The organism is Kiritimatiellaceae bacterium, from assembly GCA_013141415.1.
Lineage (GTDB): Bacteria > Verrucomicrobiota > Kiritimatiellia > Kiritimatiellales > Tichowtungiaceae > Tichowtungia.
Map to the genome: position 1 here is coordinate 230,687 of JABFQY010000005.1, position 180,466 is coordinate 411,152.

The 180,466-nt window shown below is 54.1% G+C and carries 122 protein-coding genes, 2 tRNA genes and 2 pseudogenes (1 of these 126 only partly in view); 97 read left to right on the plus strand and 29 right to left on the minus strand.

All coding sequences use genetic code 11. From position 1 onward, the window contains the following. The 3 genes in view from HOO88_08145 to HOO88_08155 are tightly spaced (at most 41 nt apart) and all read right to left on the minus strand, a layout consistent with a single transcriptional unit that may run on beyond the window. A protein-coding gene (locus HOO88_08145; GenBank protein ID NOU36725.1) for an anaerobic ribonucleoside-triphosphate reductase activating protein crosses the window boundary here: on the minus strand, positions 1-169 show its beginning. The gene continues 578 nt to the left of window position 1, outside the view; the window shows 169 of its 747 coding nt (coding positions 1-169); the start codon lies at positions 167-169; the stop codon falls past the left edge of the window. Next, the gene (locus HOO88_08150; GenBank protein NOU36726.1) at positions 166-561 is read right to left on the minus strand and encodes a hypothetical protein; all 396 of its coding nucleotides are present in this window, start codon (positions 559-561) and stop codon (positions 166-168) included. The genes HOO88_08145 and HOO88_08150 overlap by 4 nt, the downstream gene beginning before the upstream one ends. A 41-nt stretch (positions 562-602) precedes the next feature. Further along, positions 603-3,323, minus strand: a complete 2,721-nt coding sequence (locus HOO88_08155; GenBank protein ID NOU36727.1) for an anaerobic ribonucleoside-triphosphate reductase — start codon at positions 3,321-3,323, stop codon at positions 603-605. A gap of 352 nt (positions 3,324-3,675) precedes the next feature. Here HOO88_08155 and HOO88_08160 point away from each other — a divergent pair, with 352 nt between their 5' ends. The 4 genes from HOO88_08160 to HOO88_08175 all read left to right on the plus strand — a co-directional run bounded on the left by HOO88_08160 (position 3,676) and on the right by HOO88_08175 (position 8,430). Further along, on the plus strand, positions 3,676-4,224 hold the full coding sequence (locus HOO88_08160; GenBank protein NOU36728.1) for a CvpA family protein: 549 nt from the start codon (positions 3,676-3,678) through the stop codon (positions 4,222-4,224). Positions 4,225-4,237: 13 nt separating this feature from the next. Further along, complete coding sequence (gene dnaG / locus HOO88_08165) at positions 4,238-5,995, plus strand: DNA primase (protein ID NOU36729.1); 1,758 nt, start codon at positions 4,238-4,240, stop codon at positions 5,993-5,995. Between the two features lie 63 nt (positions 5,996-6,058). Beyond that, complete coding sequence (locus tag HOO88_08170) at positions 6,059-6,676, plus strand: response regulator transcription factor (protein NOU36730.1); 618 nt, start codon at positions 6,059-6,061, stop codon at positions 6,674-6,676. A 62-nt stretch (positions 6,677-6,738) separates the two neighbouring features. After that, on the plus strand, positions 6,739-8,430 hold the full coding sequence (locus HOO88_08175; protein ID NOU36731.1) for a response regulator: 1,692 nt from the start codon (positions 6,739-6,741) through the stop codon (positions 8,428-8,430). 23 nt (positions 8,431-8,453) lie between these two features. Here HOO88_08175 and HOO88_08180 read toward each other — a convergent pair whose 3' ends face one another. Both HOO88_08180 and HOO88_08185 read right to left on the minus strand, forming a co-directional pair. Next, positions 8,454-8,765: a prepilin-type N-terminal cleavage/methylation domain-containing protein gene (locus tag HOO88_08180; GenBank protein NOU36732.1), complete on the minus strand. Its 312-nt coding sequence runs from the start codon at positions 8,763-8,765 to the stop codon at positions 8,454-8,456. A gap of 67 nt (positions 8,766-8,832) precedes the next feature. Then, a complete protein-coding gene (locus HOO88_08185) occupies positions 8,833-9,198 on the minus strand; it encodes a prepilin-type N-terminal cleavage/methylation domain-containing protein (protein NOU36733.1) in 366 nt (121 codons plus the stop codon). An 85-nt stretch (positions 9,199-9,283) separates the two neighbouring features. Here HOO88_08185 and HOO88_08190 point away from each other — a divergent pair, with 85 nt between their 5' ends. Beyond that, the gene (locus HOO88_08190; GenBank protein NOU36734.1) at positions 9,284-11,014 is read left to right on the plus strand and encodes a tetratricopeptide repeat protein; all 1,731 of its coding nucleotides are present in this window, start codon (positions 9,284-9,286) and stop codon (positions 11,012-11,014) included. A 33-nt stretch (positions 11,015-11,047) separates the two neighbouring features. On the opposite strand, the gene HOO88_08195 is transcribed toward HOO88_08190, so the two are convergent. The 6 genes from HOO88_08195 to tadA all read right to left on the minus strand — a co-directional run bounded on the left by HOO88_08195 (position 11,048) and on the right by tadA (position 17,915). After that, positions 11,048-11,422, minus strand: coding sequence for a prepilin-type N-terminal cleavage/methylation domain-containing protein (locus HOO88_08195; GenBank protein NOU36735.1), 375 nt, complete (start codon positions 11,420-11,422; stop codon positions 11,048-11,050). A gap of 352 nt (positions 11,423-11,774) precedes the next feature. Then, complete coding sequence (locus HOO88_08200) at positions 11,775-12,128, minus strand: prepilin-type N-terminal cleavage/methylation domain-containing protein (GenBank protein ID NOU36736.1); 354 nt, start codon at positions 12,126-12,128, stop codon at positions 11,775-11,777. A gap of 224 nt (positions 12,129-12,352) precedes the next feature. Next, positions 12,353-13,729, minus strand: coding sequence for a sigma-54-dependent Fis family transcriptional regulator (locus tag HOO88_08205; GenBank protein NOU36737.1), 1,377 nt, complete (start codon positions 13,727-13,729; stop codon positions 12,353-12,355). A gap of 110 nt (positions 13,730-13,839) precedes the next feature. Continuing rightward, positions 13,840-15,096 carry a hypothetical protein gene (locus HOO88_08210; GenBank protein NOU36738.1) on the minus strand — a complete coding sequence of 419 codons (1,257 nt, stop codon included), beginning with the start codon at positions 15,094-15,096 and terminating at the stop codon, positions 13,840-13,842. 13 nt (positions 15,097-15,109) lie between these two features. Beyond that, positions 15,110-16,120, minus strand: a complete 1,011-nt coding sequence (locus tag HOO88_08215; protein NOU36739.1) for a type II secretion system F family protein — start codon at positions 16,118-16,120, stop codon at positions 15,110-15,112. A gap of 85 nt (positions 16,121-16,205) precedes the next feature. Then, entirely contained in the window at positions 16,206-17,915 is a 1,710-nt protein-coding gene (gene tadA, locus HOO88_08220) for a Flp pilus assembly complex ATPase component TadA (protein NOU36740.1), read from the minus strand. Between the two features lie 240 nt (positions 17,916-18,155). Here tadA and HOO88_08225 point away from each other — a divergent pair, with 240 nt between their 5' ends. Beyond that, entirely contained in the window at positions 18,156-18,974 is an 819-nt protein-coding gene (locus HOO88_08225) for a hypothetical protein (GenBank protein NOU36741.1), read from the plus strand. On the opposite strand, the gene HOO88_08230 is transcribed toward HOO88_08225, so the two are convergent. Beyond that, a complete protein-coding gene (locus tag HOO88_08230) occupies positions 18,975-19,427 on the minus strand; it encodes a hypothetical protein (protein NOU36742.1) in 453 nt (150 codons plus the stop codon). A gap of 174 nt (positions 19,428-19,601) precedes the next feature. Between HOO88_08230 and HOO88_08235 the strand changes: the two genes are divergently transcribed. The 11 genes from HOO88_08235 to HOO88_08285 all read left to right on the plus strand — a co-directional run bounded on the left by HOO88_08235 (position 19,602) and on the right by HOO88_08285 (position 33,857). Next, complete coding sequence (locus HOO88_08235; GenBank protein ID NOU36743.1) at positions 19,602-20,072, plus strand: type II secretion system protein; 471 nt, start codon at positions 19,602-19,604, stop codon at positions 20,070-20,072. 5 nt (positions 20,073-20,077) lie between these two features. After that, on the plus strand, positions 20,078-20,545 hold the full coding sequence (locus tag HOO88_08240) for a type II secretion system protein (GenBank protein NOU36744.1): 468 nt from the start codon (positions 20,078-20,080) through the stop codon (positions 20,543-20,545). Between the two features lies 1 nt (position 20,546). Further along, positions 20,547-21,083, plus strand: coding sequence for a type II secretion system protein (locus HOO88_08245; GenBank protein ID NOU36745.1), 537 nt, complete (start codon positions 20,547-20,549; stop codon positions 21,081-21,083). A gap of 14 nt (positions 21,084-21,097) precedes the next feature. Further along, a complete protein-coding gene (locus HOO88_08250; GenBank protein ID NOU36746.1) occupies positions 21,098-22,888 on the plus strand; it encodes a hypothetical protein in 1,791 nt (596 codons plus the stop codon). Further along, positions 22,885-23,268 (plus strand): hypothetical protein, encoded by a 384-nt coding sequence (locus tag HOO88_08255; protein ID NOU36747.1) that lies wholly within the window; start codon positions 22,885-22,887, stop codon positions 23,266-23,268. Before HOO88_08250 ends, HOO88_08255 begins: the two co-directional genes overlap by 4 nt. Positions 23,269-23,280: 12 nt before the next feature. Beyond that, positions 23,281-24,291: a pilus assembly protein PilM gene (gene pilM, locus HOO88_08260; GenBank protein NOU36748.1), complete on the plus strand. Its 1,011-nt coding sequence runs from the start codon at positions 23,281-23,283 to the stop codon at positions 24,289-24,291. Then, entirely contained in the window at positions 24,288-24,878 is a 591-nt protein-coding gene (locus HOO88_08265) for a hypothetical protein (GenBank protein NOU36749.1), read from the plus strand. Before pilM ends, HOO88_08265 begins: the two co-directional genes overlap by 4 nt. Beyond that, positions 24,878-25,468, plus strand: a complete 591-nt coding sequence (locus HOO88_08270; protein NOU36750.1) for a hypothetical protein — start codon at positions 24,878-24,880, stop codon at positions 25,466-25,468. Before HOO88_08265 ends, HOO88_08270 begins: the two co-directional genes overlap by 1 nt. After that, positions 25,465-25,959: a hypothetical protein gene (locus tag HOO88_08275; protein NOU36751.1), complete on the plus strand. Its 495-nt coding sequence runs from the start codon at positions 25,465-25,467 to the stop codon at positions 25,957-25,959. Before HOO88_08270 ends, HOO88_08275 begins: the two co-directional genes overlap by 4 nt. 17 nt (positions 25,960-25,976) lie before the next feature. Then, a complete protein-coding gene (locus HOO88_08280; GenBank protein NOU36752.1) occupies positions 25,977-27,836 on the plus strand; it encodes a hypothetical protein in 1,860 nt (619 codons plus the stop codon). Between the two features lie 75 nt (positions 27,837-27,911). Continuing rightward, positions 27,912-33,857 carry a S8 family serine peptidase gene (locus HOO88_08285; GenBank protein ID NOU36753.1) on the plus strand — a complete coding sequence of 1,982 codons (5,946 nt, stop codon included), beginning with the start codon at positions 27,912-27,914 and terminating at the stop codon, positions 33,855-33,857. A gap of 1 nt (position 33,858) precedes the next feature. On the opposite strand, the gene HOO88_08290 is transcribed toward HOO88_08285, so the two are convergent. Next, a complete protein-coding gene (locus HOO88_08290) occupies positions 33,859-35,310 on the minus strand; it encodes a PilT/PilU family type 4a pilus ATPase (GenBank protein ID NOU36754.1) in 1,452 nt (483 codons plus the stop codon). 153 nt (positions 35,311-35,463) lie between these two features. Here HOO88_08290 and rpoD point away from each other — a divergent pair, with 153 nt between their 5' ends. Then, the gene (gene rpoD / locus HOO88_08295; protein ID NOU36755.1) at positions 35,464-37,467 is read left to right on the plus strand and encodes an RNA polymerase sigma factor RpoD; all 2,004 of its coding nucleotides are present in this window, start codon (positions 35,464-35,466) and stop codon (positions 37,465-37,467) included. A 49-nt stretch (positions 37,468-37,516) separates the two neighbouring features. On the opposite strand, the gene HOO88_08300 is transcribed toward rpoD, so the two are convergent. Next, positions 37,517-41,269: a DUF3857 domain-containing protein gene (locus tag HOO88_08300; GenBank protein NOU36756.1), complete on the minus strand. Its 3,753-nt coding sequence runs from the start codon at positions 41,267-41,269 to the stop codon at positions 37,517-37,519. A 274-nt stretch (positions 41,270-41,543) separates the two neighbouring features. On the opposite strand from HOO88_08300, the gene HOO88_08305 reads away from it, so the two are divergent. The 3 genes from HOO88_08305 (at position 41,544) to HOO88_08315 (ending at position 44,570) form a co-directional block, all read left to right on the plus strand. After that, a complete protein-coding gene (locus HOO88_08305) occupies positions 41,544-42,329 on the plus strand; it encodes a ChbG/HpnK family deacetylase (protein ID NOU36757.1) in 786 nt (261 codons plus the stop codon). A gap of 41 nt (positions 42,330-42,370) precedes the next feature. Next, positions 42,371-43,819 (plus strand): PQQ-like beta-propeller repeat protein, encoded by a 1,449-nt coding sequence (locus HOO88_08310; protein ID NOU36758.1) that lies wholly within the window; start codon positions 42,371-42,373, stop codon positions 43,817-43,819. A gap of 157 nt (positions 43,820-43,976) precedes the next feature. Then, positions 43,977-44,570, plus strand: coding sequence for a hypothetical protein (locus tag HOO88_08315; protein NOU36759.1), 594 nt, complete (start codon positions 43,977-43,979; stop codon positions 44,568-44,570). A 53-nt stretch (positions 44,571-44,623) separates the two neighbouring features. On the opposite strand, the gene hpt is transcribed toward HOO88_08315, so the two are convergent. Continuing rightward, entirely contained in the window at positions 44,624-45,169 is a 546-nt protein-coding gene (gene hpt / locus HOO88_08320; GenBank protein NOU36760.1) for a hypoxanthine phosphoribosyltransferase, read from the minus strand. Between the two features lie 329 nt (positions 45,170-45,498). Here hpt and gltX point away from each other — a divergent pair, with 329 nt between their 5' ends. Further along, a complete protein-coding gene (gltX, locus tag HOO88_08325; GenBank protein ID NOU36761.1) occupies positions 45,499-46,803 on the plus strand; it encodes a glutamate--tRNA ligase in 1,305 nt (434 codons plus the stop codon). A 394-nt stretch (positions 46,804-47,197) separates the two neighbouring features. On the opposite strand, the gene HOO88_08330 is transcribed toward gltX, so the two are convergent. Next, entirely contained in the window at positions 47,198-48,109 is a 912-nt protein-coding gene (locus tag HOO88_08330) for a ParB/RepB/Spo0J family partition protein (GenBank protein NOU36762.1), read from the minus strand. Between the two features lie 62 nt (positions 48,110-48,171). Next, complete coding sequence (gene ligA, locus HOO88_08335) at positions 48,172-50,262, minus strand: NAD-dependent DNA ligase LigA (protein NOU36763.1); 2,091 nt, start codon at positions 50,260-50,262, stop codon at positions 48,172-48,174. A 29-nt stretch (positions 50,263-50,291) separates the two neighbouring features. Here ligA and HOO88_08340 point away from each other — a divergent pair, with 29 nt between their 5' ends. The 9 genes from HOO88_08340 (at position 50,292) to HOO88_08380 (ending at position 57,551) form a co-directional block, all read left to right on the plus strand. Beyond that, positions 50,292-51,101, plus strand: a complete 810-nt coding sequence (locus HOO88_08340; GenBank protein NOU36764.1) for a diaminopimelate epimerase — start codon at positions 50,292-50,294, stop codon at positions 51,099-51,101. After that, a complete protein-coding gene (locus HOO88_08345; protein NOU36765.1) occupies positions 51,094-51,582 on the plus strand; it encodes a peroxiredoxin in 489 nt (162 codons plus the stop codon). The genes HOO88_08340 and HOO88_08345 overlap by 8 nt, the downstream gene beginning before the upstream one ends. Positions 51,583-51,685: 103 nt before the next feature. Further along, positions 51,686-52,159 (plus strand): 2-amino-4-hydroxy-6-hydroxymethyldihydropteridine diphosphokinase, encoded by a 474-nt coding sequence (gene folK, locus HOO88_08350; GenBank protein ID NOU36766.1) that lies wholly within the window; start codon positions 51,686-51,688, stop codon positions 52,157-52,159. A gap of 4 nt (positions 52,160-52,163) precedes the next feature. Continuing rightward, a complete protein-coding gene (panB, locus tag HOO88_08355; GenBank protein ID NOU36767.1) occupies positions 52,164-52,937 on the plus strand; it encodes a 3-methyl-2-oxobutanoate hydroxymethyltransferase in 774 nt (257 codons plus the stop codon). Next, entirely contained in the window at positions 52,934-53,773 is an 840-nt protein-coding gene (locus HOO88_08360; protein ID NOU36768.1) for a pantoate--beta-alanine ligase, read from the plus strand. Before panB ends, HOO88_08360 begins: the two co-directional genes overlap by 4 nt. A gap of 94 nt (positions 53,774-53,867) precedes the next feature. Next, positions 53,868-53,941, plus strand: a tRNA-Cys gene (locus HOO88_08365). Positions 53,942-53,976: 35 nt separating this feature from the next. Then, on the plus strand, positions 53,977-54,378 hold the full coding sequence (gene gcvH / locus HOO88_08370; protein NOU36769.1) for a glycine cleavage system protein GcvH: 402 nt from the start codon (positions 53,977-53,979) through the stop codon (positions 54,376-54,378). 36 nt (positions 54,379-54,414) lie between these two features. Continuing rightward, positions 54,415-55,119 (plus strand): lipoyl(octanoyl) transferase LipB, encoded by a 705-nt coding sequence (gene lipB / locus HOO88_08375; GenBank protein NOU36770.1) that lies wholly within the window; start codon positions 54,415-54,417, stop codon positions 55,117-55,119. 101 nt (positions 55,120-55,220) lie between these two features. Then, positions 55,221-57,551: a sodium-translocating pyrophosphatase gene (locus HOO88_08380; protein NOU36771.1), complete on the plus strand. Its 2,331-nt coding sequence runs from the start codon at positions 55,221-55,223 to the stop codon at positions 57,549-57,551. An 88-nt stretch (positions 57,552-57,639) separates the two neighbouring features. Here HOO88_08380 and HOO88_08385 read toward each other — a convergent pair whose 3' ends face one another. After that, on the minus strand, positions 57,640-58,671 hold the full coding sequence (locus HOO88_08385) for a phosphoribosylformylglycinamidine cyclo-ligase (GenBank protein NOU36772.1): 1,032 nt from the start codon (positions 58,669-58,671) through the stop codon (positions 57,640-57,642). Positions 58,672-58,787: 116 nt separating this feature from the next. On the opposite strand from HOO88_08385, the gene HOO88_08390 reads away from it, so the two are divergent. The 4 genes from HOO88_08390 (at position 58,788) to HOO88_08405 (ending at position 65,819) form a co-directional block, all read left to right on the plus strand. Continuing rightward, on the plus strand, positions 58,788-60,692 hold the full coding sequence (locus HOO88_08390; protein ID NOU36773.1) for a response regulator: 1,905 nt from the start codon (positions 58,788-58,790) through the stop codon (positions 60,690-60,692). Between the two features lie 174 nt (positions 60,693-60,866). Next, positions 60,867-62,780 carry a biosynthetic arginine decarboxylase gene (gene speA, locus HOO88_08395; GenBank protein ID NOU36774.1) on the plus strand — a complete coding sequence of 638 codons (1,914 nt, stop codon included), beginning with the start codon at positions 60,867-60,869 and terminating at the stop codon, positions 62,778-62,780. Positions 62,781-62,811: 31 nt separating this feature from the next. Further along, the gene (locus tag HOO88_08400) at positions 62,812-64,623 is read left to right on the plus strand and encodes a lysophospholipid acyltransferase family protein (protein NOU36775.1); all 1,812 of its coding nucleotides are present in this window, start codon (positions 62,812-62,814) and stop codon (positions 64,621-64,623) included. Further along, on the plus strand, positions 64,623-65,819 hold the full coding sequence (locus tag HOO88_08405) for a saccharopine dehydrogenase family protein (protein NOU36776.1): 1,197 nt from the start codon (positions 64,623-64,625) through the stop codon (positions 65,817-65,819). Before HOO88_08400 ends, HOO88_08405 begins: the two co-directional genes overlap by 1 nt. 71 nt (positions 65,820-65,890) lie before the next feature. Here HOO88_08405 and HOO88_08410 read toward each other — a convergent pair whose 3' ends face one another. Next, a complete protein-coding gene (locus HOO88_08410) occupies positions 65,891-68,674 on the minus strand; it encodes a sulfatase-like hydrolase/transferase (GenBank protein ID NOU36777.1) in 2,784 nt (927 codons plus the stop codon). 227 nt (positions 68,675-68,901) lie between these two features. On the opposite strand from HOO88_08410, the gene HOO88_08415 reads away from it, so the two are divergent. The 4 genes from HOO88_08415 (at position 68,902) to HOO88_08430 (ending at position 74,842) form a co-directional block, all read left to right on the plus strand. After that, on the plus strand, positions 68,902-70,491 hold the full coding sequence (locus HOO88_08415) for a citramalate synthase (protein ID NOU36778.1): 1,590 nt from the start codon (positions 68,902-68,904) through the stop codon (positions 70,489-70,491). 62 nt (positions 70,492-70,553) lie between these two features. Continuing rightward, a complete protein-coding gene (locus tag HOO88_08420) occupies positions 70,554-73,226 on the plus strand; it encodes a valine--tRNA ligase (protein NOU36779.1) in 2,673 nt (890 codons plus the stop codon). Positions 73,227-73,235: 9 nt separating this feature from the next. Then, positions 73,236-74,105, plus strand: coding sequence for a lipoyl synthase (gene lipA / locus HOO88_08425; GenBank protein ID NOU36780.1), 870 nt, complete (start codon positions 73,236-73,238; stop codon positions 74,103-74,105). Beyond that, the gene (locus tag HOO88_08430) at positions 74,105-74,842 is read left to right on the plus strand and encodes a glycosyltransferase family 2 protein (protein NOU36781.1); all 738 of its coding nucleotides are present in this window, start codon (positions 74,105-74,107) and stop codon (positions 74,840-74,842) included. The genes lipA and HOO88_08430 overlap by 1 nt, the downstream gene beginning before the upstream one ends. A gap of 29 nt (positions 74,843-74,871) precedes the next feature. Here the strand turns inward: HOO88_08430 and HOO88_08435 are convergent, their stop codons facing one another. Next, positions 74,872-75,501: an exopolysaccharide biosynthesis protein gene (locus HOO88_08435; GenBank protein NOU36782.1), complete on the minus strand. Its 630-nt coding sequence runs from the start codon at positions 75,499-75,501 to the stop codon at positions 74,872-74,874. A 245-nt stretch (positions 75,502-75,746) separates the two neighbouring features. Between HOO88_08435 and HOO88_08440 the strand changes: the two genes are divergently transcribed. From HOO88_08440 to HOO88_08535, 20 genes are all read left to right on the plus strand, one after another. Continuing rightward, positions 75,747-75,995: a NifU family protein gene (locus HOO88_08440; GenBank protein NOU36783.1), complete on the plus strand. Its 249-nt coding sequence runs from the start codon at positions 75,747-75,749 to the stop codon at positions 75,993-75,995. A gap of 12 nt (positions 75,996-76,007) precedes the next feature. Then, positions 76,008-76,565: a DUF2179 domain-containing protein gene (locus HOO88_08445; GenBank protein ID NOU36784.1), complete on the plus strand. Its 558-nt coding sequence runs from the start codon at positions 76,008-76,010 to the stop codon at positions 76,563-76,565. 122 nt (positions 76,566-76,687) lie between these two features. Further along, positions 76,688-77,122 (plus strand): L-fucose mutarotase, encoded by a 435-nt coding sequence (gene fucU, locus HOO88_08450; GenBank protein ID NOU36785.1) that lies wholly within the window; start codon positions 76,688-76,690, stop codon positions 77,120-77,122. Positions 77,123-77,239: 117 nt separating this feature from the next. Continuing rightward, a complete protein-coding gene (locus HOO88_08455; GenBank protein ID NOU36786.1) occupies positions 77,240-80,062 on the plus strand; it encodes an alpha-mannosidase in 2,823 nt (940 codons plus the stop codon). 21 nt (positions 80,063-80,083) lie between these two features. Then, complete coding sequence (locus tag HOO88_08460) at positions 80,084-81,265, plus strand: carbohydrate kinase family protein (protein ID NOU36787.1); 1,182 nt, start codon at positions 80,084-80,086, stop codon at positions 81,263-81,265. A gap of 11 nt (positions 81,266-81,276) precedes the next feature. After that, entirely contained in the window at positions 81,277-82,110 is an 834-nt protein-coding gene (locus HOO88_08465) for a hypothetical protein (protein ID NOU36788.1), read from the plus strand. Continuing rightward, entirely contained in the window at positions 82,107-83,264 is a 1,158-nt protein-coding gene (locus HOO88_08470; GenBank protein NOU36789.1) for a hypothetical protein, read from the plus strand. The genes HOO88_08465 and HOO88_08470 overlap by 4 nt, the downstream gene beginning before the upstream one ends. 23 nt (positions 83,265-83,287) lie before the next feature. Further along, positions 83,288-84,844 carry a hypothetical protein gene (locus tag HOO88_08475; GenBank protein NOU36790.1) on the plus strand — a complete coding sequence of 519 codons (1,557 nt, stop codon included), beginning with the start codon at positions 83,288-83,290 and terminating at the stop codon, positions 84,842-84,844. A gap of 27 nt (positions 84,845-84,871) precedes the next feature. Beyond that, a complete protein-coding gene (locus HOO88_08480; protein NOU36791.1) occupies positions 84,872-86,638 on the plus strand; it encodes an arylsulfatase in 1,767 nt (588 codons plus the stop codon). Positions 86,639-86,700: 62 nt separating this feature from the next. Continuing rightward, the gene (locus tag HOO88_08485) at positions 86,701-87,663 is read left to right on the plus strand and encodes an alpha/beta hydrolase (protein NOU36792.1); all 963 of its coding nucleotides are present in this window, start codon (positions 86,701-86,703) and stop codon (positions 87,661-87,663) included. A gap of 499 nt (positions 87,664-88,162) precedes the next feature. Further along, positions 88,163-89,788 (plus strand): hypothetical protein, encoded by a 1,626-nt coding sequence (locus tag HOO88_08490; protein NOU36793.1) that lies wholly within the window; start codon positions 88,163-88,165, stop codon positions 89,786-89,788. Positions 89,789-89,862: 74 nt separating this feature from the next. Then, the gene (locus tag HOO88_08495) at positions 89,863-91,332 is read left to right on the plus strand and encodes a sulfatase-like hydrolase/transferase (protein NOU36794.1); all 1,470 of its coding nucleotides are present in this window, start codon (positions 89,863-89,865) and stop codon (positions 91,330-91,332) included. Positions 91,333-91,414: 82 nt separating this feature from the next. Continuing rightward, on the plus strand, positions 91,415-92,551 hold the full coding sequence (locus tag HOO88_08500; GenBank protein NOU36795.1) for a substrate-binding domain-containing protein: 1,137 nt from the start codon (positions 91,415-91,417) through the stop codon (positions 92,549-92,551). A 147-nt stretch (positions 92,552-92,698) separates the two neighbouring features. Next, positions 92,699-94,837, plus strand: a complete 2,139-nt coding sequence (locus HOO88_08505) for a right-handed parallel beta-helix repeat-containing protein (GenBank protein ID NOU36796.1) — start codon at positions 92,699-92,701, stop codon at positions 94,835-94,837. Between the two features lie 358 nt (positions 94,838-95,195). After that, entirely contained in the window at positions 95,196-98,297 is a 3,102-nt protein-coding gene (locus tag HOO88_08510; GenBank protein NOU36797.1) for a LamG domain-containing protein, read from the plus strand. A 142-nt stretch (positions 98,298-98,439) separates the two neighbouring features. Then, the gene (locus tag HOO88_08515; GenBank protein NOU36798.1) at positions 98,440-101,376 is read left to right on the plus strand and encodes a hypothetical protein; all 2,937 of its coding nucleotides are present in this window, start codon (positions 98,440-98,442) and stop codon (positions 101,374-101,376) included. 260 nt (positions 101,377-101,636) lie between these two features. Continuing rightward, a complete protein-coding gene (locus tag HOO88_08520; GenBank protein NOU36799.1) occupies positions 101,637-102,437 on the plus strand; it encodes a PEP-CTERM sorting domain-containing protein in 801 nt (266 codons plus the stop codon). Between the two features lie 112 nt (positions 102,438-102,549). Continuing rightward, complete coding sequence (locus HOO88_08525) at positions 102,550-103,269, plus strand: hypothetical protein (GenBank protein ID NOU36800.1); 720 nt, start codon at positions 102,550-102,552, stop codon at positions 103,267-103,269. 53 nt (positions 103,270-103,322) lie between these two features. Continuing rightward, complete coding sequence (locus HOO88_08530; GenBank protein ID NOU36801.1) at positions 103,323-104,756, plus strand: MFS transporter; 1,434 nt, start codon at positions 103,323-103,325, stop codon at positions 104,754-104,756. Between the two features lie 660 nt (positions 104,757-105,416). Then, a complete protein-coding gene (locus HOO88_08535; protein NOU36802.1) occupies positions 105,417-107,600 on the plus strand; it encodes a hypothetical protein in 2,184 nt (727 codons plus the stop codon). Between the two features lie 315 nt (positions 107,601-107,915). Here the strand turns inward: HOO88_08535 and HOO88_08540 are convergent, their stop codons facing one another. Beyond that, the gene (locus HOO88_08540; GenBank protein ID NOU36803.1) at positions 107,916-109,493 is read right to left on the minus strand and encodes a sodium/solute symporter; all 1,578 of its coding nucleotides are present in this window, start codon (positions 109,491-109,493) and stop codon (positions 107,916-107,918) included. Positions 109,494-109,782: 289 nt separating this feature from the next. On the opposite strand from HOO88_08540, the gene HOO88_08545 reads away from it, so the two are divergent. From HOO88_08545 to HOO88_08630, 18 genes are all read left to right on the plus strand, one after another. Beyond that, positions 109,783-112,257, plus strand: coding sequence for a hypothetical protein (locus HOO88_08545; protein ID NOU36804.1), 2,475 nt, complete (start codon positions 109,783-109,785; stop codon positions 112,255-112,257). A gap of 39 nt (positions 112,258-112,296) precedes the next feature. Then, on the plus strand, positions 112,297-112,803 hold the full coding sequence (locus HOO88_08550) for a hypothetical protein (GenBank protein NOU36805.1): 507 nt from the start codon (positions 112,297-112,299) through the stop codon (positions 112,801-112,803). Positions 112,804-112,876: 73 nt separating this feature from the next. Continuing rightward, positions 112,877-114,226 carry an MFS transporter gene (locus HOO88_08555; GenBank protein NOU36806.1) on the plus strand — a complete coding sequence of 450 codons (1,350 nt, stop codon included), beginning with the start codon at positions 112,877-112,879 and terminating at the stop codon, positions 114,224-114,226. Positions 114,227-114,263: 37 nt separating this feature from the next. Beyond that, the gene (locus tag HOO88_08560) at positions 114,264-115,373 is read left to right on the plus strand and encodes a glycosyl hydrolase family 43 (protein NOU36807.1); all 1,110 of its coding nucleotides are present in this window, start codon (positions 114,264-114,266) and stop codon (positions 115,371-115,373) included. Between the two features lie 18 nt (positions 115,374-115,391). Continuing rightward, positions 115,392-117,125 carry a sulfatase-like hydrolase/transferase gene (locus tag HOO88_08565; GenBank protein NOU36808.1) on the plus strand — a complete coding sequence of 578 codons (1,734 nt, stop codon included), beginning with the start codon at positions 115,392-115,394 and terminating at the stop codon, positions 117,123-117,125. A 47-nt stretch (positions 117,126-117,172) separates the two neighbouring features. Next, positions 117,173-118,237: a hypothetical protein gene (locus HOO88_08570; protein NOU36809.1), complete on the plus strand. Its 1,065-nt coding sequence runs from the start codon at positions 117,173-117,175 to the stop codon at positions 118,235-118,237. A 68-nt stretch (positions 118,238-118,305) separates the two neighbouring features. Then, positions 118,306-119,997, plus strand: coding sequence for a sulfatase-like hydrolase/transferase (locus HOO88_08575; protein NOU36810.1), 1,692 nt, complete (start codon positions 118,306-118,308; stop codon positions 119,995-119,997). 30 nt (positions 119,998-120,027) lie between these two features. Then, a complete protein-coding gene (locus tag HOO88_08580) occupies positions 120,028-121,650 on the plus strand; it encodes a sulfatase-like hydrolase/transferase (GenBank protein NOU36811.1) in 1,623 nt (540 codons plus the stop codon). Between the two features lie 22 nt (positions 121,651-121,672). Beyond that, positions 121,673-126,298: a hypothetical protein gene (locus HOO88_08585; protein NOU36812.1), complete on the plus strand. Its 4,626-nt coding sequence runs from the start codon at positions 121,673-121,675 to the stop codon at positions 126,296-126,298. Between the two features lie 13 nt (positions 126,299-126,311). Further along, positions 126,312-127,520, plus strand: coding sequence for a prolyl oligopeptidase family serine peptidase (locus tag HOO88_08590; GenBank protein NOU36813.1), 1,209 nt, complete (start codon positions 126,312-126,314; stop codon positions 127,518-127,520). 23 nt (positions 127,521-127,543) lie between these two features. After that, the gene (locus HOO88_08595) at positions 127,544-129,016 is read left to right on the plus strand and encodes a hypothetical protein (protein ID NOU36814.1); all 1,473 of its coding nucleotides are present in this window, start codon (positions 127,544-127,546) and stop codon (positions 129,014-129,016) included. A gap of 48 nt (positions 129,017-129,064) precedes the next feature. Continuing rightward, complete coding sequence (locus HOO88_08600) at positions 129,065-131,641, plus strand: hypothetical protein (GenBank protein ID NOU36815.1); 2,577 nt, start codon at positions 129,065-129,067, stop codon at positions 131,639-131,641. Between the two features lie 209 nt (positions 131,642-131,850). Beyond that, positions 131,851-133,713: a PEP-CTERM sorting domain-containing protein gene (locus HOO88_08605; protein ID NOU36816.1), complete on the plus strand. Its 1,863-nt coding sequence runs from the start codon at positions 131,851-131,853 to the stop codon at positions 133,711-133,713. Between the two features lie 249 nt (positions 133,714-133,962). After that, positions 133,963-134,925 carry an HAD hydrolase-like protein gene (locus HOO88_08610; protein ID NOU36817.1) on the plus strand — a complete coding sequence of 321 codons (963 nt, stop codon included), beginning with the start codon at positions 133,963-133,965 and terminating at the stop codon, positions 134,923-134,925. Positions 134,926-135,250: 325 nt separating this feature from the next. Further along, positions 135,251-136,270, plus strand: coding sequence for a hypothetical protein (locus tag HOO88_08615; protein ID NOU36818.1), 1,020 nt, complete (start codon positions 135,251-135,253; stop codon positions 136,268-136,270). A 390-nt stretch (positions 136,271-136,660) separates the two neighbouring features. Beyond that, positions 136,661-138,148, plus strand: coding sequence for an arylsulfatase (locus HOO88_08620; protein ID NOU36819.1), 1,488 nt, complete (start codon positions 136,661-136,663; stop codon positions 138,146-138,148). 13 nt (positions 138,149-138,161) lie between these two features. Further along, on the plus strand, positions 138,162-139,871 hold the full coding sequence (locus HOO88_08625; GenBank protein NOU36820.1) for a sulfatase-like hydrolase/transferase: 1,710 nt from the start codon (positions 138,162-138,164) through the stop codon (positions 139,869-139,871). Between the two features lie 37 nt (positions 139,872-139,908). Further along, complete coding sequence (locus tag HOO88_08630; protein ID NOU36821.1) at positions 139,909-140,199, plus strand: EF-hand domain-containing protein; 291 nt, start codon at positions 139,909-139,911, stop codon at positions 140,197-140,199. A gap of 285 nt (positions 140,200-140,484) precedes the next feature. Here the strand turns inward: HOO88_08630 and HOO88_08635 are convergent, their stop codons facing one another. Beyond that, positions 140,485-143,421 (minus strand): hypothetical protein, encoded by a 2,937-nt coding sequence (locus HOO88_08635; GenBank protein ID NOU36822.1) that lies wholly within the window; start codon positions 143,419-143,421, stop codon positions 140,485-140,487. Positions 143,422-143,773: 352 nt separating this feature from the next. On the opposite strand from HOO88_08635, the gene HOO88_08640 reads away from it, so the two are divergent. Next, entirely contained in the window at positions 143,774-144,901 is a 1,128-nt protein-coding gene (locus HOO88_08640) for a LacI family DNA-binding transcriptional regulator (protein NOU36823.1), read from the plus strand. Positions 144,902-144,911: 10 nt separating this feature from the next. Here the strand turns inward: HOO88_08640 and HOO88_08645 are convergent, their stop codons facing one another. After that, positions 144,912-145,775, minus strand: a complete 864-nt coding sequence (locus tag HOO88_08645) for a helix-turn-helix transcriptional regulator (protein ID NOU36824.1) — start codon at positions 145,773-145,775, stop codon at positions 144,912-144,914. A gap of 172 nt (positions 145,776-145,947) precedes the next feature. On the opposite strand from HOO88_08645, the gene HOO88_08650 reads away from it, so the two are divergent. The 5 genes from HOO88_08650 (at position 145,948) to HOO88_08670 (ending at position 156,427) form a co-directional block, all read left to right on the plus strand. Next, on the plus strand, positions 145,948-147,732 hold the full coding sequence (locus HOO88_08650; GenBank protein ID NOU36825.1) for an L-fucose isomerase: 1,785 nt from the start codon (positions 145,948-145,950) through the stop codon (positions 147,730-147,732). Between the two features lie 1,098 nt (positions 147,733-148,830). After that, on the plus strand, positions 148,831-149,619 hold the full coding sequence (locus HOO88_08655) for a hypothetical protein (GenBank protein ID NOU36826.1): 789 nt from the start codon (positions 148,831-148,833) through the stop codon (positions 149,617-149,619). Positions 149,620-149,640: 21 nt separating this feature from the next. Next, positions 149,641-151,389 (plus strand): type II secretion system protein GspD, encoded by a 1,749-nt coding sequence (locus HOO88_08660; GenBank protein NOU36827.1) that lies wholly within the window; start codon positions 149,641-149,643, stop codon positions 151,387-151,389. A 79-nt stretch (positions 151,390-151,468) separates the two neighbouring features. Continuing rightward, complete coding sequence (locus tag HOO88_08665; GenBank protein ID NOU36828.1) at positions 151,469-155,563, plus strand: hypothetical protein; 4,095 nt, start codon at positions 151,469-151,471, stop codon at positions 155,561-155,563. A gap of 174 nt (positions 155,564-155,737) precedes the next feature. Further along, the gene (locus HOO88_08670) at positions 155,738-156,427 is read left to right on the plus strand and encodes a hypothetical protein (protein ID NOU36829.1); all 690 of its coding nucleotides are present in this window, start codon (positions 155,738-155,740) and stop codon (positions 156,425-156,427) included. A 232-nt stretch (positions 156,428-156,659) separates the two neighbouring features. Here HOO88_08670 and HOO88_08675 read toward each other — a convergent pair. Beyond that, a tRNA-Met gene (locus tag HOO88_08675) sits at positions 156,660-156,736 on the minus strand. Positions 156,737-156,949: 213 nt separating this feature from the next. Between HOO88_08675 and HOO88_08680 the strand changes: the two genes are divergently transcribed. The 6 genes from HOO88_08680 to rph all read left to right on the plus strand — a co-directional run bounded on the left by HOO88_08680 (position 156,950) and on the right by rph (position 168,438). After that, entirely contained in the window at positions 156,950-157,627 is a 678-nt protein-coding gene (locus HOO88_08680; GenBank protein ID NOU36830.1) for a response regulator transcription factor, read from the plus strand. A 75-nt stretch (positions 157,628-157,702) separates the two neighbouring features. Continuing rightward, positions 157,703-161,980 carry a PAS domain S-box protein gene (locus HOO88_08685; GenBank protein ID NOU36831.1) on the plus strand — a complete coding sequence of 1,426 codons (4,278 nt, stop codon included), beginning with the start codon at positions 157,703-157,705 and terminating at the stop codon, positions 161,978-161,980. An 86-nt stretch (positions 161,981-162,066) separates the two neighbouring features. Further along, positions 162,067-165,012: a response regulator gene (locus HOO88_08690; GenBank protein ID NOU36832.1), complete on the plus strand. Its 2,946-nt coding sequence runs from the start codon at positions 162,067-162,069 to the stop codon at positions 165,010-165,012. Further along, complete coding sequence (locus HOO88_08695; GenBank protein ID NOU36833.1) at positions 165,009-167,147, plus strand: PAS domain S-box protein; 2,139 nt, start codon at positions 165,009-165,011, stop codon at positions 167,145-167,147. The genes HOO88_08690 and HOO88_08695 overlap by 4 nt, the downstream gene beginning before the upstream one ends. Before the next feature lie 2 nt (positions 167,148-167,149). After that, on the plus strand, positions 167,150-167,590 hold the full coding sequence (locus tag HOO88_08700) for a response regulator (protein NOU36834.1): 441 nt from the start codon (positions 167,150-167,152) through the stop codon (positions 167,588-167,590). Positions 167,591-167,658: 68 nt separating this feature from the next. Continuing rightward, positions 167,659-168,438 carry a ribonuclease PH gene (rph, locus tag HOO88_08705; protein NOU36835.1) on the plus strand — a complete coding sequence of 260 codons (780 nt, stop codon included), beginning with the start codon at positions 167,659-167,661 and terminating at the stop codon, positions 168,436-168,438. 282 nt (positions 168,439-168,720) lie between these two features. On the opposite strand, the gene HOO88_08710 is transcribed toward rph, so the two are convergent. Together HOO88_08710 and HOO88_08715 are read right to left on the minus strand one after the other, a co-directional pair. Continuing rightward, positions 168,721-169,155: a hypothetical protein gene (locus HOO88_08710; protein ID NOU36836.1), complete on the minus strand. Its 435-nt coding sequence runs from the start codon at positions 169,153-169,155 to the stop codon at positions 168,721-168,723. Continuing rightward, a complete protein-coding gene (locus HOO88_08715; GenBank protein ID NOU36837.1) occupies positions 169,064-171,268 on the minus strand; it encodes an NADP-dependent isocitrate dehydrogenase in 2,205 nt (734 codons plus the stop codon). The genes HOO88_08710 and HOO88_08715 overlap by 92 nt, the downstream gene beginning before the upstream one ends. Before the next feature lie 236 nt (positions 171,269-171,504). Here HOO88_08715 and HOO88_08720 point away from each other — a divergent pair, with 236 nt between their 5' ends. The 8 genes and pseudogenes from HOO88_08720 to hydE all read left to right on the plus strand — a co-directional run bounded on the left by HOO88_08720 (position 171,505) and on the right by hydE (position 178,716). Next, on the plus strand, positions 171,505-174,330 hold the full coding sequence (locus tag HOO88_08720; protein ID NOU36838.1) for a hydrogenase: 2,826 nt from the start codon (positions 171,505-171,507) through the stop codon (positions 174,328-174,330). A gap of 13 nt (positions 174,331-174,343) precedes the next feature. Then, positions 174,344-174,751: pseudogene (gene nuoB, locus HOO88_08725) on the plus strand (NADH-quinone oxidoreductase subunit NuoB). 45 nt (positions 174,752-174,796) lie between these two features. Continuing rightward, complete coding sequence (locus HOO88_08730) at positions 174,797-175,249, plus strand: GNAT family N-acetyltransferase (GenBank protein NOU36839.1); 453 nt, start codon at positions 174,797-174,799, stop codon at positions 175,247-175,249. Continuing rightward, complete coding sequence (locus tag HOO88_08735; protein NOU36840.1) at positions 175,246-175,638, plus strand: NADH-quinone oxidoreductase subunit C; 393 nt, start codon at positions 175,246-175,248, stop codon at positions 175,636-175,638. Before HOO88_08730 ends, HOO88_08735 begins: the two co-directional genes overlap by 4 nt. A gap of 2 nt (positions 175,639-175,640) precedes the next feature. Next, on the plus strand, positions 175,641-176,720 hold the full coding sequence (locus HOO88_08740; protein ID NOU36841.1) for an NADH-quinone oxidoreductase subunit D: 1,080 nt from the start codon (positions 175,641-175,643) through the stop codon (positions 176,718-176,720). 19 nt (positions 176,721-176,739) lie between these two features. Further along, on the plus strand, positions 176,740-177,054 hold the full coding sequence (locus tag HOO88_08745; GenBank protein ID NOU36842.1) for a 4Fe-4S dicluster domain-containing protein: 315 nt from the start codon (positions 176,740-176,742) through the stop codon (positions 177,052-177,054). A 1-nt stretch (position 177,055) separates the two neighbouring features. Next, entirely contained in the window at positions 177,056-177,400 is a 345-nt protein-coding gene (locus HOO88_08750; protein NOU36843.1) for a hydrogenase maturation nickel metallochaperone HypA, read from the plus strand. Positions 177,401-177,423: 23 nt separating this feature from the next. Beyond that, positions 177,424-178,716 (plus strand): [FeFe] hydrogenase H-cluster radical SAM maturase HydE, encoded by a 1,293-nt coding sequence (hydE, locus tag HOO88_08755; protein NOU36844.1) that lies wholly within the window; start codon positions 177,424-177,426, stop codon positions 178,714-178,716. 53 nt (positions 178,717-178,769) lie between these two features. On the opposite strand, the gene HOO88_08760 is transcribed toward hydE, so the two are convergent. From HOO88_08760 to HOO88_08770, 3 genes and pseudogenes are all read right to left on the minus strand, one after another. Beyond that, a complete protein-coding gene (locus HOO88_08760; GenBank protein ID NOU36845.1) occupies positions 178,770-179,063 on the minus strand; it encodes a type II toxin-antitoxin system RelE/ParE family toxin in 294 nt (97 codons plus the stop codon). Further along, entirely contained in the window at positions 179,048-179,233 is a 186-nt protein-coding gene (locus HOO88_08765; protein NOU36846.1) for a hypothetical protein, read from the minus strand. The genes HOO88_08760 and HOO88_08765 overlap by 16 nt, the downstream gene beginning before the upstream one ends. Positions 179,234-179,882: 649 nt before the next feature. After that, positions 179,883-179,969: pseudogene (locus HOO88_08770) on the minus strand (zinc-ribbon domain-containing protein). Positions 179,970-180,466: the final 497 nt, after the last annotated feature.

Sequence of the window (180,466 nt, forward strand, 5' to 3'; positions counted from 1 at the left end):
CGTTGTGGCAGAATCCGCAGGCAAAGTTGCAGCCACTGACGAAAAAAACCCCGCACAGATAGCCGGGGTAGTCGATCATCGAGGGCTTTTCTAAAAATGCGTAAACAGACGACTCACCTTGCGGCAGAGCCGCCTGCTTACGCGGAGCTGACGCTCCGGGGAGCATCACACACGGACCTCTTCGAGAACCGTGGTGATCATCTTGGGGGAGATGATTCCTTTACCTTCGTCGCTGTAATCAGTTTGCAGTCCGACGTACTGGTAGAGCTTTGATTTGCCGCAGACTTCACAGCGCGGCTTGGGTTCGCGGGTCGGAACCGGAGCGTAGCGTCCGGTTTCGTCATGCCGGCGCGTGACAAGCATGGCCGGAATCCGCTGGGGGTTGATGCATTCGGCGGAGGCGAAGGCGACGAGGCCGTCAACTGTTTCGACATCGCAATATTCTTTTTCGAAGTCGGACCACTCTTTTTCTTCGAGCAGTTTGTCGAGACGCTGGTTGAGCGTTTTGCACTTGGCGCAGCCTTCTTTGCCGAACACTTTGATTTTATAGGTTTTTTGCATAAGAGTTTTTCCTTTCTACGGAGCAGGTGCGAGACCTGCCCTTACTGGGCGTTGACGGTTTTTTGCTCAGTGCAGACATCCGCAGTTTCAATTGCGTACTGGCCTCTCTGGCGGGCTTTAAGTTCGCCGTAGCGTTTGGATTTATTCCAGTTCTGCACTTTGCTGAAGTAGCCGACCACGCGGGTTTCGCCGACGACATCGGCAGACTGGCAGGCGGGGCAGGTGTCGATCAGACCGCGCACCTGGTGGTGGCAGCTGTTGCAGAAGGTGAATTCCGGCGAGATGCACACCTGCGCCGACTGCGTTCGGAAGAAGGTTTCCGTCATAAGCTTCTCAATGGAGGCCGCTGAAGGCTGTTCTTCGCCGACGAATGCGTGGGTGATGGCACCGGATTCAATCAGGCTGTGATATTTCGCCTGTTCGACGATGCGACCAACCAAGCCGACCGGGGCGTCGGCGGTGAGATGCACGGAGTTGGTGTAGTAGCAGACATCCTCGGATTCGCCTTTGACGATGTCTTTGGCTTCGTCGTGGAAGTAGATGAGGTCGGTCTTGGCCAGACGGCGTGCGGCACTTTCGGCCGGCGATTCTTCCAGCGTGAACTTGAGGTTGTATTTTTTGCTCAGCTTTTTGGTGCGGGTGTACATGTGAGCCACGATCCGCAGGCCGAACTGCTGAGCGTCGTCGCTGTCGTGCAATTCCTGGCCGATCAGGAATTTGACGGTGTCGTTGACGCCGATCAGGCCGATAATGTAGGTGCAGGTGTCGAGGTTGACGTAAGGCTTGCCGTCGTTCGATTCTTTGCCGATCTGCCAGAGCGGATGACCGTTACCGCTCATCATCGTGGCGATCTTGGCTTTCTTCTGCAGGTGGGCCTGCGCACAGAGTTCCATCATCCGGTCGATTTCTTCGTAGAAGTTTTTCAGAATGTCGCCGCCGGTGTGCGCGGCGCGGTAAGCCGCCTGCGGGATGTTGATGGTGACGTTCTGGAAGCCGCAGAAGCGCATGTTTTCCGGGTGGCGCAACATGCGGTTGTCGCTGATGGTGGTGCGCAGGCGGCAGCAGGCCGACAGCGTAACTTCATCGCGGTCGAAGATGAAATAGGTTGATCCGTTCTTCGCGGCCAGCTGGCAGGCGGCCTGATAAATCTGGTACTGCTCCGGATCGGTGAAGGTTTCATCGCTGATATGAAAGTCGCATTTCGGGAATTCAAAGATGCGGCCGTTGCTGTCGCCGTCGCCCCAGACTTCGAGCAGAGCGCGACAGAAATCCTGTGCTTCTTTGGTGTAGTCGCCGTAGGTGACGATTTTCTCGCCGCGGGCTTCAAGGTCGGCGGCCACGGCGGCGTCATATTCCAGACCTTCTTTGCCTTTGATTTCGCGCATGACTAGACGCTGGGAGCCGTCTGCTTCTTCGAGGTAAAGATCCATCATCTTGTAGCCGCTGGCATCACGGTCTTCGCGCAGAACCTCTTCGAGGCGGACGCTCAGTCCGGATTTCAGCTTAAGCATATATTTCCCGCCCGGGCCGATAGCCGGAACGGTTTTCATGTAACCCGGAACACCGGAGTGAATATTAAAATCCAGGAACAGCGTCTGTCCGCCGCGGCTGAACGCATTTTGCGAGCCGTTGAAGATCAGCTCCTGCGCAATCTGCTTGAGCTCGCGAGGGGTCATTCCTTCGAGGTACGGTGCGTAAAGAATATTGATGTAGGCGATGCCGAGCGCGCCGGCATAATTGGCCTGCATGGAAGCAAGGAACGTGTTGAGGTGGCCAGTCAGCACCGAAGCTGTTTTTGCCGGACTGGATTCTGTGTTGAGGTTGATCAGTCCTTTTAGGCCGTATTTTTTGACATATTCGATCGAGTGGCTGGAACAATAAACGCGGTGCGGATAGCCGAGGTCGTGCAGATGCACGGCACCGGTGTTGTGCGCACGCTTGATGTCGGGAGTGAAAATTGTGTCGAGTGCCCACTGTTTGAGTACCAGTTCGGCGATTCCGAGGTTCACCGCTTCGGGGTTATTGTTGACGATATTGCTGTTTTCGGTGGACTTGGTGAACATCAGTTTTTCGACGTAGTCGAGCGGTACGCCGTAGAGAGAAAGGTCGCGCAATTGCGCCTGATAGCCGCGTTCAGCCAGTTCATTATTCACCATTTCACGGATAAGCGTGGTGTTAATGGCCTTCATGTTGCTCGCGATGATGCGGTTTTCAACCGACTTCGCGATGCTGATGGCGGTGTCGACGGCGAGGTCGGTCTTGTCGAGGATTTGCTTCACGATGCGCTTGCGATCCCAAGGGAGAGTGACTTCGGCAGAATGGGATTCAACCAGTAACAGGCTGGCGTCGGTGACGTCCACTTTGTCTTTTTTCAAGCTGCCGTCGCGCACCCGGATGCTGTTGCGGGCCAGTTCGCGCTGTTTGCGGTAGCGTTTGTAAGCGGCGACGACGAGCGTTTCGCCGCTTTCGGCCAATAGAATTTCGACGAGATCCTGTACATCTTCAATGTGCGGGATGCGTTTGCTGTCGGTTTCAGGATGTACATAAAACTCAGACTGGGGGTTGCTGAGCTGTTCGAGAACCTGAGCAGTGATTTTCGGGGCGAGGCCTTCGTTGCGCGGTGTATTCTGTTTGCGGGACACTTCTTCAACCGCCAGATGGATCGCCATTTCTATTTTTTTAGGGCTGAAAGGTACAATCAGTCCTGAGCGTTTGCGGAATCCGTCGAAAAGTGCGTTTTTTGATGTAATCATTTCAGCCATATAATTTTCCCCCTGTTGATAACCTGTTTGTAACTGGCCTTTATTTGCTAAATGTTCGCTGAGCGACGGGGTAAAAATTATCCAAATGCTGTATGGCTGTCAAATTAAACCACAACATATTGTGCTTTTGGTGTAACTGTATGAACTATAAAACGTTCCATAAAAAAGGCCCTTCAAACGTTTATTTTTTATGAAAATAGTTCCAAACATCGGATGCGTAGCGTCACCGGGGAACTACCGGATATCTCCAAATTTCCGCCGTGAGCTAAGCGCAGGCGGACGGAAAGGAAGCGGCAAAAATCTCTGCGTTTCCAAAATAGATGTGCTATAAAACCGTCACGAGGTGATGACTATGTTTTTTCCTGAAACGTTTTATACGATCGATATTTTGTTCGTGGTGTTTGTTCTTTTGTTCACATTTAGCGGAACGAAGACCGGATTGGCCGGCGAACTGGCTCACGTGATGACACTGCTTGCACTGCTGGCTGGTGTTTGCTTTTTTTATCCGCAACTTATAGATCTCGCTTCTAACTACTGGCGAGCTCTTCCTCCGACTGCCGTGAAAATCATTGTGCCGGCGGGGATGTTGCTGACGGCAGTTCTCCTTTTCGTTTTAGTACGCTTGCTGATTAAGCAACTGCTAAAGGACAAGCTGGGTGAAGCGGCGGACAAAGTCGCCGGCGGACTGGTCGGCACGCTGCGCGGTGTACTGTTCGGAATGGCGGTTTTCACCGGGATCAGCCTGATTCCAAACGACTCGCTTTATCAGACACTGTCCGAAAAATCATCCATTGGAGGTTGGGTTTGCAACACGCTCACCCCGTGGTCGCAGTCGCACCTCAAAGAATTGCCGGTTTTGAAAGACAACGTGAGCGATCGCTTAGACGACATCACCCAATAAGCCGGCCTGTTGCATGAAGCAGATTCCCAGAGAGACCATTGAAGAAGTCCGTTCACGCAATGACATTGCCGATGTGATCGGCTCGTATCTTTCGCTCAAAAACGCCGGTACACGCTTTAAAGCGCTCTGCCCATTTCACAAGGAAAAAAGCCCGTCGTTCACGGTCAGCCCAGATCGACAAATCTATCACTGCTTCGGTTGCGGCGCGGGCGGCGATGTCATCCGCTTTGTTCAGGAATATGAAAAAGTCGATTTTATGACGGCCCTGCAAATGCTGGCTGATCGTGCGGGCATGGAGCTGAGTCTGGAAGAGGGTGGAGAGGGAAGCGGCGCGGACAAACGGAAGCTTTTTCAGATTCATGAAGGTATTGCCCAGCTCTATCAACGCATTCTTCTTGATCACGAATCGGGCGAGGCGGGTCGCGCCTATCTCGCCACGCGAGCTCTAAAGCCGGAAACCGTAAAAGATTTCCAGATCGGTTTTGCGCCCGACCGCTTCGATGCACTCGAAAAATGGGCGCAGCAGAAAAAAATTCCGCTCGAACTGATGGAGCAAGCCGGGCTGATGGTCAAGTCCGACAAACGCAGCGGATATTACGACCGCTTCCGCAACCGGCTGATGTTTCCGATCCGCGATGAAGCGGGCCGGGTGATTGGCTTTAGCGGTCGCGCAATCGTTAAAGACGAAAAAAGCGGCAAATACGTCAACAGTCCGGAAACTCCGCTTTTTCATAAAAGCCGCGTTTTGTTCGCCATTGATAAAGCCCGTCGCGCCATGGCGGAAAGCCGTGTTGCGATCATTTGCGAAGGGCAGATCGATGCAATCCGCTGCCATGAGGCCGGACTGACTAATGTGGTGGCCTCGCAAGGTACGGCGCTGACTGCCGATCACGCCCGTATGATCCGTCGTTATGCCGACGAAGTGATTCTGGTGCTCGACGCCGACGCCGCCGGACAAAAAGCAGCGCTGCGCTCCTCGGAGGCATTCATTGCCGAAGAACTCAGTGTGCGCGTGGCTTCACTGCCCGAAGGAGAAGATCCCGACTCGCTGGTGCGCGATCACGGCGCAGACGCATTGCGTTCGCGTATTGCCTCCGCTGTTTCGGCGCTCGATTTTATGATGGATGTGATGACCCAGAAGGAAGAGCCGGGAAATGAAGCCGGAGTGATGCGCACAGCTCGCGCGGTACAGTCGCTGATCGCTCAGGCGCCCGGCGCGGTACAGCGCGACCGGATGGTGCAGCGTGCCGCCGAGCGTCTCGGCCTTTCACCGGTCGCTTTACGGCGTGATCTGGCGCGTAAAAAAGAACGGCCAGCTCCGCCCGCCGTTTCCGAAGTGTCTGCTGTTCCAGTCAAACATCCCGATGGAGAAGTGACGCTTATCCAGATGCTGATCCTGCATCCCGCCGAGGTTTTTCCGGTGGTGGCCGACCATCTTCCACCAGAGTATTTTTCCGACCCTGACTGCCGTCTGCTTCTGGAGTTGATGCTGAATGATCCGGCGGCTCTGATGGACAGTATCCCGGGCGACCGTCCGGAGGCGCAGAGGCTGGCCGTGCGGATTCAGATGGAAACGATGAAGTTGCGAGGGGATGTTCCTCCAGCTAAAGCGGCACAGGATATTGTGATGGCGCTCTGGCGGCAGGTACTGACACATCGCCGCCGTGAGTTTCAATCTGCCGGCCGCGCGTCCGAGGCGACAGAAATTACTCACCAGCTTTATCACCTTAAGCAGGGCTGGGAGCATGCGGTTGATTTTCTGGTGGTCTAAGGACAACAAGCGGCTTGTTGGCAGACTGGTACTGGTTTAGAGTCAGCGGCGAACGGGGAAAATATGCGCATTCTAATCGCGGAAGACGATAAAGTAACCCGCATGCGGCTGGAGAAAACGCTGGGCGGGTGGGGTTTTGATGTCGAGGCTGTCGGAGATGGTCAGGCGGCCTGGGAGCGTCTTTGCGGCGAAGACCCTCCTCGTCTTTGCATCATTGACTGGTTGATGCCGGCGATGGAGGGCCCGGAGCTTTGCCGTCGTGTGCGTGAAAAATTTCCGGAAGAATATTTTTATCTTATCATTCTCTCTGCGCAGCAGGGCGTGGATAATCTGATTGAAGGTCTCAGTGCCGGCGCGGATGATTATGTCACGAAGCCCTTCATCGGCCGCGAACTGCGTTCGCGCATTGATGTCGGCGTTCGGGTGCTCGGCCTCGAGCAGATGCTGGCGAAAAAGGTTCATCAGCTCGAAGCGGCATTGGAAGATGTTAAACAGTTGCGGGGCTTGCTGCCGATCTGTTCGTACTGCAACAAAATCCGTGACGATGAAAATCATTGGGAACAGGTGGATACCTACATCACGCGCCGCTCGAACGTTGAATTCAGCCATTCCATCTGTCCTACCTGCTACGAAAAACATGTTCAGCCTATGTTGGATCGTGAGTCCGGGAGGGGCATCTGATTAGCCTGTTAAACAACTCGCTTTGCGATGGTGCAGGAAGGGAGATCGCCGCCTTTCCATTGATGTACAACGATGTTACGTTGCATTACATGGCGCTCTGGACGTTCGTTCTCGGTGCCGCGTTGCTGTGGGCCGTGATGCATCTCAAACGCAATACCCATATCCGTCAGACAGCGTGTGATTGCGATCTGCTCCGGTCTCGTGTTCGGAATATTTTGCAACACTCGCGGGAGGTGCTTTTCGGACTCGACTTGCGCTCTGGGCGGTTTGACTACCTAAGTCCATCCTGTCTCAGTCTGACTGGATACACGGTTGAAGAGATTGAGGCGATGGGGCCGCAGGAACTGCTTCAGAAACTGCACCCAGAGGATTTGGAAGCGGTGCAGAGGCTTATTGCTCAGTTGAAGAAAAACGCCAAAGATCGCGAGTGGTTTGGTTTGGTGGATCATCGCTTCCGTCATCGTGATGGGCAATACCGCTTTTTCAGCGACCACCTGCAGGTGGCATACAGCAAGACAGGTCAGGCCGTTTATTTAAGCGGTTCGGTACGGGATGTCAGCCAGATTGCCGGGTTAGAGGAAAACCTCAGAATTTTAGAAAAGAAATTTCAGGACGGCCAGAAAATGGCCAGTCTGGGCTTGCTGGCCAGCGGTATCGCGCACGACTTTAACAATTTGATGACGGTGGTGCTTGGTAATGCCGAGTTGGCGCTGCTTGAATGCGGAGGCTCCGATGGCGGCGTCCTTGACGAAGTCAAGAAAACCGCCTTGCGTGCGGCGGAATTAGCGAATCAAATGCTGGTTTATACCGGTAAAACCTCGCTGGTGCTATGTAGCATCAGTCTCAGTTCGGTCGTTAAAGAGATGACAGCGTTGCTGGATGTCTCCATTTCAAAAAAAGTTTCTATCAAGTATTGTCTGGCTGAAGATGTTCCTCTGATCCGTGGGGATATTTCGCAGATTCGGCAGGTGGCCATGAATTTAATCACGAATGCCTCCGAAGCAATCGGCGACCGGCCGGGTGTGATCGCTATCAGTATTCACGGTGTCGATCTTAAAACAGGTGAGCTGGAACGGACTGTTCCGCCGGGAGGGTTGCCGCCCGGACGTTATGTCCGGCTTGAAGTTTCCGATACCGGCGATGGCATGAATGACGAAACCATGCGGAAAATTTTTGATCCGCTGTTTACCACTAAAATTACCGGGCGCGGACTGGGGCTGGCTTCATTGCTCAATGTAGTACAGAGGCACAACGGGGCCGTTGAAGTGAAAAGCAGCGTAGGGCGCGGCACCGTGTTTTGCATCTATTTTCCGGCCGAGCCGGAAGGCAGCGGACAGGGAGCTGAAGAGGCTTGTGCTTCCGATAGCGAGTGGCGCGGCTATGGTACCGCGCTGGTGGCTGATGACGAGTCGGCGATCCGTGACATTGCAAAGGCCTTGCTTGAACGGTTCGGTTTCCGGGTGATTACAGCCTCTGATGGTTTTGAAACAGTTGATCTTTACACTGAAAACGCCGGGGATATCACCTTGTTACTTATGGATTTGAATATGCCTCGACTGAACGGGATGGAAGCCACGCTGCGTATCCGGCACATCAATCCAAAGATTCCGGTTCTTTTTATGAGCGGTTATCCGCGAGAGCAGGTGATGGAGCGGTTCGGCCATCATCCATACACTGATTTTGTCAAAAAACCGTTCCAGAGCGGCGAGTTGCTGGCAGGAATTCGTTGTGTTATGGAATTCCGCCGTAACTGAACAAGCTGGAAACGCCGGGCTGGTTAGTAGGTGGCGCTGGTGCCAACGGGATTTAGGGTGATCGTATAACTACCGATAGTCAGTCCAGCCTGATTAGTCACGCCGCCGCTGATATAGTCGGCAATATTTGTCCAGACCACGGCTGTGCCGACGGCCTTATTGTTAATGATGGCCCATTGATCTTTAGCAGCATTTACAGCGGCGACGTTGACCGCTCTCATATTGGTTTCTGTGGATACGCGCGAATTAATAAAAGAGGGGATGCCGATGGCTGCGATCAGGCCGATGATTGCCACAACAATTAGAACTTCAATTAGGGTAAATGCCTTTTTCATATTAAACTCCTCCGGCAGACAATGGAGCATACTTTATGCCGGATAGACAGGTAAAAAATCAGGAAGGCTACTCGTTGTTGAGATAACTGGCTTTAATTTTCATTGTTCCAACATCAATTTTTTCACTCCCAACAGTCAGTGCATCGATGTGGGAAATGTTGAGTGCAGAGAGCAGGTTGCTTTGGCCCGGCGTGCCCGTAGATAGTGGGGTGTCTATCGTTGCATTCATGGCTCCGCAGACGGTTCCGAATGGCAGCGTAAGTTGGCCTTTTGCTTTTTCAACATCGGTTACATTCCGGTCTTTTGCCGCCTGAGAGGCTTTATTAGAGGCGTTTAGAATGGAAACCACCGCAATGGCAGACATCATCCCGATGATAGTGGTTACAATGACGATTTCGATCAAAGTGAACCCTGCTTTGTTTTGTTGTCGCATAGGGGGACACTTTAGAAGAATTGTGTTTTTGTCAACGGAATATCTGTCACATATCGTGAAAATAATGAACTGGCGGAGATTTGGTGTGTCCGTTAAAACATCTGGCATGAAACGAAAATCCAATTCTATTTTATGGGTGCTGGGCGTAGCCGGATGGACGACTCTTTTTTTTCTACCCATTCTGCACGGTGAATTTCTTCACTGGGATGATCAGGCGCTATTTGTTGAGAATCCGTACTTTCGTGGATTAGGCCCATCACATTGGCAGTGGATGTGCACAACGTTTCTGCTGGGGCACTGGCAACCGTTGAGCTGGTTGAGTTATGCGGTGGATTACAAAATCTGGGCAATGAATCCGCAAGGATGGCATGCAACCAATTTGTTACTGCACTCAGTGAATGCCGTGCTGGTTTATCTGTCGTGTCTGTCTTTTTTCGGCGGACGGAAAGAGCAATCCCGCATGGCCGCCGCACTTGCCGCACTTTTCTGGGCTATTCATCCGCTTCGAGGGGAGCCTGTGGCGTGGCTGGCGACTCGCGGATATCTGTTGTGCACAACGTTTTGTTTGTTGACCTTGTTGCTTTATTTGCGAGCGGTTGGCCGGAGCCGCTATCCACTGGCAGCTTTGCTTTGTTTCGCGCTGGCGTCCGGAACCAAAGGGATTGGCATGATGCTTCCTCCGGTTCTTCTATTGGTCGACTGGGTTCTGCTCCGGCGAGTTACTTCCGTGCGTACAGCATGTTCCTGTACGATTGAAAAAATTCCGTTCTTTGGAATCTCCTTGCTAACCGGTCTTGCAGCATTCTGGTCCAAGCACTTGCATGGGGGCATGGCCTCTGTTGAACAATACGGATTGCGCGAACGTTTTGGTCAAGCGATCTACGGAATTTGGTTTTATCTGCTAAAAACTATCACGCCACACAACCTTTCGCCTCTTTACTACCAGCGGCCCGAAGCGGGCCCAGTGATGGTTGCGCTGGTGCTGGCGGTGACGACGGTTATTTTCCTTTTCTTGTTTCGGCGGAATTTTCGTCCTGTGATTTTTGCGCTGAGTGCATTTCTGCTGCTGGTTTTTCCAATGCTAGGATTTACTCAAAGCGGTGCACAAATGGTTGCTGACCGCTTTACATATCTGGCGGCCGTTCCGTTTTCTGTTTTGCTGGCTGTCGGCCTGAACCGGTTGACGGCTTTTCGCCGAACGGTTTTCACTGCGTTGGCAGTTCTGCTAATAATTTTTGGTGTACAAACCTTTATTTGGTCCGGTGTCTGGTCGGATAGCCTGTTGCTTTGGCACCATTCCGCGACAGCGGGCGGAGGAGATGCCCGGGCATATAACGGGATGGGACAGGCATTGATGGATCGTAAGGCTTATACAAAATCTATTGAGTGTTTTGATCAAGCGTTGCGCCTGAAGCCGAATTACGCGGCCGCGTTGCAGAACCGGGCGTTAGCCAGAATCGAAACAGGGGAATATCGGAAAGCGTTCGAAGATGTAGGTGCGGCGCTATCCATGGAAGGGCTTTCAAAAGTTGATCAGGTTAAAATGCGTTTGGGGCAAGGGCGAATTGCCGAACATCTCGGGCTTACGGATCAAGTTTTAGTTGCTTATTCTGCAGTGATTGACGATCCGGCGGTTGATCCGTTTTGGAAGATACAGGCATTACAGATGCGTGCCCGGATATATCTGGAACGAGGTCATTTGGCTCAAGGCCGACTGGACTTGGAGGCCGTTTTGCGACTGCCGGATCCGACGGACGAATATCAGAGCAGGGTTCGCCGGGTACTTGCCGAACTAAAAAAAATCCCCGAAGAATAAATCTCCGGGGATTTTGTCAAAGCGGGCTACGAATTAGTAGGAGGCTTTGGTGGTCATGGTGCCGATGTCAATTGTGTCGCTACCGACGTTCAGGTCGGTCAGACCGCTGATACGCAGGATCGCCAGAATGTTGCTAGCTCCGGTAGAACCGGTGGTAATGGCCGTGCTGTTATCTGCACCCATTGAACCTGTAACGGTACCGGCTGGCAGAGTCAGCTGACCCTTGGCTTTTTCAACGTCAGCAACGTTGCGGGCTTTGGTTTTCTGCTGAGCATTCGAGTATGCGCCCAAGATAGACGGGATACCGATAGCGGCCAATAGACCGATGATCGCGACAACGATCATAATTTCAACCAGAGTGAACCCTTTTTTATTCGTCTTCTTCATTTTTATTCCCTTTATTTTCATTTTTATTTCTCAGCCGCCGGCTTTTTGTTTCGTGACTTTAATGCGTTTGTATCGTGTACCGGTTTAAAATTCTCATGGCACATATATAAGCAATAGACATACCAAAAACTTCTAACATCCTATGCGTCTAGTATGCATCTGAAAATCGGATTGGCAACTCCTTTTTCTTAAACATCTTATGAGGGTATTACACTATGGCCTGAACATATTGTAGAGGCATTCCCAATGCTATAAAAAGTTATGTTTCTGAGAACGTGCACTTCCATTATGTTTGTGGACGCTGATGACGCATTGGGTAAAAACTAAAAAACCCAGAGACTTGCGATCTCTGGGTTTTTTAGCAGGCTACGAATTAGTAGGAAGCTTTGGTGGTCATGGTGCCGATGGTAATTGTATCGCTACCGACGTTCAGGTCGGTCAGGCTGCTGATGCGCAGGATCGCCAGAATGTTGCTAGCTCCGGTAGAACCGGTGGTAATGGCTGTGCTGTTATCTGCACCCATTGAACCTGTAACGGTACCGGCTGGCAGAGTCAGTTGACCCTTGGCTTTTTCAACGTCAGCAACGTTGCGGGCTTTGGTTTTCTGCTGAGCATTCGAGTATGCGCCCAAGATGGACGGAATACCGATAGCGGCCAACAGACCGATGATCGCGACAACGATCATAATTTCGACCAGAGTGAAACCTTTTTTATTCGTCTTCTTCATTTTTATTCCCTTTATTTTTGTTTTTTGTTTCTCATTCGCCGGCTTTCTATTTCGTGATATCAGGAGTTTGTTTTGGGTAGCCGGTTAAAATTTATTAATGGAAATCGCTCGCTTCAACGCACAGAAGTTTAGCTGGTAAATTGTTTGTTGCAATAAACTTGTATAAAAAAGCATGTCAGGATTTCAGCCACGGCGGTTGTCAGGGAAATCCCTTTGCGCCAGTTTTACTTTTTTAAATCGGAAGGAAGTTTGCGATAGAGAGTCGCCAGGCTGATGCCCAATTCATTGGCCGCTTTTTCTTTGTCACCGTTTACGCTTTCGATCGTTCTCTGAAGAAACTCTTTTTCCTTATCATGCAGGAATGTTTTCAACGATTTGCCTTTAAACTGTTCATGGCGGCTGGTGATGACGCCGGACTTAAGACCTTCTTCGACCGTGTTGACGATTTTTGCGGGTAGAGTGTCCTTGGTGATACTTCCGTGTTGCGTGAAGGCGAGAGCGTGTTGAATCGTGTTTTCCAGTTCACGTACGTTGCCGGGCCAGTTGTAGTTATCGAGAACGCTCTGAGCCCCATGATCAATCGCCGGGACATCCGCATCGGGACCAAGTTCGCGCCGCATAATGTGGTCAACCAGCGGAAGAATATCTTCGGGGCGGTTACGTAACGGGGGGATATCGATGCTGATCACACTGAGGCGGTAGTAAAGGTCTTCGCGAAACTTGCCCTGTTCGATGAGAGTTTCTAGTTTTTCATTGGAGGCAGCAATGATTCTGACATCTACTTCGGTGTGGTCAGAGCCTCCGACCTTGCGGATTTTTTTATCCTGCAGAACGCGCAGTAGTTTGGACTGGATTTCGAGTGGCATGGCACTGATTTCATCGAGGAAAAGGGTTCCTCCGTGCGTGGTTTCAAACAGTCCGGCCTTTGTTGCGGTTGCGCCGGTAAATGAGCCTTTGACGTGACCGAACATTTCAGATTCCATTAACGCCGCCGGCAGAGCCGCACAATTGACGGCCATGAACGTTGCGTCTTTTCGGGGGCTGTAGTGGTGCAACGCACGAGCAACAAGTTCTTTGCCGGTACCGCTTTCACCGTAAATCAGCACCGTGGTGGAAGTGGGGGCCACTCGCTCAATCATACCGCATACTTTGCGCATACCCGGGCTTTCAGCCACGATTCCGCCCATCTGTTCCTTGTGTTCCAGCCGGGCTTTAAGATCTTTGTTTTCAGTGATAGCATGGTGATATTCGAGAGCCCGCTGAACCGTCAGCACCAATTCATCGAGCTTGAAGGGCTTGGTGATGTAGTCGAATGCACCTTCTTTCATGGCCTCGACCGCTGTGGCAACCGTGCCATAGGCTGTGAGCATGATAACGCCCATATCGGGCCACGCTGACCCTGCTTTGCGAAGAAGTTCCATTCCGTTGATCGGGGTCATGTTAATATCAGAAATCATCAGGTCAAACCGTTCGGTCTGAAGCAATTGCAACGCTTTTTCTCCATTGCTGGCCGGAGTGGCATCATATCCCTGCCCAACAAGTATTTTATTAAGCAGGTTTAAGATGGTCGGTTCGTCGTCTACGATGAGTATTCGGGGCATAGGCCATTCCGTTTCTTTTATTGACGGGCTGAAGTTATCATTTTCGAGAATGCCCGTCCATAGGTAATTTTTCATTCACAAATTGCCGAAGCCGTTCAAAAATAGGCGGTCTATTGTCGGCTTTTCGTGTCCTGATCAATATCCATTTGGATTAGATCCCTGACGTCTTTCGGTGAAAATTCAGCATAATCAAGAAAGTTCTGAATGACTTTATCCATTCGAACCGATTCCATGACAATTTGATGACATAGCTCTTCACGTTCTTTAGCTGCAGCGGCTTCGTCGCCGCTTTTCAGGTTAATTTGAAGGAGCTGCACCGTGCCGGAAATTCCGGTAAGAGGCGTGCGAATTTGATGAGCCATTTCTTTGGCCATATTGGCCGCGGCTTTAATGCGCTCAAGCTGGCGGGTTTGGCCTTGCAGCCTAAGGAAATGAGAAAGGTCGTTAAAATTGAGAATACGGGTATCTACCAGTCCACCTGCGCTTGTACCGGCATGCGGAACGGCCTCAGACGGCAGGGTAAGCCGCTCGTCTTCAATGCTGACCGGGAAAACAGACCCGTCCGCCCGGCGGAAATAATCCGAGGCGCCTCGCAGATCGGTATCTCCGCTTTTTAGATCAGATGGTTTTAAGTGAATTGAGGCAAGTGCCTTGCCGGTCAGCTCGGCTTCATCGCGGCTCAATAAAACGCAAGCGCGGTCGTTTGCCATCAGAATCCGGTCGTCGGCATCCAGCAGCAGAAGACCGGTTTTGACATTTTTGAAAATGATCTTGGTTATGTCCCGGAATTGTTTTTCTTTTTTACTGATATAGTCGCACCGGCGGGAGACGTAGGCGCTGGCGATGCCGAAGAAGATAAAAATGGCAATGCGCAACGCCATGGCCCCTGAGGTATCAATGAGTTCCTGCGCGGCGGTTTCGGCCGGGTACTGAACCAGAATGTTTTGAGACATCAGCAGGATTACCAGCGTATAGGAAATAATGGCAAGAATAGTAATCTGAATGGTCTGTTTTAGCGGTAGAATAATGCCGGCCGAAAGAATGATCAGAGGATACAGCAGAATCAGGAAGTCGTTTTGGAGGCCGCCGGCGAAATAAACCAGACCGGAGACGAATACCAGATCTACCAGAAACTGCAACGGGGCCAGCCGCCGCATCCGGTCTTGGTTGCGCATCCAGAGCGAGTAGGGGATGGTGATGATGTATGCAAAGGCGATGAATGCGTAAAACGCGATGCTGTCTTGGCGCAGTATGAAAGACAGGACAATAAGAAATCCGCTGATGGTGACCAGGCGTGCTCCGAGCAGGCCCATCATAGTCGTCCATGGCACAGCCCGAATATCTTCCTCCTGCCGGATATTTTTCATAGCGGAATTTTTCCTACATCACCACTTCGGTCATCTTGAAAATCGGCATAAACATGGCCAGCACGATTCCGCCGATCATCACCCCGATCACAACCATCAGCAGAGGCTCGAGCATTGAGGTGAGGCCTTCGAGCATGGTGTCGACTTCTTCCTGATAAAACTGGGACAGCTTGGTGAGCATTTCTTCCATTTTGCCGGTTTGTTCCCCGGCAGAAAGCATATGGATGAGCATGCTGGGAAACTCTTTATTGCTTTTGAGTGTTTCGGAGATGGTTTTCCCCTGTTCGACACTGGCGCGCGCGTCCAAAATCGCCTTGCCAATCACTTTGTTGCCGGTGGCCACGCCGACGATAGACATGGCTTGAATAATCGGCACGCCACTCGACATCAGTTGAGCGAAGGTTGATGCGAAGCGTGTGATGGCGATTTTCCGGGCCAGTTTTCCGAGCAGTGGAAACCGCAACCGGACGGCGTCCACTACGTAGCCGCCCCTTTCAGTTCTAACGTAGCGGCGCAGGCTGTAGATTGAGACGCCGATGGCGGATAGAACGATGTACCAGTAATCGCGGATAAAGTTGCTGGTATTCAGAAGCATTTGTGTCGGACCGGGCAGTTTGGCGCCGAATCCGGCAAACATCTTAGCGAATGTCGGCACGATACCGACGATCAGGCCGACCGAAATGATCAGTGCTACGCAGATAACAACCGTCGGGTACATCATGGCGGACTTCACTTTGGCGCGCAATCGATTGGAAGCTTCCAAAAAAGTGGCCACGCGTTCGCAGGTTTCCGCCAGCATACCACCCGTTTCACCGGCACGCATCATGTTAACGTAAAGCTCATCGAAAATCTGCGGGTATTCGCTCAGCGAATCGGAATACATAGAGCCGCCCTCAACATTCACCCGTACTCCGGCAAGCACCGCACGGAAGTTTTTACTTTCGGTCTGTTCCTCCAGCGCAACGATGGATTGCACCAGCGGCATCCCCGACGAGAGCATTGCCGCCATTTGGCGGGAGTACATTGGAACCTCCTTCAGCCGGATTTTCCGGGAGCCGCTCACTTTTTTACTTACTGTTTTTTTTGCAGTTGCCATAACAAGTTCCTGATTACCCAGTGGTTACTCTCAAAATTTCATCAATCGTTGTTATTCCGTCGCGCACCCGGGAAAGGCCGGTTTCCCGCAAGCTCTTCATGCCGTTACGGACAGCCACTTCCCGCAGGGCGCTCGCCTCTGATGTTTCGAGAATCTTCGCCCGGAGTTCATCGTTCAGCAGCAAAATTTCCATGATTGCACCGCGGCCCTTATAGCCCAGTCCGCTGCACTTCGGGCACCCTTTGGCGGCGAAAAAGGTGGTGTCCTTAAACTGGTCTGGATCGAGACGATTGAAACTCAGCGTTTTTTCCGGAATTTGAATGGCCTGTTTGCAGAAAGGGCAGAGTTTGCGGTAAAGACGTTGCGCCTGCGTCATCACCAGCGATGACGAAAGCATGAACGGCTCGATGCCCATGTATGCCATACGGGCAATCGCGCCGGCGGCATCGTTGGTGTGTAGCGTGCTGATCACCAAATGTCCCGTCAATGCGGCCTGTACCGCGATGGAGGCGGTTTCGTTGTCGCGAATTTCACCGATCATCACAATATCGGGATCCTGACGCAGAATGGAACGTAAGCCGGCGGCGAACGTCAGGCCGACTTCGGGGCGCGCCTGAACCTGGTTGATTCCCTGAAGCTGATATTCTACCGGGTCTTCCACGGTGATGATATTCACATCCTCGGTGTTCAACTCCTGCAACGCCGAATAAAGAGTCGTTGTTTTGCCGGAACCGGTCGGGCCGGTGACCAGCAACATGCCGTGCGGTTTGGCAATGGCGAATTTCAGATCCTCCAGAGCCTTTTGCTCCAGACCAAGTGACTCCAGATTGGGGGCGAGCGCGGTTTTGTCCAGAATACGCATCACGATTTTCTCGCCGTGTACGGTCGGTAGATAACTGATGCGTAAATCCACCTCTTTGCCCAGCGCCTTGATCTTAAAACGGCCGTCCTGCGGAATGCGCCGTTCTGCAATGTCGAGGTTCGACATGATTTTGATACGCGACGAGATCGCCGATTGGACACTTTTAGGCGGACTGGGGTTTTCGTAAAGCACACCATCCACACGGTAACGAAGACGAATCTTATTTTCCATCGGCTCAATGTGGATGTCGCTGGCGTGTTTACGGAGAGCTTCGATCAGAATCGAATTGACGATGCGCACAACCGGAGCATCCGAGGCGCTTTCCAGCATTTCTTCGAGATTGTCTGCGCTGGTTGCGTCGCGACCGACTTCCAGCTCACTGTCGTCCTCCATGTCTTTGAGGATGTCCTCTAGCCCGATCGACCCATCCTTTGCCGAGACATCCAGTACGCCAAGGATATCCCGCGGGTCGGCAATCACCGAAAATATCTGATACTCGATCTGCGTCTTGAGGTTTTCAATCCCCATAATATTGAAGGGGTCTCCCGTGGCGACGGTGAGCAGTTTGCCGGTTTTGCACAGGGGCAGCATTTTCAGCTGCGCCCAGGTTGCGCGCGGCAGCATTTCAACCAGCGACCGGTCGACTTGAAAGCCATCGAGACTGATCGGCGTCATTTCCAGATACTCAGCCTTGGCCAGCAGCAGCACCGGCGCGGGCACTGCGCCCTGCGTAACCAGCACTTCTTCGAGCGGGATTCCGGTTTTTTCGGACTCGGCCCTGGCTGTCTTTATTGCTTCTTCCGGAACCGGGAAGCGGTCAAAGAGAATCCCTGTCAGAGTTCTGTAGGCTTTATCGCTCATAATTTTACTTCGCAATTGTTGTCGCAGCAGAAACGGTGCCAAGTACGCGGCTACGATAGACTTTCCAATCATTGGAAACAAGCAGGGAGATGACGGAGAATTGAAATAACGGGGTGGCAGGATGTGTTCCGGCACTCCGTCCTAACTGCAATGTTCCAAACAATGTAAAAAATAGCGGTGCATCATCGGCACAAGTCGTGCTTTAATGCGGGGCGTCGTTTAATTGATGCAGGAGAACTCATGAGCGAATCGACTGGTGCGAGAGAAGACCTTCAGCAGACTGCCGCCATGCTTGAGCAGATCCTTGAGGTGATGCCCGATGATCTTTTCACATTGCGCGCGCTCTACGAAACATTGCTTAAACTCGAACGGCCCGAACAGGCTCTCAATTGCCTGAAGCGGTTAGATGACGCTGCGCGTGCCGTACAGAATGGCGAAGTCATCTCGTTTATTATTGAAGAGTACGAATCCGTCGCCGATGAAATGCCAGAGCTTCGCAAGCGGATTGAGAGGTTACAGGAACTGCAACTGGTCTCTGATCTGATGGCCGGGACGGTAGCAATTCCCAATTTGCCTGCCGGGCGAAAAGTCAGTGGTATTGAAGCCGAAATGGCACTGGCTTGGGATCTGTTTCAGGATGAGCAGCTTTCTCAGGAGGAATATTCCAATGTATTGCATGACCTTACTGAAATGTCCTCGCGCGATGTGAGCGTTCCGGTGACCGTTCTGCATATTTTGCACGACCGCAACTTCAGCCGGTTCGACCGGCTGATGACACACCTCTGCCAGAAGAGCGGTATGCCGATCATGGCAATCGGGCAGTTCAGTGAGCGCGAAGAATTGAGGGATGTGCTTCCTCTGGAGTTTATCATCCATCACGGCGCATTACCGTTTGCAGGGGTGGGCGACGACCTCCTGCTGGCAGTGCTTAACCCGCTGGACAAAGATCTGGTTCGCCGCGCGGGCGACTTGTCAGGCCGACGCTGCCACGCCTATCTGGTGTCCCCGCAGGAGTATGACCAGCGGTTGGCCCAGATTAAGAAAGCGCTGGCGGGTTGATCACGGTTTTTTTGGAGTAAATCGTTCTCCAGGTGCGAGTCGGCGGGTTTCTCCGTTGCATCTGACAAGCACGTTGCTGGCTGTTATTTCGAGAACGCGCGCGCCGTTGACAACAGAACCGATCTTTACCACCTGACCGTTAATAACTGCCCGTGAGCCTCGGTTTGCGCTGAGGATCACGCCTTGACACAGTATGGTCTCCTCCGGTTTAGCCGGAACTGCTTTTTCAAAAAAGGATTGCAGGCCGCTGAATTTACTTTTTTGGATTGGTTTTTTACTAAGGACAGCGGGGATCCCAGTAGTTGAAGTCCGGACCAGGCGGGCGCAGAAGAAAAATCCTCCGGCAGCCGAAGCAAACAAAAGAACAAGTAGAGACCGTTTAAGCCACGCTGGAGTGCTTTTCAAGGGAGCTTTTTCTTTCTCAGGGATTGAATTCACGATGTCTTTTCTCAATTGCCGGAAAAAATACCCTCCGCCTCAGGCTGAAGCGAACTATTTTGTGAGGGGAATGGCGTTCAATGCTATTGGTCTGAAAGAAAGTTAATCGTGGCACATGCGATGCTTTATATGATAGGGTAAAAGACACAGACAAAAATATCAGGCTTTTTGGAGAAGCAATAGGGCATTATGAATCATTATACAAACAGACAGGGAATGACGCTGGTGGAAACCCTGCTGATGGCGACCATCATAACTGTGTTAGCCGCATTTATCATCCCAGTAATTAATGTGGCTATTCGTAGCCGCGAGAATGCCGAATGCGCCCGCAAGTTGCGCACAGCGGTTCTGGCGTTCGAATCCTACGCAGCCGAGATCAGAAGCTATCCGGCAGACACAACTCCCGGGGTGATTCCGCCGGAGATGGCCAATTATTATTTTCCGTATTACAAAATAGACTGGTGGGGCGACCCCGCCGAACTGGGCGGGCAGTGGGACTGGGATAACGGCTATCATTTTGCTCTTTCGGTTTCAATTGCCGAGCCGACCAAACCATCGGCGCAGATGATAGAGTTTGACCGCCTGATAGATGACGGGAATCTCAGTTCAGGAAACTTCCGTCAAGTTGGCACACAGTATCACTATATTATTCAGCAGTGACCTCTATGAAAAAAAAACATTCCAAATCCGGCGCTACATTGATCGAAGTGTTGATTGCGGTTATGTTGATCGCAGTTGCTGCCGTGGTGATCTGCACAGGCATTTTTTATTCCTATAAAACAGTCATGCGGTCCCGCGCACGTCTTGATGCCCAAGGTATAGCTTTTGACAAACTCTGGGAGATATATAACCAGCCTCTTGACGTGATCGAGTACATGGCCTCGGCGTATAATACCGACCCGACAAGCACGTCCACACCTCCGGGAAGCGTTTTTTCAGATCAAGGATTTATCCAATGGGCGGTTGAGCCGGATCCGGATCCGGATGTCAAATATTGGAAAATCACGGTGCAGGTATGGGCCCCCAGCAACAGCCCGCTGTTTTCCGTGATTGGTGCGGATGGCACCGTGATCGCCGTCAGCCCTGAGCCTGTTGCAGAATATCAGGTGTTACGTTACGCGGTGGAGCGCTGATATGAAAATGCAGAAAAAACGGGGATTTACTTTGGTGGAGGTTTTGTTGGCCACGGCCATTTCTGTCATGGTGTTTGCCGCAATGGGAGCGCTACTAACCCGTTCTTTTACCCTCTGGATGAATGCCATGGCGAATTGGAAGCTTGCACAGCACGCGCGGGTTGCAAGGGCGCGCCTTTTGGACGGCGGGTTTGGTTCGGGAACCGGCTGGCTGTCATCTACAAATGTAATCGTTGCGAGCGCTTCCGGAGAAGCGTACGTCCAATATTATCCATTAAAAAGCAGTGGGGCCTTTTATAGTTATGGGTGGACCAATTCCGCCGCCGGGAAAGATATTCGGTTGCGTAGCGGAAGTTCCGTGTGGGCTGTGGGTCAGAATGTGGCGGCTACGAACTATGTCGGCGACGTTGATGTGGAGATGTTCAGGCTGACAGCGGTAACCAACCAAATAATTACGGCCACCTACCAACTGCGTCTTTCGGTGATGGGCAAGACGTTTACTCAGCCCTGTACGGTGAAGGCTTACCTGATCAATTAGGAACGAGGTGTTCTATGGATAAAATCGGTAAATATGACAACAAAGGCTTTGTTCTGACCGCTGTGATGATGCTTCTGCTGATCGGGTTGCTGGTGGCGGGGGCTTTTACAATTTCTGCGCGGCAGACCTTACGAACCGTTGATCGCTGGCGGGCCTATGATGAATGTCAGCTGGCGGCGCAGACGGCCTTGGAAAAGATTAAATGGAATTTATACAATGAGGTGGAGTCTGGTGCTGACGGTCTGGAGTTTTCATGGACCAATGCCATATGGATTCAGGTTCACGCTCGTGACTTTAGCACGAATGGCACAGTGGCATCTATTGTTTCTGACGCGGATCCAGCCGATCGTCTGTATTCCACTGCATACATTACCGGAACTGTAACAAACGGCACGGTTTACGGTGCTTTTGAAGAGCAGGTTATCTACGTTACCAATCGGGTAGTAGCCTCGGTCGGGGGGGTAACACGATCGTTTGAGGAGACCGTAAAGTTTGTTCTCTCTAAAACCTCTGTATTTAATAACGCTTATTTCATCAATAACTACGGCTGGTTCGAGGGCGTCGATATGGTTTTGAACGGAGATATCCGCTCGAATTTCAATATCAAATTGAATTCAACGGCACTCGTGGTGAACGGGGCCTCAATGGCCGGATGGACAAACATAGTGAGCAAAACCCCGAAAAACTGGACATGGACTGCTTACGGGACAAATACCGGACACTCTTATTTTCGCCCTGCTTTCAATGTTGATTTTAACAAAAACAATTCCGCCAGCGTGTGGTCGAACGGATACAATTACATTTCGACTGGAGTGGTTCGGTCAAACAATGTCAAAAAACTAAAAATGCCATACATTGGCAATCTGGAAGAATATAAGAATTATGCACAGGAACAAGGGGGCACAATATCCAACAATTCCGGACTGGTTGTGGCTGCTGTATTCAATGGAATCGGGCCCAGTGGCTACTCGAACATCATAGATCGGATCGGGTTGAATGGGTACACAAATGGTGTGGATCGAGGATGTTTGGTTTTAGTTGGAACAACGAACAACCCGATTCGTCTAAACGGGCCGGTTGTCATAAACAGCGATCTTATCATCAAAGGCTACTATACAGGGCGCGGAACCATTTATGCCGGTCGTAATATCCACGTCATTAGCAACCTTGTAGCAATCAACCCACCCGTGTGGCTGCATCCGGACTCCGTGACAAATTTTAACAGCACAACACTTTCAAACAACATGACAAGGGACTTTATGGGACTGTGCGCCAAAGGATCCATCATTCTTGGTGACTATACGGACAGCGGATTCCTCTCTGCTGTTGCAACCTATCTACAACCTTCTTTTACAACCGAGTATCCGGTGTCAGCAACAGATAAAGATATCGGCTACGTCTCTTCGTACAGGAACGGAACGAACTACTTCAACGGAAACTATACCCTTACCTATGGAAGTAAAGTCGGTTCGTTGGAGACAAACAGCGTGGCACGCAAGTATTACGAATCCAGTATTTCAGATGCAAAACTAAGGTCTCTATCGCCACAGCTTTCCCTCACATGGATTGACGCTGTATTGTATGACAATCATCTGATTGCAGGCAAACTTGGGGCGTCCGGCACAAATACCATGATTAACGGGGCGCTTATTTGCCGTGATGAAGCGTTGTCGCTGACAACGGGCAGCAGGGTTTATATAAACTGGGATGCCAGAATGGCTTTTCCTGAACAATTCAAGTCTCATTTGCCCATGAAGCTGTCGCAAGCCGAGACCATTCTTTGGAGGGAGGTTCCGGCACCATGAAGATGATCCATCTGCTTATATCTGGCGTTACACTCCTGTGGGCATTGCCGTTGATGGCATTCCTGCCTCCCGACGCCCCGTTTCGAAAAAATGAAATTGTTCAGCAAAGGGTGCGTGCAAGGGCGGAATACGAACAACAGCAGGCGGACTATCAAAAAGCCAAGATAGCCAGTCGCGTCCGAATAGCCGCCGCCATGAAAAAGCCGCCATGGATGCGCGCGGGCAAAACGGAAGTGAAGGGCGCGACCTCTGAAATATCACTTGAAACTGAGCGCGCGCCGCAAATAAATCATCGCTTTTTGGTGTCCGGCATGCTTTTAATTCTACTAGGTGCGGTTGCTGGTTGGGTTCGGCATGCGACAAGAGAGACCGACGAATAAAGTTTTTTAAATATGAATTTCAAACTAAAGCCATCCAGTGGAAAAGAACAGGGTCGGCGACCGGCCAACCTGCTGGCGCTCGACTTCGCCACCACCGGCGTTAAGGCCGTTCGGCTGAAAAAAAATAAAGATCATATTGCGCTGGCCGCCGCCGACATTCTGCCGCCCTGCGGCCCGAATGCGGAAGAAAGGCCTGCGCTGCCCAAACCGCTGGCCGCCTATTACGCCGCGCTGTGCGCCACCATGGATAATGTGATGCTGCGCGTGTTTGCCCAGACGATACCGGAAGAGGAAGACATCGAGGCGCTTGTGCGCGAAAATCTCAGTGTTTCAGCCGATTACCGTGTTGGCGGGCTGGTGCTTTCTCGCGCCCGAGGTAAGCGCGACAGCACGTTGTTAGGCGTGGCGGTTCCTGAAAAAACAGTCCAGCATTATCTGGAAATTTTTGCCAGCGGTGCGCCGGCACCGCATTCGCTGGAACTGTCCGGTCTGGCGGCACTTTCCGCCTTTTTGTATAACTATGGCGCGCAAACTGAAAACCAGACTGTTTGCGTTATTGAAACCGGAGCAAGCCACACCTATGCCGCCTTCCTGCACCGCAACCAGCTTCAGCTCATAAATCGTTTTGACGTTGGCGGCGATGCGCTGTTGCGGCAGGTTCAGCTTTCGCTGGGTGTGGATGCCGAAATGGCCGGCACCATTCTTGCCGGAGGTGCAGTGGATATTTCGTCCCCGATCCGGCAAGTGCTCACTCCTTTTACCCGGCAACTTTCAATTTATCGTGAGTTTGTCGAACGACAGAGCAAAGGCACGCTCTCGGCAGTTTATATTTCGGGCGGGCTCGCCTCGTCGCCCCGCTGGCAGACAGCCATCAAAGAAGTGCTTGGCTTTGTTCCTCAGGTTTGGAATCCGTTCGAAAAAATTGAAATTCTGCCCGGGGCCTTTCCAGAGAAATTGAAAGGTCAGGAACCTCGTTTTGCTGCAGCTGTCGGCGTGGCACTCGCGGGAATGGAGGCCATATGAGCCTGCAGGTCAACCTCCTCAAAAAAGCGGAACGGCGCTATCAGGGCATCGTCAGCATGAAAGTGATGGCGCTCGGTTCAATCAGCGTGCTGGCTAGCATCACCATTCTTGTTTTCCTGCTGGCAGGCATTTCCAAAATGACACTTAATTCCAATCTGGATCGCGCCCGGCACGAGTGGGAGCGGCTCGATCCGCAGGCGGCAGTGATCCGTAGCGGCGAGTCAGCCATCACGGCCAACAGAAAAACTCTGTTGGAGCTCAATGCTTGGGCCACGGGGGATCATCCCTCTATGTTTAACATTTTGCTGGCGGTGCAGAGTCAGGTTCCGGCGCAGATGTCGCTGGAAAATCTGTATGTCGGTCTGGATCAGGTTTCTGATACCAACTCTGCCAGTTCCTACGTTCTCCGGCTTAGCGGTCGCGCGCAGGGTGAGCTGACAGCCGTTGATGCCAAGCGTCGGCTTAACTCCAGTGCCGGATTGCGCAGTTTCTGCGGTGAAGTCAAACTGGTTTCCTCTCAGCGCGAGTCCGGCGAAATCTGGCTGTTTTCACTGGAAGGCCGGCGTCCGGCGGGAGGTGTCAGATAATGAACTGGTCCGCCCTCACCAAAAAACAGCAGCAGATGGTTGTTGCCACGTTCGTGCTTGCGGTTGTGCAGATTGTTCTGATGATCCACTTTCTCGGCTGGACCAAACCCGCCTCGGCGCGCGGCGGTTCCGCAAAAAGAGAATTAATTAAGCTGGAGACGATGCTTGCTGATGCGCGCGACATTCTGAGTCGCGAGAATGTAATTCAGCGCGAACTGGCCTTGAGTATTTCGAAGCTGGAGGCGTTGGCGGTTCATGCGCCCACTATGTCTGACCGCTATGCCTGGGTCTATGAGTATGTTTCGCGCTGCGCCACGCTGGCCGGGGTTGAGCTGGATAATCTCGAAGAAACGATCCTTGCGGACGACGACAAAAAAAATGCCGCTATCCGGCCATACGAGATCAGCATTTCCACGCGGTGCGGCTATAACAGTCTCGTAGAATTTCTCTGGCGGCTTGAGAAAGACAACCCTTTGCTGCGAATCAAAGAAGTAACAGTCTCAGCGATTCCTGACCAGCCCCAGGCCCATCAGATACGGATTGTCATCCAATGGCCGTCTTCGATGAAAATCGAAAAGGGGGCGCAATGAACAACCGCTTTCCGATTCTTTTGTTGACCGGCTTTTGTCTGACCGTCCTTGCTCAGGACGATTCCGTTACAGCCGCCAGCTCGCCAACCGGCATGACCGTTTCGGTTGAAAACTCTGTTCAGCCTTCCGACTCTGCGGTGTCGGCGCCCGAATCCGCAGATCCGAAAAAAGAAACAGCCGGTGAATGGGTGCAGGAGCCTCTCAGAGACCCGTTCTGGCCGATCGGTTTTTTTCCGCAGAATTGGCAAAAGAAGGCGAATGTCCAGAGCGTATCTGATCTTGGCGGCGCTGGCTGGAAAGCGGCCTCTGCAAAAATCCGGATCAGCGGAACCAGCCGTTTAGGCGGTCGAACCGCAGCAATAATTAACGGCGATCTCAAGATCGCTGGCGATCCGATTGAGGTTCTACACGAAGGTAAAACATATCAGTGGAAAATCGACGGAATTAATGCCGCCGGGCAAATTCAATTGAAAAGACTGGGAATCAGATAAAAGGCAGGAGCAGATCTATGAAAACAAAAACAGCCGTGATCATTGCGGTGTTGATGCTGACCGGTGTGATTTTGGCGCAGAACACGGCCCAGATATTCAGCGAACTGAAGGCCAAAGAAGTTGCAGCTCCGACTGTGTCCCCGGAAGCCGCGCCTCAAGAAGCTCCTGCGCCGGTCAGCCGTGAGCCTGTCGAACCGGCTCCTGTTGTCGCGGAGACAGCTCCTGCGATAGTAGTTCCCGCCGCCGTGGAAGTCGTTCCTGCAGTCGTAGTTCCCGCCGCACCTGTAGAGTCAGTCGAAACGATTGCCGCCGTAGCCGAACCGTCGATTGGCGGAACCATTAAGGGCGGACTGATCTCGGTCAGCCTCAAGGATGTCGAACTCAGCAGCGTCATCCGGATTTTCGCAACGCTTTCCGACGCGAACATCATTGTTCCCACCTTTGAAGGTACCGTCGGAACAGTCAAGGTGGATGTTAATCTTAAGGATGTGGAGTGGAAACCCGCCCTGCAGGCCATTCTGGAGACGCAGGGTCTGGAGCTCTACGAGAAGACTCCCGGCTCTTCAGTTTACAGCGTCCGGAAAAAACCGACTGATGCACCCGTGCTGATGAATGTCCGGACGTTTAAGCTGGACTATGCATCTGTGTCCAACGTTAACGATATGATCAGGAACATGGTGCCGAAAGAAGGGAAGATATCCATTTTCCCCAGCCGCAATACGATTGTGGTGCAGAGCACCCCTGAAAATCTGCTGGAGATTCAATCTATGATTGCCGCAGTGGATCTGCCGCGCCAGCAGGTGTTTATTGAAGCCAAATTTCTGGAACTCACCGACGGTGCATCCAAGCAGCTGGGAATTGACTGGGCGATGCTGGGCGGCGAAAACGGAGGGTACGGAATATCGGGAAGCGGAATCGGCGGAGATTACAGCAGAAATAACACGTTGACCGATAGTCGCTACACGGATATTGCCGGCAGACCGTATGAAAATGTGCCGACAACAGTCTCAGATCTTCCGGCCCGTCCGGGCAGTTTTGGCGCGGATGAGACACGTGTATTCGGTATCACACCGACAACTCTCGGCATCGACTCGACCACAAAGGCTTTGGGGGCGACTCTAAAGGCGGACGACTTCAAGCTGGTGCTGGCGGCACTGAAAGAAATTAACGGGATCAAGGTTGTATCCAATCCGAAAATTATCGTGGCGAATGAGGAAACCGCCCAGATATACATCGGTCAGAAAGAGCCGAACATCAAGCAGGCAACCACTCAGGCGCAACAGGCGGACGCCGTCACAACCTATAATCTGGATCCGGAAAGACCGTTCTTTGAATACGGCATCAAGCTGGATGTGACGCCATTGGTTAATACCGCCAGCAATATCACGGTGGCCATTAAACCTTCGCTGTCGCGCTTTGTGCGCAACAAAACCGTTGGAAACGGCGGCACCATCAACAGTTTTCCTGTTACCGATGAAAAAACCATTAAAACGATTTTCTCATTGGAAAGCGGACAAACCGCCGCCATCGGCGGACTGACGGAGCTGACATCAAATGATGTGGAGCGGAAAATTCCTCTACTGGGAAGTCTCCCGCTGATCGGACGGCTTTTCGACTACAGCAACAAAAAGAACGAGCAAAAAGAAACGGTTATTTTTGTGACTGTCGGGCTGGCTAATCCGGCCAACATTAACATGGAAACCGGGTTGCCGCAGGACTCTACGCTGGCAATGCGCTATGACGCCACTTCACGCGCGGATCGTCAGATCAAGGCGGAAGGGCAGAAGCTACTCCAGACTCAGGAAGCGGAACGGGCGAAAGAGTCGATTCAGAAGATGCAGAACACAGAACAGAAACGGCTTCAGAAACAGAAATAAGGTGCATTGAGCGGGAAGTTGTCGGGCCGGTTACGGCAGACACGAGGACATCCCGAAAAAATAGGCGGATGAATTATGAAAAAGACGCTGTTATTGACCCTTATTACCGGATTCCTTTTGGTAGCCGGACTTTCCGGTTATCTGGTTTCGCACCGCACAGGCTCTACCAACGCCGAAAAGCCGGAAGCGGCTACCGTTTTAAATTCCAGCGCACCGGCGACTTCAAATTCTTTGGAACAGGTACCCGTCGCGCCGGTACGCGAAATCACTGCAGCAGATCTCAGTCAGCCGGAAGCCGTTGTGCAGGTGGTTTCCGCGTCGGGCGATCGTTTCCAGCCGATCCATGAGACGCAGATTCTCGACCGGCGAATTACGACCATTTCCAAAGACCGGAAAAAACGCGAATTGCTGGTTAAGGCGGACGGGAAATATCCCTTCCATCGAGTTGAAGAAATTCTGGTGAAGAACGAGAATGCAGATACCTACACTGTTTTTTCCCGCACGGAAATGGTGGCGAATCATGTTCTGGTAAAGTTGCAGGATGGTAAAAATGCAGACGATTTGCGGGCCATGCTGAAGGGGTACGGGGTTTCTATTCTTCGCGAGCTGTCGCTTCCCGGCCACTATATCGTCAGTCTGAAAGCGCCGACGCTGGATGCGGTTCCGGAAGCTCTTTCTGTTTTTTCCAGAGAAACCGGCGTGCTGGTCTATGTCGAGCCGGATTATATTTCGCGAATCTCCGCTGTGCCCAATGATTCGCGCTGGGGCGATCTGTGGGGCATGGTCAAAATCAATGCCACCGGCGCGTGGGATACCGCCACCGGCAGTACCAATGTAGTTGTAGCCGTGATTGATACCGGTATTGATCTGACTCATCCCGATCTGGTTGCCAACCTTTGGAGAAACATGTCCGAAGTAAATGGAATAACCGGTTTGGACGACGACGGGAACGGAAGGGTTGACGATATTTACGGCTGGGATTTTGCGAACGACGACAATACTCCTGCCGACGACAACAGTCATGGAACCCATTGCGCCGGTACGGTGGGCGCTGTCGGGAACAACAGTTTGGGCGTGGTGGGGGTTTGCTGGAAAGTTCGCCTGATGGCTTTGAAGGCCGGGAGTGCGGCTGGTGTGCTGATGGATTCAGATATTGCGGAAGCTATCCGTTATGCCTCGGATAAGAAAGTAAACGTTATTTCCGCATCGTTCGGCGGCGGCGGCGCGAGCGATACAATGCGTGACGCGATCACTTATGCCAACGGCAAAGGCGTCCTGTTTGTGGCGGCGGCAGGAAATTCCGGTTCAGATAACGACTCCACGCCCGTTTATCCAGCCAGTTACGACATTCCCAATATAGTGGCAGTGGGTGCTACCGATCAGAACGATGTGCTGGCGTCTTTCTCCTGCTACGGAAAAACCTCGGTGGACTTAGTGGCTCCAGGTGTGAATATTTACAGCACCGTCCCCAATGGAAATTTTGGTTCGGATCAGGGAACTTCCATGGCGACACCTCATGTGGCGGGTGCGGCGGCGCTGCTGCTGAGTTCAAAACCATCACTCACGCCTTTACAGCTTAAAGCCGCGCTGTTGAACACCGTTGACAGCCTTCCGGCGCTGGCGGCCAAAACGGTTTCCGGCGGGCGGTTGAATGTCAAAAAACTGATCGCGCTTCAGGATTCGGACGGCGACGGAATGCCGGATGAATGGGAAATTGCGAACGGGTTGAATCAAAACGACCCGTCGGACGCCATACTTGATCCGGACAACGACCATCTGAACAACCGGGCGGAATACGAAAACCGCTGTACTCCGCATAATGCCGACACAGACGGTGACAGCCTCTTCGATGGCTGGGAAGTTACCTACGGGTTCAGCCCGAATTCGCCGACGGGAAGTTTAGCCGTAGCGTCCACGGTGGGTGGTTTCAATACAGCAGGCGATGCCAAAAATATCGCAGTAGATGGAAGCTATGCCTATGTGGCCGATGGGGCCAATGGACTGGTTATTCTGAATATCGCCGACCCGAAAAATCCGGTGCAGGTTGGTTGGTATGATCATTCAGGAGTAGGAACCGCAAATGATGTTGCTGTAAGTAACGGATACGCTTACGTGGCTGACGGAGCCAACGGACTGGTGATCGTCAATGTGTCCACACCGTCTGCGCCCGCTCTGGCGGGATGGACCAATACAGTTGGCACTGCTGAAGGGGTAGCCGTTCAAGGCAATTACGTCTATCTTGCGGATGGCATCAACGAACTGGTTGTGTTTGACGTTTCAAATCCAGCTTCGATCCAGCAAAAGGGAAAAAGCTACACGATCCGAAATATGCATGATGTTTATGCCCGTGGAAGCCACGCTTATATCGCGATGTTTGAAGACGTGAAGCGATATGTTGTGAGTCCTCCCGTTTCTTTGAACATACTTTCCGATAAGGCGGCTTACCCTAACGGATTCACGGGATGGACTCTGACCGGTGTTCACGGAAGCGGGTCAATTATTGCTGCCGTAGCGGGTGTCAACGGCGTGAAAATCATGAACACCAATCTGGTTGTTCTTGGAAGTTATGACACCGAAGGATCCGCCGCAGGCGTTTTTGTTAGTGGTAATTCTGTTTATGTCGCTGACGGAACCAACGGACTGGTTGTGCTGAATATTTACAATTCAACAAATCTGGTGCTCGCGGCCCATGTCTCGACGGCGGGGTCTGCTTCCGGAGTTTTTGTGAGCGGCGGATACACCTATGTCACCGAAGGAACCACAGGTGTTGAAATATTTTCCATTCTGCCCGATTCAGACGGAGACGGTCTGCTGGACAGCTGGGAAATTTCCTATTTTGAAAATCTCGGCCAGAGTGCAACCAATGATTATGACGGTGACGGTATAACGGAGCGGGGCGAATATCTTGCCGGACTCAATCCGAAAAATGCCGATCAGGATGCCGACGGCCTTACTGATGGAACGCAGGAAGTCCGCCTTTATAACACCGATCCCCGCAAGGTTGATACGGACGGCGACGGCCTTGTAGACGGTAATGACGGCTTTGTTCCTGTGACGACGTATCCTGCCGGAGTGGATGCAAACACAAACCTTTTTGTGGATGGCGAGCTTGATTTTGGAACTGATCCGCTTGATTCCGACACCGATCACGACGGCATGAATGACGGCTGGGAAGTCCGTTACCACTTGAATCCTCGCGTTCCCGGCGGAGCTGGCGATACAGATTCCGACGGTTTGACTGACGTTCAGGAATCGCAAAACAACACCGACCCCGGCAATCGTGACACGGACGGTGACGGAATGTGGGACGGCTGGGAAGTATTGCACGGCTTGAACCCGAACGATCCATCAGATGCGGCTTTGGATCCGGACAGCGACGGGCTGACCAATTTGCAGGAATATAATCTCGGCACCGATCCGAGAAACAATGACACCGACGGGGATGGAATGCCGGACGGCTGGGAATACACCTATCGTCCGACGCTGAACCCGACCAACAGTCTGGATGTCTCCTTGGATCCGGATGGCGACGGGCTGGTTAACCGAGATGAGTACAGCAACAATTGTAATCCGACCAATCGAAACACGGACGTTGACGGAATGCCGGACGGCTGGGAAGTGAATAACGGTCTGCTGGCGTCGTCGGCCACCGGCGCAAACGGCGCTTCCGGGGATCCGGACAGTGACGGGCTTTTGAATCTTCAGGAATACAGCCTTTGCTCCAACAGTCTCTGGTCGGTTGTCTATACCAGCGTTACCGGCGCGCCTTCTTCGTTTTCCTTCACTAACACGACGCCCAGCGGAATGCCCGGTTCGACCCATCCGAACAAGCGTGACAGCGACGGAGACGGTTTAGATGATTACTGGGAAGTCACCACGAATGCCGCCATCAACAACCTCTACATCACCAATCCGAATAATCCGGATACGGATGGCGACGGTTTTTCGGATGGATGGGAAGTCGGTCACGGATTTAAACCTTTGGAAATCGAAAATCCGGTGGAGACAGACCGTGACGGCGACGGACTGACAGACAAGCAGGAAATTGATCTGGGAACCCAGCCGTACAATTCCCGCGATCCTGTTTTTGTGGATGATAATGCGGAGAACGATCCGGCAGAAATGGATCCTCAGACAAGCGACCCTCTTGAAAACGGAACATGGGGCACCAATTCGGTAACACGTCATCCGTTTGACTCCATTCAGAAAGCGATTAATACCAATGTGACCGTGGATGGTATGACCATTCTGATTGCCGACGGCACCTATTGGGGCGAGGGGAATTATAATATTGATACACACGGCAAGGCCATCACCATCAAGTCGTGGAGCAATAATCCCTCTACAGTCATTATCAACAGTGCTGGAGCCGGGCCGGTGTTTACCATGAACAGCGGAGAGACGACGAATACGGTGATAAAGGGTCTTGGCATCACCGTTACTATAAACCCCTGTTCAGATGACTGTGACGCCGAATCCGGGATTATTTTAAGCAATGCCAGTCCACGGATCGAAAACTGTACTATCTATGGTTGTGCGCTGGACGGGATTCGTGGTGAAAGAAATTCCAGCCCGGTCATTCAGAACTGCACGATTTCTAATGTCTTGAACGGTGTCTGGTGTACAGGCGGTTCATCTCCGCGCATCGAAAACTGCACCATCACAGATATTGGACATGGAACGGGCGGCGATTTCGGAATCGGCATTTATGTAGATGGAAGCAGTGGCGTCTATATTGGCGGAACCAACACTACCACCGTCAGTGACTGCAACGGGCGGGGCATTTCTCTTAAAGACAGTGCAAATGCCACAATTTTCAGAACGACGGTGACTAACAACAGTGGCGGGATAACCTGTGACAACAGCAGTCCGCGTATCGAGCGGTGCATGATCATGAACAATGAAGCACCCAACTATTATATCGCTTCCAATAAGACTTCGGTTGTGGCCAGACAGCTTTTCCCAAGCGATCTGGAGAGAGCCAATGACAAGACCGATGAAGACGAAAACGGCGGCGGCATTCTCCTGATGCGCGACAGTTCACCGTTCATGGTGAACTGTCTGGTGGTTGGTAATAGGACGTGGGCAGAAGACTCTGACTATTCGAAGTTGAAGTTGCGCCCGGATTTCGGTTTGGGCGGAGGATTCTATATTGGCGACGGATGTTCGCCGACCGGCGTAAACTGCACAGTTGCCGACAACCATGCCAACACGCTGGGCGGCGGGCTGACTTCGCTCGATAGACCTTTTTTCCGGAATATGATTTTCTGGGGGAATACGTTTTCGGACGCAATGATAGTTGGCAATACACGGGTCGCATCGACAAACATATACATGTTCAATCTGCATTGCCGTTCCGGAAGCATCAATATCTGGTACAGCGATATCGAAGGCCCTTGGTGGCCTAACGGTTATCCCTCGGCGGTGCTTTCAACCAATGGCAATCCGCTATTTGTCGGCGGCGGGAATTACAACTTAACGGATGGCTCGCCTTGCACTAACAAAGGAACGTTCTATCTGGCTCCGTCGCGTGACTTAGACGGGAAACAAAGATCGACGACTAATCTGTCGAATCGCATTGATATGGGTTGTTATGAATTCAACCCGGAACCGCCTTCATCGCCACTGGAAGCGGCAGAGTCTATTGCCGGCATAGCGGCTTTCGGTGGAGCAGCTCCCGATCCACTGGCAGACGATGACGGCGATGGAGTTTCGAATGGCGATGAAAAGATCGCCGGCACCGCTTACGAGGATGCTAATAGTTATTTCCGCGTCTATCATCAGCAGAGTCTGGTGGATGGATCGGTGCTGATTACATGGCAGTCTGTTTCCGACAATCTGTACACGGTTCAGTCAACCGATAATCTGATCAGTGGATCCTGGAGTAATGAGGCCGGATATACTGATAAAGTGGGAACAGGCGGCATAATGACATTCTCTGCGGTGCGGGAAGGCTCTGTCCGCTACTATCGCGTGCTGGTTTCCCAGCCGCAGTCGTTTACCATTTCCGGGAAGAACTGAATCAGGCGATCGCGCCCGGATGCGGACGAGATTTTTTATAACAGCTGAGTTGCTGGTCCAGTTCGTGCAGGCAGTCGGTATTGCATTCCTGTCTGGCGAGCTGGATGGCTTTTTTCGCCGTTTCCACTGCAGTTTTGAAATTGCCGCTTTCCGCCTGAGCGGCGGCCAGAACCATGAACGTTTCTGAGTTCTTGGCCCCCAGTTGAATGGCCCGTTCGATCAATTCAAGAGCTTTGCGTCCGTCTCGCGCTTGTGTGTTGCGATCGGTCGATAGTTTCCAAGCCCGCTGTTTGAGGCTGTCGGGAGAGTTTAAGTCGGCTTCAATCATATCCAGACCGTCAGCACCGACGACCGGGATCTCAGTCAGCGTTTTATCCAGCCGAATGCCGCAACCGGCGAATTTTTGTTCGAGCGAAACTTTGTCGACGGCTTTCAAATAGGCTTCGCGCGGGGATATGATGCCATCCTGAACCAGCTGAAAGAGGCTGTCTGTGAAGGAGCGCATGCCGACGCTGTAGCCGGTTTGAATGGCCGTTGGCAACTGATGGGTTTTCTGATCGCGAATATTGGAACGCACGGCTGGCGTGGCCAGTAGAATTTCAGCGGCGGCAACCCGTCCGCCGTCTGTTCGTTTACAGAGAGTCTGGGCAATAACGCCGGTGAGGGTGTTGGCCAGCAAGGTGCGGATTTGGTTTTGCCGGTCGCCCGGGAACTTATCAATGATACGATCCACGGTGGATGTGGCGGTGTTTGTGTGCAAGGTGGCCAGAACCAGATGGCCGGTTTCGGCGGTTTCCAGCGCGATTTCGGTGGTTTCCAGATCGCGCATTTCGCCGAGCAGAATGATATCCGGGTCTTCGCGCAGAGCGGCGCGCAGGGCTCCCGCAAAACTGCGGGTGTGCCGGTGAACTTCGCGCTGATTGATCAGGCAGTTTTTGGACTGATGCACAAATTCAATCGGGTCCTCGACGGTGATGATGTGTTCTTTGCGCGTCCGGTTGATTAGATCCACCATAGCGGCGAGAGTGGTCGATTTCCCGCTGCCGGTCGGGCCGGTGACGATGATGAGACCTTTCGTATGCATGCACAGTTCGCGCAAAACGCCGGAAAAGCCAAGGCCCAAGTCTTCGAGAGCCGGAACCAGTTCCGGAACGGAACGGAATACGCCGCCGACTCCATAGATGTCACGAAACGCATTGATACGGAATCTTCCGAATCCGTCCAGAGTGTAGCCGAAGTCGGTATCCCAGTCTTTGTCCAGCTCCTGCCGACTTTTTTCCGGCATGATCGCCTTCAGCATGGCCTCGGTTTCAGGCGGGGTCAGAATGGGGAACTCGCTCAGAAACTGCATTTCGCCGTCGACGCGAATACAGGGGCAGTAGTTTGAAGAAAGGTGCAGATCGCTGGCACCGCGCTCTACGGTGAGTTTCAACAGTTCATCAAGTCGGTTCACATTGCACTCCTGTGTTTGTGGGGCATTTCGTCGTAACGATCTGTAAAATAGCAGGATGCATTCCAAAACAGTATCAAAAACTGTCAGTTTTAAAGGAGGTAAAACCTTGACGGAGAAGCCTCTTTGCTGATTAATGCATGCCTTTCGCGTATAATGGAATTTTTGTGTCTTACCCAGAAATCGGAGTTTCACATGGTCAAAAAGAAAGCAGTTGCGGCAAAGAAAACAGCTAAGAAGAAAACGCCTCCGGCCTCCAAAAAGGCTGAGGTAAAAAAAGCTCCGGCCAAGAAAAAAGAGGAAGTCAAAAAAAACCCGCCGGCCAAAAAAGTTGAAACTAAAAAAAATCTGCCCGTTAAAAAAGGTGAAGTCAAAAAAGACCTGACGAAAGCCGCTGAGAAAAAACAGCCGGTCGAGTCGAAAAAAAATCCGCCGGCGAAACGGTTGCCGAAGATTTCTATCCCGAACGAGGAGATGCCCGAAAATCCCGATCTGGATGCCATGCAGGCTCCCGCGCCGGAAGATGCTCCGGTCTCTGTGATGTTGCGCGAAGAGCGCAATGAGAAGATCAAAGAGCTGATTGCTCTCGCTCAGGAACATGGATTTCTGACGCATGAAGATATTGAAGAGGCTCTGCCGGAAGATCTGGTCGTTCCGGAAGATGCGGAAAAAGTCGTCGCCCTGCTCAAGAGCATGGAAGTGGAAATTATCCGCTCGGATGACGTAGAAGATTTTAAAGCGCGCATGGAAAAAGAGGAGCGCGAAAAACAAAGCGCCCGCAGCGACGTGCTCGACGATCCGGTTCGCATGTATCTCAAGCAGATGGGGCAGGTGCCGCTGCTTACCCGCGAACAGGAAGTTGAAATTTCAAAACGCATCGAAGAAGCGGAACTCAACACCACCAGCCTGTTCAACCGTATTGGTTGTGCAACCGAAGCTTATCTGGGTGTTATCGAAAAGATCGAAACCGGCAAGCAGCGTTTCGACCGCATCGTCAGCGATAAACATGTAGAGTGCCGCGAAGACTATTTTGCCGCTCTGCCGAAAGTCCTTCAGGGAATTCACCGCAATCAGGAGCTGGCTGGCAAATATTTCATTGAGTCCGTTCATGGAAAGAGCAAGGCCGCCCGCGAGAAGAGCCGCAAGCTGTTTGTCGGCTCACAGGAGCGCCTGGCCGAATATTTCGTCCAGTTGCACTTTAAACAGAAGGCGATTGAAGACATCGTCCCGCAGGTCGATTCGTACCACAAGGAAGTTCAGGAGTTGCTGGCCGAAATCGAAAAGCTGGAAAAGAGCCGTTCCAAAACCGCCGACGAGAAAATCCGCGAAGCCAGCAAACGGCTGCGCGAACTCGAAGGGAAAGTCCACATGGAAGCCGCCGTTTTTGTCGAACATCACCGGCTGCTGCGCACCTGGCTTCGCAAGGGGCTTCAGGCCAAGACTGAAATGATCGAAGCCAATCTGCGCCTCGTGATCAGTATCGCCAAGAAGTACACCAACCGTGGACTTTCCTTCCTCGATCTGATTCAGGAAGGCAACATGGGCCTGATGAAAGCCGTCGAAAAATTCGAATACCGTCGCGGCTACAAGTTCAGCACCTATGCCACCTGGTGGATCCGTCAGGCGATTACCCGTTCGATCGCCGACCAGGCCCGCACCATTCGCATTCCGGTGCACATGATCGAAACCATCAACAAACTTCTGCGTGTTCAGAAAACATTGTTGCAGGAATTTGGCCGTGAAGCGTCACCGGAGGAGTTGGCCGACGAAATGGAACTGCCGGTCGAACGCGTTCGTGCAATCCTGAAAATTGCCCAGCAGCCCATCTCGCTGCAGGCGCCGATCGGCGACAGCGACGACACCAGCTTTGGCGACTTCATCGAAGACAAGTCCGCCGAAAATCCGTCTGAAATGACCGCCTTCAGTCTTCTGCGTGAAAAAATCGGTGATGTGCTCGAAACGCTTACCGCACGCGAACAGGAAGTTCTGACTCTGCGCTTCGGGTTGGCTGACGGCTATCCGCGTACGCTTGAAGAAGTGGGCCGCCAGTTTAACGTAACCCGCGAGCGTATCCGGCAGATCGAGGCCAAAGCGCTCCGCAAGATGCGTCATCCGACCCGTATCCGGAAACTTGAAGGATTTCTCGATCAGGGACGGTAAAGGTTCGGAGGGCGTCTGTTAAATCCAGCTGTTCATCGAACAGCTGGATTTATTTTTTCCGCAGGAGAACTGCTTTTGCCGACGGCCCGGTCAGGCGGTCGTTGAGCGCCAGCAGTTTGTCGTATTCTTCCGCCGGGATGACGGCGGCGTTGAGTTGCGCCTGTTGCAGAATGAATATCCGTCCGTTATTCGCGGAAACTTTCACTTCCACGAATCCGGCGCCGGCAGGCAGCGCAATGCGGAACGGCTCAGGGAGAAGAACCGGCTCCCAGCCTTCAGGCATGGTGATTTCATAACTGAATACTTTGCGGATCGGCTTCTCGATGTAGAACGGATTTTCGCGGCGGCTGGCTTTGAGGTTGAGCAGATCGCCAAGTCCTTCCGGCAGGTTGAAATACATTCGGTCTCCGTCGTGTACGGCGAAGGCAGGCAGGCGAGCGGCGAACTGAAGCTGTCCGGGATAAGCGTAAGAGACGCTCAGGTCACCGGATGCTTCAGCCGATTGTGAAATTTGGCTGAGCATTTTCTGGTGTTCCCGCCGCTGTTCTTCGGGAGCGAACTGGACAAACTGTTTATGGAATTCTTCGAATTCAGTTCCTGAGAAGGTAGTTTTCTTTGTCAGTGCCACATCGCCGGTTTCGGAAAGGCTGAGCGTGAACCCGGTTTCTGCGGTGTCGGGAAGTCCGCTCTGTGGAATTTCGAGTTTGCCGCTTTTCAGATCAATTGCGGGCTGACCGCTATGAGCCAGTGTGCCCGGTTCTGCGTACTGGCTGCTGTCGCCCAGATAAATGGTTTTTTTATTATCGCCGGTTACCGCAACGAGAACGGTATCGAAGAACTTGCGCTGCGGAACGCTTATGGCCGGAAGGGCGAATCCTTCAGCGCGCGGCAGGCTCGAAGAGAGGACGAAGCGCGGGCTGAGTCCGGCGGCATCAAGCAGAGCGTAAAGCAGGATCGCACGGTCGCCGGTGTTTCCGTAGCCCTCGGCCAGAATCCGGTCGGCCGGTGTAACGGCAGAAAGCGGCAGCGCGGCAAAGTCGGGGCCTGCTTCGCGGACGGCGCGGTCAGCAAAGTCGCGCAGAGCGGTGATTTTCTGGAGGCGGGTTTTGAGTCCACGGGTCAGTTCGTGTGCTTTGGCAGAGGCAACTTTGTTTTTTCCGGCGGCGCCGATCAGTGTTTTTTCAATCAGGGATGCGTAATCTGACGTGTCTCCGCAGGAAAGAAGTACGGCCGGTTCGAATGTCCATTCCGGCGGCAGCCGTTCTTCTTTTTTAACCATATCACGGTTTTTCGCGGTCCATTCGTGTATGACCAGATTATCTTTGTGCGATGTTTTCCTCTGAATGGCAGCCGGATCGGTGTTGCTGTTTTTCAGTTCCAGATTGTGCGGCAGTTCGACCCGGACCGTTTTGCTGACGAGCGGGTTGTGTTTGGAGAAATATTCGGCAGCGGAGAAGAAGGGAAGTCCGCGACAGGTGCTGACGGTGCGGTATTCAATAATGCTGCCGACTTCGACGCCGGGCAGGCTGACCACCATGATTTTTTCCGCCGGATAGCGCGGTGCTTCACCGGTCCATTTGGCATCCATCACATTCACTTCTTTATCCGGATCAATGTGCTTCACCTTTCCGTCCGGCGCTGTGACGGTGGCGCCGATGAGAACGGTTTGCTGGACCACGGGGTTGTAGGTGAACTTGAGGTCGGACAGCTCTTTTTTGCCGGCGTATGTGAGCACCTTCTGCCGGACGGTACGATCTTCTTTCCAGTTGTTGCGGTCGTAGAGTGTGTACCGGACGGTTTCGTCGAGTGTGGCCAGATCGGCTTCCGCCGGGAAGCCGCCGTGTTTCAGAATGATCCGCTTGCGGGCGTTGCGCTCGGAGGCTTTCAGATTTTGTTTGAGCGTCAGATATTGCTCCGGACTGAACTCAACGGTGCGCAGCAGAATATTGGCACGGCTGATGAGCAGATTGTTCGTCGCGCTGACAGCGCGGCTGATATACAGCTCCGGCGTGTCGATGGTTTCGTAGGCGGGCAATGCGGCGGGAATCAATCCGCTCCGGCTGAGGTCAAGCCGAACCGTTTCGGCGATGCCGCAGGTGAATTCTGTGCAGAGCGGATAACGGCGCTGATCGAGACCGATTCCTTCGCCGAGCACACGACCGAAAAGTCCGAAGTGATTGATCAATGTCGGCACCTGCAGCAGTGCTTCATTCGATCCGTCGGCCAGTGCGTTTCCGATTTCAAAATTCAGGCTGACCGAGAGCGGCACGGTGGTGTCACGCACGTTATCCGGACGGATTTCAAGACGGGTGAGCCGCGCCGCGCCGAGCGCCTGCTTGAGCCGTTCTTCGAAGTAAGGCGCGCGTTCTTCCGGCTTAAGAGCGGCGAGACGTCCGCGGTAGGCGGTGTCGTTAATTCCGTTAAACGAGAGAACCGCTTTGGCGGAGATCGTTTGGGAGTCGTCGAGCGCGGCATCGACATCGACGGTGAGTAGATTTTTTTCGGGCGGCACGACCGGCGAGGTTTGCAGCGTTTCGCCTTCCGGCGTAGCGACGAGATAGCTGCGGTAGGACAGGTAGGCCGGAAGCAGGTCGCGGGTGTTTTCGTTGGTGGCATCCATCAGCTGCCAGCTTCCGTCCTCGTTGCGGACGGCGGTAATGGCGTGGTTGAACCACGGCTGCGGAACTTCCGGATCTTTTTTCGGTCCGACATAAATGAGGACGGGGAAGGCATCGAATTCTGCAAGGCGGAGCATGGAGACGAGCAGGGCGGCTTTGTCGCGGCAAACGCCGTACCGGTTGTCGAAGGTGAGTGAAACATTGTGCGGTTCATAGCCGGGGGCTTCGTTTTCGACGGTGAGGCCCATGTAACGAATGTCCTGCGAGACGAAGCGGAAAATGGCTTCGATCTTTTCCTGCCGATTCGTGGTTCCGGCTGTCAGCTCACGCACTTTGCTCTTCATCGCGGGAGTGACGGCTTCCAGACGCGGTTTTGAAAGTGTCCAGTACCATTTCGAAAGCGTCTCCCAGTCAGGGATCGTGCTGAGAAGCAGACGCTGTACGGCGGTATAACGCTCCGGCATTTTCGGTTCCTCGAACATTTGCGGAACATTACGCACTTCCCAGATCGTGCGGATGCGGTCGCCGTCTTTTTCCGTTCGCATGGTGACGGTACCGGGGATTTCGTTTTTAAGTTCGGCTTTCGCCAGAGGCAGGGCGGCGGGCGCGTCAATTTCATACACGGCGTGAAGAATCGGGAAGGTGTCTTCAAGCGTGAACAGCTCGCTCCATGTGCCGGGTACCACGGTTTTGATCTGCTCGCTGGCGACGGTGTAACGCAGAATATCGCCGATTTCGAGATCAGGAACCGTTAGCTTGATATCTTTCTGGCTCGGGTCGTAAATGTTGGCATCCATCTGTCCCTGATTAATCGCTTCACGGCTTTGGGTCGCGAGGTCAACCGGAATGATCCGTCCGTCCGGCTTAACAACCTCGGCGCGCGCAAAACGCATCGTGCCGTAATCGGTGCTGTAGCCGACGCTGAGGCTCGATTTTTCCTGCCGGCCTTTTTCCGTCAGAATTTTGTAGGCCGTATCGGTAATGCAACGGGAAGTTCCGTTCGTTTCGTACCGGATTCGGGCTTGATCCTCGACCAGCAGAACGTCGGCTTCCGGATACTTTTCGGCAGAGCGCACTGCACCGATGAGCGTTTCGCGGGGAATCAGTTCCGCTGAAAGATCAAGTTGAGCGGCGGACAGCCCGGCACTCAGGACAGACAGAATAAACAAAAGCAGTTTTTTCATAAGACTCCGGAGTTTTACAGGCGGGTATGCTAGCGGCAGAAGCCGTTGAACACAATCCCGGCCCGCCGGTAAAAACAATAGCCGCAGTTCACAGGGCGGAGACAGTTTTTATCTGTTCGGAAAATATTTTGCCGGTGGATTATGAACCTGTTAGAACCGTCCATGTGTAGGCGGTTATATTGGATGTCAGAAACGAGGCTGATCCTCAGATAAGAAAGGGTTGAATGCGATGACCGATCACTTTCCCGTAAATATAATCATACGGAGCGATGACATGGGATTAAACCATGCCAGTAATGCGGGGTGTCAATTAACTTACATGCAAGGTATCACCACCGCGATCGAGGTAATGGCACCTTGTCCGTATTTTATGGAAGCGGTTTCAATGCTTAAAGGCGTCGAAAATATTGAGCTGGGTATACACCTGACCCTGAATGCCGAATGGACAAATTACAAGTGGCGGCCATTAACTCATTGTCCAAGTATTACCGATGCCAATGGCTATTTCTTTAAGCAGGTATGGAACAAAAAGGAGAAAGCAGTAAGCGACGCTCTGAACGATCAAAAGTGGGACATTAACGAAATCGAACGGGAGTTAAGGGCGCAAATTGAATTGATCCTCAACCATCTGCCGCAAACTAATCACATCACGTTGCACATGGGGTTCTCGAGTTGCGGCGATATCATTGAAACTTGCATACGAAAGCTGGCCGCTGAGTACCGTTTAATTTATTGGGGTAATGAATATCGGAACTCCAACTGGGGCAAAAAACAAAACGTAACGCAAATCAGGTTTTGGGATGACAAAAGTGATACAACCGTAGGCCTGGCGGTTAAGGCTACCTTGAAAACCCTGTCGGAATTGAAACCGGGCAACTACATATTTATTGATCATCCCGCCCAAAACACCGAAGAAATGCAATCTTTGGGCTACTCGGCCGACGACAACGTTGCCTCTAAGCGCGAAACGGTAACGAATGTATTAACGAACCTTGAGGTGATTAAGTACATCAGAGAACACGATCATATCCGGCTGGTTGGGTATGGCGACTTCGAATAGGGAGAACGGGGGAATCAATGAAGCGCCTCCGTGAAATCCTTATGAGCGCTCTTGTTCTTCTGGCCGCAACCGGAGGCGGACTTCTCGCTCGCGGCGCCGACTGGCCCTGCGCCGGAGGTCCCGATGCCAATTTCCAGTCTGCCGAAAAAGGGATCGTGACAGATTTTTCCGCTGGCGGCGACCCGGTCCTCTGGCGCACTCAGGTGTCTCCCGGCTTTGCTGGCGTTTCGGTTTCTTCCGGGAGCGTTTTCACCGTCAGTATTTCCGACGGCTTCAAGATGGCGAAAAAAACAGCCAACGGACGGGGGGCGGTTTGCCGCGCCGATGACGCCACGGATGCCGAGATCGCCATCTACCGGCTCGATGCGGCCACAGGACAAGCCGTTTGGGTGCATCGCTATCGCGTCCCCGCCAGGTTTCAGTCCTGGCACTGGAGCAAGGAAATGAATCCCAACGTGGGTGCATGGTACGGCCCGAAGGCCGAACCGACCGTTGACGGCGAATGGCTTTATGTTCTGGATCATACAGGCGTGCTGACCTGTCTGTCGGTTCGCGACGGCACGGTGCGCTGGAGCGCCGGTCTTCGCGAGCGTTTCAAGGCCGTTCCGCCAAAGTTCGGCTATTCCTGCCCGCCTCTCATCGTTGAGGAAAAGGTCATCGTTCCGCTGTTTCAGGATGACGGCTGTCTGGTGGCGTTGAACAAGCAGACGGGCGAAGTGATTTGGCGTGGTGGCAGTACTGTGAGAAGGGAAGAGGATAAACATCGCTGGGACGGCTATTCTCTGCCGGTTACGCTTACACTTGGAGATCGCACGCAGGTTGTTTATTTCACCGGCGCCGGTGTCATGGGTCTCGACATCGAGACAGGAGCCGTGCTTTGGACTTATCCCCTCCAGACGTTTACCGGCGAAGTGGCGCCCAAGCCCATCGTTCAGGGGACTCGTATTTTTATTTCAACCGTCTATAGCAACCCCGGCGGGTTGCTGCTTGAAGTCGGTGCAGACGGTGCAAAGAAGATATGGGACAGCTGGAATCTCAAAAATCATTTTGCCAACATGGCTCTCTATCAGGGCTTTCTCTACGGCACATCAGGCTACGATTTCGAAGAAAAGCGCAAACCGATGATGCGCTGTCTGGATTTCGCATCCGGCGAGATGAAATGGACGGCGCCGGAATATCGCGAGCAGCCTGATGGGCCGCCCCAGCAGGCGCAGCTGATTGCCGCCGACAGCAAACTCATCATCCTGACCGGATTCGGCGATCTCATTCTGGCCGAAGCGTCGCCTGAGCAATACCGCGAAATTTCACACCTGCGCCTCAAAGTGGAGGAGCCGAACTGCCAGTGGTGGCCGCGCATGGCGCTGGCCGACCGGCGGCTCTATTGCCGCACAACGGCCGGTGAAGTGTTGTGCGTGGCGCTCGACGGGACAAAGCGTGAGGGGTCTGCGCCCCTCTTGTCTGCCGAAAAGACAGCGGCGCCCGCCCGGTAGGCGTGATGAGGGTGGAATAAAACGGTCTCGAATCCGGGCTTGCTCCGGCGTTCCGGCTCCGGTAACTTCCCCCGCTTTACAGAACGCGTCGCCAGCCCATTCTTGTTGTCTGATTGAAACGGCGCCGCAGTAACCCTGAACAGAGAAAGGAAGAACCATGGGGCTCTTCAGCAAAGCAAAAAGCGTACTGGTGGTTGATACAGCCGCCGTACTGAAAACCAAAGGTATGCGCGGATATGTCGCGCCGCGTCAGCAACTCCAGATCCTGCGTGCATTGTCCCGCTTCGTGCAGCGTGAAAAACTGCAAGCCACCGCCGTACTGGTCGGCTCGCCGCTGGATAAAGCACCGCACAACAAGGTGTTCGAAGGCGTACGTGTGCGCTACACCAAGACCGAAGAAAAGCTGAGCAAAGAACTGCTCGCCGCACTCAGGCAGGCCGGTTCAGCCGGTGTGCTGGTGACAGAAGACGTTGCGCTCGAAGCCCGCGTGATCCGCTCCGGTGGCAGCACGCTACGCGTCTCGACCTTCCGTAAACTGTTGGATGACGGCAGCGAGCAGGGCGAAAATAACGGCGGAAACAATTATAACAACCGCCCGCAGCGCAATAACCGTCGCGACCGCGACCGTGATCGCGGCCCCCGTCCGAATCGCGGCAGCAATCAGCCGCAGTCGCGTCCGGCGGAAGAAGAAGTTGAAGAACGCAACAGCGGCGATGACACGATCAGTCAAATGATTGATCTGGTTGAGTAAATAACCAAATTGCACGTTGAAACGGCTTTTCCTGAATTTCGGGGAAGGCCGTTTTATTTTTCCAGAAATAGGACTTTGGCGATGTGCGGCAGTTCGCGGTAGCGGTTGTCGTAGTCAAGACCGTAGCCGACCACGAAGTCGTCGCCGACCGGAAACCCCGTGTAATCCGCCGTCATCTCAACCGCGCGTCCGGTTGTTTTGTCCAGCAGCACGCAGGTTCTCACCGAGCGGGCTCCGCGTTCCATGAAAAGCTTTTTAGCAAAAGCGAGTGTACGTCCGCTGTCGAGAATGTCGTCCACGATCACCACGTCTGCGCCGCGTAAATCTTCGCGGGTATCGTGCAGGATTTTTACCGTACCGCTTGATTCGATTCCGCTCCCGTAGCTTGACAGAGTGATGAAGTCGATGCGCGGGTGCAGATCGTGCGCCGCAAAGCCGCGCACCAGATCGGCCAGAAAGATAAAGCTGCCGCGCAGAATACCCAGCATGACCAGATTTTCGGCCTCGCAGGTTTTGGCGATTTCTTCAATCAGCGTCTGCACGCGCTGCTGAATCTGCTCGCTGGTAAACAGCACTTCGCGGATGTGGTGCGGTCTCATAAAATCTTTCTCCGTTGGTTGCACTGGGCCGACTTTAAGTTTAACATGCGTCCGATGGAACTCAAAATTACCAGAGAGATCCTGGATCTTGCCGACCGGTGCAATCGGGGATACCGGTGCCTGACAGGCGATCTGTCCGAACCTCAGGCGCAGGTGGTCGGCCCGCGCCGGTTTATCTGCCATGACTCGGAGCCGTGCGCCTACAAGTTTCCGTTTGGGAGCAAATTTTTCTGCACCTGTCCCGTCCGGCAGGCGATCTACGAAACGTACGGGAAATAACCAACTCGCCTCTTGCATCCTGCATCCTGCATCCCGTATACCATACCGCCATGAAAACACGCACCCGCTTTGCCCCCAGTCCGACCGGCCATGTTCATATCGGTAACATGCGCGCCGCCATCTTCAACTGGCTCTACGCCCGCCACACCGGCGGACAGTTCCTGCTTCGCGTTGAAGACACCGATCGCGAACGCTCCACGCCGGAAGCCATCAAGACGCTTCTTGAAGCCATGGACTGGCTCGGCCTCAACGTGGATGAAACCCCGCTCTATCAGTCCACCCGCATGGACGCCCACCTCGCTGCCGCCGAAAAACTGCTGGCTTCAGGCCATGCCTACAAAGAAGACAAAGGCGGAACCGGGCAGGGCGAGTGCATCATCTTTAAAATGCCCGGAACCGATGTCGAATTTACCGACCTCGTCAAAGGCACGCTCAAGAAATCCGCCGCCGACATGGCCGACTTCGTGATCGTCCGTTCCAATGGTACGCCGGTGTTCCACCTCGCCAACGTGCTGGACGACATCGAACAGAAAATCACCCACGTCATCCGCGGCGACGACCATGTCGAAAACACCTTCCGCCATATCGCGCTGTACAAAGCGCTCGGTGCGCCGGTTCCGCAGTTCGCCCATCTGCCGATGATCATCAACGCGCAGGGCAAGCCCTATTCCAAACGCGACGGCGACGCCTTTGTCGGCGACTTCCAGACCAAAGGATTTTTCGGCGAAGCGCTTTTCAACTATCTCGCACTGCTCGGCTGGTCGCCCGGCGACGAACGCGAAGTCATGACCCGCGCCGAAATGATCGACGCGTTTGATCTGGTCACCGTTCGCTCGTCGCCCGCCCAGATGGATCTGCGAAAACTGCTCTGGATGAACGGCGAATATATGCGCGCCATGAAACCGGCCGACTTTGCCGCGCTCTGCCGCAACGAACTCGCCGCCGCCGGGGTTGTTCCCGGCGCAAACGCGGACGCCGTGTTTGCGCTGATGCAGGAACGCACCAAACTGCCGGCAGAAATTGTTCCTTCCACCGCTTTTTTCTTCACCGACGACTTTGCCTACGACGATAAAGCCGTGGAGAAAAAACTGGCGAAGCCGGAAGTTTTCCAGACGTTGGAAAAAATCGCCGGAATTCTCCAAGGACTGGAACTGTTTGACGCCGAAACCGTCAATAAAGCGCTGCACGACTTTGTCGAGCAGGGCGGACTTAAATTCGGCGACGTCATGCCGCCACTGCGTATCGCTGTTTCCGGTCAGCAGTCCGGCCCCGACCTCGCGCCGGTACTGGCGATCCTCGGCAAAGACGCGACACTGAGCCGCATCCGCAAAACCATCGCCCGCTTCAGAGTTTAAAGTTTCAGCAACTAAGGATGCTGTAAAAGGTCGCGCCCATCCCATCGAACTCGGCGACTTGAAGAAAAAGTTGGCTTAATCCAAATCAGCTTATGGTTGCCGGACACTCTACCGGCAACATTCTGATTTATTCTCGCTAATCGCTTTGCACTCGAGACATTGCCATCCTTTGCAGCCGCAGGCATGTCCTTTCCAGAGAGTGCCGTCGATGTTGTAACCATGTATAACCTGAGTAGTAATGCGTCCGCAGGTTTGGCATGCGGCCAGTCTCTTCCAAAAGACACCAAGGCTGACACCAACGCCAACTTTGTTTGGTGAATTCAGGTTGGTTGTGGTTTGGCCAGAAATGGTGCATCCGACCATGAGGAATAGAATAATTAATCTCGCGGTCATTTTATAAATCATCCGAGCTGATTCCAAGAATCTCGAGGACGCGGGTGAGGTCTTCGTTGTTGTAGTAGTCGATCTGGATGGAGCCTTTGACCTTTTTGCCGTTGGAGAGCGTTTTGGTCGAGCTGATGTGTACCGCCGTGCCGAAGTGCTGGTGCAGTTTTTCGGAGAGGTGGCGGACGTAATCAATCGGCAGGTCGGTTTTTTCGGCGCGCGGCTTTTTGGTTGGTTTCTTGAGCCGTTCGACGATTTTTTCCAAGGCCCGGACGGAGAGACTTTCGCGGATAATGCGCTGGGCGAGCAGTTCTTTTTCCGCATCAATCTCTACGCCGAGGAGCACTTTGCCGTGTCCGGCGGAAATTTGTCCGCCTTCGAGCATCTTGCGGATTCCGGCGGGCAGGTCGAGCAGGCGGAGGATATTGGCGATGCTGGCGCGGGCTTTGCCGACGCGTTTGGCGACCTGATCCTGAGTCAGCTTAAACTTATCGGCCAGTTCGCGGTAGCCTTCGGCTTCTTCCATCAGGTTGAGATCGTCGCGCTGTAAGTTTTCGATCAGCGCGATTTCGAGCGCTTCCTGGTCGCCGATATCGAGCAGGATAACCGGCACTTCCGGCAGGTTGGCGGCTTTGGCGGCGCGCAGGCGGCGTTCCCCGGCGATCAGTTCAAAATGTTTTTCCTTCTGCCGGACGAGCAGGGGCTGGAGGATGCCGTGTTCCTTGACGGATGCGATCAGTTCGCTGAGCTGTTCGTCGCGGAAGATGCGGCGCGGCTGCATCGGGTTGGCTTTAATCCGGCCAACGGCGATCTTCGTGATGCCGGTACTATCCGGAGCCGGAGCATCCATGACGGGAGCCGTTACCTTCTTTTCCTGAATAAGCGCATCCAGCCCGCGACCTAAACCCATTTTTTTAGCCATAAATTACCTCGTTGTAAGTGCCCACGAATAACACGAATGAGCACGGATGGGAAAGTTTTTGTTCAGAACAGCTCGCCTTGGCCGGATTTTTCTTTTTGTAGACGCGACGCCCCCGTCGCGTTCTGAGGCGACGAGGGCGTCGCCTCTACGTTGCCAAGCAAAGTCAGAAACTGCTTTTCGTCAAGAACCTTAACGCCGAGTTCTTCGGCTTTGGTCAGCTTGGAGCCAGCTTTGTCGCCAGCGACGACGTAGGAAGTGTTTTTTGAAACGCTGGAAGTGACGGAGCCGCCACGGGCGCGGATCTGTTCGCCCGCTTCTTCGCGGCTCAGACTTTCCATCGTGCCGGTCAGCACGAACGTCAAGCCCGCGAATTCGTCGCTGGCGGTTTTGGCGGTCTGCGCGAAGTTAACGCCGGCGGACTGCAACCGTTCGACCAGTTTCCGGTTGGCCGGAGTTTGGAAAAAGTCGCAGATACTTTTGCCGACGACCGGGCCGATGTCGCGGATCTGTTCCAAAGTCTGGATGTCGGCGGCCATCAGCTTTTCAATATCGGAAAAACTTTGCGCCAGAACCCGCGCCGAACCGCTGCCGACGTGGCGGATACCGAGCGCAAAAATAATCCGGTCGAACGGTCGCGACTTGCTGGCTTCGATTCCGTCGATCAGGTTTTGCGCTTTCTTTTCCTTGAACCCTTCGAGTCCGAGAAGCTGGGATTTTTTCAGGTCGTAGAGATCGGCCGGGCCTTTGACCAGTCCGGCGTCAACAATCTGCTCAACGATCGATTCGCCGAGGCCGTCAATGTCCATGCCGTTGCGCGAAGCGAAATAGGTCAGCCAGCGTTTCAGCATGGCGGGATGGTGCAGATCGTCGATGCGCCAGGCGACTTCGCCTTCGTTTTTGACCGGATTGATGCCGAGCGCTTTGCAGGCGGCCTGCATATCGAACGGCTTTTCTTTGCCGGTGCGCTTTTCGGTGACGACACGCACGACCGCCGGAATAATTTCGCCGGCCTTCTCGACGATTACGCGGTCGCCGACGCGGATATCTTTGCGTTTGATTTCGTCTTCGTTGTGGAGCGTGGCGCGCTTAACGACCGTTCCGGCGAGCTGTACCGGTTCGAGTTCGGCGACCGGCGTCAGTACGCCGGTGCGGCCGATCTGAATGGTGATTTCCTTGAGCAGTGTTTCGGCCTGCTCCGGTTCGTATTTATAGGCGACGGCCCAGCGCGGGCTTTTGGCGGTCGAGCCGAGCGGTTCGTAGAGGTCGCGCTGGTTGACTTTGATGACGCCGCCGTCCATCTCGAAGGGGAAACTGCGTTTCATGCCTACGAGAACATCCAGCTTTTCGAGCACGCCGGAGATTGCTTCGCAAATCCAGAATTGCGGGGTGATGCGCAGGCCGTAATGAGTGAGAGCCTTGAGCATTTCTTGATGAGTCGCGAAATCCGCAGAGCATTCGCCGAGGCCGTAGAAAACGGCGTCGAGCGGACGCCGGGCGACAATGCGCGGGTCGAGCTGTTTAAGCGAACCGGCGCAGGCGTTGCGCGGATTGGCAAACGGTTCGTGTCCGGCCTCCTGCCGTTCTTCGTTGAGTGCGGCGAATCCTTTGCGCGTCATGTAAACTTCGCCGCGCACTTCCAGAATTTCCGGCGGATTGTTTGTCAGGCGAAGCGGAATCGATTTAATCGTGCGGACATTGGCGGTGACGTCGTCGCCGGTGGTGCCGTCGCCGCGCGTGACGGCGCGAACGAGCAGTCCGTTTTCGTAGCGGAGCGAAATGGCGACGCCGTCGATCTTCGGTTCGAGAATGTAGGAATAGGGCGTGCCGCCGAGCAGCTTTTTGACCCGCCCATCGAATTCGACCAGTTCCTCTTTGTTGTAAGTGTTCGCGAGGCTGATCATCGGTACAGTATGCCGGACGTTTTCGAAGCCTTTGAGCGGTTCGCCGCCGACGCGGCGGGTCGGGCTGTCGGGCGTCGCCAGTTCGGGAAACTGTTTTTCGAGGGCTTCGAGGCGCTTGAGAAGGGCGTCGTAGTCGCGGTCGGAGATTTCTGGCGCGGCCTCGACGTAGTAAAGGCGGTTGTGGCGCTCGATTTCGGCACGCAGTTTTTCGGTTTCTTTTCGGGCTTCGGTGCTGTTTAATGCGTTGCTCATCGGGCAGAAGCTATCACGGGACTTTTTCCATGAAAATTAAATTCTGGAAGATGCACGGAGCGCAGAACGATTTCGTGCTTTTCGACGACCGGCGCGGCGGATTCCCCGCCGCCGACCGGGCGTTTATTGCGCACATTGCGGCCCGGCATTCCGGCGTCGGTTCGGAAGGAGTCATTTTGATTCAGAAGTCGGAATCGGCTGACTTCTTTATGCGATTTTTTAATCCGGACGGCGGCGAGGCCGATATGTGCGGTAACGGCGCGCGCTGTGTTGCGCGGCTGGCGTTCGATCTGGGAGTCGCCGGGAAGAAGATGACGATTGAAACCAAGGCTGGGCAGCTTCAGGCGCAGGTGATGCAAAAGGGCGTGCGTCTGTGGATGACGGAGCCGTCCGGCTGGGTGCTGAACGGTTCGCTGGATCTGGCCGGACGGACCCTGATGTACGGCTTTGTAAATACCGGTGTGCCGCATACGGTGATCCGCACTGGCGAACTGCGCGATGTGGATGTGCAGGAAGTCGGCTCGGCGGTGCGACGTCACCGGCAGTTTGCGCCCGCAGGCACCAATGTGAATTTTATGGAAAAATTACCGGGCGGCGAATTGAACGTCCGGACGTATGAGCGCGGCGTGGAGGCGGAAACGCCAGCGTGCGGCACCGGCGTGACGGCCTGTGCGCTGATTGCCGCAAAAAACGGCTGGGCAAAACTGCCGGTTCGTGTGCATGTTGCCAGCGGCGATGTGCTGGTTGTGGATGGGTTGCTGACGGATGATGGCGCGGTTGGCGTGACGCTGACCGGCCCGGCTGAATATGTTTTTGAAGGGAGCGTTGAATATGGATAGAAATAAAATAACAGTTAAAGTCGGCAAACCGGCTCCGGCGTTTACGCTGAGCGGCAGTGACGGGAAAGAACATTCCCCTGCCGATTATCTTGGAAAAACCGTGGTGCTCTACTTTTATCCGAAGGACGACACTCCCGGTTGCACCAAAGAGGCATGCGGATTCAGCGATCTGCGGATCCGGTTCAAGAAACTCAACGCAGTGGTGCTGGGAGTCAGTCGAGACAGCCAGATCTCGCACAGCAGTTTTATTAAAAAATTCAAACTCCCGTTTGTGCTGCTTTCCAACCCCGATACCCGCGTGATGCGGAAGTACGGTGCGTTTGGTGAAAAGATGCAGTATGGGAAGATGGTCATGGGCACGATCCGCTCGACGGTGATTATCGGGCCAGATGGAAATGTTTCAAAACATTGGAAAAAAGTGGCGAAGGCGGACGAGCATCCCGCCAAGGTTCTGGAATTTCTGGAGGCGCACAAAGAATAGGGGTCAGGCCTTGACTTTTGCCAAAATGGCAAAAGTCAAGGCCTGACCCCGTAGGATGGAGGCAGAGCAAATGACGGAGACGGGATTTTGTCTTGGATCAAATATGGGTGGACGGCTACACCTGCTTCGGCAGGCGAAAGCTCGGATTCTGCTGGACCCGCAGGTCAAATTTGTTGACCAGTCTGCGGTTTATGAAACCGAACCGGTGGGCGTGAAACCGGAGTACAAAGCGATGAAGTTTCTCAACGCGGTGCTGATTGTACAGAGTCCGTACACGGCGGAAGAGTGGTTGCAGAAAATCAAGAAGATCGAAAAAGCTCTGCACCGAGTCCGGACAGAAGACCGTAATACCCCTCGAACCATGGATATTGATATCATTTTCTGCGGCGACCAGATGGTCGATAGCGATTTGCTGAAAGTGCCGCACGCCCGCTGGGCGGAGCGCCGCTTCGTGGTTCAGCCGCTGGCGGACGTCCGCCCGGAACTGGTGCTACCCGGCACGGATGAACCGGTACGGAAAGTTCTTGCGAGCATGATGGATAATGATGATGTTCGGATTTTCTCAGAGCGGTGGTAAAGTTATGAAGATGACGGCGGTAAAAATTAAAGCGCTTAAAGGGCTGACCAAAATCACGGCGCTGACGGCGTATGACTGGCTGAGTGCGCGGTATGTGGATGAAGCGGGCATTCCGCTGATTCTGGTCGGCGACTCGCTGGCGATGACGGTGCTTGGCTACGAAACAACGCTGCCGGTGACGATGGATGAAATGGTTCACCACACCGCCGCCGTTTCGCGCGGTGTGAAAGATGCGCTGGTTGTTGCCGATATGCCGTTCATGTCGTATCAGGGAACGCTGGAGCATGCGCTGGAAAATGCCGGACGATTCATCAAAGAAGGTCGCGCCGATGCCGTAAAAATCGAAGGCGGCGCGATGCGGGCCGATCTGATTGAGAAACTGGTCGCCAACGGCATTCCGGTGCTCGGTCATATCGGGCTGACGCCGCAGAGCGTTAAGGAAACCGGTTTCAAGATGCAGGGCAAGACCGATGAGTCGGCCCGCAAGCTGCTCGACGATGCGCTGGCGCTGGAACAGGCGGGCGTTTTTGCCATCGTGCTGGAATGCGTACCGGCGGAGCTGGCGGAGAAAATCACCGCCGCCCTTAAAGTTCCAACCATTGGAATTGGCGCCGGGCCGCACTGCGACGGACAGATTCTGGTTTTCACTGACGTGCTTGGTATGGGGCACGGCCATGTTCCCGGCTTCGTCAAGAAGTTCGCCGACCTCAAGCCGCAGATTGAGTCCGCACTCTCTGCTTACAGGAAAGAGGTTGAGCAGGGCGGGTTTCCGTTATGAAAATTATTGAATCTCCCGAAGAGATGCAGAAGCAGGCGCGGCTACTGATCCAGTCCGGCGAATACATCGGCTTCGTGCCGACGATGGGTTATCTGCACGAAGGCCACCTTTCGCTGATCCGGATTGCCAAGGAATACGCCGACGTCGTGGTTGTCAGCATTTTTGTTAATCCGGCTCAGTTCGGGCCGAACGAAGACCTCGCCGCCTATCCGCGCGACTTTGAACGCGACGAAAAGCTCTGCCGCGAAGCGGGCGCGGACGTTCTCTTTTATCCCACATCGCAGAATATGTATCTCGACGACCACAGTCTCTGGCTGTCCGAGGAGTCACTTTCCACGGTGCTGTGCGGCGCGGCACGCCCCGGCCACTTCCGCGGGGTTTGCACGATTGTCGCCAAACTGCTGAATATTGTTCAGCCGGACTATATGGTGCTGGGCGAAAAGGACGCCCAGCAACTGCGCGTTTTGCGCCGCATGGTGCGCGACCTGAACTTTTCCGTGAAGATCATTGCCGCGCCGACGGTTCGTGAAGCCGACGGCCTCGCCATGAGTTCTCGTAACAAATATCTGACGCCAGCCGAGCGCAAAGAGGCGGCCTGTCTTTCCCAGTCATTGGAGAAGGCCAAGACGCTGTTTACGGCGGGCGAGCGCGATGCCGGAAAGATCGGCGCGGCGGTGCGCGCAGTGATTGAGGAGACGTCGGGCCGCGTGGATTATATTGAACTCGTTGACGACGAGACGCTTCAGCCCGTCCGCACGCTTGAAAAACCGGCGCTATTGGCGCTGGCCGTGAAGTTTTCCGGTGCGCGGTTGATTGATAATGCCGTGCTTCGCTGAGAGGCGTTCCGGGCGCCGGGAAATTAAAATACGATTTTGGAAAATTTTCCTTTAAACAATCGTTTAGCTCATTACATTGGTGGGCCTTTACGAGGGCGCGATGGCCGAGAGGTTAGGCACGGGTCTGCAAAACCTGCTAGAGCGGTTCAATTCCGCTTCGCGCCTCCAGATTTGAATAGGGAGCTCATCGAAGGAGAAAGAAAATGGCAGTACCGAATGACCTGTATTATGCGAAGACTCATGAATGGCTGAGAATCGACGAGAACATAGCCACCGTGGGAATCACCGATTTTGCCCAGAGCCAGCTCTCGGACATCACCTTTGTTGAACTTCCCGATGTCGGCCGCGAAGTCGAAGCCGGTGATGAAGTCGCCGTGGTCGAATCCGTCAAAGCCGCTTCCGACATTTATGCTCCGGTAGCCGGTACGATCGTGGAAGTGAACGGCGACCTCGAAGATTCGCCCGACATGATCAACGCCAGTCCCTACGATGCCGGCTGGCTCTTCAAGATTGAACTGCGCAAAGAGGAAGACGTTGACAATCTCATGAGCGCCGAAGAGTACGCCGAGAGTTGCGACGAAGGCGGCGACGTCGAAGAAGACTAACCCGAAGGGCGGCGCGGCCGCCCTTTTTTGTTTTATATGAAAGCCTGGGCCCTGCAATTTGACGAGCCGGTGCCGTATCAAGCCGGACTCGACATGCAGCGCCGCCTGCTCGCAGCGCGGCAGGCTGATGAAATTCCTGACACGGTTCTGATTCTCCAGCACACGCCGACGATTACGCTCGGCAACCGCGGCCGCGACAACTATCTGCTCAAAACGCCGGAGGAGTATAAAGCTCTCGGCATCGAAGTATTTCACGCTGAACGCGGCGGCGACGTGACCTATCATGCGCCGGGGCAGTGGGTGCTTTACCCAATCATTTATCTCGGCGGTTCTGATGCCGACTCGCACGGCTACCTTTGGAATTTGGAAGAGGTCGCTTTGCGTACGCTGGCCGATTTCGGTATCGCCGGATTCCGGCGCGAAGGCAAAAACGGTGCATGGACAGATCATGGGAAGGTCGCGGCCATCGGCTTCCGTCTTAAACGCTGGGTTTCGTTCCATGGCATGAGCTTTAACGTCAGCCTTGACCTATCTGGTTTCCAAACCATCGTGCCGTGCGGACTGGTCGGTCAGCCGGTTGCTTCGATGCAGACCGTTCTGGGCGACGCCTGCCCGCCGATGGAAGCCGTCCGCGACCGGCTTCTCGCCAACTTTTCCGAAGTCTGCGCTCGTGACCTTAAAATTTTTCAAACACCGGAAAAGGCTCCGGTAATGCTGCGCGAAATAATTTTTCCATCTTAGCCTTGCCGAGCTTCTTCTTGATCCGTATCGTCTGCGCCCAATATGTAAAACTGGGGAAGAGTTTATTTTATCTTTTCCCTGCAACCAGAAAAGGAGTGCTCATGAGCGTATCAGTTATTCCCGCCCTGTGGTGGATCGCACCGATTGCGTCGATTCTTGCATTGGGCTTTGCCGTTTACTTCTACAAGAAAATGATGGGGGCGAACGAAGGCAACGCCACCATGATCGAAATCGCGGGATACGTCCGCGAAGGCGCGATGGCCTATCTGTCTCGGCAGTATAAAGTGGTCGCGCTGGTGTTTCTTGTCCTGTTTCTCATTTTGCAGGTGCTCGCTTTCCTCGGTGTTCAGAACCCCTTTGTTCCGATCGCCTTCTTGACCGGCGGTTTCTTTTCCGGTCTCTGCGGCTTCATTGGTATGAAGACTGCGACTGCCGCTTCCTCGCGTACGGCGCAGGGCTGCTCCGAAAGCCTTAATCGTGGCTTACAGGTTGCGTTCCGCTCCGGCGCGGTTATGGGTCTTGTCGTGGTCGGCTTCGGTCTGCTCGATATCTGTATCTGGTACTGGGTTCTCGACAAGCTGGTTTATACCGATGCCAATATGGCGAACGGGCTGACCGGCTTCGGCATGACGTTTGTTTCGGCGGGCAGCACGGTCTCTGACAAGCTGGTTGCCATCACCACCACCATGATTACTTTCGGTATGGGTGCTTCCACGCAGGCTCTCTTTGCCCGCGTCGGCGGCGGCATCTACACCAAAGCCGCAGACGTCGGAGCCGACCTCGTCGGTAAAGTTGAAGCGGGCATTCCCGAAGACGATCCGCGCAATCCCGCCACCATCGCCGACAACGTCGGTGACAACGTCGGCGACGTCGCTGGTATGGGCGCTGACCTCTATGAATCCTATTGCGGCTCCATTCTCGCCACCGCCGCGCTCGGCGCATCCGTCGGTGCATACCGCGTTATGCAAGGAACGGGCACTGTTGAAGCTGCTGTCGGACTGGTTACTGCGCCGATGATCGTGGCCGGTGTCGGCACGCTCCTTTCCATCGCCGGGATGTTCCTCGTCCGCTGTAAAGAAGGCGCCTCCCAGAAAAACCTGCTTCGCGCGCTGCTCACCGGTACGCTCAGTAGCTCTGTCTTTATTGTGCTGGCGCTCGTCGGTATGTGGAAACTAGACATGATCGCTGGCGGCATTGTTCTGGCCGTTATCTCCGGTCTGTTTGCCGGGGTTATCATCGGTCAGGCCACGGAATACTACACCTCCGACGAATATAAGCCGACCCGCGGCATTGCCGGACAGGCCGTTATGGGCCCGGCTACCGTGATCATTGACGGTCTTGCCGCTGGTATGTATTCCGCCGGTATTCCGGTCATCACCATCATCATCGGCATCATCTGCTCCTTCGGTTTCGCGGGCGGCTTCCACGACATGTCTATGGGTCTCTACGGCATCGGTTTCGCTGCTGTAGGTATGCTGGCCACGCTGGGCATCACGCTCGCCACCGACGCTTACGGCCCGATCGCCGACAATGCCGGCGGCAACGCTGAAATGGCTCATCTGTCGCCGGAAGTACGTGAACGCACCGATGCACTCGACTCGCTCGGTAATACCACTGCCGCCACCGGCAAAGGCTTCGCCATCGGTTCGGCTGCACTCACCGCGCTGGCTCTACTGGCTGCCTACATCGAAGAAGTCAAAATGTGGATCGGCAAACTGGCCGCCGGCGCAGCCGACGGCACGTTCATGGGCTTTACCGCGGAAGTGGCCAAGAGGGCTGATATCATGCAGTTTGTCGGCCCGTTTGAGCTGCACATTATGAACCCGCTGCTCATCTGCGGTCTGTTCCTCGGCGGTGTAATGGCCTTTGTATTCTGCGCCATGTCAATGAAAGCCGTCGGTCGCGCCGCCGGTTCAATGGTCGAAGAAGTCCGCGCCCAGTTCAAAGAGTTTCCCGGCATCATGCAAGGCACGCAAAAGCCTGACTATGCCCGTTGCGTCGCCATTTCCACCGCCGGCGCTCAGCGCGAAATGCTGATCCCGTCACTGATGGCTATCATCGTTCCGGTTGCAACCGGTTTGATTCTCGGCGTTCCCGGTGTGATGGGTCTGCTCGCGGGCGGAATGAGCACTGGATTTGTGCTGGCCTGCATGCTCAACAACGCGGGTGGCGCATGGGACAATGCCAAGAAATATATCGAACGCGGCGCTCACGGCGGCAAACGTCTGCCGGACGGCAGCAAGAACCCGGTGCACGGCGCGGCCGTTATCGGCGACACCGTCGGCGATCCGTGCAAAGACACCTGCGGACCGGCGTTGAACATTCTCATCAAACTGATGGCCATGGTCAGCGTCGTTTTCACACCGGTTGTCGTGAAATTCGCTCCGGTTGTTCAGGAATGGCTCCACATCGCCACCATTACCGTTAAGTAAGTTCTCCGGAACTTAAAGCGAAAGGCCGCCCACCAGGGCGGCCTTTTTTATTTCCAAACGCTGGAAACTTTTTCCAATGCTCGGAAGATTAGTTGATGAGGCGGGAGATGCCGGTGCCTTTTTCGACACGGCCGATGATGATGGCTTTTTGGCCCGCGTTCCGGATGGCTGACAGCGCCGTGTTCGCATCGTCCGGGCGGACGAAGAGAACAAAGCCGATGCCCATGTTGAAGACGCGGTACATTTCTTCGTGGTCAACGTTGCCTTCTTTTTCGATGAACTGGTAAATCGCGGGCGTTTTCCATGTCGCGCGGTCGAAGACGGCGTCGACGGTTTTCGGCAGAACGCGCGGAACGTTGTCAACGAGTCCGCCGCCGGTGATGTGCGCCATGCCGCGCACCTGAACCTTGTTCATCAGCGCGACGACGGGTTTCAGATAGCTCTGGTGAATGGCGAGCAGAGTTTTTTCGAAGGTGAGTTTGGTGCCGGGGACGAGGTCGCTGAGTTTTTTTCCGGCAGTTTCAAAGATGACTTTGCGGGCCAGCGAGTAGCCGTTGGTCTGGAGTCCGGTGGAGGGCAGGCCGATAATGACGTCGCCTTTGCGGATAGTTTTTCCGGTGATCAGTTTTTTCTTTTCAACCTGTCCGACGATGGTGCCGACGAGGTCATATTCGCCCTTCGGATAGAGGCCGGGCATTTCGGCGGTTTCGCCGCCGAGCAGCGCGCATCCGTTTTCGCGGCAGGCCTGGCAGAGACCGGCAATGACGTCTTCGAACACTTTGCCGGAAAGGGCGGCGGTGCCGAGGTAGTCGAGGAAGAAAAGCGGCGTGGCGCCTTGCACAAGGATGTCGTTGACACAGTGGTTGATGAGGTCCTGTCCGACGGTGGTGTGTTTGCCGGCCATGTGGGCGACTTTGAGCTTGGTGCCGACGCCGTCGGCGCTGGCGACGAGCAGGAATTCTTTGCCGGGCGACTGGAAGAGTCCGCCGAAGGAACCGATCTCACTGACGACGCCTTTGGTGTTGGTCGTTTTGACGTTTTTTTTGATCCGCTGAAGGGAGTTCATCATGACGTCGATATCGACGCCAGCCTGTGCGTATGCGCTTTTCTTTGCTGCCATAGGGTTCTCCGGTTTGAAAGGCGCACAATGTAGCACGGCGGGGGCGGCGGACAATAGAAAAAGGGGCAACCCGGTTGTTTTTTCGATTTAATACGGCTATTCTCCGCGCACGATATATGAAATTTCGCGCGGCATCTTTTTTCCGGAGTCTGGCCTTCGTTTTTCCGGCGGTACTGACCGTCGTGGTGAGTATTGTTCTGTTTACGATCGCCGGGGTCCTGATTGTTCAGGAAAAAACGGCGGTCGAAGACGAAATCCAGCGCAACATGGAGCAGAAACTTTCGCTCACCAAAATTGCGCTCGAAGATTCCGTTCTGAAGCGGGATGAACCGGCCATCAATCACTTTCTCGAATCGCTGTTGAACGACCGCGACATTGTGTTTGCCGGGGTGACGGTGGGTGACTCAGAAAAGCCCGAGATGCAGATCAATAAAGTGGTTTACGGGTTCGGCTGGGTGGCTCATCGCGAGCAGGTGGCGGAAAGCCGCTACATGCAGGGAACCAAGATGATTCCGCTTCCGGACGGCCAACAGGCCGAGTTCCGGCTGGTGGCTTCCAACCGGAACGTCTGGGATGCGTTGGGCCAGCAGGTGCTCGTCATTATCGTGATTACCGTGCTGGTGGTGGTCAGTCTTTCCATCGCCGCGTTTCTGCTGACACACCGGCTGATTTTTACGCCGGTCAGGGAACTGTCTACTGCCGCCGAAGATATCTCACAGGGTCATTTGGAAAAAGAGGTTCCGGTCAGCCGGTTGAACGAAATCGGTGTGCTGGCCCAGCAGATGGATGCCATGCGCCGGTCTTTACGTAAACTGATCGGCGATCTGGACCGGTCAAAGGCCCGGCTGGAACAGCGTGTCGAAGAACGAACGCGCGATCTGCTGGTGGCCAAAGAATCCGCCGAAGTGGCCAACCGTGCCAAGAGCGACTTTCTGGCCAATATGAGCCATGAACTGCGCACACCGATGAACGGCGTAATTGGGATGACGGATATTCTTCTGGAGAGCAATCTCGGCCCGGAACAGAAAAAGTCCGCGCAGACTATTCAGCAATCGGCGCAGTCACTGCTCACCATCCTGAATGACATTCTCGACTTTTCAAAAATTGAAGCCGGACGGCTTGAAATGGAAAAGCGGCCGTTCCATTTGCAGAAGGTGGTTGAAACGGTCCATGAAATTTTTATGCCCGATGCAATCTCCAAAGGAATCCGGCTGGAATGTTTCTACCCGCCGGATGTGCCGTCCTGTCTGGTCGGTGACGAAGTCCGCATCCGGCAGGTGCTCACCAATCTGGTCGGTAACGCCATCAAATTCACTCCGAAGGGCGGTGTGTTTGTTGACGTTAAAAAAACGGGACAGTCGGCGGGCGAAGTGACTCTGCGCATCAGTGTCCGGGATACCGGCATCGGTATTTTGCCGGAACAGCAGCAGTTGATTTTTGAAAAGTTCACTCAGGCCGATCTCTCCACGACCCGGAAATTCGGCGGAACCGGGCTGGGGCTTTCGATCTCCAAGCAGTTGGTTGAAATGATGGGCGGGCGGATCGGTCTGCACAGCGAGCCGGGGACTGGAACCACTTTTTACTTCACGATCACCTTACCGATCTCCAGCGTTTGCAATGCAGAGCACGCCGCCGCATCTGTGCCGCAAGTGTTTCACGGCCGTGTTCTGCTGGCGGAGGATAATCAAGTTAATCAGCTGGTCGCCCGGAAAATTCTTTCCAGTCTCGGCCTTGAAGTGACGGTGGTTGAAAACGGACAGCTGGCGATTGATAAGCTCAAAGCCGAACCGTTTGATGTGGTGATGCTCGACTGCCAGATGCCGGTGATGGACGGCTATACCGCCGCCCGGGAGATTCGTAAACTTTCCGGATCCGCTGCCGCTGTTCCGATTGTTGCCATGACCGCACACGCTATGACCGGCGACCGGGAAAAATGTATCGACGCGGGAATGAATGAATACGTTTCCAAGCCGGTCAAAAAAGAAGCCATTGCTGAAGTTCTGGCCCGCATTCTCGCCTAGGCCGCCTCAGCGGGTGAAGCGTACGGGAGAATTTTCCAACTGTTTGGATATGATGTATCCCGAAAGTGCTTTTTGTATTTCAAACAAAAAGAAGCGAAGCGGCAAAAATGCGCTTTTCAACCGGAGACGCAGGACGTAAAACCGTTTCGCTTTTCAACGTGAGGGAGAACGCGAGTGACAGAAAACGGAAAATGGTCGTCAGTTCAGTCAACGGAACTTTACGGCGTCGAAAACTGGGGTGCAGGATATTTCAGCATCTCGGAAAAAGGCGAAGTGTCGGTTCATCCGGACGGCCCCGGCGGGGCGTCGGTCAGTCTGATGGATGTGGCGCGCGGCATTCAGGAGCGCGGTTTTGATTTGCCGGTACTGGTGCGTCTGAGCGACATTCTTGACGCTCGCATCAAGCGGCTCCACGAAAGCTTTTCGCAGGCAATTGCCGAGTACAACTATCAAGGCGCCTATCGCGGTGTTTATCCGATCAAGGTTAACCAGCAGCAGCAGGTGGTGGAAGAGATTTGCAGTTTCGGCGCGCGCTACCATCACGGCCTGGAAGCGGGCAGTAAAGCCGAGCTGATCGCGGCAATGTCTTTTTTGCAGGATCCGGAAGCCTACCTGATCTGCAACGGCTATAAAGACGAGGAGTTTATCGATCTGGGCCTTCATGCTCTCAAGATGGGTCTCCGCTGTGTATTCGTTATCGAGATGCCCTCGGAACTGGATTGGATTCTTGACCGTTCCAGAGTGCTGGGCGTTCGGCCGATTCTCGGCATCCGCATGAAACTTTCCACTCAGGCCAGCGGTCACTGGACGGAATCAGGCGGCGAACGAAGCGTTTTCGGTCTCAATACCGCGCAGGTGATCGATGTGGTTGACCGTCTCCGCGCGGAAAACATGCTCGATTGCCTCAAGCTGCTTCACTATCACCTCGGCTCGCAGATTCCCAATATCCGCGACATTCGCGAAGCCATCAAAGAAGGCTGCCGTATTTATGCCGGACTGGTTGAAGAAGGCGCGGCGATGGGCGTGCTCAACCTCGGCGGCGGGCTGGCCGTTGACTATGACGGTTCGCACACCAACTTCACCAGCAGTTGTAACTATACGACAGCCGAATACTGCGCCGCAGTCGTTGAAGAGGTGATGAGCATTCTCGATGAAAGCGGTACGAAGCATCCCGACATCGTGACCGAATCCGGGCGCGCCACCGTTGCCTATTATTCCATTCTGCTTTTCAACGTGCTGGATGTCAGCCGGTTCGAAACCCACGCGCTGCCGTCGAAACTGCCGGAAGATGCCCACGAACTGCTGATTAATCTGATGGGCGCCTATGAGTCTCTGACGGCGAAAAATGTGCAGGAGTGCTACCACGACGCCATTTATTACCGCGACGAAATTCACGAACTGTTCAAGCGCGGCGGTTTTTCACTGCGTGACCGTTCGCTGGCCGGGCAGATTTACTGGCACATTCTCACCCGGATTGCCGGGCTGATTCGCGGCATGCGCTATGTACCCGACGAATTCGAACACCTCACCAACGCGCTGGCTGACGTTTATTACGGCAATTTCAGTCTGTTTCAGTCGTTGCCGGACTCCTGGGCGATTGACCAGCTTTTCCCGATCATGCCGATTCACCGTCTCGATGAAAGACCGACGCAGGAGGCAATTCTTGCCGACATCACCTGCGACTGCGACGGCAAGATCGACCGCTTCATTGACCTGCGCGATGTCAAACGCACTCTTCCGCTGCATGTGTTGAAAGACAACGAGAACTACATTCTCGGCGTGTTCCTCGTCGGCGCGTATCAGGAAACGCTTGGCGATCTGCACAATCTGCTTGGCGATACCAACGTCGTCAGCGTGCGCATTGATGCCGACGGCCAGATTCACTACGCCCGCGAAATTGAAGGCGACTCGGTTTCCGATGTGCTCACCTATGTGGAATATGAGCCGAAGGAAATGGTTCGCCGTGTGCGCGAAATGTCCGAGCAGGCCGTCAAAGCCGGGCGGATGACCGCCAAAGAGCGCCGCGCCGTGATGGATGCGTACGAAAACGGACTGCGCGGTTATACCTATTTCGAACGGGAAAACTGATCGCGGTTACGAAGGAATTCCGGATTGAACCATGAATAATAAATCCGTTTTCAGCATTGAGCCGCCGTTTAAAGATCCAGTCCGGTCGAAACTTTTCAGCCTGGCACAGGGCGCGCTGGAAAATTTTCTATACCTTGACCAGATCAATCAGATCTATACCAGCGCGGTGGAGGCCGGAAAAACCGAAGGCGATTTTCCGGGCAATGTGCTCAAAGCGACCGGCGTCAAATATGAGGTGACCGACGCGGACTTGAAAAATATCCCGGCTACCGGCCCGATGGTGGTGGTGGCAAATCATCCGTTTGGCGGAATCGAAGGTATTATTATGCTGCATTTACTGCGGCGCATCCGTCCGGACGTTAAAGTGATGGCCAATTATATTCTCGGGCGAATGCCGGAAATGGCGGAGCACAGCATTTATGTTGATCCGTTCAGCAGTCAGGACTCCGCCCGCCGCAACCTTGCCGGCATGAAGGAATCCATTCGCTGGATCAGGGAAGGGCATGTACTCGCCGTGTTTCCGTCAGGAGAAGTCTCGCATATTGACCTGCAAAAGCGGGCGATCTGCGATCCGGCATGGAGTCCGACCATTGCCCGCATTATCCAAAAAACGCAGGCTCCCGTTCTGCCGCTTTTTTTTCAGGGCCGTAACGGGAATCTCTTTCAGGTGATGGGGCTGATTCATCCGCGCATCCGGACGGCGATGCTCCCGTACGAGCTGGTTCGTCGCCGGAACAGTGTTTTTAACGTTAACGCAGGGCAGATGATTCCGTGGAAACGGTTGGAGACGTTTGATACCCATGCGCTGAACGACTATATCCGTTTTCGAACCTACCTGCTTTGCAACCGTCAGCGGCGCGGTAAAAAATCCCGGCCGACACTTTTTGTCCGCAAGCCGGCTCAGCAGCAACCGGTAATCTCCGCTGCAAAGCAGGCGGCGCTGGAAGCAGAGATCGCCGCGCGTCCGGCTGAACAGATCATGCTCGAAAACGACGAGTTCACGGTTTATCTCACGCCAGCCGCGCAGATTCCGAATCTGCTTTATGAAATCGGGCGGTTGAGGGAGGCCACTTTCCGGGCAGCCGGCGAGGGAACCGGTCAGCCGATTGACATCGACCGGTTTGATCCGTACTACCTGCATCTTTTTCTCTGGAACAAACCGAAACGAGAACTGGCCGGAGCCTATCGGCTGGCCCGCGCCGATGAAGTCATCAGAGATCACGGATTAGACGGACTTTATACGTCCACGCTTTTCCGCTACCGCGCGGAACTGCTTGAAAAACTCGGGTCTTCCCTTGAGCTGGGCCGCTCCTTTATCCGTCCGGAATACCAGAAGAGCTATTCACCGCTGCTGCTTCTGTGGAAGGGCTTGGCACAGGTTGTCTGCCGGAATCCGGAATACAAGAGTCTGTTCGGCCCGGTCAGCATCAATAATGATTATCACTCTGTATCCCGTCAGCTTATGGCGACGTTCCTGAAAATTAATAATTTTCTTCCGGAACTGGCTTTGCTGGTAAAAGCGCGCAACCCGTTCCGGTTCACGCCGATTAAAAACTTTGACCGCGACACATTCAGTCAGACGGTTACGGACGTAGACGACATTTCTTCGCTCATCGCGGACATCGAAACGGAACAGAAGGGCATTCCGGTTTTGCTCAGACAGTATCTCAAACTCGGCGGCAAACTGCTCGGCTTTAACATCGACCCCAACTTCAGCGATGTTCTCGACGGGTTAATCTGGGTTGACCTGAGCGAAACCAGCCCGAAAATCTTAGAGCGTTTTATGGGTAAAGATGGTACCCGTACCTTCCTTCAGTTTCATAAACGGCGGGAGATCGAATAATGGGGAAAGTTCTGATTATCGGAGCCGGTGGCGTTAGCGGCGTCGTGGTCCGCAAATGTGCGCAGCATCCGGACGTGTTCAGTGAAATTGTTCTGGCCAGCCGCACGAGAGCGAAGTGTGACGCCATCGCCGCGCAGTTGAATCGTCCAATCAAAACGGCGCAAGTCGATGCCGACAACGTGCCGGAACTGATTGCGCTGATCAAAAAAGAAAAGCCGGATCTCGTTCTGAATGTGGCCCTTCCGTATCAGGACTTGCATATCATGGATGCCTGTCTCGAAACCGGCGTTAACTATCTCGACACGGCTAACTACGAGCCGGAAAATATCGCCAACTTCGAATACAGCTGGCAGTGGGCTTATCAGGATCGTTTCAGAAAAGCGGGCATCATGGCGCTGCTCGGCTCCGGCTTCGACCCCGGCGTCACCAGCGTATTCTGCACCTATATCCAGAAGCATTACCTCGATGAAATTCACGCCATTGATATCATCGACGTCAACACCGGCGACCACGGCTATCCCTTCGCCACCAACTTTAATTCGGAGATCAACATCCGCGAAGTGACCGCCCGAGGCTGCTACTGGGAAAAAGGCGAATGGAGAGAAACCGCGCCGCTGTCCGTGAAACATTCATTTAAGATTCCGGAAAATATCGGCAGCGCCAATATCTATTTGATGTATCACGAAGAGCTGGAGTCGCTGGCAAAACACATTCCGCATCTGAAGCGCGCCCGCTTCTGGATGAGCTTCGGCGACAACTATCTCAAGTACCTCGAAGTGCTCGGCAATGTCGGCATGACCCGCATCGACGAAGTGGAATTCAACGGACAGAAAATCGTTCCACTCCAGTTCCTGCGCGCACTTCTGCCTGAGCCTGCCAGTCTCGGTCCGCGCACCAAAGGCAAGACGTGGATCGGCTGTCAGGTGACTGGCGTAAAAAACGGCGAAACGAAAACCATTACCATCTACAACATCTGCGACCATCAGGAGTGTTATAAAGAAGTGCAGTCGCAGGCGATTTCATACACCACTGGCGTGCCCGCCATGATCGGCGCGAAGCTCATGATGAGCGGCGTCTGGAAGGGACAGGGCGTTTTCAACATGGAACAGCTGGATCCCGATCCGTTCATGGACGAGCTCAACCGTTGCGGCCTGCCGTGGAAAGTGATCGAGCAGGCGGTTGCCGATCTGGGATAATTGATCTCCGGATTCTGAAATCAAAAAGACGCCCCGGATTTCCGGGGCGTCTTTCTTTATTATGATCCAGACTACGGCCGGAGGTTTTCCACTTCGAGGCGGATGTAGCGGCGGGAGAATGCGCCGGGGTCGGGGACGACAGCTTTACCGGCGGCGTTAAAGCTCCACGGCGTAGTGCCGGAGTCGAACAGAACCGTGCGGTCTCCAATGAAGTTGAGGCTGGAGTTGGCGACGACGCGGTAGCGGATATCCTGCCGGTCGCGGTCGGCGGAGAAAACAAGTCGGCGGTCTCCCGGAGTGCCTTCGAGGGCTGTAATGGTTGGAGAGGCTCCTGAGGCGAGCGGGTCGGCACCCAGGCTGTATTCGACGATATTGCGCAAGCCGTTGCCGTTTGCATCGCCGGACGGATCGGTCAGTCCCGATGGAGAACCGCGCCGGGCGACATAGTCGGCGTAGGTCGAGCATGCGCCGATCGTCAGTTTCGCGGAGGAGGAAGACACCGCGGAATCCAGCGGGGTGATCACGATGTTGCGATCGGTATCACGCACGAGCACTGCGAAATAGTTGGTGCCGCGAGGAACGTTGAATGCGGTGGCCGTGGTGAGACCCAGGGTAAATGGAGTTACGAAATTTCCGTAGGTGAGGGCCTTGCGAACGGTATCGATATTGTTCTGGTCGGAGGTGATGAGCGCGTAGGACAACGTGGCATCCTGGGCGTCGGTGCCTTGTGTCCATGTGACAGTGACCGATGAAGGTTCGACCGGTGTGATAGCGGTGATTTTTCCGGGGACAGGGATATTTCCTGACACAGGAACCGTATAGGTTCCGGGTCCGTACACGGCGCGGTTTTTCTGCGGATCGGCCACAAGAACATACGGATAGACGGTTTGACCGCCGGCGATGGGTTTATATTGGATTCCGCCGAGGGACGTCGTGTTGAGAACCCATCCGCTGGAGATGGGTATAGCCCAGGCGAGTACGTCATCAACGGTGGTCAGATCGTTGCGATAGCTGTAAAAGGCCGAATATTCGAGGGCGGACTGCGGGCTTTCCGCATCGGTGGCGGCAGTAAAGGTGATATTATTGCCGCTCATGGTGATCGCGCCGCCGTTGCCGGGAACGGGTTTGGCACCGACGACAGCTGGGCCGCCGTCATAACTTCCCAGTTGGCCCTGGTTACTGTTTGCCCATATGCGAACCGTTGTACCCCCTTTGGTGGCCCAATCATCGTAGGAGGCGACCAGTGCGGCGAGGGTTGTTGCATAGGCAGGGTTGGCGGAAAGGTCGTGGATTTCAGTCGGGTCGGTGGCGAGGTTGTAGAGGCCCCAGTTCCGGCCTTCGAAAGAGACGATTTTGTAATCACCCTGACGAAGAGTGAGGGTTTCAGAGTACTGCCCCGCCAAATAGGCGTGTGCGGCGCCGCCGGTACGCGTTCCAGTCTGTACAACGGGTTTAAGGCTCTTGCCTTCGATATTGGAAGGCAGGGTGATATTTGCAGCTTCGAGGAAGGTGGGGAGAATATCCATAACGTGCGCCAGTGTGGGGTTCCACTCGCCCTGCCGGGATGCCGGCAGCAGGCCGGGCCATGCCAGAATGCACGAGGTGTGCGTACCGCCCTCATATACGGTGTTTTTGTGAAGCCGGAACGGAGTGTCGGCGACGTTGGCCCACTCGGTGCCGATCAGGACATAGGAAGTCTGGCTGGTGGTGTCGGGACGGGTTGCGTTGGTGTCGGTGGTGTAGGACGCGTCGCTATTATCAGCTCCGTTATCCGAAAGGAACATGATGATAGTATTATCGAGTCGGCCCATGGATTCAATTTTAGCGAGTACGCGCCCGACCTCTATATCAATGCGATGAATCATCGCCGCATGCGTTTGCATGCGGTCTGCATAGTCGGCCTTTGCATCCGCGGAAAGTCCGGCCCAGTCCTTCTGACCGGGAACGGCCGGGCTGAGAGCCACATTATCTGCAAACAGACCGAGTTTTTTCTGGCGGGCGAAACGCCGGGTGCGAATGGTGTCCCAGCCGATATCATAAACATTGGTGTAGGCGGCCTTGTCTTCGGGCAGGGCATGAATCGGGTAGTGAGGAGCGGTGAAAGAGAGATAAAGGAAGAAAGGTTCGTTGGTGGCGACCTGCGTGTCGAGATACTCAATACCCTTATTGGCAAACGTGACGGTGGAGTAGTGATTGGTGGGGAATTTGTAGATTCCGTCTATGACATTCACGCCGACATTATCAATGGTCCAGTCGTATACGGGTGTGATGTTACTGACCTGCGTGAACCTATGAGCCGGAATCTGGGTTTCGCCGACGCGCTGAACGCCGGGGTTAAAGTGATTCTCCGCTCCGCCATCCATGGTGTATCGCATACGATATGAAGCTGTGGTCGCCCCGCTGCTGTGGTTCTTGCCGACGAACAGTGTGGCGTAACCGTTTTCCTTTAGGCGTGCGCCGAGGTCGTTGCCGAGAGCGCCGGAAGCGGGCTGCTGCACATAGGCGCCTTTCATGATGGAGCTTCGTGAGGGCTGGCATACGGAGTTGTTGTAGAAGTTTGAAAAACGAATGCCGCGCTGGGCAAGAGCGTCCAGATTGGGCGTCTGGATTTCAGATCCGTAGCATCCAATGTCTGAAAAGCCCATGTCATCAGCAAGGATGAGCAGAATGTTGGGCTTTGCGGTTTGCGCTTCGGCTGGAGAACTGGTTAGTGCGAGCCAGGCCGGAGCAAAAAGAAGAGAAAACCGTACCGCGCTGATCCGGCCCGGAAGCAACCTGCCGCCGCTAGCTTTTTTCACTTTTGCTGGTAGTAAAGCAGTCGCCGGTTTACACATAGAAAGTAATCCAAACTTCATGGCTCATCCCCTCTGATTGGTTTAATACGCATGAACCTATAGTAGTCGAATGTTTCGAAATGAGCCATCAAAACCCAGTATAATTTTACCGTCGTGGGTTCCCTGACGTGGTCAGATCGACAGGTAGAAGTTATGACAGGGTCGGTATTATGCTCAAAAAACCGTCCAGAAGGCTTTAAATTCGAAGAGTGTTCATATATGTTCTCCGGCTCCTAGAAGGGAAGACCATGAGTACGAAAAAAATCGCCATTTATGACACGACGTTGCGCGACGGCGCACAGGCGGAAGGGGTTTCCTTCTCCGCCGTCGCCAAGGTGCAGGTTGCCAAACGCCTCGACGAATTCGGTGTCGGTTACATCGAAGGCGGGTTCGCCGCGTCCAATCCGAAAGACATGGAGTTTTTTCGCCTGATTAAGAAGGAACCCCTCAAGAACGCCAAGGTTGCGGCCTTCGGTTCAACCCGTCGCGCCAATACGCCGCCGGAGCAGGATAAAGGCCTCGCCGCGCTGCTGGAGGCCGATACACCGGTTTGCACCATCTTCGGCAAAAGCTGGCTTCTGCACGTGATCGAAGTGCTTCAAACGACGCCGGAGGAAAATCTGGCAATGATCGCTGACAGCGTCCGGTTCCTGAAAGCGCACGGCAAAGAGGTGATCTACGATGCCGAGCACTTTTTCGACGGCTACAAAGACAGTCCGGAATATGCCATGGCCGCGTTGAAAGCCGCGGCGGATGCCGGAGCCGACTGTCTCGTGCTTTGCGAAACCAATGGCGGCGCGCTTCCGCATGAAGTGGCAACCATTACCGCCGCTGTGGTGAAGGCGTTTAAAACGCCGGTCGGCATCCACACTCACAACGACGGCGAACTCGGCGTGGCGAACGCGCTGGCCGCAGTACAGGTTGGTGCTGTGCATGTGCAGGGGACGATCAATGGCATTGGCGAACGGGTCGGTAATTGCAACCTGAGTTCCGTTATCCCGAATCTCATGTTGAAGATGGGTTACACCTGCCTGGCAAAGGCGGAAAACCTGAAACAGCTCCGCGCGCTTTCGCAGTTTGTTTATGAACAGGCCAATATGCGTTCCTACACCAAGCAGGCGTTCGTCGGCGACAGTGCGTTCGCCCACAAGGCGGGAATGCATGTGGACGGCGTACGCAAGGTGTCGCGCAGCTTTGAACACATTGTTCCCGAATCGGTTGGTAACAGTCGTCGTATCCTGATCTCCGAGCTGTCGGGTGCCAGCAATGTTTTCCTGAAAGCCATTGAAATGGGGCTGGAACTCGACCGGAAGTCGCCGGAAGTGCGCGAGGTGCTGAAGCAACTCGAGCAGATGGAGAAGGACGGCTACGAATATGAATCGGCTGACGCGTCGTTCCAGATGTTGATTAAGAAGGTGCTCAATAAGCATCAGTCATTTTTCGATCTCAAGAGTTTCAGTGTGACGGTTAATAAACAGGGCGCCGGTTCAGGCTGTTCCTCTGAAGCGAACGTCAAGCTGAGTGTCGGCGGACAGGATGTTTCGTCAAACGGCACCGGCGACGGACCGGTCGATGCGCTCAATCACGCTTTGCGCGATGCGCTGGTTAAATTTTATCCCGCGATTGCCGATGTTGCGCTGATCGACTACTCGGTGCGCATCCTCGACCCGGAAGAAGCGACGGCGGCCAAGACCCGCGTGCTGATCGAGTCGAGCGACGGCGAAAAAACGTGGGGCACGGTCGGCGTTTCGGAAAACATTATCGAAGCGTCGTGGGAAGCGCTGGTCGACAGCGTGGAGTACAAGCTGTTCCTCGAAGAGGAAAAGGCGAAGAAGTAAATTTTCCAGTAGTTGGAAGATTAGTCTGAATTCTCCTAATGGTTGGAAGCAGAGGATTTTTTATGAGCGAATTGCCGAAGAATTATGAGCCCGCCGGAGTTGAGGCGAAGTGGTATGCGAAATGGCTGGAGGATAAAGCCTTCAGCGCACAGCCGGACGCGGGCAAAGAGCCGTGGACGATTGTCATTCCGCCGCCGAATGTGACCGGTATTCTGCATATGGGTCACGCGCTGAATAACACGATTCAGGATGTGCTGATCCGTCAAAAGCGCATGCAGGGCAAGAACGCGCTGTGGGTTCCGGGCACCGACCACGCCGGTATCGCGACGCAGAATGTCGTTGAACGCAAGCTGGCCAAAGAGGGTAAGAGCCGTCACGATTTTTCGCGGGAAGATTTTCTGAAGCATGTCTGGGCGTGGAAGGAAGAGTACGGCAATACGATCACCGGTCAGCTCAAGAAGCTCGGCTCGTCGTGCGACTGGGAGCGCGAGCGCTTCACGATGGACGAAGGATTGAGCAAGGCCGTTCTCGAAGTTTTCTGCCGCCTGTACGATAAGAAACTGATTTACCGCGGCAACCGTATCATTAACTGGTGTCCGCGCTGTACGACAGCGCTTTCCGACGAAGAGAGCGAGCACGTCGAAACCGAAGGCGCGCTGTATTACATCCGTTACGCCGTCAAAGATGAGAAGCGCAAGATTGTTGTCGCCACGACACGGCCTGAAACGATGCTCGGCGATGTGGCCGTCGCGGTCAGTCCGCGCGATAAACGCTACAGTAGCTTAGTCGGCAAGACGCTGATTCTTCCGATTCTTGGCAGAGAAATTCCGGTCGTCGCCGACGAGTTTGTCGATCCGGCGTTTGGTACCGGTTGCGTCAAGGTGACACCGGCGCACGATCCGAATGACTTTGAAATCGGTTTGCGACATAAGCTTGCGCCGGTCAACGTAATGGACGATCACGGCGTCATGAACGAAGCGGCCGGGCCGTATGCCGGAATGGATCGTTTTGAGTGCCGCAAGCAGCTGGTCGAAGATTTAAAACACGGCGGGCTGATCGAAAAAATCGACAAGCACATGCACGCCGTCGGCCACTGCTACCGCTGTGCCACCGTCGTCGAGCCGCGCCTTTCGCCGCAGTGGTTCGTTAAAATGCAGCCGCTGGCCGTGCCGGCGATTGAAGCGGTGCGCGACGGACGCATCAAGTTTGTGCCGGAACGCTGGAATAAGGTTTACCTCGACTGGATGGAAAATATCCGCGACTGGTGTATCTCGCGCCAGATCTGGTGGGGCCACCGAATTCCGGTTTTCTATTGCGATGCCTGCGGTCATGAATGGGCCGCGCGGGAAGTTCCCGGAAGCTGTCCGGTGTGCGGTGTAAAAGATATCCGGCAGGACGAAGACGTTCTCGACACATGGTTCTCGTCGTGGCTCTGGCCGTTTAGTGTGTTCGGCTGGCCGGAACAGACCGCCGACCTGAAACACTTTTATCCGACTAAATCGCTGGTGACTGCCTCGGAAATTATTTTCTTCTGGGTGGCGCGCATGATTATGGCGGGTTGTGAATTCATGGGTGAGATTCCGTTCGACACGGTTTATATCCACGGCACCGTGCGCGACGATCAGGGTCGCAAGATGAGCAAGAGCCTTGGCAACTCCATCGATCCGCTTAACATCATCGATAAATACAGCGCCGACGCGCTGCGCTTTAGTCTGATGATGCTGACGGCGACCGGACAGGATGTTTACATCAACGATGAAAAATTCGAATTGGGCCGCAACTTCTGCACGAAGATATGGAACGCCGCGCGCTTTATGCAGATGAATGCCACCGGACAGACGATCAATCCGGACAAGATTGATTTCAGCAAGATGACGCTCAGCCCCGACGATCAGCACATCCTCGCCAAGCTGGGCGAAGCGGTTCGCAACACCGAAGACAGTCTGGCGCGTCACCGCTTTAACGACGCTGCGCTGGCGATGTACGACTTCATGTGGCATCACTACTGCGACTGGTATGTCGAATATTCTAAGAGCGTGTTCCGTGGCGAAGACGTACAGCGTAAACAGGAAGTTGAGCAGGTGATGCACTATGTCTTCTCGAACGCCATCCGGCTGCTGCATCCGTTCGTTCCGTTCATCACCGAGGAATTGTGGCACGGCATGGGGTATAACGGTTCCTGTGAATCCATTCAGACGGCACCGTGGCCGAAGGCGCATTCGTATGAAGAGTTAAGCGCGTGGGGCGTACAGCGCGGCACCGTCGAATATGTCGATGCCAAGCACGACCTCATTCGCGTTGGTCGCACATTGCGTACCGACTACAACCTGACACCGAAACAGCAGGCGAAGTTTTATATCCGCCCGGCGCAGGAGCGCACCGGTAAACTGCTTTGCGAAGACATCGCTTCGGTTTCGTCGCTACTCGGCGCGGAATCCATTGGCATCGACCGCGACTTCACGCCGGAGGGCGCGATGCCCAGCGGAATCAGCCAGCTCGGCACGGTTTATATGTCCATCGAAGGACTGGTGGACACCGATGCCGAAATCGCGAAGCTGAAAAAGCAGATCGAAGTGGTCGAGAACGGCATCACGGGAATCACCAAAAAACTTTCGAACGAAAACTTTGTCAGCCGGGCTCCGGCGGAAGTGGTCGCCGGTGAGGAAAAGCGTAAAGCCGAGCTGATCGAGAAGCGCGAAAAACTCCAGAAGCTGATTGAGACACTTTCCGTCTGAGGTTTTGCTATGAGTACACTCAAACCCAAAGCACAGCGGTTGCCGAAATGGATGCGGCGGCCGATCGCGACGGATCAGAACTATCCGGACGTGAGTAAACTTTTGGAGAGTCTTCAGCTGAATACGGTTTGCGCCAGCGCGAAGTGTCCGAACCGCCACGAGTGCTGGAACCGCGGCACGGCGACTGTGATGATTCTGGGTAATACCTGCACGCGCAACTGCCGCTTTTGCAATGTGAATACCGGACGGCCTGATCCAGTTGATGCCGGCGAACCGGCGCGGGTTGCCGAGGCGGCTAAACGGCTGAATCTGAAACATATCGTGATCACCAGTGTGACGCGCGATGATCTGCCCGACGGCGGCGCGGGAGCTTTTGCAGAGACGATCCGGGTCGTACAGGAAGCGATGCCGGAAGCGTCGGTTGAAGTGCTGACGCCGGATTTTATAGAGCATCTGGATATTGTTCTGGATGCGCAGCCGAATATTTTTAATCACAACCTTGAAACGGTCGAGCGGTTGCAGGCGGTGATTCGTCCGCAGGCGAGCTATGAAAAGTCGCTGGCCACCTTGCGTCACGCGGCGGAACGGGGCGGCGTTCAAGTGAAGTCGGGGCTGATGCTCGGCCTCGGCGAAACCGATGAAGAGATTCTCCAATGCCTGAAAGATCTGTATGCGGCGGGTGTGCGTCTGCTGACGCTGGGACAGTATCTGGCACCGACGCGTGAACATTATCCGGTTGAACGCTATATTTCTCCGGAACATTTTGATGAACTGGCGGTGAAAGCGCGGTTGATGGGATTTGAAGGCGTGGCAGCGGGACCGCTGGTGCGTTCTTCCTACCGGGCTGACGAGCTGGCGCGTAACAGGGACAACGGCTGATGGCAACGATTTCACAGCATAAAGAGGTCGAAAAGATCGCGATACTGATTCCGGCGTTTTGCGAGGAGCGAACAGTCGGTGAGGTTGTCGCTCAGGCTTTGGTCTGCGTACCGGATGTGATTGTGGTGGACGATGCGTCGACGGACGAAACAGCCGCCCGCGCCGAAGCTGCCGGAGCAAAAGTGATCCGTCGCAAAGTGAATGGCGGTAAAGGGGCCGCGCTGACGGAGGGATTCAAGTACGTTCTTGCGAAGGGATTCGATGCCGTAATCGCTCTGGACGCCGACGGGTTTCATGATCCGGCTGAAATTTCAAAATTTCTGGAAACCTATTACCGGACTCATCTGCCGGTGCTGATCGGTAATCGTATGGCGGACGCCCGGCGCATTCCGGCGGTACGCCGCGGGACAATCCGGATGATGAGTTTCTGGCTCGATCGTTTGCTGGGCGTTTATGTTCCCGATCCGCCGTGCGGCTTTCGTTTTTACCGGTGCGACGTACTGCCTTTTATTCTCGAAGAACACTCTTCGCTTCCGTCCGAGTTTGAAACCCTGCTCAATATCGCTTCCCGCCGTATCCGTGTCGGTTCAGTCCGTGTTACCAAGCCGCCAAAACGCCATAAGAGTCTGATTGCCCCGTTCCGCGATTTGATCCGGTTTTTCCGGGTGCTTCGTAAATACCATAAAAAAATACGCAAGCCTCAGAAAAAGATCCGGCTGATCGAAGAGGAAGTATAGGAAATATGCTGGTTTGAAAACTGTACGGGTTATGATGCCTTGCCGATAATGTGCCGAAACAACTCGCGGATGGCCGCGCTGCCGCCGACTACGAGAATGACGAAGTAGATAACCGTGACGATGTTGGAAAGATGCCCCAGCAGGATGCAAAGGCCGTCGCGTTGCAGGAGCCCGATTGCGAAAAACAACAACGCAAGAGCGGGCAGGGTGTTGCTGAAGGGAATCAGTCCGAAAGGCGCCATGAGCAGAACAGCTCCGGCGATCAGTGAACAGTTGTTTATGGTGTCTGTCACCCCGGCAGAAGTCAGCCATTTCAGGCGGTGAGGGCGGCTTATGCGTTCCAGACGATGTACCCACACGCTTCCCTGATTAAGTCCGGCGCGGAGTTTATCGGACGGCAGTACGCGCTGCGCAATCCGCTTCGGTATCCACAGATTGCGTCCGAGAAGACGGCAGACGCCTATCAACAGGATTGCGGCGCCGAACACGGTGCTGACACCCGGAATCGAAACAGGAACCATGAAAATAAGTGTAAGGAACGCGGTAAGAAGCAACAGTCCGTCCTGTCCGACAAGATCCCGGATCTCGGCCAATGTCACTCCGCCCGACGGCAGATTCCCGATTATAACCTGAAGTTTCTCCCCGAGAGAGTCCGTCATTAATTCCTTTTCCGACAGACGACCTGAGCGTTCTTGGCAACCCGGCTCTGAAATATTATTCATGTAATTCCTTCCATCGTTTGATCAGCAGATTTTTACGGGCCGTTAACTTTGCTCAGTATGGTTTAAAAACCAACTCTTTTTCTGTAAAACCTTGCACATTATCCGGATTAAATGCGGATTTAAATGACTTTTGACAAGGGCGGATCAATGAATTAGGTTTGCTTAAAAGTGAGGTAAAAACCATGAACGATGCTGAAATACTCGAAGCGGTAGAGAAAATTTTTGAAGAAGAAATCAATCCGGCGCTGGCTGGCCACGGCGGCGGTGCTACGATCACGACCGTCAAAGACGGCAAAGTTTACGTGGAACTGCAGGGCGGATGCCGCGGTTGCATGGGTGCGCGGATGACGATGAAAAACGGCATCGAACGTCTTCTCAAAGAAAAAGTTCCTGCGGTTCAGGAAGTCATTGATGCTACCAACCACGGCTAACGGAGGCCGGATTTGAATTGGCATATTCTATTGATCGGGCTTTTGATTTTCTGCGCCCGCATCGTGGATGTTTCTATTGGAACGATCCGTACGATTGTCACGGTGCAGGGCCGCACGCGGTTTGCGTTCGTGCTGGGATTCATAGAAGTCACTCTTTGGGTGACGATTATTTCAACCATCGTAAAACAGATTTACGGCGCACCCGTGCTGGCAATTTTTTACGGACTTGGCTTCGCCACCGGCAACGTCGTAGGGATTGCTCTGGAGCGGAAAATTGCGCTCGGCCATCTGGCTCTGCGAGTTTTCACCCGAAAAGCCGGGGCGGTCCTTGCCACGCAGTTGCGGAATACCGGTCAGGTTGTGACGACGTTTGAAGGCGAGGGGCGCGATGGCCCGGTAACCGAACTGCTGATTGTCTGCCGCCGCCGGGACATCAAATGGATTCTTGATCTCATCAAAGCGGAAGACCCCGACGCCTTCTATATTATCGAACAGGCTCGCGAAGTCAGTCATCTGCAAATGCCGGTCTACGAAGAACCGTCCGGCTGGCGAGCCGTCCTTAAAAAGTAAAAGCCGGAACGTATGAACCCTGCCATCGGGCAGCCGGGTGTGTGAAAAGCTGTTGGTATATTTTAAACGATGGGGCTCCTGACGTGATATAAAATGAAAATTAACTACTCAAGGAGGTCGGCATGCTCAAAGGAATTTCACCGGTTATCAGTCCGGAATTATTGAAGATTATGGCCGAGATGGGTCATGGAGATGAATTGATTCTAGCCGATGCTCATTTCCCGGGGCATACGTTCTGTAAAAGGATTGTGCGAGCTGACGGGTTACGCATCCCGGCTCTGCTGGAGGGAATCCTTCCGTTGTTCGAGTTGGACAGTTATGCAGACCCGCTCATTATGATGGCCGCTGTCAAAGGCGATAAGCTTGACCCGAAAGTGGAAGCCGCTTACATGAAGGCTGTCCGGAAATCCGCACCCGATGCGCCGGATGTCAAACGCATCGACCGTTTTGCCTTCTATGACCGGGCGGAAAAAGCCTTTGCCTGTGTCATGACCGGTGAGCTCGCCAAATACGGCAACATCATCCTTAAAAAAGGCGTCACGCCGGTGTCGGCGTAGCCGATTTGGTTTTAAAGTTTTACCAGATGGATAAACGAGCTTGATTTTTGATTATTAATATTAATAATCAAAAATCAAGGTTTGTACAATAGGGGCGCTTAAAATTAGGGTTTAACGATGAAAAATAAAAATACGGCATTGGTACTACCACATACACACTGGGATCGTGAATGGCGTTATCCAATTTGGCAGAACCGCTGGCTGCTGGTTCGTTTTATGGATGAGTTGCTGGAAATTCTGGAGACGGATAAGGAGTACGGCTGTTTTTTGATGGATGCTCAGGTGGTGCCGCTTATGGATTATCTCGAAATCCGTCCGGAAAACCGGGAGCGGATTCGCAAGCAGACGGCCGCTGGACGTTTGATTGTCGGGCCGTGGTACACGCTGCCGGATCTCTATCCGCTCGACGGAGAATGCCTGATTCGTAACCTACTCAAAGGGTTGCGGCTTTCATCTGAGTTCGGTTGTTCTACAAAAGTAGCTTATCACGCATTCGGCTGGGGCCAGACGGCGCAGTTTCCGCAGCTCTATTCGCAACTCGGGTTTGATCTGATTATCGCCGCCAAAAAGGTGTCGGAGGAGAGGGCTCCGCGCAGCGAGTTTTTATGGCAGTCTCCAGACGGGTCTGAAATGCTGACGACTCGGCTTGGCCAGCATTTCCGCGCCAACGGATTTTTTACGGCGCACATTCCGATTTTATATGGCGTATCCTATCTGACGGATGAATACCGCTTTGACTGGGCAAAAGCCGGACGGTTGGTTCACTGGGCGGATGCTGGAATGGGCGTTCAGGACTATTTCCGGCAGGATCGCGAGCAGGGATATCACGCTGAGCAGGTGGAGCCGACGATGCGGGAGACGTGGGATAATATGGGTGATTCCACCTGTCCCAATGTTCGCCTCCTCATGTATGGCTCCGATTTCACAACGCCGAACCATCGGTTGACCCGCATTCTTCGAGACGCGAACGCGGCGATCGATGATATCGAGTTCAAGATGGCAGGGCCGGACGAGTATGCCGGTCTGCTGCATGCGAATCTGGATAAAGGGAGTTTGCGCCGCGTGATGGGCGAATTGCGTGACGGGCCGTCAGCAGGATGCACTGGCAATGCGCTCGCGACCCGCATGCCGCTGAAGCTGTTGAACAAAAAAGTGGAAAACCGGCTGATCCGGCAGGCGGAACCGTTCGCCGCCATGCTCTATCTGCTGGGTGAAGCCTATCCGTCCGGATTCCTGCGCCGCGCATGGGAATACCTGCTCAAAGCACACCCGCACGACTCGATTAACGGGGTGACGCAGGACAAGTCGGCGAATGATACACTCTATCGCCTGACGCAGGCGCAGGAAATTGGTGAAGTACTCTGCCTTCAGTGCGCGGATGCTCTGGCCACCCGGCTTGATCTTTCTGCGTTTGCTGCGAACGAACAGCTGGTTTTGCTGGTGAATCCGCAGCCTCGTCCATTCCGTGGCGTGGTGAAGCTGGTTGTCGATACGCCACAGGATGAGTGTGTTGATCAGATTGGATTCGAAGATGCGGCGGGGATGCGGCTGGATGTGCAGCGGATTTCCCGGGAAGAGCGCAAGACTCCGGTGAACGACTTCGATTCCCGTCCGTGGGCGTTCAATTCAGATCGTCACACGGTGCTGATGGATACCGGCGAAATCCCTTCCGGTGGATGCAAGGTGGTCAAAGTGACATCGGCCTCGCATTTCAAGCGCGATGCGGACTGGTGGCCGCGCCAAGCCGATAGCAGTGGAAAAGAAATTTCCCGCGAGCCGCGTACGCTGGAAAATGAATTTCTCAAAGCGGTGGCTGAGCCGAATGGTACTCTGACGCTGGTTGATAAGATTAACGGACGGAAGATGAGCGGTCTGCTGGAGTTTGAGGACACCGGCGACACCGGCGACTACTGGGTACACTATAAACCGGCGGAAAACCGTCAAATTTACAGTGCCGGACAGCCTGCGGAAATCTGGCTCGAAGGGAATGGCGATCTCTCTGCCACTTTGGCCATTCGGCTTGAGCTGCGCATGCCGGTCACCGCGGAATTTCCCGGCAGCGAGTTGCAGGGATGCGGGCGCCGCAGTGATGCAGAGACGACCGTCTCGATTATTTCACGAGTGACATTGACGCGCGGGGCGAAGTCTCTGCGCGTGAAGACTACGGTTGAGAACCGGGCTGAAAACCACCGGTTGCGGGTATTGATTCCGACCGGCATCCAGACGGATGTCCTCGACAGTTCCGGGCATTTTAATGTGGATCGCCGCGCGGCGCGTCCGGAGCATTCCGCAGACGGGCACTCCTGGCCGGAAATGCAGACCGTGCCGATGCAGCGGTTTGCGGATGTTTCGGACGGGACGAACGGGCTTGCGGTACTCAGCAACAGCTTTACTGAAGTTCAGTTGATGACCGATACACATCGCACTCTGGCGCTGACACTGTTTCGCAGTGTACGGAACCGTATCTGCACAGAAGAGCGCTGTACCGGAAACTTTCCCGAGCAGAAGGGCGGGCAGGTGCTGCAGACCATGGAGTTCGAATACGCCATCTATCCGCACGCCGGGGGGTGGCTGGAAGGCGGGGTTTATGCCGAGGCCGACCGCCTGAACGCCGAGCCGATGTGTTTCCAGATCAGCGCATCGTCTGGCGGTGAACTGCCGTCGGCGACCTCACTCTTCGAATTGTCGTCCGATGAACTGGTGCTTTCCGGCATCAAGAAGGCGGAAGACCGGGATAGTGCGGTTGTGCGCTTGTTCAATCCCTCTGCCGGAACGGTAGCCGGAGCCTTGAAGATCGGCCCGGCTTTTGGTTCGGCGTATGAGGTTAATATAAATGAAGAGCGGATTGCAGAACTCAAAGTGGAACAGGGCGAAATAAAACTTTCGGTTTCCGGCGGGCGGATCTTGACGATCGAGCTGACGCGGAAGCAGATGAATTAACAGATTGAAAAAAGGATGAGCATGAAAAAAGCAGTTGTAGCGGGGCATATCTGTCTAGACGTGATTCCCGATTTAAGTGAAATGAGTTTAGAGCGCCCCGGCGATTTTTATATTCCCGGTTCGCTGCGTACGGCAGGAGCGGCCAAGCTGAGCACCGGCGGACCGGTGAGCAACACGGGGCTGAATATGACCAAGTTGGGCGTTGAAACCCTGTTGATGGGCAAAGTCGGCAATGATGCGTTCGGTGAAATGGCCGCCATGCTGCTCGACAAGCAATGGGGTATTCGTGACAGTCTAGTAGTCGATGATGCCGCCGAGACCAGCTATACGGTGGTGATCAACCCGAAGGGCTATGACCGGATGTTTGTGCATAATGCCGGTGCAAACGACACGTTCTGCGCTGCGGATGTGGATTATGAAAAAGTGGCGGAATGCGACCTCTTTCATTTTGGCTATCCCCCGTTGATGAAAAGAATGATCTCTAACACCGGCCGCGAGCTGATTGAAATGTTCCGCAAAGTTCATGAGATGGGGCTGACAACTTCTTTGGATATGTGTCTGCCTGATTTTCAGAAAGACCAGACCGACTGGCCGACGATCTTTAAGTCACTCTGTCCGCATCTTGATTTGTATATGGGAAGTGCCGAAGAGACCTTGCTGATGCTGCACCGGGATCGCTATATGGCGTTGCGCAACGCCTCTGACCGCGACTTGCTTGGGGCCTTCACCGGGGACATGTTGCACGAACTTTCGGGCGAGCTTCTGGATATGGGCGTACGCATCGCCGTGATCAAATGCGGGCCGCGCGGCTATTATGTCCGCACGCCTGAAAAAGCGGTGCTGGCGACCATGGGTCGTGCCCGGCCGGGCAATCTGGATGAGTTCGCAAATCGCGAGTTCTGGCATCCGGCATTTTATTGCCCGGTTCCGCCGAACGCGACCGGATCGGGCGATGCCTCCATTGCCGGATTCTACAGCGCCTATCTGCGTGGACAGTCCCTGCTCGACTGTGTCATCACGGCCACCTGCACTGGCAGTGCCAGCGTTGAAAAACCAGATGCGCTCAGCGGCGTACCGGACTGGGAAGGCGTTCAACAACGGATTAAAACCATTCCGCGCGACCCGTTGACGGTGACTGGAACCGGCTGGAAAATTGATAAAAAGTTTCCGTTCCTGTGGACAGGGCCGTCGCACAAGGCATAAAAAAGGAAGTCATGAGTGTAAACGTTAAACAATTGAGCCAAGAGGCACGCAGCGAGGCGCTGGCCGCTTATCAGGAACTGTATCAGAAAGCGCTGCCGGGGAGCGGGGGGATTGAGGCGGGCCGCGTTGAAGTGGCAACCTTCAACTGTTCAGAAACGTTCGAGGAGTTCAGTCAGGTCGGTCTCGGTCTCGAAACCGTTGTGATTTACCGGGATGATGACGGGCAGGGGCATACCGGCAAAGTGCTGATTAACCTGCCGGGGCAGCTGCTTCTGGAGCACGGTCATGTCGATACCATCGTGCTGAAAAAAGAGGCGCAGATCGCCGCCGGCTTCGTGAAGCTTTCCGGACTAATCAACGGGTTCACCGGAATTAAAAAATATAACAGTGACGCCTCCGTTGCGACGGATGCCGCCGGGAATGAAATCTACCTTTATCGCGACAGGGACTTCCAGATTGTGCAGGCCGGAAACGGCATGAGCCGGTATCCGGAAGAAGCCGCCGCCGATGTGGTTGCGGTTTTCCCGGGGAAGTCAGAAACCTTCAAGGCGGTTTATGGCGATGGAGTCCTTTTTGCTGACACCGCAAAAGTGGTTTATACCCCTGAAGGAGTCGATCCGGACGTGATTCCGGAAGAGCTTCTTCCTATGATTGAAAAAGTCCGCAAAGAGCAGGCGATCACCACGAAACGCATGATCTACATGACCAAAGGGATGAACGTGCTGTTGGCGAAAAACACACGGCACGCATTTCTTGGCGGACGCAAAGGCTGTGTCTATCTCGAATTTTCAACGCCCTCCATGGACGAGGCTGACCGCTTCACTGACAAGCGAGTGATCCGATGAGTCGTACCTTTGTCGGCTTTGGGTTCGGGGCCATTCAATCAGGACTGTTCCTGTATGAGGCCTTCCGCTCGGGGAACTTCGACCGGCTGGTTGTGGCCGAAGTGGTTCCGGATGTCGTTGCGGCGGTGCGCCGCGCGGGCGGCTATACGCTCAATATCGCCACATCCGGCGGCATTGAGCAGCACCGCATCACGGGTGTTGAAATCTATAATCCATCGGTTGAAGCCGATCGGGTTGCATTGATTGCCGCGCTGGCTGAAGCGCAGGAGATTGCCACCGCGCTGCCGAGCGTGGACTTCTTTGAGCGCGGCAACCCTTCGGTTGCGGCGCTGATGCGCGAAGCGTTTTCTCAAAGATCAGGAAATCCTGCGGTGGTTTATACCGGAGAAAATAACAACCACGCGGCGGAAATTCTGGAAGCGGCGGTTGGCCTTAACGGGCGGAAGCCAATCCAGTTTCTTAATACCGTGATCGGTAAAATGAGCGGTGTTGTAACCGATCCTCAACAGATTGCTTGCGACAAGCTGGCCCCGATGACTCCGGGTTCGAGCCGGGCCTTTCTGGTGGAGAAGTTTAACCGCATTCTGATTACGCAAATTACACTGCCTGAGTTTAAACGCGGGATTGATGTTTTTGAAGAGAAAGCAGATCTGTTTCCGTTTGAAGCGGCTAAACTGTACGGACACAACGCGACGCATGCGTTGCTTGGTTATTTGGCGAATGAGCGCGGCTGTATCTTTATGTCGGACGCTCCTGCCGATCTGACGGAATTTGCTCGTGCGGCGTTTCTGGAGGAATCCGGCGCGGCCCTGATCAAAAAATACGCCGGGATTGACCCGCTCTTTACACCGGACGGATTTAAAGGGTATGTCGATGACTTGATGGAACGTATGCTGAATCCTTACCTGCGCGATCAGGTGGAGCGGGTGATTCGCGATCCGGTTCGTAAGCTGGGATGTGATGACCGGCTGATTGGAACCATGCGGCTTTGTCTGTCACAGGGCGTGATCCCTGAAAAATATGCGAATGGAGTTTGCTCCGCGTTGCGGTTTCTGTGGAACGGGCAACGGGATCTTTCTGGCGGATTTCCTTGGGAGGCAGACGGATTGAGCTGTGAAGAGAAGACTCAGATCCGGGCGCTGATAAAAATATAAACCGAATAAAGTAAGGACGACCTATGAAAACAGGGACTGCGCCTAAATTGATATGGACACTTGCTGTATTGAGTGCCTTCACCTCATTTGCCGAGGTCAAGCCAGCTGGCATTTTTTCAGATTACGCGATTCTGCAGCAAGGCGAACCGGTTCGTATCTGGGGAACGGCGGCTGCCGGGGAGGCTGTCAAGGTGACGTTTGCGGAGCAGACTCTGGAGACAAAAGCCGATACAAATGGCGACTGGATGGTGACACTGAACAATCTGAAGGTTTGCGCCGAAGGGCGCTCGCTGATTTTTCAAGGTTCGGAAACTGCACAGCCGGTTGAATTGAAAGAGATTCTGGTCGGCGAGGTATGGATGGCTGGAGGTCAGTCCAATATGGAGTGGCCGATGAACAACTTTAAAAAAACAACCCAGCCGGATATTGCCAGTGCCAATGATCCGTTATTGCGGATGGCTCACATCCCGCGTCTTGAATTTGCCGGACAGAATGACGATCGGCCCCAGTGGAAGAAAAGTACGTCGCAAAACGTAGCCGGATTTTCGGCGTGCGCTTATTATTTTGCAAAAAACCTGCGGAGCACATTGAATGTTCCGGTTGGCGTTGTCGTTTGCGCTGTCGGTGGAAGCCCGGCGGAAGCCTGGATGAGCCGAAAAACACTGGAAAGCAATGCAGACATCAAGAAGGTTCTCGATGCCTATGAAAAAATCTGCCGGAAAAACTTTTTAAACGAAGAGGATTGTTTAAAGCAGGGCGAGGAATACGAGCAGGCCAGAAAGGCGTGGTATATCAAGCACGCCGATAGCGAACCCCGTCCGATGCCGAAAATGGGCCCCCATCATTTTCAAAGACCTTACGGCCTGCACGACGCCATGCTTTCGCAAACCATTCCGTACACCGTTCGCGGCGTCATCTGGTATCAGGGGGAAAACAACTCCGCGTACGGATTTCATTACCGCACGGTCTTTTCGGCGCTCATTAAAGAATGGCGGGAGGAATATCAGAATCCGGAGCTGCCGTTTCTTTTTGCCCAGCTGGCCACGTTCGGGCCTCCTTCGGACTGGACCGAATTGCGCGAATCTCAGAGCTGGGTTGAGGCGCATGTCAAAAATACCGGCATGGCGGTTCTCGTCGATGGCGGTGAAGAAAAAAATATTCATCCGCATTCCAAGGACAAGGCCGGCCTGCGCCTTTCGCTGTTGGCCCGCAATATGGTGTACGGCGAAAAAGATCTGGTTTGTCACGGGCCTCGGCTGAAAGAGGCTGTTCGAAAGGACGGGAGCGTGGAGCTGACCTTCCAAGACGCCGATTCCGGTTTGATTCTGAAGCCGGAAGCTGTCAGTGCGTTTGAAATATGCGGCAAAGATGGGAAGTATGTTCCGGCCAAAGCCGAACAGGCGGGCAATCGAATTATTATTTCCGCCGAAAGCGTTCCGGAACCGCAGTATGTCAGGTACGGCTGGAAGCAATGGTTTGTCCCAACGCTGTTCAATGCTGAAGGTCTGCCCGCATCGCCTTTCCGCACCGACGACTTTCCGCCTGTCACAAAAGACCGCTATCTGCTCGATCGTTCGTAACGAAACAGCAAAAGAAGGAGATTGCAGATGACCAAGGGGTTTGTATGGCTGAACAGTGTCCTTGCGGTTTGTGGAACGGTGTTCGGGGCAGCGCAGCCTCCCTCGCGGCAACCGAATGTGATTTTGATTCTTACCGATGACCAGGGATATGGGGATCTCGGCTGTCACGGCAATGCCGTGGTAAAAACACCTCATCTGGATCAATTCTATAAAGAAGCTGTTCGCTTTACTAATTTTCACGTGTCGCCCACCTGCGCGCCGACGCGTGCCGCGCTACTGACCGGGCGATATAACGATGATACCGGTGTGTGGCACACCATCAAAGGGCGCAGTCTTTTGCGAACCGATGAAAAAACACTCGGAGATATGTTCCATCAGGCTGGTTATGCAACTGGCATGTTCGGGAAATGGCATCTGGGGGATAATTACGAATATCTGCCGGAGCAACGCGGATTTGAAGAGGTTTGGCGGCACGGCGGCGGCGGAATAGGGCAGACTCCGGATTACTGGGGGAACGATTATTTTGACGACACGTATTGGGTTAATGGGAAGCTGGTTAAATTTAACGGGTTCTGTACTGAAGTCTGGTTTCGGGGCGCAAAACAGTTCATTGCAAAAGAGGTCGCGGCCAAACGACCGTTCTTCTGCTATCTGGCGCTGAATGCACCGCACGCCCCGTATTACGCTCCCGAAAAATATAAACAGATGTATGAGAACAACGCCTATGGTGTTGATCCCGGATTTTTTGGGATGATCACTCATCTGGATGAGCAATTCGGGTTGCTTCGAACTGCGCTTAAGGAACTGGGTGTCGAAGACAATACGATTTTAATTTTCATGACCGATAACGGCACGTCGGCTGGTGTGGAGCTCGACGGAAAACACTGGAGCGATAGCTTTGTGGTTAAAGGCTTTAACGACGGGATGCGCGGTAAAAAAGGCTCGGCATATGAGGGTGGGCACCGGGTTCCGTTTTTTATCCGCTGGCCCGGCGGCGGAATTAGCGGCGGGCGCGATATCAACACACTTTCCGCCCACATCGACATTCTTCCAACGCTGGCGAATCTGTGTTCCGTTCCGCCGCCGAAGGGCCGTCCGTTGGACGGAACCAGTCTTGTGCCGCTGTTGCGCGGGGATGTCGCGGGGTGGCCGCAACGTACGATCTGCACGGACAGCCAGCGCGGCGAAAATCTGGTTAAATGGAAAGACAGCGTGGTTATGACAGAGCGCTGGCGGCTGGTTCGCGGTAACGAGCTCTATGAGATCAAAAACGATCCGGAACAGCGGACGAATTTGGCGGGCGCCTGTTCGGAGATTGTCACGCCGCTACGTTCAGCTTATGAAAACTGGTGGCAGAAGGTTTCCGATCGGGAAGCGGTGGATTGTCCAATCTCGATTGGTAACACAAACGCTGGAACCGTTTTGTTGACGGCTCACGACTGGCATAGTCCGGATCAAGAAGCGATTACGCCTTGGGATCAAAAATTAATTTGCGAGGGGATGCAAACGAACGGGTTCTGGGCGATCCGTACAGAAGTTTCCGGGCAGTACCGGTTTACATTGCGGCGCTGGCCTGCCGAACGGGGCGGAAAAATTGAAGAAAACTTTTTTCCGGTCAAAAAAGCACGGATTCAAATCGGCGGGATTTCGGCCGATCAGCCCGTTGATCCCGGCGCGGAGTCTGTCGTATTTGAACTGCCTGTTCCCATTGGCGAAGCCGCCCTCCAAACATGGTTCATCGGCGACAATGAATCCTGCGGCGCATACTATGTGGAAGTCGAAGGAATCCGTTGATCCATCATATTTTTACTGGCTGCGGGGAGTTTATTTTTGAACGGAAACGGAAGGAACTGCCGATGAACCGGTTATTTAAAGTGAAGACGTGGCTGGCTGCTATAGTTTTTACAAGCTGGATTTGGACGGATGCTTCTGCAGAGAATGGCCGTTCTGCTTCCGTGTTAAACGCTCCCGAGTTGAGAAAAACAGCAGCGGGAGCAGCGTATCAGTTTTATAAAGACATGAGTTATCCCGGAGCGGAGAGTGAGCAGAAGCTGGATCTTTACATTCCGGAAGGTGCGCAGGCCGGGTTGCGTCCGGCGGTGCTTGTGATTCATGGCGGAGGGTGGGCGCAAGGCGATAAAAACGACCCGAATCCGCGCGAGTTCTCCGCCTTTTTCGTGGATGAGGGCTATATTGCGGTCAGTATAAATTACACGCTGAATGTTTATGAAGGGGCTCTCTGGAAAAGCACACGGCTGAAAGCGTCCTGGCCTCAGAATATTTACGATTGCAAAAGTGCGTTGCGCTGGATGAAAAAACATGCGGCTGAACTTGGAATTGATCCGAATCGTATTGCTGTAGCGGGCGCTTCGGCCGGCGGTCATCTGGCCTTGCTGACCGGCCTCTCTGCCGGAAATAAAGAGCTGAACAGCGGGGGCTCTTTTTTGGATCAGGACAACTCGGTTCGCTGTATTATCAATTTTTACGGCATACCGGATGTCCGTCGATGGGGCGGTAACGTATTCATTAATGAAACAGAGAAGGATCATCCGGAAATCTGGGCGCTTGCTTCCCCGGTTGAACACCTTTCAAAAGAGTCTCCTCCGATCCTGACGATTCACGGAACAGCGGATGCTGTAGTAAAAATCGAACTGGCGGATGAATTTGACCGAATCCTGAAAGGCAAAGGCCTTCCGCACCAATATGCGGCCGTTACAAATGCAGTTCATGCTTTCGGGCTCAATCCTCCTCAGATGGATTTGCGGCCGGTAATCCGGCAGTTTTTAAACGATCATTTTTCCGCACCGTCCGGCAACTAAAGCGGCATGTCCGGGTTTCCCCGCCGGATTATGCGGAGCTGGAAGAATTGCCGGTTGTTTTTCAAATTCTGGAAACATAAGGCGGCGCAGGCTTTTATCAAAACGTTGCAAAGCCGACCGAAGAGAATGAGGCTTCGCGCAGCGACAACACCTCGCAACTTGTCGCGGTGAGGAATATTAATTGGAAGGCATATCCCGCGACTTGCCGCAACGGGGAACGGTTATGCCGTCTTCTTTCTCTGTCACCCATACGGAGAGCACGGGTCAATCAATAAAACCTTTCCTGCATTTGTATACAGGGGAACCCTGTGCGGTTTTTTGACACATATAACAACTAATAAGATACATGCAAAGGATTGGTTGTTTTGTGGAGACTTGAGTAAATGCCGTCTTGAACTGGGTGGGGTTTTGTCCGGATGCCGCTGCAGAGCCCGAAAAAGATGATGCATAAAAATGAAGGTTAAGCCCGGGAACCCGGGGATCCTTATGGGAGTTTAAAATGAAAGAGGCTTTACCGTCGGCTGATCAGATTGCAATTGACCAAATGATCGCCGGCATGTCCATCGAAGAGAAAATCGGTCAGGTTTTTTGTATTCATTCCTGGAAAAAATCCCCGTCAGAACTGGCTGACATAGTCGGAAAATATTCGATCGGCGGTCTGTTTTTCGGATACAAGGCGGTGCAGGAATGTCGCGATATCATGGATGCTGCGGCAAAAGTGAGCAAAATTCCGGTCATTGGAACGGCGGATCTGGTCAACGGGGCCGGCTCCCGTATCTCCGGCGGAACATTGTTCCCTTGGCAAATGGCAATCGGCGCAGCCAACTCCGAAGAACTCGCTGAAAAAGTCGGGATGGCGACGGCAAAAGAAGGCCGGAATGCCGGCATTCACTGGACCTTCGGTCCGATTGTGGATCTTTCGTTAAACATACGTAATTCGATGATGCACACCCGTACATACGGCGATGATCCGGCGCACATTACCCGTCTTGCAAAAGCATTTATCCGGGGCGTTCAGAAAGAAAATCTGATGGCAGCCTCCGCCAAGCATTTCCCGGGCGACGGTGTGGATGAGTGGGACACGCATATCTGTCCTTCAGTGAACCTTTACGGGGAAGAACTGTGGTTCAAGACATTCGGTTCAATCTGGCAATCCGTTATCGATGCCGGTGTGTATGCCGTTATGATGGGGCATTTAGCGCTGCCTTGGATGGATGATCCGTATGATTACCGTGGCCCGCGCCCGGCCACGCTATCCAAAAAGATTCAGATTGATCTGCTGCGTAAGCGTCTCGGGTTTAAAGGCACAGTGATTTCAGATGCGATTCCAATGGCCGGGTTTGTCGGATATGAGTCGTTTGCAAAAGCGGTTCCGATGAACATTGAGACCGGATCCGACATGGTGCTCTGGGCTGAGGCGGAACGGGATTTTCCTCACATGCTGCGGGCGCTGGAAACGGGCGCTCTGACCGAAGAGCGGCTCAATACTGCGGTCGGTAACGTGCTGGGTCTGAAAATGAAACTCAATCTTTTCAAGGAGGATGTTCGTCCTGAAGTGACTCCGGAAGACAAGGCACAGTATGCGTCTTGGGCGGAGGAGATCGGTCGCAAGAGTGTCACTGTTATCAAAGATGCAACGGGTGCGCTTCCGGTGAAAAACCTGAAACCCGGATCCAGGGTGCTGACGATCACCTGCTATTTTGAAAATGACACGCGCGGGTTCATACAGGAGCTGGAAGTCGTCGACGAGGAACTGCGTAAGCGCGGGTTTATTGTGGATCACCTGAGAAACCCATCGTGGGAGAATGGGTTGAAGAATGCCGACGACTATGACGCCATCTTTGTGAACCTCCATATTGTTGCACGTTACGGCAGTACCCGGTTGCTGGCTGGCGTAGCCGATGTCTTTTGGACCGGCTTCTGGCACGATCGGGAAAACGTGATCTTCACCTCGTTCGGGGATCCCTACAAACTGGCGGAGATTCCGTTTGTGCCGAACTACATCAATTGCTACAGCAATACGCCTGCATCTCAGAGGGAGGCCGTACGAGTCTGGATGGGCGAGTCTCCCGGAAACGGACATGTGCCGACTTCTCTTGAGGGATTTTACGAAAGAACCGTTTGAGGGAATGGGTGTGAATATCAAAGCGGTTATTTTTGATCTCGGCGGCGTACTCCTGAGAACCGATGAACATTATTATGAAGAAATATAACATTGTCATCATTAACCCGGATCAGATGCGTTGGGATTATATGACGCCCAACGGCCATCCTTTTATTGGGACGGAACATCTCAGCCGTCTGGCGGCCATGGGAACCAACTTTCGTCAGGCCTTTTGCTCCTGCCCGATGTGCGGCCCGAGTCGCACATCAGCGGTTACCGGTCGCTATCCATCGGAACACGGGGTTCGCAATTACGTGGGGCGGATGAATCCAGCCCATCCAAACCTGTTTGACGAACTGAAAAAGGCGGGATATCACCGCGCTTTGTTCGGCAAGGATCATATTACGTTCAGCAATGCAATCGGCGTACATTATGACGAAGGGGAAGATACTTGCATCGGGAATATGGATGAACATCCTGACTACCGGTACAGTTGGAGCGCCGGGCCGCTCGATCCCGCCAGTCCATGGAATCTGACGGAACGGCTGACAACCGCCGGACTGGACTATATCACTCGGCGCAGTAAAACGGATCAGCCGTTTTTTGTGACACTCAACTATCAGGATCCGCATCCCTATTTCACAGCTCCGGAACCCTATGCCTCTTTGTTTTCTCCTGACCAATTTGAACTTCCGGAGAATTTCCGAAGGGAGCCGGTCGCCGGAGAGCCCCGCCGTCTGGAAATATGGCGGACTCACTCCCGCTCGGGAGAGGCGACGGAAGAGGATTTCAAGAAAGCCATGGCCATGTATTGCGGCCAGATCCGTTATGTGGACGATCAGGTTGGACGGGTTTTGGATAAGCTGGAAGAGTTGAATCTTCTGGAGAACACCATTGTTCTTTTCTGGAGCGATCACGGCGAACTTCTGGGGGATTACGGGGTGACCCATAAGCTGCCGGTTTTTTACGATTCTCTGGTTCGTATTCCGATGGTTCTGTGGGATCCAAGCGGACGGATCGCTCCGGGAACCAATACCGATTTAGTGGAAGCGATGGATATTTTTGCTTCCGTTCTGGATATTTGCCAGGTGCATCAGCCGGAAGGCAGCCGTGCGCGGAGCCTGACCGGAAAAGAGTACCGCCCCCGTGCAGACGTTTTCGCGGAGGGCGGACTTCTTATAGCGCCTGTGGAGCAGGCAATTCCGGAGCTCAACCTGCGGGCGCCGTATCAGCCCAGTCAGTTCGGCCCGGGAGCTATGCTGCGGACGGGCAAATGGAAGTTGTGTGCGCACAGTTTTGACTGCTGGGAGTTGTATGATCTTGAAGAGGATCCTCATGAATGCCGCAATGTATTCAATGAGCCGGTCAATGCGTCTGTCGTGCGTGAACTGACCGTTCGACTGGTTCAGCGCATGATGTGCTGCGGACAGTCGCCGGAAGACCTTTGCCGTCCTGTGATCACGGGTATCGGAAGCGACGGAATCCCGCTGTGGGATGATGAGTGTACACGGATTATGAATTGCGCCGGCATATTGCCCGGGGACGTTGCGGAACGTGAATTCTGATCGCTGACCCGGAGTCTTACTGATGGATAAAAATATAAATTGGTCTCCTCATGACGCGAGGTGAAGGACATAATGACCGGCCATGGAAAAACACCATAACATTTTGTTCCTTTCTCAGTATTATACGGAGAATCTTCATCGTGGAGTGGCCCAGTATGCTCTCGAGGCAGATTGGCATTTGAATGCCGCCTCAGCCCGGGGATATCCGGTTCCTGAATTCAAGTGGAGCGGTATTATCAGTTCGCTTTTTCCAGGCAATAGATTTCTGGAAAATTTTCTAAAAAACGGCTCTGCGCCGATGGTCAGCCTGACGAAAACAATCCATTGCCCTTGTGTAATTTCCGATCATGAAGCGGTTGGTCGATGCGGGGCGGAACATTTTATTGAACAGGGGTATCAGAACTTCGCCTTTTACTTTAAAGAGTCCGATTGGCATGAAAAAACACGCTTCCACGCTTTTAAAAGCAAATTGAACTCCACTCTCCACCGTTGCTATCCGATTAACTATACGCCAACACCTCGCGCCCGGACTCAATCTGTTGAAGTTCGTATACGCATGTTGCGCCGGGTATTGAGCCGAATCCCCAAACCGGTCGCGTTAATGGTGCCATTCGATTGTCTGGCTGTGGAGGCCCTGGACGTTTGTCAGGATATGGGGCTGCATGTGCCTAAAGAGGTCGGCATTCTGGGGGTGAATAACGATGCACTGATCTGTGGTTTTACCCGGCCCGCTCTTTCCAGTGTTGATGATGATGAATATCGCATCGGCTATGAAGGCGCGGCGTTGCTTGACCGGCTGATGCGTGGCGCCCGGCTTCCGAAGAGACCTGTTTTAATTCAGCCGAAAGGCGTTGTGGCCCGTAAAAGCACAGACCTGCTTGATCTTACGGAAGTTCCAGACCGGTATGTTGCGAAAGCAGTTCGTTTTATTACGGAACATTATGCGGAACCGATTACAACAAATGAAGTGGCGCTTGCAGCCGGCGTTTCCAAAGGCATGCTGCAGAGTCGGTTTACGGAGCACATTGGCTGTACCATTCACGAGCAGATTGAAAAAAAGCGGCTCAATCATGCTAAACGGTTGCTGACCGAGACGGATTTAAAAACATCCTCTATTGCAATCGAAAGCGGCTTTGGATCCCGCGAGCGGTTCAGCAAACGGTTTAAACAGATTACCGGTGTAACGCCGATGGAATACCGGAGTTCAAATACCCGCTGAAACGAACGTGCGAGTGGTTCGTCCGGCCGCGCATGGAAAGCCGGTACGACATATTTTCGACACACACAACAGGTAATAAGATACATCGGCATGCTGGGTGTTTTTAACGGGATCAAATAACTTTAAACGAAAGTAGAGGAGATCAATATGTTACATGCTCAAGCGCTTCGAGATTGCCGGATTGTATCGCTTTGTTTTGTCCTGATGGGAACAACAGGATACGGTGCAGATTTTTACGTTTCGCCCTCCGGGGATGATGCTGGCGCGGGAACGCTGGCGCAGCCTTTTGCCAGCATTCAGCGGGCGCAAGCGGCAGTGCGGGATCTGAAAGCAAAAAAACCGACCGGCGAAATTACAATTGAACTGCGCGGCGGATTATACGAGATGGACAAACCGGTGGAGTTTCGTCCGGAAGATTCCGGACGTGCGGATCAGCCGGTTATTTATCGGGCTTTTCCAGGTGAAGAGCCGATTTTTTCCGGAGCTCGGCCCATTCGCGGCTGGCGAAAGGCGGATATGCCGGTTGAAGGCGTCAATCGGCTGGCGGCCGGAAAATTATGGACGACGACGGTGGAAAAGGGCTGGTCGTTTCCTTATTTGTATATTCACGGAAAGGCGTACTACCGTTCAGTTTGGCCTAATACGGATTTGTGGAAAGAGTGGCCATTAGCCCGCTGTGAAGGAGAGTTGCTGACGCTGCCCGCAGAGTTCCATTTTCGCCTGCCAAATCGCCGCGACGTCCAAATCAATTACATGCCGACACCTCACTCTAAATGGATCAACCTGTTTAACACAGTGACCGAGATGAAAGCCGGGGTGATTCATCTGCAAAAACCGGTTTTGCAAATCGGCATTTTAAAGCCAACCGAGCAGGTACCGTTTCGTATCGAAAACACGCTCGAAGGAATTGACCGGCCCGGTGAGTGGTGCGTCAACACAGAAACCGGGGTGATCTATTTGTGGCCTGCGGAGAACACCGCTTCAAACTTCACGGAACAGGTTTGTGCTCGGCAACTGGATAAGGCTTTTATTCTGTCCGGAGATTCGTCCGCCGGACGGAAGGTGGAGTACCTCACGGTAGAGGGAATTTCGATTCAATATGTCAATACAGGGATTTCACTCACGGCAGCAAAAAACTGCACGATTCGCGCGTGCCGGATCGAGTCGGTGGATGCGATAGGCGTTTCGGCTGCTGATATCCAGAATGTGGCCATTGAACACTGTCTGATTGCGAACTGCGGAAAGTCGGGGCTGTCCATCGCGGTGACAGACAAAGAACCTGAACTTGCCTTGCAGAACACAAAGAACCGGATTGAGCATAACGAGCTTTATAATTGCGGACAAATGCATTGGCAGAGCTCGGCGATCAGTGTGATGACCGACTGCAGCCTTATCCGTTACAACTATATTCATGACGTGCCGTATGCCGGGATTACCGTGAATGGACAGCGGTTTTATATTCTTAAGACCGAGCTGGCAAACGCCGGCAAGACGACGGAGGGTATTGCTGAATCGGATATGACCATTTACGGACTGAAACGATATGTGCCGGGTCACAACCGGATCGAAAATAATGTCGTGCATGATGCCATGATGCAGCTGGATGACGGCGGAGCGATTTACTGCCATGCCTCGCACCATAATCTGCTCAAAAATAATATTGTGTACCGCCTGCACGGAAGCTATGGGATCGGTCTTTATTTCGATGACGATGAGATGTTTTCCACCATGGAAAATAATCTGATCTTCACTCGGGACGGAGATCCGGTGCCTCGTTTCGCGATACATGTTCATGCCAATGCCTGCAACTATGTCTTTCGCAATATTGTGGCGTTTGGTGCAAAGCCGATTTCCACACCTCGCAGCTATGGGGGCCATGTAATTGCTCAGAACGTGTTCTTACTGAAGGCGGATGGCCTGGATCAAGGTGATTTATCCCGGAACAGCGGACGGTATAAGGATTTAAAATGGGATGCGGGCCAGCCGGTCATGGACAACAATCTTTATTGGAGCAGTGATGACGGAAAGCAGGCATCAGCCTATTTAAGCGGGCGGCAGGGGAAGGGGTTCGATACACATTCGACGGTTGCCGATCCGGGGTTTTCCGAAGCTCGGAAAGGCCGATTCGGTTTCGATACCACATCACCCGTCTGGCAGATGGGGATTGAACCGATTGATACATCCGAAGTCGGGATTTTCAGCGACTGCAAGGCGGTAGACAAAAAAACGCGCGGCGGGAATGTCGATTTCTTCATGAAACCCGTTGCCGACGGAGAGAAGCGGTAATCTTGTGTGGTGCAAAATGACGCCAGGCCTGATCTGTGCTCAATACTCCTGAATTGAAAAACAGAGGCGGGCGCAGCGTATCGCTTTTATAGAGACATCAGTTATCCCGGCGCAGCGAGCGATCAGAAAGTGGATGTTTGCGTTCAGGAAAAAGCGCAGTGCGGCTTGCGTGCAACGTCTGGACTTTCTTTGGGAATCCCGTGCAACAAATTTCCGACACACACAACAGGTAATAAGATACATATGAAATGTTGGCTGTTTCACACAGGCCTGATAAATGCACATTCAGTTCGGGCGAGGTTTTACCCGGAGCCCGCAAGCTGTGACGCAGAATAAATTGTTAACGTGGAGGTGTGTTATGGAAAGAGCCAAAAGGTCATCGCCGGTCATACGTACCATACTGTTGATGCAGTTATTCGGGGGTGCATTGACCAATGCGTATCCCGCACTGTTTGTGCTTTTGTCCACAGGCGTATTGACCAATGCATATCCCGCTATACGGGAGGTCGGCCCGACTTTCACGTATACCACGATCACCAGTGCAGTGGCTGCGGCTAATGCCAATGACGTGATTCTCATCCATGAGGGCGTATATCCGGAAACCGTGACGGTGACAGGAAAGACCAATCTTTTCATTAAGGCCGCGCCGGGAGAGCATGTTCTCATCACCGGTTGCAACACGTTCACGAATTGGCTGGTTGATACTGCAAACAGCAATATCTACACATCAAGGTTGAATAGCATTGATGTAAATTTGGATCATCCGGATGTTTTCATTAATGGAAAGTTAATGGCCCCGGCAGCATGGCCGAATCTTAACCCCGAGGATTTTCACTACAACTGGTGGGGTACAAACTCATATGCTTTTAACGGCAATAACGGCACAGCGACGGTAGGTATCGTCACGGGCAGTGCCGGCAATTACTGGGCTGGCGGCACCTACCTTGGGCTCAACGGGATGGCCTGGGTATCCATTGAGGGAAAGATCGTCGCTTCCACCATTTCGGGACTGACCTGCAGTAATCTTACAACGACCTACTGGAAGGATCCCGCTAACACGAAAATGGTTGGCTTGGGGCAAGGAATGATCCTGTTTCATACCAACGCATTGGATTCGGCCGGTGAATGGTATTGGGATGCTGGATCTAAAAAGCTTAGCCTGTATGGCGGCAATCCAGGCACCAATGTTCAGGTGCGCGTCCGCGCATTGGGCATGAAACTGGACAAATGTAAGAATGTCACTGTGCAGGGTCTGAACTTTCGCGCAGCGAGCGTAAAACTGGTTGGCACGACCAACTGCAGTCTGCTGGATTGTTCGGTTCTGTACGGAACATCTTTCTATGACCGAACCAACCAGACCGAAAATGCGGGCGAGTATTCCATTTCTACAGACAACGCGTGTATCAGTAACAAGGTGACGGGTTGCTATGTGGCACATGGCTGGGGCGGCGGTATTTTGGTAGCTGGGGGCGGCATGCTCGTCGAAGATTGTGTCATTGAGGATTTCGACTGGAATGGGGGATGGCAGGCGGGCATATTTTTCAACAGCGGTTCTACGAATTGCACGGTCAAACGCAATACGATCAGCAAAACGGGAAGGAGCGCCATTTCGGGAGTCCCATCAGACAGCCTCATACGATACAACCGGCTTAGTGACACCATGATTCTCAGTCGTGATGGCGGCGCGATGTACCTGAAAGAGTCCACTGGCGGCTATGGCCGATTTCCCGCCGACGTCGCATACAATTGGATTGAGCACTGTTACGATTTCATTAATCGCCGCCACGGTGTTGTGAGTTATAACGTTGCGACGGGACTCTACAGTGATAACGGTTCTGACGCGTTCAGATTTCACCACAACGTGATTTGGAGGACGGATGAAGGGTTGAGGCTTAACGGACAGCCGGGTCTCGATTCCGTTACAAATGCCCGAGTTTATAACAATACCATCTGGGACATATCGGGGTTTCCCATGGATGGTCTTTCCACAGATTGCACGCTGAGCATTAAGACCTACAACAATTTAGCCATGACAAATCACTGGGTGGGCGACGATATCAGAAACAATATGACGAACACTGCGGCAAATCTTTTCGTCGATTCAACCCCTGACGAATTGATCGACTTCCGGCTCAAGGCCGGCTCGGTGGCAATCAATTTTGGTACCGTCGCAAACGGCATTCCGGCAACAGATGAATATCAAGGGACAAACCCCGAGGCAGGAGCCTATGAGTATAGTTCCGGCAACCTCATGGACAAATGGGAGGCGGGCGCAAACAGCCGTTATGTCGCCATTGACGAATTTGAGACCGGCGGCATCTCAGGGGGTGGAGGCTGGGTCAGCAGCTGGACGCTGACAGGACAGGCTTTCATTACCAACATCGCCGGACGCACAGGTAATTACGGCCTGATGTTGCGCGGATCGGCTGGAAGCGATTCTGCTGCGCGGACGCTTAGTCTAAAAAACCTGATGGTTCCCTCCCTGACGTTCTGGTGGAAAGCAACCGGGTTCGACGGTGCGGGCGAAAAGGTGACCGTAAAAATTATCGACGGGACGGTTACCAATACGGTTAAAACCATCACAGGAAAAATGGCGGATGGGTACTGGCACTTCGCCACGATCGATCTGACACCCTTCCATTTTACCGGTGCCAGCCAGTCTTTGATTTTTGATGCCGCAGGCCTTAGCGGTACAAGCGATACCCTCCGAATGGATGAGCTGACCATCAATGAGTACGGAGCCTGTCCGACGGCATGGTGGCGCATGACGGGCACAGAGAACACGGCGATCAGCTCGGTGGGTAACTATGGAAATAATAAATCAATCGGCTCGGCTTTCGCCGGCACTGGTACGCCGCGTTACGGATATGATGTTCCGGATAACAGGAATATAAATGAACCGCTGAGCGGAGTAAATTATACGAATATCTCCTGCTTTGGTAATGCCGTATCCAACAGCCTTGTGGTAAGCAATTGCACGGTATTCCTTAGCCGCGAATTCACTATAGAGTGTTTTGTCAAGCTGACCACTAATGCCGCATTTGGCTGGGGCGGAAACGCTATCGTTTCCAAAACAAATACCAGCTCGACCGCCTCATGGGCGTTGCTGGTGTATGGAGGAGCAGGCATCAACAACGGATGCCTGTACAGCCAGCTCAATGACGGTGTAAATAATTACTGCTCGGTTATCAGCACAAATCCAATAACCGACGACCAGTGGCACCACATCGCCATGACGGTCAAAGGGAATGATTCGTCGCCGACTGTAAATACCTATCTTGACGGCGAATGTTTTTCTTCGAAATCGATTCCCGCAAGCTCGGTGGCCGGAATTGTAGAAACTTCTGGGAATCTGGTTATTGGTAATATGACAGCGGCTGGTTTGGTCAGTGCTGAAATTGATGAGGTGCGCTATACCGCCCGGGCGTTGGATGTAACCGGATTTCTTCTCAATTACTAGTGCGATATCCCGGAGATTGTTTTCAGCGCATGGAATGCGTCCATGAAGGAATGATTCGGTGGATAGCGTAGTCGGGGAGATGGCGGCACCACAAAGTGCGGCCTTCTTTACTGTGGTGCAAAAAATCGAAAGTGATCTACAGATGAAAAAGTTTATAACACGAATTGAAATATTGCTTTGTTTTGCCAGCGCCTTGGGAACAGCGGCGGCCGCGAATCTGAACGAATGGACATTTGAACAGGATGCCGCCGGGATCACGCTGTCGCAGGCGGTAAACTCCGGAACCGATCAAGCCGCATTCGCAAACGGCGGATCAGGATTTCTGGAAACGGACGGCGCCGGGAGTCTGCTCTGTACACATACCGGCGGGGGAACAAACGGCATGTGGTCCAGCGGAGCAATATTGGATGCCAATGTGACAGATAGTTTTTCGGGCATTAAATATCTACGATGTGATTTCAGTTATGCTTTGGCAGATTCAAAGCATGTCGGCGGTACAGTTCTCGGGCTAAGTGTGGTCGATAGTTCAGGCACCAATGTTGCCGGCGCGGTTTTTTCATGCGACTGGGGAGGCACCAGTATCCCTGCGGAACACCAAGCGGATGTCGTTGCAACCAATTTGTATAACTCCGGCAGTATCTCCATGATTGTGAAGGTGGATATGGATGCCAAAACCATGGCCTTCTGGTACAACTTGACCGGGTCGAACAGTTTCGATGAACATAATCCTGTCGCAACGAATGTTCCGATCAATCTCACATCAATTGATAAACTGCGGTTTCAAGCCACCGGCGACTTCCGGCCCGCCGGTTCAACGGATTATGCGGCTGTGGACAATATTCGTACCGCTGCGACCTGGGAAGAGATTGCCGCGCCGATTCCGGCCGTCATTCCTTTTACGGTACACGCTCTTTTTCATGACCATATGGTTTTGCAGAGAGATATGAATGTTCCTGTATGGGGCCGCTCCAACCCCGGTAATGTGGTCACCGTCAAGCTCGATGGCGTGACGGTCGGTACCGCAACGGCGGATTCCAATGGCCGGTGGCTGGCAAAAATCGGATCACATGCCAACGATGGCGGACTTCCGCATATCATAGTGATTTCATCGGCCCAATCTCCTGACATTCAGATTAACGATGTAGTATTCGGAGATGTGTACCTCGCTTCCGGCCAGTCCAATATGGCAAGACCCATGATTAATGGCATTACCGGATACGCCGAAGAGGCGGCCGAGGCGGATGCATACCCGATGATTCGTCAGATTACCGTCGCTACGAACAGTTCGACGACAGAATGGGATGAGCCGGTTTTTAGCTCAGGCTGGACGCCGTGCAGCGCATCTTCCATCGGAAACTTCACTGCAACCGGTTATTTTTTCGCAAAAAATATGTATCTGAAAACCGGAGTGCCGGTTGGACTGTTGCTTTGTGCATTTGGCGGGCAGCAGATTGAGCAGTTTGTGTGTCCGGCAGGTATCGCCGCCGTACCGGAGCTTGCGGGCATGCGGCAATATGAGGAACAGGGGCTTGTTACGGGTTTCTATGACATTTACAACGCTATGGTTGCTCCGCTGATTCCTTATGGGGTGCGCGGCACCATCTGGTATCAGGGAGAACGCAATGCCAACAAGGGTGACGGAGATATTTATCAATACCTGATGCGGGCTTTGATGCGCGGTTGGAGGCAAAACTGGGGGCAGGGCGATTTCCCGTTTTATTTTGTCCAGTTGCCGAACTATATTGCGTCCGCCAGTTGGCCGGAACTGCGGGAAGCGCAGACGCGGGCCATGTCAGAGACTAATACCGGCATGGCTGTACTCATTGACGTGGGAAATGATGAGGACATTCATCCGGCCAACAAATTCGATCCAGGCTTTCGTCTGGCACAATGGGCACTGGCAAAAGATTTTCAGCAAAAAGTTTCCTATAGCGGGCCTCTATACCGCAGTTCGCTGATTGAGGGGTCACAGATCCGGATCATTTTCGATTACGCCTCACCCGGGCTGATGGCCGGATCGAAAAACAGCACCAATCCGGTGGTGCCGGTTGCCGGGCCTTTACAGAGTTTTGAAATTGCCGGATCGAATAAAACCTTTGTGAATGCAACTGCGGTTATAGATAAAGATACGGTCGTCGTTTCCAGCCCGGCGATTCCCGCGCCGGTCTATGTGCGCTACTGTTACGCCAGCGCACCGGCGGGTACCAATAAACTCTATAACACCGATGGGCTTCCGGCTTCGCCGTTTCGCACCGATGCGACATATAAACTGGATGTGAAATCGGGCACCGGAACTTCCATAGGGACAGCTCCGGGCACACAGATCGGCATCGCGGCAACCGCTCCCGCTGCCGGACGGGTATTCGATCGCTGGATCGGTGGCGCGTCGGCAATCGACCATCTCAATGAACCCAATGCAACCGTAACGATGCCTTCACACGACTTGTACCTGCTGGCAACCTATCGGAATACTAATGCTGCGGTTTACACCCTTACCGTCAACAGCGGGTTTGGCGGAGGCACCTCACAATCCGGTTCCATCCTGAACATCGAGGCCTCATTGCCTCTGAACGGAAAGCAGTTTGATCACTGGGCTGGCGACACACAGGACGTTGTGAATGTGGCCGCATCAGCCACCACACTGCGGATGCCGACGAACGATGTCACTGTAACAGCAGTTTACCGTACGGTGGACAGTGTTGGTGACGGCATTACCGATGCCTGGCGGGTTTTGTATTTTGGAGGCGACGGCACAACGACCAACGAACAGTCTGCCGCCGCGGCCGACCCCGATGGAGATGGAATGAATAATCTCCAGGAATACAAGGCAGGCACCTCGCCGATGGATGCGCTGTCTGTTTTGCGGCTTAATGGATCTTTTTCCGGCGGCACCGCCGCCCTGAATTTTCAGAGCACCGGCAGTTGCCGGTACCGGCTGGAAACGACAGATGATCTTACGTCGTCCGCATGGCAGACCTTGCTTTACAGTATCGACGGTAACGGCATGCAGAAATACGCCGGGCTCAGCACGGAAGCGGCTTCAAAAGGGTTTTACCGCCTTCGCCTGATAACCGAATAATGGTGAAGCCGATGAGGTTGCCGGAGGCTGTTCAAACACGTCTGGTTCGGAATCCCGATGTCAGAGTTGATGGCGAAAATCCGGAAAATATATGACACAACAGTTGTTCGATTGAACACACCCGTAAGATCGCTTATTCCGTCTCGAATTTTTATAAACGTCATCGTTAATTTTATTGGCGGCTTCTGGACTCATGGCTCGAGTGAAGAAACGGGCATAACCAGAAGTGAAAAAATGAAACAGAGAAAAAGGAGAAGAGTATGAAAATGCAGAGAGTCATCGAATGGTTGCCTAAACTTACAACCGCAGGGATTGCGTTCGTCGCGATTCTCTTTGCGGCCTTGCCGCTTCAGGCGGGGATTATCCTGAGTCAGGATTTGAATACAAATACCAACGGGATTTCTCTCGTAGCGGGTGGTGGAACGGCAGATCGCACGGGAACGGAATCTACCATCACAGCGGTTGTGGGCGGCAAGAGTATTGTTCTCAACAATACAAGTGCTACTGGAAATCCGACAGCTACTGCTTCGTTTGCTGTGGATAATACGAATCAGTCGCTGAAAATTTCGTTCGATTATTTCTCCTCGGTAGCGGCGGGCACATCAGAAAACCCATCCTTTCAACTGAGAAATGCTGCTAATTCTCCGGGGATTCAGTTAGTAATGAAAAATGCGGTTGCTGGTGCAGACCAAGGTAAGTTCGGCTATCACAACGGAACAGCTTTTCAATATTTCAATGTCGTGTTGGCCACAAACGATTGGTACAACATAGAAGTTATTGCTTCAGCGCAAAGTGCTGCTGTTAAAACATTTGATCTGAAGGTTACCAAGTCAGACAATACGGTTGTGATCGACCAGACTGGCCTTAGTTTCCGGAATCAATTAGCAAACTATTCTTCTGTGCAGTGGTTCTATAATGCGGCTGTCAGCGGTACGACCGGAAGGATGCAACTCGACAACATCGAGATATCTTCCATTCCTGAGCCGGCTACGATATCCATGCTGGGAATCGGAGCTTTCTGTGTAATGCTTATGCGCCGGTCTTTGTCTTCCCGCAGCTGAGGAAGCAAGGGGGTTCTCAGAGGTATTCATCCGGATACCTCTGAGTTTTTTTAGGAGGCACTGGCTCCTTCTTTATTTTTGACGGGAACCGAAAATTACAAAGGGAGAAAGCATGAAAAAAGCAGTATTCTTGAGTCTAACCCTCTTCGGTGCGTGTGCAGTTCAAGGAGCCGAGCCGGTAGCGGACGGCTTCGAAACTTATACCATCGGAAGTGCGATTCCCAATGGATCCAACGGCTGGACCAATCTTTTTGTTACAGCCACTCAGGGCGGCAAGGTGGTTGCGACGAACTCGGCCTTCGGCACAGGGTCTAAGGTGCTCCAGTTTAAGGATACGGATTCAAACAATAGCGGTAATCCTTCAGTTCAGAACAAACGCACGCAAAGTGTGACCGAGGATGTGATCAGTTTTGATTTCTGCCTGAACAGCTATCTGCAAAATCCGATATTCCATCTTAAAAGCGGTGCTATTAATGGAATATCACTGACGCTCTGTTCGACTGGCAAGTATTTGCAATATCACAATGGAGCTGCATTTGTTGATCTGATCAATATGACGAACAATCTAGGCAAGTGGTACCGGGTTGAGCTCACGGTGGCGGATGTTACTACTGCTTCAGATACCTTTAATATGCGCATTCTGCAGGCAGACGGCGGATCGGGAACGGAAATCGGCAGCTGGACGAACCTCAGCTTCAGAACCGGCGTTGCCAGTCTGGATAGAGTTGAATTCGGGATGAACAGCACGGCCACCTCAACGGGTGGTGATTATTATCTGGATAATATTCAGGTGGGCCGACAGGCCAGACTGGCTCTAGTTCTGATACACTAATCGAATAATTCATTTCAGATGTGCGGTTCTTCAGAAGAGGCGGGAATAATTTTATGAAGAATAGGGGAATCGCAGATACAGAATCACCCGGAACCGGGTCGAAGGTTTACCGTGTCGGTACATTAATTTATACTTTGCCGACGTTGCTGACGGTGATGTTCTGGATGTTGCTGGGAGATCTTTGCCTTCAGATCATGGAGCAGTTGCCGGCCTCTCTCGTTCCATTGCAACTCCGGTGGGCCACGGCCTCAGATACCTTGATCGGGTTTGTTTCCGGTAGTCTCCCGGCGGTGCTGGGGCTTCTGCTCAATCCGGTGATCGGTGTTCAGAGTGACCGCTACCGAAGCAAGTTGGGGCGGAGACGTCCGTTTCTGCTGTGGAGCACGCCCCTTGTGATTGTTGCTCTGCTGGGACTTGGGTTTGCCTCGCCCATCGCATCGGTTATCGGCGGATGGGCGCACGCGCAGTCCTTGGAAGCGCTGAAGATCGGATGGATCAGTGGTTGCATGGTGGTCTTTGTGGTGGCGAACACCTATATCATGCAGGTCTATCAGTTCCTTTTTGTGGACGTGATTCCCACGCAAGTCATGGGGAAATTTGTCGGCTGTTACCGTGCCATCGGGGGGCTGGGAGCTTTTGTTTTCCACCGCTTTATGTTTGGTCAGGCCGAAACCCGCACGGCGATGATCTATGTGATCTCGGCGATCCTTTACGGAACCTCCTTTTTCCTGCTGATTTGGAAAGTGAAAGAGGGAAGTTACGGCCCGCCGCTCCCGAAGCAGACTCTGGCAAAAACAACGACAAGTTACTTTGCTGAGTGTTTTGGCAACACCTTCTATCTCAAACTCTATTCGCTGGCGTTTTTCTTTTGGAGCGCGATCGTACCGTTCTGGACGTTCCTAGTCTTTTTTGGCACGAACTCAGGTCAGAATTCCGGCTATGCAGCTACTTTGGGACTGAGCCTGACGGAATTTGGCCGCGTGCGGGGCTGGTGCGCGCTTGTGCAGGTGCCGGTTTTCTTTCTGATCGGTCCGTTGGTGGATCGTTTCCATCCGTTGCGGGTGGGACTGGTGGGACTGATGCTTTCGAGCCTGACATTTTTTGCCAATTTCTTTTTTGTGCATGATCAGGCGGGCTTCACGCTTTGGCTGATCATCAATTTCTTAGCCCAAGCGGTTTACTTAGGGGCTTATCTGGCCATTCTGCCTCGGCTTCTTCCACGCCAGAAATATGGCCAGTTTTTTACGGCCAATCAATGCTTCGGCTTTATAGGGGTCGCTCTGGCTCCGGTGCTGTGCGGCTGGTTGCTGGAGACCGTAAAGGATTACCGCTTCATCTTCGTCTGGTGCGGAGCCTGTACGTTGGCTGGATTTATCATGTGTCTGCTGCTCTATCGCCACTGGCTTGCGCTGGGAGGAGATGCCGGATACCGGCCTCCCGGATACGAACTTGATCCGGAAACCGCCGCACCTCCGGCTTCCCACTGATACGAAATTAACTTAATGAGTATTTTTTACCACCCGCTTCGCAGAGCAGACATCGGAGCAAGGCAGAGAAATTTTCGCAACAAACGAAACCGATTCTATCTGATGGAGTCGAATATTCTGATAAAAATAATTTCATATGACTTCTGAATTCAACCTCTGACCCTCTCGGATATCCCTCTAGCGAAGCGGGTGGTAAATAATATTTTCGGGATCTCGATCAATTCCCGAAAACGCTACTTTGCAAAGCCGACTCGAGCGGTTTCAAAAATTCTATAGCCGTTCTTTTCTTCTGTGGGTGCGGACGGTGGCCGCGCCTGTACCGAACATCATGCGGTTTTGGTATCACAACCAGCCGTGATGATTAACGAACGCATTGAACGACAAAGACATCTCTCTAAGCTGGTATCTTTTCGATATTTATCGGTTGCGATAAAGTGGGTTTTTTTGTCAAAAACCACCAAATTAATATTAATAATTAACTTGCGGCCATGGTCATTTGAGTTTACAGAGGGGGTGTCTCCGGTGGGCATTTGTATGCCTTCGGAAAGGCGTAGAAGAAGGGTTCAACTCGATATGGATTAGGGAGAGAGAGAAGCGAAAATCAGTTACTAAAAAGAAGGGTGGGTTGTTATGAACGGTATGAGTAGACGATGTAGGTCTGTGAGTATACTTGTTTGGGCGGTTACCTTATTGCTGTTCGCCAGAGCATCGGCGACGGTATCTACGTTTCAAACGGCAAATGGTAGTTTCGCAGCAGCGGGGAATTGGTCGGACGGTTCCTTTCCGGTCAGCGCCACGGTTACGGGGTGTGTGCCGGTCAATGCTTATCTTGCCGTCCCAGCCCTTTCTTCGCAGTCGTTCTTCTACATCGGGAAAGGTGGTACAGGTTCTATCGTTACCTTTAAGAGCGGCAGCCAATTCGTCAGTACCAAGGATTTGTGTATTGGTGACACAACCAACGGCACGCTCGTCGTGGAGGGGGGCAGTCACTCGATTCGGAATTTGAAGGTTGCAAGTACGGCGGGCACAACGGGCAGCGGCACTCTGAGGTTTGTTACCAACGGAACCTTGACGGTTACAGGCAATGCGGTCGTCGGCTCCAGCGGAGTTGGCACGATCGTGTTTGATGGAGCAGGGCGTCTGGTTGTATCCAACGGCGTCGGCTTATACCCAACAACCGGCGGCGACGAAACGGTTTTCAAGTTCAACGGAACGACCAACAGCGGGCTTTTAGAGATATATAAAGGCAACGGAGGGACGAACTGGAACGGGCACACCATTGTACTGGATATCGGATACACTCCGGCAGCGTTTACTAATACATTTCTGAAAATCGTCGGAAGCACGTTTCCTCTGAACCAATTTTTAATTGTGAATGAGGGGCGGTATTTTTCTGCCACGGTGACAAAAGTAACGACCGGCAGCACGAATTCCTACGTTTTGACTCAGCAGAAAATTACAGAATTCCGTTCAACTGCTGAATTAACAACACTCCTGGATGTTTTTCCGGTGAGCCCCTGTCCTTTGACCGGGGGGAATCAGACCTTCACGGCCACAGAGACTTATACGAACAGCGGTTCTTCCTGGTGGGTTCCATTTTCTGAAGAACACGTATTTCAGGCCCGCCTGGTCAATATACAGTCCAACAACGCCGTGCCGCCCGTGTATGACAGTATGCGTTCCTGGGATCTGCGCATTGGTAAAGGGGGGCAGATTTATTCGCTGAAGGGTAGTTTCGGCGAGGCGATCCCTCCGCAGTACCGAGGTTTAGATATACCGACCGCTTATGATCGAGTTGTTGCATACGGGCCATATTTCGCTCCGTGGGTGGACGAAGTTTTTCAGACTGTTTTTGTGGATTCGACACAGAATGTTACGACTGATCCATATTTCCATCATCAGGCAGGCGTATATCTGGTGGATACCAACGCAGACGCTAACGGCGGGGGTGTGGTTCCTTTTTACTCACCTTACCTCGGCGGACTTGCAGACATTTCGAAGAGAAACTACAGGATTGTCAGCTGGCCGCAGCAGGCGCATATTCCCACCACGTTTGCATCAGACCTCATCTGTTACACGGAATACCGGGATGTCGGGCAGGGTATTCTGGAGGTAAACCATCTTGTTTATAATTTCGGCTGCTATACGCAAAGTTATATCAATCTTCCTTGGGGCGGGGTGAGGCATACTTCGTTCGGGAACTATTTCATCAGCAATCCAGACGGAACGATGCGGCCGGCTGATAGTACTGAAACCAACTTTAACGATACGGCTGGCTGGGCCCTGTTATGCCATGGAACAGGCCCCTCCAGTGATACGATCGGAATCGTATTTGGGAAAGATGCTGACCCGTTGAAATCAGGGCAGACTGCCAAAAGCCGCTGGGGGAATGGATCTCCAGATATTGTTACACCCTCTGGAACCCCTGAAGATGAATGGCGAAACTATTTCAGAATAATGACAGTCCGAAAAATGAGGATCAAGCCGGGAGAAACCTTCTTCGGCCGGTACTATCTGGTGTTCGGTCGGCAAGACACGGTTACCAACAACCTGATCGGCCCTTACGGACTGGTCGCCAATTGTGACTATAGTGTGTCTTCAATAACAATCGGTGAAGCGCAAACCATGAACTGGTATCAAGCCGCGAGCGGGTTGCCCACGACCGCAGTTAACGGTTCGATCATTGCAACCACCTACAATAAGCCGGTAGCCGGGAAAAAGCCTCTTTTCGTTATAGAGAACACCTTAACCGGGGCAATTTCTTTGACCAATAATCCCTATGCGCTCTCCGATAAGCCGTATGACGGAACGACAAAAATCCTCGGCTTCTTAGGGTATAATTAAAAGTACGAGAGCGGATTCGAAAATCGCTGTAGACAGTTACGGACGGCTTAAAGCCGTCCGTAACCTTTTTCGAGCATCGTTTGGCATCTCATGCCGATCCTGTTTCCATCATGGAGGGACGGCGGCCTCGCCGTCCCTGATCGCGGCTCGACTGAGCTCACCGCAGTCCGACAGGTTGGCCGATTTTCTGTAGCCGAGCACGGCCTGCCCTGAGTTCATCGAAGGGTGGGCGCGGTAATGAAACCGAAGTCCGTAGTCAGCGCACGCAGATTGCTTCTTCCAATGGTTGGACGGCTCGGATTCAGTCCGCCGTAATCAGTTAAAGAAAATATATAGGCCGATCATTACAGCGATGAGGGATCCCCATATCCATTTTACATTCCGTTGTATCGGTCCGGCGGCGCGATAGGTTTCGATGAGTGAGGGCAGGGGGCTGACTTCGCCCGGCTTACGAGTGACGAGGGATACGATCACCATGAAAACGCAGAGACCCGCGAAGAGGAAGAAGGAGAGTAACAGAAAGTGCGGCCAGAATTCTTTATTGGGCCAGTTCAGGAGATAACAAACACCGGTTCCTAGACTCACGGCGGTTCCAATGGTCAATACGGCGTTAGCCGCTTTGGCCGTGGCCCGTTTCCACAGCACGCCGACGGCAAAGACGGCGCTTAGCGGCGGAGCAAGAAAGCCTAGAATTGCTTGGAACAGGCTGAATAGATCGAGACCGCTCAGCTTGGCGATAGCCAGTGCGAGGAAGATTGAAATTAAAGAGCCGACTACCGTAACAATCCGACCGACCTGAATGGTTTCTTGTGTCGAGGCTTCGGGGCGGAACCGTTTTTGATAGATATCGAGGGTAAAGACGGTGCTAAGTGCATTGAGTGCCGAGGCGATGGTGCTGACCAGTGCGGCAATCAGTACGGTCATAATCAGGCCGATCAGCCCGTGCGGAAGCAATTGGCTGACCATGGTCATATAGGCTTCGTCTGGATTTGCAAGGTTTGGAAAAATAATCAGGCAGATGATGCCAGGCAGGAAAAAGAGAACCGCATCGAGGATCTTCAGCCCGCCGCAGAAAGAGGTTCCAAGCCGTCCGCTTTGCAGGTTTTTCGCGCCTAGAACGGATTGTACCATCGACTGGTCGGTGCACCAGAACCAGATGCCGAGCACCGGATAGCCCAGCAGAATGGCGTGCCACGGGTAGTTGGCGTCGTTGGACGGAAGTAGCAGCTTCCAGTAGCCCTCTGGAACGCCTTGATAAATGGCGACGATTCCGCCGGCTTTAACGACACCGAAGGCGACTAGAATCAGGGAAGCAATAATCAGCAGTGACATCTGAAAGACGTTTGTATTTGCAACGGTTTTTAGTCCGCCGGCTAAGGTGAAGAAGGCGGAAAAAATCACTAGAGCGGTGATGGAAAGCCAAAGCGGCCAGTTCATAATCTGGGTGACAAGAATGCCGCCAGCATAAAGCGTCATGCCGAGCCATGAGACAAGGATGGTGATGATCGAATACCAAGCCAGCAGTTCGCGTGAGCGCTGATTGAAGCGCTTGCCGATAAATTCGGGCAGGGTGCTGGTTTTGGCTTGCAGGTAAAAAGGGGCAAAAATAAAGGCCAGCAGGAAAAGGAATACAAAAGCGTACCATGAAAAATTGGCGGCAACGATGCCGGTGGTGTAGCCGATGCTGCACGAGGCAATCAGCATGGATGGGCCGACGTTGGTACCCCACATGGTCAAGCCGATGCTGGTCGCACCGAGCGAGTGTTGTGCCAGAAAAAGGTTTTCACCATGCTTCTGTCGCAGACTAACCCATGCGCCGATGGCACACATAATTAGCAAATAAACTACAATAACCGCCAGATCAAGTCCGTTGAGAAGTTTATAAATTTCCATAAATTTGAATCTCCATTATGCTTTATCAAGAGGTACCAGTTATTTACCTGTTTTGTCAAAATTATTAATATTAATATTGTACCTGTAAGGTCAGGGGCCTATACTGGCACTACGTTTAGATAAATTTTTTGAAAAGGTGGGCCGGATGAGACCGACGGTGAAGGGAAAATACTTGTTTAGAGGGCTGAGTCGGATGCTTTTGTTTGCGATAACTGCCGCAGTTTGCGGGAGATCGCCAGCAGAGGCCTTAAAATCTTCGGAATTACAAAGCGGGTCGCGGGATTACGGGGTGATCTTCTGGCGCGACGGAATCCGTGGAACGGATGAGCAGGGTCGCCGTCTGCTCTGTATCCAGACCGGCTTTTACGGGGCGGAATTTGATGTGGAAAAGGCCTCGATGATTCGTCTGGGGGCCATTCGCAATGCGCCGGATTATGAAACGGCTGTTGCCGGATTCAATAAGCTGATGGACGCGGTTCCGGCGTCTTCATCGCAATTAACGATCGAGGCCGGCGGGCAGATATATCATTGCTCGCGCGGCGCGGAACCTTGGATTGTTCGGAAAGAACCCGTTCAGAACTATTGGGTGATTGAGCAGGAGCCGGGGCGAAAGCTGCTGGACGACCAGCGTACCGCCAACAAGACGACGAATATGCGGTTGAGAGAATATGGCCGTTACCGGCAGAATTTTGAAATCGACCGCCTTATTTTTAAAAACGAGAAGGGCGAACTGCTTCCGATCCGTGTTCGGCTTTTGGTCGAAAGCTGGCCCGATCTGCTGAAACTTTCGCTGGAAATCGTACCGAATGAGTCCCTGACGGGTGCCATGGCTCAGATTTCCATTGATGGCCTGAAGAAGGCTGAAGTCCGCACCGAAAAAGCGGAATGGAAAGCGGGGGTTCGTCAGACCGTTGCGCTGGTAATTCCCTTCACTGAGGCGATGGCTTCCGGCGGTACGGACGTGCAGGTGACCGACCGGATGACCGGCAAAAAGGTGCCTGTTTGCTATGACGCCGCTTTAGATGCATGGAAGGTTCAGCTGAACAACCATACTTATAAACCCGCTGTGCTGAATAATCTGGATCGATACGACATACACCTGAGCAATCCGACGGATCGCGAGCGCGTGTTCCGAATTCTTTTTGCGAATGAAATGGGCTGGCATGAGCGCAATTTGCCTCCGGCTGAGCAGGGACTGCGCGATTGTGCCGGCGTTATGGGCGCCCAGATGATTTTGAGAGATGAGAAGGGGAATCCTCTCGGGCTTCCGCTACAGGTTGCTCATAATTGGCCAACGATCAAACAAACCCGAAAAGCAACGCCGGATATGCAGCCGTGGCTGGATCTGGATACGTGGGATTATAACTCCTGGCTGCGCTACACAGCGGTCGGGCGTATTCCGGCGAAAAGTGAATGGGCCGGACGGGCTGATATGACCCACGCTCTGTGGGGCGGGGTGCCGCAGGCCAGTTATTATTTCCTCACCTTGATCGGCTGGGGCTATTACACAGATTGGGACGTGGCCATTCAGGGAAACTGGGGCGAGAGCGTTTGCTATGCGATCGGCGGCTATGCCGACTCTGACATCACCGATATGCGCCCGCTCTACGTCCGCTCCTACGACTCTCATCGTGCGGTCCCGTTCGAATGGACCCCGAATCAGGGCGGCGGAAATTTCCTGCATTATAAAGTTAACGGAGAAAAACAGTATCTGGTGACCCGGCGCTATACGCCTGTTCCCGGCCCATGTCTTACCCGTACCGGGTTTTACGGTCTGACCGAAGACCGTAAAATTGAGTTTCGGATTACGGCTGAACATCCGCGAACCGACGACATCAACCGTTCCTATTACCGGTTGCAGTACAAAGTGCTTGAAGACACTGAATTCGATCAGCTTGCCTTTTTTCAGTACGGTAGCCCGACCTACAATTTTTTCAACCCCAAGGCTGTGGCATGGGGCAGCCGGAATGGGCTGGAATTTGAGAAGGAGTATCCATTAGAAGGCCGGGTGGAATATGTTGAGCGCGGCATTCCGTTCCAAGGCGATGCGCCTTGGTGGTTTTCTATGCATCGTTCGGATAAAGAGGAAGGACGCGGCGATCAGGGGTCACTCGGTCAGGCCAGCCGGGGGCTGGTGGTTCGTTCATGGAATGCAGTGCTCGGCGGAGAGCGGGTTGAAAAACCTCACCTGTCTTTCATGGGAACGAACCACCGCTATCCCGGACTGCTGGCGGAAATCTCGCCGCCTCCGGAACTGAAGAGTTTGAAAAAAGGCGATTATGTCGATATGCAGATCGAAGTGTTCCTTGTTCCGAAAATCCCGGGAAGTTATCTGGGAACCAACAAAGCGCTCAAAGAATCGTTGCCGGAAACGGCTGACACATGGAAAGCGGCGTACCGGCAGGCCAAAGGCAACGATCTTCAGTTGAATGTGACGCACGGAACCTTGCAACGCGCGTTGCCGGTTGAAATTGCGGTCGGGGCCGACGGAGCAGCCATGGTGGAAGTAACCGGCGGCATGGCGTATGTTCCGTTTACTTTCACAAGAGCTCCATCAGCCTCTGCGCCATCGCTGGTTGAGTTGAGAAGCGGCGTTTCTATTCCGGTGGATCAGTCTGACCACGGGAACGATTTCTGGCAGGCGGAGCGCGATTCTTCAACTGGGCTTTACCGGATTACCTATAACCTGAATCTCGACACGCCCAAAGATCAGCCGCAGACGCGGCGGTTCCGCTTTGAATCCGAAACAAAAAAAGAGAAGTAAAATGAGTTTTTCTAAACAACATCACGGAAAGCGAACGAGATGAAAAACGAACCATGTCCTCCTATTGATGAGTCAACAACCCCTCTCCGGGGAATGAACCGCCTCGCTGTGTCGCATTGGTTCGTCGCGTTATTCTGCGGGATTATTCTTTCGACCGGAATCGCTCGGGAAATAGTCCGGCAGGGCAGACCAAACCTTAATTGGGCCGCAGAAATCAAGGAGGCCGAACAGCAGGGCGCCCTCATGGCAAAAAGATCGCCGGAGCAAGTTTCGGTGGTCGGCGAAAAACTGAGTGCCTATAACAGAAACATCGCCAACTGCCGGTTGCTGGCAGAATTTTCTCAGGATGAACAAAATAAGATCATCGACCCCGTTCTAAAGGAGCTCATCGGCAAATCGGCCAAATACGAGAAGAGTAAGTTTGCCTTCAAAGAGTACGGTACGGTAACCGCCTTATTTATCGGGGCGTTCTCGGTGGTTCTCACGGCCTCTGTTTCATGGCTGCTTCTGTGGCCGTTGGTTCAGCTGGTCAGGGTCAAATTCTGATTAATCGTCATATTATCAGTCAGCAAGGACATACATGAAAATATCTGTTCCCGGAAAAATAAAAGCGCGTCAAATGGTGGCGTTTGCCAATGGCAGATTCACCGAAGCGCTCATACAAAATACGATTCAGGTTCTGGCTTTGCCCATTTACAGCATCGGTCTTGGGGTAAACCCGGGGTTGGTCGGTTTGGCAATAAGTCTGCCCAGACTCTGGGAGGCTTTTACGGATCCGTATATAGGATACTTGTCTGACAACTTCCGAAGTAAGTATGGCAGGCGCAAGCCGTTCATGGTTGTCGGAGTTATTCTGGCCGGGTTGTTTTACGCGCTGCTCTGGTCGCCCCCGGCCGGTATGGGCAGCACAGTTGTTTTTCTATACTTCCTGATCATCTCGTTGGCGTTCTACACGGCGGCTGCGGTTTATCTGGTGCCGTATTATGCTCTGGGGAATGAACTGACCTCTGACCCGCAGCTGCGCGCCAAGCTGATGACTTTTTGCGCGGTTTTTATTTCCGTGGCCGGACTGATGACGCCATGGGCGTATAGTTTGAGTTTTATACCTTATTTCGGCGTTAACGAAATCGAGGGCGTGAGGGTCATCGGTATCATTGGAGGAACGCTGATCATCATCACAGGTATGCTGCCCTGCCTGATGTGCAAGGAACAGGTGACGGCCCAGACACAGCCGAAGTTCCATTTCATGTCGGCACTGAAAAATGCCTTCAAGACGCGGCCGTTCGTCATTCTTTGCAGCGTTTATATTTTGGGCCTTTTCGGCATCTTGCTGGTGAGCCCTCTGGCCTTCTATGTGGGAACCTATTACATGTTTGATGGCGATAAGGCGGCGATGTCAAAACTTTACGGCTGGCTGGGCTCAAGCTGGGCGCTGACGTCGATACTTTCATCTCCTTTTATTTACTGGCTCATAAAACGGTTTGAGAAAAAAGCTGTCCTGATCGCTTCACTGGTTCTTGTGCTGATCGGGCAGGCGAGTCAGTGGTGGCTGTTCACACCGAGCAATCCCTACCTCTCCATCATATCGTTTGTGCTGTCCTCGCCCGGAATTATATCGTTGCACATCATCATATACTCCTGGCTGGCGGATGTGTGCGATTACGACTACTTGCAAAGCGGACTGAGACGGGAAGGTCTCTTCAGCGCGGTCTATGGTCTGGTTGTAAAATCCGCATTCGCACTGGCGATCTTCTGCAGTGGAATCATCATTTCGATCGCAGGGGTGAACACCGGACAGGATGCGATCCAATCTCCTGAGGTGATTTTGCGGCTTCGTCTGCTGTTCTCCATCGTGCCGCCCGTTGTGATCGTGATCGCCATTGCAGTTGCGATTGGATATCCGCTGACCAAGAAACGAATGGCTGAGATTCAGCAGACTTTAGAGCAGAGAGAATCTGCTTCGGTTTAAATTCACAGCACAAAGAGAATGTTAATTAAGGATTAGAATGCAAGAGACATGTGAAGAAGTTGTTTTTTCTGAGTTCTGTAAAAAGATTCAGCCCTGCGGGCGGATTCTTGAGCAGGATGGCTGGAATGTATGGTGCTGTTCGCCGATCTATGGTGAAGACGGCCGGGTGCATGTGTTCTATTCCCGCTGGCGCAACGATTTTAATTTCTGGGTGGCCGATTGCGAAATCGGGCACGCGGTGGCCGACCGGCCTGAAGGGCCTTATACGCATGTTGACACCGCCTTAAGTGGACGCGGCGGAACCGCTTGGGATTCGTGGAGCGTCCACAACCCGACCATTCATAAAGTCGGTGATCGGTATGCGTTGCTTTACATGGGAAGCGACGGTTCCGGACTGGATATCACGAAGGAAGATTTGCCCGGTATGGACTGGGACACGTATCAGCCGTACTTCATGCGGCTGGTGGAAAGTAAACGGATTGGGCTGGCCGTGTCCGACAGTCTCGATGGGCCCTGGACGAGGATCAGCGATGAAAAACCGCTGTTGGAGCCATCGCCCGAAACGGCTTGGGATGACATGCTCACCACGAATCCGGCGTTACTGCAACTTCCCGACGGAACGTTCCGGCTTTATTACAAATCGATCGACTGGAAATCATGGAGAGAAATTTTCGGCATTCGCCGTTTCGGCACGGCATCAGCAAAGCGGCTTGAAGGGCCTTATGTGAAATATAAGGGCAATCCGGTTTTGACGTTTGAGCACCTCAAGCCGCGCTTCATCGCCAATGGTACTGTTGCGGTGTCCAAGGAGAAGGAATATGAATTTGAAACCGCGCAGGTGGAGGATGCTTACGTCTGGCAGGAAAATGGAACCTTTCGTATGATTTGCCGCGACATGGGGTTCTTCAACCACGAGTACGGCCTCTACCTCGAGTCAGACGACGGGCTGAATTGGACAGGGGCTCCTCAGGTGGCGTATCGCGATGCCGCATTTTACTTTGATGAAAAAATGCCGGGACTGGCGCGCGAGGGACGATTTGAGCGGCCTCAGGTGTTGATGAAAGACGGGCGTCCCGCCTATCTGTTCTGCGCCTGGCGCGGTGGAAAATATCGCACGTCGTCCGGTGTGGTGCTTAAAATTAAATGAACTAAGGTATAACACGCTATGAAAAACAGATCCTTGAACTTCTGTCTGACGAGCCTGCCGACAATCGCGATGCTGGCGGGATCCGCCGTTGCCGCTGAACAGCCGAACATCGTATTCATCCTTACCGATGACCTGGGCTATGGCAGCGTGGGTTGCTATGGTGCCGACAAATCGCTGGTGCGCACACCGAACATTGACCGGCTGGCCGCAGAGGGAATCCGCTTTACGGATGCTCAGGTTCCGGCAACGGTCTGTAGCGCTTCTCGATATAGTCTGTTGACGGGCCGTCACTGCTGGCGCACGCCGGAAAATCACGGTGTGCTTGGAGTCTATGCGCCGTTGCTGATCGAAACCAACCGGATGAACATGGCATCCCTGTTGAAACAGCAGGGCTATGCTACGGCGGCGATCGGTAAGTGGCATCAGGGGTACGGCCTTCCGCCGAGGACTGATTTCAGAGAACCTCTAGTGCCCGGGCCGTTACAGGTCGGGTTCGATTACCATTTCGGTGTCGCCGCCAATCATGGCGATGAAACCGGTGTTTATATTGAAAATGAAGGCGTCTGGGGCTTGCGATCCAAAACATTAACGCCGCGACCGGGCTGCTTTTACAGACCGTATACCTATCTCGGGTTGGATGCTCCGCAGCGCAAGGATGACGAAGCGATGGACTTCCTGACCGGCAAGGCGATTTCCTGGATGGAACAACAGCCCAAGGGGAAGCCGTTTTTTCTCTATTTCCCCATGCTGGCGGTGCATGAACCCATCACACCGTCAAAAGAATCCAGCGGAACCAGCGCCGCAGGTCCGTATGGTGATTTTATTCATGATATCGATCTTTCTGTCGGACGCATCCTGAAGGCGCTGGAAAAGCTTGGCGTATTGGATAATACACTGGTTATTTTCACATCCGACAATGGCGGATCGTATCCGGACTACGGCCCGAATAAAGTGATCCAGCAGGCGGCCGATGCCGGTTTGAAAATCAACGGCCCGCTTCGGTGGCGCAAGCTGAGTATTTTTGAAGGCGGCAGCCGCGTTCCGTTTGTCGCGCGCTGGCCCGGACGGATTCCGGCCGGTAAGGTCAGCGATGAAACAATCAATCTGATCGATATGACCGCCACCTTTGCAGAACTGACGGGTGTAGCGCTCGCACCGGATGCCGCTCAGGACAGCATTAGTGTGAAGGGGGCTCTACTGGGCGGCACGAGTAGCCGGACTGAAACCTCCGCAATGATCACGCACAGCACAGACGGAAATTTTGCGCTCCGTCAGGGCCAGTGGAAATATATTGAGGGTAAACCGGCCTATCCATGGCCCGGGAAACTGGCCATGTTTGAAGAGGGTAAATCTTCCCAATTATACGACCTGCAGAATGATATTGGAGAAACAACAAACCTGCTTAGTCAGTATCCGGAAAAAGTGCGGGCAATGCAGGCGGAGATCGCCCGGCAGAGGGATCAGGGATTCAGTCGTCCCAGTGCTTTGCCATATGACCGCAACGATTCCCCTAAAATCGCGCCGACCGCCGCCGTTCCGGCGAAACCGACTGCAAAACTGGCCGCAAAACCGCCGCCTCGTGAGCAGACGTTTATGCAGCTGGATCGGGATGGTAGCGGAACATTGAGCCCGGATGAGTTTCTTCCGGCCTGTCCGCTCAAAGGAGATGCCGGCAAAGAAAGATTCCGGGATCTGGATCGCAATGGAGACGGATATCTGTCGAAAGACGAGTTCATTAATGCCGGGAAATGATTTATAAACCTGGACGAGAAAACGGAAGCCAGAGAAAGGATCAGGAAATGAAAAAGTTAATCAGTATGCTGCTGCTATTCGGAATGGGGTCGTCAAGCTGGGCGGCGGTAGTGACGTACACACGTGTTGCGACAGGGAGTTGGACGAATCTGGCGCAATGGAAAGATAATGCCACGGGGTCATTTGTTTTCTCAACCGTTCTGCCGGGAGCGGCGGATCTTGTAGTTATAAATAATAATCTTAGCTTGACGGCGAATGCCGATGCGACCGTTGGAACTCTGCAAGTCGTGAATAATGCAACCGCCGGCACGTTGACTATGAACAGTGCAAATACGCTGAGCGCAGGTGTGCTTCAGGTCGGTGTTACTTCTACAGGGACTGGTATCGTGAATCAGACGGCGGGAACTATTTCGGCCATCACAACGACCGTAGGCCGTGCGACGGGAAATGTTGGCACCTATAATCTGTCCGGAGGGAAGCTGGATGTGAAGTCGACGCTGACAGTCAGTGCGACGGGGCTTGTGGATGTGAAAGGTGGCACACTAAGCCTTTCGGGAGGCGGTACTCACACTATCAGTGGAGTCGGTACGATTAAGCTGTCCTCCGGTTTGTTTGAGATCGATGCGTCGATGGCAAACACCAACGTATTGAACTTCACGCCCGGCCTCTTTGACGTGAGCGGCGGAACTAATAATTTGGATGCTGTGGTGCGGGTGGGAAGTTTAACCGCCCAAACGGAATTCAGGGTGGTGGGGGACGCTGCCACGATCAATATTTCCAAGTTGCAACAGGCGTCTTCTGTCACAACCAATGGTGTTTTTCATTTCATCTTCAATGCAACCGGCATCAGCACCATCAATTCCAGTATCTTCCAAACTATGGACGGGGCAAAGATTGTGGTGGACGGCTCGGCCTACACCGGCCCCGACGGGACGTTCACCCTGTTTGATTCGCCGAATCTGTCGAGCCTTGTAGATACGAACAACATCACGATTACCGGGTTTGGCAGTAAAACTGTTTCTATTGTGCAGGATCAAAGCGCTGGCAAAGACTGGGTGCAGCTGGTGGTCGTTTCTCCGGTTAGATCCCTTTCGCTTGTCATTATCCAATAGTTTTCAAAGAGACCGTTTAGATGTCTGTGGCGCCAGTCGATGGCTGGCGCTGATTTGGGAGTCGAAGCGTGAAACGCAAAAGGTTACTCACAACAACAGTAGTGGGGTCAGCAGGGCTGGCGCTGCTGAATCCGCAGGTCGGCTATACGGCAGGAACTCCGGCGATCCGGCCCAATATCATTGTCGTTGTGATGGATGATTTCGGTCTCGGTCAGTGCGAGGCGTACAGCCGCACGCTGGGGGCGGGCGATATGGATCCGCATCTGGTCGAACTGGTCACCGGCGGACATCGTAATTTTAAGCAGCACGATCCGTCCGAAGGGTTGCAAGCGTCACGTCAGGCTATGCCTTTTTTGACAGGGCTGGCCGATGCCGGCGTGCGTTTTAATAACGCCTACTCGGCCTCTTCGCTCTGTGCTCCGTCGCGGCAGGCGCTTCTTTCCAGCCGTTACCCGCAACGCTGGGGAGTGTACAACAACGCCGCCGCCGATGAAACCGGCGTGCCGCTTGATCAGCGCTGTCTGCCCGAATTGCTCCACGAAGCCGGTTACGCTACCGCCGCTATTGGCAAATGGCATGTGGCAAGGGTCGATGATTCGTTGCGCGACAAGGTACTTGATGCCGAAGGATGGAAGGGTTCGCGCCACTGGATGCAACTGCGCAAGGCCAGTCCCGCGATGTACAAAAAAGCGATTGCTGAAACCGGGTATTGCGGCGCGAGCGTTTTCGCGCAGCATCCGTTGCGCCGGGGATTTGATTATTTCTTCGGCTACAACTGGTCCGGCGCCACCTATTACAAGGCCGATAACATCTGGGAAAATGACACATTTACAGGTGTGCGCCCCGACGGCGAGTACAACACCGAGCTGTTTACACAGAAGGCCGTTGATTTTCTTGATCGCACCCTGAAGGATGGAAAGCCTGCTTTTATTTATCTCGGTTATCACGCGGTGCACGGCTCGCTGAATTATAAGCCGCCGCTGAAATATCTGGAAAAATTTAACAGTAAACAGGAATGGGTGAACAGTTTCTACGGACACGTCAACGCCGTGGACGAAGGGATCCGGTCTATCTTTGAAAAGCTGAAGTCTTATGGGCAGGCGGACAACACCCTTTTCATTTTCACTACCGATAACGGAGCTTCCGGAAACTCGTACGGCGCGATTCTGCCGTTTAACGCACCGAGTAAGGGAGCCAAAGGAGAGGCCTGGCAGGGCGGGCACCGGGTGCCGATGATTGCTTCGTGGCCTGGACGCATCAAAACCGGACGGGTAGAGGAAGGACTGGTTTCTCTGATGGATATTATGCCGACAGCAGTCGAGGCCTCCGGGGCCCCTGTTCCGGCGGGGCTGGATGGACGCAGTCTGCTGCCGTTGCTGAACGGACGCGAAAAAGGGCCGGTGCATGACACGCTCTTTTTCTTCGGCATCCATTCGACCATCTGGAGTTTCCCTGACGATCATTATAACGAAGGCGACGAGCGGCAGGCGCCTCTTTTTGCCGCCGCACGGCAGGGCGACTGGCTCTACAAAGTGATCGGCTCCATTCCGCCCGGACTTTATCCGGACCTGCCGAACGGTCAGCCGAAACAGGTGCTACTTTTTAACATCAAGAATGACCCCGGCGAAAAAAATAATGTAATTGCCGGGAATCCTGAAGTTGCCGAGGCGCTGCGGAAGAAGCTGAACGGCTGGACGGCTGAAACCAAACCGCCGCTTTGGGTACTCAAAGAAAAATGGGAAGAGATCGTGCAACCGTGAACAGCAATCTGTTCGTGCGAAGCGGAGAAAATGATGAAACGAAATAATCTACTCACACCGGCGGCGATGGGCTCCGTAGGACTGGCATTGCTGAATCCGCAGACCGGCCTGACCGCGCCATCGGCTAAGCCGAATATTGTATTTATTTATGCCGATGACTGGGGGTGGGGCGATCTGTCCAGCCACGGGCATCCCTACGTGAAGACCCCGAACCTTGACCGGTTGCGCGCCGAAGGAACCGACTTCACCCAGTTCAATGTGCTCAGTCCGGTTTGTTCCCCGAGCCGGGCGGCGGTGATGACGGGACACTATCCGGCACGGTACAGCATTCACCAGCATTTTGCCTCTCCGGAGCTGAATCGCACAAACGGTATGCCGGACTGGCTGGATCCGCAGGCGGTTACAATTCCGAAACTGCTCAAACAGGCCGGATACAGCACGGCGCACTTCGGCAAATGGCATTTGACCGGCGGAGGGACTGCGGGGGCCCCGACGCCTGATGCCTACGGGTATGATGAATCGATTGTTTTCAATGGCGGTGCCGGCTGGCCTGCGGCGATTCGCGGGAACGAACACGCTACGGCAGACAATACGGCAAAGTTTATTCTGGCTAATAAAGACCGGCCGTTTTTTGTGAATGTCTGGATTCATGAAAGCCATACACCGCACACGCCGACGGCAGAATCGATGGCCGAATACAGCCATCTGGACAACCGGCAGCAGGTGTACGCCGCCGTGATTGCCGATGGCGACAAGGCGGTTGGTGCCGTGCTGGCTGCGATCAAGGCCGCCGGTGTAGAACAAAACACACTCGTTATCTTTTCCAGCGACAACGGGCCGGAGTCTCAGGGGGAATCAGAGAGTCAGAAAAAACTGGGCAGCGGATACGGCACATACTACAGCGTTGGCCAGACCGGAGGTCTGCGCGGACATAAACGCAGTTTGTTCGAGGGTGGCGTTCGCGTGCCGTTCATTGTGCGCTGGCCCGGTAAAGTCCCGGCTGGAGTGGTTAATGACAAAACCGTGGTCACCGCGGTTGATCTATTACCGACATTCTGTGCCATTGCGGGAGTCAGTCTGCCTGCCGGGTACACTCCGGACGGCGAGAATATTTTGCCGGCCCTGACGGGTCATACACCGGTGCGCAACAAGCCCGTCTTCTGGGAATGGAAAGGTCATGCTGGCGAACCGGACTGGTGGCCGCGTCTGGCGGTGCGCGACGGCGACTGGAAGCTCGTGATGACCTATGATGGCAGTCGTGTCGAATTACATCAGCTCATCAATGACCGCGCCGAGTCGAACGATGTATCGAAAGAGCACCCTGAAATCGTCAGCCGTCTGAGCAGACTGGCGCTCGACTGGAAAGCCACTTTGCCGGCGGCACCGGATCATGAGTGCATCAGTAAAGCGGCCGAGCCGGTTAACGTTGAGCAGAAAGCCCCTGCAGCGGGAAGCCCGGCTGCCGCTAAACAGACCGATCGTACCAAAGCCTTCGAGAGGATGGACAAGGATAAGAGTCAGGATCTGACCCTCGACGAGTACGTATCCGGACTGAAAGGGGAGGCTAATCTTGAGGCCCGCTTCAAAAACTTTGATAAGGATGGTGACAGCAAACTGACGCGCAAAGAGTTCGTTACGCCGGGCGCGAAGTAATTGCTGAGGAAACGCTCATGCGATGAAAATCCACGTCAAAAAAACCGCTGTAATCACGCTGACCGTTGCGGCGTTCTTGCTCATGACGGAGCGGGCCGGGGCGGCCGACGGCACGTGGATGAATACGGTCAGCGGCGGTTTGTGGAGCGCGAGTAACAACTGGAGCGGCGGTGTGGTTGCCGACGGCTCCGCGTTCACGGCCGATTTCAGTACGATTGACATTACCGCAACCCATACCATTTATCTGGATAGCGCCCGCACGATCGGCAAGTTGATTTTTGGCGACACGGCCACGGGGACAGCTGGCAGCTGGATTCTGGACAACAACGGCACGGCGGCAAATATTCTAACCCTCGCCGGAGGCACCCCCGCGATTACCGTGAATGCATTGGGTGCGGGCAAGAGCGCAACGATCAGCGCGAAGCTTGCCGGTTCGGCAGGGTTTGTCAAAGACGGTTCCGGCACACTGATCCTGACCACCAACAGCACCTGCACGGGGAACATAGTGATCGGCAACGGTGTGCTGAATCTCTCTTCGGGAAGCAGCAACTTTCCAACGGTGCTTGCCAGTACAAATATCACGGTCGAGAGCGGCGGCACGCTGGCGATCACCGGCGGGAATATGCTCGGCGCTACGATGGCCGATAACTGTCAGCTCAACGTGCAAAACGGCGGAACGCTTCAACTGGACAAGATTTTAATTGCCAAGTATGCGCAGTTCGACACGGGGGCTTTGGTTTCGGGCGCGAACCTTATGTATTTTAACGCCACCAACTCTACGGTGAGTAATCTCCTGACCATCGGGTCGGTGGATTTCCCCGGCGCAGGTGTGATTCTGCGTCCGGATGGCGGGGCGGCTGACCCAACGCAGACGCTCAGGTTTGACGGCACCGGCGCCGGGGCCTCGATCAATACGCTTTATTTGCAAGCCGGCGTAAACACGGCATCGACCGGCATCCACAATTACATCATGGACATCGCCGACAGTGCCGCCGCCGTCAATGATTTGGCGGTCACAACGCTGAATACGGCGGGCAACAATACGAACGGCGAGACGCGCATCATAACCAAGCAAGGGGCGGGCACCCTGCGGGTCAGTAATGACGTGGGTTCCAGCCCCGGAAATTTCAATCTGAACGTCAACGAAGGGACGATGATCTTCGGCGGCACCGCGAACTTTAAGAGTATGGCCGTAGGCGCCTCCGGTACGCTCCAGTTTGACAATACGGATAGTTTCACTGTCGCCGGTGTTATCAGCGGAAGCGGGGCGGTGATCAAGTCGGGTGCCGGCATGCTGACGTTGACCGGTACAAATACGTTCACCGGTGCGACGATAATCAATAACGGCACGCTGACGGGCGTGACCGGCGGCGGAAGCTCCAGCGGCGCTGTTTTTGTGGCGGCCACGTCCGGCAATTCGGCCACACTAAACATTGTGGTCACGGACACCGCGAAGCCGTGGACGTGTGCGGGCCTGACCGTCACCAATGCTGGCGGCAGCTCCAGTTTAAATTTCGACTTCGGCACGCAGGTTCCCGACGGCACCGTAGCGCCGTTGAAGGTTACTGGCGCCGCCACCTTTACCACGCCGCCGACTGTAACGGTTGAGCTGGGCGGCTCCGTCGGCCCCGTAGGTACACGATACCCGCTGATGACATGGGGCAGCGGAAACGTTGCGGCCCCTGCAACCGTGACGTTGATTAAGGACGGCATCATCGCCGCCGCGCATTTGACGGTATCGGGCAGCACGCTGTATCTGGTGATGGACGCGCCACTCAACCACACGCTGCCTGCACGGGCCTTTGCCAACGCCAAAGATTACGGGTTTACGTGGTGGATCAATGATGTTCGCGTATCGTCCAACGTGTGGCGGATCAAAACGAGTCGCTATGCCATGTCTTTCGCGTATCGCGACCTGAACCTCACCACCATTTTCCCTCTTCTGGTCTCTGTTCCTGAATCTGCCGCTTTGGTTGAAAGCGAGCTTCAGAGTTTTCCAGCATCCGTTCCTGTTTCCGGCAGTTCCTGTACGCTGATTTCTTCAGGTGTTACCAACACGCTGGCCGCCTGCTCGACGAACGCTGTCAATAACGCGCAATTCATCGAGGCGGGCAAGTTCTTCCAGCACCGCTGGGATAAAATAAAAACGACGGCCGGGCCGACCGGTCTCAACACGAACCAAAGCGGGGTGGATATCTGCGCATGGCCTGATCGCGTCTCGATGGTTTACCGTGTCGTGCCGACGAATTCCATCAGTTCCGGCGGTCTCGATTACCGGCTTAATTTGAGTGCTCTTTACAGTAACCGGGTCACGAGCGGATCAGCGCAGGGTTTAATGGCCGCCAACGGCAGCGGGTATATCGTTTTCAAAAGTGCCGGGAGCAGCTCAATCGCCGTGAATCCCACCAATGCCGTCATAACCGTTCATACCGATGGCGGCATCTGGAACGCAGGTGAAGAACGTTCTGTCGGGTTGATCATTTATCCCGTAACCAATGTGGCCGAAGCCATCGCAGAGACGGATGCCTTGGAAAATATTCCACTGGGGTTGACCGCTGATCAGATCGCTCCCGTGATGGAACCCAATCTGGCTGGGTATGATGCGGATCGCGGCTGTTATGTTATCAATATAAAAAACTACACAGGGTGGGATGATAACCGGTTTGAGCGCACGGTGATTACTCTGACCAATGCGACCTCCAGCGACCAGGTGGTACGGCTGGATTTTGCCAAGACAAACGGGCTGTGGCCGGGGGCGGTCGGCACCGTGGTAATCCTCCGGGATTTGAATGGGAACCCTGTTGGGATTCCTGTTCAGCTCTCAAAAAACTGGCATCATGCGACAGAAGACCGCTGGATCGGCCCTTGGTTTCACGGGCTGACCATGCTTACTGTGCCTGCGAACACGGCGCTCAGTTTCGAGGCCGATGTGGTGACACAGAACTATGGCGGCATTCCGGCGGCCAGCCACGCGCAGCTTTGTCTTGTGGGCTATGCAGGCAACAACCAGCAATGGGATGAAGCTGCTATCGGATGCTGGAACGAAAGCCTTTGCTATGACCCGAATAGAAATTCGATTGGCACGGATTCGCGTCCTCTGCACCTTCTCGGCATAAACGGGGAGACGAACCGGTGGACGGGTGGAAACTTCGGCGGATGTGACTTTTTAAATTACACCAATAGCGCCGGTGTCCGGCAATATCACAGCCGCATTCGCACCCAGTATAAGCATTACGGCCCGAACCTGACCGACGTTATCTTCGCCGGAAAAACCGCCGACTCCAGCATCGAGTTCACTTATAGCGCCGGTCTCTACCGATCAAGCGACTATACGCGAGGGCTTCATCGCATCCGGTATGATGTCACGGCCAATACGGGCTTTAAGCGCATGGTATTTTTTCAGATGGGAGCCGACAGCTACAATTTCAATTCCGGTACCAACATGGCTTACGGCTACGGGAACCAGATCGCGCCTGTTCTCCAATGGACCAATATCAACCAGACCATACCCATTCAGTTGACCAATTCAACGCCTTGGTTTTCAACCATCGACGGCTTCACGGCCCAGAAAGTTGACGACGGCGTCACAAATTATTATCGCGCCGCCAACCGGGGATTCATCATTCGTTCATGGAAAGCCAGAATCAACGGTCAGGACAATGTGAAGCCGTATTTTGTCTCCAGCGGAAATTGCGTTAACCTCGTTCCGCCCGCTGGCGTTTCCAACCTGCTTGCCGGTGACTATGTGGAGGCCGAGATCGAGCGAGTTTACCTGCCAAAAAATGCGGGTGATTACTACGGAAGCGACGCCAATCTGGTCGCAGCCATGGCGAGTTATGACAACACGCATAGCCTGGTTGCGCGCGAAGCGATCGGCAACAATTTGGCGGTGACGGTTCAGGCGGGCACGCTGACACAGACCTACCCGCTGGCAATCGGAGTGACCAACGACTACGCGCAATTTTCGGTGACCGGTGGGATCGGGTATGTGCCGGTGACGTTTTCCGGATTGTCTGCGTATCAAAATCCGATGCTCGAAGAGCGGATCGGCACGGATTGGGCGGTGGTGGATCAGGCGGTTCACGGCAATGACTTCTGGCAGACCGACTATAACAGCACGAACCTCAGCTGGGAGATCACCTACAACCTTCCGCTGGGCAGCGCCGATTATCAGGATATTTCCGATCTTCGGACGAACGCCGTGACACGCACCTTCCGTTTCCGGAGTCTGAGTGATGTCACCACCGGACCCTTCGAGCTTTGGATTAACTTGTTCTCCGGCATTCCCGTCGTTGATCGCACGGCCGCAGCCGATCCGGACGGCGACGGGCGGAACAATCTGGAAGAATTCATCGCCGGAACCGATCCCAACGTGTTCGACTTTTCGGGATCCGATCTGAGCGGACTCACCATCACAAATGCTTCGGCAAAAATTCTCGTAAACTTTACCGCCCATGCCGCGACCGGCAACGGCTACGCGGGGCTGACCCGCTGGTTCGATTTGCTCAACTCACTCAACCTTGCCGCCGGCCAGTGGTCGGGAGTGTCCGGTTACACCGGTATCGCCGGAGGAAACCAGGCGGTCACGCACACCAATGCGGCCGCTACGAACGCAGCTTTCTATAAACTTCAGATTCATCTCCAATGAAAGGTCTCCAACGATGCATATAAACAGGATCACGTTCGCCGCACTTTTGCTGATGCCGCTGGCCCGCTTGCAGGCAGATGAATTTTCCGCACAGCGCGAACAGGTTCTTACGCTGGGTAAACTCACCAACGCGCCCGCAATGCACATGGCCGATGGCTTTGCATCAACGGCTGATTTGAAGGCGATTTATTATGATGCGCTGGATTGGAAAGGTTCGCCGACCAAAGTATTTGCCTGGTTGGGTCTTCCGGAAAACCGCTCCGGCAAAGTGCCCGGCATTGTGCTGGTGCATGGCGGCGGCGGAACGGCTTACAAGGCCTGGGTGACGAACTGGACGGCCCGCGGTTTTGCCGCCATCAGCATTGCGGTCGAAGGTCAGACCGATGTGCTGGTCAGCGCGCCGAACAACTGGCAGCAAACCGCATGGCCCGGCCCGAAGCGCATCGGCATCTATGCAGACTCATCTGAACCGTTGGCCGAACAGTGGATGTATCATGCCGTCGCGGATACCGTGCTGGCCAACTCACTGCTGCGCTCCCTGCCGGAAGTGGATGCGGATAAAGTCGGTGTGATGGGCGTTTCCTGGGGCGGTGTCATCACCAGTACCGCTATGGGCATAGACGACCGCTTTGCCTTCGCCATTCCGACGTATGGCTGCGGACATCTGTTCGATTCGGATAACCAATACGGACGGGCGTTGGGCAACAACCATCTCTACAAGCAGGTTTGGGATCCAATGGTGCGCATGTCGCGGGCGAAAATGCCGGCGCTTTGGCTCTCGTGGCCGACCGATAAACATTTTCCGCTCGATTGTCAGGCCGCAACGTATCAGGCGGCTTCCGGCCCGCACATGGTGTCTCTCATTCCCGGGATGAACCATTCGCATCCGTCGGCCTGGAATCCGCCAGACAGTTATGCCTTCGCTGAAAGCATCGTTCGGGACGGCCAGCCGTGGTGCCGCCAGATCAGCTCGCAGATTTCTCAGGGGGTTGTTCGCGTTGAGTTTTATTCCGCCCGTACGCTGGATCGTCCGGTGCTGGTTTCAACGACGAATACCGGTTTTACAGGTTCCCGGAAATGGGTTGAGTCGCCTGCCATGATTGAACAGAACGGCAGCGTCTGGTCTGTTACCGCAACCAATCCTGCCGGAACCACCGCATGGTTTGTCAACGTGCATAATGGTAAACTCACGGTGAGTTCCGATTATCAGACAACCAAATAGATTTAAGGAGAGGGATGTCGAAGATGAATAAAAAATCAGTGTGGCGCCATGTGCTGTCCGGTGTGTTTTTAGCGGCCGGTCTTGTGTTTGCGGATTCGGCTTCGCCTTCCGCAGTTGCTCCGGTTGCTTTCAAGGTGTCGCGGATATTTGGCGACGGCATGGTTCTTCAACGGGGGCAGAAAGTTCCGGTATTCGGAACGGCTCCGGACGGGGAAACGGTTACCGTGTGTTTTGCCGGGCAGACGAAGTCGGCCACAGCCTGCGCCGGACGGTGGATGGTTTACCTCGACGATCTTTCGGCTGACCGCATTGCAAAGGATATTTCGGTCACGTGTGCCGGATCTCAGATTAGTTTCACCAACGTCGTTGTCGGGGAGGTGTGGTACGCCAGCGGTCAGTCGAATATGGGACTTCAGCTCTGGTATGCGGAGCGTCTGCCTTCGGCGAATACGGTTTTCCCGACGGCCGGTCGCCGCCTGATACGGCGGTTTGCGGTGAACCTGATGACGGATCCCGGACAGGAAGATATCGGTTCGTGGAGCGTGGTGACGGACGAAAATGCCGGAAAGATGTCCGCCGTGTGCTATTACTTTGCCGACAACCTGTCTGCGGCACTCGATGTTCCGGTCGGCATGATCGAGTGTCAGTGGGGCGGCACAAAAATCGAGTCATGGATGAATCCCGGTTTATTGACGAACAGCCCGGCATTCGCTTATGCCGCTGAAGCCCGCAACGCTAAGCAGACCCTCAGTGCGGGTGATGGCCAGCGCACGGAGCGGAACATTCCGGGAATTCTGTTTGAAAGCATGACCGCCAAAGTGATTCCGTACGGGATCAAAGGAATGCTCTGGTATCAGGGAGAGCATAATTCGAGTCAACCGCAGCTCTATCCGGCGCTGCTAGAAAATATGGTGCGCGATTTGCGGGCCCAATGGCGCGAAGGGGACTTCCCGTTTTATATCGTGCAGCTGCCGAAGTATAAAAACGGGAACTGGCCAGTCATGCGCGAGGCGCAGATGAAATCCAGTCAGATGATTTCCAATGCCGATATCGTGGTAGCGATTGATACAGGGGCTCTTGACGATAATAGAGCCGTGGATCCGATGGGTGCGGTGCATCCGCGGGATAAGCGACCGATCGGCGAGCGGCTGGCGCTGCTGGCACGGGCTAAAACGTATGGGGAAAAGATTGTTTATTCCGGCCCGCGAGTCCGTTCATGCAAGCTGAGCGGATCGCAGATGGAGATTTCATTTGATCACATCGGTGGCGGACTGACGGCGCTGGGCGCGGGGCTGCCGGGCTTTGAAGTCTGCGGGGCAGATCAGGTATTTAAGCCGGCGGCGGCTGTCATTGCGGACGACAAGGTGATTGTATCCAGCACTGAAGTTACTGCGCCGGTGGCCGTGCGCTATGCATGGAGTATGGGCCCCGACCTTTCGCTGGGTAACCGGGAAGGTCTTCCGGCGTTTCCGTTTAAAATCAGTGTGGGCAAGTAGAGACATCGCAGCCGATCTTTGGCCGTCCAAGGACTGGAAAGGAAAAAAATGAAAAAGGTAATCAGTATATTATTAGTGACGGGGTTGAGCCTGTCCAGCTGGGGGGCAGTGTATGCCCGCAAAGCGTCCGGCAACTGGTCCACTTTAACGCAATGGCAGGATAATGCCACTGGCTCTTATATTACCTCTACGGTTTTGCCGGGATCATCTGACACAGCCGTCATTAATAACAGTATGATAGTGGCGCTGAACACGGATGCGACCGTTTCTCTGTGTCAAATTGTGAATAACGCCAACAGCGGGATGTTAAACGTCAGCAGTACAAATATGCTAACGGTGTCCTCGCTTCAGGTCGGCGCTAATTCAACCGGTACCGGAACTTTGAACCAGACGGCGGGAACTGTTTTTGCGGCCACCACCACGGTAGGGCGCGCGACCGGCGCACCCGGAACCTATAATCTGACCGGCGGAACGTTCAACATGAACGGGACGCTTACCATCAACAGCACCGGCTTGTTTGATTTGAATGGAGGTGTGCTGAGCAATTCCTATAGCGGGGCGAATCGCACCATCGGCGGCACCGGAATCTTCCGAATGTCGTCGGGAGCGATCATCATAAACGGAACCCCGGCGACGAACCTGTTCATCGTGAGTGTCGCCACGTTTGATATGACCGGAGGTGAAATCGTAACGGAAAAACAATTCCAGCTGGGTACAGCGACCGCCAGCGCGGTTTTTAATCTGGGCGGAACCGGCCGCGTATTTGCAGACAGTTTTTCGGCGCTCTCCTCTTCAAAAATGAATTTTCAGGGGACAAATTCCGCCTTGTATCTGGGCGGACAGAATCAGCGCAGTGCCATCACGGCGGCGGCGGCGTCCGGGCGCATCCAGATTGACGGAACCAATGTCTTAGACTCGTCTTTCTTTGTTTACGAAAACGTCAATGTGGCAGGGAAAGACTGGACCAAGATTACGGTTTTTAATCCCACCACCGTGCAGCTTCCGCCGGTGGACGCAACCACGCTGAATGGAAAGGTTCTATGCGGATATCAGGCCTGGTTTACAGCGGCAGGCGATTACGGAAGTAATACCCGCTGGATTCACTGGGCCAGAAATCATGCAATGCCGGCCGGCACCAATCTGACGATTGAAATGTATCCGGATCTTTCTGAATACGCGGACGATGAGCTGTTCGCCACGACGATGACTAAAGGAGGTCAGCCCGCTATGCTCTATTCCGGCACACGGTATAAAACCGTCCGGCGCCATGTGCGCTGGATGCAGGAATACGGCATTGACGGGGCGTTCGTTCAGCGCTTCGTCGTTACGCAGGCCGGAGCAGACACATCGTATAAAAACCATATGCTGAACGCCCTGAAGAACTTCCAGACCGGCTGCGAAGAGTATGGCCGGGTGTTTGCGGTGATGTACGACGTGTCGGCTATGGCGGCGACCAGCAGCTGGTGGAGCGTTATAACCAACGACTGGACGATGCTGGTGGACTCCGGAATTGTCGGCAGCGACCGCTATCTGAAACACAACGGCAAGCCGGTGGTGGGGATCTGGGGTTTCGGCTTCAAGACCGATCCGCACGGGCCGGACGATCCGGCGGTCGCCCTTGCGTCGATCAACTGGTTTAAAACCGGCGCGCCGGCACAATACCGTGCCACGGTGTTCGGCGGAGTTCCGGGACAGTGGAGGACAAGAGACGGCGACTCGTTCACCGCCTCCGGGTGGACCGGCGTTTACCACGCCTTTGATGTGGTGAGTCCGTGGACCGTCGGGCGCTACAACAGCAATTCCGGAGCGGACACTTGGAAAACGAGCAGAATTGTTCCGGACATAGCGGACACTCAGTCCGCTGGAATCGGCTATTGTCCGGTTATCTGGCCCGGGTTCTCGTGGTACAACTTAAACGCCGGTCCAAAAAATGAGATTAAACGCGACGGTGGGAACTTCTATTGGCGGCAGGCTCACAATGCCATTTCGGCTGGCGCGACGAATATGATTTATATCGCGATGTTCGATGAGGTGGATGAAGCCACGGCAATTTATAAAACAGCGCCGACGGCGGCCCAGACTCCCGATCAAGGCTATTGGCTGACGCTGGATGCCGACGGATATTCGCTGCCCAGCGACTGGTATCTGCGGCTCGCTTTTGAGACCGGTCGCATGCTCCGCAAAGAAACCGCGCTTACCGCGACCCGCCCTTCAAATCCGGGGCCGTTCTCGACCGTCCACGGCACCGCTCTCTCATGGTTGAACACCCATCAGCTCATCACCGACGGGGCTGAGGTGGCGGACGCGGAAGATCCGGACGGCGACGGCTTTAAAACCTGGCAGGAATATCTGGCGGGAACCGACCCCACCAACGCAGCATCTCTTTTCCGCATGACGGGCATCAGCTTTTCCAACGGTGCGGCAGTTGTGTCGTGGTATGGAACGGCTGGCGGGTCTGCGGCCCCGTGGAGCATGTATGTCAGCACCAACTTGTCCGGAGGCTGGACCTTGGCTGCCAGCAACAGCATTCCCAGAAACCCCGTAAACGGAACCAACCGCTGGGTGGACAGCTCGGCGACGAATAAGCAAATCCGATTTTACCGTCCGGCAGTTTTCGGCCCGTAGATGGTTTAATCGTTGGAACCACATTACAGACAATAGATTACATCACAATAGACAGGGAGAACGTAGTCCGCCAAAGAAACATTTTTAAAAAACCAGTTGACCGGAAAATCGAATATTAGTATTAATAATTATCGGGCAAGGATTTTGGGCCGGATTTTTGGTGAAACAGGAGCAGAAGAAAACGGAAATCAAAAATAGGAGAATGAGTCATGAGAAGTATAAGTAAAAGATTAATAGCCATGCTCGCGCTGATCGCGTTGAGCGGTGTGGCGCAGGCGGCCAGCGGGACGTGGACGAACCTTACCAGCGGGTTGAACTATGGCACGCCAGGGAACTGGCTGGGCGGCGTTGTGGCTGCCGGCGGTGCCGGGATGACGGCGGACTTCAATACGCTGAACATCACAGGCGATACGACGGTTAACCTCGAAGCAGCGCGCGGCATTGAAGACCTTGTTTTCGGTGACACCGACACAAGTACAGCGGGTAGCTGGATTATCAGTAATACAAACACCCTGACTTTTTCCGGAACGACACCTTCGATCACGGTGAATGCACTGGGCGCGGGCAAGAGCGCAACGATCAACGCCAAGGTTGGCGGAACGGCTGGATTGACCAAAGACGGCGTGGGCACGTTGATACTGGCTACCAATGCCGTCTATACCGGCAACACCGTGATCAGCAACGGCACACTACAGCTTTCACTGCAATTAGCTACCGGTACCGGACTCTCCAGCACAAACATCACGGTTAAGAACGGTGGTACGTTTGCCCTCGCTGGCGGTGTTTTTAACGGAACGGCTCTGGCCGCAGGCACCTTTCTTGATGTAGAAAATGGCGGCACGTTGCGTTTGGATAAGTATTTGGTCGGCAAATATGCAAAATTTGCCACCGGCGCCTCTGTTACAGGTACGAACCTTCTATATCTTAATGTCGTCGATGCGGCGACGAGAAAGGTTTTGACGATGGGGTCGGCAGATTTTTCAAATTTGGCCGTGGTTTTGCGCCCAGATAATACAGTCAATCCTACGCAGACGCTCCAGTTTGATGGTACCGGCAACGGTGCCACGATGAAGGCTCTCACGCTTCAGCCCGGCGTAAATGTGGCATCAACCGGTATTCACAATTACATTATGGACATCGGCGACAGCGCCACGGCGGACAATGATCTGACCGTCGCAACGCTGACAACTTCCGGAGATGGCACTCAGACGCGCATTATGACCAAGCAGGGGTTGGGAACCATGCTGGTCAGCAATAACGTTACTGGGAATAACGCGAATTACGACCTGAACGTCAACACGGGCAAAATGATTTTCGCTGCCGCCGCGAACATGAAGAGCATAACCGTCGGTTCGTCCGGCACGCTCCAGCTCGGCAATGATGCCGCAGGCGGATCGTCCACGACAGCTATCGCCAACAACGGCACGGTGGACTTTAAGCGCACTGACGCCTACACCCACTCCGCGAACATCAGCGGCTCCGGTCTGGTGAATAAATCGGGCACAGGGGATCTGACGTTCACCGGTGCGAAGACCTACACCAATACGACGACCGTTTCTGCCGGCAAGCTGATCGTAGACGGCAGCCTGCTCAGTCGGCAGATCGATGTGTTGAACGGTGCCACGCTGAGCGGTTCCGGAACCGTGCAGAGTGTGACGCTGAATGCCGGCGCCATTCTGGCTGTCGGTAACAGCCCCGGCACAATGACCTTTGCCAGCGACGTGGTGTTGTCCGCAGGTTCGACCAATATCATGGAAATTTTCACTGTGGGCTTCGATGTATTGAAGGGTTCCGCAACCAACACGCTGACGATGGCTGGAGCAACCATCTTTGATTTCACCGGTAATACGGTTACCACCGGCACAACCTTTAATGTTGTGCAGAACTGGGGAACAGTCACGACCAACGGTGCAACGTTCTCAGTTGTCGGTCTGGGTGAAGGTCAAGACCTTGACTACAGCCAGCTGGTAACTAGCGGTATCGTGACGGTTATTCCTGAACCGGCGACGATCGGAATGCTGGGTCTGGGCGCTCTGATTACGCTGATGCTGCGCCGCATGCGTACCCGCTAATCAATGCGGCTTGAAAATAAAAAACCCGGCTTCGATAAGCCGGGTTTTTTTATGAACTGAAACGGATTTTATACCAAGTGCGAATGAAATTTGGCATTTAACCAGACCCGCTGCCCCGAAGTTTCGTGGGCGGCCTACAAAATCTGTAGGCCCGGTCCCCGACCGGGCGTTCTTTATGCCGAATATCATGCGGTTTTGGTATTATTGATTGGAATGGTTGGCAAACGGCGCGGGGAGAACTTTTAAAACATGAATAATTTTTTAGAAACGGATGAATTGACTGCGTTGCCGCAGACGGCGGACGCGGCGTTTAAGAGCGGTGAGAACGGTGTAATTTCGGTGAAAACCATTGCCGACCGCAAGGTGGAGTTTGTGTCGTTTGAAAACGGCAAGACGCTGGCGCTGGTGAAGTCGGCGATGGGTTATCCGGCCTATTATCCGCTTCATCCGGTCAGCATTGAAAAACCGCTGAAGGCCGTGCTGATGGATCTCGACGGAACGACCGTTCACAGCGAGCACTTCTGGATTTGGATTATCGAAAAGACCACCGCCAGCCTGCTGGGCGATCCGAAGTTTAAACTTGATGCCTGTGACGAGCCGCATGTTTCCGGACATTCCGTTTCAGAGCATTTGCAGTACTGTGTCGGCAAATACTGCCCCGAAAAAACCGTCGAAGCGGCGCGTACATGGTATTTCAAGCACACAAATTTCGAGATGAACGAAATTCTGGCCGGACGCGGTAAAAAAGGGGCCTTTACTCCGGCACCCGGTATCAGGGAGTTTCTGTACGAACTCAAAGCGATGAAGGTGAAAATCGGACTCGTTACGTCCGGGCTTTACGAAAAAGCCTGGCCGGAAATTCTGGATGCTTTCCAAACATTGGGAATGGGCGATCCGAATGAGTTCTACGATGCCGTCATCACCGCCGGACACGCCATCCGCCCCGGCGAACCGGGAACGCTGGGAGAGCTGTCTCCTAAGCCGCATCCGTGGCTTTATGCCGAAGCCGCCCGCGTCGGCCTCGGTATTCCGTTCGAAGAGCGGCACAGCGTGGTTGGTATTGAAGACAGCGGGGCGGGGGTGGTTTCCATCCTGCTGGCCGGATTCGCCCCCATCGGGATCGGCGGCGGGAACATCATTGAGAGCGGAACGAAATCACTGTGTACGCACTATGAAGAAAACTTTGAGCAGGTGCTACGACAGTTGAAGTGATACCAAAACCGCATGATATTCGGTTTATAAACAAGGCAACCGGGACGGTTGCGATACGTACCGCCGCCGTCTAGTTCGACAGGCTCACCACGGGCCGGCGGCCTTGCCATAAATACCGAACCTCATACTCATTTTGTATGACCCCCAGAAGGGCGGATCCATCCAGACCTTGGAATATCCGTACAGGCCGGGGAATACAATGGCTGGGGTTTTCTCTGACTAAAGTTGACGGCAAGCTTTTTTATTAGTATTAATAATGAGAATGTAGAGCGGCGCCGCAGACGATGCGGACGAAGGTCAGGCAAACGTAGTGAAAGGAAACCAGATGAAAAAAATAGTCAGTATATTGGTTCTATTGTCATTAGGTGCTTCCGGCTGGGCGGCGCCTTTGTTTACCCGTACGGCAGATGGTAACTGGTCTGCGCTGTCTCAATGGAAGGATAATGGTTCCGGCAAGTTTGCTGCCTCCTCGGTATTGCCGGGATCCGAAGACAATGTGGTCGTAAATTCTAACAGGAAGGTGACATTGGACACCGACTCAAGTGTTGCACTTTTTCAAATTATAAATAGCGCCAGTAGTGCCATAGTAGATGTTGACGGTGAAAATACGCTGACGGCGGAGTTAATTCAGGTCGGTTTGAATTCAACAGGGCTCGGCATTTTGAACCAAACGGCGGGGACTATTTCTTCTCCTAAAATCTGGGTGGGTCGTTTGGCAGGGAATCCGGGAACCTACAATTTGTCCGGCGGGGCATTGGATATGAACGGGTCGCTTAACATAAACAGCACCGGGCTGATGAATGTGAATGGCGGCACGCTGAACAATTCATTTAATGGAGCGGTTCGTACAATCAGTGGAGCCGGTACGATTAAACTGTCAGCCGGTTCTATCAATCTAAAGGGTACTTTAGAGACGGATCGGGTCGATCTGAATGGCGCTCTTTTTGAAGTGAGCGGCGGGACAGTTAATTTGGGCGCTCAGGTGCGGGTTGGCGGCAAAGTGCCGGCGGAATTCAGAGTGGTCGGGCACAATGCGGCCATTACGTTTGGTGCGCTGGATCAGGACGTCGCCACGAAAGGGACGTTTAAATTTGTTTTCGATACGACCGGCATCAGTCCTATCCAAGTGACCGACTCGATGAAGCTGTCACAGGCCAAGATCGTTGTGGACGGTTCAGCCTACACCGGCAACGGCGGAACATTTACGCTGTTTAGTTCAGCCGGTCTGGTGAGCGTGGCGGATATCAATAATATCACTATTATCGGGTTCGGTTCCAAAACCGCCGCTATTGTGCAAGATGAGGCGAATGGTAAAGTGCAGCTGGTGGTTACACCTTCAGTGTAGTCGGATAGCCTGATGACCGTAACCGGCAGGGTGTAATACGGAATCAATCTGATTTGTATTGAGCGGAATCCGAAAAAGATTTTTTACCACCCGCTTCGCTAGAGGGATCTCCGAGGGGGTCAGAGGGGAAGTTCAGGAATCAGGGGTCAGAAGTCAGATGGAATAAACGGTGTCCCATAGTTTAGGGGCAGCCCTGTTGGCAAAGGGCTTGATTCGGAGTAGAGATCGCAAGTAAAAACGAGCTTTCACTTGAGATCTCTGCTCCAAATCTGTTCCGTTTGTTGAGAGAAGCTCTCCGACTTACTCCGAAGTCGGCTCTAGCGAAGCGGGTGGTGAAAAAATATTGATTAAGTTAATTTCGTATATGGGTTTGTAAAAAAGGTCAAAACTATGAGAAGAACCGGAGTTTACAATAAAACGGCACAGCTCTTTTTTACAGGCCTGATGGGTCTGAGTGCAACGGGCTATTCGTTCGCGGCCGAAGCGCAAAAACCGAATATCGTTTTCATTCTTACCGATGATCAGGGGTACGGGGATATGGGCCGCACCGGCAACCCGATTCTTAAAACACCAAATATCGACCGGTTGTACGACCAGAGCGTGCGGTTCGATAACTTCTGTGTTGCAGCGGCCTGTGCGCCGACCCGGACCGCCCTGATGACCGGATTGCATCACTTTAAATCCGGAGTGACCCATACGATTCCGCCGCGCGAGCATATGGCGAAGGAGCGCACAATTCTTCCGCAGTTTCTTAAGCAGGCGGGCTATATGACAGCCCATTTCGGGAAATGGCACATGGGGGACGGGCCGGGATACAGCCCGAAAGACCGTGGATTTGATTATGACGTGTCGATTGCTGACGCGCAGGGCGAGAAGGGTTTTTTTAACCCGGTCGCCAGACGTAACGGGAAGTCGGTGCCGAGTCAGGGGTTCCGTGAAGATGTGCTTTTTGATGAGGCCATTCGTTTTATTGGCGAAAACAAGGAGAAGCCCTTCTTCTGTTATCTGGCCACCTGGTCGCCGCACGATCCGTTGCGCGCACCGGAGGAGGATATTGCGCCGTATCGCGGCAAGGTGGATGAAAAAACCGCTGTGTTTTACGGAATGGTCGCCAATGTTGATAAAAATGTCGGTCGGTTGATGGCGCGGATTGAAGAACTGGGACTGAGCAGCAACACCATTGTGATGCTGATGAATGATAACGGCGGAACGTATGGCGTCGAGACGTATAACGCTGGCATGCGCGGGTGCAAATGCACGTCATGGGTCGGTGGATTCCGTGCTTTTTCGCTCTGGAGCTGGCCCGGTAAATGGCAGCCGCATAATGTGGATGTACTGACGGATGCGGTGGATGTTCTGCCGACGCTCACTGAAATTGCCGGCGTATCTCTTCCTCCGGAACTTAACGCTTCGAAGGACGGCTTCAGTCTGGTTCCGCTGCTCGAAGGGCGTTCCGTTGCATGGGAAGACCGGATGGTTTTCCAGCATGTCGGGCGCTGGGCGGGCGGCATGGCCGCGCTCAGTAAATATACCGAAGCCGGTGTGCGCTGGAAAAATTTCATGCTGGCCCGCCGGGAACCTTCCAGTGATCCGCAAGGCTTGAGCGCGGCCGAAAAGCAGGCCTCCAATAATAACCTCCTGCGGATACAGCGGGGCGAGATCAGTGCGCCCTATACCAAAACCAATGCGCAATTTCATTGGGGTCTGACGCAAGGCTGGGAGCTTTATGATGTGGTGGCCGATCCGGCCTGCCAAACGAATCTATCGGCTCAGATGCCCGAACTGACTCAGCGGATGGAGAAAGCCTACGACACATGGTGGGACGGCATGTTCCCGCAAATGATGGAGCAGGGCGGAGATGAGAAGTTGAAATATTAGAGGAACCGAAGGCATGAAAAAACGAACATCGAAACGGTTTGGTCGGTTGAGTTTACTTCAAGGTGCAGCCGGGATGTCTTTGCTGGCTTTGGCCTCCCGCAGTTCCGCCGCACCGGTTCCTTCTCAGGAAGCCCGTCCGAATATCATATTTATTTATGCGGACGATCTTGGCTGGGGCGACTTGGCCGTGAACGGGAATACGAATATTTTTACTCCCAATCTGGACAGGCTGGCTTCGGAAGGGATGAATTTTTACCAGTTTACCGTCAACAACCCGGTCTGCTCGCCGAGCCGGGTTGCTTTGCTGACCGGAAATTTTCCTTCCCGGTTCGGTGTGCACCAGCACTTTGCTTCGCCGGCGGAAAATCAGAAGCGCGGCATGCCGGACTGGCTTGATCCTGACGCCGTAACCTTGCCGAAAATTTTGAAACAGGCCGGGTATGCAACGGCGCATTACGGCAAGTGGCACCTTTCTCTCGCCGGAGCGGGTAAGGAAGCTCCGGAATATCCTGCGTACGGCTATGATGATGCGGCAGTTTATGCCTGGGCGGGACCCAATACACGCGACGTATTCACCGGAACATCCGTAGAAAGCAAAAAAGGGCAACCCCATGAAAGAGAACCTTCTGCCTATCTGACTGTTGCTGCGGTTGAAAACACGCTTACGTTCATCGAAGCTCATAAACATGAACCTTTTTTTATCAATTTATGGATTCATGAAACACATACCTATATTGCCGCCCGCCCTGAGGATCGCATTCCTTATAAAGACGTTCCGGAGCCCGAACAGACCTATTATTCGGCCGTGACGCGGGCGGACACCCAGATCGGTTCGGTTCTCAGGAAGCTTGATGAACTGGGATTGAAGGATAACACCATCGTGGTTTTCTCCAGTGATAACGGGCCGGAAGTTCCGAATGAAACTCCAGCAGCGATGACCTATTACAGCCGTGGCAGTGCCGGCGGGTTGAAGGGACAAAAACGCAGTCTCTACAGCGGCGGAGTCAACACGCCGTTCCTGATCCGCTGGCCGGGCAAAATTCCTGCCGGTAAAATTGATAAAACCACCATGATTTCGGCCGTTGATATGCTTCCTACACTGGCCGCCGCCGCCGGAGTGAAGCAACTGCCTGCAGGCTATCAGAGCGACGGTGAAAATATGTTGCCAGCGATGTTCGGAAAACCGATGGATCGCTCCAAACCGCTTTTCTGGAAATGGAATGGAGATCATAGCGGAAATAACTGGCCGGCGTATGCGATGCGTGACGGACGATGGGTTTTCCTGATCAACGAGGACAGGAGTCGGATTGAACTGTACGATGTAATCACCGATCGCGATCAAAAAAATAATCTGTTTGCACAGGAGCCTGAGCGCACGAAGGTGATGCAGGCGGCAGTAGAGCGGTGGATTGAAACCCTGCCGAAAACAGTTCCCGTCCGTCTAACCGCAGGTGGACAGGCGCAGTCCGCACCAGCTCCTTCGCCCGTGGTGGAGAAGGTTCAGAAGATCCCGGTCAGCACGGCGCAAGGACCGGCGGCGGTCCGCACGAACCTCTTTAAGAAGCTTGATGCCGATCACGACGGGTCGGTGTCCTTTGCTGAATTTCTTGGAGCCCGGCAAGACGACGCAGCGGCGTCCCTGCGGCAGCGGTATGATTCCTTTGACACCGATAAAGACGGAACGCTGACAGAACAGGAATTTGTCAGTGCGGGGAAAAAGTAAATTGCGGGGATCAGGGAAGTAAAACAACAGGAGGTCTATGATGAACAAAAGGAATACCGGTAAAGCGTTGGTGATGGGTTCAATTTTTGCGCTCACGTTATCAATTTGCGGCGAGGCCCGTGCGCAGGATCCGGCGGCAGCCCGTGCAAGCGTCTTCAAGAAATTCGATACGAATCGTGACGGATTCATGTCATTCGATGAGTTTATTCCGGCCTGTCCGCTCCGAAATGATCTGGCAGCGACCCGAGCACGATATGATTCATTTGATACCAATAAAGATGGAACGCTGACCGAGCAGGAAATGGTCAACGCAGGTAAAACGAATTAAATGTTCCTGAGCGTTGTTCCGACCGTGCGCCGGATTCCGGCGGTGGCGACAGGGTGAGGGGCTGGGGAAACTTCGTTACTTTGCATCCATAACGGTGGATAGGGGCAGGAGCTGAGTTTCTCCGGCCATTAAAGCGATCCGGACGGCGCTGGGAAAAACTATCTTTTCGAAGACGCCTTCGGAGCTCTTCCAAATTTTGCCACTTCGATTCCGGCACCTTGGTGCGCTCCGGAAAGAATTCAGTTCTCTCGGGGCGCTGTCACCGTCCCGAGGTGTATCCATCTATCAAGGTCCGAGGATTTGAATTTCGGTGGCGGACAGGGCGCGGTTATAGATGCGCACGTCACGCATGATTCCCTCGAATCCGTAACCGATCAGAAGGTCGTGGGCGTTATGCTGGATGAGCCCGGTCGTGGTGAGCCGGGATTGCTCAACTCCGTTTTTATAGATGATGAGTACGTTGCCGTTGTAAGTGCCCGCCACATGAATCCAGCTTCCGCCGGTGCTTGTTTCCGGATAAGTGGTCTGCTTCACGCCGCTGCCCGTCAGGATGCGATTCCCAAGGTCGTCCGTGTCGGCACCCAAAACTCCCAAATGGTAGCCATTCGTGGTCGGGAAGTCCTGTTTGCTGACCAGAATCGGGGTGCCGCAAACCATTGAAGCGAAATTCGTATAGGGCATAATCCACGCGGAAATCGTGTAGTTTGTCACCTGTAGTGGGTGGGGGTTAGACAGCGGGTAAAACTCCTGTATGTAGGGGTCGTCAGCTACAATTACAGTATTAGCGGCGCCGCCTTGGAATTCCAAGTGGTATTGGTTGTCGCTGTCTGTGAACCAATCGGTTGCGGAGGGGTCGATAACGCCGAAACTCCGGTTTCCAGACACGTCGCTCAGGAGCGTGGGATGGCCATTATCCATCGGCCAGCGGGCAATCAAGCTGGTGTCCATCTTCATATCGACCAGCGTTTGAAGATCGGATCCCGTCAGGGCTTCATTGTAAATCCGGACTTCGTCCATCCATCCCTTGAAATTATATCCCAGTTTCAGCGCAGTCGTGTCATGAGTGATTGCCGCCGAGGTGACGACCTCAGACTCCAGCACCCCGTTGCGGTAGATGCGGAGATGGGTTCCATCGTAAATCCCCGCCACATGGATCCAATTCGTCGAACTGTTCTCATAATAAGTGGTCTGCTGAGTAGCGGTTGATCGGAAGCGCATTCCGATCCGGTTATCGTTGGTGTACAAGCAGCCCAGCAGGTAGCCGCCGGTTGCGCTTTGTTTATGAACCAGAGACGGGTAGGTGGACAGGTTGCTCAATACCATGTCGGGCTTGATCCATGCGCAAATCGTGAATTGTTGCAGATTCGTCAACGTAGGGCTGCTCGGCACCGTGACATAGGCGCTGCCGTCGAAGTGAACCGCATTGCCGCAAAGGCCGGCAGCTTTGGTGGCGGTTGTTCCGACCATTGTACCGTTATTTCTGTATCCGCTGGAATCCGCCAGCACACCCGTATTGGTTTCCATTTTCCAGTAACCGATCAGTTCCGGGCTGATGATGGAGGGGAGGTAGTTGGTTTGAGGGCCGGCGTTGTCAACCACCCCGGAGCGGAGGCTGTCGTTATTGGAAATGTAATTTGTCTGTTCAATATGTACGGTGTGATTAAACACCCGATGCTCGACCGGAAGGATGACGTTGTTGGAGACGGTAATGCCTGAACTTCCGTTATCCAGATAAATGGCGGCAAGAGCACCGCCGGTGTCCTCGGTCCAGCGTGAACGCCGGATATCATGAATATAGTTATTCATGATCAGTGTTCCAGGTTGTTTGGAGAGGGTATAAATTCCGCCGCCGTCATGCAACAGGTTCATCACATGATGGATGTGGTTATATTGAATGGAATTGGTCATGGCCGGGTTAGCATCAGCCATCCACCCCCAGCCGATGCTGATACCTGTGTACGGCATGTAGGCGACTTCATTAAAGGCGACCGCAGTATTTTTAACGTAGCCTCCGAAGATTCCTACCGACCCCCAATAATCCACGGCGCAGTCAGAGAGGTAATTGTTCCAGATATTGTTGTCCGAGCAGGTCGTGCGTGAGTCCGCAGGATTTAAAACCACCGCCATGTCCACGCTGATGCCATTCCCAGAAATATCATAGACCAAATTGCCCCGGATCGTATTGGAGTGGCAGGCCGAATAAAGGGTGAGCGCCTGACCGCCCATGTGGGCAAAGGTGTTGTTTTCAAACAGCAGGGAGTCCGCCTTGTCCGCCACAACGCCGGATTTCATATTGGCGACTTTCACGTTCTGTAAGGCGTTAGTATGGCAGAAGCCGGCCTGCAGACCGATGTATCCTTCATTGTCAGGGGTATTCCAGGTGGTGTGCGCGAAGGTGAGCCCGATGAACTGAATATGGTGAATCGGGGCGGACAGACTGGCACCCTGAAGATTGATCAGAGTATCAATTTTCGGAGCAATAATAACAGAGCTGGCGATCGATTCACCGGTCACGGGTTTATAATAAAGGATTCCGTTGGGGCCCAGAAACCACTCATCTTCCGAATTGAGGAAGGAAAGGGAGTTTTCGAGATAGTATATCTGATCGGGTTGTTGAGCCGGTGGCAGGTTGGCAAAAGCAATCGTGCTTTCTGGATTTTTAAACTCGAGATCAGCCGTGCTGCCATTGACGGTACAGTTGGTCACACGTAAGCGATTTTGATTCCAGTAGCGGGCAATAACCATTTCGGCGGCGCCGGCCGTGTTGATGCCAGTGATATCCGATGTGTTTACGGTGATGTGTGAGGCCGCGTTATCCCAGGAGACGATGCGTGCAAAGTTGCCGATCTCAGGAGTGCGGGCACGGATGGCGCGGCGTCCGTTGACATACAGTTGCCGGAACCGGTTCGTGCCGACATTGACGGTGTAGATGCCGTCGCCGTCGCTGTCTGTCCAGCCGGTAATTCGTGTGCCGCCGCTGATCACGGGGATTTCATTGGTGTAAGCCTGATAAATGACGCAACGATTGATCTGAGATCCGGAATCGTTCGTGGTGAAGTTGACCGTGTTTGTCTGATAATATGTGCCGCCGCGCACATAAACAATAATGTTCCCGGTCATCGTTTTGTTTACGGTGGCGACTTTCTGGCGGGCGCGTTCCAGCGTAGCAAAGGGTAATGAAATGGTGCCTGTTCCGGTGGTATCATTCCCGGTGGTTGCCACGTAATAAGGCCCCGCAGCAAGGACGGGAAGGGCGGAAAGAAAGAACGCGAAGGCGCAGTAAGAACCTGCGGAAAAGGTGGAAAGGGCGGGCCAAAGACATAGCGCAAGGGCGCATGACCGGAGATGAACAAATGGCGACCTGAACTTCACTGAGGCTGGTTTCACGGATTCTCCTTTTGATTTATCTTTTGTACACATGTTCCATGTTATGGAGTCGCGATTCTAATTCATCAAACAGATCGACGCAACAATAATAATATTAATATACGGGGTTTATGCAACTCATTGCGGAGGAACATGAAGAGAGCGTCTATTCTGGACGAAGTGCGGGTGTCTATGCTACACATGCCTCATGAGTAAGAGGAAGGCCAGTCAGGCGAAAACAGACATCAGGAAGACCCCCGTCGCCGCAACAGAGGCCGCGTCTCAGCGGCGCCAGTTCAGTCTGAAGGATATCGCGGAGCGGGTCGGAGTTTCCATTAATACGGTTTCGCTGGCCCTGCGCAACAGTCCGCTGGTCACAAAAGAAACCGCCGACCGTATTCTGGAGGTCGCCAAGGAGCTGCGTTACCGTCCGAATAATTTGATCCGTGCTATTCAAACCGGACACTCTGGCCTGGTGGGTGTGGTCATGAAGCCGAATAACGAGTGGACCACTCAAATGCTGCTGGGTATTCACGAAGGACTGCAGGAAAAGGGTCTTCTTCCGCTGATGGACTGGCTGCCGTCTCATTTTGACCGTCCGGCGAAGCCGGGGGAACGTACGGAGCTGGAGGTTATTCATAACCTGATTGATCACCGGGTGGACGGTATGATTGTTTATCCGAGTAACGATCAGGTCGCAGACGTCTATTTCAATGAAGTCTGGGAGCGAGGTATCCCGTTGGTGACCATTGACCGGTTGGCGACACAAACCCATGCGGATTTTGTCGGTACAGACGAGCTGGTGGGTGGAAGAACGGCCGCCGAGCATCTGCTTGCACTGGGGCATCGTCAGATTGCTCACATTGCCGGGTATCAGGGGTATGGCACCTACGCGAAACGGCGCAAGGTTTTTGAAAAAATTATCCGGGAATCCGGGGCGAGTTGTAAGATCGTTGAGGTCGGTCCGTATGAGAGTAGCGACCGTGCGGTTCAGGAGCTTTTTAAAGGCGGACGATATCCTACCGCAATTTTTCTGGCGGATGACAGTTTTGCTCCCGCCGTGTATCAGGTGGCGACGGAGAAGGGGTTGAATATTCCGGATGATTTGTCCGTTATAGGATACGGCGGATTGAGTTGGAGCCGACTGGTTAATCCTCCACTGACAACGATTCGTCAGGATCCTTGGAAAATGGGCGTGGAGGCGGCTCGGATTATTATCGAACGGCTGGACAATCCGAATAACCACTCGCAAGACATCGTTTCCCGTCAGGTTCGCCTGATTCCAAAGCTGGAAATTTGCAGCTCGACGGCCGCCTGTAAAAAACCAAAAAAGTGACCGGACGATCTCAGTCGGTCGCGCTGAATTTTTGGACACGGAGACATTCTTCCTGCTCGCTGCGAAAATCGATGTTATTCCACTTTAGCAGTTCGTCGGCAGTCAGGTCAGCGCAGTGGATGCGGTAGTCTGACGGCGTCATGCCGGTGGCGTGTTTAAAGATATTGGCAAAATACTGGCTACTACCGAAGCCGCATTCAAAAGCGATATCAATAATTTTGATATTGGTTTCCCGTAGTAGAGTTTTTGCGCGCTCCATCCGGAGTCTCGAAAGATATTCGATCGGCGTACAACCGGTCAGTTTCTGAAAAACCGTATTCAACTGGGTGCGCTGGATATTACACCGGTCCGCCATTTGATTGAGAGTCCATTGCTGATCGCATGTGGCGGACAGCTCCGTCAGCAGAGTCTGCACCTTCTTTTCAGACCAGGTGTGCGTGTCGGTGTCAACCGCTTCACCGGAGACAATTCTCTTTAGTTCAACCAGAACTGCACGTAGCAGGCTAATGGAGTGGGTTTTTCCCAGTTCGTGTGTGCTTTGCAGTTCACGGATCAGCGCAGGCATTAGCCAGCGCATAGCCGGTGTGGCGCGGAAGCAGTGCTTTGCACAGGCCGCAAAAGCCGTGCTGAGGGTCTTCATCTCCGGCGCGCTGAATCCAAAGCACGGCGGGAAACTAAACTGCCGGTGCGGATTGGGATAATCCTTCTCAAGATGAAAGAGTACGTGCCAGACTGTATTATCCGGTTCACGGGGATGCAGACTGCCGTGGACTTGCCACGGCAGTGTGAAGAAAACAGACCCTGACTCGATTCGTTCTGGAGCCCCTTCAACCATCCATTCCAGCAGGCCTTTTTCAATGTAAGTGATTTCCATGCCCCGGTTTTTATGAGGCGAGAGTTCCTTGCATCGGAATTGTCCGTAACTGATGATTTCTTTCATGCGGGGGAGAATAGGGGTGGTGTGTAAAATATACCATTCAAAAAGGCGACCGCCAGAGCCGTTCACTGGGTGTATAAACAGGCAGAATTCAACAGGAGAATACTCAATGGCTGAGAAAACATGGATTACTTCGCTTCCGAAGATCGGAATTCGCCCCACTATCGACGGTCGTTACGGCGGCGTACGCGAATCGCTTGAAGGTCAGGTTATGACTATGGCGAAGAGCGCCGCAAAGCTCATCAGCGCTTCGCTCAAATATCCGAACGGCAAGCCGGTCGAATGTGTTATCGCGGACTCTTGCATTGGCGGCGTGGCTGAAGCCGCGGCTTGCGCTGAAAAATTTGATCGTGAAAACGTCGGTGTATCACTGACGGTGACGCCGTGCTGGTGCTACGGCTCGGAAACGATGGACATGGATCCACTGCGTCCGAAAGCGGTTTGGGGCTTCAATGGCACCGAACGTCCCGGCGCGGTTTACCTCGCCGCTGTTCTTGCCGGTCACACGCAGAAAGGTCTTCCGGCTTTTGGTATCTACGGTCGTGACGTGCAGGATGCCGGCGATACGTCGATTCCGGCTGATGTTTCTGAAAAAATCCTGCGCTTCGCCAAGGCCGGTCTGGCCGTGGCGATGATGAAAGGTAAATCCTATCTTTCTATGGGCGGCTGCTCAATGGGTATTGCCGGATCCATCGTCGATCAGAACTTTTTTGAAGAATACCTCGGCATGCGCGTAGAGGCGATTGACCTGACCGAGTTCACCCGCCGTATGCGCGACGGCATCTATGACAAGGCCGAGTATGAAAAAGCGATCGCATGGGTGAAGGACAACTGCACAGAAGGGCATGATCCGAACAAAGCCAGAACCAAACGCTCCCGCAAACAGCTCAACAAGGAGTGGGAAGAATCCGTCAAGATGGCGATGATCGCCCGCGACCTGATGTATGGCAATAACCAGCTCGACAAGATGGGCTATAAGGAAGAAGCGCGCGGACACAATGCGATTCTCTCCGGCTTTCAGGGCCAGCGCCACTGGACCGACACCTTCGCTAACGGCGACTTCCTCGAAGCGATCTCTAACAGCTCCTTCGACTGGAACGGCATCCGCATGCCTCGTTTGGTGGCGACCGAGAACGACAGCCTCAACGGTGTGCCGATGCTTTTCAGCTATCTGCTCACCAACACGGCGCAGGTTTTCGCCGATGTGCGTACCTACTGGAGTCCTGAGGCAATCAAACGCGTCACCGGCTATCAGGTGGAAGGCACCGCTTCCGGCGGACTGATTCATCTCATCAACTCCGGTTCCGCCGCGCTCGACGGCAGCGGACAGCAAAGCAAAGACGGACAGCCGGCCATGAAGCCGTTCTGGGAAATTTCGACCAAAGAGAAAAACGCCTGTCTGAAAGCGACCTCTTGGCATCCGTCCGTGACCGAATACTTCCCCGGCGGCGGCTGGTCATCCAAGTTTGTCACCAAAGGCGGCATGCCGATTACCATGAGCCGGGTCAACCTTGTCAAAGGGCTCGGCCCGGTTCTGCAGATTGCAGAAGGCTGGACGGTTGAGCTGCCCGAAAAAGTTCACGCCAAGCTGGACAACCGTACCAACAATACCTGGCCGACAACGTGGTTTGCACCGCGCATCACCGGCAAGGGTGCGTTCACGGATGTCTATGAAGTGATGGCGAAATGGGGTGCCAACCACGGCGCGTTCAGCTACGGGCACATTGGTGCTGATCTCATCACGCTGGCGGCCATGTTGCGGATTCCGGTCTTTATGCACAACGTCGAAGAAAGCGATGTTTACCGCCCGAGCGCGTGGAGTTCGTTCGGAACCGAAGGCCTTGAAGGAGCGGACTTCCGCGCCTGCCAGACCTATGGGTCGGTTTATGGTTGATGTTATGCTTTGATTTAAAGTGTGCAAAGGTTCACAATCTCGACAATCAGGGTGGAGACAATGTGGGCAGCTTTTTAACTGGGCGGGTGGACGACTGAAAAAGGAGACGAAGGTATGCGAAAGATAGGAATGACGATAACGGCATTGCTTCTGGCTTGCCAGCAGAGCGGGCAGGCTAAGACCATAATGACTGCGCAGGATTATGCGGGGGACAGCGATGTGGTGCTTGAAAGCGCCGTGCGGGAAATCAAGTCGATTCCGGAGGATACAGCCAATCTGGTCGGCGACGCGGTCAAGATGGTCGGCGACGAAACGATCACGGCCGCCCGGGGGATCAGCTCGGTGTTTAAAGCCGATCCGGTTGCGGGCGCTGAAAAAGCCGCCGCGCTGGAAACCGCCAGCGCATGGAACTCCGCCAATGATGTCGTCTTCCGCTCCTACAAAGTTTCCGAGCCGGTCGGTAACGAGCTGCTTGCCGGAAAAAACATTCAGCCCAACGAAACCGTAGATGTTTCGGGCTACTTTGCCGGGGTTGATTTCCCGGAAGGAACGTCGGCCATGTACCGTCCGGAGTTCAAAAAACTGTTCGTCCGTCAAACTCCGGGTAACTTTCTTCTGATTGAAGATGTGCTCGGGGATCGGCACAGCCGCAAGCGCGAGCTGATGGGCAAGCAGGTGGAGATTCAGACCAAATTTGTGGAGGTCAGCCAGAACACTCTGAATGAACTGGGCTTCAGCTGGAATTTTGGCAGCAAAAACGGCGGGGATGCGAATCTTTTCGAAAACCTGACGCTGCCTGCCGGACAGGACATTATGGCATCCGGACTTCGGACGGCTGCCGGAGCGTTGGGTGCGGACGCTAATCCGGGATCCCTGCTGGTTCAGAAAGCCGCCGGTTCGCTCAATTGGAGCCTGATCATCAGCGCGCTGGAGCAGGCCAATGACAGCGATGTGATTTCCGCTCCGAGCATCACCACGCTCAACGGAAAAACGGCTAACATCTGGGTGGGTGAGCAGCGCATGGTGCCGAAATCGTTTGAGGCCAAAACGCAGAATACCAGTGTCTTTGTGGAGAACAAGGAGTGGGAATCCCAGTTGATGGGCGTGCAGCTCGAAGTCAGACCGGAACTGCGCAAGGGCGGACTGATTGATCTGGAGCTTAAGCCCAAAGTGATCGACCTGCTCGGTTACGACACCTATCAGGTCACCCCCACCGGACCGTACGGGCCGGATGGAAATTCCGCCTCGATGATGGTCTGGGCCCGTTCCAGCGCCGCAGCGATGGCCTTGCCGACAACCCCTAATCCTGTTAACACGCCCGCAAGCGCAATTCTTGCAACGAATACTTTGGGAGAAATCGTCCGTTCTCCGGTGCAGGCCATCCTTTCGCCGGTTCTCCATATTCCCGGAACGATCGATACCTACTGGAATAAGCTCTACAACACGTTTGTGAATGCACCGACACCGGCAGTAATCCCTCCCGAAGTCGGCGACGCGGATGGCGATGGCACTCCGCTCACTAAAGAGGATTGGGCTTACTACAACGCCAGCCGTGTTAACAACGATAACCGCCGCAAGATAGAGCATGACGAGTACGGCATCCCGGTTCCGTCGCTGGAGGGCAAGCTGCCTTATTTCCGTCTGAGAGAAATGCAGACCAAGGTCACCGTAGCCGACGGCAGCACGGTGGGGATGGGCGGACTGATCTATGACAAGCTCGAAACCTACAAAGACAAGGTTCCGGTGCTTGGAAGTATTCCGTTGATCGGGCGGCTGTTCCGTTCGGAAGGCGAGCGGACGGTGAAACGCAACCTGATGATTTTTGTGACCGCCACGCAGGTGGATGTAAACGGGCGGCGTGCCGCAGATCTGGCCATGCAGAAATAACTTTGTTTAAGGAGAAAGCGTATGCGAAATGCACTTAAATTTATAATGGCCGGCGCGCTGATCGCCGGGATGGTTCAGGCTCAGGAAAAGTCCACCAGCGTCGACAGTGTCTTGAAAGAACTCAGCACGCATCAGGGCAAGGCCGCTCCGGCGGTTGTTCCTCCGGTTGCTGTTGTTGCTCCGGCGGCTGTTGTTCCTCCGGTTGCTGTTGTTGCTCCGGTTGCCGTAAAGGCTGCCCCGGCTCCGGCTCCGGTTGCGGCTGTAAAGGTTGCTCCGGCTCAAACCCCTGCACCGGTTACGGCTACGGCACAGGTCGCCGCGCCGGTCGCGGTGAAAGAGGGGCTTTCCGCCGAGGCGGTCAAGGCGCTGGATGTTCCGGCCACGCTGGAAGCCAGCCGGGATCTGTATGCGGGCGGAGAGTTCGAGCAGGCTCAGAAAGGCTTCGCGGCGGTGATTCAAAAGGATCCGGAGAACGTTATGGCGCGTATTTATCTGCGCCGGATTCTGGAACGCGATCACCGGGATGTGGAAGTCAGCGCGATGAAAGATCTTAGTGGTGCATGGAAGACCGGGCTGGTGCTGCGCTCGTACGATATTTCAGCGGAAGCGGCGGAAAAGATCGGCTTTGGAAAGGATGCGGACGCGGTGGATGCGGCCGGTAAATTCCGGGAAGTGAAATTTCCCGCCGGGGCCTCGGCGGTCTATCAGGCAAAAACCGGACAGCTGTTTGTGCGCAATACCCGGGAGAATCTGGCGGTCATCGAACAGATCCTGAAGGCGATGGATGTGGCGAAGAGTTCGGCGGGCACCGATCAGGTTGAAATCGAAGCCAAATTTGTTGAAGTGTCTGAAGGGACGCTCGAACAGCTCGGCTTTGAGTGGAACTTTGCCAACCCGATTCCGTTGGGTGATAATGTAAAAGCGACCGACGGAGCGGGACTGTTTGCAAACACCCTGCGGGGCGGTTCTCAGTCTCCCGCGCTGCCGTTTACCCAGCCCTTATCGATGGGGGCGGAAACCTCCGCTGACTATGGCGACTGGAAGGCGTTCCGTTTTGAAGATACGTTCTTCGATGGACAGTCCGCCAATCAACAGTCCGCACGCATGAGAGTGCATAACGCCGGCAGCCGGCCGTTTGATGTTCTGATCAGTGCACTGGATCAAAGTTCGGGAACGGATGTGCTTTCGGCTCCGCGCGTGGTCACCTGGAGCGACAAGAAAGCGACGATCCGCGCCGGTCAGTTGCATTATTTCCCCAAGACCTATGAAGTTGGCGGAAACGAAGGAACGATTGTTCACGTCAAGTATGACGGGTTTGAAGAAAAGCTACTGGGGGTGGAACTGGATGTAACACCGAAAGTGGACGGCGATCAGATTACGCTTTCTCTTAATCCTAAAGTCAGCGAGCTGATCAGCTGGCAAACCTACCGGATTGCCCCGGCGAACTCGGCCTACAGCTATTATCAGCTGGGGATTAATCAGCAGTTTGAGCACGACGCGATCACGGCCCGTCTGCCGATCTTCAAGCGTCGGGAAGTGAAAACCCAGGTGACGATTGCCGATGGTGCGACGATGGGCATGGGCGGACTGATTAATGAGCGGATTGAAAAATTCGAGGACAAGGTTCCTTTTCTTGGCAGTCTGCCGCTGGTGGGCCGTCTTTTCCGTTCGGAAGGCGAGCGGGCGGTTAAACGCAACCTGATGATCTTTGTGACCGCGAAGAAAATCGAACCGAACGGACGGATCAACACGGAACGCTCCTTTGAATAATCCGTCATGCCGGGAACCCCGGCGGGGAAGCCCCGCGGGGTAAGGGGTCGTGATTTTACGCAGGGAAGCTGGGGATAACATGAAAAAACGGGCGGTTTTAATCAGTGTTCTGCTGGGCGTTGCGGGTCTGGCGGGAGCGGCCGTGCTCAACGAATGGAATTTTTATTCCGATCCGTCCGGCCGGACGCTTTCGCAGGCGGTGAACTCCAAAAGCGCGGCGGTTTTTTCAGCGGGCGGCACCGGCTTTCTGGAGACCGACGGGCGGGGCGCTCTGGTTGGTGCGTATGAAGATGCCGGGTCATCGGGCATGTGGACCAACGGAGCGATTCTGAATGCAGCTCTGGGATCGGCTGTCTCTGACGGAGTCCGGTATTTGCGCTTTGATTTTTCCTATGACCTGAGCAGCACAAACAATAACAGCGGCGCGGTGCTGGGATTTGCTTTGCGTGACAGTACCGGCGGGCAGGTGGCCGGGGTGGCTCTGCGATATGACACCGGATCGGGCGCGGTTCCGGCTTACACGGCGACGGAGCTGACCGCATTGACGAATACGGCCGGAACGGTGGCTGTGGTTGCGAAGATTGATCTGACGGGTCAGACGCTCAATGTCTGGTATAGTCTGGCCGGCGACGTGAGCGGTTTTTCTGAAGGCTCCCCGCATTACAGTACAGCGGTGACGCTCAATACATTTGATTCGCTGAGGTTTCATGCAACCGGGGATATGCGACCGGCCGGATCAACCGATCAGGTTGCAGCCAATCTGCTGCGCACGGCGGACAGCTGGGCGGACATTCTATCTGCCGAGCCTCAGGTTCCGGCTGGCAAGTACCGCAATGAATGGACCTTTGAGCGCGATATTTCCGGCCGGGCGCTGAGCGAGGCCATCAACTCCGGAACGAACTCTCCGCTGGCACAGTTTGCCGCCGGATCGGGCAGTACCGTTTTTACGACCAACCGGGCGCTGCTTTGCACCGGTGAGGACGCGGGGACCGGCGGAGTCTGGACCAACGGAGCGCTGCTGGACGCGGCTTTGCCGTCATCCACCTCCGGCGTGCACTATCTGCGCTACGATGTGGCCTATTCACTGACCAACAGCGCCAATAACAGCGGCACGGTACTGGGCGTTTATTTCAGCGGTGATTCCGGCACGAAAGTCGCCGGTCTGGTTCTCGGCTATGATACCGGAAATCTGGAGAGCGCCAAACCGGCCGGGTATGCGCTGATGCCGGTTCCCGGCGCGCAGGACCTTTCCTTGTCCGGAACCCTGAGTGCGGTGGCAGAGGTTGATCTGGACAGTGATACTCTGAAGGTCTGGTATGATCTGAGCGGCAGCAATACCTTTACACAGGGATCGCCCGCCTTCACCACCAATATCACGCTGACCGCCATGGATCATCTGCGTTTCCACGCCACTGGCGACTTCCGGCCGGCCGGATCGACGGACTACGCAGCGGTTGACAACATCCGCCATTCCGCCTCCTGGGCGGAGGTGACCGAGCCTCCGGCCAATCTGGCGGCGAGTCCGGTGCTTTCTCTGGGCGTGAGTGACAGTCTGGGTGGTGCGATGGATATCGGCCAGACCAATCTCGTCACGGTTGTCATCACCAACAGCGGCGGGGCGGCGACCCATGTGACGTCCGTGCTGACGCATGACGGAGCTGGGTCTGCTTTTACCGTGACGTCCAATAACGCGGCGGTTGCGCTGGGCGGCGGGGCCGTGCTCACCAATACCTATGAGGTCATTGCGCTGCAGGGGGGCCGTTATGTTTTCACAGCGACCGGCATTTCCGATCAGACCAACAGCGCTCCGGCGCAGCTGAGGCTTGCGGTCGGAGTCAATCTCAGTTTTCTGGCGCCGGGGATCACGGAAGTTTCCGGCGGGGTGATACCCGGCTACTACGAGCCGGGTGAGACCTTGAACATCACGATTTCCACCACCAACGACGGAGCCCGCAGTGTATCGAATATCGTCAACACGCTGAGCGCGGGGTCGTCCGGCTTCACGGTGACTCCGGCCTCTGCTTCCTATGCTTCTCTGGTGCCCGGTGCGCTCACCTCCACGGTTTATCAGGTACTCATCAGTCCGGCGGTGACGGCGGGAAGTTATACATTTTTTGTCACCAACCGCTCCGGAAGTCTGAGCTGGACGGATTCGTTCTCGCTGGATGTATTCAGCGGAGGAATTCCGGGCGTTTCGGCGACGGCGCTGACGATCCGGGTTGCCGCAGGCTCAACCGCCTCGGCCGCGGTTATGCTGACCAATGCCGGTAACGCCGGACTCAGTTTCAATGTGACCGATGATGGACGTCTTCCCGCCGGAAACTACACCGTGACGACACAGGCGGCCGACCGGCTGGGGTTTGTTCCGGCGCAGTTTAGTCCCGATTCGCTCTTCACCAACTGGAGCGGTAACCTGACGGCCTCCTCGGCCATCGGATTTACCATGCCGCTTGGCGGAAATCTCTACACCGCCTTTTTCGTGAACCGCACTGGGATGCTTACACTGACCTCCACCAATGGAGCCTCCGCCACGCTGATGCCGTTTCACAGCGCCGCCGCGCTGAACACCAATTCGATCCGGTTTGTAAGGAGCACCAACCGGCTGGCGGTCGCCTGGGGCAACGCTACCGGACAGGAATTTCAGGCTTGGATCAATGCCGACGGAACGGTTCAGTACCTTTACCAGTACGGTTCGTGGGGCAGTGCCGACATCCGCATTCAGGATCAAGTGATCAGCCACACGCCGGGACTGACCGCCACTGACGCGATTCGGCTGACGCCTTCGTTCTGGGTTTCGTACACGCCGTCAAACGGGCTCGTTAATCCGGCCTCCGCTCAGGCGCTGAGCTTTACCGCGAATGCGCAGGGACAGGCTCCAGGCACCAACCGGTTTAATACCACGGTGAACTGGAATACCGGAACCAGCAACACCATCGCCGTCACGGTGATTGTCGAAGCGGTTGCACCCCGCCTTGCCATTGTGTCCCCTCAGCCGTTTAATTTCAGCGGAGCGGCGGGGTTCATTACGCACACCAATCTGGTTCTGACCAACAGCGGCAACGTCGCGCTCAGTTACACTGTTACCGACAGCGGCTTGCAGCTCTCCGGCTACAGCTGGACGAACACGGTGCACGGCTGGCAGCATATTCCGGCGGTCTCCGGTTCGATTCTCAGCCCGTCAGACTTCGGAACCCGGGTGCTGGATATCGGCTTTCCATTTGTTTATTTCGGTCGTGTCTGCACCTCGTTGACCGCTCAGGCTGGCGGAGTACTGACGCTTGGATCGGGACAGACAATTCGTCCATTCGGAGCGAATCTTTCGGTCGATGCCAATGCCTCCGTACGGTTCTTCACAGATGCCAGCAGCCGGATGATCATCACCTGGGAAAACATGGCGCAGTCCGGCGGCGGAGCCGACCAGACGTTCCAAGCCGTGCTGGAGCGCAGCGGAGCAATACGCTTCAATTACCAGACGCTCGGTAGCGGCTGGAGTAACGGTGTGATCCGCCTGAGCGACACCTCCGGTACGGTCAGCGGAACACTGATTAATTCGGCGACAACTGTCACGAACATCACTGTGACTCCGGTTTATTCCAATCAGGTGACTACGATTGGATCTATCACATTTACCAATCAGATCAAAACCGGCGAGACGGTCACGACAAACATCACGTACACCGCAACGGCGAATAATCAGTCGCTGGTGTTTACGCCCGGTGCGCAGCGGATCATCAGCGCGTCTCCTTCAACCGGGACACTCCTCACCGGTCAAACAGCCGATATCCTGATTACGGGGGATGCGCGCAGTCTGAGCGGCGGCGGCGCAAATGATGTGACCAACAGCACCACATTGACCTTCAGCTATTCCGGAAAAACGACCAATGCGCCGATCCGGTTTACCGCCACCAACAGCGTCGAGGCGGCCTACGCCGCCAGTGCAGAGAGTATGTGGGGCGCGGAACCGGTGTTCACCAGCCGGCAGAATTCTGACGGGTCACGGACGATTGAATGGTTCGGTGCCGATGACGGGCTCAGCCGGACATACACGGTCTGGTACACGACGAACCTGATGGGCGTCTGGGAAATGCTCTACCGGGCTGACAACGTTTACAGCTTCACCGACAGCATTCATGCCGGTGTGCCGGTTATTTATTATAAAGTGAGTGTTGAATAAAAGGATTCACCGGAGATGCTGCCGTGAAGTGAGTACAACAATTTCAGTTGAACCGGCGGGCCCGGACGGAGCGGTCTTCGCATGCCGTCGTACCGGAAATATTGGTTCCCCAGCCAACCCCCCGGGACTTTGTCCGGCCCGCCGTGTTCAACTGATCCAGAAAGAAGGTACGCCATGAAAACCCGTGTTAAAAGGCTAATAGTTCTCCTGGTTTTTGCACTCGGCACGCTGAATACCTTTGCCGTGTGGACGACACAAACCTGCCCGGACGGACGGGTTGTAGCCATTGCCCCGGAAGGGACGGGCTACTGCGGAAGAGATGGCCGGACCGTATCGGTTCCCAGGGACTGGGGTAAGGATGCCGGATTGGACGGGCGAATGGTCGCCATTCCGCCGCAGGGAAGCGCCAAACGGGGTGGCGACGGTCGGGCGATTGCTATCCCGGGCGGCTGGAGCTTTAAGGTTGGAACCGATGGTCGCGGCGTTGCCGTTCCTCCCGGAGGCAAGGCGCTCAGCGGGAAAGATAAACGGCTGGTCGCTGTTCCGGAAGGCTGGACGTACGTTGAAGGCAAAGACGGGCGTGTCACCGCGGTACCGCCGGAAGCCGTCACGGAAACCGGAGAAGATGAGCGCATCATTGCCATTCCCAAGGGATGGACCAGCGCTGCCGGCGGAGATAAACGCATGGTAGCGATTCCACCGGGAGGAGAATCGGTTGCAGGTGCCGATCAGCGCGTAACGCCGCTTCCGCCGGACAACTTTGACTTAACCGACTACATCACCTTCTACTGCATTATTGGAGCGCAGGCGGAAACGCAGGCGGAAGAAGAAGCCGATGCGGCGCAGGCGGACGGAAGTATTTAACCTGCCGGGATAAGGCCGCGTTTTTCGTTCTGCCGGAAGGGTTGAACTGAGTGGCGGCCTTCAGGTGTTGGAGCGCGCTTCAAAATCTCCATCAGTCGTTCAGCACCAGACACTCCAGCTGGTCGAAATAGGCGTTGCCCGCCCCCAATGTGTTACAGCTGAGAATTGGAATGGAGGCCAAACACCTCATCTAAAGCAAAAGAGCCGGAAAATTCATTCCGGCTCTTTAAGTTGGTAGCGGGGCTGGGATTTGAACCCAGGACCTTCAGGTTATGAGCCTGACGAGCTACCAGACTGCTCCACCCCGCAACTATTTGCGAAGCGGGGAAGATAGACTATATTTGACTCCACACAAGCACTTTTTTCTAAACCCTTGTAAAAAGGGTGCGCGGGCCCGTCTGGACGGTTCCGGATGACGGATTATTTTCTGTAATGAATTATTAATTCTTTTTTACCTTTTAAACGCCGACAACTGTTTTTATTGTCCAACCAGCCGAAGCGGATTAAACGGACAAGAGGGTTGTGATGAAGATTGCGGACAACGTAAAAAAGATTTTGCTGGTGGATGATTTTCATCTTTGCAGAACGTTCTTTGCCGAGGGCTTAAGGCAGTCGCCGGGTGTTCTTGTTTTCGAATCTTCGCATTCCGATGACGCGCTTGATCAGATTCAGTCCATTTGCCCGGATGTGATCCTATTGAATATTTCCATGCAACATTGCAGCGGGATGTCTCTGCTTCAGCTGATTCATCGGAAGTTTCCGATGGTCGGCCTGCTGACTTTTTCGTATTTGCACCACGACCACGTCTATGCCGAACGGACAATTTGCGCCGGAGCCTCCGGGTATATTTCCATTGATGAGCCGGGCGAGAACCTGCTGGCGGCAGTCGAGGCGGTTTCTTCAGGCGGTGTCTATCTTAACTCTGAGTTGCGCAAAAAAACCGGCATACGTTCTGTGCGGCGGGGCCGGGAAACCGGGTCGCCGTTCGACCGGCTTTCACACCGTGAATTCGAGGTCTTTTGTTTGACCGGGCACGGTTATGTTCCCAAGCGGATTGCCGATAAACTCAAGGTGAGTGTTAAGACCATCGAGACCTATCGCGAACGGATTCGCGAAAAGCTGGGGCTGACGGATGGAAGCGATCTGCTGTATCACGCAAGCAGTTTCATCCGCGAACAGAGCCAGCCGCAATTGTTGTAGAATTTGTCATTCATTTGAAACCTCTTGCGGGCGATTTGTGCCTCAGGTAATCTCTCCAGCCTGGAGGAGGGGCGGATGGTCGAGAGGTTACGAAACAATTTACTGGCTTGTTTTACCTCGCAGGCACGTTGCTGGGTGATCGGCTTGACGATGATCGTGGTCTTGCTGACCGGATTGTGGGCCGCCAAGCAATCGGGTCTGGCCGTTGATCTCCAGATGCGCCGCGAGCTGGTGCGGCATGCCGCCGGAGTTGCGGCGGCGATCAGCCCGTCCAGTTTGCGCGTCCTTTCATTTACTGAAGGGGACGGCTGTCTGCCTGAATTCCGGCAGCTTTGCGGTCAGTTGCAGGCGTATGCCGAGACAGCCGGACTGCACCGTCTTTATACGATAGCTTTGCTGGACGGGCAGATTGTGTCCGGGCCGGAGAGTCTTCCGGAAGGGCACCCGCAGGCTTCACCGCCCGGAACCGTTTGTGGAAGCCCTGATCTGAGTAATTTTAAAATTTTCCAGACAGGCCGTCCGCAAATTCAAGGCCCGGTCCGCGGAGAATACGGAACTCATGTGACCGCTTTGGTTCCGGTTATCGATCCGGTTTCCGGCGATGTGCTGGCGGTGGTCGGTGTGGATAAAGAAGTTGGTGAATGGAAAGATGCCGTCCGGCGTGCACAATGGGTTCCCGGCGGAATCACTCTGACTCTTCTTCTGCTACTGCTGTTGATCGGATTGTTTTTGCGTCTGCACCGGCGGTCTGTTCCGGATGGAGCCGCGCGATTCCGGCATACGGAAGCGATGCTTTGCGCCGTCTTTCTGACCGCCTTAAGTCTGGCCGTGGCCGGTCATTTTCACCGTCTGGAGCGGGACTTCCGCCTGAACACATTTTATTTGCAGGCACAGAGCCACTCCGCAACGTATCTGGCTGAAATGAATGATTTGGATGCAGCGATCGACCAAATGGTCTGCTTTTTTGAATCCAGTCAGAACATCATCTACAACGAGTTCAGATCCTACTGCCAGAAAAACATTCAACGAGGCCTGATGGATGCCTGCATATGGGCACCAGCCGTTTCGGAAGAGTCCGCCGGATTAATTGTTCAGGCGGCGCACGGCGAAGGATTTCCGGATTTTTCCATCTGGCAGAAAAATGCGAAAGGCGTCCGCGAGCCGGTTTCTGGCCGTCCGGAGTATTATCCGGTACGGTATGTTGTGCCGTCCGGATCCGATGCGGTTCTGGGTTTGGATTTAAACTCGGAACCGTTTTGCAGTGCCGCGCTGCAACAGGCGCTGAGGACCGGGTTGAGTACAGCGACCGATCCGGTTCAGCTGTTTTCATCTGCGAATTCTCTGCCGGTTTTTTTGATTTTAAAACCGGTGAGCGCTCAGGAGCAAAAGGGTCTGGCGATTTTTGCTGTACACCCCGAAAATCTGCTGGGCGGCGGGCGTCTTGGTGGACAGAGACAGAGCGATATTGAAGTTTGTTTGTCTCAGCTGAAGGTTGGACAGCCGCCTTTTTTAATTGCGGGCTCATCCGGCTTGTGCGGTCCGGAATGCTGGACGCTTCGTGATGAAGAGCTGGGCGTTACGGTGCCGGTGTTCCGGTTCGGCAAGGTTTATGCCCTTCGCATGGTGCCGGAGGCATCCTGGCTGGCAGCGCATCCGTTAAACAGCGGCTGGATCGCCGGTTTGACCGGGTTGCTGATTACCGGCCTGATCAGCGGCATGGTCGCGCTGATCACCGGTCGGCGGGTTGCACTTGAGAGACAGGTTGAGCGCCGCACGAAGGAACTCAAGGAGAGCGAAACGCGGTTTAAAGACATCACGCTGAACACCAGCGACTGGGTTTGGGAAACCGATGCCAACAGGCGGTTTTCCTACGCTTCGGAAAAGTCGATTGATCTGTTGGGATATACACCGCAGGAGCTGATCGGAAAAAAACAGATCGAACTGATGACGTCGGCGCAGGCGGCGGAAGCCGGAGAATTTTTTGACGGAGTGATTAATGAGCGCAAGTCGTTTCGCGACTACGAAAACTGGAATGTGCGTAAAGACGGAACGCTCGTTTGTCTGTTAAGCAGCGGGATTCCTGTTTTTGCAGAAGACGGAACGTTTGCCGGTTATCGCGGCACCGACACCGATATCACCGCCCGCAAACGGGCCGAACAGAATTTGACCGAGAGCGAGGAGCGTTACCGTCTGCTGGCGGAAAATATTCAGGATGTGGTCACCATTTTCTCTCCCGGCGGGAAAGCACTGTATGCATCGCCTTCCATTCAGCCGGTGCTGGGCTATCCGCCGGATGATTTCCGGGGGATGGATTTGTACGCGCTGGTTCATCTGGAAGATTTGGCGGGTCTGCGCGCCATGATGGCCCGACTGACGGCCAGCGGTACGGTGAATGATTATGAAGCGAGGTTCCGCACCCGCGACGGGTCGTATGTCTGGATGTCCACTTCAATCAAACTGGTGAGGGACTCTTCCGGCAAGCCGCTGGAACTGGTTTGTTCCAGCCGCAACATTGAACAGCGCAGGCAGACCGAAGAATCTTTACGGACTTCGCAGAAGTTCACCGAGGACATTATCAACGCGATTCCTATTCAGGTGTTCTGGAAAAATAAAGATCTCGTTTTCTTGGGCTGTAACACGGTCTTCGCACACGACGCAGGATTCGATACTCCGCAGGAGGTCGTCGGGAAAGACGACTATCAGATGAGCTGGAGAGACCGGGCCGAGTTGTGCCGCGCGGATGACAGGAACTTGATGGCGGGCGGGGTATCTCGGTTCCTGCTGGAGAAAACCCGGATACTTTCTGACGGAAGCACGGAGACGACGATCACCAGTAAAGTGCTCCTGCGCGATGAAAACGGTGAAATCAGCGGTTTGCTCGGAGTGTGTATGGATATTACCGACCGAAAAAAGATGGAAAATGCCTTGCGGGAATCTCAACGGATCAACGAGGCAATCATCGACGCGATTCCCGCCAGCATATTTCTGAAGGACAAAAATCTTGTTTTTATGGCCTGCAACGAGATCTTTGCGCGCGAAGCGGGATTTGACAGCCCGCAGGAGGTTGTCGGGAAAGATGATTACCAGATGAGCTGGCGCGATCTGGCCGAACCATACCGCGCCAGCGACCGTGAAATTATGGAAAGCGGCTGTCCCAGACTCCTTCATGAGGGCACCCGGACCTATCCCGACGGAACCACCCGAACGTTCCTTGGCAGCAAGGTGCCTCTGCGCGATGAAAACGGTGAAATTATCGGCCTGTTCGGAATGACGATGGATATTACCGCGAACAAGCGGACGGAGCAGGAGGTTAAGAAATCACTATCGATTCTGGAAGCAACTCTGGAATCAACCGCCGACGGAATCATGGTGGCGGACGGCACCGGAAAGATTGTACGTTACAATCAGAAGTTTGTCGAAATGTGGCGCCTGCCTGAAGATATCGTTGAGGCTGGGCTGGACGGTGCCGCAATGGAATTTGTTCTCAATCAGCTTTGTGAACCGGAGCTGTTTGTTGCCAAGGTGAACGGCTTGTATCAGCATCCGGAGGTGATCAGCCTCGACCTGTTGAACCTCCGGGACGGACGGGTCTTCGAGCGGTACTCTCAGCCGCAGAAAATCGGCGGTGCGGTGGTCGGTCGCGTGTGGAGTTTCCGCGATATTACCGATCAGAAGCAGTCCGAAGAAAAATTGATGGCAAACGAAGATCGCTATCAGCGGCTGGCGCAGCATTTGGAGACGGTGCGTGAAGAAGAACGCAAGCGGCTTTCCCGTGAACTGCACGACGACATCGGGCAGATTCTGACCGCCCTGAAAATCGATCTGGCGGTCGTGGATCAGAACTGTGACTGCGGCGGCGAAGTGAAAGAAAAAACGGCGGACATGCAGGATCTGCTGAGCGACGGCATTAAAAGCGTCCATTCGCTTTGCCGCAGACTGCGGCCCGGCGCGCTCGACGATCTGGGTCTGGAAGAGGCGCTCGCCGGCATGGTGGACGAGTGGCAGCATCGCAACGCGGCGAAATGCGTGCTGTTCGCGGACGTGGATGATGAATCATTTACGGACGAAATCCGGACGGCGGTTTTCCGTCTGGTGCAGGAAGCTCTCACCAATATATCGCGCTACGCCGAGGCTTCGCGGGTTGAAATCAATCTGGTGTCGGACGGGAAAATTCTTAACTTCTCCGTGGCCGACAACGGGCGCGGAATGGCGCCCGGTGCGGCCGAGAAGCCGACTTCGTTTGGACTGCTGGGCATGCGCGAGCGGGTCGAAGTGCTTGGCGGCGAACTGTGTATTGAAAGTGAGCCGGGGCAGGGAACGCAGATTATGGGAACGCTGCCGCTGCCGCTGTGAAATGAATGTGGAGGATTCCCTTACAGAAAGAAAATCACCATCCCGACGTTGTCTCAGCATAAAATACCGCTATTGTCGGAAAATATATGAAGGTTCTTGTAGCAGACGATTCGCAACCGATTCGTAAGCGGCTGGTCGAGCGACTTTTGAGCCAGCCGGGAATTGAGGTTGCCGAAGCGGTGGATACGCCCGGGGCGCTCCAGCGGATTGAAATTTTCCGCCCGGATGTTGCTGTGCTGGATATTCGTATGCCGGGCGGCGGCGGCATCAAGGTGCTCGAAACAATCCGGGCGAGCCATCCGGACATCACGGTCATCATCATGACGAACTATCCGTATGCGCAGTACCGCCGGAAGTGTCTGGATGCCGGAGCGGACTTTTTCTTCGATAAATCCACCGAGTTCGAAAAGGTTCCGGCGATTGTTCAGGAACTGATGACGGTCAGCCCGGATGTGCTGGCGCGCCGCACGGCGGCGGCCCAGCTGGTCGAATCCAAAGAGGCATCGGAAAAAGCGGAACAGCGCCGGAGCGATCTCTCTCTGCTGAGTTCACTTGGTTCTGACGAAAAGCCGTCCGATCTTATGGCTGCCCACGCCATGTGGGAAAAAACCTTCGATGCGATACCGGATCTGGTCGCGCTGTTCGATGCGGAGCACCGGATCATTCGCGTTAACAGAGCCATGGCCGATCTTCTTAATGTGCCCGCCGCCGAACTGACCGGCAAAAAATGTTTTGAATATATTCACGGCACAACCTGCCCGGCGGCTGACTGTCCGCACGAGGCGATGCTTCGCGACGGGCAGGAACATCGGCGGGAAATGTTTTCGGAGAGTCTGGACGGCTGGTTCCATGTCAGCGTTTCACCGATTTACAACAAGACCACGCTGGTTGGCGCGATTCATATCGCCCGTGATGTTACGGCGGTTCGGCAGGCCAGATTGTACGGTGAAATCCAGCACGACATTCTGCAGGTGCTGAATACGTTCAGGGGAGATCAGGAACCCGTTTCGCGCGTTCTGGAACTGCTGAAGGAGAAGACCGGTTTCGATGCCGTTGGAATCCGTCTGGAAAACGGCGGCGATTTTCCGTATTTCGTTCAGAACGGCTTTTCCGGCGATTTTCTGCTGACAGAAAACACGCTGATTGATCGCAGTGTGGATGGCGGGGTCTGCCGGAACGAAGATGGCAGTGTTCGTCTGGAATGCACTTGCGGACTGGTTCTTTCCGGCCAGACGGATCCGTCCAGCCCGCTTTTCACACCGGGCGGATCGTTCTGGATCAATGACTCCTTTCCGCTGCTCGACCTTCCTTCCAGTCAGGATCCCCGGAACCATCCGCGCAATAACTGCATTCATCAGGGATATGCCTCGGTCGCGCTGATACCCATTCGAAACGCGAATAAAATCATCGGGCTGATCCAACTCAACGACCGGCGCAGGAAACGGTTCACCCTCGATATCATTGAACGTCTGGAAGCGATTGCCTCGCATATCGGCGAGGCCTTGGCGCGCAGACAGGCGGAAGAGTCCGTCCGCGAAAACGAAATGCGCTATCACCAGCTGTTTGAATCCATGCAGTCCGGGTTTGCTCTGCATGAAATCATCTGCGACGAAAGAGGAATTCCGTGCGACTACCGTTTTCTGGAGGTCAATCCGGCTTTTGAAAAACTGACCGGACTAAAGGCGGCGGATATGATCGGCAAAACGGTTAAAGAGATTATGCCGGAAACAGAGCCTGTCTGGATTGAGACCTACGGCAAGGTGGCGTTAACGGGTGTGCCGGTGCAGATCGACGACTTTTCCGGTGAGCTGGGCCGTCACTATTCGGTTTCCGCCTATTCTCCGCGCAAAGGCCAGTTTGCTACCGTGTTCGCCGACATCACCGCGCAGAAAGCGGCCGAAGAGACCGTGATTCGCGCCCGGGATACTGCCGAGGCCGCCAGCCTGGAAAAAACGCAGTTTCTGGCCAACATGAGTCACGAACTGCGCACACCGCTCAACGCGATCATCGGGTTTTCCGAACTGCTTCAATTTTCGGAACTCGATGAAGAACAGCGCGACCAGATTGAAACCATCGGCGCCAGCGGGAACGTGATGCTGGCTCTGGTCTCCGACCTTCTCGATATTTCCCGGATCGAACTCGGAAAAATCGAAATCAAAAACGAGGCGTTTGATATCCGTAAAACGGTCAGCGAAACCATCGCACTGCTTTCTCAGCAGGCCGGAAAGAAAGGCGTTGAACTGACCGGCACGGTGGAAGAAAGCGTTCCGGAAAAAATCACCAGCGATCCGGCCCGTCTGCAGCAGGTGCTGGTCAATTTGTTAAATAATTCGCTCAAATTCACGGAAAAAGGATTCGTTCGGCTGACCGTGAGGAGCCGGGCGTTGCCGTCCGGAAGCCGCCGCATTGAATTTGCCGTTGAAGACAGCGGCGAAGGAATCAGCGCCGTCTTCATGAAACGGATTTTTGAACCGTTCCAGCAAGGCGATAACTCCAACACCCGTAAACACGGCGGGGCCGGACTTGGTCTGGCGATTTCGAAAGACCTCGTGAAACTCATGGGCGGCGATATCCGCGTCGAAAGCCGTCAGGGCGAAGGGTCGTGTTTTTCATTTTTTGTTCAGGATCATATCTCAGTGAAAAATGCAGTGGCGGCAGGCGAGGTTCGTAAGCAATGGTCGGGACGGTGTATTTGCGTCTGGAGCGACGACCCGGCCGACATGCGCGCCGCAGAACATCTGCTGGAGCGTTGCGGGGCTTTTCCCCGTTATGCCGAAACGCTGGACGCGATTTATGAAAAGCTCACCTGTGAGGTTCCGGCGGACGCAGTGCTGTGTAATCTCGACCTGCCGGACCTCGCGGAACGGCTTGCCGAATTCAGAAAACTGCGGCCCGATGTCCCTTGGATCGCTTTTTCGAACTGGGCGCACCCGCCTGATGAACAGACAAAAAACTGTTTTGCTGAATTCATTGATCGTCCGCTTAAAGCCGATCCGTTATATGGCGCGCTTGCAAGGATTCACCCGCGATGAAACAAAACGGTCAGCCTCGGCTTTCGTTGTCAGCAACAGAAGGGCTGAAAGCCGCGTCTGTTTTCATTCTGATTTTTATTCTTCTGACAGCCGGGTTCATCACCGCCGGATGTTTTTATTACAAAAATTACAAACAGACTCATCAGGCCGAAGTTGAGCGCCAGCTTCTGGCCATCGCCGACCTGAAAGTCGGCGAGCTGACACAGTACCGCAAAGAGCGGCTGGGCGATGCCGCCATCTTTCACAACAACCCCGTGTTCTCACAATTAGTGCGCCGCTTCCTTGATCAGCCGGAAGATACGGAGGCGAATCGCCTGCTCCGGATATGGCTGAAAAAAAATCAGGAGCACTATCAATACGATCAGGTTTTCCTGCTGGACGCTCAGGGCGCCGCGCGGATGGCCGTCCCCGGGCTGACCACACCGGTTCCCTCTTTGATTTTAGCGCGCCTGCCGGAACTTTTTCAGTCGGGGCAGGTGGTCTTTCAGGATTTTTACCGGCCCGCACCGGGTTCGCCGGTTTACCTGTCGTTGCTGGTTCCCATTCGTGATGAAGAAAACAGCCGTCCGCTGGGTGTGCTGGTTCTGCAAATCAACCCGGCCACCTACCTTTATCCGTTCATCCAGAGCTGGCCCATACCCAGCAGTACGGCCGAAACGCTGCTGGTTCGCCGGGAAGGGAACGAAGTCGTTTTTCTGAACGAACTCCGTTTCCGGAAAAATACCGCGCTCGCCATGCGGGGATCGCTGACCCTCACCAACGTGCCGGCGGTGAAAGCTGCACTGGGACAAAGCGGGATCGTCGAAGGAGATGATTACCGGGGTGAGCCGGTGGTTGCTGCGATTCGCGCCATCCCGGATTCGCCCTGGTTCATGGTGGCCCGTCAGGACAAAACGGAAGTGGTTGCCCCGTTGCAGGCGCAACTCTGGCAGGTGGTCGGTATGGTCGGCGTTCTGCTGTTTGGTTCCGCCGCTGCGATCGGACTGGTCTGGCGGCAGCAGCGCGTCCGGTTTTATCAGGAAAAGGCGAAAACGGCGGAGGCGTTGCGCGAAACCAATGACTATCTGGAAAATCTGATCGACTACGCCAACGCCCCGATCATCGTTTGGAATGCGGACGGCAGGATCACCCGTTTCAATCGCGCCTTCGAATCAATCGCAGGGATGAATGCGGAGCAGGTTCTGGGTCAGGGGCTGGAGGTTCTTTTTGCCGAGGATCAAAAAGCGCGCGCCATGGGAATTGTGAAGAGGGCGAGTGAAGGCGAACGCTTTGATCTGGTGGAGGTCCCTATTCGGCACGCGGACGGTTCACAGCGGACGGTTCTTTGGAACTCGGCGCCCATCTTCGGCCCGGACGGCAAGAGGCAGATGGCCACGATCGCGCAGGGTCAGGATATCACGAACCGGAAAGAAGCTCAGGAGAAACTGATCGAGGCCATGGATGAGCTGCGTGTTTCCAACCGGGATCTGGAACAGTTTGCCTACATCGCCTCACACGACCTGCAGGAACCGCTGCGTATGGTTTCAAATTATGTTCAGCTCATTGAACGGCGCTATAAGGACAAGCTGGATCAGGACGCGCGGGACTTCATCTATTATGCCTCGGACGGCGCGATGCGCATGCAGAAGCTCATTGATTCTCTTCTGGAATATTCCCGTCTGCATTCCCGCCAGAAACCCTTCGCGCCGGTTGACCTGAATCGGATCCTTCAGCGGGTTTTGCGGGATTTTGAAAAACGTATTTTTGAATCCGGCGCGCACGTCACCGCCGGGCCGCTTCCCGGAGTTTCCGGCGACGAGGTGCAGCTTGGACAGGTTTTTCAGAATCTCATCAGCAACGCGCTGAAATTTAAGGGCGACAAATCTCCGGAGGTGCAGATCTCCGCCGATGAATTTCCCGATCACTGGAAAATCACTGTTCGTGATAACGGCATCGGCATTGCGCCGGAATATCAGGAGCGGATTTTTAAGATATTTCAGCGCCTGCACAGCCGAGCGGATTATCCCGGCACCGGCATCGGTCTGGCGGTTTTTAAACGAATAATTGAGCGACACGGCGGAAAGAGCGGTGTAGAGTCCGAGGCAGGAAAAGGGAGTTCTTTCTGGTTCACTCTGCCGAAGAAAGGGAAAAACTGATTATGGCTACGTACCGTGCAATTGAAATTCTGCTGGTCGAAGATAATCCCGGAGATGTCCGCCTGACTCAGGAGGCGCTCAAGGAAAATAAAATCCGTAACAATCTGCACGTTGCGAAGGATGGCGTGGAAGCCATGAAGTTTCTCCGGCGCATAAACGGTCACGGAGGCGCCCCGCGTCCCGATCTGGTTCTTCTGGATCTGAATCTTCCCAAAAAAGACGGCCGTGAAGTGCTGGCCGAAATCAAGACGGATGAAAGCCTGCGCTCTATTCCGGTCGTGATTCTGACCACCTCTGACGCCGAAGACGATGTAGCCAAGGCCTATCACATGTACGCCAACTGCTATATCCGTAAGCCGATCGACCTGAACCGCTTCATCGAAGTAATCAAAGTCATCGAAAACTTCTGGCTCTCCATCGTCGAACTTCCGCCGAACCACTGACGGGTTCCTGTATTTTCCGAGCCTTGGAAATTGCAATCGGGGGGCGGTTCATCATAATCGGCGCCCTTATGGATAAAAAACCGTTCAACAAAATCAGCACCGGCATCAATCTCGAAGAGTTCATCAACGTGGCGGAACTTCGTTACGACGGACGCAAACCCGACCAGCTCCGCCCGGTAAAATTTACCCGCGACTTCACCATCAACGCCAAAGCCTCCGTGCTGGTTGAAATGGGCAATACCAAAGTCATCTGCGCCGTCAGCGTGGACGAAAGCGTTCCCGGCTGGATGCGCGCCCAGAATGTCGAAGGCGGCTGGCTGACCTGCGAATATTCTATGCTCCCGAGCGCCACGGCCGACCGCGCCAAGCGTGAAGCCGCAATGGGAAAACTCGGCGGACGCACCATGGAAATTCAGCGGCTGATCGGCCGCGCGCTTCGCTCCGTCATTGATTTGAAAAAGCTGGGCCGCCGCCAGCTTTACATCGACTGCGACGTCATTCAGGCCGATGGCGGAACCCGTACAGCCTCCATCACCGGCGCGTATGTCGCGCTTCGCCTGGCGGTTGACCGCCTGCTCGCTGAAAAACTGATCAAAGAAGATCCGATCAAAGAAGCCATCGCCGCCATCAGCGTCGGAATTCATAAAGGCGTACCGCTGCTCGACCTCTGCTACGTCGAAGACTCCAAGGCGGAAGTGGATATGAACGTCGTCATGACCGCCTCCGGCAAACTGGTTGAAGTACAAGGCACCGCCGAAGCAGAGCCGTTCACCAAAGAGCAGATGGCTCAAATGATGGACCTCGCCGAAAAGGGGATCAAAGAACTTCTCGAAGCGCAGAAAGCGTAGCTTTCTGGAGTGCGCCGGCAACTATAGCACTTAACAATTGAGATGCCGTGCGATTCGCTTGTAGGACGCGCTTCCCGTATTCGGGAGCGTGTGTGCTCCTGCCCGTGCATGGGACACAAGCTCTCTGGATACAGAGAAGCTCGTCCTACAAAATATGGGTGCGGCATTTCATTCGTGAAATGCTCTAGCGGGCGACGGCGCTTTCTGTAACAATATAAAAGCGGTGTCGCGTTTCACTTGCCACCGCACTCCAGATTTTCTTACAACGCCGCCCGCCTTCGTTCAGTCTACGGCGAGGCAGGCGAGTATGGCGTTGAAGGTCTGGCTCGGGCGCATGGCGGCGGAGACGAGTGTTGCGTCGGGGCGGTAGTAGCCGCCGATATCGATCGGCTTGCCCTGAACGGCGGTCAGTTCCGCGATAATTTTTGTTTCGTTTTCCGCCTTCGCCAAGGCTGCGGCGGACGAGTCGCTTGCCACCGCACTCCAGATTTTCCTGTAGCGAAGTTGGCGCTGGCGGAGCAGCGCCATCCAGGAGGGTTGCGCTCTGTCGCAACCGGGTTCCAAACATTGGAAACGCGACGAGGGCGTCGCGTCTACGTTTGACCTTGAGACTTTCGACCTTCGACTACAACGCGGCGAGAGCCGCGTTGAACGTCTTGCTCGGGCGCATGGCGGCGGAGACGAGTATTGCGTCGGGGCGGTAGTAGCCGCCGACATCGACCGGCTTGCCCTGAACGGCGGTCAGTTCCGCGATAATTTTTGTTTCGTTTTCCGCCAGTGCTTTGGCGAGCGGGGCGAAGCGCGCTTTGAGTTCCGCATCCTTATTTTGCGCGGCGAGCGCTTCGGCCCAGTAGAGCGCGAGATAGAAGTGGCTTCCGCGGTTGTCGAGTTCGCCGACTTTGCGGGCCGGTGATTTGTCTTCCTGTAAAAATTTCGCGGTAGCGGCGTCGAGTGTGTCGGCGAGAATTTGCGCCTTCGGATTTTTAAATACCGTCGCCAGATGTTCGAGTGATACGCCGAGGGCGAGGAATTCGCCGAGTGAGTCCCAGCGCAGATAGTTTTCTTTCAGGAACTGCTGAACGTGTTTCGGGGCGGAGCCGCCCGCGCCGGTTTCAAACATGCCGCCGCCGTTCATTAGCGGAACAATCGAGAGCATTTTGGCGCTGGTGCCGAGTTCCAGAATCGGGAAGAGGTCGGTGAGGTAGTCGCGCAGGACGTTGCCGGTGACGGAAATGGTATCCAGTCCGGCTTTGGCCCGTTCGAGCGAAAGGCGGGTCGCCGCTTCGGGCGACATGATTTGAAGTTCCAGACCTTTTGTGTCGTGGTCTTTCAGATATTTTTCAACCTTGGCGATGAGCTGGGCGTCGTGGGCGCGGTTTTTATCGAGCCAGAAAATGGCCGGCACGCCGGTGGCGCGGGCGCGGGTGACGGCGAGCTTAACCCAGTCGCGGATCGGCGCGTCTTTTGCCTGACAGGCGCGCCAGATGTCGCCTTTTTCAACCTTGTGCTCAAACAGCACGTTACCGAAGCCATCGCTGACGCGAACGGTTCCGTTTGCCGGAATTTCGAAGGTCTTGTTGTGCGAGCCGTACTCTTCGGCGGCCTGTGCCATGAGGCCGACGTTCGCCACGCTGCCCATCGTGCGCGGATCAAATGCGCCGTGGGTTTTGCAGAAGGCGATGGTTTCGGCGTAGATGCTGGCGTAGCAGCGGTCGGGAATAATAAAGTTGGTGTCCTGCTGTTTGCCGTCCTTGTTCCACATCTGGCCGGAGGTACGGATGGCGGCGGGCATCGAGGCGTCGATGATGATGTCGCTCGGAACATGGAGGTTGGTGATGCCTTTGGCGGAATCGACCATGGCGATGTCCGGCGCGGATTGATAGACAGCGGCGATATCGGTTTCGATCTCGGCTTTTTGATCAGTGGGCAGGGTTGCGATTTTGGCGATCAAGTCGCCAAGACCGTTGTTTACGTTGACGCTCAGCTTGGCGAAGGTGGCGGCATGTTTGTCAAAAACCGGTTTGAAGAAAACGGAAACGCAGTGGCCGAAGATGATCGGGTCGGAGACTTTCATCATGGTGGCCTTCATGTGCAGAGAGAAGAGAACGCCTGCTTTTTTCGAGGCGGCGATTTGGTCCGTCAGGAATTTACGCAGCGCGTTGGCGCTCAGGAACGTTCCGTCAAGAATTTCGCCCGCCTGAAGTTTCAGGCCGTCCTTAAGAACGGTGACGCTGCCGTCGGCGGCGACGAGTTCGATTTTGGCGACGGTTGCTGACGGAACGGTGACCGACTTTTCATTTCCGAAGAAATCGTTGGCGCTCATGCTGGAGACAACGGATTTGGAATCCGGCGACCAAGCGCCCATGCGGTGCGGGTTGTTTTTGGCGTACTGTTTGACGGCGGCGGCGCAGCGGCGGTCGGAGTTGCCTTCGCGCAGAACCGGATTGACCGCGCTGCCTTTGATTTTGTCGTAGCGGGGTTTGGCGGACGGGTCGTCGTAGTCGGGCAGTTTAAAGCCTTTGGACTGGAGTTCAGCGATGCAGGCTTTCAGTTGCGGCATGGAGGCGGAAATGTTCGGCAGTTTGATGATGTTGGCTTCCGGTTGCAGGGTCAGCGCGCCCAGCTCGGTCAGCGCATCGGGAACGCGCTGTTTTTCGGTCAGGAAGTCGGGGAAGGCGGCTAGAATGCGGCCTGCAAGGGAAATGTCGCGCGGTTCGACGGTTACACCGGCGGCGGCGGTGAAGGCTTCAATGATCGGAAGCAGGGATTGTGTGGCTAAAGCCGGGGCTTCGTCGGTAATGGTGTAGATGATTTTGGCTTTGTTGTTCATAGGATTATTTCGGCTGGATCTGTTTGAAAACAGGCAATGTGTATTTAAAGCCGTGATTATGTCAAGGCCGGTTCAGAGTATCCGGAAATGTCTGTTGTGAGGGTGCAATGAAAAACTAAAGGATGTTGTTGAAAGTCGGCAGACAAACCATATAGTTCTGCGCTTTTCTGGGCAGCATTGCCGGGCGCCGTCGAGCGAGCCGGAGCGAAGCGGGCAGAGTAACGAGGTAATAGGTAATGATTGAAAACCTGATTCCATGGATGGTGGCTTTTCCGTTGTTGGCAGGTGTCGTCCTGCTGTTCATTTCCAGCGATATCCTGCGGCGCTACGCCGTCTATGCCGCCACGGCCGTCGTCATGGCCGGATCGGTTCTTCTCGCCTGGAAGTCTAATCAGAACACGATGGGTCTGGACGGGTCTGCGCACAATATCAGTTTTGTCATGCTCGCCGTTGAGGCGCTGATTGCCAGCTTCCTGATCCGGATCACGGCGAAATCCAAAAACTGGCTGGCTCTTGGGTTGCTCCTGACGCAGTTCCTGCTGGTGGCAGGTTTTGAAATTCACGAACTGCTCAAGCCGGTACCGGTGACTGAATCGGTCGCCGCCGTTTCGCCGTGGATTCTCTGCGACCAGCTTTCCGTGATCATGGTTCTGGTGATCGGCATTATCGGCGGTTTGATCTGCATCTATGCACCCGCCTATATGACAGAGTTCCACAAACAGCATCCGGAATTCCGCGACCGCCGCCCGATGTTCTTCGCCACGTTCTTCATCTTCCTCGGCGCCATGTTCGGTATCGTTTTTTCCAACAGCCTGAACTGGCTCTATTTCTTCTGGGAAATCACCACGCTAAGTTCGTTCCTGCTGATCGGCTACAAAGAGACAGCCGAGTCCAAGACCAACGCCATGCGCGCCCTGACGATGAACCTGATGGGCGGTCTTGGTTTTGCGCTGGCGATTGTCCTGCTGGGCAACAACGGAATCGGAACTCTGCTCGGACTGAGAGATCAGGGCCACGCTTCACAGATGATTGTTATCGCTGCCGGCCTGCTCGCTTTCGCCGGTATCACCAAGGCGGCTCAGTTTCCGTTCGCCGGATGGTTGCGCGGTGCGATGGTGGCGCCGACACCGGTTTCCGCGCTGCTGCATTCCAGCACGATGGTGAAGGCGGGCGTTTATCTGGTTCTCCGTCTTGCGCCGAATCTGGAGGGAACGAAAGTTGGACTGGCTGTTGCGCTGGTCGGCGCGGTCACGTTTGTCGCCGGTTCGCTCGTTGCCATTTGTACAAGCGACGCCAAGAAGATCCTGGCCTATTCGACGGTTTCCAACCTCGGACTGATTGTTCTTTGCGGCGGTATCGGCACCAAAGAAGCGGTCTGGGCCGGCATCCTGTTGATCATTTTTCATGCCGTGGCCAAAGCGCTTCTCTTCCTCTGTGTCGGCGTGGTCGAAAACAAGATACACAGCCGCGATGTCGAGGATATGGCCGGACTGGTTCTGCGCATGCCGAAAATCGCGGTGATGATCGAGATCGGTATTGCCGGCATGTTTCTCGCCCCGTTCGGTATGCTGATCAGTAAATGGGCCGTTCTCAAAGCGATTGTTGACGCGCATCCGCTTCTCTCGATCTTCATTGTCTTCGGCAGTTCGGCCACGCTTTTCTTCTGGGTCAAGTGGCTGGGCAAGCTGCTGCAGATTACCGGTTCGATGGAAAAGAAAGAAAAAGGCATCAGCGGCGGAAAATGGGTTGCTCTGGGTTCTCTGGCGGGTTTAACCATTCTCACCTGCATGAGCTTCCCGCTGATCTCCAACCAGTTCATTGAGCCGTATATCGGCGGCGGCTTCAAGGCGGCGGACAGCGTTTTGGGGCACAGCAATCTGATTGTCATGGGACTGATGCTGGCGATGGTGTCGATGTTTCCGCTCAGTTTTTTCAACTACAACCGCAAAGTGAAGGTGGTTGATGCCTATCTCGCCGGTGCCAACGTTGAATCAACCGACGGTCAGGCCCGCTTTCAGGGGTCGGCCGGCATCATCCGCGACATGTCGATGCACAACTATTACATCGGCCAGCTGCTTGGCGAAGAGCGGGTTTTCAAGGCCGGTTTCTGGATTTCGATCGCAACACTGGTCGCGCTGGCCGGAACCTTCCTGATGCCGATCGGCCTGCCGCAGGAAATTATCCACACCATTGCTCCGCATACGCTTCCGTTCAAGGAAGTGATGATCCGTCTGGGAGCTTATCTGGTGCTGGCGCCGCTCATTGGCGGCTTGCTGGCCGGTATCGACCGCAAGCTGACGGCCCGCATGCAAGGTCGTCGCGGTCCGCCGATCCGGCAGGCCTTCTACGATGTCGCCAAACTGTGGGGCAAGGAAAGTATCGTGGTCCGCCGTTCGCAGAACTTCTATGTTCTGTTCTTCTTCCTCTTTGTTGTTTTCACTGGCGCGCTGTTCTTCTGCGGTTCCGACCTGTTGCTGGTGATCTTTTCGCTGACGCTGGCTGGAATTTTTCTTGTCCTCGCGGCCTACAAAGCGAGTTCGCCCTACAGCTTCATCGGAGCCGAGCGTGAACTGATCCAGATGGTCGCCTACGAACCGATGGTGCTGATGGCCGCCGTCGGCATGTACATGACCAGCGGCAGCTTTCGCGTCGATGACATTTTTGCCAACCCCGTCAATCCACTGAAGTTGATTCTGATTTTCGCCGGGTTTCTCTACATTCTGGAAATCAAGTTCCGCAAATCGCCATTTGACCTTTCGACTTCGCACCACGCCCATCAGGAACTGGTGAAAGGGATTACCACCGAATTCTCCGGCAAGATGCTGGCGCTGATCGAAATTGCCCACTGGTACGAGAACGTCGTCCTGTTCGCGTGGGTCGGTTTGTTCTTCGCCTTTAACCTGTGGGTCGCCGCCGCCGCCATGGTGCTGGTCTTCTTCTTTATGATTTTCGTCGACAACACCTTCGCCCGCCTGAAATGGCAGCTCGCGATCAAGAGCGCTTGGACGGTGACGCTGGTGCTGGCGGTAGCCAACCTGATTCTTTTAGCCCTTTGGAAATGAAAGGAACACCTGTATGACCGCTTTTAAAAAGTCCCCCTGGGTGATCCATTACGATGCGTCGAGCTGTAACGGCTGCGACATCGAAGTGCTCGCCTGTCTGATGCCGAACTTTGACGTCGAGCGTTTCGGTATCATCAATACCGGCAATCCCAAGCATGCCGACATCTTTCTGGTGACCGGTTCGGTTAACGTCCAGAACGCGCCGGTCGTTCGCAATATCTACGCCCAGATGCCGGATCCGAAAGTGGTCGTCGCCATCGGGATATGCGGCACCTCCGGCGGTATTTTCCGCGAATGCTACAACGTCCTCGGCGGCATCGATACCGTGATTCCGGTCGATGTGTATGTTCCGGGCTGCGCGGCCCGCCCCGAGGCAATCATCGACGGCGTAGTCCGCGCGTTGGGCGTACTGGAAGAAAAGCGCAGCCTTATGCAATCTTCCGCCGGGGCCGGTAGCGGCGAAGTGATGATCAATCGGGCTAACCAGAAGGATATTCCTGAAATTCTGGCGTTGCAGAAGATTGCCTATCGCAGCGAGGCTGAGCTCTACGGCGACGCCAGCGTTCCGGCCATGGGCCAGACGATGGAAGAAATTACCGCTGACTTCGAGCAGACGATCTTTCTCAAGGCGGTTGTCAACGGCAAGATCATCGGTTCGATTCGCGGCCGCCGCGACGGCACCGCCGCCCGCATCAGCCGGGTGATTGTGCATCCGTATTTTCAGGGACGCGGGATCGCCACGCGTCTGATTCGGCAGCTCGAACTAGAGGTTGGCGATGTCTCTATGTACGAAGCGGTGATGGGTCATCAAAGTTTACGGAATATCCATCTTTACGAAAAAACGGGTTACCGGCACGTCCGGACGGAACCGTTCACGCCGACCGCGCAGCGGGTTTATATGCAAAAGGAGCGCACATGATCGAAGAACAAACCATCATCACCGTCATGCCGGAAACGCTGGTGGCCGAAACGCGGAAAATGAAGGAGCAGGGCTACCGGCTGGTTCAAATCTGCGTCACGCGGCTGGGCGAAGAGCTCCAGCTCGACTACAGCTTTGACCTCAACCGCAAGTTCGTCAACTTCCGCTTCCTCCAGCCGAAGATCGGCGCGCGCGTTCCAAGTGTCAGCGGCATCTACTGGTGCGCTTTCACCTACGAAAACGAAATCAGCGATCTGTTCGGGGTTCAGGTGGACGGCAACGCCCTCGATTTCAAAGGCAACTTCTATAAGACCGCTATGAAACATCCGTTTATTCAAGATGCCGCGTCAGCTTCCGTTCCAGCGGCCGCCAAACCGGAGGTCAAATAATTATGGGCACTCGCACAATCATTCCTTTTGGTCCGCAGCACCCGGTGCTTCCGGAGCCGATTCATATCGACCTGATCGTCGAGGACGAAAAAGTCGTCGAGGCCGTTCCTTCGATCGGGTTCATTCACCGCGGACTGGAAAAGCTGGTCGAGAAGAAGGACTACATCGAGTACGTCTATGTCGCCGAGCGCATCTGCGGCATTTGCAGTTTCATCCACGGCCAGACCTACTGTCAGGGCATCGAAGAAATCATGAAGATTGAAGTTCCGACCCGTGCCAAATATCTGCGCACGATCTGGGGTGAGCTTTCCCGCATTCACAGTCATCTGCTGTGGGCCGGTCTGATGGCCGACGCGTTCGGTTTCGAATCGCTGTTCATGCACACATGGCGGGTTCGCGAACAGGTTCTCGACCTGATCGAAGCAACCACCGGCGGACGCGTCATCTTCGGTTCCTGCAAAGTCGGCGGCGCCCGCCGCGATATTCCGGCGGAACAAATGGCTTGGCTGTTGGCCCAGTTGGAAACAATTGAGAAGGAGATGCAGCTGATTGTCGATGTCTTCATGAACGACAATTCGGTCAAACACCGCCTTTGCGGTGTCGGCGTGATCTCCAAAGCCGATGCGATTATGCTGGGCGCGGTCGGCCCGACCCTGCGCGGAAGCGGCGTGGCCGATGATATGCGTCTGCTGAAGTACGCCGCGTTCGGCGAGCTGGACTTCCAGCCGATCTCGAAAACGGACGGCGATTCCTATAGCCGTTGCGCGGTGCGTTGCGCCGAGTTGTTCCAGTCGGTTGACCTGATCCGTCAGGCGGCGGCGAAAATGCCTGCGGGTGAAATTGCCGTCAAAGTGACCGGCAATCCGGACGGTGAATTTTTCTCGCGTGTCGAACAGCCCCGCGGCGAAGTGGTTTATTACATCAAGGGCAACGGCACCAAGAATCTGACCCGCTTCCGCGCCCGTACGCCGACCTTTGCCAACGTTCCGCCGCTGGTCAAAATGCTGGCGGGCTGCGAACTGGCCGACGTTCCGGTTCTTGTCCTGACGATTGACCCTTGCATCAGCTGCACAGAGAGGTAACACCATGGCATTTTTCCAAATGAAAAAAATGATTCTGGCGTGGACGTTCCGTACGCCGGTCACGACGAAATATCCGTTTGAACCCCGGAAAATTTGTCCCGGTTCGCGCGGACGTCTCGACATCAAAATCTCTGACTGCATCTTCTGCACGTTATGCGCCAAGCGCTGCCCGACCCAGGCGCTGGATGTTGACCGGGAAAATAAAAAGTGGCACATCGACCGTCTGCGTTGCATTTCCTGCGGCTATTGCGTCGAAGTCTGCCCGAAAAAGTGTCTGACGCTGACCGGCGATCACGGCATTCCGACGGTGACGAAGGACGTGGAGACATTTTGATATGCACGAAGACCACCTAATTGACGGCGTGATCGAAGACGTGAAGCGGCGGATGAAAGCCGTAGGGGCGTCGAAGGTGAGTCGTATCGTTCTCGAATTGAGTCCCGATTCCCATATGGACGAAATATCGGTGGAGATGCATCTCGAATCGCATCTGGCCGAAGAACCGGCGATGGCTGACGCCAAAATCGAATACCGACATGTGCCGCCGCGTCTTTTCTGTCCGGCCTGCGACGCCGAATTTGAACGCCAGCCCGGTGTATTTACCTGTCCGCAATGTTCCAGGCCAGGCCGTCCCTGCGGCCACCGTTCCGGCCTGCGGGTTCTCGACGTGGACTTGATCTGATGTGCTACGCGCTTCCAGGGGTTGTGACAGAGATTAACTGTCGCAACGCTGTGATTAGTTACTTCGGTGAAATCCGTTCGGCGCTCTGTGAACTCACCAACATCCAGCCCGGCGACTACGTTTATGCGCAGGGCGGTTATGTCATTGAAAAAGTTGATCCCGACTTTGCCCGCGAAATGCTCGATACCTGGAACGAACTGTTTCTGGTGTTGCAGGAACGCGATACCGCCATGTCGGAACGTCCCGCGCCGGAACCGAATGACCGTCCGCTTCAGGACATTCTCGATAAGGCCGGTGCCGGCGAATCAATTTCCCGCGATGACCTGCGCTATCTGCTGACCGTCGAAGAGCCGGAGCGCCTCGAACGGCTCTACCGCACCGCCAATGCCGTCCGCCACCTGCACCACCGCAACTCCTGCTGCGTGCACGGCATTCTCGAAATTTCAAACTACTGCTCCAGCGACTGCCTCTACTGCGGGCTGGCGGCCAACTCCACGCTGACCCGCCGCTACCGCATGACCCGCGACGAAATTCTTGAGGCGGCCAAAGAAGCGATTGAAGGTTTCGGCTTTAAGTCGCTGGTGCTCCAGTCCGGCGAAGATCCCGCTTACACTCCGGCGTTTCTGGCCGAGATCGTGGCCGAGATCAAACGGCGTCACGGCGTCTTTATTTGCGTCAGCTTCGGCGAAGTCGGCCTCGACGGTCTCGACATGCTTTACGAAGCCGGTGCCCGCGCCTTGCTCATGCGCTTTGAAACCTCGGACGCCAAACTTTATGCCGCGCTTCATCCCGGCGACACGCTGGAAGTCCGCCTGAGCCATCTGCGCCACGCGCTCAAGACCGGCTGGCTGACCGTTACCGGCGGACTGATCGGTCTGCCCGGCCAGACGGTTGATTCGCTGGCCGACGACATTCTGCTGGCGGGCGAACTGAATGCCGAGATGTTCAGCTTCGGTCCGGTGCTGACCAGTCATCGTCGCCGCGACATTATTCCTGCCACCGAATCGCAGATGCTTCGCGCGCTGGCCGCCGCCCGGATCGCCGCGCCGCCGCAGGCCAAGGTATTGGTCACCACCGCTTTTGAAACGTTGTCGCCGAACGCCCGCGAACGCGGACTGATGGCCGGTGCCAGCTCGGTGATGTTGAATGTCACGCCGTTACGTTACCGCGCCGACTACGCCATCTACGACGGCCGCGCCCACGCCACCGAAAGTATCGCTGACCAGACCCGCGCCATCATCCAGCTGCTCGACCGCCTTGGCCGCGCTCCCAGCGACCTCGGCGTCGCCATGCCTTCGCTTTCTAAGCTTGGGTAGGGAAGAGATCAGGCGCTGAGGCACAAAGGCACAGAGTATTATAAACCCTGCAGTCAGTAAATTTCTGGGATTCCTCTGGCGGAATGCCAGATGCGGATAATCTCGATGTCGTTTCGATTTATACGATAAACAATCCGGCATGGCCGCTTGATCACTTCCCGAATCTGTTCATCCCGCAGTTCAGGAACAATTCGTCCGCTGAGCGGGAAGTCAGCAAGGTGCTCAACGGCATCAAAGAGCGATGAGATAAAACGTTTGGCGATCTCCGAGCTGTCGAGTGATATGTAATCCCGCAAATCCATGAGATCCCAGCGGGCGGACGGTGACCAGATTATTTGGAAAGCCATTCTGCGAACTCCTCTTTAACCACGCTGTGCGCAATGCCTTCGCCGCGGTCGAGTTCATAAAGTCCCTTGCGCAGACCAGCGGCGAAGTGGATGCGTTCTTCAATCTGCATCCAGTCGGCGCTGTCCGGCAGGCGGCTGATGGTTTGGATCGCCAGTTCTTTAGTTGTCATCGGGAACACCTCCATTGAAACTGTGTTAGCCTAGCACAGCTGCTTTCAAAGTGGAAAGTTTCAATTTGCGAGACGGGGGAGTCGGCAACTTTAGCAGATCAGTTTTGCCGGATTTTTAGCCGCGCTCCCAGCGACCTCGGTGTCGCCATGCCCTTGCTCTCCAAGCTTGGGTAGGGAAGGGATCAGGCACTGATGTATAATTCCCCAAGATATTAAGAAATTACTCTTTTTTCTTCCACGGAATGGTTCCACCCATAAGTTCTTTAAATGTAATTTTAGCGGAATCCATCGCTGGGTTGTAGGTTGCCATAGTTTTAAAAGGCGATGTTTGCCCGGGAATGATAGGATTGTATTCTATAAGGGCGTCATCGGACGTGATAAACTTGCCATCAGCGGTGTAGAACGTAGCTACGGCTTGGACATTCCGAAGGTTTTCAGAAGATATGTTTTTCACTTCACCTTCAACAATCGCGTATCCATGTTCTTCGTGCCAACTCCAGTTCAGTAGGATGAGTTTTGTCTCTGATTGTTGGCTGGCGGAGGACGATGCCGTGCCTGATGAATTGGTTGCCGAGTTGGGGGCGCTGATGCTTCCCGCGATAATGATGATCAAGACGATAATTCCAAGAAGGCAGCCGATTGGAGAGGTCTTCTTCCGCTTTGCACCGCACTTCGGACACGCTTCAGCTTTTGTGCTGATATCCGTTCCGCACTCCTTACACTTCGTCATCGCCATAACCCCTCCTTCTTTTCCAACCTTCCAACAGCTGTATTGAACGGACTTTGATTAGATTTTTTCAAATCACAGCCGACATGGCCACCGGAGTTGCGGCGACTATAGCGATTCAAAGAGTTGCGGGAAGGAAAAGTTTTGGAAATGGAACAATGGATGAGGGGATTGGTGGATTAATGGGAGTATTTAGGTGGAGCGTGACCTCCGGGCACGCTTAAACGCGCTCGGAGATCGCGTTCCACCACAATCATTCCAAAAAACCTGGCGGCTTTGCGGCTTGGCGCGAAAATTTCCAATGATTGGAAATGTCGGGGTTCGCCGGGTTCCTCCTTCGGCGGACAAGGATGTCACCCGGCCTACAAAATGGATTTCGAAACTGTAGATGCTATGTGAGTTGCCGCAATCGCTATAATCCTTAGTGGAACAACAAAAGGAGGACAGCATGACGGACAACTCACATAACAGCGATACGTTACTGGTGGCGATGGAGCTGAGCAACA

Excerpts from the sequence above, each read along its gene's own strand:
- HOO88_08610 (NOU36817.1), top strand. The coding sequence starts at position 133,963 with ATGAATAATTTTTTAGAAACGGATGAATTGACTGCGTTGCCGCAGACG.
- HOO88_08710 (NOU36836.1), bottom strand. The coding sequence starts at position 169,155 with ATGTCGGCGGCTACTACCGCCCCGACGCAATACTCGTCTCCGCCGCCA.
- tadA (NOU36740.1), bottom strand. The coding sequence starts at position 17,915 with ATGAGCGATAAAGCCTACAGAACTCTGACAGGGATTCTCTTTGACCGC.
- HOO88_08265 (NOU36749.1), top strand. The coding sequence starts at position 24,288 with ATGAGCCTGCAGGTCAACCTCCTCAAAAAAGCGGAACGGCGCTATCAG.
- HOO88_08470 (NOU36789.1), top strand. The coding sequence starts at position 82,107 with ATGAGTCGTACCTTTGTCGGCTTTGGGTTCGGGGCCATTCAATCAGGA.
- HOO88_08655 (NOU36826.1), top strand. The coding sequence starts at position 148,831 with ATGGGCGTGCAGCTCGAAGTCAGACCGGAACTGCGCAAGGGCGGACTG.
- HOO88_08310 (NOU36758.1), top strand. The coding sequence starts at position 42,371 with ATGAGCGCTCTTGTTCTTCTGGCCGCAACCGGAGGCGGACTTCTCGCT.
- HOO88_08465 (NOU36788.1), top strand. The coding sequence starts at position 81,277 with ATGAGTGTAAACGTTAAACAATTGAGCCAAGAGGCACGCAGCGAGGCG.
- HOO88_08360 (NOU36768.1), top strand. The coding sequence starts at position 52,934 with ATGAAAATTATTGAATCTCCCGAAGAGATGCAGAAGCAGGCGCGGCTA.
- HOO88_08390 (NOU36773.1), top strand. The coding sequence starts at position 58,788 with ATGAAATTTCGCGCGGCATCTTTTTTCCGGAGTCTGGCCTTCGTTTTT.
- HOO88_08505 (NOU36796.1), top strand. The coding sequence starts at position 92,699 with ATGTTACATGCTCAAGCGCTTCGAGATTGCCGGATTGTATCGCTTTGT.
- HOO88_08205 (NOU36737.1), bottom strand. The coding sequence starts at position 13,729 with ATGCCCCGAATACTCATCGTAGACGACGAACCGACCATCTTAAACCTG.
- HOO88_08760 (NOU36845.1), bottom strand. The coding sequence starts at position 179,063 with ATGGCTTTCCAAATAATCTGGTCACCGTCCGCCCGCTGGGATCTCATG.
- HOO88_08665 (NOU36828.1), top strand. The coding sequence starts at position 151,469 with ATGAAAAAACGGGCGGTTTTAATCAGTGTTCTGCTGGGCGTTGCGGGT.
- HOO88_08580 (NOU36811.1), top strand. The coding sequence starts at position 120,028 with ATGATGAAACGAAATAATCTACTCACACCGGCGGCGATGGGCTCCGTA.
- HOO88_08480 (NOU36791.1), top strand. The coding sequence starts at position 84,872 with ATGACCAAGGGGTTTGTATGGCTGAACAGTGTCCTTGCGGTTTGTGGA.
- HOO88_08200 (NOU36736.1), bottom strand. The coding sequence starts at position 12,128 with ATGAAGAAGACGAATAAAAAAGGTTTCACTCTGGTCGAAATTATGATC.
- HOO88_08735 (NOU36840.1), top strand. The coding sequence starts at position 175,246 with ATGATCGAAGAACAAACCATCATCACCGTCATGCCGGAAACGCTGGTG.
- HOO88_08595 (NOU36814.1), top strand. The coding sequence starts at position 127,544 with ATGAATAAAAAATCAGTGTGGCGCCATGTGCTGTCCGGTGTGTTTTTA.
- pilM (NOU36748.1), top strand. The coding sequence starts at position 23,281 with ATGAATTTCAAACTAAAGCCATCCAGTGGAAAAGAACAGGGTCGGCGA.
- fucU (NOU36785.1), top strand. The coding sequence starts at position 76,688 with ATGCTCAAAGGAATTTCACCGGTTATCAGTCCGGAATTATTGAAGATT.
- HOO88_08630 (NOU36821.1), top strand. The coding sequence starts at position 139,909 with ATGATGAACAAAAGGAATACCGGTAAAGCGTTGGTGATGGGTTCAATT.
- HOO88_08285 (NOU36753.1), top strand. The coding sequence starts at position 27,912 with ATGAAAAAGACGCTGTTATTGACCCTTATTACCGGATTCCTTTTGGTA.
- HOO88_08555 (NOU36806.1), top strand. The coding sequence starts at position 112,877 with ATGGTGGCGTTTGCCAATGGCAGATTCACCGAAGCGCTCATACAAAAT.
- folK (NOU36766.1), top strand. The coding sequence starts at position 51,686 with ATGGGTGGACGGCTACACCTGCTTCGGCAGGCGAAAGCTCGGATTCTG.
- HOO88_08650 (NOU36825.1), top strand. The coding sequence starts at position 145,948 with ATGGCTGAGAAAACATGGATTACTTCGCTTCCGAAGATCGGAATTCGC.
- HOO88_08270 (NOU36750.1), top strand. The coding sequence starts at position 24,878 with ATGAACTGGTCCGCCCTCACCAAAAAACAGCAGCAGATGGTTGTTGCC.
- HOO88_08690 (NOU36832.1), top strand. The coding sequence starts at position 162,067 with ATGAAGGTTCTTGTAGCAGACGATTCGCAACCGATTCGTAAGCGGCTG.
- HOO88_08255 (NOU36747.1), top strand. The coding sequence starts at position 22,885 with ATGAAGATGATCCATCTGCTTATATCTGGCGTTACACTCCTGTGGGCA.
- HOO88_08195 (NOU36735.1), bottom strand. The coding sequence starts at position 11,422 with ATGAAAATAAAGGGAATAAAAATGAAGAAGACGAATAAAAAAGGGTTC.
- HOO88_08475 (NOU36790.1), top strand. The coding sequence starts at position 83,288 with ATGAAAACAGGGACTGCGCCTAAATTGATATGGACACTTGCTGTATTG.
- HOO88_08185 (NOU36733.1), bottom strand. The coding sequence starts at position 9,198 with ATGCGACAACAAAACAAAGCAGGGTTCACTTTGATCGAAATCGTCATT.
- HOO88_08405 (NOU36776.1), top strand. The coding sequence starts at position 64,623 with ATGGGGAAAGTTCTGATTATCGGAGCCGGTGGCGTTAGCGGCGTCGTG.
- lipA (NOU36780.1), top strand. The coding sequence starts at position 73,236 with ATGAGTACACTCAAACCCAAAGCACAGCGGTTGCCGAAATGGATGCGG.
- HOO88_08645 (NOU36824.1), bottom strand. The coding sequence starts at position 145,775 with ATGGAAATCACTTACATTGAAAAAGGCCTGCTGGAATGGATGGTTGAA.
- HOO88_08175 (NOU36731.1), top strand. The coding sequence starts at position 6,739 with ATGTACAACGATGTTACGTTGCATTACATGGCGCTCTGGACGTTCGTT.
- HOO88_08600 (NOU36815.1), top strand. The coding sequence starts at position 129,065 with ATGAAAAAGGTAATCAGTATATTATTAGTGACGGGGTTGAGCCTGTCC.
- HOO88_08385 (NOU36772.1), bottom strand. The coding sequence starts at position 58,671 with ATGGCAGCAAAGAAAAGCGCATACGCACAGGCTGGCGTCGATATCGAC.
- HOO88_08520 (NOU36799.1), top strand. The coding sequence starts at position 101,637 with ATGAAAATGCAGAGAGTCATCGAATGGTTGCCTAAACTTACAACCGCA.
- HOO88_08490 (NOU36793.1), top strand. The coding sequence starts at position 88,163 with ATGAAAGAGGCTTTACCGTCGGCTGATCAGATTGCAATTGACCAAATG.
- HOO88_08215 (NOU36739.1), bottom strand. The coding sequence starts at position 16,120 with ATGTACTCCCGCCAAATGGCGGCAATGCTCTCGTCGGGGATGCCGCTG.
- HOO88_08565 (NOU36808.1), top strand. The coding sequence starts at position 115,392 with ATGAAAAACAGATCCTTGAACTTCTGTCTGACGAGCCTGCCGACAATC.
- HOO88_08570 (NOU36809.1), top strand. The coding sequence starts at position 117,173 with ATGAAAAAGTTAATCAGTATGCTGCTGCTATTCGGAATGGGGTCGTCA.
- HOO88_08495 (NOU36794.1), top strand. The coding sequence starts at position 89,863 with ATGAAGAAATATAACATTGTCATCATTAACCCGGATCAGATGCGTTGG.
- HOO88_08730 (NOU36839.1), top strand. The coding sequence starts at position 174,797 with ATGATCAATCGGGCTAACCAGAAGGATATTCCTGAAATTCTGGCGTTG.
- HOO88_08700 (NOU36834.1), top strand. The coding sequence starts at position 167,150 with ATGGCTACGTACCGTGCAATTGAAATTCTGCTGGTCGAAGATAATCCC.
- HOO88_08605 (NOU36816.1), top strand. The coding sequence starts at position 131,851 with ATGAGAAGTATAAGTAAAAGATTAATAGCCATGCTCGCGCTGATCGCG.
- HOO88_08510 (NOU36797.1), top strand. The coding sequence starts at position 95,196 with ATGGAAAGAGCCAAAAGGTCATCGCCGGTCATACGTACCATACTGTTG.
- HOO88_08275 (NOU36751.1), top strand. The coding sequence starts at position 25,465 with ATGAACAACCGCTTTCCGATTCTTTTGTTGACCGGCTTTTGTCTGACC.
- HOO88_08620 (NOU36819.1), top strand. The coding sequence starts at position 136,661 with ATGAGAAGAACCGGAGTTTACAATAAAACGGCACAGCTCTTTTTTACA.
- hpt (NOU36760.1), bottom strand. The coding sequence starts at position 45,169 with ATGAGACCGCACCACATCCGCGAAGTGCTGTTTACCAGCGAGCAGATT.
- HOO88_08300 (NOU36756.1), bottom strand. The coding sequence starts at position 41,269 with ATGAAAAAACTGCTTTTGTTTATTCTGTCTGTCCTGAGTGCCGGGCTG.
- HOO88_08550 (NOU36805.1), top strand. The coding sequence starts at position 112,297 with ATGAAAAACGAACCATGTCCTCCTATTGATGAGTCAACAACCCCTCTC.
- panB (NOU36767.1), top strand. The coding sequence starts at position 52,164 with ATGAAGATGACGGCGGTAAAAATTAAAGCGCTTAAAGGGCTGACCAAA.
- HOO88_08695 (NOU36833.1), top strand. The coding sequence starts at position 165,009 with ATGAAACAAAACGGTCAGCCTCGGCTTTCGTTGTCAGCAACAGAAGGG.
- HOO88_08660 (NOU36827.1), top strand. The coding sequence starts at position 149,641 with ATGCGAAATGCACTTAAATTTATAATGGCCGGCGCGCTGATCGCCGGG.
- HOO88_08240 (NOU36744.1), top strand. The coding sequence starts at position 20,078 with ATGAAAAAAAAACATTCCAAATCCGGCGCTACATTGATCGAAGTGTTG.
- HOO88_08540 (NOU36803.1), bottom strand. The coding sequence starts at position 109,493 with ATGGAAATTTATAAACTTCTCAACGGACTTGATCTGGCGGTTATTGTA.
- HOO88_08280 (NOU36752.1), top strand. The coding sequence starts at position 25,977 with ATGAAAACAAAAACAGCCGTGATCATTGCGGTGTTGATGCTGACCGGT.
- HOO88_08245 (NOU36745.1), top strand. The coding sequence starts at position 20,547 with ATGAAAATGCAGAAAAAACGGGGATTTACTTTGGTGGAGGTTTTGTTG.
- HOO88_08315 (NOU36759.1), top strand. The coding sequence starts at position 43,977 with ATGGGGCTCTTCAGCAAAGCAAAAAGCGTACTGGTGGTTGATACAGCC.
- HOO88_08615 (NOU36818.1), top strand. The coding sequence starts at position 135,251 with ATGAAAAAAATAGTCAGTATATTGGTTCTATTGTCATTAGGTGCTTCC.
- HOO88_08235 (NOU36743.1), top strand. The coding sequence starts at position 19,602 with ATGAATCATTATACAAACAGACAGGGAATGACGCTGGTGGAAACCCTG.
- rph (NOU36835.1), top strand. The coding sequence starts at position 167,659 with ATGGATAAAAAACCGTTCAACAAAATCAGCACCGGCATCAATCTCGAA.
- HOO88_08670 (NOU36829.1), top strand. The coding sequence starts at position 155,738 with ATGAAAACCCGTGTTAAAAGGCTAATAGTTCTCCTGGTTTTTGCACTC.
- HOO88_08150 (NOU36726.1), bottom strand. The coding sequence starts at position 561 with ATGCAAAAAACCTATAAAATCAAAGTGTTCGGCAAAGAAGGCTGCGCC.
- HOO88_08500 (NOU36795.1), top strand. The coding sequence starts at position 91,415 with ATGGAAAAACACCATAACATTTTGTTCCTTTCTCAGTATTATACGGAG.
- dnaG (NOU36729.1), top strand. The coding sequence starts at position 4,238 with ATGAAGCAGATTCCCAGAGAGACCATTGAAGAAGTCCGTTCACGCAAT.
- HOO88_08585 (NOU36812.1), top strand. The coding sequence starts at position 121,673 with ATGAAAATCCACGTCAAAAAAACCGCTGTAATCACGCTGACCGTTGCG.
- HOO88_08435 (NOU36782.1), bottom strand. The coding sequence starts at position 75,501 with ATGACGGACTCTCTCGGGGAGAAACTTCAGGTTATAATCGGGAATCTG.
- HOO88_08560 (NOU36807.1), top strand. The coding sequence starts at position 114,264 with ATGCAAGAGACATGTGAAGAAGTTGTTTTTTCTGAGTTCTGTAAAAAG.
- HOO88_08210 (NOU36738.1), bottom strand. The coding sequence starts at position 15,096 with ATGAAAAATATCCGGCAGGAGGAAGATATTCGGGCTGTGCCATGGACG.
- ligA (NOU36763.1), bottom strand. The coding sequence starts at position 50,262 with ATGAGCAACGCATTAAACAGCACCGAAGCCCGAAAAGAAACCGAAAAA.
- HOO88_08180 (NOU36732.1), bottom strand. The coding sequence starts at position 8,765 with ATGAAAAAGGCATTTACCCTAATTGAAGTTCTAATTGTTGTGGCAATC.
- HOO88_08720 (NOU36838.1), top strand. The coding sequence starts at position 171,505 with ATGATTGAAAACCTGATTCCATGGATGGTGGCTTTTCCGTTGTTGGCA.
- HOO88_08400 (NOU36775.1), top strand. The coding sequence starts at position 62,812 with ATGAATAATAAATCCGTTTTCAGCATTGAGCCGCCGTTTAAAGATCCA.
- HOO88_08485 (NOU36792.1), top strand. The coding sequence starts at position 86,701 with ATGAACCGGTTATTTAAAGTGAAGACGTGGCTGGCTGCTATAGTTTTT.
- HOO88_08380 (NOU36771.1), top strand. The coding sequence starts at position 55,221 with ATGAGCGTATCAGTTATTCCCGCCCTGTGGTGGATCGCACCGATTGCG.
- HOO88_08455 (NOU36786.1), top strand. The coding sequence starts at position 77,240 with ATGAAAAATAAAAATACGGCATTGGTACTACCACATACACACTGGGAT.
- HOO88_08410 (NOU36777.1), bottom strand. The coding sequence starts at position 68,674 with ATGAAGTTTGGATTACTTTCTATGTGTAAACCGGCGACTGCTTTACTA.
- HOO88_08250 (NOU36746.1), top strand. The coding sequence starts at position 21,098 with ATGGATAAAATCGGTAAATATGACAACAAAGGCTTTGTTCTGACCGCT.
- HOO88_08530 (NOU36801.1), top strand. The coding sequence starts at position 103,323 with ATGAAGAATAGGGGAATCGCAGATACAGAATCACCCGGAACCGGGTCG.
- HOO88_08330 (NOU36762.1), bottom strand. The coding sequence starts at position 48,109 with ATGGCTAAAAAAATGGGTTTAGGTCGCGGGCTGGATGCGCTTATTCAG.
- HOO88_08160 (NOU36728.1), top strand. The coding sequence starts at position 3,676 with ATGTTTTTTCCTGAAACGTTTTATACGATCGATATTTTGTTCGTGGTG.
- HOO88_08305 (NOU36757.1), top strand. The coding sequence starts at position 41,544 with ATGGGATTAAACCATGCCAGTAATGCGGGGTGTCAATTAACTTACATG.
- HOO88_08415 (NOU36778.1), top strand. The coding sequence starts at position 68,902 with ATGAGTACGAAAAAAATCGCCATTTATGACACGACGTTGCGCGACGGC.
- HOO88_08745 (NOU36842.1), top strand. The coding sequence starts at position 176,740 with ATGAAAAAAATGATTCTGGCGTGGACGTTCCGTACGCCGGTCACGACG.
- HOO88_08515 (NOU36798.1), top strand. The coding sequence starts at position 98,440 with ATGAAAAAGTTTATAACACGAATTGAAATATTGCTTTGTTTTGCCAGC.
- HOO88_08340 (NOU36764.1), top strand. The coding sequence starts at position 50,292 with ATGAAAATTAAATTCTGGAAGATGCACGGAGCGCAGAACGATTTCGTG.
- HOO88_08225 (NOU36741.1), top strand. The coding sequence starts at position 18,156 with ATGAGCGAATCGACTGGTGCGAGAGAAGACCTTCAGCAGACTGCCGCC.
- gltX (NOU36761.1), top strand. The coding sequence starts at position 45,499 with ATGAAAACACGCACCCGCTTTGCCCCCAGTCCGACCGGCCATGTTCAT.
- HOO88_08460 (NOU36787.1), top strand. The coding sequence starts at position 80,084 with ATGAAAAAAGCAGTTGTAGCGGGGCATATCTGTCTAGACGTGATTCCC.
- gcvH (NOU36769.1), top strand. The coding sequence starts at position 53,977 with ATGGCAGTACCGAATGACCTGTATTATGCGAAGACTCATGAATGGCTG.
- HOO88_08625 (NOU36820.1), top strand. The coding sequence starts at position 138,162 with ATGAAAAAACGAACATCGAAACGGTTTGGTCGGTTGAGTTTACTTCAA.
- HOO88_08420 (NOU36779.1), top strand. The coding sequence starts at position 70,554 with ATGAGCGAATTGCCGAAGAATTATGAGCCCGCCGGAGTTGAGGCGAAG.
- HOO88_08750 (NOU36843.1), top strand. The coding sequence starts at position 177,056 with ATGCACGAAGACCACCTAATTGACGGCGTGATCGAAGACGTGAAGCGG.
- HOO88_08170 (NOU36730.1), top strand. The coding sequence starts at position 6,059 with ATGCGCATTCTAATCGCGGAAGACGATAAAGTAACCCGCATGCGGCTG.
- HOO88_08440 (NOU36783.1), top strand. The coding sequence starts at position 75,747 with ATGAACGATGCTGAAATACTCGAAGCGGTAGAGAAAATTTTTGAAGAA.
- HOO88_08525 (NOU36800.1), top strand. The coding sequence starts at position 102,550 with ATGAAAAAAGCAGTATTCTTGAGTCTAACCCTCTTCGGTGCGTGTGCA.
- HOO88_08345 (NOU36765.1), top strand. The coding sequence starts at position 51,094 with ATGGATAGAAATAAAATAACAGTTAAAGTCGGCAAACCGGCTCCGGCG.
- HOO88_08640 (NOU36823.1), top strand. The coding sequence starts at position 143,774 with ATGAGTAAGAGGAAGGCCAGTCAGGCGAAAACAGACATCAGGAAGACC.
- HOO88_08685 (NOU36831.1), top strand. The coding sequence starts at position 157,703 with ATGGTCGAGAGGTTACGAAACAATTTACTGGCTTGTTTTACCTCGCAG.
- rpoD (NOU36755.1), top strand. The coding sequence starts at position 35,464 with ATGGAATTTTTGTGTCTTACCCAGAAATCGGAGTTTCACATGGTCAAA.
- HOO88_08155 (NOU36727.1), bottom strand. The coding sequence starts at position 3,323 with ATGGCTGAAATGATTACATCAAAAAACGCACTTTTCGACGGATTCCGC.
- HOO88_08765 (NOU36846.1), bottom strand. The coding sequence starts at position 179,233 with ATGACAACTAAAGAACTGGCGATCCAAACCATCAGCCGCCTGCCGGAC.
- HOO88_08740 (NOU36841.1), top strand. The coding sequence starts at position 175,641 with ATGGGCACTCGCACAATCATTCCTTTTGGTCCGCAGCACCCGGTGCTT.
- lipB (NOU36770.1), top strand. The coding sequence starts at position 54,415 with ATGAAAGCCTGGGCCCTGCAATTTGACGAGCCGGTGCCGTATCAAGCC.
- HOO88_08590 (NOU36813.1), top strand. The coding sequence starts at position 126,312 with ATGCATATAAACAGGATCACGTTCGCCGCACTTTTGCTGATGCCGCTG.
- HOO88_08715 (NOU36837.1), bottom strand. The coding sequence starts at position 171,268 with ATGAACAACAAAGCCAAAATCATCTACACCATTACCGACGAAGCCCCG.
- HOO88_08430 (NOU36781.1), top strand. The coding sequence starts at position 74,105 with ATGGCAACGATTTCACAGCATAAAGAGGTCGAAAAGATCGCGATACTG.